Genomic DNA, 225,955 nt, shown 5'->3' with positions numbered 1-225,955 from the left:
AGGTTCTGCACCGCCGCGCCCGCGGCGCCCTTGCCCAGGTTGTCCAGCACCGCGCTCAGCACGACCTGGCCCGTGCGCTCGTTCCATGTGACGGCCAGGCTCATGTCGTTGCTGCCGTTGTGGACCTGCGGGTCGCGTTCGGTGATCGGCGCGTCGGACGACAGCGGCAGCACGCGCACATGCGCCGCGTCGCGGTAGCGCTCGGCAAGGCATGCGTGGAGGCGCGCGCCCGACGCATCGGCAGGCAGCAGCCGCGCATGCAATGCGATGGTGAGCACGATGCCCTGGCGGTAGCTGCCATAGGCCGGCACGAACAGCGGCCGTTGCGTCAGGCCGGCATAGGCCTCGATCTCGGGCACATGCTTGTGCTCGAGCGCCAGGCCATAGACCTTGAACGAATGCGCGCCCTCCCCGGCCTCGTGCGCTTCCGCGCCGGCCCGGCCCTGGCCCGAGTAGCCCGAGACCGCGTGGATCACCAGCGGGTAGTCGGCGGGCAGCAGGCCCGCGTCCGTCAGCGGCCGCAGCAAGGCGATCGCGGCCGTGGGATAGCAGCCCGGATTCGTGACCCGCGCCGCCGAGGCGATGCGCCCGGCTTGCGCCGCATCGAGTTCGGGCAGGCCGTAGACCCAGCCCGGGCTGGTGCGGTGCGCCGAGCTGGCATCGATGACACGCACCCCGGGGTTCTCGATCATCGCCACCGCGTCGCGCGCCGCGGCATCGGGCAGGCAGAGGATGGCGATGTCGCAGGCGTTGAGCGCGGCCCGGCGGGCGGCCGCGTCCTTGCGCAGGGCCGCCGGCAAGGTGCGAATGCGGAATTCGCCACCCTGGAGCCGGTTCTGCAGGTCCAGGCCGGTGGTGCCCTGGTCGCCGTCGATGAAGAGAGTGAGGTCCATGGCGTGCGATGGTAGGCACGCAGCCGCGATGGCTCCAGCTAAATATCTGGAAGCTGAAATTAAGAAAAGTTAAATTAGCGCGATGCGTGAACTGAGCCTCGACCATCTGCGCACCCTGGTGGCCATCGCCGACCTCGGGTCGCTGGCCAATGCCGCGCGCGCCCTCCATCTCGCGGCCCCGACCGTCACCGTCCAGATCGCGGAGCTGGAGTCGCGCCTGGGCGGCCAGCTGCTCGTGCGCGGGCGGGGCCCCGCCCAGCCGACCGCCCTGGGCGAGGGCTTCATCGCGCGTGCGCGCCGGCTGCTGGCGGACGCCGACGATGCCGTGGAGGATGTGCGGCGCCAGCTCGCCGGCCAGACCGGCCGGGTGCGGGTGGGCGCCTCGACCGGCGCCATCGCGCACCTGCTGCCGCCCGCGCTCGAGCGCCTGGCGCGCCACCATCCGGGCATCGACGTCAACGTGCAGGTGCTGACCTCGAAGGACAGCATGGCCCGGCTCGCCGCGGGCAGCCTGGACCTGGCGGTGGTGGCGCTGCCGCAGGCGGCTGTGCGCGGCATCCATGTCACGCCCGTGCGGCGCGAGGCGGTCGTGGCCTTCCTGCCGGCGGAATGGAAGGCACCCCGGCGGCTGAGCCCGCAGTGGCTGGCCGAGCGGCCGCTGATCATGAACGACGCCTCCACCAGCCTCTACCGGCTGACCGCCGAATGGTTCTCCGCGGCGGGCGTCCATTGCCGGCCGCGCATCGAGCTCAACTACAACGACGCCATCCGGACCCTGGTCGCCGCCGGCTACGGCGCGGCCCTGCTGCCGCAGGAATCGCAGGAGCCCGCGCGCGATCCCCGCATCGCCGTGCGCCCACTGAGCCCGCCGCTGTGGCGGCAGCTGGGCCTGGCGGTCAGCGAGCGCGGCGCCAGCGGGCCGACGCGCTTCGTGCTGGCGGCGCTGCAGCCGGCCCCGGCGCGCAACTGACGCCCGGCGCCCGGTTCAGCGCAGCCGCTGGCGGAAGGCCTGCGACGCGCGCAGGAGGCCCGCCCCCTCACTCCACCGTCACACTCTTCGCAAGGTTGCGCGGCTTGTCGACATCGGTGCCGCGCGCGCAGGCCGTGTGATAGGCCAGCAATTGCAGCGGCACCACGTGCAGCAGCGGGCTCAGCGCGCCGTAGTGCTCGGGCATGCGGATCACGTGCAGGCCTTCGCTGCTCTCGATGCGCGCATCGCCGTCGGCCAGCACGTAGAGCACGCCGCCGCGGGCGCGCACTTCCTGCAGGTTGCTCTTGAGCTTCTCCAGCAGCGCGTCGTTGGGCGCCACCGCGACCACCGGCATCTCGCTGGTCACCAGCGCCAGCGGGCCGTGCTTGAGTTCGCCGGCGGCGTAGGCCTCGGCGTGGATGTAGGTCACTTCCTTGAGCTTGAGCGAGCCTTCGAGCGCGATCGGGTAGTGCAGGCCCCGGCCCAGGAACAGCGCGTTCTCCTTGCGGGCGAAGTCCTCGGCCCAGCTGATGATCTGCGGCTCCAGCGCCAGCACCGACTGCAGTGCGACCGGCAGGTGGCGCATCTCCTTGAGGTAGCGCGCCTCGTCGGCTTCGCTCAACCGGCCCTTGGCCTGCGCCAGCGCCAGGGTCAGCAGGAACAGGCCCGCGAGCTGCGTCGTGAAGGCCTTGGTCGAGGCCACGCCGATCTCGACGCCGGCGCGCGTGATGTAGGCCAGCTTGCACTCGCGCACCATCGCGCTGGTGGCGACGTTGCAGATGGTCAGCGTGTGTTCCATGCCGAGCGAGCGCGCGTGCTTGAGCGCGGCCAGCGTGTCGGCCGTCTCGCCGGACTGGGTGATGGTCACGACCAGGGTCTTCGGGTCGGGTACCGAATCGCGGTAGCGGTATTCGCTCGCGATCTCGACCTGGGTCGGGATCTTGGCGATGCCTTCGAGCCAGTACTTGGCGGTGCAGCCGCTGTAGTAGCTGGTGCCGCAGGCCAGGATCAGCACCTTGTCGATGGCCTGGAACACGCGGTGCGCGCTGGCGCCGGTGGCGCCGTCCTGGCCGACGCCGTCGAACAGCTCGGGCACGATGCCCTGCACGCCCTCGAGCGTGTCGCCGATGGCGCGCGGCTGCTCGAAGATCTCCTTCTGCATGTAATGGCGGTAGGGGCCGAGCTCGGCCGCGCCGCTGTGGGCCAGCACGGTGCGCACGGTGCGGCTGACCGCCTTGTGCTCGCGGTCGACGATCCAGTACTTGCCCGGCTGCAGGTCGACCACGTCGCCCTCCTCCAGGTAGACGATCTGGTCGGTCACGCCGGCCAGGGCCATGGCGTCGCTGGCCAGGAAGTTCTCGGCGCCGTCGGCGCCCACGCCCAGGATCAGCGGCGAGCCGGCGCGCGCGCCGACCACGCGGTGCGGCTCGTCGCGGCAGATGGCCGCGATCGCGTAGGCACCGTGCAGCTGGCGCACCGCGGCCTTGACCGCATCGAACAGGTCGCCGTCGTAGTGGCTGTCGATCAGGTGGGCGATGACCTCGGTGTCGGTCTGGCTCGAGAACACGTAGCCCTTGGCCTGCAGCGCGGCCCGCAGCACTTCATGGTTCTCGATGATGCCGTTGTGCACCAGCGCCACGCGCGGCGCCTTGGCGCTGTCGGCGTCTTCGCCCGGGCCGTAGCTGAAGTGCGGGTGGGCGTTGTGCACCGCCGGGGCGCCATGCGTGGCCCAGCGGGTGTGGGCGATGCCGGTCAGGCCTTCGACGCGGTCGTCGTGCACCTGGGTGACCAGGTCGGCGACGCGCGAGGTGGTGCGGGTGCGCGTCAGGTTGCCCGCATGGACGGCCACCCCGCAGGAGTCGTAACCGCGGTACTCGAGACGCTGAAGGCCCTGGACCAGGACGGGAACGATGTTGCGATGGGAGGCTGCGCCGACGATGCCGCACATGGGAAGGCCTTTGAATGGAGCTGGAAAGGCCGCGATCGTAGGTCTGGGTTCAAGATATTTGCTGTCAATATTGCTGTATTTTTGGAATAAAATTACTCACAACAACAATGAAGAAATTAAATTTCTCCTGATATCTGAAAATGGAAGAAATAACCCTTGATCTGATCGATCTGCGGCTGCTGGATGCGCTGCAGCACGACGCCCTGCAGACCAACCAGGAGCTGGCAGGCAGCGTCCACATCTCGCCCCCCACCTGCATGCGCCGCGTCCAGCGGCTGCGCGCCGCCGGCATGATCGAGCGCCAGGTCGCCCTGCTCTCGCCCGACCGGCTCGCGCCGCTCCTGGGCCATGGCCTGCAGGTGCTGACCGAGATCTCGCTGGACCGCCAGGACGCCGCCTCGCTCGACGCCTTCGAGGCGCGCGCGGTCGCCGACGACGCGGTGCAGCAGTGCTGGCGCGTGTCGCCCGGCCCGGACTTCATCCTGGTGGTGATCGCGCGCGACATGCCCGACTACCACGCGCTGGCGCAGCGGCTGTTCAACGCCGACGCCAACGTGCGCAACGTCAAGGCCTTCTTCTCGGTCAAGCGCGCGAAATTCGATCCGCGGCTGCCGCTGTTCCCGATCTAGCGCGGGGTCTTCACCGGCCGCTGCCAGTTCGGGAAGCTGGTCTGGCGCGCGCGCGCCACGGTCAGCGCGCCGGGCTCGGTGCTCTTGCCGACCGTCGAGCCGGCGCCCACGGTACCGCCCGCGCCGATGGTGACGGGGGCCACCAGCACGCAGTTGCTGCCGATGTGCACGTCGTCGCCGAGCACGGTGCGGTGCTTGTTCGCGCCGTCGTAGTTGGCCGTGATGCTGCCCGCGCCGTAGTTGACGCGCTCGCCCACCGTGGCGTCGCCCAGGTAGGCCAGGTGGTTGGCCTTGGCGCCGGCCGCCAGCGTCGAGTTCTTGACCTCGACGAAGTTGCCGATGTGCACCTCGGCGCCCAGCTGCGCGCCGGGCCGCAGGCGCGCGAAGGGGCCGATGCGCGCGTCGGCGCCGACGCTCACGCCCGCCTTCTCGCCGTCGATGTGGGTGAAGGGATGGATCACCGCGCCGGCCTCGATGCGGGCGTTGGCGATCACGCAGTGGGCACCGATGCGCACGCCGTCGCCCAGCGCCACCGCGCCCTCGAACACGCAGTTGACGTCGATCTCGACGTCGCTGCCGCAGGCGAGCGTGCCGCGCAGGTCGAAACGCGCGGGGTCGGCCAGCCGCACGCCGGCGGTCATCAGCGCATCGGCCTGCCGCAGCTGCAGCACGCGCTCCAGCGCCGCGAGCTGGGCCGGGCTGTTGATGCCCGCGACCTGCGCCGCGTCGTCGATGCGGTGCGCCACCACCGGCACGCCGTCGCCGGTGGCGAAGCCCACGATGTCGGTCAGGTAGTACTCGCCCTGGGCGTTGCGGTTGTCCAGGCGCGCCAGCCAGGGTTTGAGCAGGCGCGCCGGCACGGCCATGATGCCGCTGTAGACCTCGCGCACCGCGCGCTGCGCCTCGCTGGCGTCCTTCTGCTCGACGATGGCCAGCACCTGGCCCGAATCGGGCGCCCGCAGGATGCGGCCGTAGCCGGTGGGGTCGTCGAATTCGATGGTCAGCAAGGCCAGGCGCTCGCCGGCGCTGGCCGCCACCAGCGCCTGCAGCGCGGCCTCGCCGATCAGCGGGACGTCGCCCGACAGCACCAGCACGGTGCCGTCGTCGGGCAGGCTGGGCATGGCCTGCTGCACGGCGTGCCCGGTGCCCAGCTGCGGCATCTGGCGCGCGAAGCGCGGCGCCATGGCGGTGAAATCGGCGCCGATGGCGGCCTCGACCGCCTCGGCGCCATGGCCGGTCACGACCACGACGTGGCGCGCGCCCAGTTGCGCGGCGGTGTCGAGCACCCGTGCCACCAGGGCCCGGCCGCCCAGGCGGTGCAGCACCTTCGGGCGCGCGCTCTTCATGCGGGTGCCCTTGCCGGCAGCCATCACCACGACATCGACAGCCGTCGTGTGCTGCTCGGTATGCGCTTTGTTCATGCTTCTTGCTTCTCTGGTGTTCGGTCGGGCCGGATTATCGGCCGTGGCAGATGTCCATTTCGTCACAGTCTGGGGCCCGGAACTGCACAATCGCGCGGCGCATCGGGAAAAGAAGCAAGAGAACTAAAACTTTTGATTACACTTCGCGCGCTACAACCCCAAGCTCCATGAAAATTTCTCTCTGCACGCTGTTCGAAGGGAACTACCACTTCGGGGTTGCCGCACTCTGCAATTCGCTGGTCACCGCCGGCTTCTCCGGCGTGCTCTGGGCGGGTTACCGGGGCGCGCTGCCGGCCTGGCTCACCGGCTCGCCGTCGTACGACGCGGCCACGGCCACCTACCAGGTCAGCCCCGACTTCCAGTTGCGCATGGTGCTGCTCGACACGCCGGTGCACTTCACCTACTACAAGCCGACCTTCGTGCGCGACGTGTTCGAGAAGTACGCGCCCGACAGCGACACGGTGGCCTACATCGACCCCGACATCGTGATGAAGTGCGACTGGCCCTCCTTCTGCGGCTGGTTCACCGACGACGCCCTCTCGCTGGCCGAAGACGTCAACTGGGCCTTTCCCTCGCGCCACCCGAAGCGGCTGCTCTGGAGCGCATTCTTCGCCCAGCACGGCATCGCGTCGATCCGGCCGATCGAGCGCTACTACAACGCCGGCTTCATCGGCGTGCCGCGCCGGCACGTCGACTTCCTGGTGCTCTGGGAGCGCCTGTGCAGCCTGGTGCTCGACTACAACCAGGGTGTCAAGCACCTCAAGGCGGGCGGCTCGGCCGCGCTCTTCCATTCGACCGACCAGGATGCACTGAACTTCGCGCTGACCGCGCACGAGGCGACGCTCAACACCGCGGGCCCCGACGCGATGGACTTCACCGCCGGCGGCTACTACCTGTCGCACGCGATCGGCTCGCCCAAGCCCTGGAACACGCCGCACATCCGCAACGCGATCGGCGGCCAGTCGCCCTCGGTGGCGACCAAGGCCTACTTCCAGCACATCGAGGGTCCGATCCGGGCCTTCTCGGACGCCGAGATCAAGCGCCATCGCTTCGCCTTGCGCCTGGCGTCGGCCATCGGCCGGGTCTACCAGCGCCGCTGAGCGCTCCGCTCAGGCCGGCGACACGGCTTCGGTGCGCCACTCGCGCCAGCAGGCCAGCAGCAGGCTGTACTGGAAGACGAAGCTGGCGGCGCTGCTGGCCAGGCCGAAGCCCAGCACCGACTTCAGGTCGCTGATGCCGACCAGCCACAGATACAGCACCTGCGTGACCAGGGTCGCGACGATGCTGAAGCTCTGGCGGGCCGTGGCGCCGCGCACCGTCAGCGTCCGGAAGGCGAAGCCCGCGGCGTTGCCGAGCAGCGACGACAGGAACATCATCCAGACCAGCGGCGTCATGCTGCGGTACTGCTCGCCCAGCAGCAGGATCCAGTACTGCGGGAACAGCAGCGAGGTCAGGAAGGTGCAGCCCATGGCCAGCAGGTAGAGGCCGTGGATCTGCGCCAGCACCCGCACGAAGCGCGGCCCCGCGGGCGCCCGGGCGATGGCGGGGAACAGCAGCACGTTCGCGACCCGGTCGACCACCACCAGCGCCATCGCCAGGCGGCCGAAGGCCCCCACCTCGGCCACCATGTTGGCGGTGCCGAAGAGGGACACGATGAACACCGTGACCACGCCCTGCACCTGGTAGAACACGGCCGGCAGCACCAAGGGCTTGGCGATGCGCAGGATCTCGCCGTCGACCCGCCGGGCATCGTCGGCGCCCAGGCGATGGGTGCCGATGCCCTGCTGGTGGAAGTGGCGCCCGTAGAGCATCAGCGCCACCAGGCTGGCGCCCGCGGTCGCGGTGATCAGGCCGGCGGTCGAATAGGCGTTCATGGGCAGCAGCAGCACCGCCGCGACCAGCGCGATGCGCACCCCGTACGAGGCGAAGGTGATGCGGTTGAGCGTCGAGATCTGCGCGAGGATCAGCAGCACGGTGGTGGCGTAGTGCTCGCGCAGCTGCACCAGCACCACGCCCAGGACCAGCACCGACGCCAGCCAGTAGCCCGGGCCGGTCCAGCCGTGCTGGCGCGAGGTGAAGTACCAGTACGGCACGATGATCAGCAGCCCCGCCGAGAGCAGCACCCAGCGCTTGTGGAACACGTGGTGGCAGGCCGCCACCACCCAGGGCACGTCGCGGTTGCGCTGGCCCACCACCGGCAGGCAGCAGTGCGCCAGGCCCAGGTCGGTGATGCCCATCATCAGCGTGGTGCAGGCGATGAGGAAGGTGTAGGCGGCGTACTGCTCCTTGGGCAGCACGTTCACGATGAGCAGGCCGGCGATGCCGCTCAGGATCACCCCGAAGGATTCGACGCCGCCGACCATGAAGATCTGGCGCAGACGCTGGCGGGACAAAAGCTTCACGGGACGATGGCTGGGAGCGGGAGGGGTGGAAGGCTCGGCGCGGCTGCAAGCGCCGACCGGAAAGGGAGCCCCGACGATACGCGATGGCGCGGCCGGCGGCACATGCGCGCCGCCGCCGGGCGTGACACAGGTCTCAAATCAGCGGCACGCGCCGCAGCGGCCGCTCGAAATAGTCGCCCAGCGTCTCCAGCGCATGCGGCTCCAGGATGCGCAGCCAGCCCGCCTCGAGCTTGTGCAGGCCCAGGCGCTGCAGCCGCCGCAGCGTCTTGTTGGTGTGCACCAGCGACAGGCCCAGCGCATCGGCGATGTGCTGCTGGTTGAAGGGAAACTCCACCCAGCCGTCGCGCACCATGCCCAGGCGCTCGGCGCGCCGGTAGAGGTGCATCAGCAGCATCGCCACCCGCTCGCTCGCATTGCGCCGGCCGGCGGTCACGAGGTTGTCGTCGATCATCTTCTCCTCGCGGGCCGCGAGCCAGGTGATGTCGTAGCCCAGCTTGGGCTGGGCGTGGAACACGTCCCAGAGCCGGTCGCGCTCGAACACGCAGAAGCTCGCCTCGCTGGCCGCCTCGACGCCGTGCGTCTGGCCTTCGGCGAACTCGTCCTGCAGCCCGATGAAGTCGCCCGGCAGCAGGAAGCTCAGGATCTGGCGGCGGCCGTCCTTGAGCGTCTTGTAGCGGAAGGCCCAGCCGCTGTAGAGCGTGAACAGCTGCGAGCTGCGCACATGCTCCTGGATCAGCACCTGGCCGGCCGCGACCGTGCGGGTGCCGACACGGAAATCCTCGATGGTGCGCAGTTCTTCCGGCGAGGTCGGCAGGAAGGCCGGATTGCCATGCAGCGTGCAGCTGTCGCAGGCCCGCTCACGGCGCCCGGGCGGCGGCGAGGAAGGGGCGTGGTCTTCAAATTTCACGCACCGACTATAGGCGCCCGGCCTGTGTCTTTTGACATTTCGTTGCGTCCGAAGGCTGCCTACACTCCGCACGCCTCGCGCGCCACCATGTCCATTCCAGCACTCCACGAACTCCTCTATTTCAGCGTCCTCGCACCCCACCAGACGCCGACCGTCGTCGGCCAGATCGTGGCCCAGGCACGCCGTCGCAACACCGAACGCGGCATCACCGGCCTCCTGGTGTTCGACGGGATCCATTTCTGCCAGCACATCGAGGGGCCGCGCGATGCGGTGACGATGCTGCTGGAACGCCTGCGGCAGGATGCGCGGCACACCGACCTGCGGGTGCTCTACGAGAAGGCGCGCACCGAACGGCGCTACCGGCGCTTCGACCTGGGTTTTGCGCAGAGCGAGGGCGCCGAAGACATGGCGGGCCTCCAGTCACTCGACGGCGACGCCGCGTTGCAGCGCTTCCTGGCACTGCAGCCGGGCTTCGACATCCACGGCTGAGGCCGCGCCCGGGGGGCGGAAGGCCTCAGGCGGCGTCCCAGCTGTAGGTGGCGCCGAAGCCGTCCCAGGGCTCCATCACCACGCGCTGGCCCGACGCCACCCGCAGGGTCTCGCCCGGGGCCAGCACCAGGTCCTCGGTGGCCTGCTGGACGGTCGCGTCGCGCGTGACCCAGATCCGGCCCTGGCGCACGCTCAGCACGCTGTCGCCCTGCGCCTTGAGGCTCAGGGCCTGGCCGGCGGCCAGCTGCCAGGCGCCACGGCGCACGGCGGGCGGCACGGCGGCCTGGGACGGCAGGGACAGGGAAGAGAGCGATGGCGAGGTGCAGACGGCGGACATGGTGGACTCCTGGGGGGCTGTTTCTCCAAGGCGCAGATTGCGCGCTTCGGGAATGAATCATCTGCTTCCCCGCATTGGCGGTCCAATGAAATGGAAGTACGCTACTGATTCCCAGACCGCATCAATCCATGCAGCACTCCCAGACCCATCTGCGCACCCGGCCGATCTCCGCGGGCCACCTCCGGGCCTTCGAGGCGGTGGCGCGCCACCTCAACTTCCGCGCCGCCGCCGAGGAGATGGCGCTCACGCAATCGGCCGTCAGCCGGCAGATCCAGGCGATGGAGGAAGAGGTCGGCGTGGCGCTGTTCCTGCGCCACACGCGGGCGGTCGAGCTGACCGGCGCCGGCGCGCAGCTGCTGCTGGCGGTGCAGCAGTCGCTGCCGCGCATCGACGGCGCGGTGCGGCAGATCCGCCAGAGCGCGGGGCGCAAGAGCGTCTCGCTCACGACTTTTGCGTCTTTTGCATCGATGTGGCTGATCCCGCGGCTCGAGGCCTTCCAGCGCGACAACCCCGAGATCGACATCCGCATCGACGCCAGCGACACCGCGGTCGACCTGGACGTGGCCGACGTCGACATGGCGCTGCGCTACGCCCCGCCCGAGAACATGCCGCGCGAGGCGATCCGGCTGTTCGGCGAGACGCTCACGCCGGTGGCCAGCCCCTGGCTGATCAAGAGCCGTCCGCCGATCAAGTCGCCGGCCGACCTGGCGGGCTTCACCCTGATCGAGGCCGGCGACGCCCACCGCACCCACCTCGAATGGCTCACCTGGCGCCGCTGGTTCGAGGAAAACGGCCAGAGCCGGGCCCAGCCCAAGCGCTGGCTCTACTTCAACTACGCCTACCAGATGGTCCAGGCCGCGCTGACCGGCCAGGGCGTGGTGCTGGCCCGCAGCTCGCTGATCGCCGAGAGCCTGGCCAACGGCGACCTGGTGGAGGTGCTGCCCCAGCACCGGCTGGATTCGCCCATGGCCTACTGGCTCATGGTCGGCCCGCGCAACGCGCTGCGCCCCGAGATCACGGCCTTCTGCGACTGGCTGCAGCAGCAGGCCGCCACCACCCGCGCGACCGTGGGCGAAGTGCCGGACCCCGACACCGTCGACTACCTGGACTGAGGCCTCGGCGTTTCAGGCCAGGGACACCGCGGAACCGGCTTTGCCGGGCCGCCGGTGTCGCCCCCGGACGGGGGGAAGGCGAAGCGACACGCAGTGCGCGAGCCCTCGGGGGAGAGTCCCGTGCTACCGCGGAACCGGCTTTGCCGGGCCGCCGAGCCCTCGGGGGCGAGTCAGCTGATCGGCCAGACCACGCCGTTGTCGTTCAGGATGGCGTCCAGCGGCACGTCGTGCGCCTCGGGCTCCAGGTTCTCCAGGAAGCCGTCGGTGAAGCCCAGGCCCACGGTGAAGGGCCGCGGCTCGAGCGAGGCCAGCGTGCGGTCGTAGAAGCCGCCGCCGTAGCCCAGCCGGTAGCCGCCAGCGCTGTAGCCCAGGCAGGGCACGAACAGCAGCGTCGGCACGATCAACTCGGTGTCCTTGGGCTTGGGGATGTCGTAGGCATCGTTCTCCATCGGGCAGCCCGGGTACCAGGAGTGGAAGGTCAGCGTCTTGTGGGCGCGGTTGACCACCGGCAGCCCGATCCGGCGCCGGTGCGGCTCGTCGATCAGTTCGCCGTCCTCCTTCCAGCGGTGCAGCGCCGGCAAGGGGTCGAATTCGCCCTTGATCGGCCAGTAGGCGCCGATCACGGTGTCGGGCCGTCCGACCAGCCAGATCCGCATCACGCGCTGCAAAAGATCGGAGCGCTGTAGGCGGTCCGGCATCCCCAGGCGTTGCTCGATCAGCGCGGCCCGCAACTGCGCTTTGAGAAAAGCAGCCGTTTCCTTGCGGCCTTCCGCCGCGTTTCCATCGTGTGCCTTGTCCATAATCCCCCGATGCAAGTTCCTGGCATTCTGGCACCCCGGCGCCACCTCCTCGGTGCATTCGCTCTCGCGATCGCATCCTTCCTCCAACCTGCGTGCGCGCAGAACGCCAACGACGACGTGCTCGTCCAGATGAAACAGGCGTTCCAGCGCGGCGACAAGGCCCGCCTCGCGGCCCTGTTGCCGCAGGCCCGCGGCCATGCGCTCGAGCCCTGGGCCGCCTACTGGGAGCTCAAGGCGCGCCTGGACGACGCCAGCCCGCAGGAAGTGCAGGATTTCCTCTCGCGCTACGCGGGCAGCTACCAGGAAGACCGGCTGCGCAACGACTGGCTGCTGCTGCTGGGCAAGCGCCGCGACTGGGACGGCTTCGCCCCGATGTACGCGGGTTTCCGCATGCGCGACGACGTGCAGGTGCGCTGCTACGCGGTGCTGGCCGACATGCAGCGCACGGGCGGCGTCACCAAGGCCCAGGTCGAGGAGGTCCGCGAGGGCTGGCTGCGCCAGCGCGAGGCCGACGACGGCTGCCTGACCGCCGCCGGCCAGCTGCTGGCCGCGCGCCAGCTCCCGCCCGACGTCGCCTGGAAGAAGGCGCGGCTGGCCATCGAGGCCAACCGCCCGCAGCCCGCGCGCGACGCCATCGGCCTGGTCGAGCCCGAGGCGCTGCCCATGTTCGCCCAGCTCAACGCCAGTGCGCCCAAGTTCCTGACCGGCGCCGTGATGGCCGCCTCCAAGGCGCGCAAGGAAATGGTGGTGCTGGCGCTGATCAAGACCGCCATCGCCGACCCGGACGTGGCGGCCGCCCAGCTCGAAGGCAAGTGGAGCCCGATGCTGAGCACCGAGGAGCGCAACTGGGTCTGGGGCGCGATCGGCCGGCAATCGGCCGGCAAGCTCTCGCCGCAGGCCAACCTCTACTTCGCCAACGTGACGAAGAACAGCGACCTGTCCGACGACATGCTGGGCTGGAAGGTGCGCGCTGCGCTGCGCAGCGGCCAGTGGAAGGACGTGAACGCCTCGGTCACGGCCATGAGCGAGGCCGCGCAGGCCGACCCGACCTGGGTCTACTGGCGCGCCCGCGCGCTCAACGCGATGGGCGGCGACGAGCGCAAGGCGCAGGCCCGCACGCTGCTGGAAACCATCGCCGGCACCCGCGGCTTCTACGAGCTGCTGGCGCTGGAAGACCTGGGCCAGCGCGCCGTGGTGCCGACCAAGCCGGCCCCGCTGACCGCCGAGGAGAAGCAGGCCGCGCGCAACAACCCCTCGCTGGCGCGCGGGCTCTATGCGATCGCGATCGGCCTGCGGCCCGAAGGCGTGCGCGAGTGGAACTACGCCACCAACCTGCACGACGCCGGCGGCCTGGGCGACCGCGAGCTGCTGGCCGCGGCCGACCTGGCCTGCCAGCGCGAGGTCTGGGACCGCTGCATCAACACCAGCGAGCGCACCAAGGGCGCGATCGACATCGACCAGCGCTTCCCCATGCCCTTCCACGACACGGTGCTGCGCAAGAGCCAGGACATCGGCCTCGACCCGGCCTACGTCTACGGCCTGATCCGCCAGGAAAGCCGCTTCATCATGGACGCGCGCTCGGGCGTCGGCGCCTCGGGCCTGATGCAGGTGATGCCGGCCACCGCCAAGTGGACCGCCAACAAGATCGGCCTGACCGGCTTCACGCCCAGCCAGATCAACGAGCGCGAGACCAACATCACCATCGGCACCGCCTACCTCAAGCTGGCGCTCGACGACTTCGACGGCTCGATGGCCATGGCCGCCGCCGCCTACAACGCCGGCCCCGGCCGGCCGCGCAACTGGCGCAACGGCCCGGTGCTCGACGCCGCGATCTGGGCCGAGAACGTGCCCTTCGCGGAAACGCGCGACTACGTGAAGAAGGTGCTGGCCAACACCACCAACTACGCGGCCATCATCAGCGGCCAGCCGCAGTCGCTCAAGAGCCGGCTGGGCCGCGTGGGCCCGCGCAACGCGGGCGAGCCCGACCCGAGCAAGGACCTGCCCTGAGCGCCGCGCCGACGACATGAACCGATCGCTGCAGACCCTGCGCGCCAGCCTGCCCGACTGGGTGCTCGAATGGCTGGAAATCATCGTCCCCGCGGTCCAGGTCGCGCTGATCCTGCTGGGCGCCTGGGTGCTCTACCGCATCGTCCGGCGCCTGATCCGGCGCGTCACCACCGGCTATGCGCTGCCCAACGAAGTGGCGGTGGTCTCGCGCCGGCTCGCGGGCTTCCTGATCTACGGCGGCGCCATCCTCTGGAGCCTGGGGCGCATCGGTGTCTCGGGCACGGTGCTCTGGACCGCCTTCACCGGCTTCGCGGCCGTCGGCGCGGTGGCCTTCTTCGCCGCCTGGAGCGTGCTGTCGAACATCTTCTGCGCGCTGCTGATCTTCACCACGCGCATGTTCCGGCTCGACGACCTGGTCGAGGTGCTGGAGAACGGCGAGAAGCCCGGCCTCAAGGGCCGCGTGCTGGACATCAACCTGGTCTACACCACGCTGGAGGAAAGCGGCAGCGCCGAGGCCGGCACCACGCTGAAGATCCCCAACAGCCTGTTCTTCCAGCGTTCGGTGCGGCGCTGGCACGGGCACCTGCCCGCGCTGCCCTCCCACGTCGGCATCACCGCGCCTCACGAGACGCTGCCGTCGGCGGCGGCGTCCACCGCCGCGCGCATCTGAGCGTCCGCGGCGAACAGGGCGCCAGCCTACAGGCCCGGGCGCCCTGGCGCGCGACACTCGCGGGCTTCTCAACTGCCCGGCACGCACGACCATGGACTGGTGGAACGACGTCACTGCGGTGATCGCCTCGGAGTTCTCCGATGTCCCCGACCTCGCGCAATTCGTGCGCATCCTCGTGCGGCTGCTGCTCGCCTCCGTGCTCGGCTTCATGCTGGGCTTCGAGCGTGAGCAGCACGGCAAGGCCGCGGGCGTGCGCACCCACATGCTGGTGGCCATCGGTTCGGCGATGTTCGTGCTGATCCCGCAGCAGACCGGCATCCTGCCGGCCGACATGAGCCGTGTGATCCAGGGCCTGGTGGCGGGCGTGGGCTTCCTCTGCGCCGGCACCATCCTCAAGTCGGGCCGCGACGAGCAGCAGGTGCAGGGCCTGACCACCGCGGCCGGCCTCTGGCTGACCGCCGCCATCGGCATGGCCTGCGGACTGGGGCGCGAGGTGACGGCGGTGCTGAGCACGCTGCTCGCGCTGGTCGTGCTGGGCCTGGTGCCGCGCATCGTGACCCTGCTGGGCCGCGTGCCGGGCTTCCGGCCCGCCACCGAGCTGTCGCAGACCCTGCTGTCGAAGGACCCCGGCCCGCCGCCGCCGCGCTGAACGCATCAGTGGCGCCGCGCTTGGGCATCAATCGGCGGCCGCGGCAGCGCTAGCATCGTGTCTTTTGCTCGCGGAAGAATCGCCATGCTCCAGCTCTACATCGGCAACAAGAACTACTCCTCGTGGTCCATGCGCCCCTGGGTGCTGATGACCCAGGCCGGCATCCCCTTCGAAGAGGTGATGGTCCGCTTCGGCGACGACTTCTCCGAGCCCGGTTCGCAGTTCAAGAAGACCGTGCAGCCGCTCAACCCCGCGGGCACCGTGCCCTTCCTGGTCGACGGCGCGATCGTGGTGTCCGACACCCTGGCCATCGCCGAGTACCTGGCCGAATCCTTCCCCGACAAGGCGCTGTGGCCCGCAGACAAGGCCCGCCGCGCCGAGGCGCGCAGCGCATGCGCCGAGATGCACGCGGGCTTCCGCGCCATCCGCAACCACTGCGGCATGAACGTCGAGGCCGACCTGGCATCGCAGGGTCGGCTGCTGATGCGCGACCGCGCCGACGTGCGCGACGAACTGGCGCGGCTGGTGCAACTGTGGGGCGGCCTGCTGGCCCGCCATGGCGGCCCGATGCTGTTCGGCGAGTTCAGCATCGCCGACGCCTACTACGCGCCCATGGCTTCGCGCCTCAAGACCTACGCGCTGCCGGTGCCGCCCGAGGTCGCGGCCTATGTCGCGCGCGTGCATGCGCTGCCGGGCGTCAAGGCGTGGACCGACGCGGCCCTCGAAGAACACGCCTTCGTGGTGGTCGACGAGCCCTACCGCCTGCGCGACTGAGCCACGGCCGCGCGCCCTCAAGAAAAACGCCGCGCGATGCGCGGCGTTTTTCGTGTGTGACAGCAATGACGATCAGAAACGGTAGGTGGCCGACAGGTAGGTCACGATCGGGTCCAGCCTCAGGCGCGCTTCGCTGGTCGCGATGGTGGCGCCGCTCGCGCTGCGCGTGGTGAGCTTGGCGGTGGTCTTGAGCGGGATGTACGAGACCGAGAAGGACAGCCCCCAGTGCTTGTCGAACTGCCAGGCCGCGCCCACGTTGAGCACCGGCGCGAAGGACTTGTCGAGCTTGGCCGACGTGCTGGTGCTGCCCGGCGGGCGGCCCAGGCGCGCGCCCAGCGCACCCTGCAGGCCGGGCGTCAGGTTGACGTCGCTGTACCAGACATAGGTCGCCCCCACCCCGGCGAAGGGACGGAAGGCGTCGTTGCCGTTGCCGAAGTAGTACTTGGCCAGCACGGTGGGACTCCATTGCTTGGCGTCGCCCAGCTTGCCGATGGGTGCCAGCGAGCCTTCCCCCTGCAGGTTGAACTTCGGCGGCACGCCGAACACGCCCTCGACGGCCCAGCGGCTGTCGATGAAGTAGACCGCGCTCAGGCCCAAGGTGTTCGAGCTGTCCACGCCGGAGCCGGAGCCGGGCACGGCCGCGTTGATCGGCGAGGTGAAGGTCAGCGGCTTGCTCGAATCCTGGGGCGCGAAGTGCAGCCAGCCCGCGCCCAGCACCCAGTCGCCCGCGTTCTGGGCCATGGCACTGCCCGATCCCAGAACGGCCAGGGCCGCGAGCGCATACATTGTTTTCTTCATATGACGAATAGCCTCCATGGATTGCCGCCGGCACGCCGCGGGGTTCCGCTGACCGGCCCCGGCAGCTTAACGAACGATCGTGCTTTTTTCACCCAGGGATTGTCCCTACACTTGGACACATGAAGATTTTTCTCGTCGGCGGCGCGATCCGCGATGCGCTGCTGGGCCGCGCCGGAAGCGATCGCGACTGGGTGGTGGTGGGCGCCACGCCCGAACAGATGGGCGCGCTGGGCTACCTGCCGGTCGGGCGCGACTTCCCCGTGTTCCTGCACCCGCGCACGCGCGAGGAGTACGCGCTGGCCCGCACCGAACGCAAGAGCGCGCCCGGCTACCGCGGCTTCGTGGTGCATGCCGCGCCCGATGTCACGCTGGAACAGGACCTGGCGCGGCGCGACTTGACGGTCAACGCGATCGCCCTGCCCGCCGAGCGTGCGGGCGCCGAGGCCCCCGATGCGGCCGACCTGGTCGACCCCTTCCACGGCCAGCGGGACCTGCAAGACAAGGTGCTGCGCCACGTCACCGACGCCTTCCGCGAAGACCCGGTGCGCATCCTGCGCGTGGCGCGCTTCGCCGCGCGTTTCGCCGATTTCGGCATCGCGCCCGAAACGCTGGCGCTGATGCGCGAGATGGTGGCCGCCGGCGAGGTCGATGCGCTGGTGCCCGAGCGCGTCTGGCAGGAGTTGTCGCGCGGCCTGATGGAAGCCAAGCCCTCGCGCATGTTCGAGGTGCTGCGCGACTGCGGCGCGCTGGCCGTGCTGCTGCCCGAGGTGGACCGGCTCTGGGGCGTGCCGCAGCCGGAGGCGCACCACCCGGAAATCGACACCGGCGTGCACCTGATGCTGGTGCTCGACATGGCGGCCCGGCTGGCAGCGCCGCTGCCGGTGCGCTTCGCCTGCCTGGTGCACGACCTGGGCAAGGGCACGACGCGGGCCGACGTGCTGCCGCGCCACATCGGCCACGAGCAGCGCAGCGTCAAGCTGCTGCAGGCGGTGTGCGAGCGCTGGCGCGTGCCGGTCGAGCTGCGCGAGCTGGCCGAGGTGGTGGCGCGCGAGCACGGCAACATCCACCGCAGCGCCGAACTGGGCGCGGCCGCGCTGATGCGGCTGCTGGAGCGTTGCGACGCGCTGCGCAAGCCCGAGCGCTTCGCGCAGGTGCTGCAGGCCTGCGAATGCGACGCGCGCGGCCGGCTGGGCTTCGAGGAACGCCCCTATCCCCAGTGCGCGCGGCTGCAGGCCGCGCTGGACGCCGCCCTGGCGGTGGCCACGCGCCCGATCGCGCAGGCCGCGGTGGCGGCGGGCGCCACCGGGCCGGCGATCGGCGAGGCGGTGGCGCGGGCGCGCACGGCCGCCATCGCCGCGTGGCTCCAGGCCGCGAACTGAGGCCAGGGTCGCGGCTTTGGCCGACGCGGCGCGGCGCGAGGCGCTGCTAAGGTGACCGACCGATGCAGACGCCTCCAAGACTCACTCCCGACGCCGCCCTCTTCCTCGATTTCGACGGGACCCTCGTGGCCCTCGCCGAAACGCCCGAGGCCATCGAAGTCCCGCCCGCGCTCGTGGCCCTGCTGACCGACCTGCACGAGCTGCTGGGCGGCGCACTGGCCATCGTGTCGGGCCGGCAGATCGACGCGATCGACCGTTTCCTCGCACCGCTGCGCCTGCCGGCCGCCGGCGAGCACGGCGTGCAGCGCCGCGATGCCGAAGGCCACATGCAGGAGCAGCGCGCGCCCGACCTGGGCTTCGTGCTCGAGGCCTGCAACGAACTCGCGGGCGCCCATCCCGGCCTGCTGGTCGAGCGCAAGCACGCGGCGATCGCGCTGCACTACCGCATGGCACCGGACCTGGAAGCCGTCTGCCGCGAGGCCATGGTGCGCGTGCTCGACGGCCAGCCGCAGCTGGAGCTGCTGCACGGCAAGTTCGTGTTCGAGGTCAAGCCCGCCGGCATCAACAAGGGCATCGCCATCGACGCCTTCCTGCACGAAGCCCCCTTCGCCGGCCGGGTGCCGGTGTTCGCGGGCGACGACACCACCGACGAGAGCGGTTTCGCCGTGGTGCAGCCGCGCGGCGGCATCGCCATCAAGGTCGGCTCCGGGCCCACGCAGGCGCTGCACCGGCTCGATTCCACGCTGGCGGTCTACGAGTGGCTGCTCGCGGCGCGCGACCTGCTGGTCAACGGACCGCGTCCGGAGGCCAAGCCATGAGCCGCCTGGTCGTGATCTCCAACCGCGTGGCCGATCCGCGCAAGCCCGCCGCCGGCGGCCTGGCGGTGGCGCTGGGCGAATCGCTGCAGCAGACCGGCGGCCTCTGGTTCGGCTGGAGCGGCACCATCGTCGAGGACGGCCCGACCGGCGAAGGCGAGCTGCACAAGCAGCAGGCCGGCAAGGTCACGCTGGCCACCATCGACCTGAGCCGCGAGGACCACGACAGCTACTACGCGGGCTACAGCAACGACGTGCTCTGGCCCGTCTTCCACAACCGGCTCGACCTGGCCAATTTCGATGCCGGCTTCATCGGCGGCTACCGGCGCGTGAACCAGCTGTTCGCCCGCAAACTGATGCCGCTGCTGCAGGAAGACGACATCATCTGGGTGCACGACTACCACCTGATCCCGCTGGCGGCCGAACTGCGCGCCATGGGCTGCAGGCAGCGCATCGGCTTCTTCCTGCACATCCCGCTGCCGCCGCAGATCATCATGGCGGCGATCCCGCAGCACGAGTGGCTCGCGCGTTCGCTGTTCGCCTACGACCTGATCGGCTTCCAGTCCAACCAGGACGTGCAGCATTTCGCGCACTACGTGCAGAACGAGGCCCGCGGCGAAGCGCTGGACGACGACATGTACCGCGCCTACGGCCAGACCGTGCGCTGCACCGCCTTCCCGATCGGCATCGACGTCGACGAGTTCGCGGCGCTCACGCATGCGAAGGAGTCGCGCGACATGTACGAGACCATGAAGCGCGAGTACGCGAGCCGCCGGCTGCTGCTGGGCATCGACCGGCTGGATTACTCCAAGGGCATCCCGCACCGGGTGCGCGCCTTCCGCGAGCTGCTGGCCAACTACCCCGAGAACCGCCGCAGCGCCACGCTGATCCAGATCGCCTCGCCCACGCGCGAATCGGTCGACGCCTATGCCGACATCCGGCGCGAGCTCGAGTCGCTGTGCGGCGCGATCAACGGCGACTACGGCGAGCTCGACTGGATGCCGGTGCGCTACATCCACCGCATGGTGGCGCGCAAGCGCGTGCCGGGCCTGTGCCGCGCCGCGGCCGTGGGGCTGGTGACGCCGCTGCGCGACGGCATGAACCTGGTGGCCAAGGAGTACGTGGCGGCGCAGGACCCGGCCGACCCCGGTGTGCTGGTGCTGTCGCGCTTCGCCGGGGCGGCCGAACAGATGAAGGAAGCGCTGCTGGTCAACCCCTACGACGTGCACGGCACGGCCGAGACGGTGCAGCAGGCGCTGCACATGCCGCTGGACGAGCGCCGCGCACGGCACCAGAAGCTGCTGCAGCGCATCCGCGAGCACGACGTGCACTGGTGGCGCCGCACCTTCCTCGACACGCTCCGGGCCATGCCCCAGGTGCGCTGAGCCTCAGGGCGTCCCGGCCAGGAAGGGGCCCAGCACCTCGTCCATCCACGCCATCAGCGCCTGCACCGCTTGTGCGGACAGCGCAGGGACCCTGTCGGGCGGAGGAATCGGCGCCGCGCGTCATCGCGGTCAACGGGGTGGCGCCGGGCCGCGTCGGCCCGCCCGACGACATCGGCGGCGCCATCTCCCTGCTGCTGCAGCCGGGCAACGGCTGGATCAACGGTCAGCGCATCGAGGCATCGGGCGGGATGTTCTTGTAGACCGACTCAGTCGACCAGCGCCAGCGCCGCGTAGTCGCCGACCTTGTCGCCCAGCCCCGCCGACAGCAGCCGCACGCCCCGCGTCAGCGGCAGCAGCCGGCCGTCGATCTCGGCCTGCAGCCGCGGCAGCAGGAATTCGCGGTTGTGCCAGTACACGCTGCCGCCCAGGCTGATGGCCTGCAGGTCCAGCGTGGCCACCAGGTTGTAGAGCATGCGGCCCATCACGCGGCACAGCGCGTCGGTGCGCTGCAGCGCCTGCGGCTCGCCGGCCACGGCGTCGGCGAACAGTTCGGCCGCGGGCTGGGTGAAGCGCCGCTCCACCGAATTGCCGGCGATCAGCCCTTCGACATCGCCCACGTTGCCGCAGCCGCACAGCGCGTCGTGGTTGTCGTCGTCCGAAACGAAGGTGTGGCCCGCGTGGCCGGCGTTGCCGTTCTTGCCGCGCAGGGCCCGGCCGTCGACGCACAGGCCCACGCCCACGCCGGTGCTCCAGGTCACGTAGGCGCAGTGGTCCATGCCCTGCAGCGCGCCCCAGCGGCGCTCGGCCTCGAGCGCCGCGACCGCGTCGTTCTCGACCCGCACCCGGCCGAAGCGCTGGCGCAGCGGCGCCTCGAGCACGGCGGTCATCCAGTCGTTGGGCAGGCCGCGCGCCGGGCCGGCCAGACCGCCGCAGATGTTGGGAGTGGCGAGTTCGACGCAGCCGTCGGCCAGCACGAAGGGGCCGGCCGAGGAGACGCCCACGCTCTCGATGGATTGCGCCGGCACGCCGAGCTCGGCGCAGGCCGCGTCGATCAGCCGCAGCACCTGCCGCGCGACCGCATCGTTGTCGCCGGTCTTGGCGGTCGGCTCGGTCCGCCGGGCCTGCAGTTGCTCGCTGCCGGCTTCGGCCAGGCTGACGGCCACCTTGGTGCCGCCGATGTCCACGCACGCTCTCATGTCGCCTCTTTCTCGTCTTGTCGTCAGATCAGTTTCGCCACCAGCGCGGCGATCATGCTCAGCAGCAGCGTGCTGGCGATCGGCAGCTGCCACTCGCGCCCGAAGAGCCGGAACGCGAAATCGCCGGGCAGCCGCCCGAAGCCGAAGCGCCGCAGCCACGCCGTGAGCCCGCTCATGAGCACCAGCGCCAGCACCACGACGATCAGCCAGCGGATCATCGCGTCGCCTCAGGCCGCCAGCGCGGCCAGCGCCTGGCGGTGCAGTTCGGGCGTGGCCGCGGCCACCACCCGGCCGTTCGATTGCAGGCCCAGCGCGCGGCCTTCCCAGTCGGTGATCACGCCGCCGGCCGCTTCGATCAGCCCGGCCGGGCCGAGGTAGTCGTAGGGTTGCAGGCCGGTCTCGACCACCAGGTCGATGGTGCCGCCGGCCAGCTGCGCATAGCCGTAGCAGTCGCCGCCGAAGCGGCGCATCGCGCAGCGCCGGCTCAGCGCGTCGAAGGCCTGCCAGTCGGCGGCATCGAAGATGTCGGGCGAGGTGGTGACGATGCGCGCCTGGGCGATCTCGCGGCAGCCGCTCACGCGCACGGCCACGCCGTTGCGGTGGGCGCCCACGCCGGCCTGGCCGACCCAGCGTTCGCCCAGCACCGGCATGTCGACCATGCCGAGCACGATGCGCTCGCCCTCGAGCACGCCGATCAGCGTGCCCCACAGCGGCGAACCGGTGATGAAGCTGCGCGTGCCGTCGATCGGGTCGATCACCCAGACACGGCCGGCCTCGAGCCGTTCCTGGCCGTGCTCCTCGCCGTAGATGCCGTCTTCCGGCAGCGCGGCGGCCAACGCGGCGCGCATCGCGGTCTCGGCGGCGCGGTCGGCCAGCGTCACGGGGCTTTCGTCGGCCTTGGTGATGATGTCCAGCGGCGTGCGGAAGTACGCCATCGATTGGGCCGCCGCCGCGTCGGCGAGGGCATGGGCAGTGCGGAGCAGGTCGGGCAGAGGACGCATGGGAGCAAAAAGACGGAAGCCGTGGCGGAAGGCCGATTAGACCCGAGCGCGTTTGACATGGCATGGCAGCCCTGTCTAGCATGGGCTCATCTCAGGTTCACGAAAGACACGGCATGGCATGGGTTCGATGGCTGAAGCGGCTGCTGCCCGCCGTGCTGCTGGTCTGTTCGTCGCTCGCGCTGGCCACGCCCTCGGCCGAGGAGCACGCGACCATCACCGCGCTGATCCAGCGCGTGGAGCAGATGACGACGATGAGTTTCATGCGCAACGGCACGGTCCACACCTCGGCCGAGGCGGCGCAGCACATGCAGGCGAAGTACGCCTACTTCAAGGAGAAGATCACCACCGCCGAGGACTTCATCGACCTCTGCGCCTCGCGCTCCGAGATGACCGGCAAACCCTACAGGGTGAAGCTCGGCGATGCACCGCCGCGCGAGGCCGGCGAGTTCCTGCGGGAAGAGCTGCGCAAGGTGCGCAACCGCTGAACGCCCCGCGACTGCAGCTACAGCGTGTGGCTGCGGTCGCCCTCGGCGAAGCCCAGCGGCTCCCAGGGCTCGCCGGCGCCCAGCGCGATCACCTTGAACAGCTCGCCCATCTCGTGCTCGTGCACCAGGTGCGCGGCCAGCGCGCGCTGCGGCACGCTGGCCTGGTCGGACAGCGCCAGCAGCCCGCAGTTGATCAGGAAGCGCCCCTGGCTCGCATAGCCCAGCACCGACAGGCCCGCGTCCTGCGCGGCCAGCGCGATGCCGGTGAAATCGACATGCGCCGTGATGTCCTTGGCCCCCACCGCGACCAGCGGATCGCCGTCGGCCTGGTGGCCCTGGTGGCACATCACGGTGCCCATGTGGCGCTGCGGGTGGTAGTACTCCGACTCGGGGAAGCCGTAGTCGATCAGGAAGGCCGCGCCCTGCGTGAGCCGGTCGGCCAGGGTGGCGACGAAGGCCTGCGCCTGCGGATGGATCTCGGTCAGGTAGTCGTGCTCGCCCTCGATGTCCAGCGGCGGCCGCAGCAGCGTCGGCCGGTCTTCCCAGGCCCAGCCGCCCTGCGCACCGGCCACCACGCCACGCTCGAACCAGCGGCCGCCCACGCGCGCCAGCAGTTGCACCGGCATCGCGTCGAGCACCTCGTTGCCCACCACCACGCCGCGCATCGCCTCGGGTAGTTCGCTGAGCCACTCGACCTTGGCCGCATGGCCGGCCAGCGTCTCCTGCTGGCGCGCGCGCAGCGAGCCCGACAGGTCGACGATGCGGTAGCGCCTGATCCGGTCGCCCAGCGTGTCGAGCAGTTGCAGCGCCAGCGCGCCCGAGCCGGCGCCGAATTCCCAGACCTCGTCGGTGCCGGTCCGCGTGAGCGCCTCGCCCACCTGCACCGCGAGCGCCTGGCCGAACAGGGGCGTGAGCTCGGGTGCGGTGACGAAATCGCTGCCGGACGAGGGCATGTGGCCGAACTTGCGGCTGGCGTTGGCGTAGTAGCCCATGCCGGGCGCGTAGAGCGCCAGCGCCATGAAGCGATCGAAAGGCAGCCAGCCGCCGGCGCGCTGAATGGCCTGGCCGATCAGGCGGTCGAGGGCGGTCGTTAAAATTGGAGGAGCGGTCTTCACGCCGCCGATTGTCTCCCGATGCCCCTGCCCCCTTCCAGCTCCCCCTCCGCGCCTCCCTTGCGCACCGTTCTCGTCACCGGCGCCGCCAAGCGGCTGGGGCGCGAGATCGCGCTCGCGCTGGCCGACGGCGGCTGGCAGGTGGCGGTGCACTACCGCCATTCGGCCGACGAGGCCCGCCAGACCGCGGCCGACTGCGCCGCGCGCTCGGGCCGGCCGGCGGCGCTGGTCGGCGCCGACCTGGCCGATGAAGCTGCCGTGCGCGCGCTGGTGCCGCAGGTGGTGGCGCAGTTCGGCCAGCTCGATGCGGTGGTCAACAGCGCCTCGCTGTTCGAGCACGACGATGCCGCCACGCTGAGCTTCGCCACGCTGGACGCGCACCTGCGCACCAACACCGCCGCGCCGGTGCTGCTGTCGCAGGCGCTGCACACGCACCTGCTCACACGCGGCGCCGACGCGCAGGGCGCGGTGGTCAACCTGCTCGACCAGAAGCTCTGGAACCAGAACCCCGACTTCCTGAGCTACACGCTGTCGAAGGCCGCGCTCGAGGCCGCCAACACCATCCTGGCGCTGGCGCTGGCGCCGCAGCTGCGGGTGGTGGGCGTCGCGCCGGGCCTGACGCTCACCAGCCACATGCTCAGCGAGGAGAAATTCCGCGACCTGCATTCGGCCAGCCCGCTGGGCCGCTCCTCGACCGCCGCCGACGTGGCGGCCACCGTGAAATTCGCGCTGGAGAACCGCTCCATCACCGGCACCACGCTGCTGGTGGATGGCGGCCAGCACCTCATGAAATTCGAACGCGATTTCTCGCTGATGTAAGACCGGAAGCGGACCATGCTGACCAAGGGCACCCAGATCCTCACGCTGAACAAGCTGCGCTTCGACGCCAGCCTCGGCATCCTCGACCAGGAAATAGACACGCCGCAGAAGATCCAGGTCGACGCCGAGCTCAATCTCGGCAGCCAGCCGCTGCTGCCGGCCGACGACGACATCATGCATGTGCTGGACTACCGCAAGGTGCGGCGCATCATCATCGAGGAGTGCACCGCCGTGCACGTGAACCTGCTCGAGAGCCTGATCGGCAAGCTCGCGCACCGCCTGATGCAATTGCCCGGCGTGCTGGGCGTACGGGTCAAGATCGCCAAGCTGGAGATCTTCGACGACTGCGAAGTGGCGATTCGCGTGGAAACGGGGCAATGGTCATGAGCGCCATCTGGACGGAAGAAGAAGCAGGCACCGCCGCACCGGGCGAGCGTCTGAAGATCGAGCGCGAAACGCAGAAGCTCGAGAAGCGACTGTGCCGCCAGGTCGGCCAGGCCATCGTCGACTACAACATGATCGAGCCCGGCGACAAGGTCATGGTCTGCGTCTCGGGCGGCAAGGACAGCTACGCGCTGCTCGACATCCTGCTCAAGCTGCGGGCCCGCGCGCCGATCCACTTCGACATCGTGGCGGTCAACCTCGACCAGAAGCAGCCCGGCTTCCCGGAAGACGTGCTGCCGGCCTACCTCACGGCGCTGGGCGTGCCCTTCCACATCGAGGAGCAGGACACCTACAGCATCGTCAAGCGCGTGATCCCCGAGGGCCGCACCACCTGCGGCCTGTGCAGCCGGCTGCGCCGCGGCATCCTCTACCGCGTGGCGGACGAACTCGGCGCCACCAAGGTCGCGCTGGGCCACCACCGCGACGACATGCTGCAGACCTTCTTCCTCAACATGTTCTTCGCGGCCCGGCTCAAGTCGATGCCGCCCAAGCTGGTGAGCGACGACGGCAGGCACGTGGTGATCCGCCCGCTGGCCTACGTGGCCGAGAAGGACCTGATCCGCTGGGCCCGGCACCGCGAATTCCCGATCATTCCCTGCACCCTCTGCGGCAGCCAGGAGAACCTGCAGCGCAAGCAGGTGGGCGAGATGCTGCGCGAATGGGAGAAGAAGCACCCGGGCCGGATCGAGAACATGTTCGGCGCGCTGCAGCACATCGTGCCCTCGCACCTGCTCGACGGAACGTCTTTCGACTTCAAGGGTCTCAAGGCCACCGGGGTGCCCGATCCCGAAGGCGACAAGGCCTTCGACGCCCCCGAGTTCACGGCGCCCTCGCCGCTGCGCATTGTTCAGCTCTGATGCGCGCGACGGTGGCGTCGTTACCAGCCACCGTCCGGAGATCCTGACATGACGATCAAGCGAGTTTTGTCCGCCCTCGCGCTGCTGACCGCCCTCAGCGGCTGCGCCACCCGCTGGGTGGTGGACAGCGACGTGCAGAGCTTTTCCAACCTGCCGGCCGCCGACCTGAACGCCGGCGCCACCTACCGCTTCGAGCGGCTGCCCTCGCAACAGGACGGCGCGGGCGCGCGCGGTGCCGAGGCGCTCGAGGCCATGGCGACGCCGGCGCTCGAAGGCGCGGGCCTCAAGCGCGACGATGCATCGCCGCGCTACACCGCACAGATCGGCGCGCGCGTCACGCCCGTGCTGTCGCCCTGGGCCGACCCCTGGTTCTACCCGGGCTGGGGACCGGGGCCGCGCTACGGCTGGGGCCCGGGCTACGGTTATGGCTACGGCCGCGGCTGGTACGGCGGCGGCTGGTACGGCCCGGCCTTCGCGCCGCCGGCCAACCCCTGGTACCTGCGCGAGGTCAGCGTGGTGCTGCGCGAGCTGCCCTCGAACAAGGTGGTCTACGAGACCCGGGCCCGCAACGACGGCCCCTACAACCTCGATGCGGCCGTGCTGCCGGTGATGTTCCAGGCCGCGCTGCAGGGCTTCCCGACGCCGCCGCAGGGCGAGCGCCGGGTCGACATCGAAATCCCGCCGAAGTCCAAGTGACCCCGCCTTCGCGACCATGGATGTCACGCGCCTGATCGTCATCCGCCACGGCGAGACGGCCTGGAATGTGGACACCCGCATCCAGGGCCAGCTCGACATCGGCCTCAACGCCACCGGCCAGCGGCAGGCGCAGCAGCTGGGCCAGGCGCTGGCCGACGAGACCGTGGAAGCGGTCTATGCCAGCGACCTCGCGCGCGCCTGGGACACGGCCCGCGCCGTGGCCGGCCCGCTGGGCCTCGAGGTCGTTCCCGAACCCCGGCTGCGCGAACGCGCCTTCGGCGATTTCGAGGGCCGCACCTTCGCCGACATCGAGGCCAACTCGCCCGACGAGGCCCGGCGCTGGCGCACCCGCGATCCCGAGTTCGAACCCGAAGGCGGCGAGTCGCTGATCGCCTTCCGCCACCGCGTCACCAGCGTGGCCGCGGAGCTCTCGGCGCGCCACCCCGGCGCGCTGGTGGTGCTGGTGGCCCATGGCGGCGTGATGGACGTGCTCTACCGCGCCGCCACCGGCCAGGAACTGCAGGCGCCACGCACCTGGCACCTGGGCAATGCCGCCATCAACCGCCTGCTCTGGACGCCCCAAGGCTTCTCGCTGGTGGGCTGGGGCGACGTGCGCCACCTGAGCTGACGCCGCAGCGTCGCCCCTTGCGCCCTTCGGGGCGATCCGCCCTTCGAACGCGCGCGCGCCTTTTACCGCAACGGTCCACCAATCCGCGCGCCGCGCGTTGCCAGATGACTGTATCGTGCAGAAAAGCCTGGTTACACGAGTACTTTATGTTTACATTACAGTTAGACACACTGTGAGCGCCCTTCGGGGCCCGCTTTTCTTCACACCGCCCTATCGATGGCAAACGCCACACTGCCAGAGCCACTGCAGGCGTCCGACGCGCTGCTGGATTTGTTCGCCCGCGGCGAGCCGGGGCGCGACGGCGCGCGGCATGCGAGCGCATTGGCCCTGCCGGCCGCGCTGGTGGAGCGCACGCGGTCGCAGGCCGCCGAGCACGGCCGCCTGCCCGACACGGTGTACCTCGGGGCCTGGATCCTGGCCCTGTCGCGCTGGACCGGCGCGGCCGCCCCCGCGCTGACCGAATGGCCGCGCGGCCTGCGGCGCGCCATCGACTGCGGCAGCACGCTGGCCACGGGCGCCTGGCTGGCCGCCCTCGACGCCTCCCGCATGGCCGCCTCCGGCACCCTCAACGAGGCCCGCATGCCCATCCACGCCTGGGGCCTGGCCCCGCAGGGCGATGGCCATGGCCGCACGCCGCCCCTGCTGATCGGACTGGACAACGCCGACACGCCGCGCCTGTGGCTGGACCGCGAGGCCGGCCTGGTCGACGACGCCACCGCCGCGGAACTGCTCGAGGCGGTCGCGGCCATCACCGAACACCTCTCCGACGCGCCCGCCTGGCGCACGCTGGGCGACATCGCCTCGCTGTCGACACGGCAGCGCGCGCAGCAACTGAGCGACTGGAACCGGCCGACGCCGCCCTGCGATGCGACGCGCACCGTCGTCTCGCTGTTCGATGCCCAGGTCGCGGCCCGGCCCGATGCGATCGCGCTGGCCCGCGGCGACGAGGCCCTGAGCTACCGTGCGCTCGAGGCCCGCGCGTCCCGGCTGGCGACGCGGGTGCAGGCCGCGGGCGCGGCCCCGGGCGCCACCGTCGGCGTGCTGCTCGACCACTCGATGGCCTCGGTGGTCGCGCTGCTCGCGGTGCTCAAGGCCGGTGCCGCCTACCTGCCGCTGCAGGCCGGGCTGCCGCACGAACAGCTGGCCTTCCGGATGCACGACGCCGGTGCCCGGCTGCTGCTGGGCCCCGAGGGTTGGCCCCACCCGTTGCCGGCCGGCGTGAGCCTGCTGCACACCGGTGACGCCGAGGCGGCCGCGCCCTCCCCGACCCCCGTCGCGCTCGACGGCCATTCGCTGGCCTGCGTGCTCTACACCGCCGGCACGACCGGCGTGCCCAAGGGCACGGAGATCCTGCATCGCGCGATCCTGGCCGTGGGCCCGGGCGACCTCGGCTTCCAGCCCGGGGCGGTGGTGCTGCACGCCGCGCTGCCGGGAATGGACGTGTCGGCCGCCGAGATCTGGGGCCCGCTGCTCAACGGCGGCTGCTGCGTGGTGCACGACGAGGTCCAGCCCACCGCACGCGGCCTGGCCCGCACGATCGCCGGGCACGGCGTGAGCGCCGCATTCCTGCCGGGCACGGTGTTCAACCGGCTGATCGACGACGACCCGGCCTCGCTGCGCGGATTGCGGCAGCTGTTCGTGGGCGGCGAAGCGCTCTCGGTGCCGCACGTGCGGCGGGCCCTCGAGGCGCTGCCGGCGCTGCAGTTCGTGCACGCCTACGGCTCGGCCGAGTGCACGGCCATCGCCCTGAGCTACACGGCGCCGGCGCGGCTGCCGGCCGACACGGCCAGCCTGCCGATCGGCCATCCCATCGCCGACACCACGGCCTACATCACCGGCCCCACGCTCGACCTGCTGCCGGCCGGCCTGGTCGGCGAGCTGTGCCTGGGCGGGCGCGGCGTCGCGCGGGGCTACATCGGCCGCCCCACGCTCACCGCCGAGCGCTTCGTCGCCGACCCCTTCGCCGCCGAAGGCCGGCTCTACCGCACCGGCGACCGCGCGCGCCTGCGGCCCGACGGCGGCATCGAATTCAGGGGCCGGCAGCAGGACCCGGAGGCCGCAATCGAGCCGCCGCGCGCGGTGGCCGCGCCGCCCGCACCGCCCCGACAGCAGCAGCAACAACCGCGCCCGAGCAGCAGCAGTTCGCTGCAGAGCACGCGCCCCCTGCTGCAGCCCGAGCAGGCCCAGCTCGCGCAGCTCTGGGCCAGCGCGATCGGCCTCGACGTGAACGACATCCACAGCGGCGACAACTTCTTCGCGCTGGGCGGCCACTCGGTGCTGGCGATGCGGGTGATCCAGCAGGCCGAGGAACTGCTGGGCCTGCGCACCGAACCGAGCCGCTACCTGTCCGAGACCCTGGCGCAGCTGGCGGTGCATCCACGCCATGCCGCCGCGCAGACGCCCGTGCGCCGCCTGCTCGCCCGGCTGCGCGCGCTGCCCTTCTGGAAACGCTGATGCGGCTGATCGTCTCGTCCGTCGTGGCGTCCACCCCCGAGCCCTGCGAACTCTGGCGCTTCCCGCTGGACCAGTACCTGCCGGCCGCGGCCATCGCCACGCTCTCGCCTGACGAGATCGCGCGCGCGCGCCGCTTCGTCTTCGAGAAGGACCGGCACCACTTCATGGCGGCGCGGGCCGCGCTGCGCCAGCTGCTCGGGCAGCGCACCGGGCTGTCGCCCGCGGCGCTGCAGTTCACGGCCGGCCCCTTCGGCAAGCCGGCCCTGGCCGACGTCCCCGGACTGCACTTCAACCTGAGCCACAGCGGCGCGACCGGCGTGCTGGCGCTGTCGGAGCGCCTGGCCACGGGCATCGACGTCGAGCTGCTGCGGCCCATGCCCGACGCCCGCGCGCTGGCCGACGCCTACTTCGCGCCCGGCGAGCGCGCGGCGATCGCGGCCATCGGCGACGACGACGCCACCGTCCGCGACGCGGCCTTCCTGGGCTGCTGGACCCGCAAGGAGGCCTGTCTCAAGGCGGTGGGCATCGGCTTGCACCTGGCCACGGCCGGCTTCGAGGTCGGCACCCGGGCCGACGAGCGCACGGTCGAGATCGCCACCGCGGACGGCATCGAACGCGTCTGGCTGCAGCCGCTCGAACTCGGCGACGGCCTGGTCGCCTCGCTCGCGCTGCGCCGGGGGCACGGCGCGGCACCCGGCCGGCGCCCCGCGTCCGCCCTCGCCTCCTGCGGCTGAGCCGCACGGCGCAGCGGAGGTGCGCCGCTAAAATCGGGGGCTCCACAGCCTCTGGACAGATGCCATGAACCGCTGCCACCGCCCCACGCCGAAGCCCCCGCCCCTCTACGCCGCCCTGACCCTGGCGTGCGCGCTGGTGGCCGGCTTCGGTGCCGCGTCGCAGGCGTTCGCGCAGGACGACCTCGAAGGGCAGGTGCAGAACGAGGCCACCAAGGGCGGCCGCCACTTTCCGGAAGGCACCTTGCGCGGCAGGCTCACGGTGGTGGCCGCGCCCGAGATCCGCCTCGACGGCCAGCCCGATCGGCTGTCGCCCGGCGCGCGCATCCGCAGCGCCCAGAACATGGTGGTCACGACCGGCGCCATCACCGGCCAGAACCTGCTGGTCAACTACACCCGCGATGCCGCCGGGCTGGTGCGCGAGGTGTGGATCCTCACGCCGACCGAGGCCAGCGTCGCGCGCGCCTCGGTCGAACGACCCTTCCTGAACTTCTGGCCCTTCGTGGCGGCGAGCCAACCGCGCGACGACGGCAAGACGCCCTTCGACCAGTTGCCCAAGTTCGGCGAATAGCCTGGTCCCACGACGGCGCCCGACACGCCTTTTACTTCCTCTTTCCGCCCGCGCCACCGGCGCGCCGGCCGCTTTCCCCGATGGCCCGCCATCCCCCCACGCCATGAGCAAAAAAGTCTTTATCAAAACCTTCGGTTGCCAGATGAACGAGTACGACTCGGACAAGATGACCGACGTGCTGAACGCCGCGCAGGGCTACGAGCCCACGCAGGACATCGACCAGGCCGACCTGATCCTGTTCAACACCTGCTCGGTGCGCGAGAAGGCGCAGGAGAAGGTCTTCAGCGACCTGGGCCGCGTCAAGCACCTCAAGGCCAAGGGCGTGAAGATCGGCGTGGGAGGCTGCGTGGCCAGCCAGGAAGGCGCGGCCATCATCGCGCGCGCACCCTACGTCGACATCGTGTTCGGCCCGCAGACGCTGCACCGCCTGCCCGAGATGCTGGCCCAGCGCGAGACGCAGGGCAAGCCGCAGGTCGACATCAGCTTCCCCGAGATCGAGAAGTTCGACCACCTGCCGCCGGCGCGCGTCGAGGGCGTGACCGCCTTCGTCTCGATCATGGAGGGCTGCTCCAAGTACTGCAGCTACTGCGTGGTGCCCTACACCCGCGGCGAGGAGGTCAACCGCCCGCTCGACGACGTGCTGGTCGAGATCGCCGGCCTGGCCGACCAGGGCGTGCGCGAGATCACGCTGCTGGGCCAGAACGTGAACGCCTACCGCGGCACCATGGGCGGCACCTCGGAGATCGCCGACTTCGCGCTCCTGATCGAGTACGTGGCCGAGATCCCGGGCATCGAACGCATCCGCTACACCACCAGCCATCCCAACGAGTTCACGCCGCGGCTGATCGAGGCCTACGCCAAGGTGCCGCAGCTGGTGAGCCACCTGCACCTGCCGGTGCAGCACGGCAGCGACCGGATCCTGATGGCGATGAAGCGCGGCTACACGGCCATGGAATACAAGAGCACGGTGCGCAAGCTGCGCGCGATCCGGCCCGAGCTCGCGCTCAGCAGCGACTTCATCGTCGGCTTCCCCGGCGAGACCGACGAGGACTTCGCGAAGATGATGAAGCTGATCGTCGACCTCGACTTCGACGCCAGCTTCAGCTTCATCTTCAGCCCGCGTCCCGGCACGCCGGCCGCGGCCCTGCACGACGACACGCCGCACGAGGTCAAGCTGGCACGGCTGCACGGGCTGCAGGCCGTGATCGACCGCAACGTGAAGCGCTTCGGCACCGCGCTGGTCGGCACCACGCAGCGCGTGCTGGTCGAGGGCGCCTCGCGCCGCGACGCCAACGAGCTCATGGGCCGCACCGTCTGCAACCGGGTGGTGAACTTCGAGGGCGATGCCCGCCTGGTCGGCCAGCTGATCGACCTGGACATCACCCGCTCGCTGGCCTACACGCTGCGCGGCGAGGTGCCGACCCGCGAACGCGCGGGCACGGCGGCGGCCACGGCATCGCTGGCCCTCTGATGACGCCGCTGAAATCCGCCCGCGGCTCGTTCCAGCAGCTGCTGCTGTTCGCCTTTTTGCTGATCACCGCGCTGCTGGTGGGCGTCGCGCTGCGCTCGGTGTTCCAGTACGACGCGCTGATGACCCAGAGCCGCAACGCGGCCTCGCGCGCGCTCGCGCTCTCGGGCGCCGCCCAGTCGCTGGCCGAGCGCAGCGCCGCCATGGAGCGCGCCGGCCGCCAGTCGCTGGTGCTCAACGACGGCGTGCTGCGCCGGCGTTTCGAGGACGCGGCGCGCGATGCGCAGAACGTGCTGACCCGGCTGGCCGACAACGGCGTGCCGCGCAGCTCGATCGACGCCTGGCGCATGCAGCTCGACGCCATGGAGCGCCTGCTGGCCGGCCCGGCCGAGACCGCGCTGGCGCGCGAGAGCACGCTGGCGATGCAGTTCCGCGACCTGGATGCGGTGAACACCGACATCGCGCAGCAGGCCCAGACCCAGATCGAGGCGCAGAACACCGCCCTGTCGACCCGCATCGAGGACGCCCGCACCCGCCTGATGCGCCAGGTGCTGGCGGCCAGCGCGCTGGCGGTCACGCTGGCGCTGGCCTTCGGCGTCTGGCTCGCGCGGCCCTTCAAGCGGCTGGAGCGCGCGATCGTCGGCCTGGGCGAGAACCGGCTCGACGTGCCGATCGACATCCGCGGCCCGGCCGACGTGCGGCGCGTGTCGCAGCAGCTCGAATGGCTGCGGCTGCGGCTGACCGAGCTGGACGCCGACAAGGCACGCTTCCTGCGTCATGTGTCGCATGAACTCAAGACGCCGCTGGCCGCGCTGCGCGAAGGCATCTCGCTGCTGGAGGATGGCGTGACCGGCGCGCTCAACCCGGCGCAGCGCGAGGTCGCGCAGATCCTGCAGCAGAACGCGATCTCGCTGCAGGGCCAGATCGAGGCGCTGCTGCGCTTCAACGCGGCCGCCTTCGAGGCCCGCGACCTGCACCGCGAGCGCACCGCGCTGCTGCCGCTGATCGAGGAACAGGTCGAGGCGCAGCGCCTGCAATGGCAGGCCCACGGGCTGCAGGTGCGGGTCGAGGGCGAGCCGCTGTCGATCACGGTCGACCCGGCCAAGCTGGGCACCGCGGTGGCCAACCTGCTGTCGAACGCGATCCGCTTCTCGGCCAGCGGCGGCACCATCCAGGTCGAGGTCTCCAGCACCAGCGACACCGCCCGCATCGACATCGCGGACGCCGGGCCGGGCATCGCCGAGGGCGACCGCGACCGGATCTTCGAGCCCTTCTACCGCGGCGAACGCCAGCCCGAGCACACGGTGAAAGGCACCGGTATCGGCTTGTCGATCGTGCAGGAGTACATTGGTGCCCATGGCGGCCGCATCGCCTTGCTGCCGGGCGGGCCCGGCGCGCGCTTCCGCATCGAGCTGCCCCGCTCCGTCTGAGCCGCCCCCGCCCCTCGCTTTTTTCCCAGAACACAAGCCCGCACCCCGCGTTTTCCGAACCATGTCTTTTTCGTTCGTCCGCCGCGCTGCCCTGACCTCGGCGATCTGCTCGTCGATGGCCCTGGCGGCCTGCGTCACGCCGCCGCGCGCGATCCCTCCCGCCCCGCCCGCGCCGGCCCCGGCACCCGCACCGGTGGTCCAGGTGAGGCCGGTCGAGGCCGAGCCCGTCGCCCCCGCCACCCAGCCGGCCCTGGCCTTCACGCCGCGCGGCACGCCGCCCGTCGACGCCATGCTGGCCTATGCCGACAAGCTGCGCCCGCTGGGCACGCCCGAACTCGCGACCGAGATCGCGCGCCTGGGCGACCCGGGCGACGCCCCCGCGGTGCAGATGCAGCTGGCGCTGGTGCTGGCCCAGACCCGGGTGCCGGCCGACCTGGCCCGCTCGCTCGGCCTGCTGCAGCGCGTGATCGCCAACCCCACCGCCGACGCGCAGCCGCTGCAGCCGCTGGCGCGCGTGCTGGCGGCCCGCTACCTGGAACAGCGCAAGGTCGAGGACGAGCGCGACCGCCAGGCCCAGCAGGCGCGCGACGCGCAGCGCCGCATCGACCAGCTCAACGACCGCATCGAGGCGCTGCGCGCCATCGAGCGCAGCTTCGCGCGGCCCGCCAGCGCGCCGGCGCCGCACACCAACGGCGGCAAGCCCGCCACCGCCCCCGCACCATGAGCGAATCCAAGCCGACCGACGTGCACGCCAAGGGCGCCCGCCTGCTGGTGGTCGACGACGACCCCGACCTGCTGCGCCTGCTCTCGATGCGGCTGAACTCCGCCGGCTACCAGGTGACCGCGGTGACCTCGGCCGAATCGGCGCTCACCCAGCTCGAGATCGAGCATCCGCAGCTGGTGCTCAGCGACGTGCGGCTGCCCGGGCGCGACGGGCTCGCGCTGTTCGACGAGATCCGCAAGCACCACCCGACGCTGCCGGTGATCCTGCTGACCGCGCACGGCACCATCCCCGACGCGGTCGAGGCCACGGCCCGCGGCGTGTTCACCTACCTGACCAAGCCCTACGACGCGCGCGAGCTGCTCGAGAAGATCAGCCAGGCGCTGGCGCTGGGCGCGCCCTCGACCGCGCCCAGCAGCGGCGGCGACGAAAGCTGGCGCTCCGAGATCGTGAGCCGCAGCAGCCGCATGGCCGAGGTGCTGGCCGAGGCCCGCATGATCGCCAAGTCCGACGCCAGCGTGCTGCTGCGCGGCGACAGCGGCGCGGGCAAGGAAGTGCTCGCGCGCGCCATCCACAAGGCCAGCGCGCGCGCCGACAAGCCCTTCGTGGCGGTCAACTGCGGCGCCATCCCCGAGGCCCTGCTCGAGTCCGAGCTGTTCGGCCACATGAAGGGCGCCTTCACCGACGCCCACGCCAACCACAAGGGCCTGTTCCAGCAGGCCGACGGCGGCACGCTGCTGCTCGACGAGATCGGCGACATGCCGCCCGCGCTGCAGGTCAAGCTGCTGCGCGTGCTGCAGGAGCACGCGGTGCGGCCGGTTGGCGCGGCCCAGTCGATCGCGGTCGACGTGCGCATCGTCTCGGCCACCCACCGCGACCTCGACGCGGCCATGGAGGCCGGCCAGTTCCGCGAAGACCTCTACTACCGCCTGAACGTGGTGACGCTCACGCTGCCGCCGCTGTCGGCGCGGCGCGAGGACATCCCGCTCTTGGCCAACCACTTCCTGCAGCGCCTGTCGACCAAGTACGGCAAGCGGCTGTCGGGCTTCGCGCCCGAGGCGCTCAAGGCGCTGACCACCGCCTCCTGGCCCGGCAACGTGCGCCAGCTGTTCAACGTGGTCGAGCAGGTCTGCGCGCTCTCGAGTTCGCCGCTGATCCCGCTGGCGCTGGTGCAGCGCGCGCTGCGCGTGCCCAGCGTGGAAGTGCAGACCTATGCCGACGCCAAGCAGCGCTTCGAGCGCGACTACCTGGTGGGCCTGCTCAAGCTGACCGACGGCAACGTGGCCGACGCCGCGCGCCTGGCCGACCGCAACCGCACCGAGTTCTACCGCCTGCTGCAGAAGCACGAACTCACGCCCGGCCACTTCAAGGCCGACACGCCGCCGGTCGGGGGCGCCGAGCCTGTCGCTGACGAGCGACGCAAGTAAGTCGTTGATTTTGCTGGACTTTGTCCCAGCACCCCGCCCGGCTGTCGGGGTTTGGCGACAAATTGAGGGCTTTTCGGGCCTTCCAGCCCCCCAAACGCCGGCCCAAACCGGTCGGGCGCGCATAAGTCGCTGATTCCAATGGGTTTTTCCATGCTGGCACGGGCCTTGCCCCTGTAGACGCATGACAGCCCTCTCCAGCCCCTCTTTTGCACTGCGCCCGCAGCGTGACAGCCTGCGTTCCAAGCAGTCTTCCCTCTCGCGCAGCCGTGCCGCCGGTGTTTCGACGCCGGGTTACGACGGCCTGGGTGGTACCGCTGCCGACAGCGTCTTCAAGCGCTTTCCGGCAATTGGCGACACGCCTTCCCTTTCCAAGCAACGTGGGTGAGCCGCACATGAAGCCCAACGATTTCTCCCAATTGAACGTCCTGGCCCACGAAGCCGAGCTGCGCCAGCGCAGCACGCTGCGCGAAGACCGCCACCCGAACGCCGTGACCGCCCCGCCGGTCAACCGCGGCTCGATGGCGCCGCGTCCGTGGCGCGGTTTCTGGAACAGCATCGGCACCGCCATGCTGGTCAAGCTCGGCGCCGGCGGCACCACCGCCCGCGAGCAGGCCAAGGAACTCGGCCCCGAACAACCCTGGCAGCGCGCCGCCAAGCAGCGCCGCCTGGCCTTCATGCTGCTGGCCCTGTTCAGCACCGCGATCGCCTCGACCCTGTTCGCCGGCGTCCAGCCCGACTACGACAACGTCTGGCTCGAATACGGCCAGATCGGCCTCTACGGCCTGCTGTCGGGCTGGGTCGTGACCGGCTTCGTGACCGCGCTCATGGGCTTCTACGTCTCGGTGCGCGGCGACAAGCACGCGCTCTCGGCCAAGCAGGTAGTGGACCATCCGATGAACCCGGAAGCCCGCACCGCGATCATCATGCCGATCTGCAACGAGGACGTGGCCACGGTGTTCGCCGGCCTGCGCGCCACCTGCGAATCGGTGGCCGCCACCGGCCACGCCAAGCAGTTCGACGTGTTCGTGCTGTCCGACAGCTACACCCCCGAGACCGCCGCCGCCGAGCGCGCCGCCTGGGAAGACCTGCGCGCCGCGCTGGCCGAAAGCCCGAACCAGCCGCAGGTCGAGGTCTACTACCGCCTGCGCACCCGCCGCACGCACCGCAAGGCCGGCAACGTGGCCGACTTCTGCCGCCGCTGGGGCAAGGACTACCGCTACATGGTCGTGCTCGACGCCGATTCGGTGATGAGCGGCGACTGCCTGACCTCGATGGTCAAGCTCATGGAAGCCAACCCGACCGCCGGCATCATCCAGACCGCGACGCAGGCCATTGGCCACGTCACGCTGCATGCACGTGCCCAACAATTCGCCTCCCGCGTGACGGGCCGCCTGTTCACGCTGGGCATGCAGTTCTGGCAACTGGGCGAATCGCATTACTGGGGCCACAACGCGATCATCCGCGTCAAGCCCTTCATGGACCACTGCGCGCTGGCGCCGATCGAAGGCACCGGCGGCATGTCGGGCGGCATCATGTCGCACGACTTCGTCGAAGCCGCGCTGATGCGCCGTGCCGGCTACCACGTATGGCTGGTGTCCGACCTGGTCGGCAGCTACGAGCAGCAACCGCCGGACCTGCTGTCCGAACTGCAGCGTGACCGCCGCTGGTGCCAGGGCAACCTGCAGAACGCCCGCCTGATGGCCGAGCCCGGCATCCACCCGGTGCACCGCGCGATGTTCGTGACCGGCACCATGGCCTATGTCTCGGCCCCGCTGTGGCTGGCCTTCCTGACGCTGGGCACGGCCCTGTGGCTCAGCGGCTCGAGCATCGTGTCGAGCTGGAACGTGCTGCCCATGGAACTGGCCGGCCTGTGGATCTGGACCCTGGCCCTGCTGTTCCTGCCGCGCCTGCTGGGCATCGCCGCCGTGCTGATGCGCGGCGAGCAACGCCAGTACGGCGGCGTCTGGGGCCTGGCCAAGAGCTCGATGCTCGAGAGCGGCCTGGCGATCGTGCAGGCACCGGTCCGGATGCTGGCCCACTCGCTGTTCGTGCTGGTCGCCCTCACCGGCGTCAAGCTCAACTGGAAGTCGCCCCCGCGTGAAGCCGCCGCCGTGCCGTGGCGCATCGCCTTCTCGCAGCTGGCACCGATGACCGCGATCATCGCCCTGCTGGCCGTCGGCATCGCGCTGATCGACCCGAGCGCGCTGATCTGGCTGATGCCCGTGGGCCTGCCGCTGCTGCTGGCGATACCGCTGACCGTGCTGACCAGCCAGATCGCGCTGGGCACGACGCTGCGCGACCGCGGCTTCCTGCTGATCCCCGAGGAATCGCGTTCGCCCGCCGTGCTGCGCCGCGCCTGGATGCATGCGATCCGCCTGGCGCGTCCGGCGGCGCTGGCCACCGCCTGAGCGTCCCGCCTCCGCGACACGAAGCCGACCTCCGGGTCGGCTTTTTTCATGGTGCCGAGGAAGGCCCCCATTGCGCCAGCGCAAACGAAGAAGCCCGCCGGAGCAGACCCCGGCGGGCTTCGATCGTTGGGAAAGTGCGCTTTCTCAGAAGGGCAGCTTGGGACCGCCCGGGCCGCCCATTCCCTTCATGCCGCCCATCTTCTTCATCATCTTCATCAGGCCGCCGCCCTTCATCTTCTTCATCATCCCCTGCATCTGCTCGAACTCGTTGAGCAGGCGGTTGACTTCCTGCACCTGCACGCCCGCACCGGCCGCGATGCGGCGCTTGCGCGTGGCCTTGAGCAGCTCGGGCTTGCGGCGCTCCAGCGGCGTCATGCTCTGGATGATCCCTTCCTTGCGCCGGATGTCGCGCTCGGCGCGGGTCATGTCGGCCTCGGTGGCCTTGGCCGCCATCTGCTGCGGCAGCTTGTCCATGATGCTGGAGAGCCCGCCCATCTGCTTCATCTGCTGCAGCTGCGACAGGAAGTCGTTGAGGTCGAAGCCAGCGCCGCTCTTGACCTTGGCCGCGAGCTTCTGCGCCGCCGCCACGTCGACGCCGGCCGTGACCTGCTCGACCAGCGCGACGATGTCGCCCATGCCCAGGATCCGGCCCGCATGGCGTTCGGCGTCGAACACCTCGAGGCCGTCGATCTTCTCGCTGGTGCCGGCGAACTTGATCGGCACGCCCGTGACCTGCCGCACCGACAGCGCCGCGCCGCCGCGCGAATCGCCGTCGGTCTTGGTCAGGATGATGCCGGTCAGCGGCAGCGCGTCCTTGAAAGCCTTGGCGGTGTTGATCGCGTCCTGGCCCTGCATCGCGTCGACCACGAACAAGGTCTCGACCGGCTTCAGTTCGGCGTGGAGCTCCTTGATCTCCTTCATCAGCACCTCGTCGATCGCCAGCCGGCCGGCCGTGTCGACCAGCAGCACGTCGAAGAAGTGGCGGCGCGCATGGTCGATGGCGGCGCGCGCGATGTCGATGGGCTTCTGGTCGGCGGTGCTCGGGAACCACTCGGCCCCGGCCTGCTTCGTGACCGTCTTGAGCTGCTCGATGGCGGCCGGCCGGTAGACGTCGCCCGAGACCGTGAGCACCTTCTTCTTGCGCTTCTCGATCAGGTGCTTGGCGAGCTTGGCGGTGGTGGTCGTCTTGCCCGCGCCCTGCAGGCCGGCCATCAGGATCACCGCCGGTGGCTGGGCCGCGAGATTGATGTCGGACACGCCCTCGCCCATGGTGGCGGCGAGTTCGCGGTTGACGATGCCGACCAGCGCCTGGCCCGGCTTGAGCGAGCCCAGCACCTCCTGGCCCAGCGCCTTTTCCTTCACGCGGGCGACGAAGTCGCGCACCACGGGCAGCGCCACGTCGGCCTCGAGCAGCGCCATGCGCACCTCGCGCAGCATGTCCTGCACGTTGCTCTCGGTGATGCGCGCCTGGCCGCTCATCGTCTTGACGAGGCGGGAGAATTTTTCGGAAAGGGCGGTGGCCATGAAGGAAAGTACCTGGTTCTCCGCTCGCGGCGAAGCTGTGAAAAGTCGTGACCCGAAGCCCGGTCGCGGCCGCTCCCCTGCACCAACGATCGCGGATGCGGCCGGGCCGCTCCGCATCATGGGCCCTGTGTAGGGGCTGGCGCGGCGTCACGCAGAACGGACGCCTGGGGGAGATAAACTGACCCCATGATTTTAGCGATCCCCTCCCCACTCGGCGTGGCGCTGGGCATCGCAACCGCCGCCGCCTACGGGCTGACGGCGGCCGCTGCCTCCCGGCTCAACCGCCAGGCCACCCAATCCGCGCTCGGGCTGGCGTGGCTGCTGCATGGCCTGGCACTGGCCGTCGGCCTGGTCAGCGCCGTGCCGCGCTTCGGCTTCGCGCCCGCGCTGTCGGTCATGGCCTGGCTGGTGCTCACCGTGTACGCGGTCGAGAGCCGCATGTTCCCGCAGCTCACGGTGCGCCGCGTGCTGGCCGCGCTGGGCGCGGTGGTGGTGCTGCTGGCGGTGCTGTTCCCCGGCACGCCGCTGCATGTGGCGGCCTCGCCCTGGCTGCCGCTGCACCTGGCGCTGGGCATCGCCTCCTACGGCCTGTTCGGCGCGGCCGTGGTGCATGCCTGGCTCACGACCCGCGCCGAGAAGCAGATCCGCATGGCCACCGCGCCGCAGGCCGAGGTGCCGCTGCTGACGCTCGAACGCCTGACCTTCCGCTTCGTGACCGCGGGCTTCGTGCTGCTGTCGGCCACCTTGCTGGCCGGCCTGCTGTTCAGCGAGACGCTCTACGGCGCGGTCGGCCGCGCCTGGAAGTGGGACCACAAGTCGACCTTCTCGGTGCTGGCCTGGCTCACCTTCGCGGTGCTGCTGGTCGGCCGCGCGCGCTTCGGCTGGCGCGGCCGCACCGCGCGCCGCGTGCTCTATGCCGGCGCCGCGCTGCTGCTGCTGGCCTACGTGGGCTCGCGCTTCGTGCTCGAGGTGCTGCTGAACCGGGGAGCCATCGCATGAAGTACCTGCTGGTGCTGCTGGTCGTCGCGATCGGCATCTGGGCCTGGCGGCAAGGCCGGCGCGAGGAGATGCGCGAGAAGCGCGCCGCCGCGCCCAAGAAGCCGGCCGCACCGGCCGTCGGACCGCCGCAGGCCATGGTGCGCTGCGCGCATTGCGGGCTGCACCTGCCCGCCACCGATGCGCTGCCGGGCCCGGGCGGGGTCTACTGCAGCGTCGACCACCGCCGCGCCGGCGCCGGCTGACCCGCGGCGCGATGGCCCCCTTCATCTGGTCCCGCGGCGAGCCTGCGACCGATTGGGCCGAGCTCGAACCGCTGGCCGACCGCGACACCGCGCTGCATCGGCTGTGGCGCGGCTTCATGACCGCGCGCTGCTTCGTCGCGATGGTGCTGCTGCTGCTGCAGCTGCTGGCCTACGCGCTCAGCCAGACGGTGCACACGGTGGCCACGCTGATCTCGGCCGGCTACCTGGTCGCGACGCTGCTGAGCGCGCGCTTCGCGCCTTTCCACCTGCCACTGCGCAGCTTCGGCATCGCCTGGGGCACGACCATCGCGATCGACCTGGCCGCCTTCACCGCGCTGCAGCTGCTGCAGATCGGCAGCATCAACTACACGCCGCTGTTCGCGCTGCCGGTGCTGATGGGCGCCGTGCTGGGCACGCTGATGGTGGGGCTGGGCACCACCGCCGCGGTCACCTTGCTGCTGTTGGCCGATGCCGGCTGGCGCTGGCTCGACATGAGCGGCGACGTCAGTCCGCGTTTCGTGCAGGCCGCGCTGACCGGCACCGGCCTGTTCGTGGTGGCGCTGCTGGCCAACGAGCTGTCGCGCCGGCTGGCGCGCGAGGTCACGCTGGCGCAGCGCGGGCGCAGCGCCGCCCAGATGCACGCCCAGGTCAACGACCTGGTGATCGAGACCCTCAGCGAAGGTGTGCTGGTGATCGGTGCCGACGGCCGGGTGCACGCGGCCAATCCGGCCGCCGACGCGATCCTCGGCCAGGGCCTGGCCTCGATGGTGCTGCCCTTCACGCTGGGCACGCAGCCCGCCTGGCGGCCGCTCGCGGCGGTGGCCGAACAGACCTTCAGCCGGCAGGCCGCGCAGATGCGCGAACTGCCGGTGGCCCAGGCCCAGGGCGCGGCGCGCGAGGTGCGCGTGCGCACCCGCCTGACACCCGCCACCGAAGGCCGCGCCGACGGCCTCTGCGTGATGTTCCTGCAGGACCTGCGCGAGCTCGAGGCCCGCATCCGCACCGAGAAACTGGCGGCCATGGGCCGCATGTCGGCGGCGGTGGCGCACGAGATCCGCAATCCGCTGGCCGCCATCACCCAGGCCGGCGCCCTGCTCAGCGAGGACCTGACCGACCCCGCGCACCGCCGCCTGATCGCGATGGTCGAGCAGAACGCGCAACGGCTCTCGCGCATCGTCGACGACGTGCTCGACGTCGCGCGCGTGCGCCAGCAGCGCGTGCTGCCGCTCGGCGAGCAGTTCGCGCTCGACCCGACGGTGCGCACCATCGCCGAGGAATGGGTGCGCCAGACCCGGCGCCACGGCGTGCTGCTGATGCTCGAGGCCGGCGGCAGCGACGTGAGCTTCGACATCGAGCACCTGCGCCGCATCCTGGTGAACCTGCTCGACAACGCGGCGCGCTACGCGGGCGAGCGCGAAGGCTCGATCCAGCTGACCACCCGGCGCAACGCCAAGGGCCGCGCCGGCCTGCAGGTCTGGAGCGACGGCGCCCCGCTGGAGCCGGCCGTGCAGCGCCACCTGTTCGAACCCTTCTTCTCGTCCGAGAGCCGCTCGAGCGGCCTCGGCCTCTTCCTCTGCCGCGAGCTCTGCGAACGCCACGGCGCCACCATCGGCTACGAGCGGCGCGCCGTCTCGCCGACCGGGCCGGAGGGCAATGCCTTCTTCGTGAGCTTCGCGCCAGCCGAAGGGCGACTGACACAATAGCCCCGTGAGTTCCAACCATCCCCCCGCCGCGCGCACGGCGCAGATCCTGGTCGTCGACGATGAGCCCGACCTGCGCACGCTCTACGAGCTCACCTTGCTGCGCGAGGGCTACCGCGTCGAGGCCGCCGGCAGCGTGGCCGAGGCCTGGCAGCACCTGGAAGGCCAGCGCTTCGATGCGGTGATCACCGACATGCGGCTGCCCGACGGGCTGGGCATGGAGATCCTGCAACGCATCCAGCGCGAGCAGCGCGGCGAGCGCTGCGTGGTCATGACGGCCTACGGCTCGGCCGAGAACGCCGTCGAGGCGCTGAAGGCCGGGGCCTTCGACTACCTCACCAAACCGGTGGACCTCAAGCAGTTCCGCGCCGTGGTCGCTTCGGCGGTGCAGCCCCCAGCCGTGCCCGCGCGCGCGGTGCCCGCCGCGCCGTCGGGCCGCGCCGAGGCGGTCGGCGGCAGCGGCACGGCCGCGCTCGATCGCCTGGTCGGCGATTCGGAACCGATGCGCCTGGTCAAGTCGCGCATCGCCAAGGTCGCGCGCGGCATGGCGCCGGTGCTGGTGCGCGGCGAGTCGGGCACCGGCAAGGAGCTGGTCGCGCGCGCGGTGCATGCCTGCAGCCAGCGCAGCGAAGGCCCCTTCGTGGCCGTCAACTGCGGCGCGATTCCCGAGAACCTGCTCGAGGCCGAGTTCTTCGGCGCGCGCAAGGGCTCCTACACCGGCTCGTCGCAGGACCGCGACGGCTACTTCCAGGCGGCCCGCGGCGGCACGCTGTTCCTCGACGAGATCGGCGACCTGCCGCTGGCCATGCAGTCCAAGCTGCTGCGCGCGATCCAGGAACGCAGCGTGCGGCCGATCGGCTCGACGCAGGAGGACGCGGTCGACGTGCGCATCGTGAGCGCCACCCACAAGGACCTGCAGGCCGAGGTCCAGGGCGGCCGCTTCCGCCAGGACCTGTTCTACCGGCTCAACGTGATCGAGATCGCGGTGCCGGCCCTGCGCGACCGGCGCGAGGACCTGCCGCTGCTGTGCGCCGCGCTGCTGGCGCGCATCGCCCGCGACGCCGGCATGAGCGTGCCCGTGCTCTCGCCGGAAGTGGTCGACCGCCTGACGGCCCATCCGCTGCAGGGCAATGTGCGCGAGCTCGAGAACCTGCTGCACCGCGCGGTCGCGCTGAACGACGGCGACGAGCTGCACCTGGATTTCGAGGCCAGCGGCGCGGCGCCGCTCGAACGCCCGGCCGCCGCGGCGCTGCCAGCCGCCGCTCCGCCGCAGGCAGCGCCGGCGGCCGTGCCGCCCGCCGTGCCGCCGGACCTGCAGACCTACCTCGACCAGCAGGAGCGCGAGATCCTGGTGCGCGCGCTGCGCGAGAGCGGCTTCAACCGCACCGCGGCGGCGGCGCGCCTGGGCCTGAGCCTGCGCCAGATCCGCTACCGCATCGCGCGCCTGGGCATCAGCACACCGGGCGGCGAGGAAGCCGCGGGCGCCGGCGATGAAGGATGACACCGACGCGCTGTGGCAGGCGGGCTGGTACCGCTTCGCCAGGGCGCTGCCCTCGCCCAACTTCGGCGCCCGGCCGGAGGGCGCACAGGTCGACCTGATCGTGCTGCATTCCATCAGCCTGCCGCCCGGCCGCTACGGCGGCGACGAGGTGCAGCGGTTGTTCACCAACCAGCTCGACTGGGATGCGCACCCCTATTTCCAGCAGATCCGCGGCACCCAGGTGTCGGCGCACTTCTATGTGCGGCGCAACGGCGAGCTCTGGCAGTTCGTGAGCTGCGACGCGCGCGCCTGGCATGCCGGCCCCTCGGCCTGGCGCGGCCGGAGCAACTGCAACGACGACTCGATCGGCATCGAGCTCGAAGGCCTGGAGGGCGAACGCTTCGAGGACGCGCAATACGAGACGCTGGCCAGCCTCTGCCCGGCGATCGCGCAGCACTACGCGATCGCCTTCGTGGCCGGGCACGAGCACGTCGCGCCGGGCCGCAAGATCGATCCGGGCCCGGGCTTCACCTGGCCGCGGCTGCAGGCCGACACCGGCTGGCCGGCCGCGATGTTCCCCGCGGGCACGGTGGGGCGCTAAAGATTTTCAATCGCTCGGGCATCGGCGATGCCCTGCGGCTCGCGCCGGACCGCGCACACTTTGCAGGACGCGCGGCCCAGTAACCACGGGGCCTGCAAGCCCAAAAGCGCTGGAAAGCGGCGTGGTTGCTGGCTTCGTGCAAACTGATCCAGTAACCATGCCGCATGGCACGCGCCTCAGCCGCGAAGCACGCACTTCCACCTGCATTGAAGTCCGTGAAAAACACTACATCTAGTGATTGTGGGCACCCCACACACTAGATATAGTGTGCCTGCCCGCTCCGACGGCCACGAACGCAGCGTGGCCCCGACGGCCGAACGCCGAGCCGCCTCGCCGTTCCCCCAACAAGAAATCGCCAAACAGAGGACCGCATGCAAACAGCCCTGAACACACCGTCCGCCGCCCGCGCCAACGTGCCGCAGCAGAACGCCGGCGCCCGCGACACCGCAGGCACGCCCACCAACGAGGCGCTCACGCACTACCAGATCATCCGCCGCAACGGCGCGGTCGTGCCCTTCGAGCCCAACAAGATCGCCATCGCGCTGATGAAGGCCTTCCTGGCCGTGCACGGCACCCAGGGCGCGGCCTCGGCCAGCGTGCGCGAGACCGTCGACACGCTGACGCAGTCGGTGGTGCGCGCCATGGTGCGCTCGCGCCCGAGCGGCGGCACCTTCCACATCGAGGACGTGCAGGACGCGGTCGAGCTGGGCCTGATGCGCGGTGGCCACCATGAGATCGCACGCGCCTACGTGCTCTACCGCGAACGCCGGTCGCAGGAACGCACCAAGCAGGGCGAACAGGACGCGCCGGCCGCGCCCGCGCTGCACGTGCTCGAACGCGGCGAGCGCGTCGCGCTCGACCTGAACGAACTCAAGGGCCTGATCGAGTCCGCCTGCGAAGGCCTGGGCGACACCATCACCGCCGCGCCGATCCAGGCCGAGACGATGCGCAACCTGTACGACGGCGTGCCGCTCGACGAGGTCTACAAGGCCTCGATCCTGGCCGCCCGCACGCTGATCGAGAAGGACCCGGACTACACCTTCGCCACCGCGCGCCTGCTGCTGCACACGATCTTCAAGGAGATCATCGGCCGCGAAGTGATGCCGGCCGAACGCTCGCAGGCCTACGTCGACTACTTCCCGCAGTTCATCAAGAAGGGCGTCGACAACGAGCTGCTCGACGAGAAGCTGCTGCAGTTCGACCTGCCGCGCCTGGGCGCCGCCCTCAAGGCCGAACGCGACCTGCAGTTCGACTACCTCGGCCTGCAGACCCTGTACGACCGCTACTTCCTGCACGTGCGCAAGACCCGCATCGAGCTGCCGCAGGCCTTCTTCATGCGCGTGGCCATGGGCCTGTCGCTGGGCGAGATCGACCGCGAAGCGCGTGCCATCGAGTTCTACGAAGTGCTGTCGTCCTTCGACTTCATGTCGAGCACGCCCACGCTGTTCAACGCCGGCACGCTGCGCTCGCAGCTGTCGAGCTGCTACCTGACGACCGTGCCCGACGACCTGGACGGCATCTACGAGTCGATCAAGGAGAACGCGCTGCTGTCGAAGTTCGCCGGCGGCCTGGGCAACGACTGGACCCGCGTGCGCGCGCTGGGCAGCCACATCAAGGGCACCAACGGCGAATCGCAGGGCGTCGTGCCCTTCCTCAAGGTGGTCAACGACACGGCCGTGGCCGTGAACCAGGGCGGCAAGCGCAAGGGCGCGGTCTGCACGTACCTCGAAACCTGGCACCTCGACATCGAGGAGTTCCTGGAGCTGCGCAAGAACACCGGCGACGACCGCCGCCGCACGCACGACATGAACACCGCCAACTGGATCCCCGACCTGTTCATGCGCCGCGTGATGGAAAAGGGCACCTGGACGCTGTTCTCGCCCAACAACGTGCCCGACCTGCACGACCTGTTCGGCGCCGAGTTCGAGCGCGCCTACGTCGCCTACGAAGAGAAGGCGCAGCGCGGCGAGATCAAGCCCTCGCGCACCCTGCCCGCAGCCGACCTGTGGCGCAAGATGCTCACGATGCTGTTCGAGACCGGCCATCCCTGGATCACCTTCAAGGACGCCTGCAACGTGCGCTCGCCGCAGCAGCACGCCGGCGTCGTGCACTCGTCGAACCTCTGCACCGAGATCACGCTGAACACCAGCGACACCGAAACCGCGGTCTGCAACCTCGGCTCGGTCAACCTGCTGCAGCATCTGAAGGACGGCAAGGTCGACCAGGCCAAGCTCAAGAAGACGATCTCGACGGCGATGCGCATGCTCGACAACGTGATCGACATCAACTACTACGCGGTCAAGAAGGCGCGCGACTCGAACCTGCGCCACCGTCCGGTGGGCCTGGGCCTGATGGGCTTCCAGGACGCGCTGTATGAGCTGCGCATTCCCTACGCCTCGCAGGAAGCCGTGCAGTTCGCCGACGAGTCGATGGAAGCCATCTGCTACTACGCCTACTGGGCCTCGACCGACCTGGCCAAGGAACGCGGCAAGTACTCGAGCTACAAGGGCTCGCTGTGGGACAAGGGCATCCTGCCGATCGACACGCTCGACCTGCTCGAACAGGCCCGCGGCGGCTACGTCGAGGTCGACCGCTCGGCCACGCTCGACTGGGACGCGCTGCGCCAGAAGATCAAGGCCGACGGCATGCGCAACTCCAACTGCACGGCCATCGCCCCGACCGCGACCATCTCGAACATCATCGGCGTCGACGCCTCGATCGAACCCTGCTTCGGCAACCTGTCGGTCAAGTCGAACCTGTCGGGCGAGTTCACCGTCATCAACCACTACCTGGTGCGCGACCTGAAGCGCCTGGGCCTGTGGGACGACGTGATGGTCATGGACCTGAAGCACTTCGACGGCTCGCTGCGTCCGATCGACCGCGTGCCGCAGGACATCAAGGCGCTCTACGGCACGGCCTTCGAGGTCGAGACCAAGTGGCTGGTGGAAGCCGCGGCACGTCGCCAGAAGTGGATCGACCAGGCGCAGTCGCTGAACATCTACATGGCCGGCGCCTCGGGCAAGAAGCTCGACGACACCTACAAGCTCGCCTGGCTGCGCGGCCTGAAGACCACCTACTACCTGCGCACGCAGAGCGCGACGCACGCCGAGAAGTCGACCGTGCAATCGGGCCGCCTCAACGCAGTGTCTTCCGGCGGCGCCAACGAATCGTCGTCGGGCCTGAGCGCGATCGAGGCCGCCGCACTCGCGGCACAGGCGCAGCTCGCCGCGATGCCGGCCACCGACATCGCCTTCTGCGGCGTCGACGATCCGACCTGCGAAGCGTGCCAGTGACGTCAGCCTGATGCGAATGTGATTCGCGGCATCGCCCGACATGAAATGCGATGCATGCGAGCAACATAAGCACGACATAATCCGAGCACGATGTGAGAGGCACTTTGCAACTCACATCGTTGCTCACATAATTTGAGCATTGGATTTTTCTATGTTGACCTGGGACGAAGAAGTCAAACCCTCCTTGCCAAAGGACATGCAACAAGGCTTGCATCATTCATCGCAAAACGGCGCACCGATCGCGCGCTCGATGGAAGTCCCGACTTCGCAAACACCCACCGCACAGCGCACCGCAGCCGCTGGTGCACCACAGGCCGTGCCGGCCGTCGCCCGCCGCGTCAACGCCGCCGACAAGCGCATCATCAACGGCCAGACCGACGTCAACCAGCTGGTGCCCTTCAAGTACAAGTGGGCCTGGGAAAAATACCTCGCCACCTGCGCCAACCACTGGATGCCGCAGGAAGTGAACATGACGCGCGACATCGCGTTGTGGAAGGACCCGAACGGCCTAACCGAAGACGAGCGCCGCATCGTCAAGCGCAACCTCGGCTTCTTCGTGACCGCCGACTCGCTGGCCGCCAACAACATCGTGCTGGGCACCTACCGCCACATCACGGCGCCCGAATGCCGCCAGTTCCTGCTGCGCCAGGCTTTCGAGGAAGCGATCCACACGCACGCCTACCAGTACATCGTCGAATCGCTGGGTCTGGACGAGAGCGAGATCTTCAACGCCTACAACGAAGTGGCGTCGATCCGCGAGAAGGACCAGTTCCTGATCCCCTTCATCGAGGCCATCAGCGATCCGCACTTCCACACCGGCACGCACGAGAACGACCAGACCCTGCTCAAGTCGCTGATCGTGTTCGCCTGCCTGATGGAAGGCCTGTTCTTCTACGTCGGCTTCACGCAGATCCTGGCGCTGGGCCGCCAGAACAAGATGACCGGCGCCGCCGAGCAGTACCAGTACATCCTGCGCGACGAATCGATGCACTGCAATTTCGGCATCGACCTGATCAACCAGCTCAAGCTGGAGAACCCCAACCTCTGGACCGCGGAGTTCAAGGCCGAGATCAAGGCCCTGTTCCTCAAGGCGGTCGAGCTCGAGTACCAGTACGCCGAGGACACCATGCCGCGCGGCGTGCTCGGCATGAACGCCTCCATGTTCAAGGGCTACCTGCGCTACATCGCCAACCGGCGTGCGCAGCAGATCGGCCTCGAGACGCTGTTCCCGAACGAAGAAAATCCGTTCCCCTGGATGAGCGAAATGATCGACCTGAAGAAAGAGCGCAATTTCTTCGAAACCCGCGTGATCGAATACCAGTCGGGTGGTGCGCTCTCCTGGGACTGAACTTTTGAACGAAAAGAATCGATGAATTCAGGAATTGCCTTCGACACCCACTGCGTCACAGAACGCGGCGTGGCGAGGGCGCAGGTGTTCATGGTGCTGGGGCTTGATTCCCAACGCCATGGATCGCTTCACGTACACAAGCGTGCGTGGAGTGCTTCAAAAGGTTGATTTTTCAACTTGATCAAGGAGAAAGAAATGGCAACTGCAAAGAAAGCGCCGGCTAAGAAAGCCGCAGCAAAGAAGGCTCCGGCAAAGAAGGCCGTCGCCGCCAAGAAGGCCCCGGCCAAGAAGGTCGTAGCCAAGAAGGCGCCGGCGAAGAAGGCTCCTGCCAAGAAGGTCGCGGCGAAGAAGGCTCCGGCAAAGAAGGTCGCTGCCAAGAAGGCGCCGGCCAAGAAGGCCGCAGCCAAGAAGGTCGTAGCGAAGAAGGCTCCGGCAAAGAAGGCCGTCGCCGCCAAGAAGGCACCGGCCAAGAAGGCCGCTGCCAAGAAGGCGCCGGCGAAGAAGGCCCCCGCGAAGAAGGCAGCGGCCAAGAAGCCCGCCGCCAAGAAAGCCGCGAAGAAGCCCGCTGCCAAGCCTGCCGCCAAAGCCCCTGCCGCCAAGCCCGCTGCCAAGGCCCCTGTTGCCAAGAAGGCCGCCAAGGCGCCCGCGAAGGCTGCCGTAGCCCCTGCCCCTGCTGCGCAGACGACGCTGAACCCACAGGCCGCTTGGCCCTTCCCGACCGCCAGCAAGCCCTGAGATTTCTCGGGGCCCTGAAGGTCAAAAGCCCGGTACCGCAAGGTCCCGGGCTTTTTTATGGGCGCTCGCCGCGCGCTCAGAGGCCCAGCTGCTGCCGATCGACGGTGTAGTTCTGAGGACCGCGCTGCGCGATCTTCAGGGCGCCGATGCGGTTGCCCAGCAGTGCGCACTTCTCCAGCGGCCAGCCCTGCTCCAGCCCGAACAGCAGCGCGCCGCGCCAGGCGTCGCCACAGCCCGTGGGATCGACGATCGCCGTCGGCTTGACCGCGGGCACGTGGGTGCGCTCGCCCTGCACCCAGACGTCGCAGCCCTCCTCGCCCAGCGTGACCACCAGCCCGCGCACCCGGCGCGAGATCTCGGCGTTGTCCCAGCCGGTGCGCTCGCTCAGCATCTTGCCCTCGTAGTCGTTGACCGTGACCCAGTCGGACTGCTCGATGAAGCGCGCCAGCTCGTCGCCGTTGAACATCGGCAGGCCCTGGCCCGGATCGAAGACGAAGGGGATGCCCGCCTGCTTGAACTGCTCGGCGTGCTGCAGCATGGCGTCGCGCCCGTCGGGCGAGATGATGCCCAGGCGGATGTCGTCGCGCGCCGTGATGCGCGTGACGTGCGCCTGCTGCATCGCGCCCGGATGGAAGGCGGTGATCTGGTTGTTGGCCAGGTCGGTGGTGATGAAGCACTGCGCGGTGTAGGTGTCGGCCAGCTCGCGCACGAACTCGGTGCCGATGCCCAGGCCCTGGAGGTGCGCGACGTAGTCCGCGCCGTCGCTTCCCACGGTGGCCATCGGCAGCGCGCGGCCGCCCAGCGCGTTCAGCGCGTAGGCGATGTTGCCCGCGCAGCCGCCGAAGTCGCGGCGCAGCGCCGGCACCAGGAAGGACACGTTGAGGATGTGCAACTGATCAGGGAGGATCTGGTCGGCGAACCGGCCCTCGAAGGTCATGATCGTGTCGAACGCGAGAGAACCGCAAATCACTGCTGCCATGGTTGAGCCGCCGGTTAGAGGAATGAAAGGATGAGAGGAGCGCGCGACAAGGAGCGCGCTCAGGGATAGAAGGCATCGAGCCGGAAGCCGGCCACGCGCGAGGCGGAGGACGCGTCTTCGCCGACCAGCACGATCGGCAGCTGCGTCATGCGCTCCGCGTGCGCCGCCAGCACCGCTGGCGCGCCGTACTCGGCCGGGCGCAGCACGCGCCGCACCACGACGCGCTCCTCCAGGTCGAGCAATGACAGTTCGACCGCCGGCATGGCCAGCGGGATGGCGGCGCGGTTGCGCAGCGTGAAGCTGAACTGGTAGCCCTCGCCCTCCTTCTCGCGCAGGAAGGAGGCGCCGTCGATGGTGACGTCGGCGATGCGGCGCAAGGCCGACAGCTGGCAGCCCAGGCGTTCGCAGAGGCCCGCGAACCACGGTTGCAGCGCCGGCTGGCGCGCGACGATCGCGTCGCGCTGCTGGTAGAGCACCTGCGCAAGCAGCAGCAGCACCAGGGCCAGCAGCACGAAGCCACGCAGCAGGCGGGGCCACCACCGCGACGGTGGCCGCATCGGCTGGGCGCCGGGGTTGGCGCGGAAGCTGCGCGCGATGCCGAACACGGGCACGCCCGTCGCATCGCCCGCCAGGGGTTCGCTGGGCGTCAGGGCCAGCGTGATCGCCTCGTCGTCGATGGCGCGTGGGCGCTCGGCCTCAGCGGCACGACGGGCGCGCGCCGCCTGGAGCGCCGCGAGGCGCGACTGCCGCAGGGCGCTGGGCCCTGCGGGGCCGATGTCTTCGGCCTCGGCCTCGATCTCGTGGGCATCCGGCGGCGAGGCCGCGACAGCAGCCGCCATCGGCGCCGCATCCCACTGCAGCGAGGGCAGGCTCGCCCAGCCGCCGTCGGGTTGCACCGGCACCGCCAGGGCGGACGGCTGCGTCGCCTCTTCTTCGGGTTCGACGGCATCGTCGAGCACCGGGTCCTCGCGCACCGGAGACGCCGGCCAGGCGGGCGCCGGGATGTCCAGCGAAGGCCATGCCGATGGTTCGGCGGGCGCGCGCTGCGCCGGCGCCGGTCCGTCGGCCTGCAGCCGCGAGAGCGCGTCGCTGAAGAAATCGATGCCGGCGCTGGGCGCGGCGGGAGTCTCGGCTGCGGGCACGGCCGGCGCCGTCACCGGCAGCGGGTCCGACAGCGGATCGTGCAGTTCGGCCGCGCCGTCGAAGACATGGCTGCAGCGGCCGCAACGCACCCAGCCGTCCGAGATCCGGAGCTGGTCTCGCACCACCCGGAAGGTGGTGCCGCAGGCGGGGCAGCGGGTGGCGAGACTCATGAGGCGTGGATTGTAGGTGGGGGCCCCAGGGCCCGCAGCGACCTACAGGCGCGCGGTCATGAGGATCCAGCCGTCCTCGCTGTCGCTGACCTCGAGCGCGGCGTAGGGCGCGTAGGCCTGCTTGAGCTCGTCGGCCTGGCGCTCGAGGATGCCGGCCAGCACCAGCGAGCCGCCGGGCTGCACATGGGCGCACAGCAGCGGCGCCAGCACCTTGAGCGGCGTGGCCAGGATGTTGGCCAGCACCACCTCGTAGCGCCCGCTCGCCGCGTCCGGCAGACCGGACTGCAGCTGCACCGCGTTGGCCTCGGCGTTGAGCCGGGTGGCCTCGACGGCCGCCGGGTCGATGTCCACCGCATCGACCGACGCCGCGCCGAATTTCGCCGCGCCGATCGCCAGGATGCCGGAGCCGCAGCCGTAGTCGAGCACGCGGGCCGAGGCCGTGCGCTGCGCGGTCGCGATCCAGCGCAGGCACATGCGCGTGGTGGGATGGGTGCCGGTGCCGAAGGCCAGGCCCGGGTCGAGCCGGATCACCTGGCGCGCCTGCGCCGGCGGCTCGTGCCAGGTCGGCACGATCCAGAATTCGGGCGTGATCTCGACCGGCGCGAACTGCGACTGCGTCAGCCGCACCCAGTCCTGCTCCGGCACGTCGGCCACGCCGATGGTCTCGCAGCCCTCGAAGAAGTCCTGCGCCGCCAGCACCGCGGCCGCGCCGCGGGCCAGCGCCTCGTCGGCGAACAGCGCGATCACGCGCGAGCGCTGCCAGCCGTCCTTGGGCGGCGGCATGCCGGGCTCGCCGAACAGCGCCTGCTCGGCATCGGTCTGGGCGTCGGCGTCTTCCACCGACACGCTCAGCGCGTCGAGCGCGTCGAGCGCATCGCTCAGGGTCTCGATGCGGTCTTCGGGGGCGAGGAGGCGGAGTTCAAACACGTCGGATCACCGGGCTCGCGCCGCAAGCCACTCTTCGAGGTAGTGGATGTTGGTGCCACCGGCCATGAACTTGGCGTCGACCATCAGCTCGCGGTGCAGCGGGATGTTGGTCTGGATGCCTTCGACCACGGTCTCGCTCAGCGCGGTGCGCATGCGCGCCAGCGCCTGTTCGCGCGTGTCGCCGTGCACGATGATCTTGCCGATCATCGAGTCGTAGTTCGGCGGCACGAAGTAGTTGGTGTAGACATGCGAGTCGACGCGCACACCCGGTCCGCCCGGCGCGTGCCACATCGTGATGCGGCCCGGCGAAGGCGTGAACTTGTAGGCGTCCTCGGCGTTGATCCGGCATTCGATCGAATGGCCGCGCATCTCGATCTGGCGCTGCGTGAACGGCAGCTTCTCGCCCGCCGCGACCATGATCTGCGTCTTCACGATGTCGATGCCGGTGGTGAACTCGGTCACCGGATGCTCGACCTGCACGCGCGTGTTCATCTCGATGAAGTAGAACTCGCCGTTCTCGTAGAGGAACTCGAAGGTGCCGGCGCCGCGGTAGCCGATCTTCTTGCAGGCCGCCGCGCAGCGCTCGCCGATCTTCTCGATCAGCTTGCGCGGGATGCCCGGCGCCGGCGATTCCTCGATCACCTTCTGGTGGCGGCGCTGCATCGAGCAGTCGCGCTCGCCCAGGTAGACCGCGTTCTTGTGCTTGTCGGCGAGGATCTGGATCTCGATGTGGCGCGGGTTCTGGAGGAACTTCTCCATGTACACGGCCGGATTGTTGAAGGCCGCGCCGGCCTCCGCCTTGGTCATCTGGATCGCGTTGATCAGCGCCGCTTCGGTGTGGACCACGCGCATGCCGCGGCCACCGCCGCCGCCCGCGGCCTTGATGATCACCGGGTAGCCGATGGCGCGCGCGATGCGCTTGTTGGTGGCGGCATCGTCCGACAGCTCGCCTTCGGAGCCGGGCACGCAAGGCACGCCGGCCTTGATCATCGCCTGCTTGGCCGAGACCTTGTCGCCCATCGTGCGGATGTTGTCCGGCGTCGGTCCGATGAACTGGAAGCCGCTCTGCTCCACGCGTTCGGCGAAGTTGGCGTTCTCGCTCAGGAAACCGTAGCCGGGGTGGATGGCCTCGGCATCGGTCACTTCGGCGGCCGAGATGATCGCCGGCATGTTGAGATAGCTCTGCCCCGACGGCGCCGGGCCGATGCACACGGCCTCCTGCGCCAGCTTGACGTACTTGGCGTCGCGGTCGGCTTCGGAATAGACCATCACGGCCTTGATGCCCATCTCGCTGCAGGCCCGCTGGATCCGCAGGGCAATCTCGCCGCGGTTGGCGACCAGGATCTTCTTGAACATGGTCACTCGATGATGAACAGCGGCTGGCCGTATTCGACCGCTTGGCCGTTCTCGCCGAGGATCTGCGTGATGGTGCCGGACTTGTCGGCTTCGATCTCGTTGAGGATCTTCATCGCTTCGATGATGCAGACCGTGTCGCCTTCCTTGACCTGGCTGCCGACTTCGACGAAGGCGGCCGCGCCCGGGCTGGACGAGCGGTAGAAGGTGCCGACCATCGGCGACTTCACGGTGTGGCCGGCCGCGGGGGCCGCCACGGCGGGCGCTGCCGGGGCTGCGGCGGGGACGCCCACGGGCGCCGCGGCTGCCGCGGGGGCGGCCACGCTCTGAACGTATTGCACCGGCGCGGCTTCGCCGGCCTTGACGATGCGGACCTTGCCTTCGGCCTCGGTGATTTCCAGTTCGGAAATATTCGATTCAGACACCAAATCGATCAGTGTCTTGAGTTTGCGCAGATCCATGGGACTCCATTGCCAGCTTTGCCGGTCATTCGGATTGAACTTACCTGAAAACCGGCTTATTTCGGCGTTCGTACGCCAACTACCGGTTGTGCGGCGGGATTCTAACTGTGAACTTCCGCACGTTGCCAAGCCTCGAGGTCGGCTGGCGACAACTGGCCCATTTTACGTGCCGCAACAATCCCGTCGGCCCCCACGACCAAGGTAAAGGGCAATCCGCCCGCGGTATTGCCCAGGTTCCGGACCAGGTCCGTGCCCTGCAGGCCGGCGATCCCGATGGGGAAGGAGACCGGCGTACGGACCAGGAACTTGCGCACGGCCTCGGGCTTGTCGATCGCCAAACCGACGACTTGCCAGCCGTTGGCGCCATGATCGCGATAGAAGCGATCGACCATGGGCAATTCCTCGACGCAAGGCGGGCACCAGGTGGCCCAGAAGTTCAGCAGCAGGGGCTTGCCCTTGAAGTCGGCGAAGTCGAGTTCGCCGCCTTCGGGGCGTTCGTAGCGCGCGCTCCAGAACTCGGGCTGCAGGCGCTCCCCGCCCGCGCCCGAAGCCGATTCGTGGCGCCACCAGGCCGCGCCGATGCCGGCGGCGGCCGCGGCGCCGGCCACACCACTGACCAGCCATCGGCGCCGGGTCGAGGTGGAGTTCATATCGTGTCCTTTTCGATCAGTCGCCGCAGCGCGGCGATGTCTCCGCGAGGCGTGCGCCCCTGGCCGTCGGGCTTGAGCGCACCGCGCAGGTCGTCGAGGTCGTACACCAGCAGGTGCACCCCGATTTCCTCGCCCAGCCGCTGGCTCCTGGCATGCACGCTGAGGGCCTCGACCTGCTCGCCATGGAAGCCCGCGACCATGCGGGGTTCGTAGTCGACATGGTGGTCGATCAGGGCGATCTCGGCCGACTTGCAGTCGTCGCAGAAGAGTTGAATGTAGATGTCCGACAGCCGCGTCGCGGTGCCGTGCCAGACCGCGCCGCCCAGGTAGGGACGGAACGCCGCCATGCGCTCCATCCATTCCAGCGCCAGCAGGCGCAGCGCCTGGAGCTCCTGCGGCTGGGTGTCGGCGCAGAAGAGCGCGATGTACTCGCGCACCTCGGCTTCGACATCGTCGTTGTGCGGCAAGGCCGTGCGCGCGGGCAAGCCCAGCTCGCGCAGGGCGCGCCGCTTGGCCGGGCCGTACTCCATCCCCTCCTCGACGACGAGGCGGGCGGCGGTGGCGGCAATTTCGCGCTTGGGCGTGTCCATGGCGGCATTCTGCCCGCACTGCAGCAGCCGAAGAAGAAGACCGGACAGCATCCCTAGAATCGACCGATGCATATTCATATCCTCGGCATCTGCGGCACCTTCATGGGCGGCGTGGCCGCATTGGCGCGCGAAGCCGGCCACCGCGTGACGGGCTGCGACGCAGGCGTCTATCCCCCGATGAGCGACCAGCTGCGCGCACTCGGCATCGAATTGATCGAAGGCTTCGGTGCCGACCAGATGGCGCTCGCGCCCGACGTGTTCGTGGTCGGCAACGTGGTGTCGCGCGCCCGGCTGGCGGACGGCACGCCCAAGTTTCCGTTGATGGAGGCCATCCTCGATGCCGGCGCGGCCTACACCAGCGGCCCGCAATGGCTGGCCGAGCACGTGCTGCAGGGCCGCCACGTGCTGGCCGTGGCCGGCACGCACGGCAAGACCACCACCACCTCGATGCTGGCCTGGGTGCTGGAACGCACGGGCCATGCGCCCGGCTTTCTGGTGGGCGGCGTGCCGCTGGACTTCGGCGTTTCCGCAAGACTGGGAGCCGGCCCGAGCGCAGCGCCGGGCCGCCCCCAGCCAGCGAGCGCCCCCTCGGGGGGCAGCGAGGACACGCCAGTGCCGAGCGTAGGGGCGCCTTTCGTGATCGAAGCCGACGAATACGACACCGCCTTCTTCGACAAGCGCAGCAAGTTCGTCCACTACCGGCCGCGCACCGCGATCCTCAACAACCTCGAGTTCGACCACGCCGACATCTTCGACGACCTGGCGGCCATCGAGCGGCAGTTCCATCACCTGGTGCGCACCGTGCCGGCCAGCGGCCGGGTGGTGGTCAACGCCACCGAAGAAAGCCTGCGGCGCGTGCTGGCCCAGGGCTGCTGGAGCGCGGTGGCGGGCTTCGGCGAAGGCGCCGAATGGCAGGCCGACGGCGCCCACGACGCCTTCGACGTGCTGCGCTCGGGCCGGAAGGTCGGCCATGTGGCCTGGACGCTGTCGGGCCGGCACAACCAGATGAATGCGCTCGCGGCCATCGCCGCGGCCGAACACCTGGGCGTGGCGCCGGCCGAGGCCGCCGCGGCGCTGGGCAGCTTCCACAACGTGCGCCGGCGCATGGAACTGCGCGGCGCGGTGGAGCGCACGGGCGGCGCGATCACGGTCTACGACGACTTCGCCCACCACCCGACCGCGATCCGCACCACGCTCGACGGCCTGCGCCGCCAGCTCGACGGCCAGGGCCGGCAGCGCGAGCGCATCCTGGCGGTGTTCGAGCCGCGCAGCAACACCATGAAGCTCGGGACCATGGCGGCGCAGCTGCCGTGGAGCCTGGAGGCGGCCGACCTGTCCTTCTGCCACAGCGGCGGACTGGGCTGGGACGCGGCCGCCGCGCTGGCGCCGATGGGCGAGCGCGCCCGCGTGGTCGATGCGATCGAGCCGCTGGTCACGCAGGTCGCTTCAGCGGCCCAGCCGGGCGATCACATCGTCTGCATGAGCAACGGCGGCTTCGGCGGCGTGCACGACAAGCTGCTGGCCGCCCTGCGCGCCGGGCGCTGAGCGGCCTCTTTCTCTTTCCGCTCAGCCGCGGCGGCGCTTGACCGCCTGCGACAGCGTGTCGAGCACGGCGGTCGAATCGTCCCAGCCGATGCAGGCGTCGGTGATGCTCTGGCCGTAGCTCAGGTCGGAGATCCGGTCCTTGCCGGGCGTGAACTTCTGCGCGCCGGGCTGCAGGTGGCTCTCGACCATCACGCCGAACACGCTGCGGCTGCCGCCCGCGATCTGGGCGGCGATGTCGCCCGCCACGTCGATCTGCTTCTGGTGCTGCTTGGAGCTGTTGGCGTGGCTGCAGTCGACCATCAGCGTGGGCGGCAGCTTGGCGGCTTCCAGGTCCTTGCAGGCCGCGGCGACGCTCGCGGCGTCGTAGTTCGGCGCCTTGCCGCCGCGCAGGATCACGTGGCAGTCCTTGTTGCCGTTGGTCTGCACGATCGCCACCTGGCCGTTCTTGTGCACCGACAGGAAGTGGTGGCCGCGGGCGGCCGCCTGGATGGCGTCGGTGGCGATGCGGATGTTGCCGTCGGTGCCGTTCTTGAAGCCGATCGGCGCCGACAGGCCCGAGGCCAGCTCGCGGTGCACCTGGCTCTCGGTGGTGCGCGCGCCGATCGCGCCCCAGGCGATCAGGTCGCCGATGTACTGCGGCGAGATCACGTCGAGGAACTCGCTGCCCGCCGGCAGGCCGATGCGGTTGATGTCGATCAGCAGCTGGCGAGCGATGCGCAGGCCCTCGTCGATGCGGTAGCTCTCGTCGAGGTACGGGTCGTTGATCAGGCCCTTCCAGCCCACGGTCGTGCGCGGCTTCTCGAAGTACACCCGCATCACGATCTCCAGCGAATCGGCGTACTTGTCGCGCTGCACCTTGAGGCGGCGCGCGTACTCGAGCGCGGCGGCCGGGTCGTGGATCGAGCACGGGCCCATCACCACCAGCAGCCGGTCGTCGCTGCCGGCCATGATGTCGTGGATGTTGCGGCGGGTGTCGGAGATCAGCGTTTCCACCGCGGTGCCGCGGATCGGGAAGAAGCGGATCAGATGTTCTGGAGGCGGGAGCACGTTGATGTCCTTGATGCGTTCGTCGTCGGTTCGGCTGGTTTTCTCGACGCTCGCATACCAGCTGTCGCTGGCTTGGGCCGTGGGCTGACTCATCGTGTGCTCCTGATCAAAAAACAAAAGGGCATAAAAAAACCGCCGGGGCGTGAGCGCCGGCGGTCTTTGGAGGGGGTGTACGTTTGCTTTACGCGCTCGCCTCTAGGCCGCCGGAGATCCGGAACCAAAAGTACGAAAAATAAAAAGCAGCGCGCAGAGACATGGGGGAGGACTCTAGCACAGGCTTTGGAAGATCGCTGTTGCGCCGCCGCGTCAGGCGGTGCCGCCGACCGTCAGGCCGTCGATGCGCAAGGTCGGCTGGCCCACGCCCACCGGCACGCTCTGGCCTTCCTTGCCGCAGGTGCCGACGCCGGAGTCGAGCGCCATGTCGTTGCCGATCATCTTCACGCGCGTGAGCGCGTCGGGGCCGTTGCCCACGATGGTCGCGCCCTTGACCGGGTAGAGGATCTTGCCGTTCTCGACCCAGTAGGCCTCGCTCGCGGAGAACACGAACTTGCCGCTGGTGATGTCGACCTGGCCGCCGCCGAAGTTGGTGGCGTACAGGCCCTTCTTGATGCTCGCGACGATCTCCTGCGGGTCCTTGTCGCCGCCCAGCATGTAGGTGTTGGTCATGCGCGGCATCGGCACGTGGGCGTAGCTCTCGCGCCGGCCGTTGCCGGTGGGCTTGACGCCCATCAGGCGCGCGTTCATCGAATCCTGGATGTAGCCCTTGAGGATGCCGTCCTCGATCAGCACGTTGCGCTGGCTGGCGTTGCCCTCGTCGTCGACGTTGAGCGAGCCGCGGCGGTCGGCGATGGTGCCGTCGTCGAGCACGGTCACGCCCTTGGCGGCCACGCGCTGGCCGATGCGGCCCGAGAAGGCGCTCGAGCCCTTGCGGTTGAAGTCGCCTTCCAGGCCGTGGCCGATGGCTTCGTGCAGCAGGATGCCGGGCCAGCCCGGGCCGAGCACCACGGTCATCTCGCCGGCAGGAGCGGGACGCGCCTCGAGGTTGGTCAGCGCGGCCTTGACGGCCTGGTCGACGTACTCGGCGATGTGTTCGTCGTCGAAATAGGCCAGGCCGAAGCGGCCACCGCCGCCGCCCGAACCGATCTCGCGCCGGCCGTTCTGCTCGGCGATCACGGTCACCGAGAGCCGCACCAGCGGCCGCACGTCGGCCGCCAGCGTGCCGTCGGCGCGCGCCACCAGCACCACGTCGTACTCGCTGGCCAGGCCGGCCATGACCTGCGCCACGCGCGGATCGCGGCTGCGCGCGAGCTGCTCGACCTTCTCCAGCAGCTTGACCTTGGCGGTGCTGTCGAGCGTGGAGATCGGGTCGACGCCGTCGTAGAGCGAGCGGCTCGACGCGATCTTGCGCGCCGGCACCCGGGCGCGCCCGCTGCGCGCGGCCGAGGAGATCGAGCGCACGGTGCGCGCCGCGTCCATCAGCGAGGCTTCGGAGATGTCGTCGGAATAGGCGAAGGCCGTCTTCTCGCCGCTCACGGCACGCACGCCCACGCCCTGGTCGATGCTGAAGCTGCCGGTCTTCACGATGCCCTCTTCCAGGCTCCAGCCTTCGCTGCGCGTGTACTGGAAGTAGAGATCCGCCTCGTCGACCTGGTGCGCCTTGATTTCGGCCAGCGCCTTGCCGAGGTGCGACTCGTCGAGACCGAAGGGCGTGAGCAGGAGGCGCTGCGCCGTGGCGAGGCGCTCGATGGTGGGTTCGCGGGAGATCATGGGGGATTATTGCTCGCCCCGAACACCATTGCGCGGCGCCCAGGCTTCGGCACCGCCCCGGGTCAGGACAGCATCAGCCGCCTGGCGCGCGAAATCGACATCAGGATGCCCAGCGCCAGGCCCAGCGTGACCATCGCGGTGCCGCCGTAGCTGATGAAGGGCAGCGGCACGCCCACCACCGGCAGGATGCCGCTGACCATGCCCATGTTCACGAAGGCGTAGGTGAAGAAGATCATGGTCACGGCGCCCGCCAGCAGCCGCGAGAACAGCGTGGGCGCGTCGAGCGCGATCGCCAGGCCGCGGAAGATCAGGAAGATGAAGGCGCCGATCAGCGCCAGGTTGCCGGCCAGGCCGAACTCTTCGGAGTAAGCCGCGAAGATGAAGTCGGTGGTGCGCTCGGGGATGAATTCGAGGTGCGTCTGGGTGCCCTGCATGAAGCCCTTGCCGCCGATGCCGCCCGAGCCGATGGCGATCATCCCCTGGATGATGTGGAAGCCCTTGCCCAGCGGATCCTTGGTCGGGTCGAGCAGCGTGCACACGCGCTGCTTCTGGTAGTCGTGCAGCACGCGCCAGTCGACGCCGTCGGCGCACAGCTGCGACTCGAAGCCCACGATCAGCGTGATCGCGACCGCGGCGATCAGCACCGGCGGCACGATCAGCTTCCAGCTCAGGCCGGCGAAGAAGATCACCGACAGGCCGGCCGCCAGCACCAGCAGCGAGGTGCCGAGGTCGGGCTGCTTCATGACCAGCCCGACCGGCACCGCGAGCAGCACGGTGGCGACCGCGAAATCGAGCGGCCGCAACTGCCCCTCGCGCCGCTGGAACCACCAGGCCAGCATCAGCGGCGTGGCGATCTTGAGGATCTCGCTGGGCTGGATCACCATGCCCACGTTGATCCAGCGCTTGGCGCCCTTCTTGGTGATGCCGAAGATGGCCACCGCGATCAGCAGCGCCACGCCCGCCACGTAGAGCGGCACGGCGAAGCTCATCAGCCGCTGCGGCGGCACCTGCGCCACCACGAACATGATGAAGCCCGCCAGCAGCATGTTGCGGCCGTGGTCCATGAAGCGCGTGCCGTGGTCGTAGCCCGACGAATACATGGTGAGCAGGCCGGCGCAGGCCAGCAGGAACACCGCGAATGCGAGAAAGCCGTCGAAGCCCTGGAAGATGGGGGCGATGCGCCGCAGGAGCGAGGGTTGCTGGAAGACGGCCGACATGGGCCGCGATTATCGGCGCGCCGGCGCCCCCCTCACACGAAATCGATCCGGACGACCGTGCGCCCAGGTCGGCTTTCGATGCGCAAGGGCACGCCCAGGGCCTGCGCCCGGGCCTGCAGCGCGCGCGGCGGCCGCGCGGCATCGAAGCCGACGCCGTTGTCGATCACCCGGATGCACACCGCGGCGCCCTGCATCGCCGCCTCGATCCGCAGCACGCTGGCCTGCGCGTGCTGCAGCACGTTCGAGATCGCCTCGAACAGCAGGAACTGCAGTTGCCGCATGGCCGGCGCATCCAGCCGCGGCACCGGATCGAGTTCGTCCACCGCCCATTCCAGCGCGATGCCCGAACTGGCGAAGCGCGGCGTCATCCGGTAGCGCAGGCCGGCCAGCAGCGCGGTGGCGTCGCCGTGCGGCAGCTGGATCGAGTCGATGGACAGCTTGAGCTGGTCGAGCGAATCGCGCAGCGTGCGCAGCAGCTCGGCCTGCGTCGCCTGGCCCGATTGCAGCTGCCGGATCGCGGTGCTGATGTGCGAGCCCACGCCGTCGTGCATGTCGCGCAGGATGCGCTCGCGTTCCTGCGTGCGCTCCTGCTCGCGCGCGCCGCGCTCGAGCATGGCGTAGGCCGAGGCCAGTTCGCGCTCGCGGTCGGCCACGCGCGCCGCCAGCGTGTGCAGCAGCTCGCGCGCCTGCACGCTGGCCTGGCGGAAGCGCCCGACCACGATGCCCAGCAGCGCCAGGCCGAACAAGGTCGAGGTGTAGCGCACCCAGGTGGTCTCGCCGTAGGCGTCGCTCATGCGGATCACCAGCCAGTCGCGCGCCGCCACCGCGATCGTGAGCGCCGCCACCGAGGCCACCAGCACCCGCGCCAGGTTGGGCCGGCGCAGCGTCGCGCCGATGAAGAACAGCACATAGGCCGTGACCGCGACGAGCTCCAGCGCCAGCCAGCCGGTGAGCCAGCGCGGCTCGGCGCGGGTCAGCGCGACGTAGCAGGCGATCACCGGCATGGTGAACACCACCACCACGGCGCGCCGCAGCCACTGCATGCCCGGCCGGTCCTGCCAGCCGGCCAGCTGCTGGCAGAACATCACGACCGACGCGGCCCAGCCCGAGTAGCAGGCCGTCATGAGCACGCCCCAGGCGACCCAGGGCAGCGGCGGGTGGCGGACGGCGCCGTCGGCCACCCGCAGCGCCCAGCAGAACTCGGCCAGCGCCGCCCACAGGTAGAGGCGCTCGCGGCGCCGGCTGCCGTCGGCGCCGATGTCGGCCTGCGTGAGCCAGAGGGCCAGCGCGACCGCCCCCACCACGATGCTGAAGGCCGTCAGCAGCACCGTGCCGGTGAAACGCCAGGCGTAGGCCGGCGAGAACAGGGCGTTGCGCACCTGCACCGCCGGCCCCAGCGTGATGGCCGACAGGCCCGCGCGCCGGCCGGAGTCGGCGCGGATGCGCACCTGCAGCCGGTTCTCGCCCGCGCGCAGCATGTGCGGGGGCACCGGCACGTAGACCGGCGTCTTGGCGTAGTCGGCGCCGCCGCCCTCGACCAGGTCGCCGAAGGTCTGGAGCAGATGGCCGTTGAGGCCGACCTCGAAGGCGCTGCCCGCGCGCGGGATGTACAGGCCCCAGGGTTCGGTGGGCACCTGCGCCATCGTGAAGGGCAGGTCGAAGACGGCGCTGCCGGGCCGCCCGCCGTGCCGGCGGTCCCAGTGGTAGGGCAGTGTGATGGCCTCGGTGGCGGTCAGGCCGTCGACGGTGCTGACGACGCTGCCGGCCCGCAGTTCGATCCACGGCGCCGGGTCGGCCTGGTCCGCGGCATGCGCCGCGCCGCACAGCAGCAGCGCCAAGGCCAGCAGGCCGAGGCGCAGCCGCTGCAGCAGGGGCGCCGGGTCAGGTCCGGGCCGTCGCAGCGGATCGGGAAGCGCGGCAAGGTCTTTCATCGCTTCTCAAGGGATTGAGAAAAAGAAAGGATCTTGCCGCCTTTGAAGCGGAACCGGGTCGCGTCAGACCACGCCCTGCGCCAGCATGGCGTCGGCCACCTTGACGAAGCCCGCGACGTTGGCGCCGTCGACGTAGCTGATGCGCCCGCCCTCGCCTTCGCCGTAGTGCAGGCAGGCCTCGTGGATGCTCTGCATGATCTGCAGCAGCCGCGCATCGACCTCCTCGCGCGGCCACGACAGGCGCGAGGCGTTCTGACTCATCTCCAGGCCCGAGGTCGCGACGCCGCCGGCGTTGCTGGCCTTGCCCGGCGCGAACAGCACGCCGTTGGACTCGAACACATGCACCGCCTCGATGGTCGAAGGCATGTTGGCGCCTTCGGCCACGCAGACCACGCCGTTCCTGACCAGCGTCTTGGCGTCTTCCTCGCCGAGTTCGTTCTGGGTCGCGCTGGGCAACGCCACGTCGACCGGCACGTGCCAGGGCGTGGCGCCGGCCTCGAAGCGGGTGCCGGCCACGCGCTCGGCGTAGTCGCTCACGCGGCCGTAGAGGTGGTTCTTCACCTCCATGAGTTCGGCCAGCTTCTCGGTCGTGAAACCTTCCTCGTCGATCACCGTGCCGCTGGAGTCGGACACCGTCACCACCTTGGCGCCCAGCGCCATGGCTTTCTCGATGGTGTACTGCGCCACGTTGCCCGCGCCCGAGACGCTCACGCGCAGGCCGTCGAAGCTGCGGCCCTGGCGCTTGAGCATCTCCTGCGCGAAGTAGACGTTGCCGTAGCCGGTGGCCTCGGGCCGGATCAGCGAGCCGCCGAAGGACAGGCCCTTGCCGGTGAACACGCAGTCGGCGCGGTTGGTGAGCTTCTTGACCATGCCGGTCAGGTAGCCCACCTCACGCCCGCCCACGCCGATGTCGCCGGCCGGCACGTCGGTGTAGGCACCCACGTGGCGGAACAGCTCGCTGGCGAAGGCCTGGCAGAAGCGCATCACCTCGCCGTTGCTCTTGCCCTTGGGGTCGAAGTCGGAGCCGCCCTTGCCGCCGCCCATGGGCAGCGTGGTCAGCGCGTTCTTGAGCGTCTGCTCGAAGGCCAGGAACTTGAGGATCGACAGGTTGACCGAGGGATGGAAGCGCAGGCCGCCCTTGTAGGGGCCGATGGCCAGGCTGTGCTGGATGCGGTAGCCGCGGTTGACCTGCACCTCGCCGTGGTCGTCGGTCCAGGACACGCGGAACATCACGATGCGCTCGGGCTCGACCAGGCGTTCCAGCAGGCTGTGCGTCAGGTACTTGGGATGGCGTGCGATGAAGGGCCAGAGGCTCTGCATCACCTCGGTCACGGCCTGGATGTATTCCGGCTGGCCGGGGTTGCGTTGCGCCACATGGGCCATGAACTGTTCGACGGTCGCGTGCTTCATCTCGCTCCTCAAAGGTGCACTTTGTCAAAAAACGTGCATTTTGAGGCCTGTTTGGTGCAGCACCCTGCTTTGACCTGGTGCATGCCAGGACGGCGTCAGGGGATGAAGGCCGCCGTCGCGGCCCCGCACGCCGCGCTCAGGCGGCCGCGCGGCTCAGCATGCGGCCGGCGCGCGCCAGCACCCGGGCCTCGCCGCCGCGGTACGCGCACTGGCCGTTGACGAAGACGTGGTCGATGCCTTCGCTGACGCCGTGCGGCCGGTCGTAGGTGGCGGTGTCGCGCACCGTCTCGGGGTCGAACACCACCACGTCGGCCATCAGGCCCACGCGCAGCAGGCCGCGCTCGCCGATGCGCAGGTTGCGCGCCGTCATGCCGGTCATCTTGTGCACCGCCTGCTCGAGCGTGAACAGCCGGCGCTCGCGCCAGTAGCGCGCCAGCACGCGCGGGAAGGCGCCCCACAGCCGCGGGTGCGGATGGCGGTCGTGCGGCAGGCCGTCGCTGCCGATCATGGTGAGCGGATGGGCGATCACGCGCTCCACGTCGTCCTCGCTCATCTGGAAGTAGCAGGCGCCGCCGGGCTGCAGCCTTCGGCAGGCCTCCTGCTGGTCGACGCCCCATTCCGCCGCCACGTCGGACAGCAGCCGCCCGGTCACTTCGGGATGCGGGTCGGACCAGGTCAGCAGCACGTCGATCACGCCGTCGACCAGGTCCTCGCGCAGCACGGTGGAGCCGGCGACGTAGGGGTAGACGTCCATCGCGATCGGCTGGCGCAGCGCCAGCGCCTCGACCAGCGGCAGCGTCTCCTTCGTGCGGCCCCAGTTGGCCGGGCCGGCGCACTTGTGGTGCGAGAGCACCAGCGGCACGCCCGCGCTGAAGGCGGTGTCGCCGGCCTCGTGCATGGCCTCGAGGATGGTCGCCATCTCGCTGCGCAGGTGGGTGGCGTACACGCCGCCATGCCGGGCCACGATGCGCGCCAGCGCGGTCACCTCCTCGGCCGGCGCCTGGAAGGCCTCTTCGTAGAACAGGCCCGAGGACAGGCCGTGCGCGCCGTCGGCCATGCAGCCCTCGAGCAGGACCGCCATGCGCGCCGCCTCCTCGGCATCGGCCGGCCGGTCCAGCGCGGCCATGGCGGCGAAGCGCAAGGTGGTGTGGCCGACCAGCGCGGCCACGTTGAGCGCCGGCTGCGCCGCATCGACCGCGGCGCGGTACGAAGCCATGGTCGGGTGCCGGAACGAATCGGCGCCCAGCAGCGTGAGCGGCGGGCGCGACTGCGGCGTGCGGTAGGGGGCGAGCGAGATGCCGCAGTTGCCGGTGACCACCGTGGTGATGCCCTGCGACACCTTGGGCAGGCACAGCGGGTCGCGCAGCACGATCGCGTCGTCGTGGGTGTGGGCATCGATGAAGCCGGGGGCGATGACCTTGCCGCGGCAGTCGACCACCTCGAGGTCTTCCGGCGCCATGCCCGCGGGCAGGCGGGTGCGCAGGCCTTCGCCCAGCGCCGCGATGCGGTCGCCGACCAGCAGCACGTCGCCGGGCCAGGCCGGGCCGCCGGAGCCGTCGATCACCAGGCCGTGTTCGAGCAGCACCGGCCGGCTCATGCCGCGCTCCCGCGGCCGCCGCCGGGCGTCTCGTGGGCGGCCGGGCCGCTCACCAGCCCGCCGCCGTCCCAACTCTGCAGCGGGTGCGTGGTGGCGTCGATGCCGTGGCGCTGGAAGGCCTCGCGCGCGCGCTGCAGGCGCTGCATCGCGGGGTCGCCGCGGCGCTGCGCGACCAGCACCGTGAGGATCTCGATCACGGTCAGGTGCGTGAGGTAGGCGTCGATGCCCACGTGCATCACCGCGTCGTCGGGCACCGACAGGCCCAGCAGGAAGTCGGCCTTGGCCGCTAGCGCGGTGCCGGGCCGCGTGAGCGCGACCACGCGCGCGCCCTGCGCGCGGGCGATGTCGACCGCATCGAGCAGCGAGGGCATGCCGCCCACGTGCGAGATGGCGATCACCACGCCGCCCGGCCGCTGGGCCGCGCCCGCCACCTGCTGCAGGTGGTAGTCGGACCAGGCGTTGGCCGACAGGCCGAGGCGGAACAGCCGCGCCTGCAGGTCGCTGGCCATGAACCAGGAGGTGGCGCCCGCGCCGTACAGGTCGACGTGCGGCGCCGCCGCGATCGCGGCCACCGCGCCGTCGAGCACCGCCATGTCGAGCTGGCTGCGCACGCCCGCGACCGAGGCCGCGGCGCTGCGAGAGATCTTGGCCACCACCTCGTCGGCCGCGTCCGAGATGTTGACGCGCCGGTGCAGCGGCGAGCCGCCGAGCGCGAGCTCCTGCGCCAGCGCGAGCTTGAACTCGCGCAGCCCGGCGAAGCCCAGGTCGCGGCAGGTGCGCATGATGGTCGGCACCGAACTGCGCGAGCGCTCGGCCAGCATCTCGAAGTTCTCCTCGAGCACCCGGTCCGGGTCTTCCAGGATCAGGTCGAGGATGGCGCGCCGTGTCGCGGGTGCGCCGCTGCGGATCTCGGCGACGCGTTGAAGAAGAGACGGTGACATCAGTGGCTCCGGGGCCGGGCCGCCGGCAGGGGAAGGAGAAAGGCGGCGCACAGCGCGCGCGGGCAGGAAGGGTTCGTCATGGCTAGAAGTGCATGACCACCGCGTCGCTCACGCGGTAGTCGTTCTCGACCACCGGCATCCAGTGCCATTTGTCGAAGGTGGTGCAGGGATGCGAGATGCCGAAGCCGATGCGCTCGCCCACCACTGGCGCCAGCGCTTCTTCGCCGGCCTCCCAGCGCAGGTAGGCATGCTGGTCGTTGAGGCCGCTCACGGTCCAGCCCGGCGGCACCGGCGCGGTGGCGGCGGCGCCGCGCGCGGCGCGCGCGATCGGCACCGGCATCGACAGGTCGAAGGACACGTCGCGCTTGCCCATGGCGACGATCGCCAGCCCGGGCTCGGGCACCGACTGGACCGTCGCCCAGACCTCCAGCGCCGCGCGCAGGCTCTCGCCGGCCTCGCAGCCCAGGCGCGCATCGACCGAGCGCTGGTAGCGCTGGTAGGTGCCATGGTCGTGCGTGATGTAGCAGCCCGAGCGCAGCACGCCGCGCACCGGCCGGCCCAGCGCCGGCGCGAGCCGCGCCGAGACGATGTCGTAGATGGCCGAGCCGCCGGCCGAGACCAGCACCTCCTCGGCTTCGAACCAGTCGTTCGCGACGGCCTCGCGCGCGACGGCGTCGATGCGGTCCATCAGCGCGTCGGTGTAGGCGCGGTCGTGGCCGCTGTCGCCGGTCGCGCCCTGCCCTTCGTAGCATTCGATGCCGACCAGCCGCAGCGCGGCGCTGGCCTTGACGGCCGCGGCCAGCGCCACCGCCTGGGCGTGGGTGCGGCAGCCGGTGCGCGCGCCGTCGATGCCGATCTCGACCATCACCTCGAAGGGCAGGCTGCCCGGATGGCGTGCGGCCCAGTCGTCGATCAGCGACAGCTGCGCGAGCGAGTCGACCAGGAACACGATGCGCAGGCCCGGATGGGCGCGCAGCAGTTGCTGGATGCCGCCCAGGTCCTCGTCGCTCAGCACCTGGTTGGCGATCAGCGTGCGCCGCGCGCCGGCGGCCACGCCCACCGCCAGCTGCGTGACGGTGGCGAAGGTCAGGCCCCAGGCACCGGCCTCGAGCTGGCGCCGGAACAGCTGCGGCGACATCGTCGTCTTGCCGTGCGGCGCGAAGCTCACGCCCCAGGCGTCCACCCGCGCCTGCATCCAGGCCAGGTTGTGCGCCAGCGCCTCGCGCCGGAGCACGGCCAGCGGCAGCGGCAGGTCGCCGGCCAGCAGGTTCCAGCCGGCGTCGCCGACGGTGCTGCGCGGGCGCGCGGCCTGGGTGCGCGGGTAGCCCTTGTAGCGGCCGTCGAGCAGCGGGTCGAGGAATTCGGGGTCGGTCGGGTGAGAGGTCATGGAAGGCGTCCTTCGGCGGTGTGCGCCAGCAGATCGGCGCGGAGGCAGGCGCGATGATGCCCGGGCGAGATCTCGCGCAGCGGCGGCACGGTCTGCGCGCAGGCCTCGATCGCATGCGGGCAGCGCGTGCGGAACACGCAGCCCGAGGGCGGCGCGATCGGGCTCGGGATGTCGCCCTGGAGCGCGACATGCTGCGTCGGCTGCAGCGGGTCGGGCTTGGGGCTCGCGGCCAGCAGCGCCTGGGTGTAGGGGTGCGTGGGCCGCGCGAACAGTTCGGCCGTGCTCGCCACCTCCATCACCTTGCCGAGGTACAGCACCACCACGCGGTCGCACAGGTACTCGACCACGTCGAGGTCGTGCGAGATGAACAGCATGGTCAGCGACAGCCGCTCGCGCAGGTCGGCCAGCAGGTTGATCACCTGGGCCTGGATCGAGACATCGAGCGCCGACAGCGGTTCGTCCGCCACGATGAACTCGGGCTCGACCGCGAGCGCGCGCGCCACGCCGATGCGCTGGCGCTGGCCGCCCGAGAACTCATGCGGGAAACGGCTGGCGTGCTCGGGCCGCAGGCCCACGGTCTCCAGCAGCTCGGCGATGCGCGCATCGCGCGCCGCGGCGCCCTTGTGCAGGCCGTGGGTGGACAGCGCCTCGCCCAGGATCGCGCCGATGCGCATCTTGGGGTTCAGGCTCGCGTACGGGTCCTGGAAGATGATCTGCAGCTTGCCGCGCAGCTTGCGCAAGCGTTCGCCGGAGAAGGTCCCGATGTCCTCGCCGCGGTAGAAGACCGCGCCGTCGGTGCGCTCCACCAGCCGCAGCACGGTGCGCCCGATGGTGCTCTTGCCCGAGCCCGATTCGCCCACCAGGCCCAGGGTCTCGCCGGGACGGATCGCGAAGGAGACGTCGTCGACGGCGCGCACCGGGCGCGCGCCAGAGCCGAAGTACTTCTTGAGTCCGCGGACTTCGATGAGGGGGGTGGCGGTGGTCATCGTGGGTGCTGGGTGTGGACTCCCTCCCCCTTCGGGGGAGGGTTGGGATGGGGGCGCCCGGCGGTGGATGAAGCCGCGCCCATGGAAGCGTCCGGTGCCCCCACCCCCGCCCTCTCCCGGGAGGGGAGGGCGCAAGACGGGGCCGGCTGCACGCGGATGCAGCGGGCTTCTCGGTCCTGCTGCGTCTCGCACAGCGGCGGCATCGCGGCGCTGCAGGCGGGCATCGCCTGGTCGCAGCGCGGCTCGAAGGCGCAGCCCGGCGGCGGCGCCAGCGGGCTCGAGACCTGGCCGCGGATCGCGAACAGCCGCTTGGGCCGCGGCTGCCCGGCCGCCGCAGCCTTGCCGGGCAGGCAGGCCAGCAGGCCCTGGGTGTAGGGGTGCGCGGGCTGCGCGAACAGCGGCCGCACGGGCGCGTGCTCGACCACCCGGCCCGCGTACATCACGACCACGTCGTCGGCATGGTGCGCGACCACGCCGAGGTTGTGCGTGATGAACAGGATGCTCATGCCGGTCTCGGCCTGCAGCCGGCGCATCAGCGCGAGGATCTGCGCCTGGATGGTCACGTCGAGCGCGGTGGTGGGCTCGTCCGCGATCAGCAGCGTCGGGTCGCAGGCCATGGCCAGCGCGATCATCACGCGCTGCCGCATGCCGCCCGAGAGCTGGTGCGGGTACTCGTGCAGGCGCTGGGCCGCGGCCGGGATCTCGACCAGGTCGAGCATGCGCAGGGCATGGGCCAGCGCGGCCTGGCGGTCCAGGCCCTTGTGCAGGCGCACGCTCTCGGCGATCTGCTCGCCGATGCGGAACACCGGGTTCAGGCTGGTCATCGGCTCCTGGAAGATCATCGACAGCTGGTTGCCGCGCAGCGAGCGCATCTCGCGTTCGCCGAGCGCCAGCAGGTCGACGGTGTTGCCTTCGCGCGTGACGAAGGCGGTCTGGCCATCGACCTGCGCGTTGGCGGTCTTGGGCAGCAGGCGCATCAGCGTGAGGCTGGTGACCGACTTGCCCGAGCCCGACTCGCCGACCAGCGCCGTGGTCTGGCCGGGCAGGATCGAGAAGCTCACGTCGGCCACCGATCGGACCAAGCCGTCTTCGGTGGGAAAGCTGGTGCTCAGGTGCTTGACCGTGAGGCGGGGGGTGATCGTCATGCTCATGCCGCCTTCTTGAGTTTGGGGTCGAGCAGGTCGCGCACGCCGTCGCCCAGCACCTGCAGCGAGAGCGCCGTGAGGATGATCGCCAGCCCCGGGAACAGCACCACCCAGAAGGCGCGATCGGCGTACTGCTGGCTGCCCGCGACCATCGTGCCCCAGGTCGGGATCTCGGGCGGCATGCCGACGCCGAGGAAGGACAGGCCCGCTTCGGCGAGGATCGCGTAGGCGAAGATGAAGGACACCTGCACCAGGATCGGCGACAGCAGGTTGGGCAGCACGTGGCGCCACAGGATGCGCGAGGTGCGCACGCCCAGCGCGCGCACCGCCTCGATGAACAGCAGCTCGCGCACCACCAGCGTCGAGGCCCGCACCACCCGCGCCACGCGCGGCGTGTAGACCAGCACCAGCGCCAGCACCACGTTGGCCAGCGAGGCGCCGAGGATCGCCACCAGCGCGATGGCCAGCAGGATGTCCGGGAAGGACATCATGGCGTCGACCACGCGCATCAGCGGCGCGTCGAGCCGGCGGAAGAAGCCGGCCACCAGCCCGATCAGCGTGCCGAACAGCACCGAGCCCAGCGCGGTGAGCGCCGCGATCGACAGCGAATAGCGCGCGCCGTGCACGATGCGCGCGTACATGTCGCGGCCCAGCTCGTCGGTGCCCAGCAGGTGCTGGGCGCTGGGCGGCTTCAGGCGCTCGAGCACCGCCGTGTCGTTGGGGTCGGCGCCGGCGAACAGCGGCGCGCCGATGGCCAGCACCGCGATCACCAGCAGCACCAGCGCCGAGACCATCACGATGCGGCGGTGCATCAGCTGCCGCAGCATCCGGGGAAGACGGATCGTCGTCATACCTTCACCCGCGGGTCGACCACCGCGTACAGCAGGTCGATCGAAAAGTTGATGAGCACGTAGATGCCGGCGATCACCAGCAGCGCGCCCTGGATCACCGGGTAGTCGCGCCGCAGCACCGCATTCACCACCAGGCTGCCCACGCCCGGCAGGCCGAACACCGTCTCGGTCACCACCGCGCCGCCGATCATCAGCGCCGCCGTGAGGCCCAGCACCGTGACGATCGGCACCAGCGCATTGCGCAGCGCATGCTTGAGCACCACCACGGTCTCCGACAGGCCCTTGGAGCGCGCGGTGCGCACGTAGTCCTCGCCCAGCACGTCGAGCATCGAGGCGCGCGTGAAGCGGATGATCAGCGCGGAGTTCAGGATGCCCAGCACGGTGGCCGGCAGCATCAGCGCATGCAGGCGCTCGCCGAAAGCCGCGTCCGGCGCGCCGTAGCCCGAGACCGGGAACCAGCCCAGCGACACCGCGAAGAGCTGGATCAGCACGATGCCGAACCAGAAGCTCGGGATGCTGGCGCCCAGCATCGCGACGCCGGTGAAGAGCTGGTCGATCCAGCTGCCGCGCAGCACCGCCGAGACGATGCCGCAGGGCAGCCCGATCAGCGCCGCGATGGCCACCGCCATCAGCGACAGCAGCGTGGTCGGCTCGGCCCGCTCCAGCAGCGCCTGCGCCACCGGCCGCTGCAGGAAGATCGACTGGCCCAGGTTGCCCTGCAGCACCTCGCGCAGCCAGTAGCCGAACTGCACCGGCAGCGGCTTGTCGAGGCCGTACTCCTTCTGCACGCGGGCGATGTCGGCCGCGGTCGCCTGGTCGCCCAGCAGCACCGACACCGGGTCGCCGGACGCCGCGCGCGTGAGCACGAAGACCAGCACCGCGACGATGGCCAGCACCACCAGCATGCCCGCGAAGCGGGTCGCCAGAAAACGCAACATGGCTGGCACCGCCTACTTGATCTTCGCGTTCCAGAAGTAGGGCCAGGTGGCCGGCTGGTAGTTGTCGAGCGCCGGGCTCTTGGCCGACAGCCCGTTGAACTTGCCCACGTTCACGTAGGGCACCTCGGTGTAGACGACCTCCTGCACCTTGCCCCACAGCGCGCCGCGCCTGGCGGGGTCGCTGGCGGTGTTGAAGGCCTGCAGCGCGGCCTTCTTGGCCGGCGTGTCCCACCAGCCCGGCGCGCCGTCGCCCAGCTGCGGCGGCGAGAGCATCGGCTCGGGGAACTGGCCCGAATGGGTGACGTAGATGTCCCACAGCTTGGCGTCGTTGCGGCGCTGCACCAGCGTGGCCCAGTCGACCACGTTGAGCTCGACCTTGAAGCCGGCGCGCTTGAGCTGCTCGGCCATCAGCAGCGCCATGTTGTAGTGGAAGTCGTACTGGCGGCTGGTCAGCACGCGGATCGGCTCGCCCTTGTAGCCGGCCTTGGCGGCGGCTTCCTTGGCCTTGGGCGCGTTGCGCTGGTTGTACTGCTCGGTGCCGCCGGTCGAATAGAAAGGCGAGCCCTTGGGGAAGTGGTTGCCCTCGGCCACGAAGAAGCGCGTGTCGCCGAAGCCCGCGGCCAGCATCTCGCCCTCGCCCAGCGCAATCTGGATGGCCTGGCGCACGGCCTGGCTGGCGGCCACGCCTTCCTTGGTGTTGAACACCAGGTAGGGGAAGCCGAAGGCCGGCGTCATGACCGGCACCGTCTTGCCCGCGGCCTTCTCCAGCCGCGGCAGGGCCTCGGTGGGCAGCAGGTCGGCGAAGTCGTACTGGCCGGCCAGCGAACCCTCGACGCGGGTGCTGGCGTTGGGCACGGGCACGAAGCGCAGCTCCTCGATCAGGGCCTCGCGCTTGCCGCCGTAGCCGTTCGCCGGCTCCTTGCGCGCGCTGTACTGCTCGAAGCGCGCGAGCAGCACGTACTGGTCGGGCTTGCGCTCCTTGAATTTGTAGGGGCCGGTGCCGACGAAGTCCTTGAGCGGCGAGGCGATCGACTCCCTGGCCATGATGGCCGCCATGCCGCTGGGCAGCGCGAGCTGCGACAGCAGCGGCGCATAGGGCTCCTTCAAGACGATCTCGATCGCCTGCGGCCCCTTGGCCACCAGGCTGTCGACCACGTTGCCCAGCGCCTTGCCGCGCGGCGACTGCGCCATCCAGCGCTGCAGGCTGGCCACCACGTCGTCGGCCGTGAGCTCGCGCCCGCTGTGCAGCATCACGCCGCGGCGCAGGGCGATCGCATACGTCTTGCCGTCGGCCGAGACCTTGGGCATCGACTCGGCCAGCATCGGCACCACGTTCCACTTGGCGTCGAAGGTGTAGAGCGTCTCGTAGACGTGCTGCATGATGGTTCCGACCAGGTCGGCGGTCGACGCCATCGGGTCGAGCGTCTGCGGCTCGGCCACCATCGCCAGCGTGGCGTGGGTGCGCGGGGCCTGGGCCTGGGCCGGCACGGCGCCGCAGAGCGCGGCGAGCAAAGCGGCGCCGAACAGCGCGCGCCTGGAAGTGGCTGCGAACATGGAGAGACTCCTTCGTGGGGCGATGGTTTTGAAAAACACTTTCAGATCGAGCCGACTTTGAAGCATCATCCGTGCCAAATCACGCGTATTTACCCTATGTACTGCGCGATTGGTTGAAATAGAATTTCAATCACAACCCACCAGGAGCCTCCATGCCTCTCGAATTTCTGGGCGGTCCGCCCAATGCCTCGGACCGCCAGGTCCGCCCTTTCTCCCCGGCCGTGCGCGCGGGCGACTTCATCTATGTGTCGGGCCAGGTGCCGGCCAATGCCGAGGGCGAGATCGTGGCCGGCGGCATCGAGGCGCAGACCCGCCAGGTGATGGAGAACCTCAAGACCGTGCTCGCGCTGGCCGGCGCGACGCTCGACGACGTCTGCAAGACCACCTGCTGGCTGCACGACGCGCGCGACTTCGGTGCGTTCAACCGCGTCTACATGAGCTACTTCGGTGCCGACCGCCCGGCGCGCTCGACCACCGAGGCGCGCCTGATGGTCGATGCCAAGGTCGAGATCGACGTGGTGGCCTACAAGCCCAAGGCCTGACCGGGCCCGGGGCGCCGGCTCAGGCCAGCCGCCCCGCCACCAGCCGCAGCACGCGGTCGCAGCGCCGGGCCAGGGCCTCGTCGTGCGTGACCATCACGAAGGCGGTGCCGTTCCTGCGGGCCAGCTCGATCATCAGCGCGAACACGCCGTCGGCGGTGGCGCGGTCGAGGTTGCCGGTGGGCTCGTCGGCCAGCACGCAGTCGGGCTGCGTGACCAGCGCGCGCGCGATCGCCACGCGCTGGCGCTCGCCGCCCGACAGCTCGGCCGGCCGGTGGTGCAGCCGCTCGCCCAGGCCGACGGCGGTCAGCATGCGGGTCGCGGTCTCGACCGTCTCGGCCGGCGGCGCGCGGCGGATGCGCAGCGGCATGCCGACGTTGTCGAGCGCGCTGAACTCCGGCAGCAGGTGGTGGAACTGGTAGACGAAGCCCAGGTGCTTGTTGCGCAGCCGGCCCTGCGCGGCCGCGTCGGCGTGCGCGATGTTCTGGCCGTGCAGTTCGACACTGCCCGCGCTCGGCGCATCGAGGCCGCCCATCAGGTGCAGCATCGTGCTCTTGCCCGAGCCCGAGGCACCGACGATGGCCAGCGTCTCGCCCGCATGCACGTCGAGGTCGACGCCGTGCAGCACCGTGAGGTCGATCCGGCCTTCCTGGAAGCGCTTGGTCAGGCCGCGGACCTTGAGCACGACCTTGGCGGCGGGGCGGACCTGCGGGGACAAGCCTTCGAGGGGCGTGGTCATGTCATTCATAGCGCAGGGCTTCGGCGGGATTGACGCGGCTGGCGCGCCAGCTCGGGTACAGCGTCGCCACGAAGGCGAGCGCGAGGGAGATCAGCGTGATCGGCAGGATGTCCGACTGCTGCGGGTCGCTGGGCATGCGGCTGATCAGGTAGATGTCCTTGGGCAGGAAGCTCGCGTGGAACAGGCGCTCCAGCGCCGGCACGATCACGTCGATGTTGTAGGCGATGCCCAGGCCCAGCAGCAGCCCGCCGAGCGTGCCCATCACGCCCACCATCGCGCCCTGCACCACGAAGATGCCCATGATGCTTTTAGGGCTGGCGCCCAGCGTGCGCAGGATCGCGATGTCGGCGCGCTTGTCGGTCACGGTCATGACCAGCGTCGACACCAGGTTGAACGCGGCCACCGCCACGATCAGCGTGAGGATGATGAACATCATGCGTTTCTCGACCTGCACCGCGGCGAACCAGGTCTTGTTCTGGCGCGTCCAGTCGCGGATCAGGAAGCTGCCCGGCAGCGTCGCGGCCAGCTGGTCGGCCACCTCGCGCGCCTGGTTCAGGTCCTTGAGCTTCAGGCGCACGCCGCTGGGCCCCTCGAGCCGGAACACGCGCGCCGCGTCCTGCTCGTGGATCATGGCCAGCGCCGAGTCGTATTCGTAGTGGCCCGAATCGAAGGTGCCGACCACGGTGAACTGCTTGAGCCGCGGCACCACGCCGGCCGGCGTGACCTGGCCGCCCGGCGCCACCAGCGTGACCTGGTCGCCGGGGCGCACGAACAGCGAGCGCGCCAGCTCGCCGCCCAGCACGATGCCGAACTCGCCCGGCACCAGCTTCTCGAGCGCGCCCTTCTGGGCGGTGGTCGCGATGTCGGTCACCTCGGGCTCGAGCTTGGGTTCGATGCCGCGCACCAGCGCGCCCTTCATGTCCTCGCCGCGCGCGATCAGCGCCTGGGTCGCGATGAAGGGCGCCACGCCGATCACCTGCGGGTTCTTGCGCGCCTCGGCCATGATGGGCCCGATGTCCTGCAGCGCCTGGCCGTCGCGCGAGAAGATCTCGATGTGCGAGACCACGCCCAGCATGCGGTCGCGCACCTCCTTCTGGAAGCCGTTCATCACCGACAGCACGATGATCAGCGCCGCCACGCCCAGGCCGATGCCGAGCATCGAGACACCGGAGATGAAGGAGATGAAGCCGTTGCGCCGGGTCGCGCGGCCGGCGCGGGTGTAGCGCCAGCCCAGTTGCAGTTCGTAGGGAAGGGGCATATCAGGCGTGGGGCCGGGCTGCCGTGAGGAGCGGCGTCGGCACGGCGTGCGGGGCGAGGGGGTGCGACATGGCGGAATTGTGGCATCCCGTCCGGACCTGGCGGCCGCACCGCGACAATATGCCCCCATGGCCCACCCCTCTTCCCCGATGCATCTGCTGATCCCCTTCGCCGGCCGCCGCACCCCGGCCTGCCAGGCGGTGCTCTCCCGTCTGCAGCTGCCCAACCTCGACGCGCTGCTGACCCGGCTCGCGGTGCTGCACGACGACACCCAGCCCGACACCACGCTCTCGCCCCCGCACGAGCGGGCGCTGGGCCGCGCGCTCGGCCTCGAGGGCGCCGACGGCCTGCTCCCCTGGGCCGCGCGCGAGGCGCAGCGGACCGGCCTGTCGCGCGCCGGCTCGAACGAGCCCTGGGGCGTGTTCACGCTGTGCCACTGGGAGGTCGCGATCGACGAGGTGGTGCTCGACGACCCGGCCGACATGGCGATCGACGAGGCCGAATCGCAGGCGCTGCTCGAAGCGGCCCGGCCCTTCTTCCAGGAAGACGGCATCGTGCTGCGCCGCTCGGGCGCGCCCGGCCGCTGGCTGGCGCGCGGCGAGATGTTCCGCAGCCTGCCCAGCGCCTCGGTGGACCGCGCGGCCGGCCGGCCGATCTCCGAATGGGCGCCGCTGACCGATGCGCTCAAGCCGCTGCGCAAGCTGCAGAACGAGATGCAGATGCTGCTCTACACCCAGCGCGTGAACGACGAGCGCATCGCGCGCGGCGTGCCGCCGATCAACTCCTTCTGGCTCAGCGGCACCGGCGTGCTGGGCACGGCCCCCTCGGCCGCCGAAGGGCCGACGGTCGACACCTCCCTGCGCACCCCGGCCCTGCGCGACGACGCGCTGGCCTGGACCGCGGCCTGGCAGGCACTCGACGCCGGCCCCGTCGCCGAACTGCTGGCCGCCTACCGCCAGGGCACGGCGGTGCAACTCACGCTGTGCGGCGACCGCAGCGCGCGGCAGTTCGGCGTGCAGCCCCGCGGCCCGCTGGGCTGGTTCAAGAACCTGCTCAACCGCACCCAGGCCACCACCGTGCTCGCCTCGCTGTGATGAAGATCATCGCGCGCGACATCCCGCCACGCAGCGTCTGGGCACTGGAACAGGCGGGCGTGCATCCGCTGCTGGCCCGCCTCTACGCGGCCCGCGGCGTGCTCGGCAAGGAAGAACTCGACGACGGCCTGGCGCGGCTGCTGCCACCGGCCACGCTCAAGGGCACGCACGAAGCGGCCGTGCTGCTGGCCGACGCGATCCGCGACGACAAGCGCCTGTGCATCGTGGCCGACTACGACTGCGACGGCGCCACCGCCTGCGCCGTGGCCGTGCGCGGCCTCCGGCTGCTGGGCGCGAAGCAGGTGAGCTACCTGGTGCCCGACCGCGTGGTCGACGGCTACGGCCTGACGCCGCCGATCGCCGAGCGTGTGGCCGCGAGCGGCGCCGACATGCTGATCACCGTCGACAACGGCATCGCCAGCGTCGAGGGCGTGGCCACCGCCAAGGCGCGCGGCCTGGCCGTGCTGGTGACCGACCACCACCTGCCCGGCCCAGTGCTGCCCGAGGCCGACGTGCTGGTCAACCCAAACCAGCCCGGCTGCGAATTCGAGAGCAAGAGCATCGCCGGGGTCGGCGTGATGTTCTATGTGCTGATGGCGCTGCGTTCCGAGCTGAGGAACCGTGGCGTGTTCGATGCGGCCAGCCAACCGAAGCTCGACGTGCTGCTGCCGCTGGTCGCGCTGGGCACGGTCGCCGACGTGGTCAAGCTCGACGCCAACAACCGCCGGCTGGTGGCGCAGGGCCTGCGCCGCATCCGCGCGGGCGCCTTGCCCGCGGGCATCGCCGCGCTGTTCACCGCCGCCGGCCGCAAGGCGCCGGTCGCGACCACCTTCGACTTCGGCTTCGCGCTCGGCCCGCGCATCAACGCCGCGGGCCGGCTGGCCGACATGACGCTGGGCATCGAGTGCCTGCTGACCGACGACGCCGGCCGGGCCGACGAACTCGCGCGCATGCTCGACGGCATCAACCGCGAGCGGCGCGACATCGAGGGCGGCATGCGCGACCAGGCATTGCTCTTGGCCGAGTCGCTGTTCGACACCGACGGCGAGGGCCAGGAGGCGATGCCGGCCGCCATCAGCGTGTTCGACGCCGCGTTCCACGAAGGCGTGGTCGGCATCGTGGCCTCGCGCATCAAGGACCGCTTCCACCGGCCGACCTTCGTGTTCGCGGCCAGCGGCGCGCCGGGCAAGGAACACGAGCTCAAGGGCTCGGGCCGCTCGATCCCGGGCTTCCACCTGCGCGACGCGCTCGACCTGGTGGCCAAGCGGCACCCGGGCGTGCTGCTGCGCTTCGGCGGCCATGCGATGGCCGCGGGCTGCACGGTCGAGCGCACGCAGTTCGCGGTGTTCGAGCGCGCGCTGGCCCAGGTCGCGCTCGAATGGCTCGATGCGGCCTCGCTCACGCGCCGGCTCGACACCGACGGCCCGATCGCGGCCGAGTACATGCGCGTCGACCTGGTCGACACGCTGCACCGCGAAGTCTGGGGCCAGGGCTTCGCGCCGCCGACCTTCAGCGAGGAGGTCGAGGTGATCTCGCAGCGCCTGGTGGCCGAGAAGCACCTGGCGGTGCGGCTCAAGCACCAGGGCAAGCCGGTCGACGGCATCTGGTTCGGCCACACCGAGCCGCTGCCGCCCAGGGTGCTGCTGGCCTTCCGCCTCGATGCCGACGAGTGGCAGGGCGTGCGCCGCGTGCGCTTCCTGATCGAAGGGGCCGAGACGGCATGAGCGAGGCGGTTCGCACGGAGCGCGTTCGATGAGCGCGGCCACGCCCATGTGGCGCTGCCTCATCGTCGAGGACGACGCCGACAACGCCCGCTACATCGCCGACGGCTTCCGCGCGCTGGGCCATGTGGCGGTGATCGCGCGCGACGGCGGCGAGGCGCTGGCCCGCGTCACCGGCGAGAGCTGGGACCTGGTGATCCTCGACCGCATGCTGCCCAACGAGGTCGATGGCCTGTCGATCCTGGCCACCCTGCGCGGCCTGGGCAAGAAGACGCCGGTGCTGGTGCTCAGCGCGCTGAGCGCGCTCGACGAACGGGTGCGCGGCCTCAAGGCCGGCAGCGACGACTACCTGGCCAAGCCCTTCGCCTTTTCCGAACTCTCGGCGCGCGCCGAGGCGCTGGTGCGGCGCTCGCGCACCGCGCCCGAGATCCGCACGCTGCAGCTGGCCGACGTGAAGCTGGACTTCACCACCCGCCACGTCGAGCGCGCGGGCCGGCCCATCGCGCTGCAGCCGCGCGAGTTCCGGCTGCTGGCCTTCCTGATGATGCATCCGGGCCAGGTGCTCACGCGCACCATGCTGCTCGAGGCGGTGTGGGACTACCAGTTCGACCCCCAGACCAACGTGATCGACGTGCAGGTCAGCCGGCTGCGCGGCAAGCTCGACACGCCGGGCGCTGCCGCGCTGATCCATACCGTGCGCGGCATCGGCTACCGCATGGGCGTCGAGCCGGCGGCCTCGGCTTCTTCCGGCGAATGATCGCGGGCCTGCAGCGGCTGTGGCGTTCGGTCGGCTTCCGGCTGGCCTTCTACTACGGCCTGCTGGTGGCCATCACCATGCTGGCCGCGCTGGCCATCGTCTACCTGCAGACCGTGGGCGTGCTGCACCAGCGCATGGCGCGCCAGGTCACGGGCGCCACCCAGCAGCTCGAATCCCGCTTCGCCGACGGCGGCTATGCGGCCGTGGCGGCGGAGATCGCGCGCTCGCTGGGCGATGGCCGGGACTCGGACAACGAGATCTACCTGCTGGCCGACCCCGACGGCCGCGTGATGGCCGGCAACCTCGATGCCGCCCCCGAGGGCGCGCCCTTCGCCGGCGGCCCTTCGCAGCGGCGCGTGCGGCGCGCGGACCGGCTGGTGACCGGCTACCTGCTGGCTCGCGAGCTGCCCGACGGCGGCATGCTGGTGGTGGGCCACGACCTGCGCGACCAGGAGGCCATCGAATCGCTGATCGCCAGCGCCAGCGCGGCGGCCGGCATCGTGGCGGTGCTGCTGCTGATCGGCGGCACCTTCGTGTTCCGCCAGGAGCTCGAGCGCAGCGTGGGCAACGTGCGCCGCACGGCCGCGCGCATCGCGGCGGGCGAACTGGAGGAGCGCGTGGCGATCGGTCCCGAGGACGACGAGTTCGCGCTGCTGAGCCGCGACATCAACGCCATGCTCGACCGCATCCAGTCGCTGATGGACGGCGTGCGCCACGTGTCGAACACCATCGCGCACAACCTGCGCACGCCGCTGATGCGCATCCTCGCGCGGCTGCATGCAGCCCAGCGCGACCAGGCCTCGCCGCAGGAACGCTCGCTGGCCATCGCCGCGGCGATGCAGGAAGTGGAAGAGCTCACGCTGGTGTTCGAGAAGCTGCTGCAGATCGCCGAGGCCGAGGCCGGCGCGCGGCGCCAGCACTTCGGCCCGGTCGACCTGCAGCGCATCGCCGACGACGTGATGGAGCTCTACGACGCGGTGGCCGAGGCGCAGGGCGCGACGCTGCGGCGCGAGCCCGCCGACCCGGCCACGGTGCTGGGCGACCGCGACCTGCTGGCCGGCGCGGTCGCGAACCTGGTGGACAACGCGCTCAAGTACGCGGGCACCGGCGCCACCGTGCGCATCGGCACCCGCACCGCGCACGGCCTGGCGCTGCTCACGGTGCAGGACGACGGCCCCGGCATCCCCGCGGCCGAGCTGCCGCGCATCGGCCAGCGCTTCCATCGGCTGGACCGCCGGCTGCCCGGCCACGGCCTGGGCCTAGCCAGCGTGCAGGCCGTGATCGCGCTGCACGGCGGCCGGCTCGACCTGGCCGACGCCGCGCCGGGGCTGCGCGCCACGGTCGAGCTGCCCGCGCACATCGAGTAGCCGCAGCGCTGGCGGCCTGCGTGGAATCCCTCTGAGCGACCGGGCAGCCTTGCCCTACGATCGCCGCTGGAGACAACACAACAAGACAAGAGTCACGAGGATGGGCACACCCCCGAACTTCCTGCACCTGTGGGACGACAGCTTTCTCTACGTCACGCCGGCCATCCATTCGGGCCTGACGGCGCGCTCGTCGGCCACCCTGCTGGCCTCGGTGAGCGGACACCCCTTCACGCTGGAAGGCATCGACGGCACGCGCGTGCGCTGCACCGCCGCGCTGATCGCGCCGCACGTCTCGCGCCGGCTCGACGTCGAAGGCTGCGGCCTGCTGTCGCTCAACCTCGACCCGGCCGGCAACGCCTACCGCATGCTCGCCACGCGCATGGGCGGCCAGGGCATCCAGCCGCTGGATGCGCGCCGCTTCGGCCGCCTGCGCGACGACTTCGAACCGGTGCAGTACGGCGCCCTGCCCGATGAGCGGGTGCAGGCGCTGAGCAACGGCATGATCGCGTCGATCACCGAAAGCCCGCTGCTCGCCGCGCGCATCGACCCGCGCGTGACGCGCGTGATCGAGGCCATCCGCAGCCACGCGGGCCAGATCCAACTGCGCGAGCTGTCGGCCCTGGCCTGCCTGTCGCCCGACCGGCTCACGCACCTGTTCGCGGCCCAGGTGGGCGTGTCGATCAAGCGCTATGCGCTGTGGACCAAGGTGCGCCTCACGGTGCAGCAGTTCACCCGCCCGCGCAAGCTCACCGACGTGGCGCTCAACAGCGGCTTCACCGACGCGGCCCACATGAGCCGCACCTTCCAGCGCTACTTCGGCCTCGCGCCCTCCTTCCTCGCCAGCCAGGTGCAGGTGACGGCCGACGCCCATGCCTCGCACGCCTGGGGGCGCACCGCCGCCTGCGCCTGAGTCCGGGTCCGGCGGCCCCGCACATCAGCGGCTCCGTACAAGTCGGCGCCGCCTTGTCTCCCTAAGCTGCGCACTGCCCTGACAGCAGGGCATCACCGGAGACACAAGATCATGAGACGAGTCCAAGCCTCGCGCGGCGCCCTGCCGCTTTCCATCGTCGCGCTCGCGGCAGCCGCATTGCTCAGCGCCTGCGGCGGCGGCAGCGGCGGCGACATCTCGCCGCCGCCCGACCCCGGAACGCCGCCCACCGCCACCTACAAGGCCGAGATCCGCCGCACCGCCATGGGCGTGCCGCACATCAAGGCCGACACCTGGGCCGGCGCGGGCTACGGCTACGGCTATGCACAGGCCGAGGACAACCTCTGCACCATGGCCGATTCCTTCCTCACCTACCGCGGCGAGCGCTCGCAGTTCCTCGGCGCCGACGCGCAGCTGCTGGCCAGCAGCACCATCGGCCGGCCGAAGAACATCGAGTCCGACTTCTTCCATCGCCACGTGATCTCCGACGACGTGGTGCAGAAGATGATCGCGGCCCAGCCCGACAACCTGAAGCAGCTGGTGACCGGCTTCGCCGCGGGCTACAACCGCTATGTGCGCGACGTCAAGGCCAAGGCCGGCGCCAACGCGGCCTGCGCCAGCGAGGCCTGGGTGCGGCCGGTGAGCACCGACGACATCTACCGCCGCATGTATGCAGCCAACCTCGCGGGCGGCTACAGCAACTTCCTGCCCCACATCGCCGGCGCACTCGCGCCCGCGGCGAGCGGCCCCACCCAGCTGAGCGCGCGCAAGGCGGCAGCGCAGTTCGCGTCCGCGACGATGCAGCTGCCCGAGCTGCAGGTGGGCGGCCACGAAGGCGTGGGCAGCAACATGATCGGCTTCGGCACCCTGGCCACCGGCGACGGCAGCCCGCTGCTGTTCGGCAACCCGCACTGGTACTGGCGCGGGCCCGACCGCTTCTACCAGGCGCAGCTCACCATCCCGGGCCAGCTCAACGTGAGCGGCACCTCCTTCCTCGGCATCCCGGTGATGCTGATCGGCTTCAACGACAACGTGGCCTGGAGCCACACTGTGTCGACCGCGCGCCGCTTCGGCTTCTTCGAACTGAAGCTGGCGTCCGGCAACCCGACCAGCTACCTGCGTGACGGCGTGGCCGTGAAGATGCAGGCCACCGCCATCACGGTGAAGGTCAAGCAGAGCGACGGCGGCGTGTCGCCCGTGACGCGCACGCTCTACAAGTCGGAGTACGGCCCGATGGTCAACCTCGGCCTGCTGAACCCGGCGCTGGCCTGGAACCAGACCACCGCCTTCGCGATGCGCGACATCAACGGCGAGAACTACCGCACCTTCCGCAACTGGCTGCGCTGGAACCAGGCGAAGTCGCTCGACGAGTTCATCGCCATCCAGCGCGAGGAAGCGGCCATTCCCTGGGTCAACACCGTGGCCGTCGGCCGGGGCGCGGCCAAGGCCTGGTACGCCGACATCGGCGCGGTGCCCAACGTGTCGCCGGCCCAGACCGCGAGCTGCACCACGCCCACCGGCCTGTCGCTGCGCGCCAGCCTGCCGCGGGTGCCGATCTTCGACGGCTCGCGCGGCTACTGCGACTGGCAGACCGACGCCGACTCGGCGCAGAAAGGCGCGATCGGCGCCTCGCGCATGCCCAGCCTGCAGCGCGACGACTATGTGGCGAACATGAACGACAGCTACTGGCTGACGCAGCCCAAGGCCCCGCTGACCGACTACCCCGACATCATGGGCCCGGCCGGCACCGAGGCCGTGAGCTTCCGCACCCGCATGGGCAACCGGCTGGCGCAGGAGCGCCTGGCGGGCACCGACCGCTACGGCGGCAACCGAGCCACCAGCGACATCGTGCAGCGCATGGTGCTCAACAGCCGCGTGCTGACGGCCGAGCTGTTCAAGAACGATGCGCTGGACCTGGTGTGCGCCACGCCGAAGATCACGGTCGCGACGGACCCGCAGACCAAGGAAGCCATCGGCCGCGACGTCGACACCGGCCCGGCCTGCGCCGCGCTGCGCAACTGGGACAACATCGGCACCGTCGCTTCGCGCGGCGCCCATGTGTGGGACGAGTTCTGGAATCGCGCCGCGCTGCTGCCGGCCGCCACGCTCTACAACGTGCCCTTCGATGCCAAGGATGCGGTCAACACGCCGCGCGATCTCAAGGCCACGGCCGCAGCCGGCCTGCAGCAGGCCTTCGGCGCCGCCATCGCGCGCGTCGAGGCCAGCGGCTACGCCCTGGACGCGCCCCGCGGCGAGGTGCTGTTCGCCACCCGCGGCGGCCAGAAGATCCCGCTGTACGGCGGCTGCGGCGGCCCGGGCTACTTCACCATCGCCTGCTCGGAGAACCGGCTCGACAAGGGCGGCTACAGCATGGACGCCAACCCCAACGGCAACAGCTACATGCAGGTGGTGCGCTTCCCCGAAGGCGGTGTGGACGCCCGCACCTTCCTGACCTTCTCGCTGTCGGACGACCCGGCCTCGGCGCACAACGGCGACTACACCCGGGCCTACAGCGCGGGCCAGTGGCTCAAGGTGCCCTTCTCCGAAGCCGAGATCGCGGGCGATGCGGCACTGCGCAGCACCTCGCTGAGCGAATAAGCACCCGCGCCTTCCGCGCGACCGGCACGGCCTCCGCCGTGCCGGTCTTTTTTTTGGGTGCGCCCGCCGGCCGCCCACATTGCCAAACGGCAATGTGTTCGTCATGCACGCGCGGCCTCTGTCTTCCTACCATCGCCTGCGCACTTCCCGTGCCCGTCGCGGCGCTCGCGCGCGCCGTCGCGATTCATTGCATCTACAGGAGACAAAGGTTGAAAATCAAAAGTCAGAGAGACTTCTACTCGGGCGTGCTTTTCAGCGCCTTCGGCGTGGCGTTCGCCTGGGGCGCCACCACGTACAACGTGGGCAGCGGCGCCCGCATGGGCCCGGGCTACTTCCCGCTGATCGTCGGCATCCTCATGGCCATCATGGGTTCGCTGATCGCGCTCAAGGCGCTGATCATCGAGACCGAGGACGGTGAACCCATCGGCAGCATCGCCTGGCGCCCGCTGGGCTTCGTGATCGGCGCCAACCTGATCTTCGGCGTGCTGCTGGGCGGCCTGCCGAGCATCGGCCTGCCGCCGATGGGCCTGATCGTCGCGATCTACGCGCTGACCTTCATCGCCAGCCTCGCCGGCGACCAGTTCAGCTTCAAGGGTGTCGCCGTGCTGGCGACCATCCTCGCGCTCGGCAGCTACCTCGCCTTCGTGGTCGCGCTGAAGCTGCAGTTCCCGGTCTGGCCCACGTTCATCGGCTGAGCACGCACACCACAACGAGACACAAGCACTCATGGACCTGATCACGAATCTCTCGATTGGTTTCGGCGTCGCCTTCACGGCGCAGAACCTCGTCTACGCCTTCGTCGGCTGCCTGCTGGGCACGCTGATCGGCGTGCTCCCCGGCATCGGCCCGGTCGCGACCATCGCGATGCTGCTGCCCGCCACCTACGCGCTGCCTCCGGTGGCCGCGCTGATCATGCTGGCCGGCATCTACTACGGTGCCCAATACGGTGGCTCGACCACCGCCATCCTGGTCAACCTGCCGGGCGAATCCTCCTCGGTCGTGACCGTGATCGACGGCTACCAGATGGCCAGAAAAGGCAGGGCCGGGCCCGCGCTCGCCGCGGCCGGGCTGGGGTCCTTCTTCGCCGGTTGCGTGGGCACGCTGATCCTGGCCGCCTTCGCGCCGCCGCTGACCGAGCTGGCCTTCAAGTTCGGCCCCGCCGAATACTTCTCGCTGATGATCCTGGGCCTGATCGGCGCCGTGGTGCTGGCTTCGGGCTCGCTGCTCAAGGCCATCACGATGATCCTGTTCGGCCTGGCGCTGGGCCTGGTCGGCACCGACGTGAACTCGGGCGTGGCGCGCTACAGCTTCGACATCCCCGAACTCACCGACGGCATCGGCTTCATCGCCATCGCCATGGGCGTGTTCGGCTACGGCGAAATCATCGCCAACCTGGCCGTGCCCGAGCACGAGCGCGAAGTGTTCACCGCCAAGGTCAAGGGCCTGTGGCCCACCAAGCAGGACTTCAAGGACATGACGCCCGCGGTGCTGCGCGGCACGGCGCTGGGTTCGGCCCTGGGCATCCTGCCGGGCGGCGGTGCGCTGCTGTCGGCCTTCGCGGCCTACACCATCGAGAAGAAGATGAAGCTCAAGGCGGGCGAAGTACCCTTCGGCAAGGGCAACATCCGCGGCGTGGCGGGCCCCGAGTCGGCCAACAACGCCGGTGCCCAGACCTCCTTCATCCCGCTGCTGACCCTGGGCATCCCGCCCAACGCCGTGATGGCGCTGATGGTGGGCGCGATGACCATCCACAACATCCAGCCGGGCCCGCAGGTGATGACCAGCAACCCCGAACTGTTCTGGGGCCTGATCGCCTCGATGTGGATCGGCAACCTGATGCTGATCGTGCTGAACCTGCCGATGATCGGCATCTGGATCAAGCTGCTGACCATTCCCTACAAGTGGCTGTTCCCGGCCATCGTGCTGTTCTGCGCGGTGGGCGTGTACTCGGAGAACAACAACACCTTCGACGTCTGGATGGTCGCGATCTTCGGCATCGTGGGCTACGCCTTCCTCAAGCTCAAGTGCGAACCCGCGCCGCTGCTGCTGGGCTTCATCCTGGGCCCAATGATGGAAGAGAACCTGCGCCGCGCGCTGCTGCTGTCGCGCGGCGACTGGAGCGTGTTCGTGATGCGGCCGATCTCCGCGGGTCTGCTGGCCGCCGCGCTGCTGCTGCTGGTGATCGTGCTGCTGCCGGCCGTGAAGGCCAAGCGCGAAGAAGCTTTCGTCGAGGACTAGGACCACCTCCGAGGCGCCTGCGGTGCCTCACCCACAAGAAAGCCGCCCCTCGGGGCGGCTTTCTGCTTTGGGGGGTGAGGACTGGATCAGCTGCCGTCGCCGCGCTTGGCAAGCAGTGCCACCAGTTCGGGGACCAGCGTCTGCGGATCGCTGCCGTTCACCGCCCCCTCGAAGGTCTGGCGCACGCCTTCGGCGATCGCGCGGGCCGAGTGGCTGTCGCTGGCCATGGTGGTGTAGTAGCCCAGGTCCTTGAGCGCGTTCGACATCGCGAAGCGCAGGCCGTTCGGGTCCTTGGCGAGCAGGAAGGGCTTGAGGCGTTCCAGCGCGGTGCCGCCGCCGCCGCCCTTGCTCAGCACGTCGACGAAGACCTCGGGCGCCACGCCCGCGCGTTCGGCGCAGGCCGCGGCCTCGGCGATCAGCGCGACCGAGCCCAGCGACACGTAGTTGTGCAGCAGCTTCATGCGGTGGCCGGCACCGACGCCGCCCGCATGCGTGATGTTCTCGGCGAAGCAGGCCAGCAGCGGCCGGCATTCGGCGAACAGCGCTTCGTCGGCGCCCACCAGCAGGTTGAGCCGGCCTTCGGCGGCTTCCTTGGGCGTGCGCGTCATGGCCGAATCCATGAAGCGGCCGCCGGCCTCGGCCACCACCTGGGCCAGCCGCTCGGTCGAGGCCGGGATGGCGGTCGAGCAGTCGATGATCACCGTGCCCTTGCGCAGGCCCTGGAGCACGCCGCCCTCGCCCAGCAGCACCGCCTCGACCTGGGGCGAGCCGGTGACGCACAGCAGCAGCACGTCGACCGCCGCGGCCAGTTCGCGCGCGGTCTGGAAGGTGGTGACGCCCGCGGCCTTGAGGGTGTCGAGCGGCTGGTTGCCCGCGTGCTCGAGCACCGCCAGCGCATGGCCGTGCTTGACGATATTGCTGGCGATCCCGTGGCCCATCATGCCGACGCCGATCAGGCCGATCTTCTTGTTGTTGCTCATTGCTTTCTCTCCTGCGAAATATTCAGTGCTGTGTTCATGCCTTGGCGCGCGCCGGCCGGCCGAGGCCGCCCGCGCACACGTACTTGATTTCGACATAGTCGTCGACGCCGTACTTGGAGCCTTCGCGCCCGACGCCCGATTCCTTGATGCCGCCGAAGGGTGCGAGCTCGGTCGAGATCAGCCCTTCGTTGAGCCCGACGATACCAACCTCCAGCGCCTCGGCCACCTGCCAGGCGCGCGCGTAGTCCTGGGTGTAGAAATACGCGGCCAGCCCGAAGGGCGTGTCGTTGGCCATGGCCACGGCCTGGTCGTCGGTCTCGAAGCGGATCAGCGGCGCCACCGGGCCGAAGGTCTCTTCCTGCATCAGCTTGGATTGCGGCGACACGTCCGACAGGATGGTCGGCGTGAAGAAGCGCCCGCCCAGCGCGTGCGCCTGGCCGCCGGTGACGATGCGCGCGCCCAGCGCCACCGCATCCTCGATGTGCTCGCGCACCTTGGCCACGGCCGCGTCGTCGATCAGCGGGCCCAGGTTCACGCCCGGCTCGAGGCCGTTGCCGACCACCTGCGCCTCGACGGTCTGGCGCAGCTTCTCGGTGAAGCGGTCGTAGATGCCGGCTTGCACGAAGATCCGGTTGGCGCACACGCAGGTCTGGCCCGCGTTGCGGAATTTCGAGGCCATCACGCCGGCCACGGCGGCGTCGAGGTCGGCGTCGTCGAACACGATGAAGGGCGCGTTGCCGCCCAGCTCCATCGACACCTTTTTGACCGTGGCCGCGCACTGCGCCATGAGCTGCTTGCCGACCTCGGTCGAGCCGGTGAAGGAGAGCTTGCGCACCACCGAAGAGCCGGTGAGCTCGCCGCCCACGGTCGAGGCCGAGCCGGTCACCACGTTGAGCACGCCGGCCGGGATGCCCGCTTCGGCCGCGAGTTGCGCCAGCGCCAGCGCCGAGTACGGCGTGGCCGAGGCGGGCTTGATCACGATGGTGCAGCCGGCCGCGAGCGCGGCGCCGGCCTTGCGGGTGATCATCGCGTTGGGGAAATTCCATGGCGTGATGGCCGCGACCACGCCCACCGGCTGCTTGAGCACCACGATGCGGCGGTCGAGCGAGGCGGCCGGGATGATGTCGCCGTAGACCCGCTTGGCCTCTTCGGCGAACCACTCGATGAAGCTCGAGCCGTAGGCGATCTCGCCCTTGGCCTCGGCCAGCGGCTTGCCCTGCTCGAGCGTGAGCAGCATCGCGAGGTCGTCCTGGTGCGCCATGCACAGGTCGAACCAGCGGCGCATGAGCCGCGAGCGCTCCTTGGCGCTGGTCTCGCGCCAGCCGGGCAGCGCGGCGTTGGCCGCATCGATGGCGCCGCGCACGTCGGCCGCGGTCAGGCGCGGCACGCTGCCGAGCACGCTGTCGTCGGCCGGGTTCGTGACCTGCAGGGTGGCGCCGTCGGAGGCGTCGACCCAGCGGCCGCCGATGTGGCATTGCTGGCGGAACAGGTCGGGGTGCTGGAGTTTCATGGTGATGGGTGTGAGGGTGGGGGTCAGGAAAGCAGGTTGTCGGGGGTCTCGCCGCGCGCCAGGGCTTCGATGCCGCGGATCAAGAGCCAGCCCATGGCGTCGCGCGTCTCGTGCGTGGCGCTGCCGATGTGCGGCGAGAGGAACACGTTGTCGAGCGCGCGGTAGCCCGGATGCACGTTCGGCTCGTTGGCGAACACGTCGAGGCCGGCGCCGCGCACCCGGCCGCTTCGCAGCGCGGCGATCAGCGCCGCGTCGTCGATCAGGTCGCCGCGCGAGATGTTGACCACCACCGCGCCCTCGGGCAGCAGCGCCAGCCGTTGCGCATCGAAGGTGCCGCGCAGGGACGGCGCACCGGGTGCCGCGACCATCAGGATGTCGCTGGCCGCGAGCAGGCCGTCGAGCGTGGCGTGATAGGTCGCGCCCTCTTCCTGCGCGGCGTCGAGCCGGCTGCGGTTGTGGTAGTGGATCTGCAGGCCGAAGGCGCGCGCGCGCACCGCGATCGCGCGGCCGATGCGGCCCATGCCGAAGATGCCCAGCCGGCGCCCGACCAGGCCCATGCCCAGCAGCTGCGTGGGCGCCCAGCCGGCCCAGGCGCCGCTGCGCACCAGGCGGTCGGCCTCGAAGCCGCGGCGGCAGGCGTTGAGCAGCAGCATCAGCGCGATCTCGGCGCAGGCGTCGCTGAGCACGTCGGGCGTGTGCAGCACCCGCACGCCGGCCGCGCGCGCGGCCGGCAGGTCGATGTGGTCGTGGCCGACCGAGAGCGTGGCGATGGTGCGCAGCGTGGGCGCGAGCTGCGCGATCACGGCCGCGTCGACCGCCTCGGTGGCGCTGACGAACAGCACTTCGCTGCCGTGCGCGCGGCGCGCGATCTCGGCGGACGCGAGGATGCTGTCGTCCTCGTTCAGCTGCAGCGCGAAGCGCGCGTGCAGCGCGGTCTCGACGGCGGGCGTGAAGCGGCGGCAGAGGAAGGCACGGGGACGATCGACAGGGGTCATGGGCTCTCAGGGTTTTCATGCATCGTTGCGATGCAGCATGTTGTCTCCAGTCGTATTACAAATACGTCATATCACTTTGTCAAGCGAAGAAGCCGCGGTGGTATTCTTCGACACTTCAGAAACGCCCATTCCAACGACACATGGCCTTCTCCCAAACCGACGATCCGAGCGCACGCCCCGCAGCGGAAGGCACGCTGGCCGATCGCGTCACGGGGCTCATCGCCGCCGACATCCGCTCGCGCGTGTACCCGGTCAACACCCGGCTGCCGACCGAGCAGTCGATGACCGAGCAGTACGGCGTGAGCCGCACCGTGGTGCGCGAGGCGATCTCGCGCCTCAAGTCCGAGGGCCTGGTCGAGACCCGCCAGGGCAGCGGCACGGTGGTGCGCGACCCCAAGGTGTCGGACGCCTTCCGCCTGGGCCAACCCCACGAGAACCCGGCCGAGGGCGTGCTGCGCATCCTCGAACTGCGCCGCGGCATCGAGGCCGAGATGGCGGCGCTGGCGGCCGAGCGCCGCAGCGGTGCCGAGATGACGCAGATCCAGCAGGCGCTGCGGGCCATCGCCCGCGCGGTCAAGGACGGCGGCGACGGCGTGGCGGAAGACCTGGCCTTCCACATCGCGATCTCGCACGCCGCGCACAACCCGCACTACACCGAGCTGTTGGGCATGCTCACACGCGCGCTGCACGACGCCATTCGCCTGACCCGCACCAACGAGGCTCGGCGGCCCGAACTCGCGGCCCAGGTGCTGGCCGAGCACGAGGCGATCTGCGCCGCGATCAAGGCACGCGACCCGGCGGCGGCGCGCACCGCGGCCTTCCTGCACATGCGCAACACCGGTGAACGCATCGAGCAGGCCGGTAAGGATTTCTGGACCGGCGACAGCCGTGCCGCCGCCCAGCGCGTGGCGCGGGCCAAGCTGGGCAGCCTGCGCGGCAGCACGGTCGAACGCTGAGGCTCCGCAGAAACCCGGGCCACCGGCGCAAAGTTGTGTGATAGATTCATCACACAACTTCAACGGCAACGCACCTTGGACGACTGAGACAAAGGCCCCGGCACGGCTTGCCGAGGCACGGGCTCGCGTCGAGGTCCGCCGTCAACGATCGCCGCGCCATGACCCTTCCCCGCGTTCTGCTGACCGATCCGCTGCATCCCGATGCGCAAGCACGCCTGAGCGGCTGGGCCGAGGTCGCGCAACTGCCCGACGGTCTCTCGCGCACCGAGAGCGATGCAGCATTGCGCGAAGCGGTGCGGCAGGCGCAGGGCCTGGTGGTGCGCCGCCTGCTGCCCACCGACCTGTTCGACGGCCCGAACGCGCTGCGCTGCGTGATGCGCCAGGGCGTGGGGCTGGATTTCATCCCGGTCGAGCGCGCCACCGCGAACGGCATTCCGGTGGGCAACACGCCGGCCGTCAACGCCAACGCGGTGGCCGAGTACGTGTTCGCGGCGCTGCTGGCGCACAGCCGCCAGCTCGCGGCCTTCGACGCCAGCGTGCGCGCCGGCGACTGGGCGGCCCGCGCGCAGGCCGGCGCGCGCACCTATGAACTGCGGGGCCGCACGCTGGGGCTGATCGGCTACGGCGCGATCGGCCAGCGCATCGGTGCCATGGCGATGCAGGGCTTCGGCATGGCGCTCGCGGTCTGCACCGGCACGCCATCGAAGGTGCCGGCGGGCATCGCCACGCTGTCGATCGAGGCCCTGTTCGCGGCCAGCGACGTGGTGGTGATCGCCTGCCCGCTCACGCCGCAGACACGCGGCCTGGTCAACGCGGCGGTGCTGGCCCATGCGAAGCCCGGCGCGGTGCTGGTCAACGTGGGACGCGGGCCGGTGCTGCGCGAGGACGACCTGGCCGCGGCGCTGGCCGAAGGCCGGCTCGCGGGCGCGGTGCTCGACGTGTTCCAGACCCAGCCGCTGCCCGCCGACAGCGCGCTGCGCCACCACCCGGGCGTGCTGCTCACGCCGCACCTCGCGGGTCTCACGCAGGAGGCCGAGCGCGCCATGGGCCTGCTGGCCGTCGACACGCTGGCGGCCGTGCTGCTGCGCGGCGAGCAGCCCCCCCACATCGTCAATCCCGAGGTCTTCGCCCGGCCGCACGCGGCGAACGCCTGACCGCATCGTTCCCCACCCTTCCACGCCCACCAGGAGACACCCCTTGAAGATCACCCGCATCACCGCCGTGCCGCTGTCCTACCGCCTGCCCGAAGGCAAGACCGTGACCATGGGCATCGGCAGCACGCTCAAGCGCGACTGCATCATCATCCGCGTCGAGACCTCCGAAGGCATCACCGGCTACGGCGAGGCGCACCCGGGCCGCAGCCCCGGCGCGATCGTGGCGCTGGTGCACAACACGCTGCAGCCGCTCTTGGTCGGCATGAACGCGACCGACGTGGTGGGCGCCTGGCAGCGCGTGCACCGCATGCAGCTGTCGAGCCACGGCCTGGGCGCGGGCACCTGCCTGGCGCTGTCGGGCATCGACATGGCGCTGTGGGACATCCGCGGCAAGGCGGCCAAGATGCCGCTGTACGAACTGCTGGGCGGCGCGCACCGCCGCATCCCGGCCTATGCGGGCGGCATCGCACTGGGCTACCAGCCGGCCGAGGCCATGGCCGAGGAGGCGCAGTCGTACGTCGAGCAGGGCTACAAGGCGGTCAAGCTGCGCATCGGCGACACGGTGAAGAACGACATCGCCCGCGTGCGCAAGGTGCGCGAGGTGCTGGGCGAGGACATCGACATCCTGACCGACGCCAACACCGCCTACACCATCGCCGACGTGCGCCGCGTGCTGCCGGCGCTGGCCGACATCCAGGCGGGCTGGCTCGAGGAGCCCTTCGCCTGCAACGACTTCGCGTCCTACCGCGAGGCCGCGAAGATCACGCCGCTGGTGCCGATCGCGGCCGGCGAGAACCACTTCACCCGCTTCGAGTTCGGCCAGATGCTGGACGCGGGCGCGGTGCAGGTCTGGCAGCCCGACCTGTCCAAGAGCGGCGGCATCACCGAGGGCGTGCGCATCGCGGCCATGGCCTCGGCCTTCCGCATCCCGGTGCATGCCCACAGCTCGGCCACCGGCCTCAACCACGCGGCCACGCTGCACTTCCTCGCGGCCACCGAGAACGCGGGCTACTTCGAGGCCTGCGTGTCGAAGTTCAACCCCTTCCGCGACATGTTCGGCAGCACCTTCGCGATCGGCGCCGACGGCTGCGTCGAGCCGCCCAAGGGCCATGGCCTGGGCATCGAAGTGGACGAGAGCCTGTTCGACAAGTACCCGATGGTCGACGGACCCGGCTACGTCGTGAAGTTCTGAGACCGCCCCACCCATAGAAGAAAACGGAGACAAGCCATGACCATCGCGAAACGAACCCTGCTGCGCCTGCTGGCGCCGCTGTGCCTGGGCCTCACGCTCTGCGGCCTCGCGCGTGCCGACGACTACCCGAGCAAGCCCGCGCGCATCATCGTGCCCTACACGCCCGGCGGCTTCAACGACACGCTGGCGCGCACCGTCGGCGACCGCCTGTCGAAAGTGTGGAAGCAGTCGGTGGTGGTGGACAACCGGCCCGGCGGCAACACCGTGCTGGGCAACAACCTGGCGGCCAAGGCACCGGCCGACGGCTACACCATGCTGATCACGCCACTGCCCTTCTCGGCCCTGCCCGCGCTCTACGGCGCCAAGCTGCCCTACAACGCGACGGCCGACTTCCAGCCGCTGGTGTGGGCCGGCTACACGCAGAACGCGCTGGTGATCCGCCCCGACCTGCCGGGCGTGAGCAACCTCAAGGAACTGATCGACTTCGCGAAGAAGAACCCGGGCAAGCTCAACTACGGCTCGACCGGTTCGGGCTCGTCGAACCACCTGTCGATGGAGCTGTTCATGAGCATGACGGGCACCAAGATGACCCACGTGCCCTACAAGGGCAGCGCGCCCGCGGTGATGGCCATGCTGGGCGGCGAGATCGACGTGCTGTTCGACAACGTGCCCAACCTGATGCAGCAGATCAAGGCCGGCAAGCTCAAGCCGATCGCCGTGACCGGCACCGAGCGCGCCGCGCTGCTGCCCGACACGCCCACGGTGCAGGCCGCCGGCGTGCCGGGCTACGAGGTGATCGTCTGGTTCGGCATGCAGATGCCGGCCGGCGTGCCCAAGGCCATGGTCGACCGGGCCAACAAGGACATCGTCGCGATCCTCAAGGACCCCGAGGTGGTCAAGCAGTTCCGCGACCAGGGCGTGGAGGTGGTGGCCAGCACGCCGGAGGCCTTCGGCCAGCTGCTGCAGAAGGAAATCCCCAAGTGGACCAAGGTGGTCAACGACGCGGGCGTGAAGATCGAGTGAGCGCCCGGGGCCGGCAGGATGCCGGCCGATCTTCTGCACGGAAATGGCACGCCGGCCTACGCGGCCGGACCTCCGCGATCGATAGAAAGAGGCTTTCCCCTCCCTCCTCTTTCTTTCAATCACGGAGTTCAGTGATGGCCACCCAAGACAACGACAAGACCGCCCCCATGACCGCCAAGCAGAAGGCGGTGCAACCCGACCTCGACCAGCAGAGCCACGAGACGCAGAAGTTTGGCGAGATCGTCAAGCTGCCCAATGGCCTTTCGGAAAAGGTCTGCAAGGAGAGCGTGGCGCTGCTCAATCAGTGCCTGGCGGACACGATCACGCTGCGCGACATGTACAAGAAGCACCACTGGCAGGTGGTGGGCCCGACCTTCAACCAGCTGCACCTGATGTACGACCAGCATTTCGAGGCCCAGGTGCTGCTGGTCGACATCCTGGCCGAGCGCATCCAGCTGCTGGGCGGCATCGCGCTGGCCATGGCACCGGACATCGCCGAGACCACCAAGATCCCGCGCCCGCCGCGCGGCCGCGAGCCCGCCGCGGTGCAGATCCGCCGGCTGGCCGAAGCGCACGAGCTGATCATCGTCGAGGCCCGCAAGGCGGCCAAGAAGGTCGACGAGGCCGGCGACGACGGCAGCAACGACGTGTTCGTGAGCAACGTGCTGCGCACCAACGAGCTGCAGGTCTGGTTCCTGACCGAGCACCTGGTGGCCGCTTCGCCCGTCACGTCCTGATCCTTCCGGCTCGACGCGCGCGCCGCGCGTCGGTCAGTGGCGGCTGAACTCCCGGTTCAGCCCCAGCGTGAGCGTGCGCAGCCGCTCCGGGCCCAGGCGCATGAAGCCCAGGTCGACGCTGGTGGTCGGCGTGAGGTTGATGCGCGCGCCCAGGCGCGAGGCCCAGAGGCCGCTGGCCCGGTTGCGCTCCGCGATCAGCGACAGCGCATCCGCCAGCGCCCATTCCAGCGCCAGCCCCTTGCGCACCGTGCGCTCGCCGTCGCCGGTGCCCCAGTCCGCGCCCAGGTTGGCATGGACCTGCAGGCGCTGGCTGAGCGCCCAGGTCACGGGCAGCACGAACTGGCCGCCGGCCCGCCCGCCATGCACCGCATCGACGCCGAGCGTCACCGACAGCGCCGCGCTCCAGCGCGCCTGCGGGTCGTCGCCCAGGAAGGTCCACTTGAGCTGCGGACCGAGCAGCAGCGCGGCACGCTCGCCACGCACCGCGAAACGGTCGATGTTGAAGCCCAGCTCCACCGGGCCGACCCGGCAGGCCGGCCCCAGATGCAGGTTGTTGTCGGCAGCCGAGGCATCGCCCGGGCTGCGGCTCAGCCAGGCCTCGTACTGGCACCGGCCGGGCGCCAGGGTGCCGGCATCGTCCACGTCGAAATGACCGCCGGCGCAGGCGCCGCCGGAGGCGAACAGGCCCAGCACCGAGGCCCAGCGCAGCGCGCGCACGGCTTCAGATCTCGAACTGCGGCTGCAACTCGCGCAGCCGCTTGATCGCCACGCCCGCGGCCGCCGTGCGCGTCTCCACGCCCAGCTTCACGTAGACCCGCTCCAGGTGCTTCTTCACCGTGGCCGGGCTGCTGCCCACGATCTCGCCGATGTCGCGGTTGGTCTTGCCCTTGACCACCCAGTACAGCACCTCGGCCTCGCGCGCCGTGAGCTTGAGGCTCAGGCTCATGGCCTCGATCACCGTGGTGTCGGACAGCTCGCGCATGATGATCAGCCAGTCGTCGCCGTCGTCGTCGTGGCCGGTCTGCTGGTGCAGCCGCAGGCTCAGCGCCGAGGGGCCGAGCGCGATCGACAGCGCGGGCGGCTCGATCTGCCGCTGCTGCGCATCGGGCAGGTGGCGCGCCAGCCAGTCGAGCACGGCTGGCGGTGCCTGCGGCGCGCTGGTGCCGCAGTAGCGCAGCAGCAGGTCGCGCGCCAGCGCGGTCTGCCAGATCACGCGGCCCTCGGGCAGCCGCACCGTGAGGCTGGCGTAGCCGAAGGCGTCGAGCGCGTTGCGTGCCTGCCCGGCCTGCTGCGCCTCCTGCCGCGCACGGCGCGCGCCCTGCAGGTGCACGTTCATGCGCGCCAGCACTTCCTTGGGCTTGATCGGCTTGGTCACGTAGTCGACGCCGCCGGCCTCGAGCGCGGCCACCAGGTGCTCGGTCTCGGTGAGCCCGGTCATGAAGACGATCGGGATGTGGGCCGTGGCCGCATCGGCCTTGAGCCGGCGCGCGACCTCGAAGCCGTCCATGCCCGGCATCATCGCGTCGAGCAGCACGATGTCGGGGCGGGCCTGCGCCGCGCGCTGCAGCGCCTGTTCGCCGCTGGTCGCGACCAGCACCGTGTAGCCCGATTCGTCGAGCGCGTCGTGCAGCACCGCGAGGTTGTCGGGCACGTCGTCGACGATCAGCACCAGGTCGCTGTTGCCGGCGAAGTCGCGCGCCTTGGGGTCGTTCATCGCGCGCCCTCCGGCTGCGGCGGCGCGCCACCGTCCATCGCGTCGAAGCGGAACTGGCGCGCCAGGGCCCGCTGGGCCGCGGTCCAGGCGGCGCACTCGGGCTGCGCGGCGTCGATCTCGTCGAGCTGGTTCATGATCCCCCGAAAATAACCCAGTCCGATGGCATCCTGAAGTGCATGCAGGCGTTCGGCCGTGGGCCGCACCTGGGCCGGGGCGGCGGCGACCGGTGCCTCGCGCGCCGCGGCCACCGCCGTCCACTCGAGACCCAGCTTGCGTTCGAGCCAGTCGAGCAGCTCGCTGTGGCGCACCGGCTTGACGAAGAAATCCTCGGGCACGATGCCCACGTCGTTGTCCAGCCGCTTGTCGAAGGCGTTGGCCGAGACGATGGCCACGCAGCGCGGCGCCAGCGCCGCATCGAACTGGCGGCTGCGGCGGATGGTTTCCCAGCCGTCGATGCCGGGCATCGCGAGGTCGACGAACATCGCGTCGGGCCGGAAGCCGGCCGCGACCAGGTCCAGCGCGTCGTGGCCGCTGGCCGCGGTGCGCAGTTCGAAGCCCAGCGGCCCCAGCAGCTGCACCAGCAGTTCGCGGTCGGCCTCCTCGTTGTCGACCACCAGCACGCGCCGGCGCGCGCCGAGGTAGCCGCGCCGCGGCCGCGCCGGGCCGGGCAAGGGCGCGGCCATGCGCCCCGCGGCGACCGGCGCCGCATGCACGCGCGGCAGGAACAGCCGCACGCGGAACACCGAGCCCTGGCCGGGCGTGCTCTGCACCGACATCTCGCCGCCCATCAGGTCGGTCAGCATCTTGGCGATGGTCAGGCCCAGGCCCGCGCCCGGGGCACCGGTGCGCGTGGCCGTACCGCCCGCATCGCCGCGCGCGAAGGGCTCGAAGATGCGCTCGATCTCGGCCGCCGACATGCCGGGCCCGGTGTCCTCGATCTCCAGCGCCGCGAACTCGCGCGCGTAGCGCAGCCGCAGCACGACCTCGCCGCGCGCGGTGAACTTGATCGCGTTGCCCAGCAGGTTGATCAGGATCTGGCGCACCCGGCGCTCGTCGGCGCGCACCACCTCGGGCACGTCGCCCGCGGGCTCGAAGCGGAAAGCCAGGCCCTTCTCCGAGGCCTGCAGCTCGAACATGTCGGCCAGCTCGCGCATGGCGGCGGCGAAGGGCATGGGCCGGGCCTGCAGCGTGAGCTTGCCGGCCTCGATGTGGGCGATGTCCAGCGTGCCCTCGATCAGCGACAGCAGGTGCTCGCCGCCGCGCTGGATCACGGCCACGGCCTGCTGGCGGTGCGGCGGCACGGTCGCGTCCTCGCCCATCAGCTGCGCATAGCCGAGGATGGAATTGAGCGGGGTGCGCAGTTCGTGGCTGATGGCGCTGATGTAGCGGCTCTTGGCCTGGTTGGCGTGGTCGGCCTGCTCGCGCGCGTCGTCGGCGCTCTGCTTGGCGGCCTGCAGCGCGCGGTCGGTCTCCTTGTGCCGCTCGATCTCGTGCATCAGCAGGTGGGTCTGGCGGTTGGATTCCTCCTGCGCCACCTTGCGGCTCTGGTGCGCCAGCACCAGCCACCAGGCCACGATGCCGGCGATCAGCAGCAGCGCCATGTAGCTCTTGAGGAAACCCGAGCGCAGCGAGGCCTGCTGCGCCTTGAGGATGGCGCTGGCCGCCTCGCCCGGCGGCAGCATGCCCAGCGCGCTGTCGCCCAGCGCGCGCAGCTCCTGCTGGTAGAGCACGCCGAAGACCGTGGCCAGCAGCGGCACGATGATCAGCGTGAGCAGCAGGAAATGGCCCAGGCCGGTGTCGAGATAAGGCCAGACGCGCCGCGGCAGCAGCCAGCGCAGCGCGCCCGACCACTGCGTCGACAGGCTCGCCCGCGGCTTGCAGAGGTCGCCGCAGCGCGCATCGAGCGTGCAGCACAGCGAGCAGATCGCGCCCTGGTAGGCCGGGCAGTGCGCCATGTCGGGCGCCTCGTACTCGCGCTCGCAGATCACGCAGCGCTGGGTGCGCAGCCGCTGGCGGGCGCGCTCGGCCGTGGCGGCGGGCGAGCGCTCGACGCGGGCCCAGCGCACCTGCGTGCGGGCATCGACCGCCGGCCCGCGCGCCAGGTAGTAGCGGCCCTGCGTGGCCCAGGCGATCAGCGGTGCCGTGACCAGCGCCGTGCCCATCGCGATCACGGCCGAGAAGGCCTGCGCCAGCGGGCCGAAGGCGCCCAGGTGCGCGGCGATGGACAGCGCCGAGGCCAGCGCCATCGCGCCCACGCCCACCGGGTTGATGTCCCAGAGGTGGGCGCGCTTGAACTCGATGCCCGGCGGCGACAGGCCCAGCGGCTTGTTGATCACCAGGTCGGCCACCACCGCCATCATCCAGGCGATGGCGATGTTGGCGTAGAGGCCCAGCACGTCGCCCAGCGCCTCGAACACGTTCATCTCCATCAGCATGAAGGCGATCAGCGCGTTGAACACCACCCACACCACCCGGCCCGGATGGCTGTGCGTCACGCGCGAGAAGAAGTTGCTCCAGGCCAGCGAGCCCGCATAGGCGTTGGTGACGTTGATCTTGAGCTGCGACACCACCACGAACAGCGCGGTCGCGGCCACGGCCCAGCCGTAGTTCGGGAACACGTACTCGAAGGCCGCGAGGTACATCTGGTTGGGATCGACCGCGCGCTCGGGCGGCACCATGTGGCCGATGGCGAGATACGCCAGCATCATCCCGCCCAGCATCTTGAGCACGCCCATCACCACCCAGCCCGGCCCGCCCATCAGCACGCCGCCCCACCAGCGGACCCGGTTGGCCGCCGTGCGCACGGGCATGAAGCGCAGGTAGTCGGCCTGTTCGCCCAGTTGCGTGATCAGTGCGATGCCCACCGTGAGCGCGGCACCGAAGAGGTGCAGGTTGAAGCCGCCCGCGCGCCCAGAGGCGCCGTTGTAGTGCGTCAGGCCCGAAAACGCACCAGGGTCGCGCACGATCACATAGGCGAAGGGCACCACCAGCATCAGCAGCCACAGCGGCTGGGTCCAGACCTGGAGCCGGCTGATGGCCGACACGCCGTGCGTCACCAGCGGGATCACGACCAGCGCGCAGACCAGGTAGCCCCAGGCCGGCGGGATGCCCAGCGCCAGCTCGAGCGCGTAGGCCATCACGGCCGCCTCGAGTGCGAAGAAGATGAAGGTGAAGGAGGCGTAGATCAGCGAGGTGAGCGTCGAGCCGATGTAACCGAAGCCCGCGCCGCGCGTGAGCAGGTCCATGTCGACGCCGTAGCGCGCGGCGTACACGCTGATCGGCAGGCCGGCCAGGAAGATGATCAGCCCGGTCGCCAGCACCGCCCAGAAGGCGTTGAGGAAGCCGTACTGCACCAGCAGCGTGGCGCCGACCGCTTCCAGGATCAGGAACGAAGCGGCGCCGCCGAAGGCGGTGTTCGCCACCCGCCATTCGGACATCTTGCGAAAGCGCTGCGGCGTGTAGCGCAGCGCATAGTCCTCGAGCGTTTCGCTGGCCACCCAGCTGTTGTAGTCGCGCCGGACCTTGACGATGCGCTGCGGCGCGTCGTCGGGCGAGGGAGGCGTCGGTGGCGGGGTGGCGTCGATCACCCCTTTTCGGTGCATCTTCCGTGCCACGGCACGACTGTTGCATATTCCCCTCTTCAGGCCCCCGGGCCTCCACGCATCCTTTTCTGTCCCATGGAACTCACGCCACGCGAAAAAGACAAGCTGCTGATCTTCACGGCCGCACTGCTCGCCGAGCGCCGCCAGGCCCGCGGGCTCAAGCTCAACTACCCCGAGGCCGTCGCGCTGATCTCGGCCGCGGTCATGGAGGGCGCGCGCGACGGCAAGAGCGTGGCCGCCTTGATGAGCGAAGGCCGCAGCGTGCTCACCCGCGCCGACGTGATGGACGGCGTGGCCGAGATGATCCCGGACATCCAGGTCGAGGCCACCTTCCCGGACGGCACCAAGCTGGTCACCGTCCACCAGCCGATCGTCTGACCTCCCCCCCTTTTCCTCCTTTCTCTCTTTCCCATTCCCGAGCGGAGACCTCCCATGCGCCTGACGCGTTCTTCCTGTGTCCCTTCCCTGGCCGCCGCCGCGCTCGGCCTGCTGCCGCTGCTGGCCTCGGCCCACGTCGGCGTCGACGGCGCGGCCCACCACGACATCGGTTTCGTGCAGGGCTTCGTGCACCCCTTCACCGGCCTGGACCACCTGGCGGCGATGGTCGCGGTCGGCCTCTGGAGCGCGCTGATCGCCCGCACGGGACGCGACCTGCTCTGGGCCCCGCTGGGCTTCGCCGGCATGCTGCTGGCCGGCGCGCTGCTCGGCCTCGCGGGCGTGCAGGTGCCGGCGGTCGAGCCGATGATCGCGGCCTCGCTGCTGGTGATCGGCCTGCTGGTGGCCACACGGCTGCGCCTGCCCGGGCCGGTGGCCGCGGCGGTGGTCGGCGTGTTCGCGGTGTTCCATGGCGTGGCCCACGGCTACGAACTGGCGGGCGACCACGGCGCCGGCTTCGCGATCGCCGGCATGGTGCTGGCCACCGCGCTGCTGCACACCGCCGGCATCGCCATCGGCTGGACCCTGCGCCAGCGCGGCGCCTGGCTGCCGCGCGTGGCCGGCGCGGCCGTCGCGCTGTTCGGTGCCGCGCTGCTGGCGCAACTCGCCTGAGGCCCGGCCCGTGATCCCCGGCGAACTCTTCACCGACGAGGGCGAGCATGTGCTCAACCCCGGCCGGCGCACGCTCACGATGGTGGTGCAGAACACCGCCGATCGGCCGATCCAGGTCGGCTCGCACTACCACTTCGCCGAGGTCAACGGCGCGCTGGGCTTCGACCGCGCGGCCGCGCGCGGCATGCGGCTGAACATCGCCTCGGGCACGGCCGTGCGCTTCGAGCCCGGCCAGCAGCGCACGGTCGAGCTCTGCGATCTCGCGGGCGACCGCATCGTCTACGGCTTTCGCGGCCTGGTGCAAGGGAAATTGGCATGACCCCCAGTCTTCGCGCACTTCGTGTCGCTTCGCCACCCCCCTTCCAGGGGGCGATGCCAGCGGCCCGGCAAAGCCGGCTCCGCGGCATCTCACGAAAAAAGGAACGCTGAAATGGCGACCATAGGAAGGCGTGCTTACGCGGAAATCTTCGGCCCCACCGTGGGCGACCGCGTGCGGCTGGCCGACACCGACCTCGTGATCGAGGTCGAGGCCGACTACACGCTGCGCGCGGGCGGCTACGGCGAAGAGGTGAAGTTCGGCGGCGGCAAGACGATCCGCGACGGCATGGCGCAGTCGCAGCGGATGCGCGCCGAAGGCGCGGTCGACACTGTGATGACCAACGCGCTGATCCTCGACCACTGGGGCATCGTCAAGGCCGACATCGGCCTGAAGGGCGGGCGCATCGTGGCGATCGGCAAGGCCGGCAACCCCGACGTGCAGCCGGGCGTCGACATCGTGATCGGCCCGGGCACCGAGGTGATCAGCTGCGAAGGCAACATCGTCACCGCGGGCGGCATCGACAGCCACATCCACTTCATCTGCCCGCAGCAGATCGAGGAAGCGCTGAGCTCCGGCGTGACCACCATGCTCGGCGGCGGCACCGGCCCGGCCACCGGCACCTTCGCCACCACCTCCACGCCCGGTCCCTGGCACATCGAGCGCATGCTGCAGGCGGCCGACGCCTTCCCGATGAACCTGGGCTTCCTGGGCAAGGGCAACGCCAGCCTGCCGGCCGCGCTGCACGAGCAGATCGACGCCGGCGTGATCGGCCTCAAGCTGCACGAGGACTGGGGCACCACGCCCGCGGCCATCAGCAACTGCCTGGACGTGGCCGACGCCACCGACACGCAGGTGGCGATCCACTCCGACACGCTGAACGAATCGGGCTTCGTCGAGAACACCATCGCGGCCGTGAAGGGCCGCGGCATCTGCGCCTTCCACACCGAAGGCGCGGGCGGCGGCCATGCGCCCGACATCCTGCGCGTGGTGGGAGAGGACAACTTCCTGCCCTCCTCCACCAACCCCACCATGCCCTACACGGTGAACACGCTGGACGAGCACGTCGACATGCTCATGGTGTGCCACCACCTCGACGCGGGCATCGCCGAGGACCTGGCCTTTGCCGAATCGCGCATCCGCAAGGAGACCATCGCGGCCGAGGACATCCTGCACGACCTGGGCGCGATCAGCATGTTCAGCTCCGACAGCCAGGCCATGGGCCGCGTGGGCGAGGTGATCATCCGCACCTGGCAGACGGCGCACAAGATGAAGCAGCAGCGTGGCTCGCTGCCCGAGGACAACGCACGCAACGACAACTTCCGCGCCCGCCGCTACATCGCCAAGTACACGATCAACCCCGCGCTCGCGCACGGCATCGCGCACGAGGTCGGCAGCATCGAGGTCGGAAAGTGGGCCGACCTGGTGGTGTGGAAGCCGGCCTTCTTCGGCGTCAAGCCCTTCACCATCATCAAGGGCGGCAGCATCGCCATGGCCGCGATGGGCGACCCGAGCGCCTCGATCCCCACGCCGCAGCCGGTGCACTACCGCCCGATGTTCGGCGCCTACGGCCGCTCGCTGCACCAGAGCTCGCTCACCTTCGTCTCGCAGGCCGGACTCGCGGCCGGCATCGGCGAACGCTTCGGCCTGCAGAAGACGCTCTGCGCGGTGAAGAACGTGCGCGGCGTGCGCAAGCAGCACATGGTGCACAACGGCTACACGCCGAAGATGGAGATCGATGCGCAGACCTATGCGGTGCGCGCCGACGGCCAGCTGCTGGTGTGCGAGCCGGCGACTTCGCTGCCAATGACGCAGCGGTATTTCCTGTTCTGAGCGCACGGCGGACGCGGACTTGACAGGCTGGGTATTCTTCAAGAACTCCTTTATTTTCACGGACGCACTCCGCGTCAGCCAGCCATGCTCAACGCCAACAAACTCATGCCCCAGGGCGGCGGCCTCGCCGCCGTGCTGCTCAAGCGCGCCGCCACCATCGAACTCGACTGGGACGTGCGCCAGAAGAGCCGCTTCGACACCGTCGATTCGCAGGGCCGCCGCATCGGCGTGTTCCTGCCGCGCGGCACGGCCGTGCGCGGGGGCGATGTGCTGGTGGCGGAAGACGGGTCGCTGATCAAGGTGATCGCCGCGCCGCAACCGGTGCTGGTGATCACGCACTGCACCCAGCACGGCACCCCCTTCGACCTGACGCGCGCGGCCTACCACCTGGGCAACCGGCATGTGCCGATCGAGCTGCAGCCCGACCACCTGAAGATCGAGCCCGACCATGTGCTGGCCGCGATGCTGCGCTCGATGCACCTGATCGTGCGCGAGGCCGAGCAGGCCTTCGAGCCCGAGGGCGGCGCCTATGGCGACCACGGCGGCGCGCATGGCGGCAGCCACGGCCATGGCCACGCGCATGCCCACGGCAAGGCGCCCGTGGGGCCGGTGCTGCACCCCGACGCCTATGCGGGGGACCACGACCATGGCCACTCGCACGGCCACGACCACACGCACGGATGACCGACACCGCGGGCGCGCTGCCCGCCGCCAGCCTCCTGCAGCTGATCTGGCTGGCCTCGCCGGCCCTGCCGATCGGCGGCTTCTCCTATTCCGAGGGGCTGGAAGCCGGCGTGGAATGGGCCGGGCTGGACAGCGAGGCGCGCGCCGCCGACTGGATCGCCGACCAGCTGCACCTGGGCCTCGCGCGCGGCGACCTGGCCGTGGTCGCCCAGGCGATCGCGGGCTGGCGCAGTGCCGACGCGGCGCGCATCGCGGCCCTCAACGCCTGGGTGCTGCAGACCCGCGAGTCGACCGAGTTCCTGCTCCAGACCGAGCAGATGGGCCGCTCCTTCGTCGAGTGGCTCAAGCTGCACCACGGCGACGTGGCGGCGCAGTTCGAGGGCCTGGCGATCACCTACCCCGTCGCCTTCGCCTTCGCGGCGGCGCGCACGCAGGCCAGCCTGCGCGACGGCTGCCTGGCCTTCGCCTTCGGCTGGGCCGAGAACATGATCGGCGCCGCGGTGAAGTCGGTGCCGCTGGGCCAGAGCGCGGGCCAGCGCATGCTGGGGCGGCTGGTACAGGAGATTCCCACTGCCGTCGACCATGCCATCGCGCTCGACGACGACGCGCGCCAGGCTTTTTCGCCCATGCTCGCCGTCTACTCGGCCCGTCACGAAAACCAATATTCCCGCCTCTTCAGAAGCTGACTTCCAGACCACCAGACCCGCCATGTCCTCCGCCCTCCATCACATCGCCCACCGCACCAAGAAACTGCCGCCGCTGCGCGTGGGCATCGGCGGCCCGGTCGGCTCCGGCAAGACCACGCTGCTCGAGATGCTCTGCAAGGCGATGCGCGACAAGTACGACCTGATCGCGATCACCAACGACATCTACACCAAGGAAGACCAGCGCCTGCTGACGGTCTCGGGCGCGCTGCCGGCCGAACGCATCATGGGTGTGGAGACCGGCGGCTGCCCGCACACCGCGATCCGCGAGGACGCCTCGATCAACCTCGAGGCCATCGACCGCATGCTGGCCGACTTTCCCGATGCCGACGTGGTCTTCGTCGAGAGCGGCGGCGACAACCTGGCCGCGACCTTCAGCCCCGAGCTCAGCGACCTCACGATCTACGTGATCGACGTCGCGGCCGGCGAGAAGATCCCGCGCAAGGGCGGGCCGGGCATCACCAAGAGCGACCTGTTCGTGATCAACAAGACCGACCTCGCGCCCTACGTGGGCGCGGACCTGGGCGTGATGGAGGCCGACACGCAGCGCATGCGCAAGCAGCGGCCCTATGTGATGACCAACCTCAAGACGCACACCGGCGTGGCCGAGGTGGTGGCGTTCATCGAGGAACGCGGCATGCTGAACGAGGGCTGAGGCGCCGCCTCAGAGTTCGCTCGCGTCCTTGAGTACGCGCGTCTTGTAGACCAGCCGCACGGTGGCGTGCCCGGCCCCGTCGACGCGCTGCAGGTAGACGTCGGTGTCCTCGGTCGCCCAGCTCGCATAGCGGCTGCCGGGGTCGCGCGCCGCGGTCTCGGCGCCGAAGCGCGCCCGTCCCCAGTCCAGCAGGGCGCCGAAGGCGGCATCGCCCCGGTCGGGCAGGCTGTCGGCCGCGGCCAGCCATTCGACGCGCTGCAGCGCCCCCGCGGCAAAGAAGAAGGTCGGGTCGAAGGCCAGGCCCTCGATCAGGCGGGGCGCGCCGCGCCAGAGGCCGGCCAGGCCGCCCGGCAGACGCTGGGGGCGCGCGACACGTTGTGCATCGGGCACGGCATCGCGCAGCGCATCGGCCGACATGCCCAGGCGCACGCCTTCGGGCAGGGACTGGGCCGACGCGAGGGCGCTGGCGCCGAGCAGCACGGCGGCGCCCACGAGGAAGCGAACAGGAAGAAAGACGGCCAAGGAAGAGGTCCAGCGTGAGATGCGAGGGGCCGAGTGTGAGGCCATGGACGCCCGAAAGTTCAGCCCGGCCAGGCAGACGGGAAACGAACTAGTTCGCATTTGCAATACACTTGTTGCAAGTTCGGTCAGCGCGCAGCACAAAAACATTCTCCAGAAGCGACGTTCCCGGTTTTTCCCGTCGTCTTTCCTGGAGTTTCCCCGGATGCCTCAAGCCCATCCCGGCGCAGCCTTGCCGCGCCTGTCCGCCGTCGCCCTGTGCGCGGCCAGCCTCTTCGCCTCCCCTTCCTTTGCCCAGTCGGGCACCGCCGATCTCCGTGAGGTCGTGGTCACCGCCTCCGGTTCGGAGCAGGACATCAAGGATGCGCCCGCCTCCATCACGGTGATCAATCGCGCCGAGCTGCAGCAGAAGCGCTTCAACAGCCTGGCCGAGGCGCTGCAGGACGTCGAGGGCGTGGACGTGGGCGCCGCGGCCGGCAAGACCGGCGGCCTCAACATCAGCATCCGCGGCATGCCCAGCGACTACACGCTGGTGCTGATCGACGGCCGGCGCCAGAACGCCGCGGGCAACGTCACGCCCAACGGCTTCACCGAGACCCAGACCAGCTTCATGCCGCCGGTGTCGGCGATCGAGCGCATCGAGGTCATCCGCGGCCCGATGTCCACGCTCTACGGTTCCGATGCGATGGGCGGCGTGATCAACATCATCACGCGCAAGGTCGGCAAGCAATGGGCCGGTTCGGTCTCGGCCGACTACACGCTGCAGCAGAGCTCGGACTTCGGCAACACCCGCTCGGGCAAGTTCTACCTGAGCGGCCCGATCCAGCAGGACCTGCTGGGCCTGGCCGTGCGCGGCGCCAAGTTCAAGCGCCAGGCTTCCGACATCAGCTACCTCAACCAGCTGGGGGCGGAAGTGGCGCCGGTCATGGGCGCCAACCCGGTCAAGTCGGACATCGAGAACTTCGGCGCCAGGCTCACGCTCACGCCCACGCGCGACCACGACCTGAGCCTGGACCTCGACGCCGGCCGCCAGACCTACGACAACGCGCGTGGCCAGCTCGGCACGCTGGGCACCGGCGGCTATGCGCCCGAGCAGAAGTACGACCGGGACCAGCTCACGCTGGCCCACACCGGCCGCTACGGCTTCGGCCGCTGGGACACCAGCTACATGGTCAACCGCACCGAGACCGTCGGCCGCACGATCCCGCCCGGCACGCCGGGCGCCGTCGCCGGTTCGCCGCGCACGCTGGAGGTCGAGAGCCGCGTGCTCGACAGCAAGCTGGTCACCGCGCTGGGTCGACATCTGGTCACCGTGGGCGGCCAGTGGTGGGAAGCCGAGATGAAGGACGGCGTCGCGCCGCAGACCTTCAGCTTCACGCAGAAGGCACTCTTCCTCGAGGACGAATGGCGCATCGTCGACAGCTTCGGCCTGACCTTCGGCGCGCGCTACGACGAGCACAGCCTGTTCGGCGGCAAGCTCAGCCCGCGCCTCTACGGCGTCTGGAACGCCACGCCGAACTGGACCTTGAAGGGCGGCGTGAGCAACGGCTACAAGACGCCGCGCGTGGAACAGCTCGCGCCCGGCATCAACGGCTTCGGCAACCAGGGCCGCACGCCGCTGATCGGCTCGCCCGACCTCAAGCCCGAGACCAGCACCACGACCGAGATCGGCACCTACTACGACAACCTGGCCGGCTTCACCGCCAGCGCCGCACTGTTCCACAACCAGTTCAAGGACAAGATCACCAGCGGCCCGGGCCTGCCGAACTGCGGCTACCGGCCGTCGCCCAACCGTCCCGGCTGCGTGAGCTTCGGCAACTGGCCGGCGGTCGACACCTTCGGCCAGAGCATCAACGTGGACGAGGCCGTGACGCAGGGCCTGGAGTTCGCCACCCGGATCCCGCTCGACGCGGCCTGGTCGACGCGGTTGAACTACACCTACACGCACAGCCAGCAGAAGAGCGGCCCCAACCAGGGCAAGCCGCTGACCGACACGCCCAAGCACGCCTTCAACGCCAGCCTGCACTGGCAGCCGGGCGGCGCCTGGTCGGGCTGGCTGCGGGCCGAGGTGCGCAGCGACCGCTTCCGCGACCCGGGCACCACCGCCGCCACCATCGCGGCGAAGAACGCGCTGGGCGACTACAAGGGCTACGGCCTGCTGCACCTCGGCGGCGCCTACCAGGTCAGCAAGCAGTGGACGATCAACGCGGCGGTCTACAACCTGCTGAACAAGAACTTCGTCGACTACCGCGCCTACGCGGTGCCGGGCCAGGCCGCGCCGACCTACGGCAGCCCCTACGTCAACAACGACGAAGGCCGCCGGCTCTGGGTGTCGGCGACCTACGAGTTCTAGGAAAAAAAGAAGAAGAAGGTGCGGGGCCTCGGCCCCGCGGTCACCGTCAGCTGGCGATGCCGAAGCGCGCCAGCTCGAACACCGAGTTGGGCGCGTTGGGGCGCGAGGGCTTGACCACCGCGCGCACCGGCTCGGGCCGCTTGAGCGGCTCGGTGTGCAGCTGCACGCCCAGCGCGATCTGGTCGTCGACCAGCTTCTGCAGATGCACCGAGTCGAGGAACTCCACCACCTTGCGGCTCAGCGAATCCCACAGCTCCGGCGTGGCGCAGCGCTGCACGTCCTCGCCCGGCGCGGCCGCCGCGCGGCTGTCGACCGAGGGGCCGTCGACCGCGAACAGGATGTCGGCCACGGTGATCGACGCCGCCTCGCGGCCCAGGCCGTAGCCGCCGCCCGGACCGCGGGTGGAGGCCACCAGGCCGTGCCGGCGCAGGTCGGCGAACATCTGCTCGAGGTAGGACAGCGAAATGCGCTGCCGGCGGCTGAGCACGGCCAGCGAGATGGGGCCGACCTTGCGGTGCAGTGCCACGTCGATCATGGCGACGACGGCGAGACGTCCTTTGGTGCTGAGGCGCATGGTGTTCTCCTAGGTTTAGTTGTCGTGGTTCTGCTCAATGAACTTGAAGGGCTGGAACGTTCACTCGTCGCGGCCGCCGGCCAGGCCGAGCAGGGCCAGCAGCGACTGGAAGACGTTGTAGATGCTGAGGTAGACGCCCAGCGTGGCCGAGATGTAGTTGGTCTCGTAGCCGTCCTTCACGCGCTTGAGGTCGTGCAGGATGAAGGCCGAGAAGATGCCGATGGCCAGCACCGACAGCGTGATCATCAGCGCGCTCGACTGGATGAAGAAGTTGGCGATGCCGGCCACCAGCAGCAGGATCACGCCGATGAAGAGCCACTTGCCCATGGCCGACAGGTCGCGCTGGATCACCGACGACAGCGTCGCCATGCCCAGGAAGACCGCGCCGGTGCCGGCGAAGGCCGTCATCACCAGGCTGGCGCCGTTGGACAGGCCCAGCACCGTGCCGACCAGGCGCGAGAGCATCAGGCCCATGAAGAAGGTGAAGGCCAGCAGCACCGGCACGCCGGCGGCCGAGTTCTTGGTCTTCTCGATCGCGAACATGAAGCCGAAGGCGCCGCCCAGGAACACGATCATGCCGATGCCCGGGGACATGGCGCGCGTGATGCCGGTGGCCACGCCCAGCCAGGCGCCCAGCACCGTGGGCACCATCGACAGGGCCAGCAGCCAGTAGGTGTTGCGAAGCACCTGGTTGCGCTGCGCGGAGGTGGTCGGCGCGCCGTAAGCGCCGTAGCGGGAGATCGTCTCGTTCATATGGATGTCCTGGTTGAAAGCACGCGGGCGAAAAAGGGGGAAGCGTCGCTTTGCACTCTAGGGCCTTCAAGCCTTCGAGAAAAGTCGTATTTTCGGCATCGTCCCTTCGTTATTTGTTTACTATGGAAGCGACGCCATGAATTTCAAGCACCTCTATTACTTCTGGGCGGCCGCCAAGGCCGGCGGCATCGTGCGGGCCGGGGAGCAGCTGCACATCACGCCGCAAACCCTGTCCACGCAGATCAAGTTACTGGAAGAGTCGCTGGGCTGCCATTTGTTCCAGAAAAGTGGCCGCGGCGTCGAATTAACGCCAGAAGGACGCACGGCGCTGAGTTATGCCGACCAAATCTTCTCGTTGGGCGCAGAACTCGAGGCGGCCGTGGGCAACCGGCGATCGGGCGTGCGCACGCTGAATTTCCGCGTCGGCATCGCGGACGCGGTGCCCAAGGCCATCGCCTACCGGCTGCTCGAGCCGGCGCTGGCCATCCCCGAACAGGTGCGGCTGATCTGCCACGAGGGGCATTTCCGGGATCTGCTGGGCCAGCTGTCGGTGCAGCGGCTCGACCTGGTGATCGCCAACGAGGCGATGGGCAAGCAGACCAGCGTGAAGGCCTTCAACCACACGCTGGGCACCACCGCCATGACCTTCTTCGCCACGCCGGCCCTGCACGCTGCGCTGGAAGGCGGCTTTCCTCAGTGCCTGGACGGCGCGCCGATGCTGATTCCGGGCTCGGCCTCGGCCATGCGCCAGCGGCTCGACCTCTGGCTGGCCGAGCACGCGCTGCGGCCGCGGCTGATCGGGGAGTTCGACGACGCCGCGCTGCTCAAGGCCTTCGGCGGCGAAGGGCGCGGCGTGTTCATGTCGCCCACGGTGCTCGAGGACGAGACCTGTGCGCAATACGGGGTGAAGGTGCTGGGGCGGGCCTCGGAACTGGTCGAGGAGTTCTTCGGCATCTCGGTCGAGCGCCGGATCACGCACCCCTGCGTGGCGGCCATCACGCGCGCGGCGCGACAGCAGTTCTCTCGGAAGTGAGAGTGAGCGCGCGCTAGCTCAGGAAGAAGTGATAGGCGGCGCTGAGGCCGATGACCACGGCGGCGAACAGCGCCAGGCGCACCCAGGGCGAGCCGCTGGGGTGCGCGCGCTGGCGCATGGGGGTCGACGGGCTCAGGCTCGCAAAGCGGGTGTCGGGCTTTTCCTTGGCCCAGTCGTAGAAGTTGTCACGCTCGGTATTCATGTAAGCTATTGTATTAACTCTAGTACCTTTGTTTAATAGAACAAACCCGGGAAACCGTGCAATGCACACGCTTTTGCGTTCGGCCTCACGCGCGCTCCCGCTTCTGCTGGCGTGGGGGGTGCAGGCCGCGCCGGCGGCGCCCGCGGACGCGCTGGCCGACCCGGCCGCCTACCGCGCGATGGCGGCCCGCATGGGCACCGACGACGGCATCGTCTTCCGCTACGGCCTGCCGTCGACCGCGCCGGTCGCGGGCACCACCTACCCCGGTCCGCGGCCCAGCAGGAGCTACCGCACGCTGTCGATCCAGCGCGCTGAAGTCCAGGCCGACGGCCTGAAGGGCGACCGCGGCTGCGGTGCCGAGGGCTGGTGCGGCGAATACCAGATCGGCGAGCGGCTGACCGGGGCCGCGGGCGACTACGCCTCCAGCATCGCCAACGTCGCCTACCTGCCCGATCCCGCGCCCGCGGGCCGGCAGAAGGCCTACGGCCTCGCCAGCCTGCAGGTCAACGGCATCGCGCACAACGTGGTCAGCTGGAAGCCCGAGGTCAGCTGGACCACCTACACCGGCGCCGACAGCGGCTGGAACGACGAGAACACCAAGCGCTTCTCCGGTGACCAGCGCGGCTCGCCGATCGGCACCGTGCCGATGGACCAGCGCCCGGTCGCGGCCGCGCGCGGCTACGGCCGCGGCGGCTGGGTGAACAACACGCTCACCGTCTTCGCCAACGGCTGGATCCTCAGCGCCGGCTCGAACACCTCGCACAACTTCGTCAAGCTCAAGCTGCCGGACGGCAAGACGCCGACCGCCCTGGCGATCACCAACAGCGGCGAGTTCGCGCTGGTGGCCGTCTGGGACACGGCCGCGCTCAAGGGCCAGGTCGCGGTGATCGCGCTGACCGACGGCTGCCAGGGCTGCGAGACCCTGCCGGCCGCGCAATGGGAAGCGAACTGGGGCAGCCACCGCGACCGCTACCCGGGCCTGCCCGGCCTGGGCAACTACCTGGGGGCCAAGCTGCTGGGCTTCGTCGACCTGCCCGCGGGCATGAAGGCGCCGACCGAGATCAGCGCGAGCACCGGCAAGCCCGATGCCGACTACCAGCGCGTGCGCAACTTCTTCACCGAGCACATCCAGACCGCGGCGCAACGCCGGCGCTACCTCGACGGCGACCTGGCCGACGCCATCGCGCGCACCGGCATGGCGGTGGTGATCTCCAAATCGGAACGCAAGGCCGCCTTCATCGACCTGGGCCCGCTGCTGCGCTTCTACCGCCAGCAGTACTTCGCCGGGTCGCAGGCCGACTTCGACGCGCTGCTGCGCCAACGCGGCGACGGCCCGGCCCAGTTCCCGCCGGTCTTCGAGCAGGCGCCCGCGCAGCGGCCGGTGGTGGTCAAGGTGGTCGACCTGCCGCAGCCGCCGACCGCCGTCAAGCTCTCGCTGCAGGCGCCGCACCGCGCCTACATCGCGACAGAGGAAGGCCTGCTGCGCGTCTTCACGCTGGGCGACCGCTACCTCGACCCGCGCGGCAGCGCGCGGGGAGCACCCGAGGACATCCGCGAGCGCTTCAGCGTCGCGGTCGGCGCCAACCCGACCAGCATCGCCTACCTGAAGGAGAAGGCCACGCACGGACGCAGCGCGCTCTACGGCGACCGCCAGCCCGAGGACCACCTGTGGGTGCTGTCGCGCGCCGAACGCAAGGCCACGCTGCTGCAGTTCGACGCCGCCCGGACCACCGCCCGGCCCCTGCTCACGCTGCAGGACAGCCGCATGGGCGACGCGATCGCGATCGAGGACGTGGACAACCACGGCACCGAGAGCTACCTGCTCACGGTCGCCGACTACAGCGGCCGCACGGTGCGCAACTACGCCTACGGGCCGGTCGTGATGTGGACCTACGATCCGGCCACCGCGGCCTGTCCCCGGCCCGCGGGCTGCGCGCTGCAGCAGGGGCAGCCCTTCGAGTACGCCGGCGGCTACACCCTGCCCGGCCGGCCCTTCGCCATCAGCGGCAGCAACATCAACTGAGCCGCTTGCGGGGCGGGGCTCACTCGACCGCCGCGGTCTCGCCCGACCAGAAGCGGTAGACGTTGCGGCCCGCGCGCTTGGCCTCGTACATCGTCAGGTCGGCGTTCTTGATCAGCGCGTTCACGTCCGCGCAGTCCGGTCCGTACAGCGCGATGCCGATGCTGGCCGAGATCGCGCAGTCGTGCTCGAGCACCTTGAAGGGCGTGGCGGCGGCCAGCAGGATGCGCTGCGCGACGGTCTCGATGTCGGCCCGGCCGGCGAAGTCGTCGACGATCACCACGAATTCGTCGCCGCCCAGGCGCGCGGCCGTGTCGGACATGCGCAGGCTGCGGCCCAGCCGCTGCGCGAAGGCCGCCAGCAGCGCGTCGCCCACCTCGTGGCCCAGCGAATCGTTGACGGCCTTGAAGCCGTCGAGGTCGATGAACAGCAGCGCGAGCGGCGACCCGCGCTGCGCCTTGCCGACCGCATGGCGCAGCAGCTGCATCAGCAGGTTGCGGTTGGGCAGGCCGGTCAGCGCATCGAAGTGCGCCAGCTGCCGGATCTGGTCTTCGGACGCCTTGCGCTGCGTGATGTCCATCACCGTGCCGCGCAGCAGCTGGCCGCTGCCCTCCGCGTTGGCCGCCGGCTGCGCCAGCGCATGGACCCAGCGCACCGCGCCCGAGGGCAGCGAGATGCGGTATTCGGTGTCGAACTCCTTGCCCTCGCCCAGCGCGCGGTCGATCAGGCGCATGTAGCGCTCGCGGTCCTCCTCGTGCACCAGCGAGCGGAAGTCCGCGCCGGCCATGCCGCGGTCGAGCGGGTCGAGCCCGAAGATGCGGAAGGTCTCCTTCGACCAGGCGGCCTCGCGGGTCACGGGGTCGAAGCTCCAGCTGCCGAAATGGGCCAGGCGCTGCGCCTCGGCCAGCATGCGCTCACTCTCCGAAACGGCGCGGAAGGCCGCCTTGAGCTGCTCGCGCAGCGCGCTGATGTGGCCGCCCATCATCGCGAACCAGGGCATGACGACCGCGAACACCAGCAGCTGCAGCCACTCGAGCTGCATGTCCAGGGCCTGCGGCTTGAACAGCTTCAGCAGCCCCAGCACCGCCGCATAGCCGACGACGCTGCCCAGCGCATAGGTCATGAGCGCGGGCGTGCGCAGGCGCAGGGCGCCGAACAGGCTCACCATCGCCAGCAGCACCAGGAACATCGCGCGGCCGCCGTCCGCCGCGAACGCACCGCCCAGCAGCGTGAGGGCCGCGGCGCTCATCTGCGGCACCGTCATGCTCGGATCGACGAGCGTGCGGTTCCATTCGCTGCGGAAGGCCAGGTAGAAGACCCCCACCCAGCCGAGGATGACGCCCAGGATCAGCAGCAGGGGCTGCAGGTGCAGCATGCCCAGCCCGTGCCAGACGACCAGCAACAGGACGACCAGCAGGCTGGTGCCGACGGCGATGCGATAGCTTTGCAATCGAAGGTCCTGTCTTGCGTGTTCAGGTTCGGAGAGAGAGGGCGTGTGCATGACGGGGCGGTCGCGCGCGAAAAGGAAAGGGCTGAACTCTAACGTTCCGCCGCGACCGCGGCCCCGACGGGCTCACCGGCGTGGCATCCCGGCCTCGCCCAGCGAGAAGCGCGCCACCATCTCGCGCGTGATCTGCACCGCGCGGTGCAGGCTCATGTCGATGTGCGCGGTGAGCACGTCCAGCGCGCGCGGCGTGTCCCGCTGCGCGATCAGCGCCACGATCTCGGCGTGGGCGTTGAAGGCGCGGTCGTTCCAGTCCGACTGCTCGATGTCGACGTGCCGCGCGACGTGGATGCGGCGCGTGACCACGTCCATGAAGGCCGCCAGTTCCTTGTTGTGCGACAGCGCCACGAGCTGGCGATGGAATTCCTCGTCGGCCAGCACCATGTCCGCGGTCGCCAGGTCGTCCGATGCGGCCATCACCAGCTGCCAGTAGCTGCCCAGCACCGCGATCTCCTCGTCGCCGGCCCGCTGCACCGCGAGCAGCACCGCCCGGCGCTCCAGTGCGATGCGGACCTGGTAGAGGTCGAACACCTCGTCGACGCTGATCGCCTTGCGCAGGAAGCCCTTGTTCATCACGAAGTCGAGCAGGCCTTCGGCGGCCAGCCGGTTCAGCGCCTCGCGCAGCGGCGCGCGGCTCACGCCGAGCTCGCGCCCCAGCGCCTGTTCGTTGATGCGCGCGCCGGGCTTGAAGTCGTAGTGCATGCAGCGCTCGCGCAGCGTGAGGTAGAGCCGCTCCACGCTGCTCTCCTCGCGGGCCTCGCGCGGCGGTCTGGGGCTGGGTCGACGGGGCGTTCGGGGCATGCGGCGTGAGGAAGGAATCGTGGCGACAGCAGCTGTGCCTTGCAGGCGGGTCCGCCGTCGCCCAGGCGACAGATCGCGCCTCAGTGTAGCGAGTGGCGCCCGTGTCGGCGCTGCACAGGGCGCCGGCCCGGGCCCGAGCGCGGAGTTTCCCTAGTGGGCTGCCGTGCAAAAGTGTCGACACTTGCGAAGGCACCGCTCGCGGATGCCGAATCGCAGGCGCGCCCCGATGCGCCTCGCCCCACGAGAAACTCCACACCCGAGGCAGGCCATGACCTTGAAAGCCGTCACGCTCGACGACAAGTACACGCTGACCCGCGGCCGCATCTTCATCACCGGCACCCAGGCGCTGGTGCGGCTGCCGCTCACCCAGCACGAACGCGACCGCCGCGCGGGCCTCGACACCGCGGGCTACATCAGCGGCTACCGCGGCTCGCCGCTGGGCGGGCTCGACGAACAGATCGCCAAGGCCAGGAAGCACCTCGGCGCGCGCAACGTGGTGTTCGTGCCGGGCGTCAACGAGGACCTCGCGGCCACCGCCGTCTGGGGCTCGCAGCAGGCCGAGATCGGCGGCGAGGGCAAGCACGACGGCGTGTTCGCCATGTGGTACGGCAAGGGCCCGGGCGTGGATCGCACCGGCGACGCCTTCCGCCACGGCAACCTCGCGGGCTCGTCGCGCCACGGCGGCGTGCTGGTGCTGATGGGCGACGACCACACCTGCGAATCCTCCACCACCTGCCACCAGAGCGAGTTCGCGATGGTCGACGCGATGATCCCGGTGCTGAGCCCGGCCGGCGTGCAGGAGATCCTCGACTACGGCGTGATCGGCTGGGCCATGTCGCGCTACAGCGGCTGCTGGGTCGGCATCAAGTGCGTGAAGGACACGGTCGAGGCCACCGCGTCCATCGACGTCGACATCGAGCGCGTGAAGATCGTCGCGCCGCAGGGCGTGGACCTGCCCGCCGACGGCGTGAACATCCGCCAGCCCGACACGCCGCATGCGCAGGAAGCGCGGCTGCACCGCCACAAGCTCGGCGCCGTGACCGCCTTCGCGCGCGCCAACGGCATCGACCGCATCGTGCTCGACAGCGCCTCGGCGCGGCTGGGCGTGGTCTCGCACGGCAAGAGCTACCTCGACGTGCTTCAGGCGCTCGACGACCTGGACCTGTCGGAGCAAGCGGCCGTGGCCAAGGGGCTTCGGCTCTACAAGGTCGGCATGCCCTGGCCGCTCGAGCCCGAGGGCGCGGTGGCCTTCGCCGACGGGCTGCAGAAGATCCTGGTGGTCGAGGAGAAGCGCAGCCTGATCGAGTTCCAGCTCAAGGAGCAGCTCTACGGCCGTGCCCACACGCCGGCCATCGTCGGCAAGCGCGACGAGCAGGGCGCGGTGATGTTCCAGTCGGAGATGGCGCTGGACTCGAACCAGATCGCGATCGCCATCGGCGAGCGGCTGCTCGAGCTGGCGGACGACCCGGCCCTGCGCCGCCGCGTGGAGGAGATCAAGGCCTGGCGCGCGCCGCGCGGCGTGGTCGACATCCTGTCGCGCAGCTTCTACTTCTGCAGCGGCTGCCCGCACAGCTCCTCGACCGTGCTGCCCGCCGGCAGCAAGGGCTACGCCGGCATCGGCTGCAGCTGGATGGCGCAGAGCATGGACCGCTCGACCCTGGGCTACACGCAGATGGGTGCCGAGGGCATGTCGTGGGTCGGCGAAGCGCCCTTCTCCAGGCGCGCCCACATGTTCCAGAACATCGGCGACGGCACCTATTTCCATTCGGGCCTGCTCGCGATCCGCGCCGCCGTGGCCGCGCGCACCAACATCACCTACAAGATCCTGTTCAACGACGCGGTCGCCATGACCGGCGGCCAGCGCCACGACGGCCCGCTCGACGTGCCGATGATCGCGCACCAGGTGCGCGCCGAGGGCGTGGGCCGCATCGTGATCGTGAGCGACGAGCCCGACAAGTACGCGGCCGACGTGCGCTGGCCCGAGGGCGTGACGGTGCACCACCGCGACGACATCGACGCGGTGCAGCGCGAGCTGCGCGAGATCCCCGGCACCACCGCCCTGATCTACGACCAGACCTGCGCGGCCGAGAAGCGGCGCCGGCGCAAGCGCGGCACCTTTCCCGACCCGGCCAAGCGGCTGGTGATCAACGACCTGGTGTGCGAGGGCTGCGGCGACTGCGGCGTGAAGTCCAACTGCGTCTCGGTGCAGCCGCTGGAGACCGAGTTCGGCCGCAAGCGGCAGATCGACCAGTCTTCGTGCAACAAGGACTATTCCTGCGTCAAGGGCTTCTGCCCCAGCTTCGTCACGGTGCTGGGCGGCGCGCTGCGCAAGCCCGAGCCGGTGAGTGACACCACGCTGTTCCCGGTGCTGCCCGAGCCGGTGCTGCCCTCGCTCGACGGGCGCGTCTACAGCATCCTCGTCACGGGCATGGGCGGCACGGGCGTGGTCACCATCGGCGCCATCCTGGGCATGGCGGCGCACCTCGAAGGCCGGGGCTGCGGCCTGCTCGACATGGCGGGCCTGGCGCAGAAGGGCGGCTCGGTCTGGAGCCACCTGCGCTTCGGCGCCTCGCCCGAGGCCATCAAGACCATCCGCATCGCCGCGGGCGGCGCCGACCTGGTGCTGGGCTGCGACGTGATCGTGGCCGGCAACTCCAAGACGCTGGCCGCGACCCGGCGCGGCCGCACGCGGGTGCTGGTCAACACCAAGGAATTCATGCCGGGCGAGTTCTCGCGCCATGCCGACATGCAGTTCCCACGCGACGGCCTGCGCGGCAACGTGATCGACGCGGTGGGCGAGGACGCGGCCGAGTTCGTCGACGCGGGCCGCATCGCGACCGCGCTGCTCGGCGACAGCATCGCGGCGAACATGTTCATGCTGGGCTTCGCCTACCAGCGCGGCCTGATCCCGATCGGCGCCGAAGCGATCGGGGCCGCGATCGAACTCAACGGCACCGGCCAGCGCATGAACGCCGACGCCTTCCTCTGGGGCCGCCGCACCGCGGTCGACCCGCAGGCGGTCGAACGGCTGCTGGTGCTCAAGCGCGGCAGCGAAGGCGCTGCCGTGTCGCCACCGCGCGCCAAGAACCTCGACGAGTCCATCGCGCTGCGCACCCGCTTCCTCACCGACTACCAGGACGCGGCCTATGCGGCGCGCTACACCGCGCTGGTCGAGCGCGTGCGCGCGGCCGAGGCCGGACGCTTCGGCCAGAGCAGCGCGCTGACCGAGGCCGTGGCCCGCTACCACTTCAAGCTGATGGCGATCAAGGACGAGTACGAGGTCGCACGCCTGCATGCGCACAGCGGCTTCCTGGCCAAGCTCGGGCAGCAGTTCGAGGGCGACTACCGGCTGGTGTTCAACCTCGCGCCGCCGCTGCTGTCGCGCCGCGACCCGGCCACCGGCGAGCTGCGCAAGCGGGAATTCGGCGCCTGGGTGCTGCCGCTGTTCCGGGTGCTGGCCCGGCTGCGCACGCTGCGCGGCACGCGCTTCGACCTGTTCGGCCGCAGCGAGGAACGCCGCGGCGAGCGCGCCGTGCTCGCGCGCTACGAGCAGACCATCGAGCGCGTGCTGTCGACGCTGCAGTCGTCGGCCGACCCGGCCCACCACGCCGCGGCCGTGGCGCTGGCCTCGTTGCCCGAGGACATCCGCGGCTATGGCCATGTGCGGGCGAAGAGCCTGGTCGCGGTGCAGGCGCGCGAGCAGGACCTCCTGGCCGCGCTCGAGCGCCGCGTGATCCCGCTGCAGCGCGCCGCCTGAGCGCCCTCTTTTCCCGCTGAACCGACAACAACCCGAGGAGACGACGATGGTTTCGAAGAACACCCGGCGCATGGCGCTGATGGCGCTGGCCGGTATCGGCCTGAGCGGTCTGGCGCAGGCCCAGCCGGCCGCCGCCTACCCCGACCGCAACATCGAGCTGATCGTGCCCTATGCGGCCGGCGGCGGCACCGATGCGCTGGCGCGCGCCTTCGCCGAGGTCTCGCGCAAGTACCTCAGGCAGAGCATCGTGGTGAACAACAAGCCCGGCGCCAGCGGCTCGATCGGCTGGACCGACGTGATCAACAGCAAGCCCGACGGCTACAAGCTCGCGCTGGTGACGGTGGAACTCACCTTCCTGAACAGCCTGGGCCTGGTGAAGTTCACCCACGATGCGCTGACGCCCATCGCGCGGCTGAACTTCGATCCGTCCGCGATCACGGTGCGCGCCGACGCGCCCTGGAACACCATCGAGGAATTCCTCGCGGCCTCGAAGAAGACGCCCGGCGAGATGCGCATGGGCAACGCGGGCAACGGTTCGATCTGGAACCTCACGGCCTCGGCGCTGGAGGACCAGGCGCAGGTCAAGTTCAACCAGGTGCCCTACCAGGGCGCGGCACCCGCGGTGCTCGCGCTGCTGGGCGGCCACATCGACGCGGTGGCCGTGAGCCCGGCCGAGGTCGGCGTGCACCTGGCCGCGGGCAAGCTCAAGATGCTGGCCGTGATGTCGGACCAGCGCCTCAAGGGCTTCGAGAGCACGCCCACGCTCAAGGAGCGCGGCATCGACGTGTCGCTGGGCGCCTGGCGTGGCTTGGCCGCGCCCAAGGGCACGCCGCCCGAGGTGATCGAGATCCTCAAGGTCGCGGCCGAGAAGACCGCCAAGGACCCGGCCTTCATCGACAGCCTGCAGAAGCTCAACCTCGGCTACTCCTACGCCGACAACACGGCCTTCAAGGCGCAGATGGTCAGCGACAGCGACTTCTACAAGAAGCTGATCGCGAAGATCGGGCTCAAGCTGCAGTAGGGAACGACGCGGCCGCAGTGCCGCCCTGCGCCGCCCGTTTATCTGACAGCCATCGCCCGGTGTTCTGACTGTTCGCCGCGGCAGCGCCTCCCTAGGATGCCGAAGCCCACGACCTGCATGCGCAGGCCGTGCGGCACACGCATCAACAAGCGGCGCGCCACCGGCGCACATCCGCGAGCAGGAGACACAGATGAACGAGACACACAAGCGGGCCCCGGCCTGGATCGGCGTGGCGCTGGCGACGGCCCTGCTGGCCGCATGCGGCGGCGGCAATGGCAACGGCAACGGCACGCAGGCCACGACCACGCCACCCACCGCGGGCGGCGGCGGCGATGGCGGCGACGGCGGCACGCCGGTGGACCCGGGCACGCCCAAGCCCGAGGTCTCGCTGGCCGGCCTGAAGTTCTGGGTCGGCGACATCGGCCCATCGGGCGAGACCGCCTTCAGCGGGCCGCAGCAGCCTGCCTTCATGTGCCTCACGCAGGTCTCGAACCTGGGCGCGCCCGAGGTCGACAACCACGACGGCATCGGGATGCCGGTCTACCAGGTCCCCGGCAACGCGAGCAGCCCGCTGCTGGGCTACAGCAGGCAATGCGGCGTGAAGACGCAGCTGCGCTACTTCTATTACACGGGCAGCGACTTCGCGCCCTTCGATCCGGCCACGCAGTTCGCCAACCCGCCGGCCAACCTGCAGCGGGTGCGCCTCAACGGCGCCGACCTGCCCTTCGTGGTGCGCGTCGAGGCCGGCACCATCAACCGCTTCGCCTACAGCACGGCCATGCTCGCGCCCTTCGCCGAGAGCAGCGCGCGGCCCGGGGAACTGGACAACACGGCCTGGAACCAGAAGCTCGTCTACTGGATGCGCGGCGGCGTGGGCGTGGGCCACCAGCAGGGCAAGGCCATGTGGTTCGGCGGCCTGTGGGGCGAAGAGAAGCCGGTGATGCCGCGCCTGCTGGAGCAGGGCTATGCGATCGTCTCCTCCTCGGGCAACGAGACCGGCGTGCACTACAACCTGCGGCTGGCCGAGGAGACGGCGGTCATGGTCAAGGAGCATTTCGTCCAGACCTACGGCAAGCCCCGCTACACCGTCGCGATGGGCATCTCGGGCGGCGCGGTGCAGCAGTACATGTTCGCGCAGAACCGGCCGCAGGGCCTGTTCGATGCGGGCGTGCCGATCCAGTCCTATCCGGACATGGTCACGCAGGTGCCCTATGTGTCCGACTGTTCGCTGCTCGAGCAGTACTTCAAGGACGAGGTCACGCTCGATCCCGGCTCGCGCTGGACCAAGTGGAGCGACCGCACGCTGATCGAAGGCCTGGCCACCAGCGACACGCGGCGCAACAGCTTCACCGGCGGCACCGGCTCCTCCGAATGCATCGAGGGCTGGGGCAAGGCCGGGCCCGGCGTGTTCAACCCGGTCTTCAGCGATCCGGCCTTCAAGAGCACGGCGGCGGCGCTGGGATGGCCCGACGCCTTCGCCAACGTGAAGTGGACCCACTGGAACGACCTGGCCAACATCTACGGCACCGACGCGCGCGGCTTCGCGCCGATCCCGATCGACAACGTGGGCGTGCAGTACGGCCTGCAGGCGCTGCGGAGCGGCGACATCGACACGCAGGAGTTCCTGCGCATCAACGCCTGCGTGGGCAGCTGGAAGGAGCAGGACGCGTTCGTCGACTGGCTGATGCCGCCGGCCGACCCCTTCGACAGCCGCAACATGCAGCGCAGCGCCGACTGCCGCACCGCCGCGGGCACGCCCGCGCCGCGGCGCAGCGGCGACCTGCGCGCGATGAACCTCGCCTACTCGGCGGGCCAGGTGTTCACCGGCAAGTCGCTGGCGATCCCGCTGATCGACCTGCGCCCCTGGAAGGAAGACGTGCTGGACATGCACAACTCGCGCCAGTCCTTCTCGGCCCGCGCGCGCCTGCAGGCCGGCGGCGGCAACGCCGCCAACCAGGTGATCTGGTTCACCGGCGAGACCAGCCAGGCCGGCGTGGCGACCCGCGCGACCGATGCGCTCAAGGTGCTCGACGACTACCTCATGGGCGACACCCGGCCCTCGCGCTTCGTCGACCAGTGCTTCAACGCGAGCGGCCAGACCATCGCGGCCGGCGCGCAGGTCTGGAGCGGCATCCTGGACTCGGCGCGCCCCGGCGCCTGCACCCAGAGCTTCAAGGTCAACACCAGCCCGCGCATGGTGGCCGGCGATTCGTACCGCGGCGACATGTTCAAGTGCCGGCCCAAGCCGATCGCCACCGCGCTGGCCGACGGCACCTACGCCCGCGGAACGGGCGGCGCGGCCGATCCCTTCAGCGTCGAAGAGAAGGCATGGCTGGCGCGCATCTTCCCGCAGGGCGTGTGCGATTACGCGCAGCCGGACATGGGGCGGCCGCAAGGCCTGTGAACCGAGGGCCCGACCGGCTGGCGCTCAACCCTGCGCCAGCGCGTCGCGGCCGCGGATCTCGTCGAGGTAGTTGTAGATCGAGAAGCGCGACACGCCCAGCGCGGCCGCGGCGCTGCCCACGCTGCCCTTCACGATGAACAGCCCGCGGCGCAGCATCTGCTCGACGGCCGCGACCTTCTCCTGCTTGTTCATCAGCCGCACGGGCTTGCCGAGCGTGCGGATGGCCGAGGCGATGATGTCGTCCATCAGCACGTCCATCTCCGGCGCCTCGGCCGGGAGGGCGGCGGGCTCGGCCGCGCGCGGCTTGCCCGCCAGCGCCTGCCCGAGCCAGGCATGGGCGAGCTGGAGCACCGAGAGGTCGGCGTTCATGCACAGCGCCGCGAAGGGCGTGCCCTCGGCATCGCGGTAGACGACGGTGGCCGACTTCAGGGGCGTGCCGCCGGGCGAGGCGGTCGGGTAGTCGGCCACCACCGAATGGCCGCGCTGGCTCTGGTCCAGCGTGGCGTTCCAGGCCGCGGCGAAGGCGCGGTCTTCCTTGGGCCCGCTCAGGATCGAACTGCCCACCTGGCGGCCCGAGACATGGCCGTTGGCGATCGCGAGCACCGAACGCTCGGGCTGTGTCAGGTCGTGCAGCGCCAGCTCGACGTTGGGCCCGAGCATGCTTTCCATCATCGCGACGATGGGCTTGAGCACCTCCAGCACCTGTCGACGCTCGGTCGCGAGCTGCGCCTTGACCGGCGGCGCCGGCGCCGGCTTGCGGGCGGATGCACGCGCCGCGCGGGGACGGGCGGACGCGGCAGGTGCAGCGGGGGGAGCGGAGGTTTTCTTGGCGCACATAGGGCTGCAGTTATCGCACAAACCCTGAGATCGAATTCAACACTTTGTTGAATACTTGATGTGTTGTTGAAATCGGCATGGGACTTGCAACCGCGCCGAGGCGGCAACACGCAGCGGGCAGCGCTGCATCCGCCGCACCGCATCGGCGCAGGCCGGTGCACCAGGGCGGGATGCCGCCCCATTCTTCAACATTTCGTAGAACCTTCAACAGGATTGACCATGACACCCATGACCGACATCGCAGCGCGTCCCAGTTCGCGCCGCCACTGGCTCAAATCACTGTGCGGCGCCTCGGTCGCCACGGCCCTCGGCGCGCAGCTCGCCGGCTGCGGTGGCGGCTCCGGCGGCTCCTTCCTGCCGACGGCCTCGGCCGCCACCACCGACCCGGTGCCGACCACCGGCGCGCTGCCCGCCAAGGCGCTGTTCCCGGGCGTGGCCGACCGGGTCTTCCTCAACTCGGCCGCCGACCACCCCTGGAGCCAGCTCGCCGCCGATGCCTCGACGGCCTACGCCAAGGGCAAGCTGGGGCTCAACGGCACCAACGCGACGGCCAGCGCCAAGTTCGCCGCGCTGATCAACGCCGATGCCGACGAGATCGCCTACGTGCCCAGCACCTCGATGGGCGAGTACCTGGTCACGCAGGCGCTGGGCCTGCCGCAGAGCGGCGGGCGGGTGGTGACGGACGCGCTGCATTTCACGGGCTCGTTCTACATGTACGAGCAGTACAGGGCGCGCGGTGTCGACGTGGTGACGGTCGCCATGGATGCGGGCTACCGCATCTCGCTGGCCGACCTGGACCGCGCGATCGTCCCCGGCACCCGGCTGGTGGCGATCTCGCATGTCTCGCTCTACAACGGCTTCACCCACGACGTGAAGGCCGTCTGCGACCTCGCGCATGCGCGCGGCGCGCTGGTCTATGTGGACCTGATCCAGTCCGCGGGCGCGATACCGGTCGACGTCAAGGCGATGGGCGTGGACTTCGCGGCCTGCGGCACCTACAAGTGGCTCATGGGCGACTTCGGCTTCGCCTTCCTCTATGTGCGCAAGGCCCTGCTGCCGCGGCTGCAGCGCCCCTGGTACGGCTATCGGCAGACGCGCAACTTCGCTGCGCCGATCCTGCACGTCTACCCGCTCGACCCGCCGGGCAGCGTGCCCTACGAGAGCGTGCAGATCGATTCGGTCTCGGGCTACTTCGCCGGTTCCTTCCCGGCGACGGCGGTGGAGGTGGCCTGCGCCGCGTCGATCGACTGGATCCGCAGCGTCGGCGTGGAGGCGATCCAGCAGTACAAGCAGCCGATGCTCGATGCGCTGCAGGCCGGCCTGCGCGGCAAGGGCTTCCAGGTCGTGACGCCGCCCGAGACCCGCGCGCCGATCGTCACCTTCGCCTATGCGAACGCGGCGCAGTTGTCCACGCGCCTGGCACCGGCCAGGATCGAGATCACCCTGCGCGCCAACCACGCGCGCATCTCGCCCTCGGTCTTCAACGACCTCGGCGACATCGAGAAATTCCTGGCCGCCATCGGCACGCCCTGAGCCAGCCCCTTCCCTCATCCAAGGACCCCCCATGCGCCACCGCACCCTCTGCCTCGTCGCCACCGCCTGGCTGGCCCTGTCGACCGCCGCCTGCACCACCGCCCCCATCTACCTGAACTCGGGCAAGGTGCTGCCCTCGACCCTGCCCTTCTCCGAGGCCGTGAAGGTCGGCCCCACGCTCTACCTGTCGGGCCAGATCGGGAACCTCCCCGGTGGGCTCAAGCTCGCACCGGGTGGCATCACGCCGGAGTCGAAGCAGGTCATGGACAACATCCAGACCTCGCTCGAGGCCCACGGCTATGCGCTGGCCGACGTCGTCAAGTGCACCGCGATGCTGGCCGACATGTCGGAATGGTCGGCCTTCAACGCGGTCTACCAGACCTACTTCGCCGCCGGCCGCTACCCGGCGCGCAGCGCCTTCGGCGCCACGGCGCTCGCGTTCAACGCGCGCATCGAGGTCGAGTGCATCGCGGCCAAGGTCTCCTGATCACAGCCCCGCCAGCGGCACCGTCGCCTCCTTGAGCACGCGCAGCACGAAGCTCGACTTGCTGTGGCGGATGCCGGGGATCTTGTAGAGCTTCTCGCGCAGCAGCCGCTCGTAGTCGCGCGTGTCGCGCACCGCGATGCGCACGTAGTAGTCGTAGTCGCCCGAGACCAGGTAGGCCTCCTGGATCTCGGGGATGGTGGCCAGCACCCGGCCGAACTCGTAGAGCATCTCGTCGGTGTGGCTCTCGAGCGTGACCTGCACGATCACCGAGTCGTGGTAGCCCAGGCTGCCCGGGTCGACGTCGATGGTGTAGCGCTTGATCACGCCCTCGCCCTCCAGCCGCTTGATCCGGCTCCAGCAACTGGTGGCCGACAGCCCGACCTCGGTGCCGATCTCCTGTAGCGTGCGGCGCGAGTCCTGCAGCAGGATGCGCAGGATCGCCATGTCGATCTTGTCGAAAGATCCTTCGGAGGATTTCTCTTTTGAACGTTGATTCTTCAAGTTGGCCACCTTAAAAGGCGAAAACAAGAAGCACATTCTGCGCTATTGACCGAAGAATCGAGGCATGAACACCACAGCCCTCGAACGCGATCCCGCCACCCTGCCCCCGCAGCCTGCCGCTGACGCAGTTGCCGCTGAAGCGCAAGCCATCGTGCGCAACGGCGCGCAGGCCCTGCTGGCCACGCTGATCGAATGCGGTGTGGACACGATCTTCGGCTACCCCGGCGGCGCCGCGCTGCCGCTCTACGACGCGCTACACGGCGAGCCGCGGCTGCGCCATGTGCTGGTGCGCCACGAGCAGGCGGCCGTGCACGCGGCCGAGGGCTACGCCCGCACCACCGGTCGCGTGGGCGTGGTGCTGGTCACCTCGGGCCCGGGCGTGGCCAACACCATCAGCGGCCTGCTCGATGCGATGAGCGATTCGGTGCCGGTGCTGTGCATCAGCGGCCAGGTCGCGACCGCCTCCATCGGCACCGACGCCTTCCAGGAAAGCGACGCGCTGGGCATGACCCGGCCCGTGACCAAGTGGAACTTCCAGCCGCGCTCGGCCGACGCGATCCCTGCCGCGGTGCGGCGCGCCTTCGCGGTCGCGACCGGCGGCCGGCCCGGCCCGGTGCTGCTCGACGTGCCCAAGGACGTGCAGGCCGCGCCACTGCGCGGCGGCGAGCCGGCTCCCCTGGCGCGCCGCCTGCCGCGCACGGCCCCTGCGGCCCTGCCGCAGGGCAGCCTGCAGCGCGCGGCCGAACTGCTGGCCGGCGCGCGCCGGCCGGTGTTCTACGGCGGCGGCGGGCTGATCAACTCCGGGCCCGCGGCCTGCGAGGCTTTCACGCAACTCGTGCGGCAGCTCAACGCGCCCTGCACCCTGACGCTGATGGGCCTGGGCGCCTTCCCGGCGTCCGACCCACGCTTCGTCGGCATGCTGGGCATGCACGGCACGCTGGAGGCCAACCTGGCGATGCACGACGCCGACCTGGTGGTCTGCGTGGGCGCGCGCTTCGACGACCGCGTGACCGGCAAGCTCGACGAGTTCTGCCCGCACGCACGCAAGATCCACATCGACATCGACCCGGCCAGCATCAACAAGGTGGTGAAGGTCGACGTGGCGATGGTGGGCGACTGCGCCGCGGTGCTCGAGGCGCTGCGGGTCCTGCCCGCGCTGCAGGGGCTGCCGGCCGAGCGGCTCGCGCCCTGGTGGCAGCGCGTCGAGCGCTGGCGCGCGAAGCGCTGCCTGGACTTCGCGCCGCGCACCGACGTGATCCTGCCGCAGCAGCTCATGCGTTCGCTGCAGCAGGCCGTGGGCGGGCGCGACGCGATCGTCTCGACCGACGTGGGCCAGCACCAGATGTGGGCCGCGCAGTACCTGCGCTTCGACCGCCCGCGCCGCTGGCTCACCTCGGGCGGCGCCGGCACCATGGGCTACGGCCTGCCGGCGATCATCGGCGCGCAGGTCGCGCACCCCGCGGCGCTCGCGGTCTGCGTGAGCGGCGACGCCTCGGTGCTGATGAACATCCAGGAGCTGTCGACCGCGATGCAGCACCGCGCGCCGGTCAAGCTGGTGCTGTCGAACAACGGCTACATGGGCATGGTGCGCCAGTGGCAGGAGCTCAACCACGGCAACCGGCTGAGCCACAGCTGGAACGAGGCCCTGCCCGATTTCGTGGCGCTGGCGCGCGCCTTCGGCTGGGGCGCGCGGCGGGTCGCCGACCCGGCCGAGCTCGAGGCGGCGCTGGCCGAATGCATGGCCCACGACGGCCCCTTCTTCCTCGACGTGCAGGTGGCGGCGCAGGAGAACTGCTTCCCGATGATGCCGGCCGGCCAGGGCCACCACCGCGTGATGCTGGGCAAGGACCGCTGGTACGAAGAGGAAGGTTGAGCCGGGACCGCTCCGGGCTCAGGCCAGGAAATCGATCAGCGCCCGCGACGCGGCCGACAGGCTGCGGTGCGGCGCGAAGATCAGCGAGAAGGGCCGCGAGCGCCCGCGCGTGTGCGCCAGCACCTCGACCAGGCGGCCCTGGCGCAGCAGGTCCTGCGCGATGAAGTCGTAGGTCTGACAGATGCCCATGCCGTGCGCGGCCAGCGACACCACGCCCAGCACGTCCTCGGCCACCTGCAGGTCGGCCGGCGGGGTCCAGTCGAGCGCGCGTCCGTCCTCCATGAAGACCCAGGGGGCGACGCGCCCGGTGCTGGGCATGACGAAGGGAATGCAGGCATGCCGGGCCAGCGCGCCGACAGTCTGCGGCGTGCCCGCGCGCGCGAGGTAGTCCGGCGCCGCGACCAGGCACAGCGGCGCGTCCTCGAGCTGGCGCGCCACCAGGCCGCTGTCGGGCAGCGCCCCGAGGCGGATCGCGAGGTCGTAGCCCTCGGCCACCAGGTCCACGTTGCGGTTGGTGATGCCCAGCTCGATGCGCACCTTCGGGTACTGCTGCCTGAAGCGCTGCAGCGCCGCCGGCAGCCTGTGGTGGCCATAGGTGGTGGGCACGCTGAGCCGCACCCGGCCGCTGAGCTCGCCGTCGCCCGCGCCCTGCACCGACCGCTCCGCGTCGTCGATCAGCGTGAAGGCCGCGCGCGCCTGCTCGAGGTAGCGCTGCCCCGGCTCCGTGAGGCTGAGGCGCCGGGTGGTGCGGCGCAGCAGCTGCACGCCCAGCCGCGCCTCCAGCCGCGTGATCGCGCGGCTCAGCACCGAGGGCGTGGTCGCCAGCGCCACCGCGGCGGCCGTCATCGAGCCTTTGTCGACCACCGTGACGAAGGTCTCCACATCCCCGAGGTGATCGAAGCGTCGACTCATCTTGACTCCTAAAGAACAGATGTTTTCCCTGGGCGGCAGTTTATCGCCGCCATTGCTCTCAATAGAGTCATGGCATCGGGTTCCGGCCCCTGTCTTCCCTCTTTTTTCTTTGGAGCAGCAAACGATGACGTCCTCCACCACCCTCCGCACCCCCGCGCGTCCCGTGCTGATGGTGCTCACCAGCCATGGCACCAAGGGCGCGACCGGCGAGGCCACCGGCTTCTACCTCGGCGAGCTGACCCATCCGCTGGCCGAGCTCGAGGCCGCGGGCATCGGGTACGAACTCGCCTCGATCCAGGGCGGCGAACCGCCGGTCGACGGCCTGGACCTGGGCGACGCGGTCAACGCGCGCTACTGGAACGACGGCACCTTCCGCGCCGCGCTGCGCCAGACCCGACGCCTGGGCGCGGTCGACGCCTCGCGCTACGCCGCGATCTTCTTCGCCGGCGGCCACGGCGCGATGTGGGACTTCCCCGGCAACCCCGACGTGGCCCGCGTGACGCGCGAGATCTACGAAGCCGGCGGCGTGGTCGGCGCGGTGTGCCACGGCCCGGCGGCGCTGGTCGACGTGACGCTGGGCAACGGCGCCTACCTGGTGGCGGGCAAGAACCTCAGCGCCTTCACCGACGACGAGGAGCGCGCGGTGAAACTCGACCAGGTCGTGCCCTTCCTGCTCGCCTCCACGCTCGGCCAGCGCGGCGCGCACCACCATCCGGCGCCCGACTGGAGCGCCAAGGTCGTGGTCGACGGCCGGCTCGTCACCGGCCAGAACCCGCAGTCGGCCGCGGGCGTGGGCGCGGCGATGCGCGAGCTGCTGCTGCGCCGGGACTGAACACCACGCCATCGGAGCCTCCATGAAACACATCCCCCTTCGCCGACTCGCCGCCGCGGCCCTGCTCGGCCTGTCCGCCCTCGGCACCCAGGCCGCCAACGTGCTGGTCGTGCTGTCGGATGCCGACCGCCTGGACCTCAAAGACGGCAAGGTCTTCTCCACCGGCTTCTACCTCAACGAACTGATGCAGCCGGTGAAGCTGCTGCGCGAGGCCGGCCACCAGCTGACCTTCGCCACGCCCAGGGGCGATGCGCCCACGCTGGACGCGTCCTCGGCCGACAAGGCGCACTTCGACGGCGACGAAGCCGCGCTGCGTGAACACCAGGCGCTGCTGGACCAGCTCAAGCTCACTTCGCGCACGGACTCGCCGGTGATCAGCCTCTCGCGCGTGGAGCAGATCGGCTACGCGCACTTCGACGCGGTCTACGTGCCCGGCGGCCACGCGCCCATGCAGGACCTGCTGACCAGCCCCGCGCTCGGCCGCCTGCTGGCGGACTTCCACGCGCGCGGCAAGACCACGGCCCTGGTGTGCCATGGCCCGATCGCGCTGCTGTCGACCTTGCCCGATGCAACGGCCTTCACCCGCCAGCTGGCGGCGAAGGGCACGGTCGCGCCGCGGCCGGACTGGCTCTACGCCGGCTACCGCATGACCGTGATCAGCAACCAGGAGGAAGCGCTGGCCAAGGCCCTGCTCCAGGGCGGTGTCATGAAGTTCTACCCGCAGACCGCGCTGCAGCAGGCCGGCGGCAGCTACCGCAGCAACCAGGTGCCCTTCACCGCGAACGTGGTGACGGACCGCGAGCTGATCACCGGCCAGAACCCCGCGTCGGCGCTCGGTGTCGCCCACGAAATGCTCCAACGACTGAAATAAGCCCCCAAGGAATCCACCATGGACCTGCAACTCCAGGACAAGACCGCCATCGTCACCGGCGCCACCGCCGGCATCGGACTGGCCATCGCCCGCACGCTGGCCGCCGAAGGCGTGGCGGTCACGCTCACCGGGCGCAGCCGCGACAAGCTCGACGCCGCCGTGGCCCAGATCGCCGCGGCCGCGCCGGGCGCCAGGCTCACGGCCATCGTGTCCGACCAGAGCACCGCCGACGGCGCCGCCTCGCTGATCGCGGCGCAACCCGACACCGACATCCTCGTCAACAACCTGGGCTATTACGAAGCCAAGCCCTTCGCCGAGATCAGCGACGAAGACTGGCTGCGCATGCTCGACGTCAACGTGATGTCGGGCGTGCGGCTGTCGCGCCACTACTTCCCGCGCATGCTGCGGAAGAACTGGGGCCGGGTGATCTTCATCTCGAGCGAGGTCGGTGCGTTCACGCCGCCGGACATGGTGCACTACGGCGTGAGCAAGTCGGCCCAGCTCGCGGTCTCGCGCGGGCTGGCCGAGCTGACCCAGGGCACGGGCGTGACGGTCAACAGCGTGCTGCCGGCCGCCACCCGCTCCGAGGGCATCGTCGACTACCTGCGCCAGACCGCGCCGCGCGCCGGCATGAGCGACGCGGAGATCGAGGCCCACTTCTTCAAGACCCACCGCCCCAGCTCGCTGATCGCCCGGATGATCGAAGCCGACGAGGTCGCGGCCATGGTGGCGCTGCTGGCCAGCCCGAAGGGCGCGGCCTCCAACGGCGCGGCCGTGCGCGTCGAGGGCGGCACCTTCCGCTCGATCCTCTGAGCCGGGCCCCCCATGTCCGATCTCGTCATCGTCGCCCTGGTCCAGGCCAAACCCGGCCATGAAGCCAGCCTCGTGAAGGCACAGGCCGCGCTCGCGCCGCTGGCACGCGCGCAGGCCGGCTGCATCAGCTACGAACTGCACGAATCCCTGGCGCAGCCCGGCCGGGTCGTGTTCTTCGAACGCTGGCGCGACCGCGCGTCCTGGGAACGCCACATGCGCGGCCCGCACATGGACGACTTCCGCGCCACCGCCGGCCCGCTGATCGGCGCCTTCGAGCTGCTGCACCTGAAGCAGGTCGCCTGAAGGCGTCGCCTCCTCTCCTTCCTTTCCCCTCCCCACAGAGCACACCATGTTCACTCGCTCCTTCCGCATCGCCGCCTTCGCACTGGCGGCCCTCGTCACCGGCACGCACGCCGCCCACGCAGCCGAAAGCCTGCCGCTCGAACGCTGGCGCAGCTATGCCGGCGTCAGCTGGGAGCCCGCGCAAGGCGGCGCCGATCCGGCCCCCTTCGCGGGCTCGGTCGGCGCGCCGATCGCCGGCATCCACTTCGACGCCCAGGGCCAGGCCTATGTGAGCACGCCACGCCTGATCTCGGCCGCCGCACCGGCGACGCTCAGCCGGCTGGACCTGAGCGCGCGCAGCGGCCCGGCGCGGCTCAGCGCCTTCCCATCGCTCACGGGCAACGCCACGACCGCGGCACCGGAGCAGGCCCTGCGCAACGTGCTCGGCTTCCACGTCGACCGCCGCAACGGCTGGCTCTGGGCGCTCGACATGGGCTTCATCGCCGGTGAATCCGAGGCCCCGGCCGGCGCCCAGAAGGTGCTGGTGCTCGACCTCAAGACCGGCCGCACGGTCAAGCGCATCCCGCTCGACGGCGTGGCCGACCGCAAGGGCAGCTTCCTCAACGACATCGTGGTCGACGAGCGCCGCCGCGTGGCCTACATCTCCGACAGCGGCATGCGCAGCGCGCCGGACAACATGGTCGGCGTGATCGTGCTGGACTTCGCCTCGGGCCAGGCCCGGCGCGTGCTGGACCGGCATCCGGCGCTGCAGATCGAGCGCGAGGTGAAGGTGGTCTCGCACGGTGCCGAGGTCTGGGCCGGCAACCCGCTGCTGATCGGCATCAACGGCATCGCGCTGTCGCCCGACGGCCGCACGCTGTACTGGACCGTGACCACGGGCACCCGCGCCCATGCGATCCCGACCGCGATCCTGCGCCAGGCCGATGCGAGCGCGGCGCAGATCGATGCGGCCGTCCGCGACCTGGGCCCGGTGGGCGGCAACACCGACGGCATCGTCACCGACGCGAAGGGTGCGCTCTACATCACCGACGTCACGCGCAACGGCATCGTGAAGTACGACCCGCGCACGAACACCATGGCGCTGATCGCTTCCGACGACGGCGTGCACTGGCCGGACACGCCGGCCCTGCTGCCGGGCGGTGACCTGGTCTTCACCTCCAGCGCGCTGAACGACCATTTCGCGGGCGCCGTCAAGAGCGGCGCGGAACGCTACGAGCTGTGGCGGCTGCCGCTCGGCGCCCGCAAGGCATCGACCCGCTGAAGACCGCCTTCACGAGGACAGACATCACCATGATGAACTTCGATTTCCACAACCCCACACGCATCGTCTTCGGCCCCGGCACCATCGCGCAGCTGGACCGGCGGGTCCCCGCCAACGCGCGCGTGCTGCTGCTCTACGGCGGCGCGAGCGCGCAGAAGAACGGCACGCTGGACGAGGTCCGGCGCGCCCTCGGCCAACGCGACGTGCAGGAGTTCGGCGGCATCGAGCCCAACCCCACCTACGAGACCCTGATGCGCGCGGTCGCGCTGGTGCGCGCGGAGCGGCGCGACTTCCTGCTCGCGGTCGGCGGCGGATCGATCATCGACGGCAGCAAGTTCGTGGCCGCGGCCGCGGACTTCGAGGGCGACCCCTGGCAGATCCTCGAGAGCGAAGGCCGCAGCGTGCACCGTGCCCTGCCGCTGGGCTGCGTGCTGACGCTGCCCGCGACCGGCTCGGAGATGAACAACGCGGCGGTGGTGACGCGCCAGGCCACGCAGACCAAGCTGGTCTTCATGAGCCCGCACGTGTTTCCGGCCTTCTCGATCCTGGACCCGACCAAGACCTTCACGCTGCCGGCCCGGCAGGTGGCGAACGGCGTGGCCGATGCGTTCACGCACGTGATGGAGCAGTACCTGACCCATCCCGCGGGCGGCCTGGTGCAGGACCGCCTGGCCGAGGGCCTGCTGCAGCTCCTGATCGAGATCGGCCCGCGCACGCTGGCCGAGCCCGAGAACGAGACGCTGCGCGCCAACCTCATGTGGTCGGCCACGCTGGCCCTCAACGGCCTGATCGGCGCGGGTGTGCCGCAGGACTGGGCCACGCACGTCGTGGGACACGAGCTGACCGCGCTGCATGGCATCGACCACGCCCGCACGCTGGCGATCGTCCTGCCGTCGATGCTGCAGGTACGCCGCGAGGCCAAGCGCGCCAAGCTGCTGCAGTACGCCGAACGCGTCTGGGGCCTGGCCGGCGGCACCGAGGATCAACGCATCGACCAGGCCATCGCCCGCACGCGCGCCTTCTTCGAGCAACTGGGCATCCCGACGCGCCTGTCGGCCTACGGCCTCGGTGCCGAGGAGGTCGAACAGGTCGTTGCCCAGCTGGCGGCGCACGGCATGAAGCAACTGGGCGAGCGGCAGGACGTCACGCTGGATGTGAGCCGGGCGGTGCTGCTGGCCAGTCTTTGACGCGCGTCAGGCGGGCTGCGTCGCCACCATCGAAGGACGCTGCCGCACCGCCTCGAACCAGGCCGCCACCTCCGAGCGGCCTTCGCGCCAGGCCAGGTCCGGGAAGCGGAAGTCCAGGTAGCCCAGCGCGCAGGCGACCGTGATGTGACCGATGTCGAAGGCATCGTCGGCGTCCGCGACATGGGCCGCCGCCGCGTCCAGCGAGGCGCTCACCTTGCGCAGCTGGCCTTCGGTCCACGCGGGCCAGCGGCAGGACTCGGGCCGCAGCGTGCCTTCATAGCGTGCGAGCAGCGCGGCCTCGAGCAGGCCATTGCCCAGCGCCTGCGCCTGCAGCGCCCGCCAGCGCAGCGGACCCGGCGCGGGAAAGACGCGCTGCCGGCCGTCGAGCGCATCGAGGTACTCGCAGATCACGGCCGAGTCGTAGAGCGCCAGGCCGTCGTCGGTCAGCAAGGTCGGCACGCGGCCGCTCGGGTTGTGCGCGGCCACCGCGAGGTCGGGCCGGACGGGGCTGGCGGCGGCCGGCAGCGGCTCGATCCTGGCCGCCAGTCCGAGCTCGATCGCGGTCACCGTGACCTTGCGCACGAAGGGCGACGCGGGGGAATGGAACAGCTTCATGGCATGGCTTGGGAGTCAAAAGATATATCATGCATCATCATTCGTTCAAAGGAGACATTTCCATCATGCAAGGCCTCAAGGACCCCACGCTGTTCCGCCAGCAGGCACTGATCGGCGGCGCCTGGCTCGACGCCCCGGAGACCCTCACGGTGCGCAACCCCGCCACCGGGGAGACCATCGGCCAGGTGCCGCGCATGTCCGGTGCCGCCACGCGGCAGGCCATCGAGGCCGCCGAAGCCGCGCTGCCGGCCTGGGCCGCATTGACGGCCAAGCAGCGCTCGGCGCTGCTGCGAAACTGGTTCGAGCGCCTGATGGCCGCGCAGGACGACCTGGCGCTGATCCTGACCACCGAGCAGGGCAAGCCGCTGGCCGAGGCGCGCGGCGAGGTCGCCTACGGCGCGAGCTTCATCGAGTGGTTCGCCGAGGAAGCGCGCCGCACCTACGGCGAGGTGATTCCTTCCGCCAACGCCGACACCCGCCTGGTCGCGCTGCGCCAGCCCATCGGCGTCTGCGCCGCCATCACGCCCTGGAACTTTCCCAACGCCATGCTGGCGCGCAAGCTCGGCCCGGCGCTGGCCGCCGGCTGCACCATGGTGGTCAAGCCCGCTTCGCAGACGCCCTTCTCCGCGCTCGCCATGGCGGTGCTGGCCGAGCAGGCGGGCATTCCGCCGGGCGTGATCAACATCGTGACCGGCAGCGCAAGCGAGATCGCGGGCGAACTCACGGCCAACCCGCGGGTGCGCAAGATCAGCTTCACCGGTTCGACCGAAGTCGGCCGCCAGTTGATGCAGCAGAGCGCGCCCACCATCAAGAAGCTGTCGCTGGAGCTCGGCGGCAACGCGCCCTTCATCGTCTTCGACGACGCCGACCTGGACGCGGCCGTCGAAGGCGCGATGGTCGCCAAGTTCCGCAACAACGGCCAGACCTGCGTGTGCGCGAACCGCATCCTCGTGCACGACGCGGTCTACGAGGCCTTCGCCGCCAGGCTGGTGGCGCGGGTCGCGGCGCTGCGGGTCGGCAACGGCGTCGCGCCCGGCGTGCAGGTCGGGCCGCTGATCGACGCCAAGGCGGTGCAGAAGGTCGAGGAGCACATCGCCGATGCGCTGGCCGGCGGCGCGACCCTGGCGGTCGGCGGGCGGCGGCTGGAGGGCAATTTCTTCGAGCCGGCCGTGATGACCGGCGTCACCTCCGCGATGCTGGTGGCGCGCGAGGAGACCTTCGGCCCGCTCGCGCCGCTGATCCGCTTCGCCGACGAGGACGAGGCGGTCCGGATCGCGAACGACACCGAGTTCGGGCTGGCCTCGTACATCTACACGCGCAGCCTGCGCCGGAGCTGGCGCATCGCCGAGCGGCTGGAGTTCGGCATGGTGGGCGTGAACACCGGCCTGATCTCGACCGCCGAGGCGCCCTTCGGCGGCATCAAGCAATCGGGCCTGGGGCGCGAAGGCTCGCGCCACGGCATCGACGACTACATGGAACTCAAGTATGTCTGCATGGGCGTCGCCTGAGGACGCTCCAGGGGAGGCTCCGCCCCCATGGGACTGGAGCCTGCGCGTGCAGGTGCGCTGGAGCGACCTCGATGCGCTGGGCCACGTGCACCACCTGGCCTACCTGCGCTGGTGCGAGGACGTGCGCAACGAGCATGCGGTGGCCGTCGGGCTGCCCGCGCCGGGCACCGGCGCCTGCTCGCAGGTGATCCTGCGCCTCGACGTGCACTACCTGCGGCCGGCGCCCCGCGACGCCGAACTGCAGATGCGCATGCGGGTGCTGCGCCTGGGCCGCACCAGCGCCGAGGTGCTCTGCCGGCTCGAGGGCCCGGCGCAGGCGCTGTTCGAGGCCCGCGTGACGACGGTGCTGTGCGACGACCGCACGCACCGCCCGGTGCCCTGGCCCGACGCGGTGCGGCAGCGCATCGAAGCGGTCCCGCCGGCGACCGCCGCGCCGAAGCACTAGGGTCTTCGGGATGAGCGGCAGCCCGCTCGCGCGCACCTCAGGCCGCGACCGCCTGCTCCGCCTCGATGCCGTGGATCGCGGCGGCGATCTGCGCCGCGTCGAGCGGGCGCTGGAAATTGCGCACATGCGGCGCGGTCATGGTGAGTTCCGCGATCTGACGGATCTCGGCCGCGGTCGGCGCGCTCACGCCGAGGTCGCCCAACGACGTCGGCAGGCCGATGCCGCGGTAGAAGCCGACCAGTTCCTGCACGAAAGCCGTGTCGCGCTCCTCCAGCACCAGCTGGACCAGCAGGCCGTAGGCCACCTGCAGCCCGTGCAGCGCATCGCGCGCACCGCGCACGGCGGTCAGGCCACGCGTCATCGCATGGGCGATCGACAGGCCGCCGTTCTCGAAGCACATGCCCGACAGCAGCACCGCCGCCTCCACGCAGTTCTCCAGCGCGGCGTCGGGCTGCTGGCGCTCCACCGCACGCAGCGCGGCGGGTGCGTGCGCACGCAGCATGTCGTAGCACAGCGCCGCCAGCGCGCTCGCGGCCAGCGTGCCGGCGCCGCCGTAGATGTTGGCGCCGCCCGCGCGCTGGCATTGGGCCACCTCGAAGGTCTTCGAGACCGCATCGCCGATGCCCGCCAGCAGCAGGCGCGCCGGCGCGCGCGCGATCAGCTCGGTGTCGACGATCACGGCACTGGGGTTGCGCGCCATGTGCTCGACCGCGAGCAGGCGGTGCGCTTCGTCGTAGACCACATAGATCTTGCTGGTCGGCGCATCGTTGGAGGCCACCGTCGGCACGCTGATCACTTCGGCGCCCAGCGCGTGGGCCACGGCCTTGCCGATGTCGATGCCCTTGCCGCCGCCCGCGGCGATGACGGCGGTGGGCGCGAGCGTACGGACCTGGGCGCACAGGCGCTCGATCTCCGGCGGCGTGACCTCGCCCGAGAACAGCGCGACCTCCAGCCGCACGCCGGTGGCCGCGCAGGAGGCGCGCACCTTGGGCTCCACCAGTTGCAGCACCACGCGGTCCGCGACCAGCAGCGCGATCTTTCCGGTCAGCGCGGCCTGCGCGCCGACCGCATCGAGCGCGCCCGGGCCCTGGATGTAGCGCAGCGGCGCACCGAACACGCGCGGACGCGGAGCACCGACGGAAGCGGCGGTGGGGGATGGGGTCATCGGGTTGTCTCCTTGAGTGACGAGGGGGCCTGGGTAAACCCCAGATATGGCGCATGACGCAGGATATATCATACATCTCAACACTTGAAAGACATCCGTGCAATCCCCCGTCCCCCTTCCGTCCGCTGCCTACCCGACCATCGACGGCCACACGCGCCTGGTGCCGCTGCTCGCCTATCCCTCGGAGCATGTGCGCACGCCGGCGCTGTTCAACAGTTACTGCGCGGCCCGCGGCCTCAACGCGGTGATGTTCGCGCTCAAGGTACCGCCCGCGCACCTGCAGTCGACCTGGCAGAGCCTGCGTCACATCGAGAACCTCGCGGGCGTGGTCGTCACCATCCCGCACAAGGCGCCGGTCGCCGCGCTGGTGGATTCGCTGGAAGGCGCGGCCTTGCACATGGGCGTGTGCAACGTGGCGCGACGCGGCGCCGACGGCCGCTTCGTCGGCCGCATGTACGACGGCATCGGTTTCGTCTCTGGCCTCGTCTCGCAGGGCATCGACATCCGCGGCCGGCGCGCCGCCCTGTTCGGCGCCGGCGGCGCAGGCACCGCGATCGCGCACGCGCTGTGCCACCAGGGCCTGGCCCATCTGCACCTGGTCAACCGGACCCAGGCCAAGGCCGAAGCGCTGGCGCGCGAGCTGGCCGCGCTCTATCCGAACGTCACGGTGCACGCCACGCTCGCCGACCCCTCGGCGCTCGACCTCGCGATCAACGGCACCGCCCTGGGCCTGCACGCGGGCGACGCCCTGCCCTTCGACCCGGCCACGCTCGGCCCGGCGACCGTGGTCGCCGAGGTCGTGATGCAGCCCGACACCACCGCGCTGCTCCAGCGCGCTTCGGACCTGGGGCTGCGCGTGCACCGCGGCGTCCACATGGTCCAGACCCAGGTCCAACTGCTGGCCGAGTTCGTCCTCGGGCCGCGGGGCTGAGTCCCGTTCTCTTCCACCCCATTCCCCCATCCACCAGGAGACACTCCATGCAATCTACGAAACCGGGCGCGTTCCGCGCGCTGGCCATGGCGGCAACCGCCATGGCCCTGGGCGGCCTCTGCGCCCTCGCCTCGGCCCAGGCCAAGGACGTGAAGATCGGCTTCGTGCTGCCGCTGTCCGGCGGCGCGGCGACCATCGGCAACCAGACCAAGGTCGGCGCCGAAGTCGCGGTCGCGCAGATCAACGCGGCCGGCGGCGTCAAGTCGATGGGCGGCGCGAAGCTGGTGCCCCTCTTCGCCGACAGCCAGTCCAAGCCCGACGTCGGCGTGGCCGAGACCGAGCGCCTGATCACGCGCGAAAACGTCGCGATGGTGGTGGGTGCCTACAACAGCGGCGTGACCTTCCCCGCGACCGAGCTCGCCGAGCGCTACAAGACGCCCTGGCTGGTCACGGGCGCGGTCAAGGACGAGATCACCGAGCGCAACTTCAAGTACGTGTTCCGCCCGAACAACAAAGCAACCTACGACGCCCGCGAGCAGCTCGACGCCATCGACATGCTCAAGAAGGAAACCGGCAAGGGACCGAAGACCATCGGCCTGTTCTACGAAGGCACCGACTGGGGCCGCTCGCATTCGGCCAACGTCAAGAAGCTGGCCAAGGAACGCGGCTACCAGATCTCGCTCGACGAGTCCTATCCGCCGAACCAGTCGGACTTCTCGGCCCAGCTGCTGAAGATCCGCGCCACCAAGCCCGAGGCGCTGATCGTGGTGGCCTACACGCCCGACCACATTCTGTTCACCCGCCAGTTCAGCGAGGCCGGCGTCTACGTGCCCTACGGCGTGCATTCGGTCGGCGGCGGCTCGGAGGATCCGAACTTCTACAAGGCCGTGTCGCCCAAGACGGTGGAGAACATGTTCGTGCAGGAGGACTTCCAGATCGACATCATGCGGGCCACCAAGGACGCCGCGTCGATCGACGCCGACAAGCGCTTCACGGCCGCGATCGGCTACAGCATCAACGCCTACGGCGGCCAGGGCGTGTCGAACGTCTACATCGTCAAGGATGCGCTCGAGCGCGCCGGCAGCGCCGACCGCGAGAAGCTGCGCGCCGCGCTGGCCGCGACCGACATCACCAGCGGCCCGGCGCTGATCACCGGCTACGAGCGCATCAAGTTCGACGAGAACGGCCAGAACACCTTCGCCCACGGCGTGATCTCGCAGAACCACGGCGGCGAGCGCCGCACCGTCTGGCCCGCCGCGAACCGGCTGGCCGGCGTGACCCCGGTCTGGCCGCTGCCCGAACGTCGCTGAGCCCCGCGCGAACCGACGCGCCTGTCCGTCCGCTCGGCCCGGTGCCGGGCGGCTTCGCGTTTCGCACCCCCTCGCTCTCCGGGCCACGGCCCGGCGGGCTTCGAAAGCCTTTATGGATCCCCTGATTCTTCTCTACGCCGTCGTCAACGGCCTGCTGCTGGGCGGCATCTACGGCGGCATCGCGCTCGGGCTCAGCCTGATCTTCGGCGTGCTGCGCGTGATCAACTTCGCGCACGGCTCCTTCCTCATGGTCGCCATGTACGCGAGCTGGGGCCTCTGGGCTGCGTTCGGCTGGCACCCCTACGCCTCGGTCGTGGTGACCGTGCCCTTCCTCTATCTGCTGGGCTACTTCACCCAGTCCGTGGTGATCGCCCCGCTGATCCGGCGCGAGTCCACGCTGGTGGTGGAGCCGCTCGGCGCTCTGCTGCTGACCACCGGCCTCTACCTGGTGCTCGACAACCTGGTGCTGATGGGCTTCGGCCCGGACGTGCGCTCGGCCAACGTCGAGTTCGCCAGCGGTTCGCTGCTGGTCGCCGGCCTGCCGGTCAACATCCCGCGGCTGATCGGTTGCGCCGCGGGCGTGCTGGTCGCGGCGGCGCTCTGGTGGGCGCTGCGCCACACCGACAGCGGCCGCGCGATCCGCGCCACCGCGCAGAACCGCGAGGCGGCCGCGCTGAGCGGCGTGGACATCCAGCGCGTCTACAACCACACCTTCGGCATCGGCGCCGCGATCCTGGGGCTGTTCGGCGCGCTGCTCACGCCCTTCCTGTCGCTCACGCCCACCGTCGGCCAGATGTTCGGCGTCAAGTCCTTCCTGGTCGTGGTGCTGGGCGGCATCGGCTCGATCCCGGGCTCGATCCTCGGCGGGCTGCTGCTCGGCGTGTTCGAGTCGGTGGCCTCGCAATACGTGACCGCGACCTCGGCCGCCATCTTCTCGTTCGGCCTGTTCATCGCCGTGCTGCTGTTCAGGCCCAACGGCCTGCTTGGCCGCAAGATCTGAAGGAATTCCATGTCTACATCCCGCCGCTCCATCACCGCGGTCCTGGGCCTGCCCCTGCTGGCGATCGCGCTGGTGCTGCCCTTCTTCGTGCAGGAGGCCTACCTGCTGCACTCGCTGACCATGATCCTGTACTTCGCCTACATGGCGTCGGCCTGGAACTTCGTCTGCGGCTACGTCGGCCAGCTCTCGCTGGGCCATGCCGTCTTCGCCGGCCTGGCCGGCTACGCGACCGTGCTGCTCTACACCCAGCTCGGCTGGTCGCCCTGGTTCGGCATGCTGGCCGGGGGCCTGCTCGCGGCCATCCTGGCCGTGATCCTCGGCTACCCGAACTTCAAGCTGCGCGGCCCCTACTTCACGCTCACCACCATCGCCTTCGCCGAGATCGTGCGCATCTGGCTGGAGAACACCGACGAGTTCATGGGCATCCCGCTCAAGGGCGCGCAGGGCCTGGTGGTGCCGCCCAGCGACCTCGGCTGGCAGGTGTTCCAGTTCGAGGGCAAGGTGCCCTACTACTACATCGCGCTCGCGATGCTGGTGATCATGCTGCTGGCCACGGTGGTGCTCGAGCGTTCGCGCCTGGGCTACTACCTCAAGGCGGTGCGCGGCGACCCCAACGGCGCGGCCGCGCTGGGCGTCAACGGCACCCGCTGCTCGCTGACCGCGCTCGCGATCAGCGCCTTCATGACCGGGCTGGGCGGCGCGTTCTACGCGCAGTTCTTCCGCTACATCAATCCCGAGCGCAACCTCGGCATGGAGTTCTCGATCGACACCGCGCTGATGGCCATCGTCGGCGGCCAGGGCACCGTGCTCGGTCCGGTGCTGGGCGCGCTGCTGCTGCACCCGATCGCGGAGATCACCCGCGCCTGGTTCGGCGGCCGCTTCCCCGGCCTGCACCTGGTGATCTACGGCGCCATCCTGATGGTTGCGGTGCTCTATTTCCCCAAGGGCGTGATCGCGCCGCTGCAGCAATGGCTCACGCGCCGCGGCCTGCGCAAGCCCGGTCCGGCCCCCGCCATCGACGTCCAGGAGGTGCGCCCATGAGCGCCATCGGCAACGCCATGCTCGAGGTCCAGGGCCTGCAGAAGCGCTTCGGCGGGGTGCACGCGGTGCGCGACGTCTCGTTCAGCCTGCGGCAGGGCGAGATCCTCGGCCTGCTGGGCCCCAACGGCGCCGGCAAGACCACGGCCTTCAACCTGATCGCGGGCTTCCACCCGCTGGACGAAGGCCAGGTGCGCTTCGAGGGCCGCAACATCGCCGGCATGAACCCCAACCAGATCTGCCATGCGGGCATCGCCCGCACCTTCCAGATCTCGCGGCCCTTCGGCGGCCTGACGGCGCTGGAGAACGTGATGGTGGGCGCCTTCGCCCGCCACCCCACGCGCTCGAAGGCGCGCGCCGAGGCCGAGCGCATGCTCGACTTCCTCGGCATGTCCGCCCGGGCCGACCACGACGCGGGCGACCTCACGGCCTTCGACAAGCGCAAGCTCGAACTGGGCCGCGCGCTGGCCACCGGGCCGCGCCTGCTGCTGATGGACGAGGTCGTGGCCGGCGCCACGCCGAGCGAGGCCGGCGAGATGGTGCGGCTGGTGCACAAGGTGCGCGACCAGGGCATCTCGGTGCTGATCGTCGAACACGTGATGAAGGTGATCATGGGTCTGTCCGACCGCGTGATCGTGATGGACCAGGGCACGCTGATCGCGGACGGCAAGCCGGCCGACGTGGTCAACGATCCGCGCGTGCTCACCGCTTACTTTGGAGAAGGCTATGCCGGCAACGATATTTAGCGCCCGGAACGTCTGGTCCGGCTACGGCGAGCAGCAGGTGCTGCGCGGCGTCGACCTGGAACTCGCGCCCGGCAGCATCACCGCGCTGATCGGCGCCAACGGGGCCGGCAAGACCACTTTCCTGCGCACCGTGTCGGGACTGCTGCGCGCCACGCGCGGCGAGATCCAGCTCGCGGGCGAATCGCTGGTCGGGCGCAAGCCGCACGACATCGTGACCCAGGGCTTCGTCCAGTCGCCCGAGGGCAAGCAGCTGTTCACCGAGATGTCAGTGCTGGAGAACCTGCTCGTGGGCGCCAGCAGCGCGCACGCCAGGGCGGTTCGCCAACGCACGCTGGAGGAAGTGTTCGAGCTGTTCCCGATCCTGGCCGAGCGGCGCGGCCAGCTGGCCGGCACCATGTCGGGCGGCCAGCAGCAGATGGTGGCGGTGGGTCGCGCACTGATGGCGCTGCCCAAGGTGCTGGCGCTCGACGAGCCCTCGCTGGGCCTGGCGCCGATCATGGTGCAGCGGCTGTTCGACAGCATCGTGCGCATCCGCGACCGCGGCCTGGCGGTGCTGGTGATCGAGCAGAACGTGCAGATGGTGCTGAAGATCGCGGACCGCGGCTACGTGCTCGAGAACGGCGCCGTCGCGCTCACCGGCACCGGCGCGGAACTGCTGCACAACCCGCACCTGCGCGCCAGCTATCTGGGGCTCTGAGCGGGGACGAAAGGAAGGCGCCCGCCTTTGTCCCGAAAGAAGATATATCATATATTTAAGTCCACAAAAGGAAGACCCATGACCCCAACCCCCGCCACCGCCGCGCCGAGCGCGGACTTCACGCCCTCCCCCGAGCAGATCGCGCTGCTGCGGGAGAAGGCCCGCTTCGTGCGCCTCGAGACCATCCGACTGATCGAGATCGCGAAGGTCGGGCACTACAGCTCGGTGTTCTCCTGCGCCGAGATCTTCTCGTCGCTCTACTACGACGTGATGCGGCTGCGCGAGGGCGAGCCGCAATGGGCCGACCGCGACCGCTTCCTCATGGGCAAGGGCCACGCGGCCGTCGGCCTGTTCCCGATCCTGGCGGAGAAGGGCTTCATCCCGAAGGCCTCGCTGGACGACTACACCCGCCTGGGCAGCCCGCTGGGCGACCACCCCGACATGACCAAGGTGCCGGGCATCGATTTCAGCTCGGGTTCGATCGGCCATGCGATGTCCGCCGGTGCCGGCATGGCGCTGGGCGGCCGCATGCAGGGCAAGGACTTCGCGGTGTTCGCGATGGTGGGCGACGGCGAGATGCAGGAGGGCCAGGTCTGGGAGGCCGCCCTGTTCGCCGCCCACCACAAGCTGTCGCGCCTGATCGGCATCGTGGACCGCAACGGCTACCAGCTCGACGGCAAGGTGGACGACGTGATCGGCGTCGAGTCGCTGGCCGAGAAGTGGCGCGCGTTCGGCTGGGAAACGCACGAGGTCGACGGCCACGACCTGGGCGCGCTCACCGCCCTGCTGCGCCGCCTGCGCGCCGACACGACGCGCGACCGCCCCGCCTGCGTGATCGCCAAGACCATCAAGGGCCGCGGCGTCTCCTACATGGAGACCGAGCCGGGCTGGCACCTGGGCTACCTCGCCCCCGCCGACGCAGAGGCCGCCGTGGCCGAGATCATGAACAAGGACATCTGAAAATGAGCAAGCTTCTCAGCACCGAATCCTGGCAGTACCGCGCCCTCAACGCCATCACGCCGGGCCTCAACTACTTCTCCGACGCGCTCATCGAGCTGGCCGAGCAAGGCCATCCGGTGGTCGCCGGCTCGGCCGACCTGCAGTACTCGAACGGCCTCAACAAGTTCGCCACCCGCTTCCCCGAGCGCTTCACGCAGTTCGGCATCTCGGAACAGAACATGGTGACGGCCGCCGCCGGGCTCGCGACCACGGGCTACATGCCCTTCGTCGCGACCTTCGCGTCGTTCCTGGGCCTGCTGTGCTGCGAGCAGATCCGCATGGACGTGGCCTACAGCAAGCTGCCGGTGCGCCTGGTCGGCCACCACACCGGCATCTCGCTGGGCTTCTACGGCACTTCGCACCACGCGACCGAGGACATCTCGACCACGCGCGCGATCGCGGGCCTGACGGTGATCTCGCCCGCGGACGGCCCGCAGTTCGCGGCCGCGATCAAGGCCTCGGTGCACTGGCCCGAGCCGATCTACTTCCGCATCGGCCGCGGCCGCGAGCCCGAGGTCTACGAGAAGGGCACGCCCTTCGTCATCGGCAAGGCCATCGAGCACGGCCAGGGCACGGACCTCACGCTGATCGCCTGCGGCATGGCCGTCAAGGGTGCGCTCGACGCGGCCCAGGCGCTGCGCGCCGCGGGCCATTCGGTCGGCGTGCTGGACATGGCGACGATCAAGCCGCTGGACCGCGAGGCCGTGCTGAAGGCCGCGGCCCGCTCGAAGCTGCTGGTGACCGTCGAGGAGCACAACGTGCTGGGCGGCCTCGGCGCCGCGGTTGCCGAGGTGCTGGCCGACGAGGGCACGGGCGCGCGCCTGGTGCGCCACGGCATCCACGACGAGTACAGCCTGATCGCGCCGCCCACGCACCTCTATGCGCACTACCGGCTCGACGGCCCGGGCATCGAGGCCGTGGCACGCGCAGCGCTGGCCGGCGGCACCACCGACTCGGTGCGCAGCGGAGCCGCGGCATGAGCACGCTGTCGTTGATGGACTACGTCGACCACGGCGCGGGCGGCGGTCCGGAGGTGCTGAAGATCGCCAGCGGCCCGCGGCCCGTGCCCGCGCCGGGCGAGGTGCTGATCCGCGTCGCGTACGCGGGCGTCAACCGCCCCGAGGCGCTGCAGCGCGCCGGCCTCTACGCGCCACCGCCCGGCGCTTCGCAGATCCTCGGCCTCGAGGTGTCGGGCGAGGTGGTCGCGCTGGGCGAAGGCGTGGAGCGCTGGAAGGTCGGCGACGCGGTCTGCGCGCTGACCAACGGCGGCGGCTATGCGCAGTACGTGGTCGCGCCGCAGGGGCAGGTGCTGCCCGTGCCGCGGGGCCTGTCGCTGCTGCAGGCCGCGGCGCTGCCGGAGAACTGCTTCACCGTGTGGACCAACCTGTTCCAGCGCGCCGGCCTGCGCGCCGGCGAGAGCGTGCTGGTCCACGGCGGCTCCTCGGGCATCGGGCTCACGGCCATCCAGTTGGCCAGGGCCTTCGGCGCCACGGTGCTGAGCACCGCGGGCAGCGCGGCCAAGGCAGCGGCCTGCCGCGACGCCGGCGCCAGCTTCGCGATCAACTACCGCGAGCAGGACTTCGTCGCCGTCGCGCTCGAGGCCACGGGCGGCCAGGGCGTGAACGTGGTGCTGGACATGGTCGGCGGCCGCTACATCGCGCGCAACCTCCAGGCGCTGGCGGTCGAGGGCCGGCTGGTGCAGATCTCCTTCCTCGAGGCCTCGAAGGTCGAACTGGACTGGACGCCGCTGATGGTCAAGCGCCTGCACTTCACCGGCTCCACGCTGCGGCCACGCAGCCTGGCGGACAAGGCTCGCATCGCCGACGAGTTGCAGGAACGGGTCTGGCCGCTGCTGAGCAGCCAGCAGATCGCGCCCGTGGTGCACCGCGTGTTCCCGATCGCCCGGGCGGCCGAGGCGCATGCGCTGATGGAGTCCTCGGAGCACATCGGGAAGATCCTGCTCGAGGTCTGAGGCTCCGGAGAAGGCCGAGGCGGCGCACGCGCGCCGGCCTCGGCTTTTTTCGTCAGCCGATGTGGAAGCCGCCGTCGACCGGCAGCAGCGCGCCGGTCACGTAGCGCGACGCCGCGGTGCTGAGGAAGCCCACCACGTCGGCCACCTCCTCGGCCGCGCCCCAGCGCTTGGCCGGGATGCGCGCGAGGATGCCCGGCGCGCGGTCGGGGTTGTGGATGGCGCCGCTGGCCAGCCGGGTGTCGATCCAGCCCGGCGCCACCGCGTTCACGCGGATGCCGAGCTCGGCGAAGGCCATCGCGTGCGAGCGCGTGAGCGCCACCACCGCGCCCTTGCTGGCCGCGTACGACGGGTTGTTGCGCGAGCCGAACCAACTGAACATCGACGCGAAGTTCACCACCGCGCCCTGGCGCTTCGCCAGTGCGTCCTTGCAGGCCATGGTCACGAGCTGGGTGCCCACGAGGTTCACCTCCAGCACCTGCCGGAAGCCCTCGGGCTCCCATTCACGCCCTTCGTGCCGGATCAGTCCGGCCGCGTTGACCAGCGCATCGATGCCGTCCAGGCCCTGCACCGCCTGCTTCACGGCGGCCTCGTCGGTGACGTCGAGTTTCGAGAACGCGACGCCCGGGGCGGCGCTGTCCTCGCGGTCCATGCCCAGCGCGATCACGCGCCATCCCAGGCCGGCGAAATGGCGGGCGCACGCCAGGCCGATGCCCGTGCCGCCGCCGGTCACGACAGCCAGCCGGGGCGCCTCGGTCGCGGGGCGTTGCGATGTATTCATGCTTATCTCCTGTGGGTAGGCGGGCCGCCGACGTGACGGCGCGCAAGGGCACGTCGTCGAGCGGCGCCCTCATGATGCATGATATATCTTCGATTCGGACGACGGAAGCCCGTTGCGGCAAAACACGCCCGCACGAGCGGTGCGGGCGGCCGCGTTCAGCTGGCGTTCTGTTTTTCGAGCCAGGCGATGATCACGTCGCTCCAGCGGATGTCGGCCTGGATGGCGATGCGCGCCGCCTCGGGGTCGCGCTTGCGCAGCGCGCGCAGCACCTGGTAGTGCTTGTGGTTGCGGCTGCTGATCTCGCGCCGCGGGATCTCGGTATGGAAGGTCCGCAGCAGCGGGCCCATCATGACCCAGAAGTTCTCGACGGTCGCGGTGACCAGCGGCATCTGCGCGGCCCGCAGCAGCGCGAAATGGAAGTCGGTGTTGAGCTTGGAGGCCAGCGCCGCATCGGTCGAGGCCGCGACCACGAAGGCGTCCTGGATCTTGCTCAGCCGGTCCAGCTCCTCGGCGGTCATCAGCATGCAGGCCCGCTCCGCGGCGGCGCCTTCGAGCGCCATGCGCATCAGCTGGATCTGGCGCAGGTCGTCGGGGCCCAGCGTCGGCACGTGGATCGCGGTGGCGGCGCGCATCTCCAGTGCGCGTTCGCTCACCAGCTTGAAGATCGCTTCGCGCACCGGCGTGATGCTGGTGCCGAGCTGGGTCGACAGGTCCTTGATGCGCAGTCGCTCGCCGGGCGAGAACTCGCCGTCCATCAGCGCGGTGCGGATGCGGCCATAGACACGGGAAGAAAGGTTTTCGCTGGAGAGCTGGGGCAGGACGGACACGGATGGAACCTCGCGCCCCCTCCGGGGGGCAACGGAACATCATATATCCCGCATCGGATCCGGTGGTCGAGTTGGCGACAGTGCCGCCTTCAGCGCAGCGCCTCGCTCTTCGTCTCGGGCACGAAGAAGAACACGATCACCGCGGCCAGGGCGAAGAAGCCGGCCGTGGCGGCCAGCGCGCTGCTCACGCCGTTGCCCTGCGAGAGGAAGCCGACCGCGGCGGGGGCCAGCGCGCTGGTGGCTCGGCCGGTGTTGTAGATGAAGCCCTGCGCCGTCGCGCGGACCTGCGTCGGGAACAGCTCGGCGAAGGTCGGCGCGAAGCCGCTGTAGAAGCCGGTGCCGAAGAAGGCCACGACCGGGCCGAACAGCAGCAGCAGCGTCGGCGACGTGATCGCCACGTAGAGCGGCACCGCCACCGCCGAGGCGAGGAAGAACAGGATGAACGAGCGCCGGCGGCCGATGGCGTCGGCGAAGTAGCCGAACACGATGAAGCCCAGGGCCGCGCCGGCCTGCATCACCACGATCCAGGCGGTCGACTTGAGCAGGTCGAAGCCCGGCCCGCCCTGGGCCACCGGCGTCGCGAGGTAGGTCGGCACCCAGGTGAACAGCCCCCAGTAGCCGCACATCGCCGCCGAGGTGAACGCCAGGCACACCAGCGTGGGCCGCAGGTGCTTGCCGAACAGCACCGCGAAGGTCTCGCCCACCGACAGGCGCCGCTTCTGCTCCAGCCAGATCGAGGATTCCGGCGTGTGGCGCCGGACCCAGAACGCGAACAGCGCCGGCAGCAGGCCGACCGCGAAGGCCCAGCGCCAGCCGAAGTACGGCAGCACCAGCGCCGCGACCAGCGCCGCCAGTGCGTAGCCCAGCGCGAATGCGCTCTGCACCCAGGCCATCACCTTGCCGCGGTGCTCGGCCGGCCAGGTCTCGGTGATCAGCGTCGCGCCCGCCGACCACTCGCCGCCCACACCGAGGCCGAGGATGAAGCGGAAGATCAGCAGCTGCGTCACGGTCTGCGAAAAGCCGCACAGCGCGGTGCCGAGCGAATAGCACAGGATGCTCAGCACCATCGAGCGGGTGCGGCCCAGGCGGTCCGCGAGGAAGCCGAAGACCAGGCCGCCGACCGCGGTGGCCAGCAGCGTCATCGAGGCGATCAGCCCCGCCACGCCCTTGTCGAAGGCCAGGTCGGCGCTGATGTACTTGATCATCATCGCGAACAGCATCAGATCCATGATGTCCAGCATCCAGCCCACATAGGCGGAGCCGAAGGTCTGCCACTGCGCCTTGGTGCGCCCCACGTACCAGCGCGCGTTCGGGGTTGTCGTCGTTGCCGGGTCGGTACCGGCGGTCGCCATGCTCATGGGAGGTCTCCTGGGGGGCCGCAAACGCTGCGGCCACGCGTCTTCATGAAAGATACATTCGTATCGAAGAACGAATCTTATGAAGTCTTATGAGATTTCACCTCAGTATTAACCATTAATAGACATACGCGTCTCGTTTATCGATACTCCAGGCTTCAAACCTTGGAGTTCCCATGCATCGATTCAAGCTGCGCCTTCTGGAAGACCGCATCCCCGCCCACCACGCCCCGGTCTACCTGCCCGCCCTCTCGCGGGCGATCTATGTGGTCGAGGGCCAGCTCGCCGTCGAATTCGCCACCGGCGCGCAACATGTGGTGCACGACACGGCCTGGGTCGGCGACGACGCGCTCGCGCTGCTGGCCGGCGATTCGGAGGTGGTGCTCTGGCGCTGGGAACTGGTGCCGCACGACACGGCGCAGCCGGGCACGCTGCGCTCCGCGCCGGCCACGCGCTCGGTCTGCAAGCTGGAGCAGGCGATCGAGCTGGACAGCAGCTTCGACTGGCTCATGCGCTGCGACCGCGTGGCCTTTCCGCCCGGCGGCGTGGCGCTGACCCACGTCCACCAGGGGCCGGGCATCCGCTGCTGCCTCGACGGCGAGATCACCATCGAGACCCAGGGCACGACGCAGGTCCACGGGCCCGGCGACGCCTGGTTCGAGCTGGGCCATGCGCCGGTGCTCGCGCCCACCACCCGGGACAGCGCGACCACCTTCATCCGCTGCTTTATCCTCCCGCAGGCCTGCCGCGGGCGCAGCTCGATCCGCTTCGTGCGGCCGGAGGACGCCGGCCAGCCCAACACCCAGAAGTACCATGTGTACGCAGAGCGCTTCCTGCGGCTCGAGCGCCCCGGCGCCCCACGACACGACTGACCTCTCCTATGCCATCGAACCCCTCTTCCCTGCCCACCGCCCTCCCCGCCCCCCGCACCGGAACGGACGAAGGGACCCGGGAGGAAGGGCCGCAGGACGGCAACAGCTCGTCGACCTCCGTCATCTCGCTGCGCATCCTCGAGGTGATGGCCGAGGCCAATGCCGAGCTGGGCGTGACCCAGCTGGCCGAGCGGCTCGGCATGCCCAAGGCGCGCGTGCACAGGCACCTGAGCTCGCTGCGCCAGGAGGGCTATGTGATCCAGAACGCCCGCAGCAGCCGCTACAGCGTGGGCTGGCGGCTGTTCCTGCTGGGCCAGAAGCTGGTGCGGCAGTTCGATGTGGTCAGCCTGGCGCGCCCGGTCATGGAGGAGCTGCGCGACCAGGTGGGGCAGACCATCGTCATCACCACCTTCACCGACAACCACGTGGTCGTGCTCGACCTGGTGCGCGGGCACAGCCAGCTCGAGATCCTGCTGAGCTCCGGCACCGAGTACAAGCTGCACACCGTGGCGCAGGGCAAGATCGTGCTGGCCTTCGGCGCCCCGGCGCTGCTGGAGCGCCTGCTGACGCATCCGCTGGCGGCCGCCACGCCGCACACGATCGTCGACGCGGACCGCCTGCGCGCCGAGATCGACATCGTGCGCAAGCGCCGCTGGGCCGAGGCGCCCGAAGAGGTGTTCATGGGCGTGAACGCGCTGGCGGCGCCGATCTTCCACAGCGGCGGCGAGCTCTTCGGCGCACTGGCCATCGTGGGCTCGATCCATTTCCTGCCGGCCCAGGCGAACCCTGCGACGGTCGAGGCGCTGAAGAGCGCCGCCGACAAGGTCTCGGCGATCCTGGGGGCGCCGCGCACGGCGCCCTGAAGCCCTGCTGAACCCTACAGCGCGATGCGCTGGTCCCAGGGCGATTCGCCGCCCCAGTTGATGCACACGCTCTGGCGCCGCATGTAGCCCTTCCAGGCGTCGGAGCCCGCGGTGCGGCCGCCGCCGGTTTCCTTCTCGCCGCCGAAGGCCGCGCCGATGTCGGCGCCGGTGGTGCCCATGTTGACCTTGGCGATGCCGCAGTCGCTGCCCTGCGCCGACAGGAACAGTTCGATGTTGCCCAGGTTCGAGCTGTGGATGCCCGAGGCCAGGCCCTGCGGCACGCCGTTGTGGATCGCGATCGCTTCCTCGAGCGTGTCGTAGGTCATCACGTAGACGATGGGCGCGAAGGTCTCGTGCTGCACGCAGGGCCACTCGGGCTTCGTCTGCGTGATCAGCGTGGGCTCGACGTAGTGGCCCGGCCGGTCGATGCGCCTGCCGCCGTAGACCACCTGGCCGCCCAGCGCCACCGCCTGCGCGATGGCGTCCTCGTAGTGGCCGATGGCCGGCGCGTCGACCAGCGGGCCGATCACGGTGCCGGGCTCGCGCGGGTCGCCGACCTTGATCTGCGCGAAGGATTGCTTGAGCAGCTGCACCAGTTCGTCGGCCACCGTGCGCTGCACGATCACGCGGCGCGTGCTGGTGCAGCGCTGGCCGGTGGTGCCGACCGCGCCGAAGGTGATGCTGCGCGCGGCCAGCTTGAGGTCGGCCGTCTCGTCGACGATGCAGCCGTTGTTGCCCGAGCACTCGAGCATGTAGCGCCGGCCCAGCGCCGCGCCCACGATGTTCGCCACCTTGCGGCCCACGCCGCTCGAACCGGTGAAGGAGACCAGCGCCACGCGCGGGTCGGCCACCAGGCGCTCGGCCACGGCGTTGTCGTCGGGGATGAAGAGCGTGAACACGCCCTCGAAGCCCAGCTCCTGCATCGCCTGGTTCGAGAGGTGCTGCAGCGCCAGCGCGGTCAGCGGCACCTTGGGGCTGGGCTTCCAGACCACGGTGTTGCCGCCGATGGCCGCGAGGAAACCGTTCTGCGCCCAGACCGCAGCCGGGAAGTTGTAGGCCGAGATCACGCCCACCACGCCCAGCGGCAGCCACTGGTCGTACATGCGGTGCTTGGCGCGCTGCGACTGCTGCGTGAAGCCGTAGAGCATGCGCGACTGGCCGGCCGCGAGCGCCGCCATGTCGATCAGCTCGCGCACCTCGCTGCGGGCTTCCATCAGCGACTTGCCGGTGTCGAGCGCCACCACCGCCGCCAGGCCCTCGTGGTGCTGGGCCGCGAGTTCGCCGATGCGCGCGACCAATTCGCCGCGCCGGGGCGCGGGCACCATGCGCCAGCGCTCGTGCGTGGCCACGGCCGCGGCCATCACGGCCTCGTAGTCCTGCGCGGTGGCGCCGGCCACGCGGGCCGTGACGGTGCCGTCGGCGGGGTTGACCGCCTCGAAGGCTTTGCGGCCCTCGGTGGCGCTCCAGCCGCCGGTGCCGGTGCAGGCGCCGCCGTGGACCGGCTGGATGTGGAATTCGGAAAGGACTTCTTGGGTGTCGAACATGGGAAGACTCTGGATGCGAAGACTCAGGACTTGGACAGGAAACCGCCGATGCTTTCATCGGTGTGGAACACGGGCTTCTCGTAGTAGTGCGGCCCGTCGTAGATCTCGATCAGCACGCTGCGCTCGTGTGCCAGCGTCGGGCCATGGGGATGGTCCTTGGGGTTCATGTAGAAGGAGCCCGCGGTCAGCGTGAGCTGGCTGTCGGTGTACTCGTAGCGGCCTTCGAGGCAGTACATGAACTGGTTGGACGCATGCGAGTGCTTGACCGGGATGCGCCCGCCCTTCTCGTACTCGAGCAGCGCGATGCTGGCGCCGGTCTCGGCGTTCTTCCACAGGAAGTACTGCCGAAAGCCGTACTCGGGAAAGTCGATCCATTGCGCGGCGTCCAGATCCTGCGTGCGGATCAGCACCTCCAGCGTCTTCATCAGGGCTTCGTTCGGGACCGGGTTCATGGCGTGTGCTCCAGGGGGGGACGGCCGGCCGCGACCCAGCCGTCGTATTCCTTGCGGCTTTCCGGGGTCGCCGGAAACAGTCCGAAGATCGAGCGGCCGCCGGCGATCTGCTGCTCGGCGAAGGCCTCGTACTCGACCGCGTCCAGCGCCTCGGCCGCGACCTCCTCGACCAGGTGCTGCGGGATCACCACCACGCCTTCGCCGTCGCCCACCAGCACGTCGCCGGGGTAGATGGCCACGCCCGCGCAACCCACCGGGCCGTTGAGCTCGACCGGGTGCATGGCGATGGGCGTGGCCGGCGGCGCCGACTGGCGCTGGTAGGCCGGCAGGCCGGTCCTGCGGATCGCGGGCGTGTCGCGGTAGCCGCCGTCGGTGACCACGCCGGCCACACCGCGCTGGCGCATGCGCGCGGCCATCAGGTCGCCGGCCGCGGCCGAGCGCACGCAGCCGCCGGTGTCGATCACCAGCACATGGTCGACCGGGCACTCCTCCACCGCGCGCCGGTGCAGGTTGTCGTTGCGGCCGTAGTTGGCCATGGTGTCGATGTCCTCGCGCGCCGGCATGAAGCGCAGCGTGTAGGCCGGGCCCACCAGCTGCGGCTGCTCGGGCGAGAGCGGCTGCAGACCCAGCAGGTAGACGTTGCGAAAGCCCCGCTTGAGCAGCGCGTTCGCCACGTTGGCGCTGCCGACCTGCACCAGCTTGGCCCGGGTGTCGGCGCTCAGGGTGTACTCGGACGTGCTCATGGCTGCGTCCCTTCGGACGCCGGCGTGATGCGCACCTGCAGCGTGCCCAGCCCCGCGACGCTGGCTTCCAGCAGGTCGCCCTCGACCACCGCGCCCACGCCTTCGGGCGTGCCGGTGAAGATCAGGTCGCCGGGCGCGAGCGTGAAGTAGCGCGACAGCGCGGCGATGATCTCGCGCGTCGACCAGATCAGCTTCGACAGGTCGCTGGCCTGGCGCGGCGCGCCGTTCACGGTGAGCGCGATCGCGCCCTGCGTGAGCTCGCCGGTCTGGTCCAGCGGCACGATCGGGCCGACCGGCGCGCAGCGCTCGAAAGTCTTGCCGATCTCCCAGGACTTGCCGCTCTTGCGCATGGCCAGCTGCAGGTCGCGCCGGGTCATGTCGATGCCGATCGCATGGCCCCAGATGTGCGAGGCCGCATCCTCGACGGCGATGTTCGCGCCACCCTTGCCGATGGCCACCACCAGCTCGACCTCGTGGTGCAGGTTCTGCGTCTGGGGCGGGTACGGCACGGGCACCGCGCCCATCGGATTCGACACCACCGTGTCGGTCGGCTTGCAGAAGAAGAAGGGCGGCTCGGCGCGGGGGTCCACACCCATCTCGAGCGCGTGGTCCGCATAGTTGCGCCCGACGCAGTAGACGCGCCGCACCGGAAAGGCGCCGCCGCCGGCCACCGGCACCGAGGTGACCGCGGGTGCGGGCAGGACGAAACCGGTCATGCGCCACCTCCCACCTGCTGGGCCGGGCGGCCGCCTTGATTGAGCACCGCGACCGCCTCGATCTCGACCAGGATCTCGGGCTGTGCCAGCGAACTCACCTCGACCAGCGTGGCGACCGGGAACGCGCCCTGGAAGAACTCGCGGCGCGCGCGCCAGACCTCTTCGCGGTGTTCGATGCGGGTCAGGTACATGTTGATCTTGACCACGTCCTGCATGGACCCGCCGGCGGCGGTGACCAGGTGCTGGATGCGTTCGAAGATCAGCCTGGCCTGCGCGTACTCGCCGCCGCCCGCGGGCGCGAGCTGCTTGTCGCGCGCGGTGAGGCCCGCGATGTAGACGGTGTCGCCCACGCGCAGGCAGTTGGACCAGGTGCCCGGTGCGGGCTCCGTGACCTCGGGGCTGATGATGTGTTGAATGGCCATGTGTGTGTTGTGTGTGGCTCGGTTGCGAAAGGATCCGTGCGGATCACTCGAAGAAATCGGCGGGCGGCTTGGCGCCCCACTGCGTGGTCTGGTCGGCGGTGCCGGCGAAGATGGTGGGCACGTGCGTGCCGTTGACCACGTCGCCGTCGGTGTAGTGCTCGATGCGGAAGCCGAAGGGGTCGCGCCAGTAGTCGAAGATCTGGCTGCCCAGCAGGTGCCGGCCCACGCCGCAGTCCAGCGTGTGGCCGCGCTCCAGCAGGAAGTCGTGCGCCGCCATCACCGCATCGAGGTCGCTGACCTCGAAGGAGCAGTGGTGCACGCCGGGCCGGTCGGTGCCCAGCACCAGCATGCAGTGGTGGTCGACCAGCGCGTCGCCATGGTCCACCCGCAGGAAGGTGCCGATGGGTTGCGTCGGGGCGTCGGGGATCGCCAGGTAGTCCGAGGCGATCAGCCCGAAGCGCTGCTGCAGCCAGGCGACCGAGGCCTGGTGGTCGCTCACGTGCAGCACGAAGTGCCCCAGGCGCTTGACCGGCGAGGCCTGGCGCGCGATGCGCACGGCGGTGTTGACCCGCGGCTTGGCCTGCGCCGTGTTGAGCGGGATCGCGTCGCGCACCGGCAGCGGCGCGGCGGGCACGGCGCCGTGCACCGCATCGATCTCGAAGCCGTCGGGCATGCGCATGCGCACCCGCTGGCCGCCGCCGGGCACCTCGGCCGCGGACTCGACCGGGCCCGAGCCCGGCAGGGCCGCGAGCCGTTCGAGCGTGGCGGCATCGGCCACGCTGAAGCCCGCGCCCAGGAAGCGGTTGTCGTCGCCCCGCACCGCCTCGTAGACGAAGGGCGCCTCGCCGGTGCCGCGCATGAACAGGCGATGGCCGTCGCCGGCTGCGGCCGGCACCATGCCGAAGTCGCGCAGGAAGCTCTCCATCACGGCCAGGTCGCGGACCTGGTAGCGCACGTAGAGCGCATCGATGGCGTGGTTCGTCGTCATGAAGTCAGTTCCTCGTGGGATGCAGTGGCGGGGTCCGCGCTGGCGGCGTGGCCCAGGATGGACTCGACCAGGTCGCGCCGCGCGCGCGCGGCCTCCGAGGTGCCCGACCACACGAGCCGGCCCGAATCCAGCACATAGGCGCGGTCGGAGAAGGCCAGCGCCTTCGACAGGTTCTGCTCGACCAGCAGCACCGCGATGCCCTCGCCGCGCAGCTTCTGCAGCGCCTGGTAGCAGATGTCGACGTTCTTGGGCATCAGGCCCAGCGAGAGTTCGTCGATCAAGAGCAGCTTGGGCTCGGCCATCAGCGCGCGGCCGATCGCCACCATCTGCTGCTCGCCGCCCGACAGCGTGCGGCCCAGCGAATCGAAGCGCTCGCCCAGGCGGGGGAACAGGTCGAGCACGCGTTCGATGTTGCGCGCCGTGGCCTCGCGCGGCCGGCTGTAGCCGCCCACCACCAGGTTCTCGCGCACCGTCATGTCGCCGAACAGCTTGCGGCCCTCGGGCGACAGCGCGATGCCTTCGAGCACGCGCTTCTGCGGCGGCAGCGGCGCCAGGTCCTTGCCGTTGAAGCGCACCGTGCCCGCCTGCGCGCGCACATGGCCGGCGATGCATTGCAGCGTCGAGGTCTTGCCCGCGCCGTTGGGGCCGATCAGCGCGACCACCTCGGACGCGTTGACCTGCAGGTTCAGCCCGTGCAGCACCACGGCCGAGCCGTAGCCGCAGGAGAGGTTGTCAATGTTCAGCAAGTGCGGCTCCTTCGCCCAGGTAGGCCTCGATCACGGCCGGGTCGGCCATGACCTCGGCGGCGGGCCCGTCGGCCATCTTCCGGCCGTTGTTCAGCACCACGATGCGCGGACAGATCCGCATCACCTCGGCCAGGTTGTGCTCGATCAGCACGATGGTCACGCCGCGCTGGTTGAGCGAGCGGATCAGGTCGGCCAGGCGCAGCGCCTCGCCGTGGCCCAGCCCGGCCAGCGGCTCGTCCAGCAGCAGCAGTTGCGGCCGCGTGGCCAGCGCGCGCGCCACCTCGAGCCGCTTGAGCACGCCCAACGGCTGCGCCGTGGGCAGCTTGTCGGCCAGCGCGGCGATGCCCACCATCTCCAGGCAGCGCATGGCTTCGTCGCGCAGCGGGCGGCGGTCCACCGTGGCCAGCGCGCGCCAGGGCGTGCGGGTGATGGCCGAGCCGGCCGCGAGCACCACGTTCTCCAGCAGCGTCATGCTGCGGAAGGGCCGCACGATCTGGTGCGACAGCGCGATGCCGCGCTGCGCGCGCCTGGCGGCATTGAGGCCGTTGAGCGTCTCGCCGCGGAAGCGCACCGCGCCCGCCGTGGGGTCGACCACGCCGGAGATCAGGCGCAGCAGCGTGGTCTTGCCCGCGCCGTTGGGGCCCAGCAGGCCCAGCAGTTCGCCGTCGCGCACCTCAAAGGACACGCCGTCGACCGCGACGATGCCGCCGAAGCGCACGCCCACGTCGTCGATCACCAGCAGCTCGCCGCCGGCCTTGTCTTGCACCTTCGCGTTCATGCCGCCCTCCCCCCGCGCAGCCGCGCGGCCTGGCGCAGCACCAGCGGGAACAGGCCGCCGGGCACGAAGCGCATCATCATGAAGAGCAGCAGGCCGAAGACCAGCAGCTTGTAGTCGTTGATGAAGCGGAACCATTCGGGCGCCAGCGTCAGCAGGGTGGCGGCCAGCACGCTGCCCCAGATCGAGCCCATGCCGCCGATCACCACCATCGCGAGGATCATCACCGACACCGGGAAGCCGAAGGCCTCGGCACCCACCGTGCCCAGGTAGTAGGCATAGAGGCAGCCGGCCACGCCGGCCAGCGCGGTGCCGAGCGCGAAGGCCGCCAGCTTGAAGCGCGGCGTGTCGATGCCCAGGCTGCGCGCGGCGATCTCGTCGGCCGCCACGGCCTCGAAGGCATAGCCCAGCCAGCTCTTCTTGACCCAGGCGCAGAACAGGCCCGCGGCCACGGCGCACAGCACCACGAAGTAGGGGAAGAAGTCGCCCAGCGCGGTCTCGGGGATCTGCGAGATGCCGAGTTCGCCGCCCAGCGCGTCGCTGGTGCGCACCACGCCGAGGAACAGGAAGCCCGCCGCCATGGTCGCGATGGCCAGGAAGTCGTCGCGCACCCGCAGGCTGCAGAAGCCCACCACCAGCCCGAAGACCCCCGCCGCCAGCAGCGCCAGCGGCAGCGTGAGCCCGAGGCCGAAGCCGGCCTTGGCCAGCAGGGCCGTGGCATAGGCGCCGACGCCGAAGAAGGCGGCGTGGCCCAGGCTCACCTGGCCGCAGAGGCCGGAGATCAGGTTCAGGCTCAGCGCGAGGATCACGTTGATCGCCACCAAGGTCAGGATGGACGTTTCGTAAGCACCCACTTGGCCGCTCCCTTCAGTTGCAGTGTCTTGGCGAGCCCGCCGGTGGCGCGCGCGGGCCCCGAGAACAGGCCTTCGGGCCTGATCAGCAGCACGCACAGCATGGCCGCGAATGCGATGCTGTCGCGGTCGAGGTAGTTCGAGAGGTAGGTCGCGCCGAAGGCTTCGACCAGGCCCAGCAGCAGCGCCGCGACCAGGGTGCCACCCATGTTGCCCAGGCCGCCCAGCACGATGATGGCCAGCGCCTTGTAGCTGGGCACCGCGCCCATCGAGGGCTCGACCAGGTTGTTGAGCACGCCCACCATCACGCCCGCGGCGGCGGCGAAGGCCGAGCCGATGGCGAAGTTCAGGTAGCGCACCTGCCGCAGGCTCACGCCGCACGAAGCCGCCATGCGCGGCTCGCTGACGGTCGCGCGCCAAGCCATGCCGATGCGCGTGCGGGTGGCGAACAGCGCCAGCCCGCCCAGCAGCACGCAGGCCATCACCACCACCGCGATCTCGGCGTACTTGATGCGCATGCTGCCCAGCTCGATCGCGCCGGCCAGCGGCGGCACGTGGTACGACAGGCCGTGGTCGCCGAACACCAGCCGCAGCAGCTCCTCGATGGCGAGGAACATGCCCACCGAGGCGATCAGCGGCACGTAGGGCGGCTGGTCGAGGATGGGCTCGTAGCACAGGCGGTACATCAGCACGCCGCAGACGGCGACCAGCGCCATCGACAGCACCAGCCCGAGCGCGAAGCTGCCGGTGGCGTTGGTGATCACCAGCCCCAGGTAGCCGCCGAGCGCGAACAGCCCCGCATGCGCGATGTGCAGGATGCGCAGCAGCCCGAACACCATCGCCAGGCCGATCGCGATCAGCGCGTACACCGCGCCGTTGATCAGCCCCTGCGACGAGAGGTTGAGGAACAGGCTCATTGCTCGGGCGGCGCCAGCAGCGCGGCGTCGTCGATCACGCCGAAGCGTTCCCACTTGCCGTTGCGCACGATGCTCAGCGGGAAGCTCTTCTTCACTTCGTGCAGCTTGTTGAAGCTGATGCGGCCGATGGCGGTCATCACCTCGGTGGTTTCCAGCGCGGCGCGGATCTTCTCGGGCTCGTCCGACCTGGCCTTGCGGATCGCGGCGGCCAGCGTGGTCACGGCCGCGTGCGTCGAGGTGGCAGCGGCTTCGGCCTTGCTGTTCGTCGCCTTCTCGTAGGCCTTGAGGAAGTCGGCGATCTCGGGCAGCTGCGAGCCCCAATCGATCACGTTGGTGATGACCGTGCCTTCGGCGGCCTGGCCGGCGATGTCGATGTACTGCTGCGAGCTCAGCGACTCGGCGCCCACCACGTCGGCCGTGATGCCCGCGCTGCGCAGCTGCGCGACCAGCGGGCCGGCGGTGAAGTAGAAGCCGGTGGCGTAGATCACCTCGGGGTTGTCGGCCTTGATGCTCGCGATCAGCGGGCCGAACTGGCGGTCGCTGGGCGCGTACTCGTATTCCTTGAGCAACTGCACGCCGAACTTGGGCGCGGCCTCCTTGAAGCCCGCGGCCAGGGTCTTGCCGAAGTCGGTCTTGATGGTCAGCAGCACGGTGCGCTTCTTGCGCAGCACCTCGCCCACCAGCTTGGCCGCGGCGCGGCCCTGCACCTCGCCCACGCTGGTCACGCGGAACATGTAGTTGCCGGTGCGCGTGATCTCGGGCGCGAAGGCGATCGAGGCGATGTAGGGAATCTTGGCCTTCTGGAACACCGGCGAGGCCGCGCGCGAGGGGCCGGAGAAGCCGGCCGACACCACGGCGCGCACACCGTCGCCCACCATGCGGTTGGCGATGGGCACGGCCTGCTCGGGCTTGCCCTGGTCGTCGTAGACCACCAGTTCGAGCTTCTTGCCGTTCAAACCGCCGGCACCGTTGATCTGCTCGACCGCGAGCTTGGCCGCGGCCAGCCCGGCATTGCCGTCGGCCGCGGCGGGGCCGGTGAGGCCGGCCTGGAAGCCGATCTTGGTGGTGGTCTGGGCCAGGGCGCCGCCGACCAGCGCGAAGCCGCACAGCAGGCCGGCCGCGAGGCGGGCGAATCGGGGGGTGGAACGCGGGCTCACTTCTTCTCCTCGGGTGCGGCGGACACCAGCGTCGCCGTCGGTTTCAGTTCAACGAAGGTCTCCATCTCCACCGCCACGCCGAAGGGGCCGGCCACGATGCCCTCGGTGGTGCGCGCATGGCGGCCGGCATCGCCGAAGACCGAGACGTAGAGCGCGGAGCAGGCGTCGGTCACCTTGGTCTGGTCGGTGAAGTCGGGCTGCGAATAGACCTTGCCGCGCACGTAGACGATGCGCTGCACCTGGTTCAGGTCGCCCAGCACCAGCTTCAGGCGCGCGATCTGCCGCACGCAGGCCAGCTTGGCCGCGACCATCGCGTCGGCCACGCCGACCTGGTCGGGCACCCGGCCCTTGACGAACTGGCCATCGGGCCGCTGCGGCGCGGCGCTTGACAGGTAGAGCATGTTGCCGACCTTGACCGCGTCGACGTAGTTGCCGAAGGCCGGCTTGAGCACCGGCAGCTGGCCGTCGGCGAAGCCGAGCGCGAGCAGCTCGGTCTTCAGGCGCGATTCGATCGTGCTCGCGGGTTGGGCTGCGGGTGGTTGTGGCTGCGCGAAGCCCGACACCGCGCAGGCTGCGAGAAGCAGCGCGGCGGTCAGCGAGCGGATCGGCTTGAAGCGTGGAGGCATGGCTGGCTTTCTGAGGTGTGGTAACGAAAAGGGAAGGAACAGCTGCGCGATCTCAGGGCCGCGCGACGCTGTAGGAAGGCCGGTTGTTGAGGCTCTCGACCGCGAAGCCCGCGAGCCGCTTGAAGGCATCGGCGCGCTCCTGCAGGTCTTCGGCGCTCAGCACGTCGTGGATGTGGGCGAAGCCGTTGGGCGCGCGCTCCTCGACGATCTCCATGACCAGTTCCGGGCCCAGGGTGCGGTTCTGCAGCGCGATGTCGCGCATCGGCGGCAGGCGCTCGGCCTCGTAGCGCAGCAGGCCTTCCTGCGGCTTGTCGCGCGTGGCGGCCAGGTGGTGCGCCAGCACGCGGCCGTCGACCACCGCCTGCGAGCCGGCCTGCGAACCCACGGGGTGCATCGGGTGCGCGGCGTCGCCGAGCAGCGTGACGCGGCCGAAGGTCCACTGCGGCACCGGATCGCGGTCGACCTTGGGGAACTCGAAGACCTCGGCGCCGGCCTTCATCAGCGCGGGCACGTCGAGCCAGTCGAAGGTCCAGGCATCGAAGGCGCCGGAGAACTTGCTGCGGTCGACCTTCTGGTTCCATTCCTCGCGCGGCGGGCCGTCGCCGCTCTGGCCCAGCTCGGCGATCCAGTTGAGGATCACCGTGCCGTCGGCCTGGTTGCGCATCGGGTAGCACACCAGCTTCTGGTTGCGGTGGCCCGCGATGATCATGGTGCTGCCGCCCAGGAAGGGCGCGGCGCTGACCGCGCTGCGCCACATCAGCTGGCCGCCGTAGCGCAGCGGCTGATCGGGGTAGAAATGCTTGCGCACCACGGAATGCAGGCCGTCGGCCGCCACCAGCACGTCGCCGCGCACCGGGGGCAGCGGCGCGCCGGTGACGCTGTCGACGAAGTGGGCCGTGACGCCGGTTTCGTCCTGTTCGAAGGACGCCAGCCGGTGGCCGGTGTGGATGCGCCCGGCGCCCAGGCGCTCGCGCGCGGCCTCGAGCAGGATCACCTGCAGCGTGCCGCGGTTGATCGCGTACTGCGGCCAGTGGTAGCCGGCCTCGCGGCCGCGCGGCTCGCTCCAGATGCGCTGGCCGCGCTTGCTGTAGAAGGCCAGTTCCTGGATCGCGACGGCCTGGCTGTCGAGCGCCTCGGCCAGCCCCAGCTCGCTGAGTTCGCGCACCGCGTTCGGCTGCAGGTGGATGCCCAGCCCCATGGCGGCGATCTGCGGCGCCGCTTCGTACACCTGCGCCCCGATGCCCGCGGCATGCAGGCTCAATGCCGCAGACATGCCTCCGATTCCACCCCCGACGACAATCACTTCCATCGACTCGCTCCTCTGGTCCATGAGAAAAAACACTGCTTGATCGGGGACGGATCGTAGAAGCCTTGCGATTTATGACAATTGAATATTGAGCCGCTTCCCTTTACCGTCTGGTTAAGGCCCGAAAAAGCGGCAAGCGCATGCACCACGGCGGCTCACCACAGGCTGACCCGAGAGTTGCTACGCTTCTCTCCTGCGCGATGGGCAGCCACCCGCCGCGCCAGACCCAACCAATTGGTAAATGGAGGCGCACCATCCCGGTGCAAACTCGAGAAGGAACACCGTTCATGGCGAAGCTCGATTGGTACATCCGCGCCGGCCTCAAGCCGCGCCACTTCCAGCTGCTGGTGGCGCTCGACGACTACCGCCAGATCGGCAAGGTCGCGGCCTCGATGAACGTCACGACGCCCGCGGTTTCCAAGGCCCTGACCGAGCTCGAGGAAGGGCTGGCGATGAAGCTGTTCGACCGCAGCGTGCGCGGCGTCACGCCCACGCCTTTTGGCGAATGCATGATCCGCGGCGCCAAGATGATGATGCGCGGGCTGGCCGAGGTGGGCGACGAGCTGCATGCGCTGTCGCATGGCGTCACCGGCAAGATCCGCATCGGCGTGCTGCCGTCCTCCGCCATCTCGCTGCTGCCCGCGAGCCTGCTCAAGCTCAAGAAGCTCTCGCCGGCCACGCCGGTGATCGTGCGCGAGGCGACGATGGACGTGCTGCTGCACGAGATGCGCTCGGGCGCGATCGAGCTGATCCTCGGCACCCTGCCCCTGCAGAAGGCCGACACCGGCGTCGAGGAAGAGGTGCTGTTCGAGGACCAGACCACGGTGGTGGTGCGCGCCGGTCACCCGCTGGCGCGCCAGAGCAGCCTCGAATGGGTGGACCTCGCGCCCTACGCCTGGATCCTGCCGCCCGAGGGCTCGCTGCTGCGCGAACCGCTGTCGCAGTGGTTCAAGGACAGCGGCCTGCCCGAGCCGGCCAACGCGATCGAGACGCTGTCGGTGTCCTTCATCCGCAGCTACCTCGCGCACAGCGACGCGATCGCCACGCTGCCGGCCTCGATCTCCAAGGAGTTCGACAAGGCGCGCGTGATCGAGGTGCTGCCCCTGCCGCTGCCCTCGCTGGTGCGGCCCGTGGGGCTGCTGTGGAGCGTCGGCCGGCCGCTGTCGCCCAGCGCGAAGCTGCTGCGCGACTGCCTGCGCAAGACCATCGCGCAGCAGACCGGCGCGCTGTCGATGGCGGGCTGAGCCGGCGCATCCCGCGCCACGCCTTCATCCCGAGGACGGCGCGTGCAATGCGCGCTTCCGCAGCTTCGACCCCGCAGCGGTGCTTCGACGCCCGGACCCCGCGGGCAACGGCAGCACGGCCGTATTTTTTGCAAATTGTTTCCAATTCCCCGCCAATTCAACAGGTCAGGCCGGCGTCAGCGAATTGATTCAATAGGTCAGCCGACCGTCAGAAATAGAGGTCAATTGGTCAGGCCCCGGTCAGATCATTGAATTAACGCGGGCAAATCGACCGCCGCCTTTTACCGGATTGGCGCGGCGTGGAAGCCCTGCCTGACACACAACTGTCACCAGGCATTTCTACATTGCCCCTCGACGCGGCGCTTCGTTCTTTTTAAAAGAAAACGACGCCCGAATTCCCGCACGGCCGGCCCCATCTTCCATCACCCACACCCCAAGATATATATGTTGATTCTCGAAAAAAGAGTCTGGCTTACGTCATTGACGACCATTGCGGCTTGCGTGCTCGCCGCTTGCGGCGGCGGGAATGACGGGAGCAGCGGCTCCGTCCCGGTCACGCCGCCGCCCACCAACACCAGCAGCAGCACGACCTACAGCGGCGTGGTGGCCGCCAGCGGCTTCGTGCCGGGCAGCAGCACGGGCAATCCGACGCTCAAGGCCGGCTACTACCAGAAGGCCACGGTCTTCGTCGACAGCAACGGCAACGGCGTGCTCGACAGCGGCGAAGCGTCCGCGGTCACCGACGCCAGCGGCAAGTTCACGCTGACGACCACCGGCACCGGGCCGCTGGTGGCCGACATCGGCACCGGCGCCATCAACACCGCCACCGGCGCGCCCGTGGCCAGCCACCTGATCCTGCGCGCATCGGCCGAGCAGATCGCCGACCAGGGCGTGGGCAAGGTCGTGATCAGCCCGCTGTCGAGCGAAGCACAGCGCCTGGTGGAAGCCAACGGCAGCAGCTACGCGGCCGAGAAGGCCAACCTCGCCGCCCGCCTCAACGGCCCGGCCTTCAATCTCGGCACGGCCGCGGTCACCGATCCGCTGGCCGACGTCAACACCCTGAGCGGCGCCACCCAGTACGCGGCGCTGTACCAGGACAACGAGCTGACCAACCGCTACACCTACGCGACGACCAAGCTCGACCGCAAGGACCTGTTCCCCGACAACCTGGCGGTCGCCGGCGGCGACCCACGCCTGGTCGGCCTCACGGGCGTGACCCTCACCAACCGCGACGGCAGCAACGCCACGCCCTCGGTGCCGACGCAGAAGCAGGCGCCCATCACCTTCGCGCAGGCGCAGCAGGCCGCCTTCAACGTGGAAGGCGTGCCGGCCTACGACAACATCTTCGTGGTCATCGAGGAGAACAAGTCGACCGACGTGATCGTCGGCAACTCGCGGGCCGTGAACATCAACTACATCCTGAACAAGTACAACCAGCTCAGCACCTACTACTCGACCGGCAACCCGTCCGAGCCCAACTACACCGCGCTGGGCGGCGGCGACGACTTCGGCATCACCGACGACAACTGGTTCGGCTGCGGCGCGGTCGCCGGCACCCCCTATGCCGTGACCGACGTCGCCTTCACCGGCGGCACGGCCTCCGACGGCCAGCCCCTGCCCGCCCAGGGCAAGCTGCCGCCCGCGACCAGCGCCAGCCGCGCCGGCTACAGCGCGGCCAGCACCACCTGCGGCGACAACCCGACCGGTGGCACCGTGCACAACATCCCCGGCGACAACCTGTTCACGCTGATGTCGAAGACGGGCCGCACCATCCGCACCTACAGCGAGTCGATGAACCCGGGCCAGGACGTGCGCGCCGACAGCATCGCCGACCCGGCCATCACCGCCACCTACGACGCGACCAATCGCCTCAACGGCTTCACCAACCTCGACGGCTCGACGCCCAACCTCGCCGGCACCCCCAACTTCGGCGTGGTGAACGGGCTCTACAAGGTCAAGCACGGCCCGTCGATCGCCTACCAGAGCGCGCGCAACCTGCCCGAGTTCGCGGCCACCAACCGCACCATCTTCGGCACGCAGTACCAGGAAGCCGACTGGCTCAAGGCCACCGCCTACCCGGTGCCCAGCGGCTGGGTCTACGACCAGTTCAGCAAGGACCTGGCCACGGGCGACGTGGGCAACATCAACTTCATCGTGCCCGACCAGTGCGACGACATGCACGGCGTGGGCAGCGACACGAGCTGCGTGAGCAACAACAACGGGCAGGCCAACGGCGTGATGCGCGCCGACATCTACCTGGGCATGGTGGTCAAGAAGATCCAGAGCTCGGCGCTGTGGAAGAACCCGAACAAGCGCGTCGCGATCGTCGTGATGTACGACGAAGGCGAAGGCGGCAGCAACGGCTCCTGCTGCGGCTGGAACGCGGGCGGCAAGAACTCCGGCGCCGCTCCGGTGACGGTGGACGCGAACGGCAAGGCCACGGCCACCGCCGCGCCGAGCAACTACGCCGCGGGCAACTTCGGCCACGGCAACTCGATCTTCGGCATCATCTCCAACCAGCAGGACGTGGGCACGGCGAAGAAGAACGTGGCCGACAGCGACGCCTACAGCCACTTCTCCTTCGTGCGCACGCTGCAGGACATGTTCCAGATCGCCGACCCGGCGGTCGACGCGAGCTACCTCAACCGCGCCAAGTACACCGAAGCCTTCATCACGGCCAACATCACGGCCCTGCCGGAATTCGCGGGCAGCGCGGACACGCACTTCGACTCGGTGCGGCCGATCAACCATGCCTACGTGATCCCGGGCAACTACACGCAGAAGCTCTACGCCGCCGACATCGTGGGCCAGGTCGACACCCTCACGGGCAAGCTCGAAGGCCAGATCACGCCGCAGGTGGGACCCGACGCGAGCCAGACCAACGTCTGGGCCACGCACTGAGCCGAACACCGCCCTTCGGGGCGGTGATGTTCCAGGCAGGCGCCCGCGCGGCGCCGCCTGGAACTTTTTTTCGTGAGGCAGCGCTCGCGCGCTGCAACGGTGAATGATGAATCTGCGAATGCAAAAGACGGCCCTGCCGGCCCTGGCGCTCTCGGCGGCGCTGCTGGCCCTGGCAGGCTGCGACGACAGGAGCGTGGCGACGGCGGCCATCCCCGCCGACGCCACTGGCGCGGGGCCGCGCGCCCCGGCGCTGAGCCCGGGCGCCCAGGTCGGGCAGATGGTGTTCTTCGACAAGAACCTCTCGGGCGGCGGCAACATGTCGTGCGCGAGCTGCCATGACCCGCAATACGCCTACGGGCCACCGAACAGCGTCTCGGTGCAGCTGGGCTCGGACCCCGCGCTGTACGGCGTGCGCGCCGTGCCCTCGCTGCGCTACCGGGAATCGACGCCGGCCTTCGACGACGACGCGCCGAACCCCGACGGCGTGACCAGCAACTCGCCCGGTGGCGGCTTCATGGCGGACGGCCGCGCGGCGACGATGGCCGCCCAGGTGGCGCTGCCGCTGCTCAACCCGCTCGAGATGAACAATGCCTCGAAGGACGCGGTGGTGAAGGCGGTGCAGCGCAGCAGCTACGCCGAGCTGTTCAAGAAGGCCTACGGCGCCGACGTGTTCGACGACACCGACAAGGCCTTCGACGCCGTCGGCAGCGCGATCCAGGCGCTGGAGACCGAAGACCTGAGCTTCCATCCCTACAGCAGCAAGTACGACCTCTATGTGTTCAACAAGGCCGGCGGCACGCTGACGCCGGCCGAGCGGCGCGGCGAAGTGCTGTTCCACAGCACCGGCGTGACCAACTGCTCGGGCTGCCACTACACCGGCGCCAACTTCAACGGCAACTCGGGCCTGATGACCGACTTCACCTACCAGGCCCTGGGCGCGCCGCGCAACGACCGGTCGATCCCGAACAACCCGGACCCGATCCCGGCCAACGACGACCCGGCCTACTTCGACATGGGACTGTGCGGCCCCTACCGCACCGACCACCTGCCCGCCACGCCGGGCACGGCCAACCCCTACTGCGGCATGTTCAAGGTCCCGGTGCTGCGCAACGTGGCGACGCGCGGCGCCTTCTTCCACAACGGCGTGCTCCATTCGCTGGACCAGGTCGTCAACTTCTACAACACGCGCGACACCAACCCCGAGTACTGGTACCCCGCCGACCCCGACGGCACCGGCGCGCCGCGGGCCAACCCGGGCTGGGCGCTGCAGCCCACCCATGTGCCGGGCGCCACGGTGCGCAAGTACAACGACCTGCCGCGCGCGCAGCAGGGCAACGTCGACGAGGAAGTGCCGCTGGGCACTGGCGAAGGCGGCGACAAGACGCTGGCCAGCGGCACGCAGCCGCGCGCACCCGGCGCCACGCCCGTCATGACGCCGCAGCAGATCGCCGACCTGGTCTGCTTCCTCGGCGTGCTGAGCGACGGCTACCAGCCACCCGCCAAGGCGCCGACCACCGGCCGGTGCGTGAAATGAAGACGAACATCCGCTCGATCCCGCTGCGACGCGTCGGCGCCTCCCTGCTGCTGCTGGCCGCGCTCGCGGGCTGCGGCAACGACGCCGCGCGCTTTCCCAACCACGAGAACTTCACCGCGACGGTCAACGACTACCTCGCGCAGCGCGGCCATGTGTGCCTGGCCAAGTACAGCTGGCCCATCACCGTGCCGGCCGGCTCCCATGAACCCGACGCACAGCAGATGCCGGTGCTCGAGAAGCTGGGGCTGGTGCGCGGCAAGGACGTGGCTGCGGCGCGCGAATACGCGCTGACCGACGCAGGTCGCCAGCACTACCTGCAGGTGCCGGTGGTGGTGCGCACCACCACGCAGACGCTCACGCACCCGGCCGACCTCTGCGCCGCCACGCTGAGCCTGGACCGCCTGATCGGCTGGGACCCGCCGCAGACGCGCGACGGCCGCACCGCCACCTCGCTGCTCTTCACCTACCGCATCGCGACCGACGCCTGGGCCACCGCCCCCGAGGTTCAGCAGGCCTTTCCGCTGCTCGCGCGCGCCATCCAGCGCGAGGGCACGATGCAGGTGCGCCTGGGCGTGCACCTGACGCGCAGCGGCTGGGTCGCGGACGAACTCGATGTGCATTGAAGCTGCGCAGCCGTGCATCGCGGCCGCCGCGGCGGCTCCCCACACCTCCACCCGAAACCCCATGAATCTCCGCTCCCTCCTCCCACGCCCGCGCATCGACACCTCGCTCAAGGCGCTGACAGGCCTCGCCCTGGTCTGCGCGCTGGCCGCCTGCGGCCTCGGCCACGATGCCAAGGCGCCCACCGCCGAGAACCTCGCAGGCCCGCTCGACGACTACCTGGCCCAGCGCGGCGACCTCTGCCTGGCCATGTTCGACTGGCCGATCGACCTGAGCGAAGCCGAAGCCGGTGCCGGCGCGCGCCATGCGGTGCAGTTCCCGGTGATGGAACAGCTGGGCCTGGTGCACAGCAGCATCGTCCCGGTGCCCAAGAGCGCAGAGAACCCGGACGGCGCAGTCAAGCGCTTCGAGCTCACCGAGGCGGGCCGCGCCTTCTACAAGCCGCACCCCTACGCCGCCCGCGGCACCGAACACGCCAAGGACTTCTGCGTGGCGCACCTCAAGCGCGAGAAGATCGTCGACGTGAAGGTCGAGGCCGCCGACGCGCGCCATTCTTTGGCGGTGGTGAGCTACACCTACCAGATCGATCCGGCGCCCTGGATGCAGGACGCCGACGCGCAACGCGTGTTCCCGATGATCGCGCGCATCATGAAGGGCGCGGGCGGCGCGCTGCAGCTGCGCCAGGGCTTCACGCTGGGCGACAAGGGCTGGGTCGCGCACATGGGTCCGGCCTGAGATGGGCACCGTCGTCCGCTTCTCGCCCGAGCTGGGCCGCTGGCTCGCGCATCACCTCGGTGCCGGCCAGATGCCGCAGGCGCTGGTGGCGACGATGCTGAAGCAGGGCATGAACGAACGCGCCGCGCAGGCCATCGTCGCGGCCCACGTGGCGGCGCGGCAGCGCGGCGCGGCGATGCCGGTCGACGCCATCGAACTGCCGGACGAGGCGCCCGCCAGGCCCGTGGCACGGCTCGCGCCGGGCACGCGCATCCGCGCGGCCGACCGCGACATCGCCGTGCACCTGCGTGGCGAGGACCCGGTCTTCGCCGCGCTCGGCAACGTGGTCGATGCCGGCGAATGCCTGGCCCTGATCGCCATGGCGCGACCGCGCCTGAAGCCTTCCACGCTGGTCGACCCGATGAGCGGCCGCGACGTGGTGAGCGACCGTCGCGCCAGCTGGGGCATGTTCTTCCGCCTGGCGGAGAACGAGCTGGTGGCCCGGCTCGACCGGCGCCTGTCGGCGCTGATGAACCTGCCGCTGGACAATGGCGAGGGCCTGCAGCTGCTGTACTACCCCAACGGCGCGGGCAGCGAGCCGCACCACGACTACCTGGCGCCCACCAACGCCGCCAACCGCGCGTCCATCGCACGCAGCGGCCAGCGCGTGAGCACGCTGGTCACCTACCTCAACGACGTGCCCGAGGGCGGCCAGACCGTCTTCCCGCAGCTGGGCCTCGCCTTCTCGCCGGTGCGCGGCCATGCCTGCTACTTCGAGTACGGCGACGACCAGGGCCGGGTCGATGCGCGCTGCCTGCATGCCAGCGCGCCCGTGACCGGCGGCGAGAAGTGGGTCATGACGAAGTGGATGCGCGAGCGCCGCTTCGTCCCGGCAGACTTCTAGACTGCCGCGCGCTCGCCTCGCCACGGCGATGCCGTGGCCAGCCGCGCCGCCCGCCAGGTGAGCCACAGCATGCCTACCGGCACGATCAGGGTCTGGACCAGGAACACGACCATCAGGTCGACGATCTTGTCGGCCCAGCCGCTCGCGGAATCCAGCAGCAGCTGGTAGCCGGCCTTGAGGTCCGGCAGGCCGCTCCACCAGCGCTCGAAGCGCTCACGCATCGTTTCCTTGGAAGGCACGGCCGGCGTCGCCGTCGCCACCTCCTGCGGCGTGCGCTCCACCAGCGTCAGCGCCTGGTCGTGCTTGCCCTTCATGTAGCGCTCGTACAGCGCCTCGTTGGCCACCGCCGTCAGCGGCACCGCGAAGCGCGCCAGCAGCAGCACCACCAGCACCGGCTGCAGCCAGCGCGCGTAGCGTCCCTGCTGCAGGAAGGTGAGCGCGAGCCAACCCACGACCGCGATGCTCAGCAGCACGGCGACGGCCTGGCTGCCGCCGAAGTCGAGCAGCACCAGCTGCACGCCGAAGGCCACGCTGGCCGCCAGCATGGCGCTCGCGAAATGGTCCACCAGCTGGTTGAGCGGTTGCAGCACCTGGCCCGGCGTGGTGCCCACGCCCACGCCGCCGGGCTTGATGTCGACCTGCGTGCCCTGCGCCACGGAGATCACGGCGCCCAGCGTGCGCGCGGCCGCGAAGGCCACCAGCGCGCGCTTCATGCCGGCCTGCAGGCTGTCCCGCGCGGGCACTTCGAAGGAGGTGGTCCAGGCGCCCAGCAGCACGATGACGGTCAGGAACAGCGCGAGCGCGCGTCGGAAGGACAGGTTCATGGGCCCCAGCTTAAAGGCGGCCGGAGACCATCGCGCCGCAAGACCCTGCCGATCCGTCGAGCAAAGCGCCCCGGCGACCGGCTACATCCCGCCCATGCGCTCGACGTTGGCGTTGAGCCGCGTGAGCAGCGCCATCAGCTGCGCCATGTCCTCGGCGGAGAAGCCCTCCAGCACCTGCTGCGCATGCGCGTCCATGACGGCCTTGGCCTTGGGCAGGCGGCGCGTGGCCAGCGGGGTCAGCGAGATCAGGCGGCTGCGCTTGTCGTCGGGGTCGGGCACACGCTCGACCAGGCCGTCGCGTTCCATGCGGGCCAGCAGCTGCGCCATGCTCGGCTGCTCGACCTGGGCGATGCGCGCCAGCTCGGCCTGCGATAGCGTCTTCCGCTCCTTGAGCGAGACCAGCACCGGCAACTGCCCCACGGCGAAGCCGAACTCGCGCAGCCCGTCGTCGGCGATGCGCGTGAAGCCGCGCGTCACGCGGCCCAGGAGCTTCAGGGGATTGAAATTTTCTGCGTCGGTCATGGGGCCATTCTATCTTCATAGGAACCTATTGATATATAAATAGGACCCTATCATTTTTCGGGAGATCCGAAATGCACAAGCATCCACGCATCGCCATCGTCGGCGGCGGCCCCGGCGGGCTCACGCTGGCACGTCTTCTCCACCTCTCGGACATCAAGGCCACGGTGTTCGAACGCGACGCCCATCCGCTCGAGCGCCCGCAGGGCGGCACGCTCGACCTGCACGAGGGCTCGGGCCTGCTGGCCGTGCGCCGCGCCGGCCTCGAGGACGCCTTCCTGCGCGTGGCGCGCTACGACGACCAGGGCTCGCGGCTGCTCGACATGTCCGGCCGGCTGCTGTTCGAGACGCCCGATGCCGCGGCCGGCGACCGTCCGGAGATCGACCGCACCGCGTTGCGCGAGATGCTGCTGGATTCGCTGCCCGCGGGCTGCGTCCGCTGGGGCAGCAGCCTGCGCGCGCTGCAGCCACTGGAGGACGGGCGCTGGCAGCTGGACCTGTCCAGCGGTCCGGCCGGGCCCTTCGACCTGGTGGTGGGCGCGGACGGCGCGTGGTCGCGCGTGCGGCCGCTGCTCTCGCCCTACAAGCCGCAGTACAGCGGCCTGACTTTTGTCGAGTTCGGCATCGACGACGTCGACGCCCGCCATCCGGCGATCTCGAAGCTCGTGGGCCGGGGCAAGGTCGGGGTGGAGGGTGAGGGCAAGGAGATCATCGCGCAGCGCAACGGCAACGCCCACATCCGCGGCTATGCCATCTTCCGCGTGCCGGCGGACTGGGCCGCGCAGCGCTTCGACTTCGCGTCACCGGCGGCCGTGCGCAGCGGCCTGCTCGAGGAATTCCAGGGCTTCGAAGAGCGCGTCACCGACCTCTTCCGGGCTGCCGGCGACCGCTTCGAAACGCGCCCGATCCACGCCTTGCCCGTGGGCCATTGCTGGGCCCACCGGCGCGGCCTCACGCTGCTCGGCGATGCCGCGCATGTGATGTCGCCCTTCGGCGGCGAGGGCGTCAACACGGCCATGCGCGATGCGGTCGAACTGGCGGCGCGACTGGCGGGCACCGGCGACTGGGGCCCCGCCGTCGCGGCCTACGAAGCGGAAATGTTCGAACGCGTCACCGAGGCCGCGCAGGGCTCGGCCGACGCCGCGGCCATCCAGTTGTCGCACTTGGGCCCGGCCCTGACCCTGCAGCATGTGATGCAGATGCATGGCGCGCATGCCGCTCGCCCGCAGCGGTAGGCCCAAGTCGAGTCGGCCCGGCGCCTCAGGCCGGCGGGCGCGGCCCGACGCCCGCCGGCACCGCGATCACGCTGTTGCGGCAGGGCTGGCGCAGCGTCGTGTCGCAACTCGGCAGGGCCGCGGCATGCGGGTAGCGCAGATGCCCCAGCACGATGCTCGAGGGAAACTCGCTGTTGTGCCAGATGCTGTTGGTCGAGGGCGCGGTGTTGTGGCCGAACACCCAGTAGCCGGTCTGCGCGGGCGAGTCGATGGTCACCCGGATCGCCGAGCCCGCACGGAACACATGGGCGAAGCGCTGGATCTCCACCCGCGCCAGCACCGGCACGTTCGCCGACAGGGGCCCGAGCGCGTCCGCGGTGAAGATCTGCCAGGGGCGCAGCACCGTCGTGCGGGTCGGGTCCAGGGCGCGCTTGGAGGCCCGCAGCCATCCGCGCTGCACGAACATCTCCTTGCCATCGGGCCGCACTTCCGACACGGTCACCTGCAGGTCGGTGTCGGCCGCGGTGGCACTGAGCCACACATCGGCCGAGCCTTCGCCGTAGAAGCTCAGGTCGTCCGGCAGCTTGGGCGTGGTGAAGGTCAGCTGGCCATCGGCCGCCGTCACCGATTGCCAGCCCTCGTCTGCCGGATTGTTGACGGCCGGACTGCTGACCGGGTAGCGGTAGGTCGACGGCAACGACGCATTGACCGGAGCGATGTCGCCAAGGCCGCCGCCCGCCTGCATCCACAGGCGCATCGGCTTGACCGGCAGCGGCAGGCGATCAAAGGTCGCCACCGCGTTCGGCACGCCCGTTTTCTGCATCTCCTGCAGCAGGCGCACGTGCGGCTCCTTCTCGAAGCCGTTGTCCTGGCCCTTGACGAAATGGTCGAGGAAGCGCTTGTACGTGTCATCGGTGATGTTGGTGCCGTGCTCGCCGTTGGAGCCGAGGAACCACATCTTGTCCCGTGCGATGGTGTCCTCGTAGTAGCCGGCGCGCGGACCCACCTGCTCGTCCTGCCAGGACACGTTGGTCAGCACGGGAATGTCGATCTTGGGCGTCTCCAGGTACGCGCTGCGCTGGACGTAGAGGCCGTCGGCATAGGGGTTCTGCAGCCACTGCGTCAGGTCCAGCTCGGGCCGCTTGATCTTCTCGATGTTGTCGGCCACGGTCTGGGCGCACTCGGTGTCGCCGTCGAGCTGCGCCGCGACCGCTGCCGCCTGGCTCCAGATCGGCGGGAAGTTCCCCCACCAGGCGGCCGGGAAGCCGATGTTCTTGATGCCGCCCGGATAGCCGACGTCGCGGTACGGATCGGCCACGTTCTTGGCCGGCGTGATCGCGAGCAGGCCCTTGGGACGTTGCGCCGCCACCCACAGCTGGTTGTAGCCCGAGTAGGACGCACCGATCATTCCGATCCGGCCGTTCGACCACGGCTGCTTGCCGGCCCATTCGACGGCGAAGGCGCCGGCCGCGCCGGTCGAGGCGTCGAACACATGGTCGTCGCCGGTCGAGCAGCCGGTGCCCGGCACGTTGATGCCCATCGCCGCATAGCCCTCGGCCACCCAGCGCTGGCTGAGCCCGGGCGTGGAACCCGCGATGTAGCCGTCGTACTCCACCAGCACGGGGAAGGGGCCGGGGCCGGGCGGCAGGAGCAGCGAATAGCGCATCTTGTTGCCGTCGGGCAGCGTGATGTAGCCCCACTTGCGGACCGGTTCGGTCTCGGGTGTCACGACCGGCTCTTCGGGCTGGGGCGTGGGCGGTTTCACCGATGGCGTGTCGGGCCCCGTGGCCACTGGCGGCACCGTGGGGGTCGGGGTCGATGCGCCACCGGACGAACCACCACCGCAAGCGGCCAGGCCCACGGCGAGCGTCGATATGGCGGCCAGCGAGGCCGCGAATTGCCATCGCTTCAAAGGCTTGGAAGTCTTCGTCATTCTTGTCTCCGTTCTTGTTGAGGAACGCGCACCGGCGCTGCTGCCAGCGCGCGTGGTCGATCACTTTTTTGGGTCTCGGCGTTCGATGCCACCCCGTGGCACGTCGAACCCAAAAAATTCTAAGAACGCAACGACGGGCGTCGCTATCCCGTGCGCGCCAACGCAATGACTTTGGCGACGGCTCGCGCCTCGCGCTCGAGAGGGTGGAAGAGGCTCTGTCGATCGGCCACCGCGCGCGGCCGCGACAGCGCATGGCCGGCCGGCGGCGCGGCGGTGATGGTGCATCGAGCGCGATGACGCGGCGCGCCGCGCCGCGCCCGCCCGGCGTGCAGCCGCGGCACCCGCGAACGCCTCAGGCCTTCGCCCGCGTCCCGGTCAGCGTCGGCATCTCGGTCGCGCTCGAGTTGACGTTGACGCTGCGATCGAAGCGCAGGTAGGGCCCCGCGAAACGGCACACCACCGTGTCGCGGAAGGCCGACTCGACGAAGGTCCAGGTCATGACGAAGGTGCGCGCGTCGCGCCACTCGCCGCTGGCCACCACGCGCATCACGTCGGGCTGGTACTCGTGGTGCAGCTTGTTACCGGTGACGGTGGTGTCGGCCTCCACCGGCCGGCGCAGGCCGACGCGCACCGTGTGCGTGCCGCGCTCGTCTTCCAGGGTGAAGGTGCAGGTGTCGGCGCCGAAGTCGAGCTGTGCCGACTTGATCTTCTCGGCGTTCTCGGGAAAGTCGTAGCGCCGGCCCGAGACGGCCGCGGCCACGGGCGAACTGCCGGGCTTGACCGGCGGCAGCAGTTGCAGCGTGCGCGTGCGCGCCCTGAGCGCGGCGTTGTCCCTGTCGCTCGCGGGCACGCGGTCGCCGAACGCGTCGGGAAAGTGCTTGTACAGCAGGCCCGCGTTGAAGCCGGCCTTGGGCGGCAGCGCGCTGTTGAGCGCGAGCACCGCGTTCTGTTCGGGGAACACCACCGCGTACTGGCCGAACAGGCCGTCGGCGTTGTAGGCGCCGCGCGGGCCCAGCCACCACTGGTAGCCGTACCTGTCCTTGGTGTGCGGCGCATGCACGGCGTCGACCCACTCCCGCGTCAGGATCTGCCGGCCGTTCCACACGCCGTTCTGCGCATGCAGGATGCCCAGCTTGAGCGAGTCGACGGTCTTCCAGCTCAGGCCGTTGGCGCCCGGCGAGATGCCCTCGGGGCCCACGTCCCATTCGTAGCCGGTGATGCCCAGCGGTTCGAAGAAGCGGGGCTTGAGGTAGTCGGCCACCGACTGCCCGGTGGTCTTCGTGACGATGGCCGACAGCATGTAGGTGGCCGCGCTGGTGTAGACGAACTTGCTGCCCGGGGTGTAGACCACCGGGATCTTGAAGAACTCGGCGATCCAGCTGGTGCGGATCTGCCGCCACACCGAGCCCGACACCATGGCCTCGTGGCCGGTGCGCATGCTCAGCAGGTCGCGCACGGTCATGGCCGCGAGATGGGGGCTGACCTCCGGCGGCAGGTGCTCGGGGAAGAAGGACACCACCTTGTCGTCGAGCCCGAACCGGCCGTCCGCGATGGCCATGCCGACGGCGCACACGGTCACGCTCTTGGTGAGCGAGTGCGTCATGTGGCGGCGCTCGGCCTGGTACGGGTCCCACCAGCCTTCGGCCACCACATGGCCGTTGCGCCACAGCATAAAGCCGTGCAGCTCGAACGCGCTGCGCTCCGCGTCGTCGAGGAAGGCGAGGATCGCGGCGGGCGAGATGCCCTGCGCCTCGGGCCGGCTGCGCGGCAGGCCATCGGTGAAGGCCGGCGCGGCAGCGCCGGTGGCGGCCCAGCCGAGGCCGGGCATGGCGGCCATGACGGTGCCGCCGAGCGACAGGCGCAGCAGGCCGCGGCGGGAGACGGAAGGGATCGAGGCGGTGGCTTCTTGCATTGCTCTTTCGCGCAGGCTGAGGGGCTGCGGAGTATCGCGCGGGGAGCTGTCAATCGGCTTTCGTTCATGGACGCCTATCGATGTCTCTGCGAAGCGATGGAGCGATTCACGCACCGGGGTCGATCCCCATCAGCCACCCCAAAGAATTCCAGTAGTTCGCGCAAGGCCTTGATTTCTATAGGAATCAAGGCCTTCTTGCTTTAGGCTAAACGGCCGGTTGCTACACGGTCTGTCACACAACCCTTTGTGGAGCAGACTTTGAGAGTAGTTTCCGAAAACGTTTATGCACGCGGCAAGCATGGCAACCTGTACGTGCGTCGCCGCATCCCCGCCGCAGTCCGCGCGGCGTATCCCTCCCATCAAGAGCACGTCGTTCGTAGCCTGGGTACGTCCGACCGTGGCGCTGCCAAGGAACTGGCGCGAACTGAGAACACGCGCATCGACATCGAGTTCCGGCAGAAGCGCCAGGAACTTGAGCTGAGCCGAGCGTCCTTTGCTGCCAAGCGCATCTCCAAGCTGGAGGACGAGCAACTCCAGTCGGTCGCTAAGTTCTGGGTGCGCCAAGTGCTGCAGAACGACGACAGCCGTCGCCAGGCGGGGCTCGACGACGCCGAGTTTGATGAGCTTGTGGAACAACTCGCCACGCAGCGCGCCGAGCTTGGGCGCATGCTCGCGCAGGGTGAAAGCTTGAGCATCTTCCCCGCGCTGCACGGCTTCCTCTTCCTCTGCGGGCTTGACTTCAATCCCGACGAGAACGAAGGCAAGCGCGCGAGCTACGCCTTTCTGCGCACCGTCGTCGAAACGCTCGACCACCAACTCGCCCGGCAGCGCGGCGACATCGTCGATACGGACAAGGTCGTGCCCACAGCGGTGCATCCGCTGCATGTCGTCGCGCCGGAGCGCGTGGCGGTGGACCCAGACTTGCCAACCTGGGAGAAGGTTTTCGCAACGTGGCGCGACTACGTTGACAACCGCCCGACGCCAACGACGCTCGCTTCGCAAACGGCGTGGCGCGACCTAGGGGGTGCAGATGCCGGGCTACGTGACGCCCGAGTTGATGACCTCGTTCGTTGAGGACATGCGTCCACGTCTCGAAGCCCACCCTCAATGAGCGCCTGACCAAAATCCGGGGCATCTACAAGATTGCGGTCGGCAAGCATGTTTTGCGCTTGAACCCAGCGACCGGCACGCTCGGCGTCAAAGAGAGCGGTGCCAAGAAGCGCAAAAAGCGCCGACCTCCCTTCGACGCAATTGACCTGCAGAACCTCTTTGGCTCCGAGGTCTTCACACAGCACAAGCGCTCTAGGGGGCAATCCGGCGAGGCCAGCTACTGGATTCCGGTGCTGATGTATTACACCGGCGCACGGCCCGAAGAACTGGCGGGCCTGGCGCTGAGCGACCTCGTGAACGACGCGAACCTGGGTTGGTTCTTGAACATCGTCGACCGCCCCTGCGACGATGACCTCGACCTGTTCGACGACGACGAGGTTCCCGAGTCCCATCGCCGCACCCTCAAGAATGCGATTTCCATCCGCCGTGTGCCGGTAGCCCAACAACTCATCGACCTCGGCCTGCTGCGCTACGTCGAATGGCTGCGCGCCCGTAAGGCGACCGTGTTCTTCCCGACGCTGAAGAAGGATTTCCATGGCAAGCTGTCCGGGTCGTTCTCGAAGTTCTTCGGTCGCTACAAGCGCGCGCTCGGCATCACCGACAAGCGCAAGGTGCTGTATTCGTTCCGCCACTGCATGAAGGACATGCTCGAAGCGGCCGGCGTTCCGTCCAAATACCTGCAGCGGGTGCTCGGCCACGCCACGGGCGACGGCAATGTGACGGACGGCTACGGCTCCGACCTGCCATTCCATCGCCTGGCCAGGCACTTCTCGCGCGTGAAGTTCACGGCCAGTCCGGCGCGGCCCTGGGAGCCGGGTCGCGGCTCGGTGAGTTTGAAGGTCGGCGAGGACTGACATGGAGAAAAAACGGGGCGTGCAATGCCGCCCCGTTTCACATCGGCATCCCTCGGCTCGATGGCCGATGCAGCTCGAGCGCCGCCTGCTTGATGTCCAGTCGTGACATCGCCCGTGGCAACAGTTCCTTATCGTCGGTGTAGAGCGTCACGCCGTGGCGGGCACGGCTGATGGCGACGTAGTACAGGCTTTGATTAGCCATCGCGCCGCTCACATCCGCATCCACCAGCACCCGGTCGCACGTCTGACCTTGTGCGGCATGCACCGTCGTGCAGTAGGCATGGTCCACCCGCAGCGGTTGGTTCAGGTCCAGCGTCAGCGTCCTGGCCGAGTCCACCCGGACCGTCAGCTCGCACGCAGCGTGGTTAATGGCCTCGATGGTGGCGCCCTGGCCGTTCACGACGCCGAGCGCGTAGTCGTTTGCCGTGAACCGCACGCGGTCACCGATGGCGACTTCCCGCTCCTCCGCGCGATGCACCGACACATGCGGCATCGCTGTCGGCCTCCACTGCGTCAGTTGACCGTCCTGCCGGCGCAGCGTGATGCAGCCCGGTGCTGTCTCGACGACTTCGGCCATGTCGCCGCGCCGCAGACCGATGCTGTCGTAGTGGCGCAGCGCCTCGACGATGTCGCCGGGTGCATAGCTCAGCGAACTCTGCACCTGCGCGCGCGTCAGGTCGCGCCCTTCCAGCACGGTGACAGAGACACCGGTGCCCGCCAGCCCGAGCCGCAGCCTTACCCGCTCATTGATTGCCTGCCGGGCGCGGTTCGTACCGGCCACGGCGAACGTCTGCAAGCGCTCCTCGGGCAGGCGTGAAGCATAGTCCCTGGCGATGCGGTCGTAGCGCTCGGTCGCATGTGGCACCTCGGCAACCGTCGCGGATAGCTTTTTCAGCGAGTCCTCGACATTGCCCTCCGACGCATCCATCACGGCCGCCCTTAGCGTCGCGTTCTGCTGGCGAAGGATGTCGCCCATCCGCACCACCGCCATGCCGTGCTGTTGGAGCTGGCGGAAAGGAGCCCCGGCCTCGACGGCCTTCAACTGACCGGTGTCACCGACCAGCACCGCGCGCGCGCCAGCTTCCTCCACGGCCGACAGCAACACGTGCATGTCCCGCAAGCTCACCATGCCGGCCTCGTCCACGACCACCATCGTCCGCTCGTCCAGGCTCCGGCCACCGGCGAGGAAGCCAGCAATGGTCATGGCCTCGAAGCCGGCCGCCGCCAACTCGCGGGCTGCTGCCGCCGACGGCGCCAGGCCAACGGCCTTGAACTTGTCCCCCAGGTTCTCGGAAACCGTGCGCAGCATCGCTATCCTTGACGGTTACGCAAACCAACAAATTTCGGGAGCAGGCCTTGGCAACGAAAAAGAGAACAGCGGCGACGGAAAACCAGACCACCGACTACCAGCACAGCCAGCAGGCCACCCAGCGCCCTGACGTCGGTGTGCAGGACCAGTTCAACACCAAGAAGCTGCCGAAGACCTACCGCTACGACAGCAGCCTGGACCCGGCGCTGAGCTGGGACGAGGACCGCAACCGCGACCTGGCCGAATGGCTGCTGGGACTGGTGCAGCGCTGCGCCACCGAAGGCGAGGCGGCGGTGTTCACCGGGCCACAAGTGTGGGCCGGCGGTGGCGTGCAGGTGCAGTCACTGAAGGCAGCGGCCGACCTGCTGCAGGCGCTGAGCCAGCCCTTCCTGAACTGGACCGGCAAGGCCGAGCGTCACCAGATTTCAGTGCCCACGGTGCCGCTGTTCGTGCACGAACGGCATTCGACCAAGGCCATCCTGGAGGGCATCAAGCACCGCAAGGCCAAGGGCACCACCTACGACCTCTTCGGTGACGGCGGCGGGCTGGACGTGACCGACAAGCTCGATGCATACGAGCACAAGGGCCCGTGGCAGAACCGGATGATTCTCGGGGACAGCTTGCAGGTAATGAATTCGCTGCTGGAGTTCGAGGGACTCGGTGGTCAGGTTCAAATGATATTCATGGACCCACCTTATGGGGTTAAGTTCGGGTCGAATTTTCAGCCATTTGTCCGTGACCGTGACATGGGGGACAAGCATGGCAAGGACGGATTTATGACCCGTGAGCCGGAAATGGTGAAGGCCTATCGAGACACATGGGAACTTGGACTTCATTCTTACTTGACCTATCTGCGCGATAGGCTCTTTCTCTCGAAGGAGCTCCTCAGTGAGACGGGCAGTATATTCGTGCAAATATCCGACGACAATGCGCACCACGCGAGAGCAGTGCTTGACGAGGTTTTCGGTTCGTCCAACTACGTGGCGCAAATTGCTTTTAAGAAGACCGGATTCTCAAGTGACGACCGAATTTCTACAACACACGACTACTTATTGTGGTACGCCAAGGACAAAACGCGGCAGAAGGTAAACAAGGTATTTTTGGACCGCCCAATCAGCCCTGAGGAGCTTGAGTTTTACGACCAAATTGAATTACCTGACGGTACTCGCAGAGCATTGGGGAGCGAAGAGAAGAAGCTTGGCAACTCTGTTCGGAGTCTTGGTCGAGTTTTTGCAAGAAATCCAATGGTTTCGCCAGGGTGGCAAGACTCGCTTGGCTTTGTTGTGAACTTCGGGGGACGACCGTTTCGACCAGCCGCAAATCGACACTGGGCCACCCATGAGGTCGGAATCGAGCGGCTGCGGACTGCGAAGCGCTTGGCGATAAAGGGCAATACTCTTCGATTCGTTCGATATTTCGATGATTTCGCGTTGAGCCCATTAGGTACCGTGTGGAATGACACAGGAGTTGGTGGGTTTGTGGGTGACGATAGGCTGTACGTGGTCCAGACGGATACTCGTGTCTTAGAGCGATGTCTGCACTTGGTGACTGCTCCAGGAGATTTGGTCCTTGACCCTACCTGTGGGTCGGGGACAACAGCGTTTGCGGCAGAGCGATGGGGACGCCGCTGGATTACCTGCGACACATCGAGGGTTCCGCTGGCTTTGGCGCGACAACGACTATTGACGGCGACGTTTCCTTTCTACGAACTGAAAGACCAACAATCTGGCCCGCAAGGTGGGTTCGTCTACAAGCGAAAACAGAGCAGGCGCGGCGAAGAGGTTGGCGGTTTGGTGCCGCACATCACACTGAAGTCAATTGCCAACGAAGAAACACCGGTGACCGAGGTTTTGGTAGACAGGCCCGAGGTCAACGACAAAGTTACGCGCGTTGCCGGCCCCTTCGTAGTTGAGGCAACCATTGCGCTGGCGCAGACGGTTGAGCTTAAAGACAGTGCCCCGGCAGAGTCCGGGGCCCAGAGCTTGGATGCCGCTCTGGGTGATGCCGACACTGCCAACGGCGGCTTGCCTTTGCAGGTGGCTGAACCCGCCGGCCGCTACGCCGACCCTGCCACGCACATCGAGCGAATGACCCTGGTACTGCGCCAGTCCAAGACGCTGCGCCTGCCAGGCAACCGCGAACTGGTGCTGGCCGACATCCGCCGCATGACCGACAGCGACGCCATCCATGCCGAAGGCCTGGACGCCGAGGGCAACCGCATCGCCGTGGTCTTCGGCCCTGAGGATGGTGCCATCTCATCCGACGTGGTGTTCGAGGCCGCCCGAGAGGCCTACTTCTTGAAGTTCCCGCACCTCTACTTCTTCGGTTTCGCCATCCAGGCCAAGGCCCGCGAACTGCTGGAGGACCGCGCCAAGCTGCGCGTGCCCTGCACTTACGTCACGGTCACACCGGACGTGGCCATGAGCGACCTGCTGAAGACCAGCCGTGCCAGCGAAATCTTCTCGGTCACCGGCCTGCCCGACGCAGTGCCCCGCAAGACAGGCAAGAAGAACGACGAGGGCGCCGACCTGTGGGAGGTCGAGCTGCGCGGCCTGGACATTTTCAACCCGGCCACGATGGAGCAAGAAGACATCCCGGGCCAAAACCTTCCGGCGTGGATGTTGGACACCGATTACGACGGCATGTGTTTCTACGCCACCCAGGTCTTCTTCCCCAAGACCGCCGCATGGGACAACCTGCAGAAGTCGCTGAAGGCCGAGTTCGACCCGTCGGTGTGGGAGCACCTGGCCGGCACCGTGAGCGAGCCATTCCCCATCGGGCCAAAGCGCCGCGTGGCGGTGAAGGTCATCGACGAGCGCGGTAACGAGCTGATGCGCGTGCTGGAGGTGAAGGCATGAGCTACAAGCCGAGCTCGCTCTACAACCTCATCCAGGTCATCAACAAGGGGCTGTTCCTTCCACACATCCAACGCCCATTCGTCTGGGAGGAAGAGCAGATGCTCAAGCTGTTCGACAGCTTGATGCGCAATTACCCCATCCAGACGCTGCTGTTCTGGAAGACCAAGGACGAAATCAAGGCCCGCAAGTTCATGGAGGAGGTCGAATGGGACCCCGACCTGAGCGATTACTACGAGTCGAACATCAGCAAGGCCGGATGCGAAAAGACGTTCGTTCTTGATGGTCAGCAGCGACTGCAGACGCTGTATGCCACCTTTGCCGGTGCCATCAAGGGCCCAGACGGCGAACGCCTGGAGGCCTACTTCGATGCCAGCAGCGGAGCAGCGCTGGCCGACGATGGGCTTCTGTACACGCTGAAGTTCTCAAAGGTTTCTCTGCCGCGCCCTTGGTACCGAGTGGCCGACCTTGTGGGCAAGGACGTCCAGCGCGTGGCCGAGGAACTGTCGGAGGAAATGAACGACAGCCTTGATGAGGCCGACGATGCGCTGCCAGCAGAGAAGCAGCCGACGAGCCAGGACCAGAAGGCGCGGCAGAAACGCGTGCGGCGCAACTTCGGCCAACTGGTTTCACTGCTGCGCGAGGACAAGCACTTCTGGATTCAGGAGCTCGACGGTGTGGCGAACAACTACACCTACGGGACCGTGCTGGACATCTTCGTCCGGGTGAACTCCGGCGGCACCAAGCTCGATGCGTCCGACCTGATGTTCGCCGCCATGAAGGAAGGCTGGGACGAAATCGAGGAGGCCATCGAAGACACCACCGAGCTGCTGAACAGTACCAACATCGGCTTCGACAAGACATTCCCGCTGAAGTGCCTGCTGGTGGTGCATGGGCGCGGTGCGGAGGCATCGGCCGAGAAATTCACCGGCGCCGACGGGACCAAACTGCTGGCGGAAATGAAGGTGAACTGGGACAGGGCTGAAGCAGCCTTCCAGGAGCTGCGCGACTTCCTCAAGACGGACCTGAAGGTCTACGCCGAAAAGGTCGTCCGAAGCCACAACAGCTTCATCCCGCTGTTCGACTACTTGTACTTCAACCCGAAGCCCACGGAGCGCAGCCGGGCGCTGATGCGCGGCTACTACTACAAGGCCCAGCTCTTCGGCTGGTACTCGCAGGGCACCGACAAGGTCATCAATGCACTGCACTCGGTGGTCGGGCAGCCGGCGCCTGGCGGGTTCCCGATGCAAGCGGTCAAGGACTACTTCATCGGGCGCGGCTACCCGACCGAGTTGCAGAAGGGCCACCTGGAACAGACGCGGTTGCGATTCCTGCTGCTGAACCTGGTGTACGTGGACCAGATGGGGACATCGCCGTTCGATGTGAAGTACAAGGGCAACGAACCGCACGTCGACCACATCTATCCGCGACACGCTTTGTCCACGAAGCTGGGACTCGGCAGCGCCGAGGTGAACACGCTGGGCAACTACCGCTTCGTCGGTGCGACCGACAACATCCGCAAGCGGGCCGAACTGCCCGACAGCTACTTCGGGCGCCTCAAGTCCTTCGGGTCGCCCATCGAGAAACACCTGCTGCTGGACGAATTCGCGGCCGACACCAAGAAGCTGGTTTTCGACGTTCCGACCTACCGCAGCTTCCGCGACCAGCGCCTTCACCGCATCTGGGAGATTTGCGGGCGAACCGTGAACCCTGAGCTGGCGGCCATCACGGCGGGAGGCGCGCCTTGAGCCAAATCAACGCCGTCGAAGCGCCCATCATCAACTTGCCTTACGTGCCACCGGCCTACCACTGGCACATCGAGGAAGGAAAGCATCCGGAGAAGCGGCCAGGCCGTCGTCTGGCCTCGTACTTCTTCCGCGTGCCTGACCGCGCAGCGCGCGGGCGCAAGGCCAAGGGCCAGCAGTCGCTGCTGGACGACGCATCCAAGGGTCAGGAATACCTGCTGGACCTGGCCAACCTCATCCGCCAGCGGCTGCAGGAGTGGCGCGAGCGCGAATATGCCGGTGCGACCAAGGTAACGCGGGAACTGCTGGAACTGTGGCGCTCGCCTGACCGCTCGCAGCGCCTGTTCTTCGCCCAACTCGAAGCGGTGGAGACGGTGCTGTTTCTGGTGGAAGGCCCGGACGACCTGAAGCAGGGCATCAACATCCCTAGCGACGAGCCGGGCGAAGACGCGAAGGCTGAGGGCTACAAGGCCTTCCTGCGCTATGCGCTAAAAATGGCCACGGGCAGCGGCAAGACCACGGTGATGGGCATGCTGTCGGCCTGGTCCATCCTCAACAAGGTGGCCCAGCCGCAGGCCTCGGCCTACTCGGACACGGTGCTCATCGTCTGCCCGAACGTCACCATCCGCGACCGGCTGCGCGAGCTCGACCCCAACCTCGACGAGTTGAGCCTGTACCGCACGCGGCAACTGGTGCCGCTGCACCGCATGCCCGACCTGCGGCGCGGCGAGGTGTTCATCACCAATTGGCACAACCTCGAACGGCGCGAGCTGTCCGACGTGAACGGAACCACGGCCAGGGTGGTCAAGCGTGGCGTGCCTATCGAGAAGACCCGTTCTGTGAAGCTAGGCGGGCGCGACGAGCTGACCGAGGCCGACATCCGGCAGCAGGCGCTGACCGGGGCCTTCGACATCCTGCGCGAGCTGCGGGACAACAAGGGCCAGCTCACCGGCTTCGAGGTGAAGGAGGTCCGCTACTACGAGAGCGACACCGCCTTCCTGCGCCGCGTGCTGGGCAACCGCAAGGGGCGCAGCTCGGCCATCCTGGTGATGAACGACGAGGCCCACCACGCCTACCGGCGCGGCAAGCTCGACGCCGAGGACACCTTCGCCATCGACGAGGAAACGGCCGAGGTCGATGCCCGCGAGGCGACGGTGTGGATTGAAGGCCTGGACCGCATCAACAAGGCACTGGGCGGCCGGACCAATGGCGTGCGGCTGTGCGTGGACCTGTCGGCCACGCCGTTCTTCATCCAGGGCAGCGGCAACGAAGTGGGCAAGCCCTTCCCGTGGGTGGTGTCCGACTTCAGCCTGCTGGAGGCCATCGAGGCCGGCCTGGTGAAGATTCCGCAGCTCCCCACGCAGGACATCGGCGGCACCGAGACGCCGGCCTACTTCAACGTGTGGCGTTGGGTGCAGGAGATTGCCGAGAAGGAAGGCCACAGCGGCAAGCTGACACCCGACGTCCTGATGCGCTACGCGACGCAGCCCATAGTGCAACTGGCCGACGAGTGGCGCAAGACGGCCGAGCAGTGGTCGGCGCAGTTCAAGGCCGGCAACCGCAAGTCCGCCGTACCGCCGGTCTTCATCATCGTCTGCCGCGACACCGCGTTGGCCAAGGAGCTTTACGACTGGCTGGCCAACGGCAACGCCACCTACGGCGCGGCGCCGGAGCAGTTCCGCAACGCGCCGGGCCGTGAATGGACCGTGCGGGTGGACAGCAAAGTGGCCGAGGAAATCGCAGAGGGCGGCGGTAAGAACGACGAGGCACGCCGCCTGCGCTTCGTGCTGGAGACCATCGGCAAGACCGGCTGGCTGGGCAACAAGGTGCCCGAAGAGTACGTGGCCATGGTCGAGAAGCACAACCGCAAGGCCCTGGAGGACGACGACAACGGCCTGGTGACCATCGACGCCAGCGTGCCGCCCGGCCGTGATGTGCGATGCATCATCAGCGTGGCCATGCTGTCCGAGGGCTGGGACGCCACCACCGTAACGCACGTGGTGGGCCTGCGCCCCTTTGGCTCGCAACTGCTGTGCGAGCAGGTGGTGGGCCGGGCGCTGCGACGAACTTCTTACGCGGTGGACGAGGCCACCGGCTTCTTCCGCGAAGAGACGGCGAAGGTCTTCGGCGTGCCCTTCGAGCTCATCCCGTTCAAGGTGGAGGGCGGCGCCCAGCAGCCGCCATCACCGCCGGCCAACCAGATTTACGCGGTGCCGGCCAAGGCGCAGTACGAGCTGGGCTTCCCGGTGGTGGAGGGCTACACCGACCCTGGCGTGACCCAGCTGACCATGGACTGGCCCAAGGTGCCGACCCTGGAGCTGAACCCCATGACGGTGCCGGATGTGACCCTGATGAAGGGGCTGACCACGCAGGACGGCGCCCTGGCCGCCTACGGGCCAGGCGCGGCCGACGTGGTGAACCTGGAGCAGTGGCGCGTCAAGGTGCGCGTGCAGCAGGTGGCATTCACCATGGCCAAGGTGCTGACGCAGCAGTGGCTGGCCGACCGTGGCGATGTCATACCGACACACCGGCTGTTTCCGCAACTTTTGAGCTACACCACTCGGTTCCTGGCCGAGAAACTGAAGCTTTCGGGCAACCGCGCGCCGCAGGACGTGGCGCTGAACCCGTACTTCCAGCAGGCGGTGGGCATCCTGTTCGACTCGCTGATGCCCGTGGACGAAAGCGGCAAGACGCAAGAGCGGCCCATCATCACGCCAGGGCCTGCGGGCGAGCGCTCGACGCGACACGTCGAGTTCTCCACCGGCCGGCAGCCCTGGCCGGCGCAGAAGTGCCACCTGAACGCCATCGTCGCCGACACGAAGACGTGGGAGCAGGCGGCGGCCACGGCCCTCGACGCACATGAGGGCGTCGCCAAGTGGGTCAAGAACGACCACCTGGGGTTCATCGTGCCGTACCGCAAGGACGGCATCCGCCGCCGCTACCTGCCTGACTTCATTGTCGAGCTAACCAACGGCGAACACCTCATAGTGGAAATCAAGGGCCAGACAGGTGACGCCGAGGTGAAGGCTGCCGCTGCGCACCGATGGAGTAGCGCGGTCAACAACGACGGGAGGTTCGGGCGTTGGAGCTACCACCTCGTCAGACAGCCGCCGGACCTCATGAAGTTGCTGGACGAGCGAATTCGGACCGGTGAGCGAGCCCCCGCAAGGGCGGCCCTGGATGTTCAAGCGCGACTCAATGAGCTTGCTCTATTGAGCGACGGGTGGTTCGACGGTGACGGTCTTAGACCATCCATAGCCGGCCTAGCTTGGTTCTCAAGCTCGTGGACTGACCACTGGCCAACGGGCTTTCCAGTGCCCTATGTCTACCCGACATTGCCCGGTGGGCTTCAACTGGAGTGGAGCTTCCCCACTGCTACTGCCTCGGTCGAGGTTGAGCTGGACCGTCGAGTTGCCGAACTGATGGTGTCGCGCACCGCAGACGGAGAAGTCCTCGAAGACGGTGTCCTCGACCTCAAAACCCCAGGAGGTTGGAAAGCACTCGCCGACGCAGTCCGTCGGCATGGCAAAACGCAAGTGACTCACTGATGGCAAACGAAGAACAAACGCTGCACCGCCAGGTTCACCCTTCGTGGGTCCAGGATGGTCGAATCACCAGCCAAGCCTTCGGCCCCACCCCGAAAGACGCTGGCTTGCTCTCTGTCTACGACGGCCAACAAATCGCAGCTGACCGGAGCTTCAATCACTACACAACCGTGTTGAAGCTCACCGCAATCGGCACCGTATCGGTCGTGGAGCGTGAACTCACAGAAGTGGGACTGCCTTGGCGCCCAGACCCTGCTCCGTTTCCCGAACATGCAGTCATTGACTTCACTGGGCTAACAACCCCAAAGACAGTGAAGGCTAAAGCGCAGGCCCTCGCAGAGCGTGCCCGACAAAGAGGCTGGACTCACAAACCCTAGGGGAACCACGTGCCCGGAACAAGGCTGAATGACACGCAGCGCGACCCGTCGCGCGCTTGGGAAGGAGACCGATTTGGGCGGTTTCGGCTCTTGAAGTCAAACTCTGTGTCGGCACCATCTGGTCGCGAGGCCTACGGGGACTCAGCGTGGAACTCGACTTTCCACTGACGTTTTTCTCACGCCAAAACGGGTGTGGCGAGTCAAAGCTGTTCTCGATGGCGGCGCTGAGTTGCTCCCCGATGACACGGGCCAGGGGTGATTCGCCAGGAGCCGTATAAAGCCTCCTTCAGGCGGGAAAACTGGAGTTGCTCGGCGCTTTCGTCTGCTACACAATCTGCACCCCAGACCAGTGTCGCACCGGGCGGAAAGCCGCGAAAACACTAGGGTTTCCAGGTGGCCAATGGTCCCCCTCGCGCCGCCCCTTGCAAGCTACGTGGGATTGATGCTGCGCTGCGTCACGAAGACCTCGACCAGCAACAGTCCATACGTGGCGATCAGCGCGAGCATGGCGACCACGAAGAGGACGGCGACCGGCCGGTCGAAGGCCAAGGTGAGTTCGTTCGCCACGAACAGCGAGCCGATGAGCAGGCAGACGATGACGCCGCACAGCGCGCCGGTGGACACCGCGGCGTTGAGAATCTTCGCCCGGCGGTTGAGAGTCGCCAGTTCGCCATCGATCTCCCCGCACCGGGTCGGGCTCGCGCCATCGCGCTCGTCGCGGCACTTGTGCATGCGGTCGTTGACGCGTGCCAGGCGGTTCGTGAGCACGGTCAAGGTCCCGCCAATGGCCGCCAGCATGAACGAGGGCCCCACGGCTAGCTGGATCACATGGGAGGTATCGGCGTGAATGCTGAGCATGCCGCAAGCGTACCCGAGGCATCGGGCCGTGTTCAAGCCGAAGCGCGCCCGCCCCGCATGGGATCTGGCGTCCCGTTCGACTGCGCTATCTCGCGACCGCGCACCGCCCCCGGTCAACGCACGCGAGCACGCGCCGCGAACGGCTTCACGCCGGCAAAACTCGCCTGCGAGCCCAGCTCGCGCTCGATGCGAATCAGCTGGTTGTACTTGGCGGTCCGGTCCGCGCGGGACAGCGAACCGGTCTTGATCTGGCCGCAGTTGGTGGCGACGGCGATGTCCGCAATGCTGACGTCTTCCGTCTCGCCGGAACGATGCGAGATCACGACCTTGTACGCGGCCCGTTGCGCGGCCCGGACCGTGGACAAGGTTTCGCTCAGCGTCCCGATCTGGTTCATCTTGACCAGGATCGAGTTGCCTATCGATGCGTCGATGCCGGCCAGAAGAAGCCGCTCGTTGGTGCAGAAGACGTCGTCGCCCACGAGCTGGCATCGGCCGCCCAGCCGCGATGTCAGCAGCTTCCATCCGGCAAGGTCGTCCTCGGCCGCGCCATCCTCGATGGACACGATCGGGTACGAAGCCACCAGCCTGGCCAGATAGTCGACCTGCTCTTCGATGCTGCGCTCCACGCCTTCACCGCGATAGACATAGCGTCCGTCGTTGAAGAATTCGCTGGCGGCCGGATCGATCGCCAACCCGATGTCCACACCGGGCCTGTAGCCCGCTGCCGCGATGGCTTCGACGATCAGGTCCAGCGCCTCCTCAGCCGACCGCAGCGTGGGCGCGAAGCCGCCTTCATCGCCCACGTTGGTGTTGAAGCCCGAACGCTGGAGCGCAGCGCGCAGCGTGTGGAAGACCTCGGCCCCCATGCGCACGCTGTCGTCGAACGAGGTCGCACCCGTCGGCACGATCATGAACTCCTGGAAATCGAGCGGATTGTCGGCATGCGCGCCGCCATTGATGATGTTGATCATCGGCACCGGCAGCACCGCCGCCTGCACGCCGCCCAGATAGCGGAACAGCGAAGTGCGCGCGGATGCCGCGGCGGCTTGCGCGGCCGCCATCGAGCACCCGAGGATCGCGTTCGCGCCCAGGCGCTGCTTGTTCTCGCTGCCGTCGCATTCGATCATGGCGTGGTCGATGGCGTGTTGGGCCAACGCGTCCATTCCGAGCAACACGCCTCGCAACTCGGTGTTGACCGCGTCGACCGCCCCCCTCACGCCCTTGCCCAGGTACCTCGCGGGGTCCCCGTCGCGCAACTCCACGGCCTCGCGCGCGCCCGTCGACGCACCGGAGGGAACGATGGCCCGGCCACGGGCGCCATCCTCCAGCGTGATCTCCACTTCGACCGTGGGATGGCCCCGGCTGTCCATGACTTCGTAACCCACAAGCGCTGTGATGCGGCTCATCTTCTGACTCTCCATCGATAAGAAAACTGGCGGGAAATTCGCAAGCGACCTCTCATCGAAGAAGGTTTTATCGCCTGCGGAATGACTTTCTACAGAGAAGAATTTACGGAATCGGATAGCATCTGAAAATCGATTTCCGTGACGCCATGCGTCAGTTTTTTTGACGGAAGAGTTTTGAGTGCGCAGCCTCCCGCCCCTGTCCTTGCTGCGCGCCTTCGAGGCCACGGCCCGCACCGGCTCCGTGACCCGGGCCGCCGAGGAACTCCACCGCACCCACGGCGCGGTCAGCCGCCAGTTGAAGCTTCTCCAGGCGGATGTCGGCGCGGCCCTCTTCGACAAGGAAGGCACGGGCCTGAAGCTGAACCGGCACGGAGAAGATCTGCACGCGCTGGTGGGCGGGGTCTTCGAACAGCTCGAACAGGGCTACGCGCGATTGCGAGCCCAGGTGCGCGGCTCCGGCCTGCATGTGGCATGCAGCGCCACCTTCGCCATGCGATGGCTGGTGCCGAACCTCGAGGACTTCTATCGCACGCGCCCGGACGTCCGCATCCGGCTTTCCATGACGTCGGCGCGCGAAATCAGGACCGAGGGCGCGGACCTCGTGATCGCCTGGGATCTGAGTTCGTACGCCGAGGCCGACCGCGCACGCGCCATCCCGCTGGCGCCCGTGGCGTTCGGCCCCGTCTGCAGGCCCGACTACAGGCGCAAGGCCAAGGCGGGAACACGTATCACGCACGACTTCACGTCCAGTGCCTGGACCCACTGGGAGCGACAGACAGGCCGCTCCATCGGGACCGGCGGCCAGATCGCGTTGCCCCACACACACCTCTGCATCGAGGCCGCACTGTCGGGGCTGGGCGTCGCACTGGTCGAGAAGAGGCTGGTGCGAAGAGAGCTGGCCGAAGGCAGGCTGGTGGCGCCCTGGGGCTTCGTGCCATTGCCCTTCACACTGATGGCATTGCCTGCCGCGGGTCGCACGCTGCCGGCGGAACTCGACGCGTTCGTGGCCTGGTTGCGCGGACGACTTGCGTTCCAGGACGCCGAATCCTCGGCGCGGGTGTGACGGCATGCGGGGGGCATCGATGGCGATGGAGCGCCGCGCCCCGCATGTGTCCATGGGCGCTTGCGTGCGGCACACGTGCCGGACACGGCAGCCGCGACATCGACACGGATGCCCCTGCGCGGGCGCACCGGCGCTAGACTGCCATCCCCTTCCTGCAGGAGACGACGCCATGACCCGATTGCTCGTGCGCAGCTTCGGCGTTTCGCTCGACGGCTTTGCCGCCGGCCCCGACCAGAGCCTGGCGCATCCGCTGGGTGTTCGCGGTCCCGAACTCATGGACTGGTTCTTCCCCACGCGCGTCTGGCAGCGCATGCACCAGGGGGGCGAGGCCGAGGGCGAGACCGGCATCGACAACGAGATCGCCGAACAAGGCTTCGCCGAGATGGGGGCCTGGATCCTCGGGCGCAACATGTTCGGGCCGGTGCGCGGGCCCTGGCCCGACGACAGCTGGAAAGGCTGGTGGGGCGACGAGCCGCCGTACCATGTGCCGGTCTTCGTGCTGACCCACCATGCGCGCGCGCCCTTGGCGATGCAAGGCGGCACCACCTTCCACTTCGTCACCGGCGGCATCCACGATGCACTGGCGCAGGCGCGCGCCGCCGCGGGTGGGCGCGATGTCCGCGTGGGCGGCGGCGTGGCCACCGTGCGCGCGTATCTGCAGGCCGGGTTGATCGACGAGCTGCACTTGGCCGTGCGGCCCGTGCTGCTGGGCAGGGGCGAGGCGCTGTTCGCGGGCCTGGACCTGCCGGCGCTGGGCTACCGCTGCGAACGGCAGGTGGCGGGCGAGCGCGCCACGCATGTGTTCCTGCGCCGCGGCGCGCTTTGAGGCGGGACCTGGCGACAACACGCCCGGCCGGCCCCTCGCACCCCGACATGCCGCGGCCAGCGGTGCGCAGGGGCCGCGGCCCTCACGGCGCCACGGGCGCACCCGGCTGAAGGTGCACGGCAAGGTTCTGCCCGGCCACCGGATAGGGCGATGCGCCCAAACCCGAGGCGGAGGCGACACACTGGCCGAAGGCCTTCATCGCGCTCGTCTCGCAGGCTTCGCGGCGCTGGATGAAGACCGTCGGCGCGCGGGCGATGTTCACATCGACCTGGTGCACGAACAGATCGGCCGCGGACAGGCTGCGGTCGACCACATGCTGGGGCAGCAGCGTGATGCCCACGTCGGCCGCAACGCAGCCGAGGATGCCATCCAGCGAACCGAACTCCAGGCGCTTGAACGCCGGCTTGCCCAACTGCACGAGCAGTTGCTCGAGCTTCTGCCGGTAGGAGCAGCCCGTGCGGAACATCAGGGCCGCGATCGGGGCCCGGTCATTGCGCAGCGCCGCGAGGTCCGGCCAGCGGCGTGAGGTCACCAGCACCAGCTCCTCCTCGAACGCGCGCTCGACCCGCAGCAGGGGATGGTCGATCGGCCCCGCGACGAACGCGCCATCGATCTCCCCGTCCAGGACCTTCTCGACGAGCTCGGCCGTCGGTCCCGACCGCACCACCAGTTCGACCGCTGGACACAGCGCGCTGAAACGCGCCAGCACGGGCGGCAGGCGCACCGCCACGGTCGTTTCCATGGTGCCGATGGTCAGCGTGCCGCTGGCCTCGCCGTCGTCCCGGGCCATGGCCGTCGCTTCCTGCAGCAAGGCCGCGGCCCGCGCCGCATAGGGCAGCAAGCGCACCCCGGCGCTGGTCAGCACGACGCCACGGCTGTGCCGCTCGAACAGGCGCACGCCCACCTCCTGCTCGAGGGCGCGTATCCGGTTCGTCACGTTGGACTGCACCGTGTGCAGCTCCTTCGCCGCGCGCGTGATCCCCTCGCAGCGCGCCACGGCGGCAAAGGTCGTCAGGTCCGCCATCTCCATTCGATTCCCCTTGACGATGGCCAATGAAAGAGTCCATCTGAAAAATTGATGATGCACGATGCATGCCGGCTCTGACTGCTAGGGATTTCCCTTTCGGACGCGACGTGGCACGGCCGTGGTGCACGCTGGAGTTCGCTTTGCACCGTTCTCATCCATTCATTCTGGGCATGGCTTGAATCTCAACAAATCGTTTTTCGCGATGGACGGTTCTCCCTAGCATCCCGCCGAGTTCAACCACCAGCGGAGACGCCTTCCATGCTCGACACCCGGTTCACACGACGCTTCGGCCTCAGCCATCCCATCGCCCTCGCCCCCATGGACCCCGCTTCCGGCGGACGGCTCGCGGCCGCGGTGTCCAACGCCGGCGCGCTGGGCCTGCTCGGCGGCGGCTACGGCAGCCACCACACCCTGCAGCGCGAGTTCGACCTGGCCGGGGACGCCGCCATCGGCTGCGGCTTCATCACCTGGTCCATGGGCCACGACGTGTCCCTGCTGGACAAGGCCCTCGAGCGCCGCCCCAAGGCCTTGATGCTCTCCTTCTCCGACCCGGCGCCGTATGCACGCAAGGTCACCGATGCGGGCGTGCCGCTGATCTGCCAGGTGCAGACGCTCGCGCACGTGCAGCGCGCCATCGACTGCGGTGCATCGGTGATCGTCACGCAGGGCACGGAAGCCGGCGGCCACGGCTTCGACCGCCAGACCACCATGACCTTCACGCCCGAGACGGCCGACTACCTGGCGGGCAAGTCACCCGAGACCCTGCTGCTGAGCGCCGGGGGCATCGCCGACGGCCGCGGCCTGGCGGCGGCGCTCATGCTGGGCGCCGACGGCGTGCTGATCGGCACGCGCTTCTGGGCCACGCAGGAAGCGCTGATCCACCCGAACGCCAAGCAGCTCGTGGTCGAGGCGAAGGGCGGGCAGACGGTGCGCACATCGGTCTACGACATCGCGCGCGGACGCGACTGGCCGGCGGAATACACCGGCCGCCTCATGGTCAACGACTTCATCCGCCAATGGCATGGCCGGGAAGAAGCGCTGAAGGCCGTGCGCGATGAGGAGAAGGTCCGCGTCGAGAGCGCCTACGACGCGGGCGACTGCGACTGTGCGAACGTCACCGTGGGCCAGGCCATCGGCCTGATCGCCGACATCCCGCCCGCGGCCCTGGTCGTGCGAAGCATCGCCGAGCAGGCCGCACGCCTGCTGCGCACCCGCGGCTGAGGAGCGAGCCATGCCCCTGCTGAACTTCCACATCGGCGAAGGACGCGACGACGCGGCCGTCCGCGCGCTGCTCGATGCCGCGCACCGCGCCATGGTCGAGGCCTTCGACGTTCCATCCACCGACCGCTACCAGACCGTCACGCGGCATCGCGCGAGCGAACTGGTGCTCGACGACACCGGGCTCGGCATGTCGCGCACGCCCGATGCGGTGCTCGTCACCGTGGTCACGCGCCCGCGGCCCGAGGCGGCGAAGCTGCGCTTCTATGCGCTGCTCGGCCGCCATCTGTCCGAGCAGTGCGGCCTCGCGCCCGGCGATCTGGTGGTCTCGGTGGTCGAGAACGCCGACGCGGACTGGTCGTTCGGCAAGGGCCGCGCCCAGTTCCTGACCGGCGAGCTCTGAGCCGGGTCCGACGCCCAACGCTCTTCCGTCCAGCGGCGCTGCACCAGCGCCGCGCGGGCCGGCCTGCGCCTGTTTTTTTCTTCATTCCCAAGAGGTTCACATGCATCGAGTTCAACCCCACGAGGGCGACAACGTCGCCCTGGGCCTGGCGCTCACGGCGCTGCAGGTCCTGTCGTACTTCTCTTCGTCGCCGCCTGCTGCTTCGCCCCAGCCTTCGTGACGGGTCGGAGCTTCTCGAACGGCATCCCCGTGTCCTTCTCGCTGGGCCTGGGCGTGATCGCGCTCGGCGTGGTGCTGACCATCGTCTACGTCGCCGTCACCCACCGGGAGGGCGCGCGATGAAAACCCTTGCCCTTTCGTTCGCCATGCTCCTGGCGTACAGCCGCGCCTCGGCGCAAGGGAGCGGCGCCCCCGCCCCCAGCGCCATCGCGCTGTCCCTGTTCGCCCTGGTCATCGGCACCACCCTGTTGATCACCTGGTGGGCGGCCAGGCGCACCTCCTCGACCAGCGACTTCTATGCCGCGGGCGGCAACATCTCCGGCTTCCAGAACGGCCTGGCGATCACCGGGGATGCGCTCTCGGCCGGCGCGTTCCTGGGCCTGTCGGCGCTGGTCTTCAGCAGCGGCTTCGACGGGCTGTTCTATGCCATCGGCTACACCACCGGCCTGCCGGTCGTGGTCTTCCTGATGGCGGGCAAGCTGCGCAGGATGGGGAAGTACACCTTCACGGACGTGGTCTGTTCCCGGCTCGGCGGCAACGGCATCCGCATCTTCTCCGCCTGCGCCTCCCTGACCATCGTCGCGTTCTACCTGGTGGCCCAGATGGTCGGGGCCGGCCAGCTGGTGCAACTGCTGTTCGGCATCGACTACAGCGTCGCCATCATGCTGGTCGGCGTGCTGATGATCCTCTACGTGGCCTTCGGCGGCATGCTGGCCACGACCTGGGTGCAGATCGTGAAGGCGGTCCTGATGCTGTGCGTGGGCTGTGTGATCTCGGTCCTGGTGCTGGCCCGCTTCGACTTCAGCTTCGCGGCGCTGCTGTCGAGCGCCGTCGAGATCCATCCGCGGGGCAGTGCCATCCTGGGCACCTCCACGATGGCGAAAGACCCGTGGTCGGCGTTCTCGCTCGGCCTGGCCGTCATGTTCGGGACCGCCGGACTGCCGCATGTGCTGATGCGCTTCTTCACCGTGCCGGACGCCAGGGCCGCGCGCAGCTCGGTGCTGTGGGCGGCGGTGTTCATGAACGGCTTCTACGCCCTGCTCTTCATCATCGGCTTCGGCGCCCTGGCGCTGGTCCGCTCGGACAAGACCTACCTGGACGCCAGCGGTGCATTGATCGGCGGCGGCAACACCGCGGCGCTGCACCTGTCGCGCCTGCTGGGCGGCGACGCGATGTTCGGCGTCGTGGCCGCGGTGGCCTTCGCCACCATCCTGGCGGTGGTCGCGGGCCTGACCCTGTCCGGCGCCTCGGCCGTGAGCCACGACATCTACGGCGCCATCTTCAAGAAGCGCGTCGCGTCGGAGCAGGAGGAGTTCCGGATCATCCGGATCGCGACGGTGGCGCTCGGCCTGCTCGCGGTGGCACTGGGCATCGCATTCAAGGGGCAGAACGTGGCCTACATGATCAGCCTGGCCTTCTCCATCGCCTGTTCCTCGACCTTCCCGGTGCTGCTGCTGGCGATCTACTGGAAGAAGCTCACGGCCTTCGGCGCGGTGCTGGGCGGCAGCGCGGGCATCGTCGGCTCGCTAGTCCTCACCGTGCTGGGGCCGTCGGTCTGGGTCAAGGTGCTCGGCCACGCGGCGCCTGTCGTGACGCTCGACCCGCCGGCCCTGGTGACGGTCCCGCTGGCCTTTCTGTGCTGCTTCGTCGGCAGCCATTTGAGCGCTCCGTGGGGGGCGAAGCAGTGGGGGGTGATCCGATAGCGGTGCTGTCGCTTCGCTCACGCCACCCCAAGCAAGGCCCGATTGGGGGCCTTGAGCGTTTCAACCCTCAGCTTCGTCGGCTTGACGCTCAAGCCCATCGCAGGCATCAGCGTTCGAGGTGCGGTCGAATCAGCTCCCCGAACCATTCGACGAACAACGCCAGGCGATTCGATCGCTGGCGCCGGTGCGGGTACAGCAGGGACACCGGCATCGGCGCCGCACGGAAGGCCGGCATCACTTCGACCAGTTCGCCGCTGTCCAGCAGGTACTGGACGTCGAAGCGCGGGATCTGGATCAGGCCGCCCCCTGCGCGGCAGCACGCGATATAGCTTTCGGCGTTGTTGACGATCACGCGGCTCGCGACCCTGCTCGCCTGCTCCTGGCCTCCCTCCGACAGGTACTCCCAGGGCAGTTCCCGGCCCGTTGTCGGCGACGCATAGCCCACCGCCCAGTGACCGGATGCCAGGTCCTCGGGCTTCTCCGGCACGCCGTGCTCGTGCAGGTAGCTCGGGGCGGCGCAGTTGATCAAGGCGATGTGCCCCAGCGGACGCACCGCCAGGCTGCTGTCGTGCAGCGTGCCGATCCGCACCGCACAATCCACGCCCTCCTGCACCAGGTCGATGGACCGGTCCGTCGACCCGAGCGTGAGCAGCAGCCTGGGATGGCGCCGCAGCAACCCGGGCAGCGCGGGCGCGATCAGGCGGCGCGCAATGCGGCTGGGGACGTCCACGGTGAGGCGCCCGCTGACCTTGTGCTGGCTGGCCCGGAACAGCCCACCGATGTCTTCGGCATCGGCCAGCAACTGGCGCACACGCTCCAGCAGTTGCGACCCATCGCTGGTCAGGTGAACCCGTCGTGTCGTGCGATGCAGCAGCCGGGTGCCGGCCTGCGCCTCCAGTTGCTGCACGGCCGCGGAGACCGAGGCACGGGGCAAGGCCAGCGTGTGCGCCGCCTTGATGAAACTGCCCATCTCGGCCACCTGGACGAAGACGCGGTACTGGTCGAGCTTGTCCATATCGTTGTGCTGTCTTTCTGCTCCTCGTTCGACGGTGTTGTCCCTGATTCCGGCGGGCGACAGTGTAGGGGCGCCCATGGCCCGGGCACCTGCCGGTGCCCAAGGGAATGGCCGGAACGCAGCAGCGCTTCATCGGCCGGTCGATGCGATTGGCGCGATTTTCTGGACAATCTATCCAGCTTCTCCGGGCTGATCCTCCGCTGCGTTGCTGCCTAGACTGAAGGCTGCTCAATCCATCGAAGGAGATCCCATGGCGGACCATGCCATCCAAGGCAAAGTCGTGCTCATCGCAGGCGGCGCCAAGAACCTGGGCGGACTGATCGCCCGCGACCTGGCACGGCACGGCGCCAGGGCCGTGGCGATTCACTACAACAGCACCAGCAGCCAGGCGGATGCCGATGCCACCGTTGCCGCGGTGAAGGCCGCGGGCGCGCAGGCGGTCGCCATCCAGGCCGACCTGAGCACGGCCGGCGCGGTCGAGAAGCTCTTTGCCGACACCGTCGCCGCGGTGGGCCGGCCGGACATCGCCATCAACACCGTCGGCAAGGTGCTCAAGAAGCCGCTGGCCGAGATCAGCGAGGCGGAGTACGACGAGATGACGGCGGTGAACTCGAAGGCCGCCTTCTTCTTCCTCAAGGAAGCGGGCAGGCACGTCAACGACAACGGCAAGGTCTGCACGCTGGTGACCTCGCTGCTCGGCGCCTTCACGCCCTTCTATGCCGCCTATGCCGGCACCAAGGCGCCCGTCGAACACTACACCCGGGCAGCTTCCAAGGAGTTCGGCGCACGCGGGATCTCGGTCACGGCTGTGGGGCCGGGTCCGATGGACACGCCCTTCTTCTATCCGGCCGAAGGCCCGGAGGCGGTGGCGTATCACAAGACCGCAGCCGCGCTCTCGCCCTTCAGCAAGACCGGCCTGACCGACATCGAAGACGTGGTTCCGTTCATCCGCCACCTGGTCAGCGACGGCTGGTGGATCACCGGCCAGACCATCCTGATCAATGGCGGCTACACCACCAAGTGAGTACGACCGGCGCCTGATTCACACGTGATCGAAGTATTCAGCACCGGCCCGGCGCTCTGGTCGTGGCGATTCAAGGCGGGCGACGCGACGCCTCTCGCACAGAGCACCCTCTCGTTCGACAGCGAGGGGGCGGCCCGGCTCGACGCGATGGAAGTTCTGGGGCAGATGGCGAGTGCCGACATCGACATGGCGTCGGTTCCCGGTGCATGACTTACACCGTTGCCTTGATCGATTTCCCGGATCTGCCGAGCGACGAACGAAGGAACGCCGAGCAACGCTACGGCCTGACCCTCGAAGCGGAACTGGGAGGCGCCGCGCAGGTCCGGCCCCAGTTCACCGCGTACATGCGCCTGGCACAGGCGCCCGAAGACGAGCCCCCACCGATGCAGGCCAGGTCAGCGGTGCAATACCTGATGGCGCAGCACCGGGCCGAGATCGCGGGATTCTCGGGACTGCAACCGCCGCCTCAGGCACGGTTCATTCTTCGGCTCGATGGATGCGTTTGAACGCATGGGTCCGACGGCCCATGCCGTACGCAAGGCAGGGGTCAAAACAATACGGCCACTGGCCTCCGGCCCACCTTCCACAATTGGATGTTTGCGGGGACCGGCTGTCGAATTTCGCGATCTACGACCCTGGCGAATCCGCGCAGAAATTGGACTTTTTTATTTTCCAAGTCCGAGATTTCCGCCGTGACTTGACCCGCAGAATTTTTATCTCCGACAAGAATTTCTCCTTCAGCGCGGTGATTTCCTTCCCAGACCGCCCCATGTGAAGCGCAATCCGGCCCATTTTGAATCCGCGGATCCTGGGCGTGAAAGACGTGGCGCCATTGACGGTCATCGACGTTGGCCTGGCATGGGCAGATGTCCATCCGCCGTATAGCCAGGCGTACCGATCTGTCTCGCAAGACAGTCGTCGCGACCTGCCCCCAACCCATCGGAAACACCGGGAATTCGACAACAGCGTCATCACTCGGGGAATTTCCCGGCGCCGCAACGGGCGATCACAGCTCGCTCATTCCGAGTCCGATCAATCGATTTCGCGCTTCGAATCGATTCACGATCGAGGCATTACCAGTTCACGATCGATTAAAATTTCATGCCCCGCCATCCAGCGAACAGAATGAAAATTAATTCTTTTGTATTGCATGACTGTGCCAAATTCACTGACACCCCAAAGCACGCCGCGACTCATGCAATTCGGCGTTCGCTCGGTCGACCCGGGTTTCAAGCTGGGTGATCTCTGGCAGGCCGCCGGCCTGCTGTTCGCATTGCTCATCGGACTGGCCGTTGCGACGCTCCATCCTTCCGGCAAGGACGGCCAGTTCGCCGTCGTCGCCCCGGCCTGGTACAGCGTGGACCAGCGCATGGCGCTCGTGCAATCGGCCGACGGCCGCGTGATGGATTTCGGCGCCTCGTCGAACCTGCTGATCATTCAATCGACGCGGCCCGATGCGGTCCGCGCGCTCTATGGCGCGGGCGCATGGCTCGTGCTCGATCCGCTGCGGCTGCGGGGCTGCCTCGGCTTCCAACCACCGGCCCTGGAACTCTCGAAATGACGATCGAACTCGACAAGGTGCGCGAACGCTTCGGACGCTTCCTGCTGGTCCTGTTCTGGCTGCATGTGCCGATCCTGGTGTTCGTGGCGATGGCCGCGGGGCAATCCGCCATCGGGGCCGCGCTGGCGGGCGCACTGCTCGCCGGCGCCTACCACCTGAGCTGGTGGCGCCAGGGCATCGCACCGGCCACGCGCTACCTGTCGGCGGTGGCGCTGATGGGGGAGCCCGCGCTGCTGGTGGCGCTGATGTCTGGCTCGTCCTGGCAGATCGACATGCACATGTACTTCTTCGCCACGCTGGCGCTCACGATCGCCTGGTGCGACCGTCGGGCGATCATCGTCGCGGCGTCCGCCATCGCCCTGCACCATCTGCTGCTGGACTTCGTGCTGCCCTATGCGGTGTTCCCGGGCGGCAGCAACCTGATGCGGGTCCTGCTCCACGCGGGCATCGTGGCCTTCCAGACCGCGGTGCTGGTCTGGCTGAGCGACATGCTGGTCGAGACCTTCGGCCGCATCGGCACGATGAGCGCGGAGATCATGGCCAAGAACGACGCACTCGAGGCGCGCACGCAGGAGGCCGAGGAAGCCAACCGGGCCAAGAGCATGTTCCTCGCCAACATGAGCCACGAGATCCGCACGCCGATGAACGCGATCCTGGGCTTTTGCCATCTGGCGCTGCGCACCGACATGACGCCGAGGCAGCAGGCTTACGTGTCCAAGATCAACGATGCGGGCATCGCGCTGCTGCGCCTGATCAACGACATCCTGGACTTCTCCAAGAACGAGGCGGGCAAGCTGTCGCTGGAGCACCGGTCGTTCACGCTGCGGGCCTCGCTCGACAACCAGCTGCACCTGGCCGCGGTCGATGCGGAAGCCAAGGGCGTGGTGATCCGGTCGGTGGTGGGCAAGGACGTGCCCGCCACGCTGATCGGCGACGAGTTCCGCTTCAACCAGGTGGTGCTGAACCTCGTCAGCAACGCCGTCAAGTTCACCGACAGCGGCGCCGTCACGGTTTCGGTCAACCTGCTGGAGCGCAACGACAAGGACGTCACCCTGAACGTGTCCGTCCAGGACACGGGCATCGGCATGACGGCGGCGCAACAGGCCTCGCTGTTCAATTCCTTCACCCAGGCCGACAGTTCCACGACCCGGCGCTTCGGCGGCACCGGGCTGGGTCTGGCGATCAGCAAGCAGATCGTCGAGCTGATGGGCGGATCGATCCGGGTCGAGAGCCATCCCGGCACCGGCAGCACCTTCTCCTTCACCGTGGTCATGGGCATCAGCGACGAGGCCGCCCTGTCGGCCTTCGCGCAGCCGTCGCCGGAGATCCTGAAGCTGCGCGTGCTGGTCGCCGACGACAACCCGGCCTCGCGCGAGATCCTGCAGAGCGTGTTCGCCTCGTGGTCGATGGCGGTGGACCTGGTCGCCTCCGGCGAGGAGGTGCTGGGCGCCGTCGAAATGGCGAGCGCCCAGGGCCAGCCCTACGACCTGGCCCTGATCGACTGGAAGATGCCGGGGCTCGACGGCATCGAGACCGTCAAGGCCATGCGCGCGAGCACGACGCTGACCCGGCTGCCGGTGGTGCTGCTGGTCACGGCCTACCGGCACGAGGAATTCCGCAGCGAGGCCGAAGCCAGCGACATCGCGGCGTTTCTCGTCAAGCCGGTCGATCCGCACGTGCTGCTCGAAACCATCACCGGGCTGTTCACTCCGGGCGGCGCCCCGAAGGCCACCAGCCAGGACGAGGCCCCCACGGTGCCCATGGTCAGCGCGGCCCTGCGCGGCCTGCGCGTGCTGCTGGTCGAGGACAACGACATCAACCGGGAAATCGCGATCGAGCTGCTGAGCGATGCCGGCCTCGGGGTCGACATCGCGGAGAACGGGCGCATCGCCTGCGAGCGCGTGGAAGCACAGGACAGTGCGGGCTATGCCGCAATCCTGATGGACGTCCAGATGCCCGAGATGGACGGCATCGAGGCCACCACCCGCATCCGCCAGCGCTGGACCTCGGAGCGCCTGCCGATCATCGCCATGACAGCCCACGCCTATGCCGCGGAACGCGATCGCTGCTTCGCGGCGGGCATGAACGATCACATCGCCAAGCCGGTCGATCCGGCGCTCCTGGTCCGCACGCTCGACCGCTGGCTGAAGCCGCCGGCGACGCAGGGCGCGGCACCGCCGCCCACGGCACTTGCGCCCGGCGTGGCCGCGGCCCCGGTGGACGCGCTGCCGGACAGCCTGCCACCGTTCGACATTCCCGCGGCGCTCAAGCGCGTCAACGGCAAGCGCCCCCTGCTGCGCAAGCTGATCGTCGGTTTCGCCGACGGCTTCGCCGATGCCGTGCCCACGCTGCGCCGCCAGATCGCGGAAGGCGCCCTGGCCGAGGCCAGGCGCCTGGCCCACACGCTCAAGGGCGTGGCGGCATCGCTGGAGATCGGCACCGTGGCGGACGCGGCCGCGGCCATCGAGGCTTCGCTGGCGGACGGCAGCCCTCCCAAGGACATCGAGGAGCGCCTCGACGCGCTCGAACGGCTGCTGTCGCCTGCGCTCGCGGCAGCCGCCGGCCTGACGCCATCCACCCAAGCCGCCGCGGTGCCGGCCGCCGCGCCCGCATTGGACAGCGCGGCCGTCGAAGGCGCGGGCGAAGCGCTGCGGACGGCGCTCAAGCGCCGCAGCCTGGGGGCGCGCGCGTCCTTCGACAAGCTCGCGCAGGCGCTGGGCCTGTCGGCCGAAGCGGCGCTGGCGCATCCGGTGAAGATCGCGCTGGACCGGCTCGACTACGCCGGCGCCCTCGCGCTGCTGGACCAGGGTGCGGGCGCGAGCGCCTTCCCCGGTGATTCCCTCCCCCACACAGGACGCACCCATGAATGAGCGGGCCGTGATTTTGGTCGTCGACGACGAGATCTCGAACATCGAGATCATGAACGCAGCGCTGGAGGACGACTACGAGATCTGCTTCGCGACCTCGGGCGAGCAGGCCCTCGAAGTCGCGCGCTCCGTGCTGCCCGACCTGATCCTCCTTGACGTGCTGATGCCGGGCATCGACGGCTACGAAGTCTGCCGAATGCTGAAGGACGACATGCTGCTCGCCGACGTTCCGATCATCTTCACCACCGGCCTGAGCGACCAGGAGGCGGAAACGAAAGGGCTGCTGCTCGGCGCGATCGACTACGTCACCAAGCCCATCCAGCCCGTCGTGCTGCGCGCGCGGGTGCACAACCACATCGAGCTCAAGCGACTGCGCGACCAACTGGCCCAGCTGGCCGTGACCGATGCGCTGACGGGATTGAGCAATCGCAGGCAGCTGGAACAGACCCTGGCCGTGGAGACGGCGCGGCTCGCGCGCACCGCCGACTGGCTCTCGGTGATCATGCTCGACATCGATTTCTTCAAGCTGTTCAACGACACCTACGGGCACCCGGCCGGTGATCGCTGCATCGCGATGGTCGCTTCAGCGCTCAACCGCGCGGTGCGCCGCGCCTCCGACCTGACGGCACGCTACGGCGGCGAGGAATTCGCCTGTGTCCTGCCAGGTTCCGACCTCGACACCGCCATGGCGGTGGCCAGGGAAATACATGCACAGGTGCATTCGCTGGGCATCCCGCACACGTCGTCGACCGTCAGCTCGTACGTCACCGTCAGCATCGGCATCGCCACCGCGCGCTGCCTGCCCGACATGCCGGCCGAACTCTGGATCGCCAATGCCGACCGCCAGCTCTACCTGAGCAAGTCGAGCGGCCGCAATCAGATCCTGGGCGACACCTTCGCATCGGCGTCGCCGGTGCCCTTGCGGGACGCGGCGACGGGGGCTTGAAAGCGGGGATCGCGCGGCGGCGGAGCCCGCAGGCGCCGCGTGTGCTTGCGCGCACCTCCCCCAGCGCCAGGGCGTCAAAAAAAGCGGGCAAGAACAGGGGTAAAAACAAAAAAGCCACCCTAGGGTGGCCGTTTTCATTGGGGGTTTCGGAAAAAGTTGGCGGAGAGTGTGAGATTCGAACTCACGGACGCTTTCACGTCGGCAGTTTTCAAGACTGCTGGTTTAAACCACTCACCCAACTCTCCGAAGCTGCCTCCGGGTGGCGAAGGCAGGCCGCGATTTTATGCTGACGTGAAGCCCGCCCCGGACACTCGGCGGAAATCTAGGCGTCGGGCAGGAAGATGCTCTGCAGGTCGCTGAGGAAATCCAGCCCGCGCTCCGTCGGCCAGACATGCCACAGGTCGCGCTGCAGCAGCCCCTTCTGCTCGGCCTCTTCCAGCCCCTTCTGGATGCTGGTGATCGACAGCCCCGTGCGCTCGCCGAACTGCGCCAGCGTGAAGCCTTCCTTCAGGCGGAAGGCGTTGAGCATGAACTCGAAGGGCAGGTCGGCGATCGCGACCTCTTCGCTCTGCGCCACGGCCGCGCCGGCCAGGGCCTGGTTCATGTAGCGCTGCGGCTCGCGGTAGCGCACCTGGCGCACCAGACGGTGCGCGAAGCTCAGCTTGCTGTGGGCGCCGGCGCCGATGCCCAGGTAGTCGCCGAACTGCCAGTAGTTGAGGTTGTGCGCGCAGCGGTGGCCGTCGCGCGCATAGGCCGAGACCTCGTAGCGCGTCATGCCCTGCGCGCCGGTGCGTTCGGTGATGCGGTCGAGCATCGCGTAGGCCGCGTCGTCCTCGGGCACCACCGGCGGGAACTTGGCGAAGTAGGTGTTGGGCTCGATGGTCAGGTGGTAGACCGACAGGTGCGGCGGGTTCAGCGCCAGCGCCTGCTCGAGGTCGACCTCGAACTGCGCCGGGCTCTGGCCGGGCAGCGCGTACATCAGGTCGAGGTTGAAGGTGTCGAAGGCGCTCGCGGCCTCCTCGACCGCGGCGATGGCCTGGGCCGCGTCGTGCACGCGGCCCAGCGCCTGCAGGTGCTGGTCGTTGAAGCTCTGCACGCCGACCGACAGGCGCGTCACGCCGGCCGCGCGGTACGCGCGGAAGCGGTTGCGCTCGAAGGTGCCGGGGTTGGCTTCGAGCGTGATCTCGCAATCGGGCGCGAGCTTGAGCCGCGCGCGCAGGTCGCCGATCAGCCGGTCGACGGCCTCGGGCGAGAACAGGCTGGGCGTGCCGCCGCCGATGAAGATGGTGTGGACCGTGCGGCCCCAGATCAGGGGCAGCGCCGCGTCGAGGTCGGCCACCACCGCATCGATGTAGCGCTGCTCGGGCAGCGCCTCGCCGCCGGCGCGCCATTCGTGCGAGTTGAAGTCGCAATAAGGGCACTTGCGCAGGCACCAGGGCAGATGCACGTACAGCGACAGCGGCGGCAGCGCGGCCAGCTGCAGCGTACCGGGCCGCATCAGGTGCAGCACGTCGTTGGCATGGGGCGCGCCGTCCTCGGTCGCGATGCCGATGGGCAGGTGGATGCTCACGACCAGCGCTCGCGCATCAGCGCCAGCATCGCGCGCGCGGCCTGGCCGCGGTGGCTGTTGGCGTTCTTGAGTTCGGGCGTGAGCTGGGCGAAGGTCTTGCCGAAGGCCGGCAGGAACATCACGGGGTCGAAGCCGAAGCCGTTGTCGCCGATGGGCTCGCACGTGATCTCGCCGGGCGCGCGGCCGACGGCGATCAGCGGCTCGGGGTCGTCGGCGCTGCGCAGCGCCACCAGGGTGCTGACCAGCGCGGCGCGGCGGTCGTCGACCGTGGCCATCTGCTCGAGCAGCGCGCGCACGTTGTTCGCATCGCCCTTGGCGTAGCCGAACTGCGTCGCGTAGTAGGCGGTGTCCACGCCCGGCAGGCCGCCGAAGGCGTTGACGCACAGGCCGGCGTCGTCGGCGATCGCGGGCAGGCCGGTGGCGGCCGCCGCATGGCGTGCCTTGGCCAGCGCGTTCTCGACGAAGGTGCGGAAGGGCTCCTCGGCCTCGCTCACGCCGAGTTCGGACTGGCGCACCAGCTGCACGCGCAGGGGTGCGAACAGCTGCTGCAGCTCGGCCAGCTTGCCCGCGTTGTTCGATGCCAGGACGAGTTTCATGAGAATGCGACCGTCGACGGCATCAGGCCACGGTGGCCAGCGCCTGCTGCTGCAGCACCACCAGCTCGATGATGCCCTTCTCGGCCAGGTCGAGCAGCTGGCCCATCTCGGCGCGCGAGAAGGCCGCGCCCTCGGCCGTGCCCTGCACTTCGACGAAGTGGCCGGCGCCGGTCATCACGACGTTCATGTCGGTGTCGCAGGCCGAGTCCTCGGTGTACTCGAGGTCGAGCAGCGGCGTGCCCTGCACGATGCCCACCGAGATGGCGGCCACGTGGCCGCGGATCGGCGAGGCGGCGATCTTGCCCGCGGCCAGCAGCTGGTTGACCGCATCCTGCGCGGCCACGAAGGCGCCGGTGATGGCCGCGGTGCGGGTGCCGCCGTCGGCCTGCAGCACGTCGCAGTCGAGGTGGATGGTGCGTTCGCCCAGAGCGGCCAGGTCGAACACCGCGCGCATCGAGCGGCCGATGAGGCGCTGAATCTCCTGCGTGCGGCCGGTCTGCTTGCCCTTGGCGGCTTCGCGGCTGCTGCGGGTGTGGGTGGCGCGCGGCAGCATGCCGTATTCGGCCGTGACCCAGCCTTCGCCGCTGCCCTTCTTGTGCGGCGGCACCTTCTCCTCGACCGAGGCGGTGCACAGCACGCGCGTCTGGCCGAACTCGATCAGCACCGAGCCTTCGGCATGGATGGTGAAGCCGCGGGTGATGCGCACCGGGCGCAGCTGGTCGGCGGCACGGCCGCCGCTTCGTGTGAAAGCAGTCATGGGTGGTTCAACTCGGAAGAAAAAGAAAAAATAAGGACGCCGCTGGCCGCGGCGGATTCATGTCGGCCCGCCGGATCAGCTCTTTCGTGCAGCCGAGCGGCGGATGGCTTCGTTGATTTCGGCGATCGAACGCTCGATCGCGTCTTCGTCGAGATCGTCGAGTTCGTTGTCCGACGGCATGCCCGCCTGGATGGTGGAGGCGAAGACGCCGTCGCTGATGCTGTCGGTCGACACGCCGCGCTCGCCGCCGGGCGAATCCGGGGTCTCCCATTCGAGCGCGATCAGCGTCACGTTGTCGCTGTGGGTGCCGCCCTTGCGCAAGGCCATCTCGGCCAGGTCGGGCGCGGCATCGGACACCGGCCGGCCCGAGGACAGGATGTGCACGATCGTCGCATCGTCGAGCACGCCCCAGACGCCGTCGGAGCACAGCATGATGCGGTCGCCGCGCCGCAACTGCAGCGGCGGTGCCGCGTCGATCAGCGGCGGCGTGGGCGAGCCCAGGCAGGTCAGCAGCAGGTTGCGGTTGGCCGGCTCGGGGCCGCCGCCCGGGCGCGGGCGCTCGGCATGCGAATGGTCGCGGGTACGGGTCAGCAGCATGCCGTCGCGCACCACATAAAGCCGCGAATCGCCGCAATGCACCCAATGGGCCGTGCTGCCCTGGAGCACCGCCGCGACCACCGTGGTGCGCGGCGTGTCGAGCATGGCCTTGGTGCCGGCGTAACGCATGATCTGCCGGTGTGCTGCCATGACCGAGGTGTTGAGGAAGGCCTTGACGTCCTTGAGCAGCGGCCGTGCCTCGCGCTGGTAGAGCGCGGCGATGGTCTGCAGCGCCATCTGCGCCGCCACTTCGCCTTCAGGGTGACCGCCCATGCCGTCGGCCAGCACGAACAGGCCCGATTCGCGCGTGTAGCAATAGCCCATGCGGTCTTCGTTCTTGAGGCGGCCGCCCTTGCGACTGACCTGGAAGACGGAGAACTTCATGCCCGCAATGCCGTGGTGTGCGTCATGCCGGCCGCGTGGTGGGTGCCGCGGCCTTGGGCAGCGACTTCTTGTCGGAGGAACGCATGTTGTCGATCGACAGCCGCACCTTCTCGCTGACCGTGAGCTTGGTGTAGCGGCGCTCGCCTTCGCGGCTGAGCTCCTTCTGCAGCGCGAACACCGACTGCGGGCGCGACAGCGGGTCGAGCGACATGCACCATTCGACCACCTCGATCAGGTTGTCGGAATAGATGCCGCGCAGCCGCGACAGCGACAGGCCCAGCCGGTCCTTCTCGATGCGCTGCGGCGCGTCGTTGGGCGGATAGCCCTGCATGCAGGCGTAGATACAGGCGCCGATGGCGTAGATGTCGGTCCAGGGGCCCATCGACGAATCGCGGCGGTACATCTCGGGCGCCGCGAAGCCGGGCGTGTACATCGGGCGGATGAAGTTGCCTTCCTTGGACAGCACCTCGCGCGCGGCGCCGAAGTCGATCATCACGGCGCGGTCGTCGTCGGTCACGAAGATGTTGGCGGGCTTGATGTCCAGATGCAGCATCTTGTGCTGGTGCACGATGCGCAGGCCGCGCAGGATCTCGTCGAACAGCGAGCGGATCGTGGATTCGCGGAACACCTTCTGCTTCTTCAGGTCGCGCGCCGTGACGATGAAGTCCTGCAGGGTCGCGCCCTCCAGGTAGTTCATCACCATGTAGACGGTTTCGTTCTCGCGGAAGAAATTGAGCACGCTCACCACCGAGGCATGCGAGATCTGCGCCAGCGAACGGCCTTCCTCGAAGAAGCTCTTGAGGCCGAGCCGGTAGAGCGAGAGCTTGTCGGGCGCCACCTGGGGCGCGAGCTCGCCGGTGCCGCGCGTGGCCAGGGACGAGGGCAGGTATTCCTTGATCGCCACCTGCTGGCCGCTGGTGTCGACCGCCAGGTAAACCACCCCGAAACCGCCGGCCGAAAGACGGCGCACGACGCGATAGCCTCCGATGACGGTGTCCGGCAACAGCGGCGAAGGTTTGACCTTTGACATAATCCGGGAGTTTCGCCCGAAGGCAATGGTGCGGCAAGCGAACGCGATGCCGTCGCCTCGGAGCAAGCAACAAACACAGTGAGGCGCAATGTCAGTTTACAGCATGACCGGCTATGCCAACGGCCAGAACGGCCCGGTAGGCACCCAGCCCGAAACCGACGCGCGCCCCCCGGCCGCGGGTCGGCTCGGGGTCGAAATCCGCTCGGTCAACAGCCGTTTCCTGGACCTCAGTTTCAAGCTGCCGGAAGAGCTGCGCCAGCATGAAACCGCGCTGCGCGAGCTGCTCACGGGCAAGCTCAAGCGCGGCAAGGTCGAAGTGCGCGCCGCGGTCGAAAGCACCGCCCAGGCCGGCATCGCCGAACCCTCCACCCGCCTGCTGCAGCGCCTCAACGGCGTGCAGGACGGCATCCGTGCCTGGCTGCCGAGCGCGCGCGAGCTCAGCGTGGCCGACGTGATCCGGCTCGCCTCGGGCGACTCCGCGGCCCGCGGCGACTGGGGCCCCGACCTGCTCGAGGTCACGCAGAAGGCGCTCGAGAGCCTGATGGCCGCCCGCGAACGCGAAGGCGCCCGCCTGGCCGCGATGCTCAAGGACCACCTGGGCCAGCTGCGCAAGCTGGCGGCCCAGGCGGTGCCGCTGATTCCGCAACTGGTCGAGCAGCAGCGCGCGCGCTTCCTCGAGCGCTGGCAGGACGCCATGGGCCTCACGGGCGGCACGCTGCCCGAAGCCGCCCAGGACCGCGCGCTGACCGAGGCCACCGCCTTCGCCATCCGCATCGACGTGGCCGAGGAACTGACCCGGCTGAGCTCGCACCTCGACGAGATCGAGCGCCTGCTCAAGAAGGGCGGCGAGGTCGGCAAGCGGCTGGACTTCCTGATCCAGGAACTGCACCGCGAGGCCAACACCCTGGGCTCCAAGTCGGCCGCGCTCGAACTGACGCGCATCGGCGTCGACATGAAGGTGCTGATCGAGCAGATGCGCGAGCAGGTTCAGAACATCGAATAAGCAGACGACTTTATGGATTACCCCGGCAATATCTTCGTCGTGGCCGCGCCGAGCGGCGCAGGCAAATCGAGCCTGGTCAAGGCCCTGATGGAACTCGACTCGGCGGTGCAACCGTCGGTCTCGCACACCACGCGGCCGCCGCGCGGGCAGGAAAAGCACGGCCGCGAATACTTCTTCGCCTCGCCCTCGGAATTCGACGCGATGGTCGAGAGCGACGGCTTCGTCGAGTGGGCCCATGTGCACGGCCAGCGCTACGGCACCTCGAAAAAGGCGATCGAAGACCGCGTTGCCCAAGGGGCCGACGTGATCCTCGAAATCGACTTCCAGGGCGCGCTGCAGATCCGCAAGACCTTCGCCAACGCGGTGCTGATCTTCATCCTGCCGCCGAGCTGGGAAGAGCTGCGCTCGCGACTCGAACGCCGTGGCGAGGACAGCGCAGAGGTCATCGAACTGCGGCTGAAGAACGCCGCCGAAGAGATGGCGCGCACCCGGGAATTCGATTTCGTTATAATCAACGAGTTATTTGAGCGCGCGCTTTTCGACCTGAAAGCCATCGTCCACGCGCAGCGGCTGCGCTACTCCGCCCAGCGCCGTGCCCGTGCAGACACCTTTTCCGCGCTCAACATTCCCTGAATCTCGACCACCGTCCGCAACGAAAGATCCTCATGGCCCGCATCACCGTCGAAGACTGCCTGCTGCAGATCCCCAACCGTTTCCAGCTCGTGCTCGCCGCGACCTACCGCGCGCGCATGCTGAGCCAGGGCCATGCCCCGAAGATCGAGAGCAAGAACAAGCCGGCCGTGACCGCGCTGCGCGAGATCGCCGAAGGCAAGATCGGTATCGAAATGCTCAAGAAGGTGCCGGGCTGAGCTTGACGCCGTCCTGCAACAGAAAAGCACCGCCGCGCGGTGCTTTTTTTATGCCCGGGCACGAGGCCTCGGGCCCCGCGCTACAGTGTTGTCAATGAGCGCGGTCGTCAAGCCCCAATCCAATGCACCTCGGAGCAACCCGCGGCCGAGCCCGGCTGCGCTGAACGCAGCCGCCGCCAGCTTCGCCGCCCTGACGGCACGGCTCGATTACCTGAACGCCGAAGACACGGACCTGGTCCGCCGCGCCTACCGTTTCGCCGACGAGGCCCACCTGGGCCAGCTGCGCAACAGCGGCGAGCCCTACATCACGCACCCGATCGCGGTGGCCGCGCAGTGCGCCGAGTGGAAGCTCGACGCCCAGGCCCTGATGGCCGCGCTGCTGCACGACGCCATCGAGGACTGCGGCGTCACCAAGTCCGAACTGATCGAGCGCTTCGGCGCGCCGGTGGCCGAGCTGGTCGACGGCCTGACCAAGCTCGACAAGCTGCAGTTCAACACCCGGGAAGAGAACCAGGCCGAGTCCTTCCGCAAGATGCTGCTGGCGATGGCGCGCGACGTGCGCGTGATCCTGGTCAAGCTGGCCGACCGCACGCACAACATGCGCACGCTGGACGATGCGCCGCGCGAGAAGTGGGCCCGCATCTCCAACGAGACGCTGGAGATCTACGCGCCCATCGCCTACCGGCTGGGCCTGAACCAGACCTACCGCGAGCTGCAGGAGCTGTCGTTCCGCCACCTGCGGCCCTGGCGCTACGCGATCCTGTCCAAGGCGGTGGCCAAGGCCCGCGGCCGACGGCGCGACCTGATCCAGAAGGTGCAGAAGGAGGTCGAGGCCGCCTTCGGCGAAGCCGGGATGAGCCTGCGCCTCGCGGGCCGCGAGAAGACGCTCTACTCCATCTACCGCAAGATGGAGGACAAGCACCTGAGCTTCGCCCAGGTCACCGACATCTACGGCTTCCGGCTGATTCTGCCGAACGTGATCGCCTGCTACACCGGCCTGGGCATCCTGCACCAGATGTACAAGCCGCTGCCGGGCAAGTTCAAGGACCACATCGCGATCGCCAAGCTCAACGGCTACCAGTCGCTGCACACCACGCTCGTGGGCCCGGCCAGCGTCAACGTCGAGTTCCAGCTGCGCACCGAAGCCATGAACGTGGTGGCCGAATCCGGCGTGGCCGCGCACTGGCTCTACAAGGCGGCCGAACCCAGCACCGCGCCCAGCGACCGGCTCGGCGCCAAGTGGCTGCAGTCGCTGCTCGACATCCAGGACGAGACCCGCGACGCGGCCGAGTTCTGGGACCACGTCAAGGTCGACCTGTTCCCCGACGCGGTCTACGTGTTCACGCCCAAGAGCCAGATCATGGCGCTGCCGCGCGGCGCCACGGTGGTGGATTTCGCCTATGCGATCCACAGCAACATCGGCGACCACACCTCGGCCGCGCGCATCAACGGCGACCAGGTGCCGCTGCGCACCGAATTGAAGAACGGCGACGTGGTGGAAGTCATCACGGCACCGGTCTCCACGCCCAACCCGGCCTGGCTGGGCTTCGTGCGCACCGGGCGCGCGCGCTCGAAGATCCGGCACTACCTCAAGACGCTGGCGCATGCCGAGTCCGAGGGCCTGGGCGAGAAGCTGCTGGCGCAGGCGCTGCGCGCCGAAGGCCTGGGCAAGATGCCCGCGGACGACGCCGAACACCAGGCGCTGTGGGAACGGCTGCTGCGCTTCACCGGCAACCGCAACCGCTCCGAACTGCTGACCGACATCGGCCTGGGCAAGCGCATCGCGAGCATCGTCGCCAAGCGGCTGATGGCGCTGATGGCGGAGCGCGGCGAGAAACCCGATGCGCTGATGCTGAGCCGCGAGCGCTTCACGGCGCACGAGAGCGTGTCGCAGGGCGCGGTCACGCTCGATGGCAGCGAGAACTCCTCGGTGCGCTTCGCGCTGTGCTGCCGGCCGATCCCGGGCGACCCGATCGTCGGCTACCTGGGCCATGGCGAAGGGCTGGTGGTGCACACCGAGAACTGCGGCGTCGGCCAGCGCCTGCACTACAAGGACAGCGAGCGCTTCTTCGCGGTCGAGTGGGCCGACGAACCGGTGCGCACCTTCGAGACCGGCGTGGTGATCACCGTGCGCAACGACAAGGGCGTGCTGGCACGCGTGGCCTCCACGCTGGCCGATGCCGAAGCCGACATCACCCACGTCGAGATGGCCGACGAGACCCCGCAGGACTCGACCGACCTGCGTTTCGTGATCTCGGTGCGCGACCGCATGCACCTCGAGGCGGTGCTGCGCACCGTCCGGCGCGGCGCCTCGGTGCTGAGCGCCGAGCGCACGGTCCCCGCGACCTGAGCGCCGGCGCGGCCCGCTCAGCCCCCCGGGGCGGGCGGCGGCGGGTAGCTCACGCTGAGGATCTCCAGTTCCCGCATCCCGCCCGGCGTGGCCAGCTTGACGACGTCGCCCTCGCGCGAACGCAGCAGCGCGCGCGCGATCGGCGAGATCCAGCTCACCTGCGACTGCGCGCTGTCGGCCTCGTCGATGCCCAGGATGGTCACGCGGTGCTCCTCGCCCGAGGCCTCGTCGGCGTAGCGCACGGTGGCGCCGAAGAAGACCTGGTCGCTGCCATGGTGCACCGAGGGTTCGGTGACCTCCGCCACTTCGAGGCGCTTGGTCAGGAAACGGATGCGGCGGTCGATCTCGCGCAGGCGCTTCTTGCCGTAGAGGTAGTCGCCGTTCTCTGAGCGGTCACCGTTCTTGGCCGCCCAGTGCACGGCCTCCACCACCTTGGGCCGCTCGACGTCCATCAGCGCCAGCAGTTCGTCCCGCAACCGGGCGTAGCCGCCGGGCGTCATGTAGTTCTTGGACCCGGCCGGCAACGGCGCGACGCCGCCGGTCTCGCCCGCGTCGTCGTCCTCGGACTCCGATTCCTTGGTGAATGCCTTGCTCATCGATGAAGAAGCTTCCAGATGACAAAGCCCGCAACGCGCGCTGCGGGCTTTTCTTGCTTGCTGCGGTGGCGCCGGGCCCGGAGCGGCCCGCGCCTTCCGGGAGGGCGCCCCCGGGCGGCGGTTTCGATGATTGTGCCGCCTTTCGCCGGCGCTCCCGGTCGCGGGCCGCCGGACTTCGTTCGCGATCGCGCCGAAACTGCAAGCAATCTTTGCGTCTTCGGGGTATCTTCACCCGCCCCCTGACCTGACCCGCGACGCCTCGGGAAGGGGGCGCCGCACAGCCCCTGCTCCTCCTTCACCCGTTCCCCCGACGCGCCGCCCGAGTGAAACTCCAACAGATAACCAGCAGCCTGATCACCCGCCTGGTCGTGATGGGCCTGCTGATGGCCACCGTGGGCACCGCCGCCAGCTACATCCAGCTCAGCCGCTTCCTGCGCAAGGATCTGGCCGAGTCGGTCGCGGTCCAGCAGACCGCGCTGGCCGACTACGTGGCGCGCGACGTCGACAACTACCTGCGCGAACGGCTGTCCTTCCTGGAACGCCTGGCAACCAGCATGCCGCCGGAACTGCTGACGCAGCCCCGGCCGCTGCGCGCCTGGCTCGACGAGCGCGGCAGCCTGAACCCGGTGTTCTCGCTGGGCCTGACGGTCAGCGACCTGGCGGGCGAGCCGCTCGACGACAGCGGCCGGACCAACATCGACGACGCCGAATTCAAAGGCGCGAGCGCGGGCCGGACCACGCTCGGGCGGGCCCGGTCGGTGCCGGCCAACCGGCATTCGGCCCTGCCCATGGCCACGCCCATCCGCGACCGCGCGGGCCAGGTGGTGGCCGTGCTGCGCGGCACGGCCGACATGTCGACCGACGGGCTGCTGGACCACCTGCAGTCCGGGCGCGTGGGCAAGACCGGCGGCATCCTCGTGGTCTCGCCGGACGAGCGGCTCTTCGTCGCCTCGACCGATGCCGCCCTGTCGCTCACGCCCACGCCGCCCGAGGGCGTGAACCTGCTGCACGACCGGGCCATGAACGGCTTTCGTGGCAGCGGCCGGACGGTCAACGCCAAGGGCATCGAGGAGATCTCGGCCATCGCGTCCGTGCCCAGCAGCGGCTGGTTCATCGTGGCGCGCCTGCCCGTCGCCGAAGCGCTGGCGCCGGTGGCGCGCATGCAGCGCTTCATCCTCGAACAGCGCACGCCGGCCGTGGCGACGGTGCTGGTGCTCATCGGCCTGGCCATGGCCTGGCTGCTGCGCCCGCTGATGCGTGCCGCCCACCAGGCCGACAGGATGACCCGCGGCGAGATCGAACTGGCGCCGCTGCGGGTGGTGCGCAACGACGAGATCGGCCATCTCACGACCGCCTTCAACCGCTTGCTCGCCAAGCTGGTCGAGCACCAGGCCGAGCTCAGGCGCCTGGCCCACCACGACACCCTCACCGGCCTGCCCAACCGCAAGCTGCTCGACGACCGGCTGCACCAGATGCTGGCGCGCGCGAAGCGCGAAGCCAACCTGGTGGCCGTGCTCTACCTCGACCTCGACGGCTTCAAGCGGCTCAACGACACCTTCGGCCACGAGGCCGGCGACAAGGCGCTGCGCGAAACCGCGCGCCGGCTCCGGAGCCTGGTGCGGCACAACGACACGGTGGCCCGCATCGGCGGCGACGAATTCGTGCTGATCGCGGCCAACTTCGCGGAACCGGCCGAACACGCCGTGCTCGCGCTGGCCCAGCAATGCATCGATGCGGTGGCACTGCCGCTGCAGTTGCGGCACGCCGACATGGCCATGGGCGTGTCGATCGGCATCGTGCTCACCGACGGCGGCGCCACGCCCGAAGACCTGCTGGCCGCGGCCGACAAGGCGATGTACCAGGCCAAGCAGAACGGCCGCGGCAGCTATGTGCTGGCGCCGACGGTGCGCTGAGGTCTTCAGGGGGGAAACGATGCGGGGCTTCGGCCCGCCAAAAGAAAATGGCCTAGAAGGAAAACCTTCTAGGCCATCATGAAGAGTGGTGCGGCTGGCAGGAATTGAACCCACGACCCCTTGGTTCGTAGCCAAGTACTCTATCCAACTGAGCTACAGCCGCACAGCTTGCAATTATAGCATCCGTTTTTGCTCTCTCCCGGACACCTTGCAAGAAATCGTTGAAAGCGTCTGAACGACTCAACCAACGACAGCGTGAATTATCGGGGCAAAACAGAGCCGATTTGGCCGCCACGCCCTTGTGACATCAATTTTTTTCTTGCGGCCGATGCCGCAAGGCGCGCCCCCCTGTCTCCTGCGCAGCAGATAAACGGACGCTTCTGTCCGATAATGGGTTTCATGCGAAAGCCCCGCGCCGATGCATCCACGCACCGGCATCTCCTTCTTAGCGCGGCCGATGCCGTGTTCTCCGAGCATGGCGTCACGGCCTCCCTCGATCTGGTCGTGGCCCGCGCGGGCCTGGGCCGCGCCACGCTCTACCGCAACTTCGCCAACCGCACGGCCCTGATGGCTGCGCTGCTCGACCGGGCGCTGGCCATGCTCGAAGCGCATGCCGCCACGGTGACGCACGAGGACGACGCGCTGTACCTGCTGCTCGAACGCTTCGGCATGGACATCGCGGACTCGGCGCCGCTGGTCGACTTCTGGCGTGTGGTCGACCGCGACGACGCGGTCGTGCTGGCGGCCCGCAAGCGCATCGCGCAGATCTTCAAGGCACCGCTGCAGCGGGCCATCGACAGCGGCCTGTGCCGCGCGGACTTCCGGCCGCAGGACATCCAGCTGATCACCCAGATGCTCGGCGCCAGCCTGCGTGGCGGCACGCCGGCCGAACGCCGCTCGCTCGCGCGCCGTTCGCTGCAACTGCTGCGCAACGGCATGCGCGCGCCGTCGGCGCAGGACCCCGTGGGCTGAGCGCGGGCCTTCCGCGGTCGACCCGAAAACCGCGTGCCGGCCCCTTGTGTGCCGGCACGGACAAAAGGCAGCGTCATGCCCCACAACGACGACTGCCTGCCGTGCGGTGGCCCGCAAGAGCCGCCGCTTCTTGCCATCCGAATAGGAAAACAACATGAATGACCCTGTCTCACGCCGTACCGGCAGCCCGCGATGGCTGCTCGTGCTCTTCGGGATCGTGCTGCTGCTGTGCGGCGCCGCCTTCGCGGCCGGCGGTGCGCGCCTGGCCTCGCTGGGCGGCTCGTGGTACTACCTGGGCGCGGGCCTGCTGCTGCTGCTCGCGGGTGTGCAATACGCGCGCCGCCGCCCTTCCGCGCTGGCCTGGCTGGGCCTGGTGTTCGTCGCCACGGTGGTCTGGGCGCTGGCGGAAGTCGGCTTCGACTACTGGCAGCTGTTCCCGCGCCTGGTGGTGATCGCCGCGCTGACCATGTTCGGCCTGCTGCTCGCGCCGCGCATCGGCGCGCTCGGTGCCCGGCCCGCCTATGGCGCGGCCGGCCTGCTGTTCGTGGCGCTGCTGGGCACGCTGGGCCTGGCCTTCGTGCCGCACGGCGTGACGCGGCCTTCGGGCAGCGTCGCCGCAGCGGCGCCCGCCGCGACCACCGACGCCGCGCCCGCGGCGGACTGGCAGTACTACGGCCGCACGCCCAACGGCACCCGCTTCGCGCCCTTCGACCAGATCAACAAGAGCAACGTGCAGCAGTTGCAGGTCGCCTGGACCTTCCGCACCGGCCGCGACACCAAGGGCTCGAGCGAAGACCAGAACACGCCGATCCAGATCGGCGACACGGTCTACGCCTGCACGCCGCACAACGTGGTGTTCGCGCTCGACGCCGACACCGGCGCGCAGCGCTGGAAGTTCGACCCGCAGGCCAAGTCGCCGCTGTGGCAGCGCTGCCGCGGCGTGAGCTACTTCGATGCCGCCGCCACGCCCGCGACGGCCGTGCCCGCGGCGGGCACCAGCGCATCCGCGCCTGTCGCGCCACCGGCCGACGGCAGCTGCGCCCAGCGCATCGTGATGACCACCATCGACAGCCGCCTGATGCAGGTCGACGCCAAGACCGGCGCGCCCTGCGCGGGCTTCGGCACCAACGGCTCGGTCGACCTCAAGGCCGGCATGGGCCAGGTCGATCCGGGCTTCTACTTCCAGACCTCCGCGCCCACCGTGATGCGCGACCTGGTGATCGTCGGCGGCTGGGTCTGGGACAACGTCGCGCTCGGCGAGCCCTCGGGCGTGGTGCGCGCCTTCAGCGCCCACACCGGCGCGCTGGTCTGGGCCTGGGACATGGGCAGCCCGGCCCTCACCGGTGAACCGCCGGCCGGCGAGACCTACACCCGCGGCACGCCGAACGTCTGGTCCACGCCGGCCTTCGACGACAAGCTGGGCCTGGTCTACCTGCCCACCGGCAACGCCACGCCCGACTTCTGGGGCGGCACGCGCAGCAAGGAAGCCGAGGCCTACGCCTCGGCGGTGGTCGCGCTCGACATCCGGACCGGCCGCGAACGCTGGAAATTCCAGACCGCGCATCACGACCTCTGGGACTACGACGTGCCTTCGCAGCCCGCGCTCTACGACGTGCGCGGCAAGGACGGCGGCACGGTGCCGGCGCTGATCCAGACCACCAAGCGCGGCCAGATCTTCATGCTCGACCGCCGCGACGGCACGCCCATCGCCGAGGTGCAGGAGAAGCCCGTGCCCCAGGGCGCGGCCGAGGGCGACCACCTGTCGCCCACGCAGCCCTACTCGGTCGGCATGCCCAGCATCGGCGCCAACAAGCTCACCGAAGCCGACATGTGGGGCACCACGCCCTTCGACCAGCTGCTGTGCCGCATCGCGTTCAAGCAATTGCGCTACGAAGGCGAGTTCACCCCGCCCGGCCTGACCAAGAGCCTGCAGTACCCGGGCTTCTACGGCGGCATGAACTGGGGCAGCTCGTCCATCGACGAACGCAACGGCCTGCTGATCGTGAACGACATGCGCGTGCCGCAGGTGGTGCAGCTGATCCCGCGCGACGAGACCGAGCGCCGCATCGCCGCGCGCAAGGGCGGCGCCGACGGCCATGCCGGCCTGGCGACGCAGACCGGCACGCCCTACGGTGCCGACAAGAACATGTTCATGTCGGCGCTCGGCGTGCCCTGCCACATGCCGCCCTACGGCGCGATGACCGCCATCGACCTGAACACGCGCCAGATCGTCTGGCAGGTGCCCATGGGCACGGTGAAGGACACCGGCCCGCTGGGCCTGCGCACCGGCCTGTCGATGCCGATCGGCATGCCCACGCTGGGCGGCCCGACCACCACGCAGGGCGGCCTGGTGTTCTTCGCCGGCACGCAGGACTACTTCCTGCGCGCGCTGGATGCATCGAACGGCGACGAACTCTGGAAGGCGCGCCTGCCCGTGGGTGCCCAAGCCACGCCGCTGACCTACGTGTCGCCGGCCAGCAAGCGCCAGTTCGTGGTGGTGTCGGTGGGCGGCACGCGCGGCTCGCCCGACCGCGGCGACTACATCGTCGCCTACGCCCTGCCCAAGGCGAACTGAGCGGGCGGAGGGCGTCGGCGGCGGGAATGGCCGCGCCCTCCTTCGAATTTTCGGGGCGGTGACAGAATGGCGGGCTCGTCCCGTCTTTCCACCACCATGCTGTCCCTGCCCCTGCTCTGGTCGGATGCCGTTTCCTGGACCAGCAGCCATCTGGTCGCCCCCGCGCTGACGCTGCTGCACATCGGCGAGAAGGCGGGCGACCCGCGCGAGATCGCCGCGGCCCTGCTGATCGCGGCGCTGCAGCTGTTCATCATCGCGGGCATCTTCCGCCCGCTGGAGAGCCTGCTGCCGGCCGAGCGCTGGCAGGACCGGCGCCTGACCACGGTCGACCGCCACTACACGCTGCTGATGCTGCTGGGCCTGTTCCCGCTGTTCAGCTTCCTGGTGCTGATGCCCTTCGCGCACCTGCTGGGCGGGGGCCCCGCCACGGCCGAACCGAGCGGGCTCAAGCACTGGTTCCCCTGGTTCGCGGACCATCCGATCGCGATGTTCCTCGTCTACTACGTGGTCTACGACTGCTTCTACTACTGGATGCACCGGGCCCAGCACGCGATTCCCTGGTGGTGGGCGCTGCACAGCATGCACCACAGCCAGCGCCAGATGAGCTGCTGGAGCAACGACCGCGGCAGCTACCTCGACGGCATGCTGCAGTCGGTGCTGCTGGCCACGGTGGGCCTGGCGCTGGGCGTGGAGCCCTCCGAGTTCGCCTTGCTGGGGCTGCTGAGCGAGCTGGTGCAGAACTTCTCGCATGCCAATGTGCGCCTGCGGCTGGGCCGTGTCGGCTGGCTGGGCGAGCGCCTGCTGGTCGGCCCGCGCTTCCACCGGCTGCACCACATGCTGCGCGACCCCGAGCGCCCGACGCTGCACAACTGCAACTTCGGCCAGGTGCTGTCGGTCTGGGACCGCCTCTTCGGCACCGCCCTCTACGGCGCGCCGCTGCGGCCCACGGGCGTGAGCGACCCGGTGGTGGACGCCGACAACGAGCGCGGCCTGGTGGCGATGCAATGGCACACGCTCAAGCGCTTCTGGGGGGCGTTCCGCCGGCCGGCCGGCTGGCGGCTGGGCGATGTGTCCTTCGGGCCGGGCTATGCGCCGATCCATGACGAGGAATCAGGTGCGGTGCCGCCCGCGGTCCGGGGCGAATCCCCGGCCGGCTGAGCGGCACGGCGCGCTTCGCATTCGATAGCGCGCACTTCAATGGCTGCGCGGAGAAATGGTAGGCCGTGAGTGGCTTGAACACTCGACCAACGGATTATGAGTCCGAAACTGGCGGAAGGCAGCGGATGCCAGCGCTCTGGCAATGGCATATAAGCTGTTGTTTTACAAAGAAGAAACTTCCTCTCAAGTCCGTTGACGAACATTGCCATCCTCGACAATTCTGGCAATAATCTGGCAACGAATTTACGAGCAGACTCAGAACATGACAACGGAAACGATTGGGAGGAGCATCAATGCGCTTCCCACAGGCGTGTTCAAAACACTCTTCAAAGTGAAGCCTCTTGGTGCGCTGCAGGCCCGTCGGCAGGCCACCGGAACGGTTGCCTTGTACTGGCGTTACAGCATTGGAACCGCGAGCGAGCGCGTCTCCATCGGGCTGTATGACTCGTCTGCACCGCCTCGGAGTCTGACTCCAACGCAGAGGGGATTTTCAATCGCCGCGGCCACTCGTGCGGCTGAGGCCTTGGCGATCGAACATCATCAACACCGAGAGAACGGTGGTCGACCAGCAATCGTCGCCGCCCAGCGTGCTGCACTTGCGGCGGTGACTGAAGCGAAGCGACAGGCGAAAGAGAACACCTTGCGCGACCTCCTCATCGCATACAGCAATCACCTAGAAGCCTTGGGCAGAAGTTCGCACCGAGATGCCCGCAGCATTTTCAACCTTCATGTGTTCGAAGCTTGGCCCGAAGTAGCGGCCCTTCCGGCATGTCAAGTCAATGGCGAGCACTTCGCCGACATGATGCGCAAACTGATGGACGCGGGCAAGGGCCGCACCGCGAACAAACTGCGTAGTTACGCCAGAGCAGCCTACCAAACAGCAAAGGCGGCACGTTCGAAGGCGAGTATTCCTGAATCGTTCAAGAGCTTTGGGGTGACAGTCAACCCCGTGGCGGACACGGAGCCCGATGAGCTACAGAATCGACCGGACAAGAGACCATTGAGTAGCGCCGAGTTGCGTCTGTACTGGCAGATCATAAAGAAGATGACGGGTTTCCAGGGCGCCCTTCTGCGGCTTCACCTGCTCACTGGCGGTCAGCGCATCGAGCAGTTAGTGAATTTGAAGACAGCCAATATCTCTGCCGACCTAGTCCTTATTCACGACGGCAAGGGACGACCGGGTCGCCCCCCACGGCCTCACAGCCTTCCACTTGTTAAGGAGGCCACGCTTGCTCTCAGCGAATGCGGCCCTGCGGGTGAGTACGCACTTTCGACCGACGGCGGGGTCACTCATGTCGCAGCAACCTCCCTGAGTAAATGGGCTGTCTCTGCCGCTGGAGGTGCCATAGAGGGCTTTCAAGCAAAACGCTTGCGCTCTGGCGTGGAAACGCTTCTCGCCGGTGTAGGCGTAACTAAGGAAGTTCGGGGTCGCCTGCAATCGCACGGCGTATCAGGAGTTCAAGCCAGACACTATGACGGGCACGACTACATACTAGAAAAGCGCAAGGCTTTAGAAACGTTGCACAGGCTTTTGGAAAAGCGTGATACAAAACCTTTGAGCGCATAAGAATCCAATTCCCGCTATGCGCTTAATACGATTATTTAAAATAAATCGGGCTGTTAATCCGTAGGCCCTGGTTCGAGCCCAGGTAGAGGAGCCACTACAAGTCGCAAGTCCTCGAGAGAGCCCGTTATCCAAAAGATAGCGGGCTTTTTTTGGCATCTCTTTTATGCGGGTTGTGTCACGATTCATGTCACGATTGTTAAATTCCGTCGATCTTTGACCCTAGGGGGGGGCGGATAAAAACTTGGACTGGTTTTATGCCGCAAGTCCAAGGCTCATCCGGTATTCGACGGGGCTGAGAGGGCCAAGGGAGATCTTGACCCGCTTCTCGTTGTACTAACGGATGTAGTCGTCGACCACCCCAATGAACTGCTCGACGGTGCCCGGGTAGCCCAGAGACCTGATGGTGGCAGCGATGCATCGATCATTGGTGAGGTAGTGCTCGATCGCTGCAGCCTTCTGGGCCTGCGAGAACTTCGGTTCACGGCGTGCGTAGCCGGCCGGAAGGTCATGCCGCTGCTGGCACTCAAGGTACCAGCCTTTCAACGCATTCTTGGTGGGGTAGCCCAAGCGAGTCAACATTCCAAGGGAAAGTCCCAGCCCCCCCGTCGACCGAGCACGCTGCAACGCTCAGCCTTCGCCGATCATTCGCAACTTCTCCTCTGACTCGATGACGATGCGCCCGTAGGACAGCGACAGCGCTCCGGCGGCGGCCAGCGCTTTGAGTTCCAGGAAAAGCGTCTGCCGCGTCAGGCCCAACATCATTGCCAGGGTTTCGTGGGTGACGGATACCACGTGCCGATCCCGCGGCAGGGCCGCAGCATCGCCTCGTGCAATCCAAAGCAGCCGCCGTGCAACCCGGGAACGTGTGCCGCGAACGGCTGCATCCTCGAAAAAGCTGAACATGGCCCGCGTGCGCCCCGCCTGCAGCACGGCGATGGCCCGTGCGAAGAGCGCGTCGTTCATCAGCGCCTCAAACAGCGGCGCGTCGATGTGCAGCACTTCGGCGTCGCACGTCGCACAGATGTCGTGTGTCACGGAAGTCCGTCGACTGCAAAGACTTCGCCGAACCAGTCGCCACGCTCAAGCAAACCGAAGATGATCTGGCGGCCGTCCTCCTGCACTGAGGACGCCGAAAGCGCCCCACTAACAACCCCGAACAGGCCGTTCGCTGGATCGCCTCTGCGAAAAACGTACTCGTGGCTACTGGCCTCTACCAAGCGTCCCCGTGTCAGCAACTGATCTTGAGATGAGCTGCCCAGTGAACGGAACCAGGCGTCCCCGAAGATGTGCAGCAGATCCTCGTACTGTCCGCGCCGAAGTAGAACTGAGCCACCGCGCCGCTTGAATCGTGAGCCAGGGGTGGAAGCC

Annotated in this window: 202 protein-coding genes, 3 tRNA genes and 4 pseudogenes (1 of these 209 only partly in view); 119 read left to right on the top strand and 90 right to left on the bottom strand. The window is 69.3% G+C overall.

What is annotated here, in order from left to right; all coding sequences use genetic code 11:
- Positions 1 to 893: the 5' portion of an N-acetyl-gamma-glutamyl-phosphate reductase gene (gene argC / locus QTI20_RS12685; RefSeq protein WP_286551314.1), read on the bottom strand. 22 nt of this gene lie to the left of the window's left edge; only the first 893 of its 915 coding nucleotides appear in the window; the start codon lies at positions 891 to 893; the stop codon falls past the left edge of the window.
- Positions 894 to 975: 82 nt separating this feature from the next.
- On the opposite strand from argC, the gene QTI20_RS12680 reads away from it, so the two are divergent.
- Positions 976 to 1,863: a LysR family transcriptional regulator gene (locus QTI20_RS12680; protein WP_286551313.1), complete on the top strand. Its 888-nt coding sequence runs from the start codon at positions 976 to 978 to the stop codon at positions 1,861 to 1,863.
- Positions 1,864 to 1,930: 67 nt separating this feature from the next.
- Here the strand turns inward: QTI20_RS12680 and glmS are convergent, their stop codons facing one another.
- Complete coding sequence (gene glmS / locus QTI20_RS12675; RefSeq protein WP_286551312.1) at positions 1,931 to 3,811, bottom strand: glutamine--fructose-6-phosphate transaminase (isomerizing); 1,881 nt, start codon at positions 3,809 to 3,811, stop codon at positions 1,931 to 1,933.
- A 140-nt stretch (positions 3,812 to 3,951) separates the two neighbouring features.
- On the opposite strand from glmS, the gene QTI20_RS12670 reads away from it, so the two are divergent.
- On the top strand, positions 3,952 to 4,440 hold the full coding sequence (locus tag QTI20_RS12670; protein WP_286551310.1) for an Lrp/AsnC family transcriptional regulator: 489 nt from the start codon (positions 3,952 to 3,954) through the stop codon (positions 4,438 to 4,440).
- Here the strand turns inward: QTI20_RS12670 and glmU are convergent.
- Positions 4,437 to 5,861, bottom strand: a complete 1,425-nt coding sequence (gene glmU, locus QTI20_RS12665; protein WP_286551308.1) for a bifunctional UDP-N-acetylglucosamine diphosphorylase/glucosamine-1-phosphate N-acetyltransferase GlmU — start codon at positions 5,859 to 5,861, stop codon at positions 4,437 to 4,439. The two genes, QTI20_RS12670 and glmU, sit on opposite strands and share 4 nt — an antisense overlap.
- Positions 5,862 to 6,028: 167 nt before the next feature.
- On the opposite strand from glmU, the gene QTI20_RS12660 reads away from it, so the two are divergent.
- Complete coding sequence (locus QTI20_RS12660; RefSeq protein WP_286551306.1) at positions 6,029 to 6,961, top strand: hypothetical protein; 933 nt, start codon at positions 6,029 to 6,031, stop codon at positions 6,959 to 6,961.
- A gap of 9 nt (positions 6,962 to 6,970) precedes the next feature.
- On the opposite strand, the gene QTI20_RS12655 is transcribed toward QTI20_RS12660, so the two are convergent.
- Both QTI20_RS12655 and QTI20_RS12650 read right to left on the bottom strand, forming a co-directional pair.
- Complete coding sequence (locus QTI20_RS12655) at positions 6,971 to 8,263, bottom strand: polysaccharide biosynthesis protein (protein WP_286551304.1); 1,293 nt, start codon at positions 8,261 to 8,263, stop codon at positions 6,971 to 6,973.
- A 133-nt stretch (positions 8,264 to 8,396) separates the two neighbouring features.
- A complete protein-coding gene (locus tag QTI20_RS12650) occupies positions 8,397 to 9,170 on the bottom strand; it encodes a Crp/Fnr family transcriptional regulator (RefSeq protein WP_286551302.1) in 774 nt (257 codons plus the stop codon).
- An 87-nt stretch (positions 9,171 to 9,257) separates the two neighbouring features.
- Between QTI20_RS12650 and QTI20_RS12645 the strand changes: the two genes are divergently transcribed.
- The gene (locus tag QTI20_RS12645) at positions 9,258 to 9,659 is read left to right on the top strand and encodes a BLUF domain-containing protein (protein WP_286551300.1); all 402 of its coding nucleotides are present in this window, start codon (positions 9,258 to 9,260) and stop codon (positions 9,657 to 9,659) included.
- A gap of 25 nt (positions 9,660 to 9,684) precedes the next feature.
- Here the strand turns inward: QTI20_RS12645 and QTI20_RS12640 are convergent, their stop codons facing one another.
- Positions 9,685 to 9,996, bottom strand: coding sequence for a DUF2917 domain-containing protein (locus QTI20_RS12640; protein ID WP_286551298.1), 312 nt, complete (start codon positions 9,994 to 9,996; stop codon positions 9,685 to 9,687).
- A 128-nt stretch (positions 9,997 to 10,124) separates the two neighbouring features.
- Between QTI20_RS12640 and QTI20_RS12635 the strand changes: the two genes are divergently transcribed.
- The gene (locus QTI20_RS12635; RefSeq protein WP_286551297.1) at positions 10,125 to 11,108 is read left to right on the top strand and encodes a LysR substrate-binding domain-containing protein; all 984 of its coding nucleotides are present in this window, start codon (positions 10,125 to 10,127) and stop codon (positions 11,106 to 11,108) included.
- 170 nt (positions 11,109 to 11,278) lie between these two features.
- Here the strand turns inward: QTI20_RS12635 and QTI20_RS12630 are convergent, their stop codons facing one another.
- Positions 11,279 to 11,908 carry a 5-formyltetrahydrofolate cyclo-ligase gene (locus QTI20_RS12630; protein ID WP_286551296.1) on the bottom strand — a complete coding sequence of 210 codons (630 nt, stop codon included), beginning with the start codon at positions 11,906 to 11,908 and terminating at the stop codon, positions 11,279 to 11,281.
- 9 nt (positions 11,909 to 11,917) lie between these two features.
- On the opposite strand from QTI20_RS12630, the gene QTI20_RS12625 reads away from it, so the two are divergent.
- The 4 genes from QTI20_RS12625 to QTI20_RS12610 all read left to right on the top strand — a co-directional run bounded on the left by QTI20_RS12625 (position 11,918) and on the right by QTI20_RS12610 (position 16,008).
- A complete protein-coding gene (locus tag QTI20_RS12625) occupies positions 11,918 to 13,915 on the top strand; it encodes a lytic transglycosylase domain-containing protein (protein WP_286551294.1) in 1,998 nt (665 codons plus the stop codon).
- Between the two features lie 16 nt (positions 13,916 to 13,931).
- Positions 13,932 to 14,585 carry a mechanosensitive ion channel family protein gene (locus QTI20_RS12620; RefSeq protein WP_286551293.1) on the top strand — a complete coding sequence of 218 codons (654 nt, stop codon included), beginning with the start codon at positions 13,932 to 13,934 and terminating at the stop codon, positions 14,583 to 14,585.
- Positions 14,586 to 14,676: 91 nt separating this feature from the next.
- Positions 14,677 to 15,234, top strand: a complete 558-nt coding sequence (locus QTI20_RS12615; protein ID WP_286551292.1) for an MgtC/SapB family protein — start codon at positions 14,677 to 14,679, stop codon at positions 15,232 to 15,234.
- Positions 15,235 to 15,318: 84 nt separating this feature from the next.
- Positions 15,319 to 16,008, top strand: a complete 690-nt coding sequence (locus QTI20_RS12610) for a glutathione S-transferase family protein (RefSeq protein ID WP_286551291.1) — start codon at positions 15,319 to 15,321, stop codon at positions 16,006 to 16,008.
- Between the two features lie 72 nt (positions 16,009 to 16,080).
- On the opposite strand, the gene QTI20_RS12605 is transcribed toward QTI20_RS12610, so the two are convergent.
- Positions 16,081 to 16,806 (bottom strand): OmpW/AlkL family protein, encoded by a 726-nt coding sequence (locus QTI20_RS12605; protein WP_286551290.1) that lies wholly within the window; start codon positions 16,804 to 16,806, stop codon positions 16,081 to 16,083.
- A gap of 119 nt (positions 16,807 to 16,925) precedes the next feature.
- Here QTI20_RS12605 and QTI20_RS12600 point away from each other — a divergent pair, with 119 nt between their 5' ends.
- The 4 genes and pseudogenes from QTI20_RS12600 to QTI20_RS12585 form a co-directional block, all read left to right on the top strand.
- Positions 16,926 to 18,185, top strand: coding sequence for a multifunctional CCA addition/repair protein (locus QTI20_RS12600; protein WP_286551288.1), 1,260 nt, complete (start codon positions 16,926 to 16,928; stop codon positions 18,183 to 18,185).
- A gap of 62 nt (positions 18,186 to 18,247) precedes the next feature.
- A complete protein-coding gene (gene otsB, locus QTI20_RS12595) occupies positions 18,248 to 19,003 on the top strand; it encodes a trehalose-phosphatase (RefSeq protein ID WP_286551286.1) in 756 nt (251 codons plus the stop codon).
- Entirely contained in the window at positions 19,000 to 20,385 is a 1,386-nt protein-coding gene (otsA, locus tag QTI20_RS12590) for an alpha,alpha-trehalose-phosphate synthase (UDP-forming) (RefSeq protein WP_286551284.1), read from the top strand. Before otsB ends, otsA begins: the two co-directional genes overlap by 4 nt.
- Positions 20,386 to 20,525: 140 nt before the next feature.
- Positions 20,526 to 20,645, top strand: a pseudogene (locus QTI20_RS12585) (short-chain dehydrogenase); the annotation flags it as partial.
- Positions 20,646 to 20,651: 6 nt separating this feature from the next.
- Here the strand turns inward: QTI20_RS12585 and QTI20_RS12580 are convergent.
- The 3 genes from QTI20_RS12580 to hisN are packed head-to-tail and all read right to left on the bottom strand — an operon-like array spanning position 20,652 to position 22,582.
- Positions 20,652 to 21,581 (bottom strand): ROK family protein, encoded by a 930-nt coding sequence (locus tag QTI20_RS12580; RefSeq protein ID WP_286551282.1) that lies wholly within the window; start codon positions 21,579 to 21,581, stop codon positions 20,652 to 20,654.
- A 23-nt stretch (positions 21,582 to 21,604) separates the two neighbouring features.
- Positions 21,605 to 21,799: a DUF2905 domain-containing protein gene (locus tag QTI20_RS12575; protein WP_183029009.1), complete on the bottom strand. Its 195-nt coding sequence runs from the start codon at positions 21,797 to 21,799 to the stop codon at positions 21,605 to 21,607.
- Positions 21,800 to 21,808: 9 nt separating this feature from the next.
- Positions 21,809 to 22,582, bottom strand: a complete 774-nt coding sequence (gene hisN / locus QTI20_RS12570; protein WP_286551279.1) for a histidinol-phosphatase — start codon at positions 22,580 to 22,582, stop codon at positions 21,809 to 21,811.
- A 113-nt stretch (positions 22,583 to 22,695) separates the two neighbouring features.
- Between hisN and QTI20_RS12565 the strand changes: the two genes are divergently transcribed.
- Positions 22,696 to 23,067, top strand: coding sequence for a DUF5329 family protein (locus QTI20_RS12565; protein ID WP_286551277.1), 372 nt, complete (start codon positions 22,696 to 22,698; stop codon positions 23,065 to 23,067).
- 17 nt (positions 23,068 to 23,084) lie between these two features.
- Here QTI20_RS12565 and QTI20_RS12560 read toward each other — a convergent pair whose 3' ends face one another.
- Complete coding sequence (locus QTI20_RS12560) at positions 23,085 to 24,182, bottom strand: class I SAM-dependent methyltransferase (protein ID WP_286551275.1); 1,098 nt, start codon at positions 24,180 to 24,182, stop codon at positions 23,085 to 23,087.
- Between the two features lie 18 nt (positions 24,183 to 24,200).
- Between QTI20_RS12560 and QTI20_RS12555 the strand changes: the two genes are divergently transcribed.
- The 14 genes from QTI20_RS12555 (at position 24,201) to mdoH (ending at position 38,833) form a co-directional block, all read left to right on the top strand.
- Complete coding sequence (locus tag QTI20_RS12555) at positions 24,201 to 24,998, top strand: SDR family oxidoreductase (RefSeq protein ID WP_286551273.1); 798 nt, start codon at positions 24,201 to 24,203, stop codon at positions 24,996 to 24,998.
- A gap of 15 nt (positions 24,999 to 25,013) precedes the next feature.
- Positions 25,014 to 25,385: a dihydroneopterin aldolase gene (locus tag QTI20_RS12550; protein ID WP_286551271.1), complete on the top strand. Its 372-nt coding sequence runs from the start codon at positions 25,014 to 25,016 to the stop codon at positions 25,383 to 25,385.
- On the top strand, positions 25,382 to 26,299 hold the full coding sequence (gene ttcA / locus QTI20_RS12545) for a tRNA 2-thiocytidine(32) synthetase TtcA (RefSeq protein ID WP_286551269.1): 918 nt from the start codon (positions 25,382 to 25,384) through the stop codon (positions 26,297 to 26,299). The genes QTI20_RS12550 and ttcA overlap by 4 nt, the downstream gene beginning before the upstream one ends.
- Before the next feature lie 48 nt (positions 26,300 to 26,347).
- Positions 26,348 to 26,995 (top strand): DUF4136 domain-containing protein, encoded by a 648-nt coding sequence (locus QTI20_RS12540; protein WP_503011395.1) that lies wholly within the window; start codon positions 26,348 to 26,350, stop codon positions 26,993 to 26,995.
- 16 nt (positions 26,996 to 27,011) lie between these two features.
- Complete coding sequence (locus tag QTI20_RS12535; RefSeq protein ID WP_286551267.1) at positions 27,012 to 27,623, top strand: histidine phosphatase family protein; 612 nt, start codon at positions 27,012 to 27,014, stop codon at positions 27,621 to 27,623.
- A 216-nt stretch (positions 27,624 to 27,839) separates the two neighbouring features.
- Positions 27,840 to 30,077, top strand: coding sequence for a non-ribosomal peptide synthetase (locus QTI20_RS12530; RefSeq protein ID WP_286574209.1), 2,238 nt, complete (start codon positions 27,840 to 27,842; stop codon positions 30,075 to 30,077).
- A complete protein-coding gene (locus QTI20_RS12525) occupies positions 30,077 to 30,811 on the top strand; it encodes a 4'-phosphopantetheinyl transferase family protein (protein ID WP_286551265.1) in 735 nt (244 codons plus the stop codon). Before QTI20_RS12530 ends, QTI20_RS12525 begins: the two co-directional genes overlap by 1 nt.
- Positions 30,812 to 30,875: 64 nt before the next feature.
- Complete coding sequence (locus QTI20_RS12520; RefSeq protein WP_286551264.1) at positions 30,876 to 31,379, top strand: hypothetical protein; 504 nt, start codon at positions 30,876 to 30,878, stop codon at positions 31,377 to 31,379.
- A 103-nt stretch (positions 31,380 to 31,482) separates the two neighbouring features.
- Positions 31,483 to 32,850 carry a tRNA (N6-isopentenyl adenosine(37)-C2)-methylthiotransferase MiaB gene (gene miaB / locus QTI20_RS12515; RefSeq protein WP_286551263.1) on the top strand — a complete coding sequence of 456 codons (1,368 nt, stop codon included), beginning with the start codon at positions 31,483 to 31,485 and terminating at the stop codon, positions 32,848 to 32,850.
- Entirely contained in the window at positions 32,850 to 34,277 is a 1,428-nt protein-coding gene (locus QTI20_RS12510) for a sensor histidine kinase (RefSeq protein ID WP_286551262.1), read from the top strand. Before miaB ends, QTI20_RS12510 begins: the two co-directional genes overlap by 1 nt.
- A 61-nt stretch (positions 34,278 to 34,338) precedes the next feature.
- Positions 34,339 to 35,001 (top strand): hypothetical protein, encoded by a 663-nt coding sequence (locus QTI20_RS12505; protein ID WP_286551261.1) that lies wholly within the window; start codon positions 34,339 to 34,341, stop codon positions 34,999 to 35,001.
- Positions 34,998 to 36,425 (top strand): sigma 54-interacting transcriptional regulator, encoded by a 1,428-nt coding sequence (locus QTI20_RS12500; RefSeq protein WP_286551260.1) that lies wholly within the window; start codon positions 34,998 to 35,000, stop codon positions 36,423 to 36,425. The genes QTI20_RS12505 and QTI20_RS12500 overlap by 4 nt, the downstream gene beginning before the upstream one ends.
- 181 nt (positions 36,426 to 36,606) lie before the next feature.
- Positions 36,607 to 36,810: a hypothetical protein gene (locus QTI20_RS12495; protein ID WP_183028243.1), complete on the top strand. Its 204-nt coding sequence runs from the start codon at positions 36,607 to 36,609 to the stop codon at positions 36,808 to 36,810.
- Positions 36,811 to 36,817: 7 nt separating this feature from the next.
- Positions 36,818 to 38,833 (top strand): glucans biosynthesis glucosyltransferase MdoH, encoded by a 2,016-nt coding sequence (gene mdoH / locus QTI20_RS12490; protein WP_286551259.1) that lies wholly within the window; start codon positions 36,818 to 36,820, stop codon positions 38,831 to 38,833.
- 144 nt (positions 38,834 to 38,977) lie between these two features.
- Here mdoH and ffh read toward each other — a convergent pair whose 3' ends face one another.
- Positions 38,978 to 40,357 (bottom strand): signal recognition particle protein, encoded by a 1,380-nt coding sequence (gene ffh / locus QTI20_RS12485; RefSeq protein WP_286551258.1) that lies wholly within the window; start codon positions 40,355 to 40,357, stop codon positions 38,978 to 38,980.
- A 186-nt stretch (positions 40,358 to 40,543) separates the two neighbouring features.
- On the opposite strand from ffh, the gene QTI20_RS12480 reads away from it, so the two are divergent.
- From QTI20_RS12480 to QTI20_RS12445, 8 genes are all read left to right on the top strand, one after another.
- Complete coding sequence (locus tag QTI20_RS12480) at positions 40,544 to 41,356, top strand: cytochrome C assembly family protein (RefSeq protein ID WP_183028246.1); 813 nt, start codon at positions 40,544 to 40,546, stop codon at positions 41,354 to 41,356.
- Complete coding sequence (locus tag QTI20_RS12475) at positions 41,353 to 41,598, top strand: PP0621 family protein (protein WP_183028247.1); 246 nt, start codon at positions 41,353 to 41,355, stop codon at positions 41,596 to 41,598. The genes QTI20_RS12480 and QTI20_RS12475 overlap by 4 nt, the downstream gene beginning before the upstream one ends.
- An 11-nt stretch (positions 41,599 to 41,609) precedes the next feature.
- Positions 41,610 to 43,301 (top strand): two-component system sensor histidine kinase NtrB, encoded by a 1,692-nt coding sequence (locus QTI20_RS12470; protein WP_286551256.1) that lies wholly within the window; start codon positions 41,610 to 41,612, stop codon positions 43,299 to 43,301.
- A 4-nt stretch (positions 43,302 to 43,305) separates the two neighbouring features.
- On the top strand, positions 43,306 to 44,799 hold the full coding sequence (locus QTI20_RS12465) for a sigma-54-dependent transcriptional regulator (RefSeq protein WP_286551255.1): 1,494 nt from the start codon (positions 43,306 to 43,308) through the stop codon (positions 44,797 to 44,799).
- The gene (ampD, locus tag QTI20_RS12460) at positions 44,789 to 45,379 is read left to right on the top strand and encodes a 1,6-anhydro-N-acetylmuramyl-L-alanine amidase AmpD (RefSeq protein WP_286551253.1); all 591 of its coding nucleotides are present in this window, start codon (positions 44,789 to 44,791) and stop codon (positions 45,377 to 45,379) included. The genes QTI20_RS12465 and ampD overlap by 11 nt, the downstream gene beginning before the upstream one ends.
- A 371-nt stretch (positions 45,380 to 45,750) precedes the next feature.
- Complete coding sequence (locus QTI20_RS12455; RefSeq protein WP_286551251.1) at positions 45,751 to 48,672, top strand: ribonucleoside-diphosphate reductase subunit alpha; 2,922 nt, start codon at positions 45,751 to 45,753, stop codon at positions 48,670 to 48,672.
- Between the two features lie 151 nt (positions 48,673 to 48,823).
- Positions 48,824 to 50,020 (top strand): ribonucleotide-diphosphate reductase subunit beta, encoded by a 1,197-nt coding sequence (locus tag QTI20_RS12450; RefSeq protein ID WP_286551250.1) that lies wholly within the window; start codon positions 48,824 to 48,826, stop codon positions 50,018 to 50,020.
- A 195-nt stretch (positions 50,021 to 50,215) separates the two neighbouring features.
- Positions 50,216 to 50,755: a histone H1-like DNA-binding protein gene (locus QTI20_RS12445; RefSeq protein ID WP_183028271.1), complete on the top strand. Its 540-nt coding sequence runs from the start codon at positions 50,216 to 50,218 to the stop codon at positions 50,753 to 50,755.
- Between the two features lie 76 nt (positions 50,756 to 50,831).
- On the opposite strand, the gene QTI20_RS12440 is transcribed toward QTI20_RS12445, so the two are convergent.
- From QTI20_RS12440 to QTI20_RS12410, 7 genes are all read right to left on the bottom strand, one after another.
- Entirely contained in the window at positions 50,832 to 51,734 is a 903-nt protein-coding gene (locus QTI20_RS12440; protein WP_286551247.1) for a carbohydrate kinase family protein, read from the bottom strand.
- A gap of 59 nt (positions 51,735 to 51,793) precedes the next feature.
- Positions 51,794 to 53,047 (bottom strand): DUF3426 domain-containing protein, encoded by a 1,254-nt coding sequence (locus tag QTI20_RS12435; RefSeq protein WP_286551244.1) that lies wholly within the window; start codon positions 53,045 to 53,047, stop codon positions 51,794 to 51,796.
- A gap of 42 nt (positions 53,048 to 53,089) precedes the next feature.
- Entirely contained in the window at positions 53,090 to 53,974 is an 885-nt protein-coding gene (prmA, locus tag QTI20_RS12430) for a 50S ribosomal protein L11 methyltransferase (RefSeq protein ID WP_286551243.1), read from the bottom strand.
- 6 nt (positions 53,975 to 53,980) lie between these two features.
- Positions 53,981 to 55,330, bottom strand: coding sequence for an acetyl-CoA carboxylase biotin carboxylase subunit (gene accC / locus QTI20_RS12425; RefSeq protein ID WP_183028255.1), 1,350 nt, complete (start codon positions 55,328 to 55,330; stop codon positions 53,981 to 53,983).
- Between the two features lie 2 nt (positions 55,331 to 55,332).
- Positions 55,333 to 55,788: an acetyl-CoA carboxylase biotin carboxyl carrier protein gene (gene accB / locus QTI20_RS12420; protein WP_286551241.1), complete on the bottom strand. Its 456-nt coding sequence runs from the start codon at positions 55,786 to 55,788 to the stop codon at positions 55,333 to 55,335.
- Between the two features lie 101 nt (positions 55,789 to 55,889).
- Positions 55,890 to 56,438 (bottom strand): TlpA family protein disulfide reductase, encoded by a 549-nt coding sequence (locus tag QTI20_RS12415; RefSeq protein WP_286551239.1) that lies wholly within the window; start codon positions 56,436 to 56,438, stop codon positions 55,890 to 55,892.
- Positions 56,435 to 57,028: a hypothetical protein gene (locus QTI20_RS12410; protein WP_286551238.1), complete on the bottom strand. Its 594-nt coding sequence runs from the start codon at positions 57,026 to 57,028 to the stop codon at positions 56,435 to 56,437. The genes QTI20_RS12415 and QTI20_RS12410 overlap by 4 nt, the downstream gene beginning before the upstream one ends.
- A 66-nt stretch (positions 57,029 to 57,094) precedes the next feature.
- Between QTI20_RS12410 and mpl the strand changes: the two genes are divergently transcribed.
- Entirely contained in the window at positions 57,095 to 58,573 is a 1,479-nt protein-coding gene (gene mpl / locus QTI20_RS12405) for a UDP-N-acetylmuramate:L-alanyl-gamma-D-glutamyl-meso-diaminopimelate ligase (protein ID WP_286551235.1), read from the top strand.
- Positions 58,574 to 58,594: 21 nt separating this feature from the next.
- Here mpl and QTI20_RS12400 read toward each other — a convergent pair whose 3' ends face one another.
- The 13 genes from QTI20_RS12400 to QTI20_RS12340 all read right to left on the bottom strand — a co-directional run bounded on the left by QTI20_RS12400 (position 58,595) and on the right by QTI20_RS12340 (position 75,344).
- Positions 58,595 to 59,713 (bottom strand): 3-deoxy-7-phosphoheptulonate synthase, encoded by a 1,119-nt coding sequence (locus QTI20_RS12400; RefSeq protein WP_286551233.1) that lies wholly within the window; start codon positions 59,711 to 59,713, stop codon positions 58,595 to 58,597.
- A gap of 213 nt (positions 59,714 to 59,926) precedes the next feature.
- Positions 59,927 to 61,387 (bottom strand): metalloprotease TldD, encoded by a 1,461-nt coding sequence (gene tldD / locus QTI20_RS12395; RefSeq protein WP_286551231.1) that lies wholly within the window; start codon positions 61,385 to 61,387, stop codon positions 59,927 to 59,929.
- 62 nt (positions 61,388 to 61,449) lie between these two features.
- Positions 61,450 to 62,604 carry a rod shape-determining protein RodA gene (gene rodA / locus QTI20_RS12390; RefSeq protein WP_286551229.1) on the bottom strand — a complete coding sequence of 385 codons (1,155 nt, stop codon included), beginning with the start codon at positions 62,602 to 62,604 and terminating at the stop codon, positions 61,450 to 61,452.
- Between the two features lie 32 nt (positions 62,605 to 62,636).
- Complete coding sequence (locus tag QTI20_RS12385; protein ID WP_286551228.1) at positions 62,637 to 64,535, bottom strand: sensor histidine kinase; 1,899 nt, start codon at positions 64,533 to 64,535, stop codon at positions 62,637 to 62,639.
- 63 nt (positions 64,536 to 64,598) lie between these two features.
- The gene (gene gdhA / locus QTI20_RS12380; protein ID WP_286551226.1) at positions 64,599 to 65,945 is read right to left on the bottom strand and encodes an NADP-specific glutamate dehydrogenase; all 1,347 of its coding nucleotides are present in this window, start codon (positions 65,943 to 65,945) and stop codon (positions 64,599 to 64,601) included.
- A gap of 136 nt (positions 65,946 to 66,081) precedes the next feature.
- Positions 66,082 to 67,542, bottom strand: a complete 1,461-nt coding sequence (locus QTI20_RS12375; protein ID WP_286551221.1) for an N-acyl-D-amino-acid deacylase family protein — start codon at positions 67,540 to 67,542, stop codon at positions 66,082 to 66,084.
- The gene (locus QTI20_RS12370; RefSeq protein WP_286551219.1) at positions 67,539 to 68,483 is read right to left on the bottom strand and encodes a MurR/RpiR family transcriptional regulator; all 945 of its coding nucleotides are present in this window, start codon (positions 68,481 to 68,483) and stop codon (positions 67,539 to 67,541) included. Before QTI20_RS12370 ends, QTI20_RS12375 begins: the two co-directional genes overlap by 4 nt.
- A gap of 82 nt (positions 68,484 to 68,565) precedes the next feature.
- Positions 68,566 to 69,870, bottom strand: a complete 1,305-nt coding sequence (locus tag QTI20_RS12365) for an alanine racemase (protein ID WP_286551218.1) — start codon at positions 69,868 to 69,870, stop codon at positions 68,566 to 68,568.
- Positions 69,867 to 70,856: an ABC transporter ATP-binding protein gene (locus QTI20_RS12360; protein WP_286551217.1), complete on the bottom strand. Its 990-nt coding sequence runs from the start codon at positions 70,854 to 70,856 to the stop codon at positions 69,867 to 69,869. Before QTI20_RS12360 ends, QTI20_RS12365 begins: the two co-directional genes overlap by 4 nt.
- Positions 70,853 to 72,001: an ABC transporter ATP-binding protein gene (locus tag QTI20_RS12355; RefSeq protein WP_286551216.1), complete on the bottom strand. Its 1,149-nt coding sequence runs from the start codon at positions 71,999 to 72,001 to the stop codon at positions 70,853 to 70,855. Before QTI20_RS12355 ends, QTI20_RS12360 begins: the two co-directional genes overlap by 4 nt.
- A gap of 2 nt (positions 72,002 to 72,003) precedes the next feature.
- Positions 72,004 to 72,843 (bottom strand): ABC transporter permease, encoded by an 840-nt coding sequence (locus QTI20_RS12350; RefSeq protein ID WP_183025504.1) that lies wholly within the window; start codon positions 72,841 to 72,843, stop codon positions 72,004 to 72,006.
- A gap of 5 nt (positions 72,844 to 72,848) precedes the next feature.
- On the bottom strand, positions 72,849 to 73,790 hold the full coding sequence (locus QTI20_RS12345) for an ABC transporter permease (RefSeq protein ID WP_183025309.1): 942 nt from the start codon (positions 73,788 to 73,790) through the stop codon (positions 72,849 to 72,851).
- A 12-nt stretch (positions 73,791 to 73,802) separates the two neighbouring features.
- Positions 73,803 to 75,344, bottom strand: coding sequence for an ABC transporter substrate-binding protein (locus QTI20_RS12340; RefSeq protein WP_286551215.1), 1,542 nt, complete (start codon positions 75,342 to 75,344; stop codon positions 73,803 to 73,805).
- A gap of 152 nt (positions 75,345 to 75,496) precedes the next feature.
- Here QTI20_RS12340 and QTI20_RS12335 point away from each other — a divergent pair, with 152 nt between their 5' ends.
- Entirely contained in the window at positions 75,497 to 75,886 is a 390-nt protein-coding gene (locus QTI20_RS12335) for a RidA family protein (protein WP_286551213.1), read from the top strand.
- Between the two features lie 19 nt (positions 75,887 to 75,905).
- On the opposite strand, the gene lolD is transcribed toward QTI20_RS12335, so the two are convergent.
- Together lolD and QTI20_RS12325 are read right to left on the bottom strand one after the other, a co-directional pair.
- Entirely contained in the window at positions 75,906 to 76,631 is a 726-nt protein-coding gene (gene lolD / locus QTI20_RS12330; RefSeq protein ID WP_503011394.1) for a lipoprotein-releasing ABC transporter ATP-binding protein LolD, read from the bottom strand.
- Positions 76,624 to 77,880, bottom strand: a complete 1,257-nt coding sequence (locus QTI20_RS12325) for a lipoprotein-releasing ABC transporter permease subunit (RefSeq protein WP_286551209.1) — start codon at positions 77,878 to 77,880, stop codon at positions 76,624 to 76,626. Before QTI20_RS12325 ends, lolD begins: the two co-directional genes overlap by 8 nt.
- A gap of 127 nt (positions 77,881 to 78,007) precedes the next feature.
- On the opposite strand from QTI20_RS12325, the gene QTI20_RS12320 reads away from it, so the two are divergent.
- From QTI20_RS12320 to QTI20_RS12285, 8 genes are all read left to right on the top strand, one after another.
- On the top strand, positions 78,008 to 78,973 hold the full coding sequence (locus tag QTI20_RS12320; RefSeq protein WP_286551207.1) for a hypothetical protein: 966 nt from the start codon (positions 78,008 to 78,010) through the stop codon (positions 78,971 to 78,973).
- On the top strand, positions 78,973 to 80,697 hold the full coding sequence (gene recJ / locus QTI20_RS12315; protein ID WP_286551205.1) for a single-stranded-DNA-specific exonuclease RecJ: 1,725 nt from the start codon (positions 78,973 to 78,975) through the stop codon (positions 80,695 to 80,697). The genes QTI20_RS12320 and recJ overlap by 1 nt, the downstream gene beginning before the upstream one ends.
- Positions 80,698 to 80,743: 46 nt before the next feature.
- Positions 80,744 to 81,451, top strand: coding sequence for a response regulator transcription factor (locus QTI20_RS12310; protein WP_286553388.1), 708 nt, complete (start codon positions 80,744 to 80,746; stop codon positions 81,449 to 81,451).
- Positions 81,448 to 82,818: a sensor histidine kinase gene (locus tag QTI20_RS12305; protein WP_286551203.1), complete on the top strand. Its 1,371-nt coding sequence runs from the start codon at positions 81,448 to 81,450 to the stop codon at positions 82,816 to 82,818. Before QTI20_RS12310 ends, QTI20_RS12305 begins: the two co-directional genes overlap by 4 nt.
- Positions 82,819 to 82,918: 100 nt before the next feature.
- Entirely contained in the window at positions 82,919 to 83,728 is an 810-nt protein-coding gene (locus QTI20_RS12300; RefSeq protein WP_286551202.1) for a helix-turn-helix domain-containing protein, read from the top strand.
- A gap of 111 nt (positions 83,729 to 83,839) precedes the next feature.
- Positions 83,840 to 86,344 carry a penicillin acylase family protein gene (locus tag QTI20_RS12295; protein ID WP_286551200.1) on the top strand — a complete coding sequence of 835 codons (2,505 nt, stop codon included), beginning with the start codon at positions 83,840 to 83,842 and terminating at the stop codon, positions 86,342 to 86,344.
- A gap of 209 nt (positions 86,345 to 86,553) precedes the next feature.
- Positions 86,554 to 87,039, top strand: a complete 486-nt coding sequence (locus QTI20_RS12290) for a tripartite tricarboxylate transporter TctB family protein (RefSeq protein ID WP_286551198.1) — start codon at positions 86,554 to 86,556, stop codon at positions 87,037 to 87,039.
- Between the two features lie 31 nt (positions 87,040 to 87,070).
- Entirely contained in the window at positions 87,071 to 88,582 is a 1,512-nt protein-coding gene (locus QTI20_RS12285; protein ID WP_286551197.1) for a tripartite tricarboxylate transporter permease, read from the top strand.
- An 86-nt stretch (positions 88,583 to 88,668) separates the two neighbouring features.
- Here the strand turns inward: QTI20_RS12285 and QTI20_RS12280 are convergent, their stop codons facing one another.
- Genes QTI20_RS12280 through QTI20_RS12270 form a run of 3 tightly spaced genes read right to left on the bottom strand, consistent with a single transcriptional unit; the run spans position 88,669 to position 92,067 of the window.
- The gene (locus QTI20_RS12280; RefSeq protein ID WP_286551196.1) at positions 88,669 to 89,562 is read right to left on the bottom strand and encodes an NAD(P)-dependent oxidoreductase; all 894 of its coding nucleotides are present in this window, start codon (positions 89,560 to 89,562) and stop codon (positions 88,669 to 88,671) included.
- Positions 89,563 to 89,596: 34 nt separating this feature from the next.
- Positions 89,597 to 91,072, bottom strand: coding sequence for an NAD-dependent succinate-semialdehyde dehydrogenase (locus QTI20_RS12275; protein ID WP_286551194.1), 1,476 nt, complete (start codon positions 91,070 to 91,072; stop codon positions 89,597 to 89,599).
- A 23-nt stretch (positions 91,073 to 91,095) separates the two neighbouring features.
- Positions 91,096 to 92,067, bottom strand: coding sequence for a 2-hydroxyacid dehydrogenase (locus tag QTI20_RS12270; protein ID WP_286551192.1), 972 nt, complete (start codon positions 92,065 to 92,067; stop codon positions 91,096 to 91,098).
- 140 nt (positions 92,068 to 92,207) lie between these two features.
- Here QTI20_RS12270 and QTI20_RS12265 point away from each other — a divergent pair, with 140 nt between their 5' ends.
- The 5 genes from QTI20_RS12265 to QTI20_RS12245 all read left to right on the top strand — a co-directional run bounded on the left by QTI20_RS12265 (position 92,208) and on the right by QTI20_RS12245 (position 97,129).
- Positions 92,208 to 93,023: a FadR/GntR family transcriptional regulator gene (locus QTI20_RS12265; RefSeq protein ID WP_286551191.1), complete on the top strand. Its 816-nt coding sequence runs from the start codon at positions 92,208 to 92,210 to the stop codon at positions 93,021 to 93,023.
- A 158-nt stretch (positions 93,024 to 93,181) separates the two neighbouring features.
- A complete protein-coding gene (locus QTI20_RS12260; RefSeq protein WP_286551190.1) occupies positions 93,182 to 94,177 on the top strand; it encodes an NAD(P)-dependent oxidoreductase in 996 nt (331 codons plus the stop codon).
- Positions 94,178 to 94,220: 43 nt separating this feature from the next.
- Positions 94,221 to 95,369: a mandelate racemase/muconate lactonizing enzyme family protein gene (locus tag QTI20_RS12255; RefSeq protein ID WP_286551188.1), complete on the top strand. Its 1,149-nt coding sequence runs from the start codon at positions 94,221 to 94,223 to the stop codon at positions 95,367 to 95,369.
- A gap of 36 nt (positions 95,370 to 95,405) precedes the next feature.
- Positions 95,406 to 96,392, top strand: a complete 987-nt coding sequence (locus QTI20_RS12250) for a tripartite tricarboxylate transporter substrate binding protein (RefSeq protein ID WP_286551187.1) — start codon at positions 95,406 to 95,408, stop codon at positions 96,390 to 96,392.
- 134 nt (positions 96,393 to 96,526) lie between these two features.
- A complete protein-coding gene (locus QTI20_RS12245; RefSeq protein ID WP_220811755.1) occupies positions 96,527 to 97,129 on the top strand; it encodes a Dps family protein in 603 nt (200 codons plus the stop codon).
- A 33-nt stretch (positions 97,130 to 97,162) separates the two neighbouring features.
- Here QTI20_RS12245 and QTI20_RS12240 read toward each other — a convergent pair whose 3' ends face one another.
- The 3 genes from QTI20_RS12240 to QTI20_RS12230 are packed head-to-tail and all read right to left on the bottom strand — an operon-like array spanning position 97,163 to position 102,445.
- Positions 97,163 to 97,846: a PA4824 family protein gene (locus QTI20_RS12240; protein WP_286551184.1), complete on the bottom strand. Its 684-nt coding sequence runs from the start codon at positions 97,844 to 97,846 to the stop codon at positions 97,163 to 97,165.
- A gap of 4 nt (positions 97,847 to 97,850) precedes the next feature.
- Positions 97,851 to 98,843, bottom strand: coding sequence for a response regulator transcription factor (locus QTI20_RS12235; protein WP_183025328.1), 993 nt, complete (start codon positions 98,841 to 98,843; stop codon positions 97,851 to 97,853).
- Positions 98,840 to 102,445, bottom strand: coding sequence for a hybrid sensor histidine kinase/response regulator (locus QTI20_RS12230; RefSeq protein WP_286551180.1), 3,606 nt, complete (start codon positions 102,443 to 102,445; stop codon positions 98,840 to 98,842). Before QTI20_RS12230 ends, QTI20_RS12235 begins: the two co-directional genes overlap by 4 nt.
- A gap of 75 nt (positions 102,446 to 102,520) precedes the next feature.
- On the opposite strand from QTI20_RS12230, the gene QTI20_RS12225 reads away from it, so the two are divergent.
- The 7 genes from QTI20_RS12225 (at position 102,521) to ureG (ending at position 107,684) form a co-directional block, all read left to right on the top strand.
- Positions 102,521 to 102,823: an urease subunit gamma gene (locus QTI20_RS12225; RefSeq protein WP_183025330.1), complete on the top strand. Its 303-nt coding sequence runs from the start codon at positions 102,521 to 102,523 to the stop codon at positions 102,821 to 102,823.
- Positions 102,824 to 102,877: 54 nt separating this feature from the next.
- Complete coding sequence (locus QTI20_RS12220; RefSeq protein ID WP_183025331.1) at positions 102,878 to 103,492, top strand: HupE/UreJ family protein; 615 nt, start codon at positions 102,878 to 102,880, stop codon at positions 103,490 to 103,492.
- A 10-nt stretch (positions 103,493 to 103,502) separates the two neighbouring features.
- Positions 103,503 to 103,811, top strand: a complete 309-nt coding sequence (locus tag QTI20_RS12215) for an urease subunit beta (protein WP_286551177.1) — start codon at positions 103,503 to 103,505, stop codon at positions 103,809 to 103,811.
- 111 nt (positions 103,812 to 103,922) lie between these two features.
- Entirely contained in the window at positions 103,923 to 105,641 is a 1,719-nt protein-coding gene (ureC, locus tag QTI20_RS12210; protein ID WP_286551174.1) for an urease subunit alpha, read from the top strand.
- A gap of 84 nt (positions 105,642 to 105,725) precedes the next feature.
- Entirely contained in the window at positions 105,726 to 106,325 is a 600-nt protein-coding gene (ureE, locus tag QTI20_RS12205; protein ID WP_286551173.1) for an urease accessory protein UreE, read from the top strand.
- A complete protein-coding gene (locus tag QTI20_RS12200) occupies positions 106,322 to 107,011 on the top strand; it encodes an urease accessory protein UreF (RefSeq protein WP_286551172.1) in 690 nt (229 codons plus the stop codon). The genes ureE and QTI20_RS12200 overlap by 4 nt, the downstream gene beginning before the upstream one ends.
- Before the next feature lie 22 nt (positions 107,012 to 107,033).
- Positions 107,034 to 107,684, top strand: a complete 651-nt coding sequence (gene ureG / locus QTI20_RS12195) for an urease accessory protein UreG (RefSeq protein WP_183025335.1) — start codon at positions 107,034 to 107,036, stop codon at positions 107,682 to 107,684.
- Between the two features lie 9 nt (positions 107,685 to 107,693).
- Here the strand turns inward: ureG and QTI20_RS12190 are convergent, their stop codons facing one another.
- Positions 107,694 to 108,206, bottom strand: coding sequence for a hypothetical protein (locus QTI20_RS12190; protein WP_286551169.1), 513 nt, complete (start codon positions 108,204 to 108,206; stop codon positions 107,694 to 107,696).
- Between the two features lie 202 nt (positions 108,207 to 108,408).
- On the opposite strand from QTI20_RS12190, the gene QTI20_RS12185 reads away from it, so the two are divergent.
- Positions 108,409 to 110,556, top strand: coding sequence for a TonB-dependent receptor domain-containing protein (locus QTI20_RS12185; protein ID WP_286551168.1), 2,148 nt, complete (start codon positions 108,409 to 108,411; stop codon positions 110,554 to 110,556).
- A gap of 46 nt (positions 110,557 to 110,602) precedes the next feature.
- On the opposite strand, the gene QTI20_RS12180 is transcribed toward QTI20_RS12185, so the two are convergent.
- Both QTI20_RS12180 and QTI20_RS12175 read right to left on the bottom strand, forming a co-directional pair.
- Positions 110,603 to 111,130: an Rrf2 family transcriptional regulator gene (locus tag QTI20_RS12180; protein ID WP_286551167.1), complete on the bottom strand. Its 528-nt coding sequence runs from the start codon at positions 111,128 to 111,130 to the stop codon at positions 110,603 to 110,605.
- Between the two features lie 60 nt (positions 111,131 to 111,190).
- Complete coding sequence (locus tag QTI20_RS12175) at positions 111,191 to 111,883, bottom strand: Bax inhibitor-1 family protein (protein WP_183025339.1); 693 nt, start codon at positions 111,881 to 111,883, stop codon at positions 111,191 to 111,193.
- Positions 111,884 to 112,019: 136 nt separating this feature from the next.
- On the opposite strand from QTI20_RS12175, the gene nhaR reads away from it, so the two are divergent.
- A complete protein-coding gene (nhaR, locus tag QTI20_RS12170; RefSeq protein WP_183025340.1) occupies positions 112,020 to 112,916 on the top strand; it encodes a transcriptional activator NhaR in 897 nt (298 codons plus the stop codon).
- Between the two features lie 13 nt (positions 112,917 to 112,929).
- Here nhaR and QTI20_RS12165 read toward each other — a convergent pair whose 3' ends face one another.
- Positions 112,930 to 113,118 carry a hypothetical protein gene (locus tag QTI20_RS12165; RefSeq protein WP_286551164.1) on the bottom strand — a complete coding sequence of 63 codons (189 nt, stop codon included), beginning with the start codon at positions 113,116 to 113,118 and terminating at the stop codon, positions 112,930 to 112,932.
- A 61-nt stretch (positions 113,119 to 113,179) separates the two neighbouring features.
- Between QTI20_RS12165 and QTI20_RS12160 the strand changes: the two genes are divergently transcribed.
- On the top strand, positions 113,180 to 115,141 hold the full coding sequence (locus tag QTI20_RS12160; RefSeq protein ID WP_286551162.1) for a hypothetical protein: 1,962 nt from the start codon (positions 113,180 to 113,182) through the stop codon (positions 115,139 to 115,141).
- Positions 115,142 to 115,160: 19 nt separating this feature from the next.
- Here QTI20_RS12160 and QTI20_RS12155 read toward each other — a convergent pair whose 3' ends face one another.
- Together QTI20_RS12155 and QTI20_RS12150 are read right to left on the bottom strand one after the other, a co-directional pair.
- Positions 115,161 to 116,588 carry a diguanylate cyclase domain-containing protein gene (locus QTI20_RS12155; RefSeq protein WP_286551161.1) on the bottom strand — a complete coding sequence of 476 codons (1,428 nt, stop codon included), beginning with the start codon at positions 116,586 to 116,588 and terminating at the stop codon, positions 115,161 to 115,163.
- A gap of 123 nt (positions 116,589 to 116,711) precedes the next feature.
- The gene (locus tag QTI20_RS12150) at positions 116,712 to 117,380 is read right to left on the bottom strand and encodes a GntR family transcriptional regulator (protein WP_286551160.1); all 669 of its coding nucleotides are present in this window, start codon (positions 117,378 to 117,380) and stop codon (positions 116,712 to 116,714) included.
- Positions 117,381 to 117,711: 331 nt separating this feature from the next.
- Between QTI20_RS12150 and QTI20_RS12145 the strand changes: the two genes are divergently transcribed.
- From QTI20_RS12145 to QTI20_RS12135, 3 genes are all read left to right on the top strand, one after another.
- A complete protein-coding gene (locus tag QTI20_RS12145) occupies positions 117,712 to 121,200 on the top strand; it encodes an indolepyruvate ferredoxin oxidoreductase family protein (RefSeq protein WP_286551159.1) in 3,489 nt (1,162 codons plus the stop codon).
- A gap of 46 nt (positions 121,201 to 121,246) precedes the next feature.
- Entirely contained in the window at positions 121,247 to 122,221 is a 975-nt protein-coding gene (locus tag QTI20_RS12140) for a tripartite tricarboxylate transporter substrate binding protein (protein ID WP_286551157.1), read from the top strand.
- Positions 122,222 to 122,411: 190 nt separating this feature from the next.
- Positions 122,412 to 124,625 carry a DUF6351 family protein gene (locus QTI20_RS12135; RefSeq protein ID WP_286551155.1) on the top strand — a complete coding sequence of 738 codons (2,214 nt, stop codon included), beginning with the start codon at positions 122,412 to 122,414 and terminating at the stop codon, positions 124,623 to 124,625.
- Positions 124,626 to 124,649: 24 nt separating this feature from the next.
- Here QTI20_RS12135 and QTI20_RS12130 read toward each other — a convergent pair whose 3' ends face one another.
- Positions 124,650 to 125,462, bottom strand: coding sequence for a helix-turn-helix transcriptional regulator (locus QTI20_RS12130; protein WP_286551154.1), 813 nt, complete (start codon positions 125,460 to 125,462; stop codon positions 124,650 to 124,652).
- A gap of 219 nt (positions 125,463 to 125,681) precedes the next feature.
- Between QTI20_RS12130 and QTI20_RS12125 the strand changes: the two genes are divergently transcribed.
- Positions 125,682 to 126,995: an aminotransferase class V-fold PLP-dependent enzyme gene (locus QTI20_RS12125; protein ID WP_286574207.1), complete on the top strand. Its 1,314-nt coding sequence runs from the start codon at positions 125,682 to 125,684 to the stop codon at positions 126,993 to 126,995.
- Positions 126,996 to 127,026: 31 nt separating this feature from the next.
- Positions 127,027 to 127,482 (top strand): RidA family protein, encoded by a 456-nt coding sequence (locus tag QTI20_RS12120; RefSeq protein WP_286551152.1) that lies wholly within the window; start codon positions 127,027 to 127,029, stop codon positions 127,480 to 127,482.
- On the opposite strand, the gene QTI20_RS12115 is transcribed toward QTI20_RS12120, so the two are convergent.
- Positions 127,483 to 127,926 carry an Lrp/AsnC family transcriptional regulator gene (locus QTI20_RS12115; protein ID WP_286553387.1) on the bottom strand — a complete coding sequence of 148 codons (444 nt, stop codon included), beginning with the start codon at positions 127,924 to 127,926 and terminating at the stop codon, positions 127,483 to 127,485.
- Positions 127,927 to 128,047: 121 nt separating this feature from the next.
- On the opposite strand from QTI20_RS12115, the gene ilvB reads away from it, so the two are divergent.
- Positions 128,048 to 129,856, top strand: a complete 1,809-nt coding sequence (gene ilvB, locus QTI20_RS12110) for a biosynthetic-type acetolactate synthase large subunit (RefSeq protein ID WP_286551151.1) — start codon at positions 128,048 to 128,050, stop codon at positions 129,854 to 129,856.
- 18 nt (positions 129,857 to 129,874) lie between these two features.
- On the opposite strand, the gene QTI20_RS12105 is transcribed toward ilvB, so the two are convergent.
- A complete protein-coding gene (locus QTI20_RS12105) occupies positions 129,875 to 130,768 on the bottom strand; it encodes a LysR family transcriptional regulator (protein WP_286551149.1) in 894 nt (297 codons plus the stop codon).
- Positions 130,769 to 130,892: 124 nt separating this feature from the next.
- On the opposite strand from QTI20_RS12105, the gene QTI20_RS12100 reads away from it, so the two are divergent.
- The 6 genes from QTI20_RS12100 to QTI20_RS12075 are packed head-to-tail and all read left to right on the top strand — an operon-like array spanning position 130,893 to position 136,035.
- Entirely contained in the window at positions 130,893 to 131,600 is a 708-nt protein-coding gene (locus QTI20_RS12100; RefSeq protein WP_286551148.1) for a type 1 glutamine amidotransferase domain-containing protein, read from the top strand.
- A 22-nt stretch (positions 131,601 to 131,622) separates the two neighbouring features.
- Positions 131,623 to 132,471: a type 1 glutamine amidotransferase domain-containing protein gene (locus tag QTI20_RS12095; protein ID WP_286551147.1), complete on the top strand. Its 849-nt coding sequence runs from the start codon at positions 131,623 to 131,625 to the stop codon at positions 132,469 to 132,471.
- A gap of 18 nt (positions 132,472 to 132,489) precedes the next feature.
- Positions 132,490 to 133,284: an SDR family NAD(P)-dependent oxidoreductase gene (locus tag QTI20_RS12090; protein ID WP_286551146.1), complete on the top strand. Its 795-nt coding sequence runs from the start codon at positions 132,490 to 132,492 to the stop codon at positions 133,282 to 133,284.
- Between the two features lie 12 nt (positions 133,285 to 133,296).
- Positions 133,297 to 133,587: a putative quinol monooxygenase gene (locus tag QTI20_RS12085; protein WP_286551144.1), complete on the top strand. Its 291-nt coding sequence runs from the start codon at positions 133,297 to 133,299 to the stop codon at positions 133,585 to 133,587.
- Between the two features lie 46 nt (positions 133,588 to 133,633).
- Positions 133,634 to 134,848 carry an L-dopachrome tautomerase-related protein gene (locus tag QTI20_RS12080; protein ID WP_286551143.1) on the top strand — a complete coding sequence of 405 codons (1,215 nt, stop codon included), beginning with the start codon at positions 133,634 to 133,636 and terminating at the stop codon, positions 134,846 to 134,848.
- 29 nt (positions 134,849 to 134,877) lie between these two features.
- The gene (locus QTI20_RS12075; RefSeq protein ID WP_286551141.1) at positions 134,878 to 136,035 is read left to right on the top strand and encodes an iron-containing alcohol dehydrogenase; all 1,158 of its coding nucleotides are present in this window, start codon (positions 134,878 to 134,880) and stop codon (positions 136,033 to 136,035) included.
- 6 nt (positions 136,036 to 136,041) lie between these two features.
- On the opposite strand, the gene QTI20_RS12070 is transcribed toward QTI20_RS12075, so the two are convergent.
- Positions 136,042 to 136,650, bottom strand: a complete 609-nt coding sequence (locus tag QTI20_RS12070; protein WP_286551140.1) for a glutathione S-transferase — start codon at positions 136,648 to 136,650, stop codon at positions 136,042 to 136,044.
- Between the two features lie 65 nt (positions 136,651 to 136,715).
- Here QTI20_RS12070 and QTI20_RS12065 point away from each other — a divergent pair, with 65 nt between their 5' ends.
- Positions 136,716 to 138,158: an NAD-dependent succinate-semialdehyde dehydrogenase gene (locus QTI20_RS12065; protein WP_286551139.1), complete on the top strand. Its 1,443-nt coding sequence runs from the start codon at positions 136,716 to 136,718 to the stop codon at positions 138,156 to 138,158.
- Positions 138,159 to 138,204: 46 nt separating this feature from the next.
- Positions 138,205 to 138,603, top strand: coding sequence for an acyl-CoA thioesterase (locus QTI20_RS12060; RefSeq protein WP_286551137.1), 399 nt, complete (start codon positions 138,205 to 138,207; stop codon positions 138,601 to 138,603).
- Positions 138,604 to 138,640: 37 nt separating this feature from the next.
- Here the strand turns inward: QTI20_RS12060 and QTI20_RS12055 are convergent, their stop codons facing one another.
- Positions 138,641 to 139,768: a glycerol dehydrogenase gene (locus QTI20_RS12055; RefSeq protein WP_286551136.1), complete on the bottom strand. Its 1,128-nt coding sequence runs from the start codon at positions 139,766 to 139,768 to the stop codon at positions 138,641 to 138,643.
- A 97-nt stretch (positions 139,769 to 139,865) separates the two neighbouring features.
- Here QTI20_RS12055 and QTI20_RS12050 point away from each other — a divergent pair, with 97 nt between their 5' ends.
- The 9 genes from QTI20_RS12050 to QTI20_RS12010 all read left to right on the top strand — a co-directional run bounded on the left by QTI20_RS12050 (position 139,866) and on the right by QTI20_RS12010 (position 148,461).
- Positions 139,866 to 140,699 carry a shikimate dehydrogenase family protein gene (locus tag QTI20_RS12050; RefSeq protein ID WP_286551133.1) on the top strand — a complete coding sequence of 278 codons (834 nt, stop codon included), beginning with the start codon at positions 139,866 to 139,868 and terminating at the stop codon, positions 140,697 to 140,699.
- A gap of 47 nt (positions 140,700 to 140,746) precedes the next feature.
- A complete protein-coding gene (locus tag QTI20_RS12045; protein WP_286551131.1) occupies positions 140,747 to 142,009 on the top strand; it encodes an ABC transporter substrate-binding protein in 1,263 nt (420 codons plus the stop codon).
- A 112-nt stretch (positions 142,010 to 142,121) separates the two neighbouring features.
- Positions 142,122 to 143,009, top strand: coding sequence for a branched-chain amino acid ABC transporter permease (locus QTI20_RS12040; protein ID WP_286551129.1), 888 nt, complete (start codon positions 142,122 to 142,124; stop codon positions 143,007 to 143,009).
- A 9-nt stretch (positions 143,010 to 143,018) separates the two neighbouring features.
- Entirely contained in the window at positions 143,019 to 144,050 is a 1,032-nt protein-coding gene (locus tag QTI20_RS12035) for a branched-chain amino acid ABC transporter permease (RefSeq protein ID WP_286551127.1), read from the top strand.
- Positions 144,047 to 144,793, top strand: a complete 747-nt coding sequence (locus QTI20_RS12030; RefSeq protein ID WP_183025370.1) for an ABC transporter ATP-binding protein — start codon at positions 144,047 to 144,049, stop codon at positions 144,791 to 144,793. The genes QTI20_RS12035 and QTI20_RS12030 overlap by 4 nt, the downstream gene beginning before the upstream one ends.
- Positions 144,774 to 145,490, top strand: coding sequence for an ABC transporter ATP-binding protein (locus QTI20_RS12025; RefSeq protein ID WP_286551125.1), 717 nt, complete (start codon positions 144,774 to 144,776; stop codon positions 145,488 to 145,490). Before QTI20_RS12030 ends, QTI20_RS12025 begins: the two co-directional genes overlap by 20 nt.
- A 144-nt stretch (positions 145,491 to 145,634) precedes the next feature.
- Positions 145,635 to 146,450 (top strand): transketolase, encoded by an 816-nt coding sequence (locus tag QTI20_RS12020; RefSeq protein WP_503011420.1) that lies wholly within the window; start codon positions 145,635 to 145,637, stop codon positions 146,448 to 146,450.
- A gap of 2 nt (positions 146,451 to 146,452) precedes the next feature.
- Positions 146,453 to 147,469, top strand: coding sequence for a transketolase family protein (locus tag QTI20_RS12015; protein ID WP_503011393.1), 1,017 nt, complete (start codon positions 146,453 to 146,455; stop codon positions 147,467 to 147,469).
- A gap of 14 nt (positions 147,470 to 147,483) precedes the next feature.
- Positions 147,484 to 148,461, top strand: a complete 978-nt coding sequence (locus QTI20_RS12010; RefSeq protein ID WP_503011419.1) for an NAD(P)H-quinone oxidoreductase — start codon at positions 147,484 to 147,486, stop codon at positions 148,459 to 148,461.
- A gap of 52 nt (positions 148,462 to 148,513) precedes the next feature.
- Here the strand turns inward: QTI20_RS12010 and QTI20_RS12005 are convergent, their stop codons facing one another.
- The 3 genes from QTI20_RS12005 to QTI20_RS11995 form a co-directional block, all read right to left on the bottom strand.
- Positions 148,514 to 149,239, bottom strand: a complete 726-nt coding sequence (locus QTI20_RS12005) for an SDR family NAD(P)-dependent oxidoreductase (protein ID WP_286551121.1) — start codon at positions 149,237 to 149,239, stop codon at positions 148,514 to 148,516.
- Between the two features lie 155 nt (positions 149,240 to 149,394).
- Entirely contained in the window at positions 149,395 to 150,066 is a 672-nt protein-coding gene (locus tag QTI20_RS12000) for a GntR family transcriptional regulator (protein ID WP_286551120.1), read from the bottom strand.
- A gap of 89 nt (positions 150,067 to 150,155) precedes the next feature.
- Complete coding sequence (locus QTI20_RS11995; RefSeq protein WP_286551119.1) at positions 150,156 to 151,424, bottom strand: MFS transporter; 1,269 nt, start codon at positions 151,422 to 151,424, stop codon at positions 150,156 to 150,158.
- Positions 151,425 to 151,597: 173 nt separating this feature from the next.
- Here QTI20_RS11995 and QTI20_RS11990 point away from each other — a divergent pair, with 173 nt between their 5' ends.
- Positions 151,598 to 152,293: a cupin domain-containing protein gene (locus QTI20_RS11990; RefSeq protein ID WP_286551118.1), complete on the top strand. Its 696-nt coding sequence runs from the start codon at positions 151,598 to 151,600 to the stop codon at positions 152,291 to 152,293.
- An 8-nt stretch (positions 152,294 to 152,301) separates the two neighbouring features.
- Positions 152,302 to 153,156: an IclR family transcriptional regulator gene (locus QTI20_RS11985; RefSeq protein ID WP_286551117.1), complete on the top strand. Its 855-nt coding sequence runs from the start codon at positions 152,302 to 152,304 to the stop codon at positions 153,154 to 153,156.
- A gap of 14 nt (positions 153,157 to 153,170) precedes the next feature.
- Here the strand turns inward: QTI20_RS11985 and QTI20_RS11980 are convergent, their stop codons facing one another.
- The 13 genes from QTI20_RS11980 to QTI20_RS11920 are packed head-to-tail and all read right to left on the bottom strand — an operon-like array spanning position 153,171 to position 164,402.
- Positions 153,171 to 154,700 carry an aldehyde dehydrogenase family protein gene (locus tag QTI20_RS11980; protein ID WP_286551116.1) on the bottom strand — a complete coding sequence of 510 codons (1,530 nt, stop codon included), beginning with the start codon at positions 154,698 to 154,700 and terminating at the stop codon, positions 153,171 to 153,173.
- Between the two features lie 23 nt (positions 154,701 to 154,723).
- On the bottom strand, positions 154,724 to 155,152 hold the full coding sequence (locus QTI20_RS11975) for a cupin domain-containing protein (protein WP_286551115.1): 429 nt from the start codon (positions 155,150 to 155,152) through the stop codon (positions 154,724 to 154,726).
- Positions 155,149 to 155,895 (bottom strand): ribonuclease activity regulator RraA, encoded by a 747-nt coding sequence (locus QTI20_RS11970; protein WP_286551114.1) that lies wholly within the window; start codon positions 155,893 to 155,895, stop codon positions 155,149 to 155,151. Before QTI20_RS11970 ends, QTI20_RS11975 begins: the two co-directional genes overlap by 4 nt.
- Positions 155,892 to 156,611: a fumarylacetoacetate hydrolase family protein gene (locus QTI20_RS11965; RefSeq protein WP_286551113.1), complete on the bottom strand. Its 720-nt coding sequence runs from the start codon at positions 156,609 to 156,611 to the stop codon at positions 155,892 to 155,894. Before QTI20_RS11965 ends, QTI20_RS11970 begins: the two co-directional genes overlap by 4 nt.
- Complete coding sequence (locus QTI20_RS11960) at positions 156,608 to 157,033, bottom strand: RidA family protein (protein WP_183025396.1); 426 nt, start codon at positions 157,031 to 157,033, stop codon at positions 156,608 to 156,610. Before QTI20_RS11960 ends, QTI20_RS11965 begins: the two co-directional genes overlap by 4 nt.
- A gap of 43 nt (positions 157,034 to 157,076) precedes the next feature.
- Positions 157,077 to 158,021, bottom strand: a complete 945-nt coding sequence (locus QTI20_RS11955; RefSeq protein ID WP_286551112.1) for a VOC family protein — start codon at positions 158,019 to 158,021, stop codon at positions 157,077 to 157,079.
- Positions 158,018 to 158,767, bottom strand: a complete 750-nt coding sequence (locus tag QTI20_RS11950; protein ID WP_286551111.1) for an ABC transporter ATP-binding protein — start codon at positions 158,765 to 158,767, stop codon at positions 158,018 to 158,020. The genes QTI20_RS11955 and QTI20_RS11950 overlap by 4 nt, the downstream gene beginning before the upstream one ends.
- Positions 158,754 to 159,545 (bottom strand): ABC transporter ATP-binding protein, encoded by a 792-nt coding sequence (locus QTI20_RS11945; protein WP_286551110.1) that lies wholly within the window; start codon positions 159,543 to 159,545, stop codon positions 158,754 to 158,756. Before QTI20_RS11945 ends, QTI20_RS11950 begins: the two co-directional genes overlap by 14 nt.
- Positions 159,542 to 160,396 (bottom strand): branched-chain amino acid ABC transporter permease, encoded by an 855-nt coding sequence (locus QTI20_RS11940; protein WP_286551109.1) that lies wholly within the window; start codon positions 160,394 to 160,396, stop codon positions 159,542 to 159,544. The genes QTI20_RS11945 and QTI20_RS11940 overlap by 4 nt, the downstream gene beginning before the upstream one ends.
- A complete protein-coding gene (locus QTI20_RS11935) occupies positions 160,369 to 161,310 on the bottom strand; it encodes a branched-chain amino acid ABC transporter permease (RefSeq protein ID WP_286551108.1) in 942 nt (313 codons plus the stop codon). Before QTI20_RS11935 ends, QTI20_RS11940 begins: the two co-directional genes overlap by 28 nt.
- Positions 161,307 to 162,467, bottom strand: coding sequence for an ABC transporter substrate-binding protein (locus tag QTI20_RS11930; protein ID WP_286551107.1), 1,161 nt, complete (start codon positions 162,465 to 162,467; stop codon positions 161,307 to 161,309). Before QTI20_RS11930 ends, QTI20_RS11935 begins: the two co-directional genes overlap by 4 nt.
- Positions 162,464 to 163,093 carry a RidA family protein gene (locus QTI20_RS11925; RefSeq protein WP_286551106.1) on the bottom strand — a complete coding sequence of 210 codons (630 nt, stop codon included), beginning with the start codon at positions 163,091 to 163,093 and terminating at the stop codon, positions 162,464 to 162,466. Before QTI20_RS11925 ends, QTI20_RS11930 begins: the two co-directional genes overlap by 4 nt.
- A gap of 52 nt (positions 163,094 to 163,145) precedes the next feature.
- Complete coding sequence (locus QTI20_RS11920) at positions 163,146 to 164,402, bottom strand: flavin-dependent oxidoreductase (protein WP_286551105.1); 1,257 nt, start codon at positions 164,400 to 164,402, stop codon at positions 163,146 to 163,148.
- A 284-nt stretch (positions 164,403 to 164,686) separates the two neighbouring features.
- Here QTI20_RS11920 and QTI20_RS11915 point away from each other — a divergent pair, with 284 nt between their 5' ends.
- The 6 genes from QTI20_RS11915 (at position 164,687) to QTI20_RS11890 (ending at position 172,317) form a co-directional block, all read left to right on the top strand.
- A complete protein-coding gene (locus tag QTI20_RS11915; RefSeq protein WP_286551104.1) occupies positions 164,687 to 165,643 on the top strand; it encodes a LysR substrate-binding domain-containing protein in 957 nt (318 codons plus the stop codon).
- Between the two features lie 444 nt (positions 165,644 to 166,087).
- A complete protein-coding gene (locus QTI20_RS11910) occupies positions 166,088 to 168,544 on the top strand; it encodes an alkaline phosphatase family protein (RefSeq protein ID WP_286551103.1) in 2,457 nt (818 codons plus the stop codon).
- 118 nt (positions 168,545 to 168,662) lie between these two features.
- Complete coding sequence (locus QTI20_RS11905) at positions 168,663 to 170,078, top strand: cytochrome-c peroxidase (protein WP_286551102.1); 1,416 nt, start codon at positions 168,663 to 168,665, stop codon at positions 170,076 to 170,078.
- On the top strand, positions 170,075 to 170,701 hold the full coding sequence (locus tag QTI20_RS11900) for an SEN1982 family lipoprotein (protein WP_286551101.1): 627 nt from the start codon (positions 170,075 to 170,077) through the stop codon (positions 170,699 to 170,701). The genes QTI20_RS11905 and QTI20_RS11900 overlap by 4 nt, the downstream gene beginning before the upstream one ends.
- 61 nt (positions 170,702 to 170,762) lie before the next feature.
- Positions 170,763 to 171,434 (top strand): SEN1982 family lipoprotein, encoded by a 672-nt coding sequence (locus tag QTI20_RS11895; protein WP_286551100.1) that lies wholly within the window; start codon positions 170,763 to 170,765, stop codon positions 171,432 to 171,434.
- Position 171,435: 1 nt separating this feature from the next.
- Positions 171,436 to 172,317, top strand: a complete 882-nt coding sequence (locus QTI20_RS11890; protein ID WP_286551099.1) for a 2OG-Fe(II) oxygenase — start codon at positions 171,436 to 171,438, stop codon at positions 172,315 to 172,317.
- Here QTI20_RS11890 and QTI20_RS11885 read toward each other — a convergent pair.
- Positions 172,314 to 173,141 (bottom strand): hypothetical protein, encoded by an 828-nt coding sequence (locus QTI20_RS11885; RefSeq protein WP_286551097.1) that lies wholly within the window; start codon positions 173,139 to 173,141, stop codon positions 172,314 to 172,316. The genes QTI20_RS11890 and QTI20_RS11885 overlap by 4 nt on opposite strands.
- A gap of 81 nt (positions 173,142 to 173,222) precedes the next feature.
- The gene (locus tag QTI20_RS11880; RefSeq protein WP_286551096.1) at positions 173,223 to 173,663 is read right to left on the bottom strand and encodes a MarR family winged helix-turn-helix transcriptional regulator; all 441 of its coding nucleotides are present in this window, start codon (positions 173,661 to 173,663) and stop codon (positions 173,223 to 173,225) included.
- A 71-nt stretch (positions 173,664 to 173,734) separates the two neighbouring features.
- On the opposite strand from QTI20_RS11880, the gene QTI20_RS11875 reads away from it, so the two are divergent.
- Entirely contained in the window at positions 173,735 to 174,895 is a 1,161-nt protein-coding gene (locus tag QTI20_RS11875; RefSeq protein ID WP_286551094.1) for an FAD-dependent oxidoreductase, read from the top strand.
- A gap of 25 nt (positions 174,896 to 174,920) precedes the next feature.
- Here the strand turns inward: QTI20_RS11875 and QTI20_RS11870 are convergent, their stop codons facing one another.
- Positions 174,921 to 176,807, bottom strand: a complete 1,887-nt coding sequence (locus tag QTI20_RS11870; RefSeq protein ID WP_286551093.1) for a CocE/NonD family hydrolase — start codon at positions 176,805 to 176,807, stop codon at positions 174,921 to 174,923.
- Between the two features lie 352 nt (positions 176,808 to 177,159).
- Positions 177,160 to 178,719, bottom strand: coding sequence for a serine hydrolase domain-containing protein (locus tag QTI20_RS11865; RefSeq protein WP_286551092.1), 1,560 nt, complete (start codon positions 178,717 to 178,719; stop codon positions 177,160 to 177,162).
- Between the two features lie 258 nt (positions 178,720 to 178,977).
- Between QTI20_RS11865 and QTI20_RS11860 the strand changes: the two genes are divergently transcribed.
- Together QTI20_RS11860 and QTI20_RS11855 are read left to right on the top strand one after the other, a co-directional pair.
- Complete coding sequence (locus tag QTI20_RS11860; protein WP_286574206.1) at positions 178,978 to 179,793, top strand: DUF6538 domain-containing protein; 816 nt, start codon at positions 178,978 to 178,980, stop codon at positions 179,791 to 179,793.
- Between the two features lie 95 nt (positions 179,794 to 179,888).
- Positions 179,889 to 180,683, top strand: coding sequence for a site-specific integrase (locus tag QTI20_RS11855; protein ID WP_286551090.1), 795 nt, complete (start codon positions 179,889 to 179,891; stop codon positions 180,681 to 180,683).
- A gap of 37 nt (positions 180,684 to 180,720) precedes the next feature.
- On the opposite strand, the gene QTI20_RS11850 is transcribed toward QTI20_RS11855, so the two are convergent.
- On the bottom strand, positions 180,721 to 181,992 hold the full coding sequence (locus QTI20_RS11850) for an ATP-dependent DNA helicase (protein WP_286551088.1): 1,272 nt from the start codon (positions 181,990 to 181,992) through the stop codon (positions 180,721 to 180,723).
- 47 nt (positions 181,993 to 182,039) lie between these two features.
- Between QTI20_RS11850 and QTI20_RS11845 the strand changes: the two genes are divergently transcribed.
- The 3 genes and pseudogenes from QTI20_RS11845 to QTI20_RS11835 all read left to right on the top strand — a co-directional run.
- The gene (locus tag QTI20_RS11845) at positions 182,040 to 184,850 is read left to right on the top strand and encodes a site-specific DNA-methyltransferase (RefSeq protein ID WP_503011418.1); all 2,811 of its coding nucleotides are present in this window, start codon (positions 182,040 to 182,042) and stop codon (positions 184,848 to 184,850) included.
- A complete protein-coding gene (locus tag QTI20_RS11840; protein WP_286551086.1) occupies positions 184,847 to 186,595 on the top strand; it encodes a DUF262 domain-containing protein in 1,749 nt (582 codons plus the stop codon). The genes QTI20_RS11845 and QTI20_RS11840 overlap by 4 nt, the downstream gene beginning before the upstream one ends.
- Positions 186,592 to 189,726, top strand: a pseudogene (locus QTI20_RS11835) (BPTD_3080 family restriction endonuclease); the annotation flags it as partial. The gene QTI20_RS11840 and the pseudogene QTI20_RS11835, both read left to right, overlap by 4 nt.
- 1,217 nt (positions 189,727 to 190,943) lie before the next feature.
- On the opposite strand, the gene QTI20_RS11830 reads toward QTI20_RS11835, so the two are convergent.
- Entirely contained in the window at positions 190,944 to 191,372 is a 429-nt protein-coding gene (locus QTI20_RS11830) for a DUF2721 domain-containing protein (protein ID WP_219215945.1), read from the bottom strand.
- A 113-nt stretch (positions 191,373 to 191,485) separates the two neighbouring features.
- Complete coding sequence (eno, locus tag QTI20_RS11825; RefSeq protein WP_286551084.1) at positions 191,486 to 192,778, bottom strand: phosphopyruvate hydratase; 1,293 nt, start codon at positions 192,776 to 192,778, stop codon at positions 191,486 to 191,488.
- 202 nt (positions 192,779 to 192,980) lie between these two features.
- On the opposite strand from eno, the gene QTI20_RS11820 reads away from it, so the two are divergent.
- Together QTI20_RS11820 and QTI20_RS11815 are read left to right on the top strand one after the other, a co-directional pair.
- Positions 192,981 to 193,841 (top strand): LysR family transcriptional regulator, encoded by an 861-nt coding sequence (locus tag QTI20_RS11820; protein WP_353507282.1) that lies wholly within the window; start codon positions 192,981 to 192,983, stop codon positions 193,839 to 193,841.
- 169 nt (positions 193,842 to 194,010) lie between these two features.
- Complete coding sequence (locus QTI20_RS11815; protein ID WP_286551082.1) at positions 194,011 to 194,667, top strand: dihydrofolate reductase family protein; 657 nt, start codon at positions 194,011 to 194,013, stop codon at positions 194,665 to 194,667.
- Between the two features lie 82 nt (positions 194,668 to 194,749).
- Here QTI20_RS11815 and QTI20_RS11810 read toward each other — a convergent pair whose 3' ends face one another.
- Positions 194,750 to 195,721 carry a LysR substrate-binding domain-containing protein gene (locus QTI20_RS11810; protein WP_286551081.1) on the bottom strand — a complete coding sequence of 324 codons (972 nt, stop codon included), beginning with the start codon at positions 195,719 to 195,721 and terminating at the stop codon, positions 194,750 to 194,752.
- Positions 195,722 to 195,952: 231 nt separating this feature from the next.
- On the opposite strand from QTI20_RS11810, the gene QTI20_RS11805 reads away from it, so the two are divergent.
- The 4 genes from QTI20_RS11805 (at position 195,953) to QTI20_RS11790 (ending at position 199,237) form a co-directional block, all read left to right on the top strand.
- A complete protein-coding gene (locus QTI20_RS11805; protein ID WP_286551080.1) occupies positions 195,953 to 196,915 on the top strand; it encodes an NAD(P)H-dependent flavin oxidoreductase in 963 nt (320 codons plus the stop codon).
- A gap of 10 nt (positions 196,916 to 196,925) precedes the next feature.
- On the top strand, positions 196,926 to 197,315 hold the full coding sequence (locus tag QTI20_RS11800) for a tautomerase family protein (RefSeq protein ID WP_286551079.1): 390 nt from the start codon (positions 196,926 to 196,928) through the stop codon (positions 197,313 to 197,315).
- A gap of 216 nt (positions 197,316 to 197,531) precedes the next feature.
- Positions 197,532 to 197,657, top strand: a complete 126-nt coding sequence (locus QTI20_RS11795) for a hypothetical protein (RefSeq protein WP_286551078.1) — start codon at positions 197,532 to 197,534, stop codon at positions 197,655 to 197,657.
- On the top strand, positions 197,654 to 199,237 hold the full coding sequence (locus QTI20_RS11790) for a sodium:solute symporter family transporter (protein ID WP_286551077.1): 1,584 nt from the start codon (positions 197,654 to 197,656) through the stop codon (positions 199,235 to 199,237). The genes QTI20_RS11795 and QTI20_RS11790 overlap by 4 nt, the downstream gene beginning before the upstream one ends.
- 106 nt (positions 199,238 to 199,343) lie before the next feature.
- On the opposite strand, the gene QTI20_RS11785 is transcribed toward QTI20_RS11790, so the two are convergent.
- Positions 199,344 to 200,252, bottom strand: a complete 909-nt coding sequence (locus QTI20_RS11785) for a LysR family transcriptional regulator (RefSeq protein ID WP_286551076.1) — start codon at positions 200,250 to 200,252, stop codon at positions 199,344 to 199,346.
- A gap of 250 nt (positions 200,253 to 200,502) precedes the next feature.
- Here QTI20_RS11785 and QTI20_RS11780 point away from each other — a divergent pair, with 250 nt between their 5' ends.
- The 6 genes from QTI20_RS11780 to QTI20_RS11755 all read left to right on the top strand — a co-directional run bounded on the left by QTI20_RS11780 (position 200,503) and on the right by QTI20_RS11755 (position 206,650).
- Entirely contained in the window at positions 200,503 to 201,276 is a 774-nt protein-coding gene (locus QTI20_RS11780; protein WP_286551075.1) for an SDR family oxidoreductase, read from the top strand.
- A 24-nt stretch (positions 201,277 to 201,300) separates the two neighbouring features.
- On the top strand, positions 201,301 to 201,486 hold the full coding sequence (locus QTI20_RS11775) for a hypothetical protein (RefSeq protein ID WP_286551073.1): 186 nt from the start codon (positions 201,301 to 201,303) through the stop codon (positions 201,484 to 201,486).
- A complete protein-coding gene (locus tag QTI20_RS11770; RefSeq protein WP_286551072.1) occupies positions 201,483 to 201,782 on the top strand; it encodes a hypothetical protein in 300 nt (99 codons plus the stop codon). The genes QTI20_RS11775 and QTI20_RS11770 overlap by 4 nt, the downstream gene beginning before the upstream one ends.
- Positions 201,783 to 202,471: 689 nt before the next feature.
- Entirely contained in the window at positions 202,472 to 202,837 is a 366-nt protein-coding gene (locus QTI20_RS11765; RefSeq protein ID WP_286551071.1) for a hypothetical protein, read from the top strand.
- On the top strand, positions 202,834 to 205,707 hold the full coding sequence (locus tag QTI20_RS11760) for a response regulator (RefSeq protein ID WP_286551070.1): 2,874 nt from the start codon (positions 202,834 to 202,836) through the stop codon (positions 205,705 to 205,707). Before QTI20_RS11765 ends, QTI20_RS11760 begins: the two co-directional genes overlap by 4 nt.
- Positions 205,700 to 206,650: a diguanylate cyclase gene (locus tag QTI20_RS11755; protein WP_286551069.1), complete on the top strand. Its 951-nt coding sequence runs from the start codon at positions 205,700 to 205,702 to the stop codon at positions 206,648 to 206,650. Before QTI20_RS11760 ends, QTI20_RS11755 begins: the two co-directional genes overlap by 8 nt.
- A gap of 157 nt (positions 206,651 to 206,807) precedes the next feature.
- Here the strand turns inward: QTI20_RS11755 and QTI20_RS11750 are convergent.
- From QTI20_RS11750 to QTI20_RS11725, 6 genes are all read right to left on the bottom strand, one after another.
- A tRNA-Ser gene (locus QTI20_RS11750) sits at positions 206,808 to 206,895 on the bottom strand.
- 77 nt (positions 206,896 to 206,972) lie between these two features.
- On the bottom strand, positions 206,973 to 208,148 hold the full coding sequence (gene hemW, locus QTI20_RS11745; protein ID WP_286553384.1) for a radical SAM family heme chaperone HemW: 1,176 nt from the start codon (positions 208,146 to 208,148) through the stop codon (positions 206,973 to 206,975).
- A gap of 68 nt (positions 208,149 to 208,216) precedes the next feature.
- Positions 208,217 to 208,816, bottom strand: a complete 600-nt coding sequence (rdgB, locus tag QTI20_RS11740; RefSeq protein WP_286551068.1) for an RdgB/HAM1 family non-canonical purine NTP pyrophosphatase — start codon at positions 208,814 to 208,816, stop codon at positions 208,217 to 208,219.
- Positions 208,817 to 208,838: 22 nt separating this feature from the next.
- Entirely contained in the window at positions 208,839 to 209,573 is a 735-nt protein-coding gene (rph, locus tag QTI20_RS11735; RefSeq protein WP_286551067.1) for a ribonuclease PH, read from the bottom strand.
- A gap of 75 nt (positions 209,574 to 209,648) precedes the next feature.
- Positions 209,649 to 210,554 carry a PP2C family protein-serine/threonine phosphatase gene (locus tag QTI20_RS11730; protein ID WP_286551066.1) on the bottom strand — a complete coding sequence of 302 codons (906 nt, stop codon included), beginning with the start codon at positions 210,552 to 210,554 and terminating at the stop codon, positions 209,649 to 209,651.
- A gap of 22 nt (positions 210,555 to 210,576) precedes the next feature.
- Entirely contained in the window at positions 210,577 to 211,584 is a 1,008-nt protein-coding gene (locus QTI20_RS11725) for a serine/threonine protein kinase (RefSeq protein WP_183025458.1), read from the bottom strand.
- Positions 211,585 to 211,672: 88 nt separating this feature from the next.
- On the opposite strand from QTI20_RS11725, the gene QTI20_RS11720 reads away from it, so the two are divergent.
- The 4 genes from QTI20_RS11720 (at position 211,673) to QTI20_RS11705 (ending at position 215,806) form a co-directional block, all read left to right on the top strand.
- Positions 211,673 to 212,587: a YicC/YloC family endoribonuclease gene (locus QTI20_RS11720; protein WP_183025459.1), complete on the top strand. Its 915-nt coding sequence runs from the start codon at positions 211,673 to 211,675 to the stop codon at positions 212,585 to 212,587.
- Between the two features lie 12 nt (positions 212,588 to 212,599).
- On the top strand, positions 212,600 to 213,220 hold the full coding sequence (gmk, locus tag QTI20_RS11715) for a guanylate kinase (RefSeq protein WP_183025460.1): 621 nt from the start codon (positions 212,600 to 212,602) through the stop codon (positions 213,218 to 213,220).
- 32 nt (positions 213,221 to 213,252) lie between these two features.
- Entirely contained in the window at positions 213,253 to 213,456 is a 204-nt protein-coding gene (gene rpoZ, locus QTI20_RS11710; protein WP_021009011.1) for a DNA-directed RNA polymerase subunit omega, read from the top strand.
- A gap of 94 nt (positions 213,457 to 213,550) precedes the next feature.
- Positions 213,551 to 215,806: a RelA/SpoT family protein gene (locus QTI20_RS11705; protein ID WP_286551064.1), complete on the top strand. Its 2,256-nt coding sequence runs from the start codon at positions 213,551 to 213,553 to the stop codon at positions 215,804 to 215,806.
- A 17-nt stretch (positions 215,807 to 215,823) separates the two neighbouring features.
- Here QTI20_RS11705 and greB read toward each other — a convergent pair whose 3' ends face one another.
- Positions 215,824 to 216,402 (bottom strand): transcription elongation factor GreB, encoded by a 579-nt coding sequence (greB, locus tag QTI20_RS11700; RefSeq protein WP_286551063.1) that lies wholly within the window; start codon positions 216,400 to 216,402, stop codon positions 215,824 to 215,826.
- A 323-nt stretch (positions 216,403 to 216,725) separates the two neighbouring features.
- Here greB and QTI20_RS11695 point away from each other — a divergent pair, with 323 nt between their 5' ends.
- Positions 216,726 to 218,315 carry a diguanylate cyclase domain-containing protein gene (locus QTI20_RS11695; protein WP_286551062.1) on the top strand — a complete coding sequence of 530 codons (1,590 nt, stop codon included), beginning with the start codon at positions 216,726 to 216,728 and terminating at the stop codon, positions 218,313 to 218,315.
- Positions 218,316 to 218,401: 86 nt separating this feature from the next.
- Here QTI20_RS11695 and QTI20_RS11690 read toward each other — a convergent pair.
- Positions 218,402 to 218,478 (bottom strand) — tRNA-Arg (locus QTI20_RS11690).
- Between the two features lie 236 nt (positions 218,479 to 218,714).
- On the opposite strand from QTI20_RS11690, the gene QTI20_RS11685 reads away from it, so the two are divergent.
- The 3 genes from QTI20_RS11685 (at position 218,715) to QTI20_RS11675 (ending at position 223,020) form a co-directional block, all read left to right on the top strand.
- Positions 218,715 to 219,287 carry a TetR/AcrR family transcriptional regulator gene (locus QTI20_RS11685; RefSeq protein WP_286551060.1) on the top strand — a complete coding sequence of 191 codons (573 nt, stop codon included), beginning with the start codon at positions 218,715 to 218,717 and terminating at the stop codon, positions 219,285 to 219,287.
- Positions 219,288 to 219,441: 154 nt separating this feature from the next.
- Entirely contained in the window at positions 219,442 to 221,862 is a 2,421-nt protein-coding gene (locus tag QTI20_RS11680) for a membrane-bound PQQ-dependent dehydrogenase, glucose/quinate/shikimate family (protein ID WP_286551059.1), read from the top strand.
- A gap of 96 nt (positions 221,863 to 221,958) precedes the next feature.
- Positions 221,959 to 223,020 carry a sterol desaturase family protein gene (locus QTI20_RS11675; protein ID WP_286551058.1) on the top strand — a complete coding sequence of 354 codons (1,062 nt, stop codon included), beginning with the start codon at positions 221,959 to 221,961 and terminating at the stop codon, positions 223,018 to 223,020.
- A 56-nt stretch (positions 223,021 to 223,076) separates the two neighbouring features.
- Here QTI20_RS11675 and QTI20_RS11670 read toward each other — a convergent pair.
- Positions 223,077 to 223,169 (bottom strand) — tRNA-Leu (locus QTI20_RS11670).
- A gap of 113 nt (positions 223,170 to 223,282) precedes the next feature.
- Here QTI20_RS11670 and QTI20_RS11665 point away from each other — a divergent pair.
- Positions 223,283 to 224,587, top strand: a complete 1,305-nt coding sequence (locus QTI20_RS11665; protein WP_286551057.1) for a site-specific integrase — start codon at positions 223,283 to 223,285, stop codon at positions 224,585 to 224,587.
- Positions 224,588 to 224,839: 252 nt separating this feature from the next.
- Here QTI20_RS11665 and QTI20_RS30780 read toward each other — a convergent pair.
- The 4 genes and pseudogenes from QTI20_RS30780 to QTI20_RS11650 all read right to left on the bottom strand — a co-directional run.
- A pseudogene (locus QTI20_RS30780) lies at positions 224,840 to 224,965 on the bottom strand (IS3 family transposase); the annotation flags it as partial.
- A pseudogene (locus QTI20_RS30775) lies at positions 224,966 to 225,163 on the bottom strand (IS3 family transposase); the annotation flags it as partial.
- 51 nt (positions 225,164 to 225,214) lie between these two features.
- Positions 225,215 to 225,622: a helix-turn-helix domain-containing protein gene (locus QTI20_RS11655; RefSeq protein ID WP_286551055.1), complete on the bottom strand. Its 408-nt coding sequence runs from the start codon at positions 225,620 to 225,622 to the stop codon at positions 225,215 to 225,217.
- Complete coding sequence (locus tag QTI20_RS11650; protein WP_286551054.1) at positions 225,619 to 225,804, bottom strand: Crp/Fnr family transcriptional regulator; 186 nt, start codon at positions 225,802 to 225,804, stop codon at positions 225,619 to 225,621. The genes QTI20_RS11655 and QTI20_RS11650 overlap by 4 nt, the downstream gene beginning before the upstream one ends.
- Positions 225,805 to 225,955: the final 151 nt, after the last annotated feature.

This window comes from Variovorax sp. J2P1-31, from assembly GCF_030317215.1.
Lineage (GTDB): Bacteria > Pseudomonadota > Gammaproteobacteria > Burkholderiales > Burkholderiaceae_C > Variovorax.
The sequence above is the reverse complement of the archived record's forward strand: the minus strand, read 5'-3'. Positions and strand labels throughout refer to the sequence as shown.

Bases quoted from the DNA above. Each gene is read 5' to 3' on its own strand.
- QTI20_RS12055 (WP_286551136.1), bottom strand. From the start codon at position 139,768: ATGACCCCATCCCCCACCGCCGCTTCCGTCGGTGCTCCGCGTCCGCGC.
- QTI20_RS12260 (WP_286551190.1), top strand. From the start codon at position 93,182: ATGACCCTTCCCCGCGTTCTGCTGACCGATCCGCTGCATCCCGATGCG.
- QTI20_RS11970 (WP_286551114.1), bottom strand. From the start codon at position 155,895: ATGAGCACGTCCGAGTACACCCTGAGCGCCGACACCCGGGCCAAGCTG.
- QTI20_RS11875 (WP_286551094.1), top strand. From the start codon at position 173,735: ATGCACAAGCATCCACGCATCGCCATCGTCGGCGGCGGCCCCGGCGGG.
- QTI20_RS12345 (WP_183025309.1), bottom strand. From the start codon at position 73,790: ATGTTGCGTTTTCTGGCGACCCGCTTCGCGGGCATGCTGGTGGTGCTG.
- QTI20_RS11760 (WP_286551070.1), top strand. From the start codon at position 202,834: ATGACGATCGAACTCGACAAGGTGCGCGAACGCTTCGGACGCTTCCTG.
- QTI20_RS12090 (WP_286551146.1), top strand. From the start codon at position 132,490: ATGGACCTGCAACTCCAGGACAAGACCGCCATCGTCACCGGCGCCACC.
- QTI20_RS11675 (WP_286551058.1), top strand. From the start codon at position 221,959: ATGCTGTCCCTGCCCCTGCTCTGGTCGGATGCCGTTTCCTGGACCAGC.
- QTI20_RS11755 (WP_286551069.1), top strand. From the start codon at position 205,700: ATGAATGAGCGGGCCGTGATTTTGGTCGTCGACGACGAGATCTCGAAC.
- QTI20_RS12310 (WP_286553388.1), top strand. From the start codon at position 80,744: ATGTGGCGCTGCCTCATCGTCGAGGACGACGCCGACAACGCCCGCTAC.
- QTI20_RS12040 (WP_286551129.1), top strand. From the start codon at position 142,122: ATGGATCCCCTGATTCTTCTCTACGCCGTCGTCAACGGCCTGCTGCTG.
- gdhA (WP_286551226.1), bottom strand. From the start codon at position 65,945: ATGAAGCACGCGACCGTCGAACAGTTCATGGCCCATGTGGCGCAACGC.
- QTI20_RS11935 (WP_286551108.1), bottom strand. From the start codon at position 161,310: ATGAGCCTGTTCCTCAACCTCTCGTCGCAGGGGCTGATCAACGGCGCG.
- QTI20_RS12355 (WP_286551216.1), bottom strand. From the start codon at position 72,001: ATGACGATCACCCCCCGCCTCACGGTCAAGCACCTGAGCACCAGCTTT.
- lolD (WP_503011394.1), bottom strand. From the start codon at position 76,631: ATGAATGACATGACCACGCCCCTCGAAGGCTTGTCCCCGCAGGTCCGC.
- QTI20_RS11830 (WP_219215945.1), bottom strand. From the start codon at position 191,372: ATGCTCAGCATTCACGCCGATACCTCCCATGTGATCCAGCTAGCCGTG.
- accC (WP_183028255.1), bottom strand. From the start codon at position 55,330: ATGTTCAAGAAGATCCTGGTCGCCAACCGCGGCGAGATTGCCCTGCGG.
- QTI20_RS12245 (WP_220811755.1), top strand. From the start codon at position 96,527: ATGGCCACCCAAGACAACGACAAGACCGCCCCCATGACCGCCAAGCAG.
- QTI20_RS12500 (WP_286551260.1), top strand. From the start codon at position 34,998: ATGAGCGAATCCAAGCCGACCGACGTGCACGCCAAGGGCGCCCGCCTG.
- QTI20_RS12250 (WP_286551187.1), top strand. From the start codon at position 95,406: ATGACCATCGCGAAACGAACCCTGCTGCGCCTGCTGGCGCCGCTGTGC.
- QTI20_RS11985 (WP_286551117.1), top strand. From the start codon at position 152,302: ATGCCATCGAACCCCTCTTCCCTGCCCACCGCCCTCCCCGCCCCCCGC.
- QTI20_RS11850 (WP_286551088.1), bottom strand. From the start codon at position 181,992: ATGCTGCGCACGGTTTCCGAGAACCTGGGGGACAAGTTCAAGGCCGTT.
- QTI20_RS12225 (WP_183025330.1), top strand. From the start codon at position 102,521: ATGGAACTCACGCCACGCGAAAAAGACAAGCTGCTGATCTTCACGGCC.
- ureG (WP_183025335.1), top strand. From the start codon at position 107,034: ATGTCCTCCGCCCTCCATCACATCGCCCACCGCACCAAGAAACTGCCG.
- QTI20_RS12565 (WP_286551277.1), top strand. From the start codon at position 22,696: ATGGCATGGGTTCGATGGCTGAAGCGGCTGCTGCCCGCCGTGCTGCTG.
- QTI20_RS11945 (WP_286551110.1), bottom strand. From the start codon at position 159,545: ATGAACGCGAAGGTGCAAGACAAGGCCGGCGGCGAGCTGCTGGTGATC.
- QTI20_RS12640 (WP_286551298.1), bottom strand. From the start codon at position 9,996: ATGTCCGCCGTCTGCACCTCGCCATCGCTCTCTTCCCTGTCCCTGCCG.
- QTI20_RS12365 (WP_286551218.1), bottom strand. From the start codon at position 69,870: ATGACCTCTCACCCGACCGACCCCGAATTCCTCGACCCGCTGCTCGAC.
- QTI20_RS12010 (WP_503011419.1), top strand. From the start codon at position 147,484: ATGGACTACGTCGACCACGGCGCGGGCGGCGGTCCGGAGGTGCTGAAG.
- QTI20_RS11730 (WP_286551066.1), bottom strand. From the start codon at position 210,554: ATGAAGTTCTCCGTCTTCCAGGTCAGTCGCAAGGGCGGCCGCCTCAAG.
- QTI20_RS11680 (WP_286551059.1), top strand. From the start codon at position 219,442: ATGAATGACCCTGTCTCACGCCGTACCGGCAGCCCGCGATGGCTGCTC.
- QTI20_RS12165 (WP_286551164.1), bottom strand. From the start codon at position 113,118: ATGAATACCGAGCGTGACAACTTCTACGACTGGGCCAAGGAAAAGCCC.
- QTI20_RS12480 (WP_183028246.1), top strand. From the start codon at position 40,544: ATGATTTTAGCGATCCCCTCCCCACTCGGCGTGGCGCTGGGCATCGCA.
- QTI20_RS12220 (WP_183025331.1), top strand. From the start codon at position 102,878: ATGCGCCTGACGCGTTCTTCCTGTGTCCCTTCCCTGGCCGCCGCCGCG.
- QTI20_RS12230 (WP_286551180.1), bottom strand. From the start codon at position 102,445: ATGCACCGAAAAGGGGTGATCGACGCCACCCCGCCACCGACGCCTCCC.
- QTI20_RS12100 (WP_286551148.1), top strand. From the start codon at position 130,893: ATGACGTCCTCCACCACCCTCCGCACCCCCGCGCGTCCCGTGCTGATG.
- QTI20_RS12625 (WP_286551294.1), top strand. From the start codon at position 11,918: ATGCAAGTTCCTGGCATTCTGGCACCCCGGCGCCACCTCCTCGGTGCA.
- QTI20_RS12145 (WP_286551159.1), top strand. From the start codon at position 117,712: ATGACCTTGAAAGCCGTCACGCTCGACGACAAGTACACGCTGACCCGC.
- QTI20_RS11975 (WP_286551115.1), bottom strand. From the start codon at position 155,152: ATGAACCCGGTCCCGAACGAAGCCCTGATGAAGACGCTGGAGGTGCTG.
- gmk (WP_183025460.1), top strand. From the start codon at position 212,600: ATGGATTACCCCGGCAATATCTTCGTCGTGGCCGCGCCGAGCGGCGCA.
- QTI20_RS12305 (WP_286551203.1), top strand. From the start codon at position 81,448: ATGATCGCGGGCCTGCAGCGGCTGTGGCGTTCGGTCGGCTTCCGGCTG.
- QTI20_RS12470 (WP_286551256.1), top strand. From the start codon at position 41,610: ATGGCCCCCTTCATCTGGTCCCGCGGCGAGCCTGCGACCGATTGGGCC.
- ilvB (WP_286551151.1), top strand. From the start codon at position 128,048: ATGAACACCACAGCCCTCGAACGCGATCCCGCCACCCTGCCCCCGCAG.
- QTI20_RS12495 (WP_183028243.1), top strand. From the start codon at position 36,607: ATGACAGCCCTCTCCAGCCCCTCTTTTGCACTGCGCCCGCAGCGTGAC.
- QTI20_RS12610 (WP_286551291.1), top strand. From the start codon at position 15,319: ATGCTCCAGCTCTACATCGGCAACAAGAACTACTCCTCGTGGTCCATG.
- QTI20_RS12615 (WP_286551292.1), top strand. From the start codon at position 14,677: ATGGACTGGTGGAACGACGTCACTGCGGTGATCGCCTCGGAGTTCTCC.
- QTI20_RS12530 (WP_286574209.1), top strand. From the start codon at position 27,840: ATGGCAAACGCCACACTGCCAGAGCCACTGCAGGCGTCCGACGCGCTG.
- miaB (WP_286551263.1), top strand. From the start codon at position 31,483: ATGAGCAAAAAAGTCTTTATCAAAACCTTCGGTTGCCAGATGAACGAG.
- QTI20_RS11780 (WP_286551075.1), top strand. From the start codon at position 200,503: ATGGCGGACCATGCCATCCAAGGCAAAGTCGTGCTCATCGCAGGCGGC.
- QTI20_RS11705 (WP_286551064.1), top strand. From the start codon at position 213,551: ATGAGCGCGGTCGTCAAGCCCCAATCCAATGCACCTCGGAGCAACCCG.
- QTI20_RS12285 (WP_286551197.1), top strand. From the start codon at position 87,071: ATGGACCTGATCACGAATCTCTCGATTGGTTTCGGCGTCGCCTTCACG.
- QTI20_RS12435 (WP_286551244.1), bottom strand. From the start codon at position 53,047: ATGAGTCTCGCCACCCGCTGCCCCGCCTGCGGCACCACCTTCCGGGTG.
- QTI20_RS12630 (WP_286551296.1), bottom strand. From the start codon at position 11,908: ATGGACAAGGCACACGATGGAAACGCGGCGGAAGGCCGCAAGGAAACG.
- rpoZ (WP_021009011.1), top strand. From the start codon at position 213,253: ATGGCCCGCATCACCGTCGAAGACTGCCTGCTGCAGATCCCCAACCGT.
- QTI20_RS12180 (WP_286551167.1), bottom strand. From the start codon at position 111,130: ATGCGCCTCAGCACCAAAGGACGTCTCGCCGTCGTCGCCATGATCGAC.
- otsB (WP_286551286.1), top strand. From the start codon at position 18,248: ATGCAGACGCCTCCAAGACTCACTCCCGACGCCGCCCTCTTCCTCGAT.
- QTI20_RS12580 (WP_286551282.1), bottom strand. From the start codon at position 21,581: ATGAGAGCGTGCGTGGACATCGGCGGCACCAAGGTGGCCGTCAGCCTG.
- glmS (WP_286551312.1), bottom strand. From the start codon at position 3,811: ATGTGCGGCATCGTCGGCGCAGCCTCCCATCGCAACATCGTTCCCGTC.
- QTI20_RS11785 (WP_286551076.1), bottom strand. From the start codon at position 200,252: ATGGACAAGCTCGACCAGTACCGCGTCTTCGTCCAGGTGGCCGAGATG.
- QTI20_RS11880 (WP_286551096.1), bottom strand. From the start codon at position 173,663: ATGACCGACGCAGAAAATTTCAATCCCCTGAAGCTCCTGGGCCGCGTG.
- QTI20_RS12535 (WP_286551267.1), top strand. From the start codon at position 27,012: ATGGATGTCACGCGCCTGATCGTCATCCGCCACGGCGAGACGGCCTGG.
- QTI20_RS11800 (WP_286551079.1), top strand. From the start codon at position 196,926: ATGCCCCTGCTGAACTTCCACATCGGCGAAGGACGCGACGACGCGGCC.
- QTI20_RS12130 (WP_286551154.1), bottom strand. From the start codon at position 125,462: ATGTGCGCCAAGAAAACCTCCGCTCCCCCCGCTGCACCTGCCGCGTCC.
- ampD (WP_286551253.1), top strand. From the start codon at position 44,789: ATGAAGGATGACACCGACGCGCTGTGGCAGGCGGGCTGGTACCGCTTC.
- mdoH (WP_286551259.1), top strand. From the start codon at position 36,818: ATGAAGCCCAACGATTTCTCCCAATTGAACGTCCTGGCCCACGAAGCC.
- QTI20_RS12115 (WP_286553387.1), bottom strand. From the start codon at position 127,926: ATGGCGATCCTGCGCATCCTGCTGCAGGACTCGCGCCGCACGCTACAG.
- eno (WP_286551084.1), bottom strand. From the start codon at position 192,778: ATGAGCCGCATCACAGCGCTTGTGGGTTACGAAGTCATGGACAGCCGG.
- QTI20_RS11685 (WP_286551060.1), top strand. From the start codon at position 218,715: ATGCGAAAGCCCCGCGCCGATGCATCCACGCACCGGCATCTCCTTCTT.
- QTI20_RS12635 (WP_286551297.1), top strand. From the start codon at position 10,125: ATGCAGCACTCCCAGACCCATCTGCGCACCCGGCCGATCTCCGCGGGC.
- QTI20_RS11790 (WP_286551077.1), top strand. From the start codon at position 197,654: ATGAAAACCCTTGCCCTTTCGTTCGCCATGCTCCTGGCGTACAGCCGC.
- QTI20_RS12600 (WP_286551288.1), top strand. From the start codon at position 16,926: ATGAAGATTTTTCTCGTCGGCGGCGCGATCCGCGATGCGCTGCTGGGC.
- QTI20_RS12030 (WP_183025370.1), top strand. From the start codon at position 144,047: ATGAGCGCCATCGGCAACGCCATGCTCGAGGTCCAGGGCCTGCAGAAG.
- QTI20_RS12605 (WP_286551290.1), bottom strand. From the start codon at position 16,806: ATGAAGAAAACAATGTATGCGCTCGCGGCCCTGGCCGTTCTGGGATCG.
- QTI20_RS12540 (WP_503011395.1), top strand. From the start codon at position 26,348: ATGACGATCAAGCGAGTTTTGTCCGCCCTCGCGCTGCTGACCGCCCTC.
- tldD (WP_286551231.1), bottom strand. From the start codon at position 61,387: ATGATCTCCCGCGAACCCACCATCGAGCGCCTCGCCACGGCGCAGCGC.
- QTI20_RS12510 (WP_286551262.1), top strand. From the start codon at position 32,850: ATGACGCCGCTGAAATCCGCCCGCGGCTCGTTCCAGCAGCTGCTGCTG.
- QTI20_RS12525 (WP_286551265.1), top strand. From the start codon at position 30,077: ATGCGGCTGATCGTCTCGTCCGTCGTGGCGTCCACCCCCGAGCCCTGC.
- QTI20_RS12400 (WP_286551233.1), bottom strand. From the start codon at position 59,713: ATGAGTCAGCCCACGGCCCAAGCCAGCGACAGCTGGTATGCGAGCGTC.
- QTI20_RS12620 (WP_286551293.1), top strand. From the start codon at position 13,932: ATGAACCGATCGCTGCAGACCCTGCGCGCCAGCCTGCCCGACTGGGTG.
- QTI20_RS12025 (WP_286551125.1), top strand. From the start codon at position 144,774: ATGCCGGCAACGATATTTAGCGCCCGGAACGTCTGGTCCGGCTACGGC.
- QTI20_RS12085 (WP_286551144.1), top strand. From the start codon at position 133,297: ATGTCCGATCTCGTCATCGTCGCCCTGGTCCAGGCCAAACCCGGCCAT.
- QTI20_RS12415 (WP_286551239.1), bottom strand. From the start codon at position 56,438: ATGAACTCCACCTCGACCCGGCGCCGATGGCTGGTCAGTGGTGTGGCC.
- QTI20_RS12520 (WP_286551264.1), top strand. From the start codon at position 30,876: ATGAACCGCTGCCACCGCCCCACGCCGAAGCCCCCGCCCCTCTACGCC.
- QTI20_RS12505 (WP_286551261.1), top strand. From the start codon at position 34,339: ATGTCTTTTTCGTTCGTCCGCCGCGCTGCCCTGACCTCGGCGATCTGC.
- QTI20_RS12080 (WP_286551143.1), top strand. From the start codon at position 133,634: ATGTTCACTCGCTCCTTCCGCATCGCCGCCTTCGCACTGGCGGCCCTC.
- QTI20_RS12035 (WP_286551127.1), top strand. From the start codon at position 143,019: ATGTCTACATCCCGCCGCTCCATCACCGCGGTCCTGGGCCTGCCCCTG.
- QTI20_RS12660 (WP_286551306.1), top strand. From the start codon at position 6,029: ATGAAAATTTCTCTCTGCACGCTGTTCGAAGGGAACTACCACTTCGGG.
- QTI20_RS12475 (WP_183028247.1), top strand. From the start codon at position 41,353: ATGAAGTACCTGCTGGTGCTGCTGGTCGTCGCGATCGGCATCTGGGCC.
- rdgB (WP_286551068.1), bottom strand. From the start codon at position 208,816: ATGAAACTCGTCCTGGCATCGAACAACGCGGGCAAGCTGGCCGAGCTG.
- QTI20_RS12200 (WP_286551172.1), top strand. From the start codon at position 106,322: ATGACCGACACCGCGGGCGCGCTGCCCGCCGCCAGCCTCCTGCAGCTG.
- QTI20_RS12575 (WP_183029009.1), bottom strand. From the start codon at position 21,799: ATGATCCGCTGGCTGATCGTCGTGGTGCTGGCGCTGGTGCTCATGAGC.
- ffh (WP_286551258.1), bottom strand. From the start codon at position 40,357: ATGGCCACCGCCCTTTCCGAAAAATTCTCCCGCCTCGTCAAGACGATG.
- QTI20_RS12160 (WP_286551162.1), top strand. From the start codon at position 113,180: ATGCACACGCTTTTGCGTTCGGCCTCACGCGCGCTCCCGCTTCTGCTG.
- QTI20_RS12280 (WP_286551196.1), bottom strand. From the start codon at position 89,562: ATGAGCAACAACAAGAAGATCGGCCTGATCGGCGTCGGCATGATGGGC.
- otsA (WP_286551284.1), top strand. From the start codon at position 19,000: ATGAGCCGCCTGGTCGTGATCTCCAACCGCGTGGCCGATCCGCGCAAG.
- QTI20_RS12095 (WP_286551147.1), top strand. From the start codon at position 131,623: ATGAAACACATCCCCCTTCGCCGACTCGCCGCCGCGGCCCTGCTCGGC.
- QTI20_RS12105 (WP_286551149.1), bottom strand. From the start codon at position 130,768: ATGAGTCGACGCTTCGATCACCTCGGGGATGTGGAGACCTTCGTCACG.
- QTI20_RS12375 (WP_286551221.1), bottom strand. From the start codon at position 67,542: ATGAGCCGGCCGGTGCTGCTCGAACACGGCCTGGTGATCGACGGCTCC.
- QTI20_RS11910 (WP_286551103.1), top strand. From the start codon at position 166,088: ATGTTGATTCTCGAAAAAAGAGTCTGGCTTACGTCATTGACGACCATT.
- QTI20_RS12440 (WP_286551247.1), bottom strand. From the start codon at position 51,734: ATGGCAGCAGTGATTTGCGGTTCTCTCGCGTTCGACACGATCATGACC.
- QTI20_RS11890 (WP_286551099.1), top strand. From the start codon at position 171,436: ATGGGCACCGTCGTCCGCTTCTCGCCCGAGCTGGGCCGCTGGCTCGCG.
- QTI20_RS12235 (WP_183025328.1), bottom strand. From the start codon at position 98,843: ATGAACGACCCCAAGGCGCGCGACTTCGCCGGCAACAGCGACCTGGTG.
- QTI20_RS12385 (WP_286551228.1), bottom strand. From the start codon at position 64,535: ATGAAAGACCTTGCCGCGCTTCCCGATCCGCTGCGACGGCCCGGACCT.
- QTI20_RS12275 (WP_286551194.1), bottom strand. From the start codon at position 91,072: ATGAAACTCCAGCACCCCGACCTGTTCCGCCAGCAATGCCACATCGGC.
- accB (WP_286551241.1), bottom strand. From the start codon at position 55,788: ATGGATCTGCGCAAACTCAAGACACTGATCGATTTGGTGTCTGAATCG.
- QTI20_RS12325 (WP_286551209.1), bottom strand. From the start codon at position 77,880: ATGCCCCTTCCCTACGAACTGCAACTGGGCTGGCGCTACACCCGCGCC.
- QTI20_RS12550 (WP_286551271.1), top strand. From the start codon at position 25,014: ATGCTGACCAAGGGCACCCAGATCCTCACGCTGAACAAGCTGCGCTTC.
- ureE (WP_286551173.1), top strand. From the start codon at position 105,726: ATGCTCAACGCCAACAAACTCATGCCCCAGGGCGGCGGCCTCGCCGCC.
- QTI20_RS11720 (WP_183025459.1), top strand. From the start codon at position 211,673: ATGTCAGTTTACAGCATGACCGGCTATGCCAACGGCCAGAACGGCCCG.
- QTI20_RS12265 (WP_286551191.1), top strand. From the start codon at position 92,208: ATGGCCTTCTCCCAAACCGACGATCCGAGCGCACGCCCCGCAGCGGAA.
- QTI20_RS12670 (WP_286551310.1), top strand. From the start codon at position 3,952: ATGGAAGAAATAACCCTTGATCTGATCGATCTGCGGCTGCTGGATGCG.
- rph (WP_286551067.1), bottom strand. From the start codon at position 209,573: ATGACTGCTTTCACACGAAGCGGCGGCCGTGCCGCCGACCAGCTGCGC.
- QTI20_RS11885 (WP_286551097.1), bottom strand. From the start codon at position 173,141: ATGAACCTGTCCTTCCGACGCGCGCTCGCGCTGTTCCTGACCGTCATC.
- rodA (WP_286551229.1), bottom strand. From the start codon at position 62,604: ATGTCGGCCGTCTTCCAGCAACCCTCGCTCCTGCGGCGCATCGCCCCC.
- QTI20_RS12185 (WP_286551168.1), top strand. From the start codon at position 108,409: ATGCCTCAAGCCCATCCCGGCGCAGCCTTGCCGCGCCTGTCCGCCGTC.
- QTI20_RS12140 (WP_286551157.1), top strand. From the start codon at position 121,247: ATGGTTTCGAAGAACACCCGGCGCATGGCGCTGATGGCGCTGGCCGGT.
- QTI20_RS12335 (WP_286551213.1), top strand. From the start codon at position 75,497: ATGCCTCTCGAATTTCTGGGCGGTCCGCCCAATGCCTCGGACCGCCAG.
- QTI20_RS12300 (WP_286551202.1), top strand. From the start codon at position 82,919: ATGGGCACACCCCCGAACTTCCTGCACCTGTGGGACGACAGCTTTCTC.
- QTI20_RS12125 (WP_286574207.1), top strand. From the start codon at position 125,682: ATGACACCCATGACCGACATCGCAGCGCGTCCCAGTTCGCGCCGCCAC.
- QTI20_RS12270 (WP_286551192.1), bottom strand. From the start codon at position 92,067: ATGACCCCTGTCGATCGTCCCCGTGCCTTCCTCTGCCGCCGCTTCACG.
- QTI20_RS11990 (WP_286551118.1), top strand. From the start codon at position 151,598: ATGCATCGATTCAAGCTGCGCCTTCTGGAAGACCGCATCCCCGCCCAC.
- QTI20_RS11865 (WP_286551092.1), bottom strand. From the start codon at position 178,719: ATGCAAGAAGCCACCGCCTCGATCCCTTCCGTCTCCCGCCGCGGCCTG.
- QTI20_RS12455 (WP_286551251.1), top strand. From the start codon at position 45,751: ATGCAAACAGCCCTGAACACACCGTCCGCCGCCCGCGCCAACGTGCCG.
- QTI20_RS11915 (WP_286551104.1), top strand. From the start codon at position 164,687: ATGGCGAAGCTCGATTGGTACATCCGCGCCGGCCTCAAGCCGCGCCAC.
- QTI20_RS11920 (WP_286551105.1), bottom strand. From the start codon at position 164,402: ATGGAAGTGATTGTCGTCGGGGGTGGAATCGGAGGCATGTCTGCGGCA.
- greB (WP_286551063.1), bottom strand. From the start codon at position 216,402: ATGAGCAAGGCATTCACCAAGGAATCGGAGTCCGAGGACGACGACGCG.
- QTI20_RS11815 (WP_286551082.1), top strand. From the start codon at position 194,011: ATGACCCGATTGCTCGTGCGCAGCTTCGGCGTTTCGCTCGACGGCTTT.
- QTI20_RS11805 (WP_286551080.1), top strand. From the start codon at position 195,953: ATGCTCGACACCCGGTTCACACGACGCTTCGGCCTCAGCCATCCCATC.
- nhaR (WP_183025340.1), top strand. From the start codon at position 112,020: ATGAATTTCAAGCACCTCTATTACTTCTGGGCGGCCGCCAAGGCCGGC.
- QTI20_RS12065 (WP_286551139.1), top strand. From the start codon at position 136,716: ATGCAAGGCCTCAAGGACCCCACGCTGTTCCGCCAGCAGGCACTGATC.
- QTI20_RS12120 (WP_286551152.1), top strand. From the start codon at position 127,027: ATGCGCCACCGCACCCTCTGCCTCGTCGCCACCGCCTGGCTGGCCCTG.
- QTI20_RS12075 (WP_286551141.1), top strand. From the start codon at position 134,878: ATGATGAACTTCGATTTCCACAACCCCACACGCATCGTCTTCGGCCCC.
- hisN (WP_286551279.1), bottom strand. From the start codon at position 22,582: ATGCGTCCTCTGCCCGACCTGCTCCGCACTGCCCATGCCCTCGCCGAC.
- QTI20_RS11980 (WP_286551116.1), bottom strand. From the start codon at position 154,700: ATGTTCGACACCCAAGAAGTCCTTTCCGAATTCCACATCCAGCCGGTC.
- QTI20_RS11905 (WP_286551102.1), top strand. From the start codon at position 168,663: ATGCAAAAGACGGCCCTGCCGGCCCTGGCGCTCTCGGCGGCGCTGCTG.
- QTI20_RS12135 (WP_286551155.1), top strand. From the start codon at position 122,412: ATGAACGAGACACACAAGCGGGCCCCGGCCTGGATCGGCGTGGCGCTG.
- QTI20_RS12680 (WP_286551313.1), top strand. From the start codon at position 976: ATGCGTGAACTGAGCCTCGACCATCTGCGCACCCTGGTGGCCATCGCC.
- QTI20_RS11770 (WP_286551072.1), top strand. From the start codon at position 201,483: ATGACTTACACCGTTGCCTTGATCGATTTCCCGGATCTGCCGAGCGAC.
- QTI20_RS12340 (WP_286551215.1), bottom strand. From the start codon at position 75,344: ATGTTCGCAGCCACTTCCAGGCGCGCGCTGTTCGGCGCCGCTTTGCTC.
- QTI20_RS11895 (WP_286551100.1), top strand. From the start codon at position 170,763: ATGAATCTCCGCTCCCTCCTCCCACGCCCGCGCATCGACACCTCGCTC.
- glmU (WP_286551308.1), bottom strand. From the start codon at position 5,861: ATGAACAAAGCGCATACCGAGCAGCACACGACGGCTGTCGATGTCGTG.
- QTI20_RS12295 (WP_286551200.1), top strand. From the start codon at position 83,840: ATGAGACGAGTCCAAGCCTCGCGCGGCGCCCTGCCGCTTTCCATCGTC.
- QTI20_RS12360 (WP_286551217.1), bottom strand. From the start codon at position 70,856: ATGACCACCGCCACCCCCCTCATCGAAGTCCGCGGACTCAAGAAGTAC.
- ureC (WP_286551174.1), top strand. From the start codon at position 103,923: ATGGCGACCATAGGAAGGCGTGCTTACGCGGAAATCTTCGGCCCCACC.
- QTI20_RS11925 (WP_286551106.1), bottom strand. From the start codon at position 163,093: ATGCCTCCACGCTTCAAGCCGATCCGCTCGCTGACCGCCGCGCTGCTT.
- QTI20_RS12005 (WP_286551121.1), bottom strand. From the start codon at position 149,239: ATGAATACATCGCAACGCCCCGCGACCGAGGCGCCCCGGCTGGCTGTC.
- QTI20_RS12045 (WP_286551131.1), top strand. From the start codon at position 140,747: ATGCAATCTACGAAACCGGGCGCGTTCCGCGCGCTGGCCATGGCGGCA.
- QTI20_RS11995 (WP_286551119.1), bottom strand. From the start codon at position 151,424: ATGAGCATGGCGACCGCCGGTACCGACCCGGCAACGACGACAACCCCG.
- QTI20_RS12410 (WP_286551238.1), bottom strand. From the start codon at position 57,028: ATGGACACGCCCAAGCGCGAAATTGCCGCCACCGCCGCCCGCCTCGTC.
- QTI20_RS12070 (WP_286551140.1), bottom strand. From the start codon at position 136,650: ATGAAGCTGTTCCATTCCCCCGCGTCGCCCTTCGTGCGCAAGGTCACG.
- QTI20_RS12175 (WP_183025339.1), bottom strand. From the start codon at position 111,883: ATGAACGAGACGATCTCCCGCTACGGCGCTTACGGCGCGCCGACCACC.
- QTI20_RS11960 (WP_183025396.1), bottom strand. From the start codon at position 157,033: ATGGCCATTCAACACATCATCAGCCCCGAGGTCACGGAGCCCGCACCG.
- QTI20_RS11965 (WP_286551113.1), bottom strand. From the start codon at position 156,611: ATGACCGGTTTCGTCCTGCCCGCACCCGCGGTCACCTCGGTGCCGGTG.
- QTI20_RS12645 (WP_286551300.1), top strand. From the start codon at position 9,258: ATGTCCATTCCAGCACTCCACGAACTCCTCTATTTCAGCGTCCTCGCA.
- QTI20_RS12015 (WP_503011393.1), top strand. From the start codon at position 146,453: ATGAGCAAGCTTCTCAGCACCGAATCCTGGCAGTACCGCGCCCTCAAC.
- QTI20_RS12320 (WP_286551207.1), top strand. From the start codon at position 78,008: ATGGCCCACCCCTCTTCCCCGATGCATCTGCTGATCCCCTTCGCCGGC.
- recJ (WP_286551205.1), top strand. From the start codon at position 78,973: ATGAAGATCATCGCGCGCGACATCCCGCCACGCAGCGTCTGGGCACTG.
- QTI20_RS12370 (WP_286551219.1), bottom strand. From the start codon at position 68,483: ATGTCACCGTCTCTTCTTCAACGCGTCGCCGAGATCCGCAGCGGCGCA.
- QTI20_RS11870 (WP_286551093.1), bottom strand. From the start codon at position 176,807: ATGACGAAGACTTCCAAGCCTTTGAAGCGATGGCAATTCGCGGCCTCG.
- mpl (WP_286551235.1), top strand. From the start codon at position 57,095: ATGCATATTCATATCCTCGGCATCTGCGGCACCTTCATGGGCGGCGTG.
- QTI20_RS11725 (WP_183025458.1), bottom strand. From the start codon at position 211,584: ATGTCAAAGGTCAAACCTTCGCCGCTGTTGCCGGACACCGTCATCGGA.
- QTI20_RS12450 (WP_286551250.1), top strand. From the start codon at position 48,824: ATGTTGACCTGGGACGAAGAAGTCAAACCCTCCTTGCCAAAGGACATG.
- hemW (WP_286553384.1), bottom strand. From the start codon at position 208,148: ATGCGGCCCGGTACGCTGCAGCTGGCCGCGCTGCCGCCGCTGTCGCTG.
- QTI20_RS11840 (WP_286551086.1), top strand. From the start codon at position 184,847: ATGAGCTACAAGCCGAGCTCGCTCTACAACCTCATCCAGGTCATCAAC.
- QTI20_RS11765 (WP_286551071.1), top strand. From the start codon at position 202,472: ATGCAATTCGGCGTTCGCTCGGTCGACCCGGGTTTCAAGCTGGGTGAT.
- QTI20_RS11665 (WP_286551057.1), top strand. From the start codon at position 223,283: ATGACAACGGAAACGATTGGGAGGAGCATCAATGCGCTTCCCACAGGC.
- QTI20_RS11900 (WP_286551101.1), top strand. From the start codon at position 170,075: ATGAAGACGAACATCCGCTCGATCCCGCTGCGACGCGTCGGCGCCTCC.
- QTI20_RS12555 (WP_286551273.1), top strand. From the start codon at position 24,201: ATGCCCCTGCCCCCTTCCAGCTCCCCCTCCGCGCCTCCCTTGCGCACC.
- ttcA (WP_286551269.1), top strand. From the start codon at position 25,382: ATGAGCGCCATCTGGACGGAAGAAGAAGCAGGCACCGCCGCACCGGGC.
- QTI20_RS11955 (WP_286551112.1), bottom strand. From the start codon at position 158,021: ATGACGACGAACCACGCCATCGATGCGCTCTACGTGCGCTACCAGGTC.
- QTI20_RS12445 (WP_183028271.1), top strand. From the start codon at position 50,216: ATGGCAACTGCAAAGAAAGCGCCGGCTAAGAAAGCCGCAGCAAAGAAG.